Source organism: Actinospineispora spinosispora DSM 44797, from assembly GCF_000429025.1.
GTDB lineage: Bacteria > Actinomycetota > Actinomycetes > Mycobacteriales > Pseudonocardiaceae > Pseudonocardia > Pseudonocardia spinosispora.
In genome coordinates this window covers 1-229,380 of the sequence record NZ_KE386835.1, presented here as the reverse complement: position 1 = coordinate 229,380, position 229,380 = coordinate 1, and the positions used below count along the sequence as shown (strand labels likewise).

Genomic DNA, 229,380 nt, shown 5'->3' with positions numbered 1-229,380 from the left:
CATCGGTTGGTGCGGTTGGCGCGTCACGCGTTCCCGACCGTCACCTTGACCGGTGAGCCTGTCGCCGCTCGCCTGTCCGCGACCGCGGCGGCGTTGGACTCGCATGTCATCGACCAAGCACACGGCCTTGTGATCGACATCGCGTTGAGGTCCAGTGCCGCGCGTCGTCTCGATCCTGGTATCTGGGGTGGCGCTGAAACCATCCTCGTGGAGTGGGCGCAGGCCTACACGCCGGCGCAGCTTGCGGTGGAGGCGCGGCGGCTGGTCAACGGTCTCGATCATGACGGCGCCCGGCCCGGTGATGATGATTCGGGGGTGGATGGGCTGGTCAACGACCTGTCGTTCACTCGTCACAAGCACGGTGGTGGTTTTTTCAAGGGTCGGTTGGATGCGTTGTCGTTCGAGGTGTTCCGCCGGGCGCTCGAAGCCCGGTTGCTGCCGGAGAAGGACGAGAACAAGTCACTGGCCGAACGTCAGGGTGATGCTCTGGCTCAGCTGTGCGTGTATGTCTTGGATGAGGGGTGTCTGCCGAGGCGTGGTGGGGAACGCCCGCACGTGACGATCATCCTCACCGAGAAGGAGCTACGCGCGCAGCATCGTGGTGTGGTTCTGGAGTACGGCGGGCAGCTGTCCGCCGCGCAGACCCGCATGCTGTTGTGTGACGCGAAGATTCTGCCGGTGGTGCTCGGCGGCCAGAGCCAGATCCTGGATGTGGGTCGGGAGAAACGAACCGCGACCCCGGCCCAGCGCAGAGCGGTCGCCGCCCGCGACCGCGGTTGCGCACACCCAGGGTGCGACGAGCCGCCGTATCGCTGCGAAATCCATCATGTGACGCCCTGGGCGCAGGGCGGTAGGTCTGATATGGACAGTTTGGTCATGTTCTGCTGGTCTCATCACCGGATGGTTCACGAATCCGGATGGACCGTTCAGATGATCGATGGATATCCGTCCATCATTCCGCCGAAATGGCTCGACCCGACACAGACACCGCGCCGAAAACCGCCACCGGTCATTGCTCTGGAGATCATTTCCCGCACGTAGTGGCTCGGTGTGTCGCATGCATGACGACGTGCTCATCGCGGGTCGAAACAGGGTGGGGTGGACCCGATGGTGGACCTCGTACCGCCGCCGCACGTTCTGTCGCGCCCGGGCAACAGCCCGGGGATCGGTAGTGGTCCTAGGGCTGGTTGACCCGATCACGGTCACGCAGATGCTCACTGTGGTAGATCGCCTGGTCCAGGAGCATTGCGACGTGATCGTCGTGCAGTCCATAGACGATGCGCTGGCCGGCGCGCTCGCCGGTGACCAGGCCGAGGTTGCGCAGGAGCCGCAGCTGGTGGGACACGGCGGACTGCTGCATGCCGACGGCGTCCGCCAGCTCGGTGACCGAACACGACGAATGGCGCAGGCGGGACAGGATCAGTAGCCGGCTGGGGGTGGCCAGCGCCTGCAGGGTCGCGGCCACACTCGCCGCGGTCTCGGTATCCAGCATCGCGGGCGGCGTGTCACCGTCCGGTGCTCCATGACCCATTCGAATATCTTAGCAGTCGTGCAGATATGAATAGATGTTCATAAGTTCGGCTATCATGTGCTGTTGTGGTGATGCGTGCGTGGGACCGGTGGCTCCCCGAGGTGCGGTGGGCGACAGCGGCGACGGTGTGCTTCGGGCTCGGACTGGTCGTCCATCTGACGGGCGGGCCGGAATGGCCGCTCATGCTGGCCTGCTACCTGGCCGGCGGGTGGGAACCCGCCTGGTCGGGGATGCGTGCGTTGTGGAACAGATCCCTCGACGTCGACCTGCTGATGGTGGTCGCCGCGGTCGGGGCCGCCGCCATCGGGCAGGTACTCGACGGCGGGCTGCTGATCGTCATCTTCGCCGTGTCCGGCGCCGTGGAGGCCGTTGCCACGCATCGCACGGCCGCGTCGGTGCGTGGCCTGCTCGACCTGGCGCCCGAGCGCGCCACCCTGCTCACCGATGCCGGGGAACACGTCGTGGACGCCGGGTCCCTCGATGTCGGGGACCGGATCCTGGTGCGCCCCGGAGAGCGGATCGGAGCCGACGGTGCGGTGGTCGACGGCGCGAGTGACGTCGACCAGTCGACCGTGACCGGTGAGGGGCTGCCCGTCGCCAAGGGACCGGGCGACGAGGTCTTCGCCGGGACCACCAACACGACCGGTGCGCTGCGGGTCCGGGTCAGCAGGCCGGCGCACGAGAGCGTCGTCGCCAGGATCGCGGCGATGGTCGCGCGGGCGGCGGAGAGCAAGGCCGGCACGCAGCTGTTCATTGAGAAGATCGAGCAGCGCTACTCGGTCGGGATGGTCGCCGCGACCCTCGCGGTGTTCGTCGTGCCGCTGCTGTTCGGCGCTGACCTGGACGCCGCACTGCTCAGGGCGATGACCTTCATGATCGTCGCGTCGCCGTGCGCGGTGGTGCTCGCCACGATGCCGCCACTGCTGGCCGCGATGGCCAACGCGGGACGCCACGGTGTGCTCGTCAAGTCCGCCGTGGTGATGGAGCAGCTAGGGCGGACCACACGCGTGGCGTTCGACAAGACCGGAACCCTGACCCTGGGGGCGCCGGCGGTGGCGCAGGTGCGTGTCCTGCCGGACGCGGGCCTGGGCGCGGCGGAGCTTCTCCTGTTCGCCTCGGCCGCGGAACATCCCTCGGAACATCCGCTGGGTCGGGCCGTGGTCGAGGCCGCGCTCGGCATGGGTGTGTCGCCGCGTCCGGTCGAGCGGTTCAGCTCGGTCCCCGGCCGTGGGGTGAGCGCCTGGCTGGACGGTCGGTTCATCGAGGTCGGGCGCCCGACGCGGCTCGAGGACGACCGGGTGACCGAGGTCGTGGTGGAACTGGAGGCCGCCGGTCACACGGTGGTCGTGGTCCGCCTCGACGGTCGGCCGGTGGGAGCTCTCGGCCTTGCCGATCGTGTCCGGCCCGGTGGCGCCGAGGTGGTCGGTGCGCTCGGCGCCCACCGGCCGGTGCTCGTGACCGGCGACAACGTGCGCGCCGCACACGCCGTGGCCGCCGAGGTCGGGATCACCGATGTTCGAGCGGGACTGTTGCCGGAGGACAAGGTCGCCGTCGTGCGGGACCTGCGGGCGCGGGGCGAGCGGGTGCTGGTCGTCGGCGACGGCGTCAACGATGCTCCCGCGCTGGCCGAGGCCCAGGTGGGAGTTGCGATGGGGCGGGCGGGTTCCGACCTCGCGCTGGACGCGGCGGACGTGGTGATCGTCCGTGACGAGCTCGCCGCGGTGCCGGCGCTGATCGAGCTGTCGCGCCGGGCCCGTCGGCTGGTGATCGCGAACCTGCTGATCGCGGCGGTGTTCATCGCGGGGCTGGCGCTGTGGGACCTGCTCGGCACCCTGCCGCTGCCGCTCGGTGTGCTCGGGCACGAGGGATCCACGGTCATCGTCGGGCTCAACGGTCTGCGGCTGCTGTCCGGGCGCGCCTGGCCCCGCATTCCCCGGCGGCGTGACCCGGTCCGCGATGCAGAAATCGCAATGAGTCAGAATAAATGTATGCGCAGTTCCCCATGAATTGAGTGAGTCCGATCACTCGAAGAGTAGGTTGCCTACTCAAGGGGCAGCTGTTACGTTCGCATTACGGCGATCAACGTTAATCGTCGGCCAATTCCCGTACCTGTCGTTCCCGCCGCCAATGTCGCCCGGTATGACCGATACGACCAAAGGCTCTCGAACGTGATGATTCATGGTGACAGGCATGTCCGAAATATCTCCCACGACGATGCCGCGCAGGTGAGAACGCTGGTGGGTAAAGTGACCGCCGAATATTCGGAAGTCACGAACCCGTTGTTCGTCGAGCACGCATCGGCGCTGGCCGGAAAGCTGCCCACGGCCGTTCTGCATGCGTGCCGGCCACCCGATCCGACGCTGGGGCTCGTCGTGCTCCGAGGTCTTCCGGTCGACGAGGGTGAGCTGGGGCCGACCCCCGCGTCCTGGTCGGCCGCCGATCACTGGTGTGCCGCTGAGCAGGATATTCTGCTGTTCTTGCTGGCCACGGTCATGGGCAGGGTGTTCGGCTGGGCGGGGCAGCAGGACGGCAGGCTGGTGCACGACATCGTTCCCGCCAGAGGGTCGGAGCGGGAGCAGACCGGCGCGAGCAGCTCGGTGCTGCTGACCCCGCACACCGAGGACGCATTTCACCCGCGCCGCGCGAACTATCTGATGCTCGGCTGTCTGCGTAATCCGGACCGGGTCGGCACGACCGCGGCCAGTGTTCGACAGACTGAGCTGAACAATGCCGACATTGCCATACTTTCCCGCGCCGATTTACCGATTCTGCCCGACTCCTCCTATGGTGAGGACCATTCCGGCGCCGGAGTGCCACCGCCCGTGGCGACGGTATGGCGCAAGAATGACGGACTGGGCCTGCGGTACGACCCGGCATATACGCCGCTCGCGCGAGCGAGCCCGGAATACGGTGCCGCCTACCGGAGGCTCGGCGCCGAGCTGGAGCGCGTGTCGCACACGATCGTGCTGAATCCGGGCGAATTCCTGGTGCTGGACAACGACGCGGTCGTACACGGGCGGGTGCCGTTCACCGCCCGCTACGACGGAACGGACCGCTGGATCAAGCGGGTCAACATCCGAGCCGCCCGGCCCGAACGACCGGACGCCGAGGCACGCGAACACGGTTACGGCCAAGAGGTGGTGGATCCCTATGCCTGACACCCCGGGACTGCGGGTGCTGAGCAGGAGCGACATCGCGGGCGTGGAGATCACCCCCGCCGAGGTGCTCGACGTAGTGCGCGGCGCCTATACGGCGCTGGCCGACGGACGCTCCGACAACCCGCGCAAGCTCACCGTCAAGCCCGCCGACGGGCACTCGGTCGCCTACGCAATGCTGGCCAGGGACGGCGTGCGGGACGTCGTGGCGATCAAGACGTCCTACAAGTACGACCCGTCGCACGACCGTGACGCGCAGCGCTACTACACGTCGCTGACCCTCTACGACGACACCACAGGCCTGCCGATCGCGCTGATGGACTGCGGACGTGTGGGGTCACTGCGCACCCCGGCGGTGTCGGCGTTGCTCGCGGCCGAGTGCGCGCCGCCGGACAGCTCCACGGCGCTGGTCATCGGCACCGGCACCCAGGGGCGCGAAGCGTTGCCGTTCCTGCTGGAGACACTGCCGAAACTGGACCGGCTGCTGTTGTCCGGCACCCATCCGGACGGGATCGCCTCGGTGCGGTCCACCCTGCACCGTCACCACCCGGACCGGGACATCGAGATCGTCGAGGACCTGCGCTCCGCCGCGGGCGAGGCGGACGTGGTCCTGGCTGTCGCCGGCGCGGGCAGCCCGGCCTCGGTGGAGGCGGACTGGCTCACGCCGACCGCGCTGTCCGTCCTGGTCGGGCACGGTATCGCGCCCTCGACGCTGCACCGGGCGGACCGCGTCGTCGCGACCAGTGCGGCGCAGATGGCCGTGACCGGTACCGACATGGCCGACGAGCAGGGCCGGTTGCCTCCGGTCGACGCGGAGCTGCCGGAGATCCTCGCCGGGCGGGCGTCCGGTCGTGAGCCGGGCGACGGGCGGGTCTTCGCCTACAACAGCGGCCTGGTGGTCACCGACATCGCGCTCGGGCACCGGCTCGCGCAGCTGGCGATCGCCAGGGGGCTCGGTCACGAGGTGCCGCTGTGGCAGTGATGGACACCGCGTTTGCACTCCCGACGTTGCCGGCGAGACAGGCCGGCTGGGTCCGGGACGTGCTCGCGGACCCTGAGCTGCTGGCCGATCTCGCCCACGGGGTCGGTGGGCCGTACCACCTGCTGTACCCGCCGGAGTTCGAGGCGAACGTCGACCGGTTCCGCTCGGTGCTCGACGCGGCGGGGGTCCCGGGCCGGGTGTTCTACGCGAAGAAGGCGAACAAGGCGGAGGCTTGGGCGCGGTCGAGCGCCGAGCTGGGGATCGGCGTGGACGTGGCCAGCGCGCAGGAGATCCGCGCCGCGCTCGGACAGGGGGTGCGGGGCGCCGACCTGGTGGTGACCGGGCCCGCGAAGCCGGCGGAGACCCTGCGCCTGGCCGCCCGGCAGAACTGCCTGCTCGCGGTCGACTCGCTCGACGAGCTGGACCGGGTCCGCGCGCTGCCGGAGGTTCCTCGGGTCCTGCTGCGCTGTCTGCCGTCCGCGTCGGACAGCCGGTTCGGACTTACCGAGGATGAGCTGGACACCGCGCTGCTCCGCTGCCGGGACTCGTCGGTCCGGCTGGTGGGGTTCAGCTTCCACCTGTCCGGCTACGAACCGACGCCGCGCGCCGACCTCGCCGCGGTGCTGGTCCGGCACTGCCAGCGGGCCCGGGAGGTGGGCCTGCCCGCCGACCTGGTGAGCATCGGTGGCGGCTTCGCCGTCGACTACGTCACCGAGGCGGACTGGCGGCGTTTCCGTGCCGACGACCGGCCGGAGCGCTACCACGCGGGCAGGACGTTCGACGGCTTCTACCCGTACCACTCGCCGGTTGCCGGCGCGGACATGCTCGCCGCCGTCCTCGACACGGTCCCGGCGGGGGAGCAACGGACCCTGGCGTCGTTGCTGCGTGCCGCGAACGTGACGCTGGCGCTCGAACCGGGGCGCGCGTTGCTGGACCAGGCCGGGGTCACGGTGTTCACCATTCAGGGCGTGAAGGACCGTGGCCACGGCATCCTGACCGTCGACGGGACGAGCCTGAGCCTGTCCGAACAGTGGTTCGCCAGCGAGTTCCTGCCCGATCCGATCGCCTCGCCGTCGCGCGCCGGGCGCGCGTACCCGGCCTGCGTCGGCGGCGCGAGCTGTCTGGAGTCGGACATGCTGACCTGGCGCAAGGTCGTGTTCCCCGGTCGTCCCCAGGTCGGTGACCAGCTGATGTACCTCAACACCGCCGGATACCAGATGGACTCGAACGAGTCGGAGTTCCACGAGCTCCCGCTACCACCGAAGATCGTGCTGGACCGCGACGGTCCGCGCTTGCGGTGGCGCCTCGACTCCCCAGCCTGAAGAAGGACCTCACCATGCGCGTCGTCACCCGGGTCTCGGACCTCATCGGCAACACCCCGCTGTTCGAGCTGGCCAGAACGGCCACCGGCACGCGGCTGCTGCTCAAGCTCGAACAGTTCAACCCGACCGGAGCCGCGAAGATCCGGATGGCCCGGCAGATGGTGCTCGACGCCGAGGAGACCGGGCAGCTGCGTCCCGGTGGCACCATCATCGAGTCGACCTCCGGCAACACCGGGCTCGGTCTCGCGGTCATCGCCGCCGAGCGCGGCTACCGGTTCACCGCGGTCGTCGACAACCACGCATGCCGCGACAAGCTCGCCGCGATGCGCGCGATGGGTGCCCAGCTCGTCTTCGTCGCCGACGAGGGTGACGACCAGCTCGCCACGTCGGCACGGGAGGACCTCGCGGCCCGGATGGCGAAGGAGACCGAGAACGCCTTCTTCACCGAGCAGCACAACAACCCGAGCAACGCCGTCGGTTACCACGCGGTCGCGCACGAGCTGACCGAGGCGCTCGGCGGGGACATCGACTACCTGGTGTGCCCGGTCGGCACCGGCGGCTCGCTGTTCGGCACCGCGCGTGAGCTGCGCCGTCAGGGCTCAGGCGTGCGGGTGATCGGCGTGGAGCCGGTCGGGTCGATCGCGTTCGGCGGCCCCGGCGGTCCCTACTACCAGTCCGGCACCGGCACCCCGCCGGGCGCGGAGATCGGCACCGCCGTCGACTACGACCTGCTCGACGAAGGCATCAAGGTCTCCGACGTCGACGCGTTCGCCACCGCCCGCGCGGTCGCCGCGTACAGCGGGCTGATGATCGGCGGCTCGGCCGGCGGAGCGGTGTTCGCGGCGCTGGAGCGGCTGGCGTCCCTTCCCGAGGGTGCCACGGTGGTCACGCTGGTGTGCGACGGCGGTGAGAAGTACCTCGACACGGTGTTCGACGACCGCTGGATGCGGGCCCGCGGCCTGCTGTCGCCCGAGGCCGAAGCTGGTGTGACCCGGCTGCTCGCCGCCCACGACCCGACCGCCGACGGGAGCCGCTGAACCGTGACCACCTCGCCGACGCGCCTCCGAGACGGCAGGCAGCTGGCTGCGCTCGCGCTGCCGATCGCGTTGACCCAGCTCGCGCAGGTCGCACTGACCACGACCGACACCCTCATGATGGGGCTGATCAGCACCGAGGCCCTCGCGGCCGGTGGTCTCGCCGTGGTCCTGTTCAACCAGCTCAGGACGATGGGCGTGGGGCTGGTCACCGCGGTCGGCAACCAGGTGGCCGCCGCCGGTGACGGTGCGGACCGCACGGTACGGGACATCGTCCGGGCCAGTTTCGCCATCGCCACGGTCGCCGGGCTGCTCGGCGCGCTGGTCCTGGTCACGCTCGGTCAGGTGCTGGGGCTGCTCGGCCAGGACCCGGCGGTCCTGGAGCTGGCGCGCCCGATGCTGCTGGCGCTGGCGCCCGGCCTCGTGCCGTGCCTGTGGTTCCAGGTGATCCGGCAGTTCACCGTCGGGATGCGCAGGCCCAAGGCGCTGGTGTGGATCACCGTGGGGTCGATCGCGGTGAACGCCGGGCTGAACTGGGTGCTGATCACAGGTGTGTGGGGGCTGCCCAGGCTCGGGCTGCCCGGCATCGGCGCGGCGACCTCCACCGTGTACCTGCTGTCGTTCCTGGTGTTCTACCTGGTGGTGTGCCGGGACCCGGTGCTCGCGCCGCTGCTGTCGGTGCGTGGCTGGCGGGCCGATCGGGCCGTCGTCGGGAAGCTCGTGCGTCTCGGCGTGCCGATCTCCGCGACCTACGGTTCCGAGGCAGGGTTCTTCTCGGTCGTCGCGTTGCTGATGGGCTCGTTCGGGCCGGCGGCGCTCGCCGCGCACACCGTGGTCAACCAGCTGGTGTACATCACGTTCCAGGTCACGGTCGGTCTGTCGCACGGCTCGTCGATCCTGATCAGCCGTGAGGTCGCGCGGCGCAACATCGAGGCGGCGGCCCGGATCGCGCGCACCGCGCTGGCGCACGGCGCCGTGGTGATGGCGGTGATCGCGGTGCTGTACCTCGCGGCGCCGTGGCTGGTGCTGCGGCCGTTCTTCGACGTGCGGGTGCCCGCCGAGGCGGCGGGGTACGCGGTGGCGAGCAGCCTGCTGGTGGTGGCGGCGGGTCTGCAGTTCGCCGACTGCGCGCAGAACATCGGCGTCGGGCTGCTGCGCGGGCTGGACGACACGAAGTCCGGGTTCCGCATCTCGCTGGTCGGCTACTGGGCGGTGGGTCTGCCCGCCGCGTGGCTCATCGGCTGGCTCGCCGGCCTCGGCCCGACCGGCGCCTGGCTGGGCCTGGCCGCGGGTCTGGCGACCACGGCCGTGCTGCTGTTGCGCAGGTTCGGTCGCACGCTGCGGACCGCAAGCAACTCGTGAGTGAGTTGGGCTGCCATGGCAGCCCAACTCACTCACGGCTAAGCTTTGTACCACCATGCTAGAAAATGAACCAGGCCGCCAAAAAGCGCGGTCGTTCATCGACATCACCCGGCGGGCGCAGCTGGTGGGCTGTGCGATCGAGGTGATCGCCGAGCTGGGGGAGACGCGCGCCTCGCTGGTGAAGATCGCCGAGCGTGCCGGGGTGAGCCGAGGGGTGATCTCCTACCACTTCGACGACCGCGACGAGCTGATCCGGCTGGTGGTCGCCGAGGTGTACGAGCGTGGGCGCGCGGTCGTCCAGCCACGCATCGAGGCGCAGTCCACCGCCGCCGGTCAAATCCGCGAGTTCATCGTGGGCAGCGTCGAGTTCTACGGCCGCTACCCGCGCTACATCGCCGCGCTCACCGCGATCAGGGTGAGTGCGGCACAGCAACGCACCGCGAACCCGACGCGCGGCGCCGTCACCGACGAGCTGGACGCGGTCGCGCGCATCCTGCGGCGTGGCCAGGACGACGGCGAGTTCCGCGACTTCGACGCTGCCGTCATGGCGACCACGATCCGCAAGGCGCTCGACGGTGCCGTCGAGCACGTCCTCGCGGGTGGTGCCGGTGAACCGTACGCGGCCGAGCTCACCGAGCTGTTCCGGCTCGCACTGTGCAGAAACCCCCGAAATCCACACTCCGAGGAGACGTTGTTGTCATGACTGAACTGACCCTGGCCGAAGAGGTCATGCTCATTGCCCTCGACGACGAGACCGGCGCGGGCAGGTCGCGTCCGGGCCTCGATCTGGGAGTCGCGGGCGCGGTGCTGATGGAGCTGACCGCACTCGGGCGCCTGGAGCTGGGTGCGGGGAGCACACTGGAGCTCAAGGACACCTCGGACACCGGTGTCGCCCACCTCGACGCCGAGCTGGGCAAGATCGCGGCCGAGGGCGGCATGAAGGTCGCGCAGGCCTTGCGGAAGCTGCGCAGGTCGGCGACCGAAGGCGCGGCGGAGTCGTTGGTCGAGCGAGGTGTGCTGCGCGAGGAGAAGGCCCGGGTACTGGGGGTCGTGCCGCGGCGCCGCTACCCCGAGGTGGACGCCGCGCCCGAGGCGGAGATCCGGGCGCGGCTGAACGCGGCCGTCCTGGACGGCGCGGAACCGGACGAGCGCACCGCGGTGCTGGTCTCGGTCCTGGACGCGGCCCGGCTGCGGCGCCAGGCGTTCCCCGGCGCCGACCGGGCCCCGGTCAAGAAACGAATGGAAGAGCTGGCCGAGGGGCAGTGGGTGGGCACGGCGGTACGCAAGGAGGTGGTCCGGCAGATCGCGATCATCGCCGCCGCAACCTCCGGCGGCGCGCACTGACCGCACGGATCCAGCTCGCACAGACCGAGTACACGCCGCACAGAGGCCGGGGCCTCTGTGCGGCGTGGGGAACCTCTGTGCGAACCGCGGCTAGCCCTGGGCGAGCTCCGCGACGTCCTGCCACTTCTCCCAGGTCGACAGGCGCTGCTCGTAGTCGGCCTTGGCGATGCCCAGCGGGGCGGTGCCGAAGAAGCAGCGCAGCGGTGGCTCGTCGGCGTCGACGATCCGCAGCACCGCCGCCGAGGACGCGTTCGGGTCGCCGGGAGTGCCGACGCGCTGGCGGCGCTGCTCCTGCACCTCGTTGTGGTACTCGGCGTAGGCCGGGTGCTGCTCCGAGCGGCTGGCCGACGAACCGGCCCAGTCGGTGGCGAACCCGCCCGGCTCGATCAGCGTGACCTTGATGCCGAACTGGGCGACCTCCTGGGCGAGCGACTGGCTGATGCCCTCCAGGGCCCACTTCGACGCGTGGTAGATGCCGACCAGCGGGAACGCGCTGATCCCGCCGATCGAGGAGACCTGCAGGATGTGGCCGCTGCCCTGCTCGCGCAGGAACGGCAACGCGGCCTGGGTGACCCACAGCGCGCCGAACAGGTTGGTCTCCAGCTGGGCCCGCGCCTCGGCCTCGGTGAGCTCCTCGACCAGGCCGAAGTGCCCGTATCCGGCGTTGTTGACCACGATGTCGAGCCGGCCGAAGTGCTCGTGTGCCTGCTTCACGGCCGCGAAGTCGGCGTCCCGGTCGGTCACGTCGAGCTGTAGCGGGAGCAGTCGCTCGCCGTACTTGGCGGCAAGATCGTCCAACGTGGTGGTGTCGCGCGCGGTGGCGGCGACCGAGTCGCCCCGTTCCAGCGCCGCGATCGCCCACTCCCTGCCGAAACCGCGCGACGCCCCGGTGATGAACCAGATCTTCTGTGTCATGCCTTCGACGTTACGACCGTGACGGGTCGTGTGCCTGTCTCCGCCGGGTGACGTCTCAGCGAAGGCGAGCCGCGCACCCTCGCAGGGCGGCGGTGAAGCGCCCCGGTTCGAACCGGTCGGGGTCGGTCACCGTCAGGCGCGCGGCCATCTCGAACAGGCTCACCACGGTGTGGGCGAGCAGCTCGCAGTCGAGGTCGGCCCTGGCGCCGACGAACCCCCGCAGGAGCATCTCCAGCCGGCTGAGTACCGATGACCTGGCCTCCTCCCGCGCCGCGTCGAACTCGGCTGGCATGTCCGGCATCGGGACGACGATGCACCGCCAACGGTCCGGTGACCTCCGGACCTGCTCCAGGAACCCGGTGAGCAGCCGGGTGAGCAGCTCGACGGGATCCGAGCCGATCGCCGAGGCGGTGGGCATGAGCGACCGCAGCTGTTCGAGGGCCTCCCGCTGTTCGCGCCGCAGCAGCTCGGACAGCAGCTCGGTCCGGCTGGTGAACTGCCCGTACACGACGGGTTTGGTGACGCCGACCTGCTCGGCGACCGCGTCCATCGTCACCGCCTGGTGCCCGAGCGTGACCACCAGATGCAGCGCGGCGTCCAGCAGCTGGGTACGACGCTGCGCCGAGGGCACCCGCGCGGCGTAGGCGCGACGTTTGCGCTCGGGCCGGGTCCCGGTGGTGGGCCCGGTGGTGGTGGGTACGGCCATGGGCACTCCTCGGATCGTCTCGACAAAGCTACTATATCGTAGTAAATTACTACTCCAGCGTAGTAATGACGCGCGACACCAAGGGAGCGAGATCATGGCAGCGAACGCTGTGAAGGCCGGACGGGCGCCCCGCGAGTGGACCGACTACGGGTTCTTCGGGCCCGGCTCGCCGACCTGGAAGGTGTGGACGGCGCCGACCGCCCTGCTCGGTTTCCAGCGTTCGGTGGTCCTGGAGCACTTCGACCCGTTCCTCGCGGCCGCCGTGGCCGACTCGGCCGGTATCTACACCGACCCCCGGGGACGGCTGGACCGCACGCTCGCCTACTTCCTGACCGTGGCCGTCGCCGACTCCCGCACCGCGATCGAGGCGTCCGAGATCCTGATGCGGGTGCACGCGAAGGTCACCGGGATCGAGCCGCTCAGCGGCAAGCGCTACAACGCGAACAACCCCGAGTCGCAGCTGTGGATCCACGTCACCGGCTGGCACTCGGTGCTCAAGTGCTACGAGATGTTCGGTCCCGGGCCGCTGTCTCCGGGGGAGGAGCAGCGCTACTGGGACGAGTGCGTCGTGGCCGCCGAGCTGCAGACCTGCAAGCCGGCGGACGTTCCCCGCTCGCGTGAGCAGGTGCGTGAGTACTACGCGGCGGTGCGTCCCCGGCTGCTCAGCTCGGAGCGCGCCGAGAAGGCCATGCACTACCTGCTGCGCACTCCGCGTAAGGACAGCAACTGGACCATCTGGGCCGGTAGCCGCGTGATGGCGCGCGCGACCATCGCGACGCTGCCGAAGTGGATGCGGACCCTGGGGCACTTCGACCAGCCCGCCGTGGTCTCCCGAGGACTCGTCGGGCCCGGTCGGATCGCGTCCCGCGTCGTGGGCGGACGCGCCGGCAGGCTCGCCGCACTGCGCCTCTACGCGCCCAGCACCGGCCGGTTGATGGCGCAACACCTGGACCGGGGCATTCCCGCGCTTCCCGAGACGGTCACCCCCGCCCGGGCCCGCGACCTGTACGGCGCGGCCGCCCGCCAACAGGCGGAGACCCTGATCCGCACCTGAGCCCGGGTCCGGTGGACGACTTTGCACACCTACGCGCTGCGTCGCACACGTCCGGACATGTGCGACGCAGCACGTAGATGTGCAAAGTCGCGTGAGTAGGCGGACGGTGGCGAGAATCCAGGTGGGTTTCAGGTGGCTTGCAGGGTTGTGGGCCAGACTGGGCGCACCATGACTATCGGGCTTGCTGGATTTGATGGGGGCGCGCGGGTGAGTGGTGCGCGGACCGAGGACGGCGCGCGGGTTCGGCTGCTGGTCGTCGACGACGACGCGAACATCGTCGAGCTGCTGTCCGCGACCCTGCGGTTCGTCGGCTACGAGGTCCGGGTCGCGCGCTCCGGTGGCGAGGCGCTGGCCGTCGCACGGCAGTGGGCGCCCGACCTGATCGTGCTCGACGTCATGCTCCCGGACCTCGACGGCTTCGAGGTCACCCGGCAGCTGCGGGGGCAGGGGCTGGCGCTGCCGGTGGTGTTCCTGACCGCGAGGGACCAGATCCAGGACAAGCTCACCGGGCTGACCATCGGCGGCGACGACTACGTCACCAAGCCGTTCAGCCTGGAGGAGCTGATCGCTCGGGTGCGTATCGTGCTGCGACGCAACCAGCCGAACGCGGGTGAGCTGCAGGACGACCAGGTGTTGCGGTTCGCCGACCTGGAGCTCGACGAGGACACCCACGACGTGCGCAGGGCCGGCCAGCTGGTCTCGCTGTCGCTGACCGAGTTCAAGTTGCTGCGGTATCTCATGCTCAACGCGGACAAGGTGCTGAGCAAGGCGCAGATCCTCGACCACGTGTGGCGGTACGACTTCGCGGGTGACGCCCGGATCGTCGAGTCCTACATCAGCATGCTGCGCCGCAAGGTCGACCGTTTCGATCCGCCGTTGATCCACACGCTGCGCGGCGTGGGCTACAGCCTGCGACTGCCCCGCTCGTGAGGTTCCGGTCGCTGCGCACCAGGCTGGTCGCCGGGGTGCTGGTGCTGGCCGCCGTGGGACTGCTCGTGACGGACGCCGCGACCCTGCTGCTGCTGCGTTCCTATCTGGACTCGCGCACCGACACCCAGCTGACCGCGATCCACGAGCAGTGGTCGACTGCGGACCAGTCGGGTCTCCCGATCAAGTTCCCCCGGGCGGCGAACCAGCAGGCGTTGCGGTCCGTCTTCGGGGACGTCGTGCTGGAGAAGCGTGACATCGCCGGGGTGGTCACCGAGCGGTTCCCGAGCGACCGGCCTCGGCTGCCCCATCTGGCGCCGGTCGACCAGCTCAGGGCGCAGGGCGAGCTGGGTCGTCCGTTCACGCTGGTCGAGGCGGCGCCGGGCGGCGGGCGCACGCTGTACCGGGCGATCGTCTGGTCGCGGCCCAACGACCAGGGCACGGTGGTGGTCGCGGTCGACATGTCGGGGCAGGCGGCGACCGCAAGACAGCTGCTGCTGATCGAGCTGATCGTCACGCTGATCGTGCTGGTGCTGCTCGGGGTCCTCGGGCTGACCGTGGTGCGGCTCGGGCTGCGGCCGCTGGAGGACGTGGAGAACACCGCCGACTCGATCGTCGCGGCCGGTGACCTGTCACGCCGTGTCCCGATCAAAGCCGACTCGCGGACCGAGATCGGGCGGCTCTCGGTGACGCTCAACGGGATGCTGGCGAACCTGCAGGCCGCGTTCGCGCAGCGTGCCGAGTCGGAGACCCGGCTGCGGCGGTTCGTCGCCGACGCCAGCCACGAGCTGCGCACACCGACCGCCGGGATCCGAGGGTTCGCCGAGCTCTACCGCCACGGCGTGGTCACCGAGCCGGAGCAGGTCAGGGAGCTGTTCGCGCGCATCGAGGCGGAAGCGACCAGGATGGGGCTGCTGGTCGACGACCTGCTGCTGCTGGCGCGGCTCGACCAGCAGCGTCCGCTGGAACCGGAGCCGGTCGACCTGTTGCCGGTCGCGGTGGACACGGTGGAGACGGCGCGGGCCATCGCACCGGACCGGCCGCTGCGGCTGGAGATCATCCCCGAGCACGACGAGCCGGGAGCGCCGCCGCCGATCGTCCTCGGCGACGAACCGCAGCTGCGGCAGGTCAGCACCAACCTGGTGAGCAACGCACTGCGCCACACCGCGCCGGACACCCCGGTCACGGTGCGGGTGGGGGTGCCGGCGGGTCAGGACGTGGCGGTCTTCGAGGTGGTCGACCACGGTCCCGGGCTGGCCCCGGAGGACGCCGAGCGGGTCTTCGAGCGGTTCTACCGATCCGACCCGGCGCGAGCCCGGTTGCCCGAGCGGCCGGACGGGGACGGCATCGGCGGCGGGGTCGGGGTCGGGCTCGGGCTGTCGATCGTGACCGCGATCGTCGCCGCGCACCAGGGCACGGTGTGTCACGAGCCGACCCCGGGCGGTGGCGCGACGTTCCGGGTCACGATCCCGCTGCACTCGCTGCCGTCCTCGTCCTGACGTCCGCGTGGCGCAGCACACGAATCCCGATGGCGATTTCCGGCTGACGTTCAGCTTGCTTACAGGATCGGCTGGGAGGGTTGATCGGTGTGAGGGCCTGCCGTAGTGGTGCTGGGGAACGAGGAGTGGACCAACCGTGATCGTGCGAGATCTGCTGGCGATCGCGTTGCGTGGTCTGCGGTCGAACAAACTGCGTTCGGCGTTGACCATGCTCGGCCTCATCATCGGCGTCGCGGCCGTCATCCTGCTGACGTCGCTGGGCCAGGGTCTCTCCGGTTCGGTCAACGCGGCCGTCGAGCCCATCGCGAACAGCATCACGATCGTGCCGAAGCTCTCGCCCATTCCCGGCGGTCCGTCCGCGAAGCCGCTCACCGACGACGACATGGAGGACATCGCCCGGATTCCGCAGGTCGCCGAGCTGGTCCCGCTGGTGACGGGGGCGACCACGGGTGCGGCGGGTTCGGTGTCCAGGGCGGTCACCGCGTCGACGCCGGGTGCGCAGTTCCTGTCCGCGTCGGTCACCGGGACGACCCACAACTTCCTGTCCGCGCAGCAGAAGACGCTGAGCTACGGGACGTTCTTCACCGAGGCGCAGGAGCGCTCGGGGGCCGACGTGGTGATCCTCGGGCCACTGGTGGCCGAGGCGCTGTACGGCCCGAACCACCAGTCGGCGATCGGGCAGACACTGCGGCTCAACCACGCGTTGTTCACGGTCATCGGCGTGATGGACTCGTTCGGCGCCTCCGGCGACAACGTGATCATCATGCCGATGAAGGCCGCCCGTTCCGGGGTGTTCGGCTACGGCAAGGGCGGCGACGAGCTGAGCTCGCTGTCGGTCAAGGCGACCTCCACCCAGCAGGTCGCGGCGGCCAAGGCGCAGATCACCCAGGTGATGCGGAACAACCACCGCATCTCCGACCCGCGTTTCGACGACTTCCAGGTACAGGACCTGGGATCGCGGCTGTCCACGTTCACCAACCTGATCGACCTGATCACCAGCGCGGTGCCCGCGGTCGCGGCGGTGTCGCTGCTGGTCGGTGGCATCGGGGTGCTCAACATCATGCTGGTCTCGGTGACCGACCGGACCCGCGAGATCGGCACCCGCAAGGCGGTCGGCGCGAGCGACTCGGCGATCCTGACCCAGTTCGTCATGGAGGCGCTCACCCTGGCCGGGGTGGGTGGGTTGATCGGCGTCGTGTTCAGCGTCGGCACGATCGCCGGTCTCAAAGCGCTCCTGTCGAGCCTTGCCGCCGGCGGCAACAAGATGCTCAGCTCGTTCTCCCCGGTGCTGTCGCCCACCCCGATCCTGGTGGCCTTCGGGATCAGCCTGGCCATCGGACTGCTTGCCGGCGGTTACCCCGCATGGCGCGCCGCTCGGCTCGAACCCATCGAGGCGCTGCGCTATGAGTAGTCAATTCCACGCAAGGAGCGCAATGATCCAGCTCGAAGGCATCGTCAAGTCCTTCAGCATGGCCGAGGGCCAGATGACGATTCTGCACGGGATCGACCTGCACATCCGCCCCGGCGAGATGGTCGCCATCATGGGCCCGTCCGGCTCCGGTAAGAGCACGTTGATGAACATCCTGGGCTGTCTGGACGCGCCGAGCACCGGCCGGTACATGCTCGACGGCACCGACGTGACGAAGCTGTCGAAGAAGCAGCTGGCGCGGGCGCGCGGCGAGAAGATCGGGTTCGTGTTCCAGTCGTTCAACCTGATCCCCCGCACGAGCGCACTGCGCAACGTCGAGCTGCCGCTGGTCTACAACGGAGCGCGCGGCCGCAAGGCGAAGGCGAAGGCCGCGCTGGAGCGGGTGGGGCTCGGCAGCAGGCTGGGGCACGTGCCCAGCGAGCTGTCCGGTGGTCAGAAGCAGCGCGTGGCGATCGCCCGTGCGTTGATCAACGACCCGGCGATCATCCTGGCCGACGAACCGACCGGCGCGCTGGACACGAAGTCGACCACCGAGATCATGGATCTGTTCACCGAGCTGAACGCCGCCGGCGCGACGATCGTGGTCATCACGCACGAGGACGAGGTCGCCGAGTACTGCACGCGCCGGATCTGGCTGCGTGACGGCGTGATCCGCAGCGACGAGCCCGTCCACAACCGCCGCACCACCCTGGAGAAGATCAGCGCGTAGTAAATCCCCGACCACCCAGCGGCACGAATGTGGCTTTAGGGACGTTCAATGTCCCTAAAGCCACATTCGTGCCATTCGGGAGGGGGCTGTGGGGTGTTAGCGCTGTTGCTGCTGGCCGGTTGGGCGGCGCCGGGCGCGGGCCAGGCGGATGCACAGGCGCACGAGCAGCGTGACGGCGACCAGGATGAAGATCGTCACGCCGATGTCGGACGCGGCGATGAGGGAGCCGTCGGCGCCGCGCTTGCTCGACTGCTGGCCGAGGGTCAGGGCGCTCAGCAGCGACGCCGCGAACCACACCCCGTTCGGTAGACCGACGAGGGTGTGGCTGGGCTTCTTGGCGCGGGACATGGCTCGGAACAGGGCCCGGACGACCATGCTGATGCCGATCCACAGGACCAGCGAGAGGACGGCGAGTATCAGCCCGATACCGAGTGTCTGAACCACGTCACCCAGCGTATCGGGTCACCCACTATCCGCAGGCGAGTTCCAGAACTCTGTTGCCCAGCCGGGTGCGGGCGCGGCGGACGGGCGTCAGAACCCCGGCGAGTCCGAGGCTGAACGCGACGCCGAGAAGGATCGTGCGGTGTGGTCGGGTCATGTCCATGACGGTAGGGGCGCCAGGGTTAGGGAACGCGCCGTCGCAGGTTAAACGGCGGCCAAAAAGAACGAGGCCCCTGCCCGATCTCCGGGCAGGGGCCTCACTCGGGCCGGATCAGATCAGCGGACGTCGTAGCGGTCGGCGTCCATGACCTTGGTCCACGCGGCGGCGAAGTCGCGGACGAACTTGTCCTTCGCGTCGTCGCAGGCGTAGACCTCGGCGACGGCCCGCAGCTCGGAGTTCGAGCCGAAGACCAGGTCGACGCGGGTACCGGTGTACTTCAGCTCACCGGTCGCGCGGTCGAAGGCCTCGAACGCGTCCTCGTCGCCCGCCACCGACTTCCACTCGATGCCCATGTCGAGCAGGTTCGTGAAGAAGTCGTTGGTCAGGGTGCCCGGCGCGTCGGTGAACACACCGTTGCGCGATTGGCCGGTGTTCGCGCCCAGCACCCGCAGACCGCCCACCAGCACGGTCATCTCCGGCGCGGTCAGGCCGAGCAGGTTCGCCCGGTCGACCAGCAGGTACTCGCCCGGCAGGCGGTGACCCTTGCCCCGGTAGTTGCGGAAACCGTCGGCGGTCGGCTCCAGGTGCGCGAAGGAGTCGACGTCGGTCTGCTCCTGGGTCGCGTCGGTCCGGCCCGGGGTGAACGTCACGCTGACGTCCTGACCGGCGTCCTTCGCGGCCTTCTCCACCGCGGCCGTACCGCCCAGCACCACCAGGTCGGCGAACGAGACCTGTGCGCCACCGGCGGCGTTGAAGTCGGCCTGGATGCTCTCCAGCACGCGGATGACCTGGGCCAGCTCGTCGGGCTGGTTGACCTCCCAGCCGCGCTGCGGCTCGAGGCGGATGCGGCCGCCGTTCGCGCCACCGCGCTTGTCGCTGCTGCGGAACGACGACGCGGCACCCCACGCGGCGGAGACCAGCTGAGCCACCGTGAGGTCGGAATCGAGGATCTTCGCCTTGAGCGAGGCGATGTCGGCCGCTCCGATGACCTGCTCGGACGGGGCCGGCACCGGGTCCTGCCAGAGCAGCTCCTCCGACGGGACGAGCGGGCCGAGGTAGCGCTGGATCGGGCCCATGTCGCGGTGGGTCAGCTTGTACCAGGCGCGGGCGAACGCGTCGGCGAACTGGTCCGGGTTCTCGTAGAAGTTGCGCGAGATCGGCTCGTAGATCGGGTCGAAGCGCAGTGCGAGGTCGGAGGTCAGCATGCCGGGCGCGCGGTTGAGCTCACCGCTCTCCGGGTCCGGGACCGTGTTGCGCGCGGCGTTGCCCTTCGGCTTCCACTGGTTCGCGCCTGCCGGGCTCTTGGTCAGCTCCCAGTCGTACTCGAACAGGTTGTGGAAGAACCAGTTGCTCCACCGGGTCGGGGTCGGGGTCCAGGTGACCTCGATACCGCTGGTGATGGCGTCGCGGCCCTTGCCGGAGCCGAAGCTGTTGCGCCAGCCGAGGCCCTGCTCCTCGATCGGGGCGCCCTCGGGCTCGGGGCCGACGTGCTCGTCCGCGTCGGCGGCGCCGTGCGTCTTGCCGAAGGTGTGGCCACCGGCGATCAGCGCGACGGTCTCCTCGTCGTTCATCGCCATCCGGGCGAACGTCTCGCGGATGTCGCGGGCCGAGGCGATCGGGTCCGGGTTGCCGTTGGGGCCTTCCGGGTTGACGTAGATCAGACCCATCTGGACCGCGCCGAGCGGCTTCTCCAGGTCGCGGTCACCGGTGTAGCGCTCGTCGCCGAGCCAGGTGCGCTCCGGTCCCCAGTACACGTCCTGGTCGGGCTCCCACACGTCCGCGCGGCCGCCGGCGAAGCCGAAGGTCTTGAAACCCATCGTCTCCAGCGCGCGGTTGCCGGCGAACACGATCAGGTCGGCCCAGGACACCGTGCGGCCGTACTTCTTCTTGACCGGCCACAGCAGCCGGCGGGCCTTGTCCAGGCTGGCGTTGTCCGGCCAGCTGTTCAGCGGGGCGAAGCGCTGCATGCCGGCGCCCGCGCCGCCGCGACCGTCCTCGACCCGGTAGGTGCCGGCACTGTGCCAGGCCATCCGGATCATGAACCCGCCGTAGTGGCCGAAGTCGGCGGGCCACCAGTCCTGCGAGTCGGTCAGTACCGCGTCGACGTCGGAGGCCAGCTCGTCGAGGTTGACGCTGGTGAAGGCCTCGGTGTAGTCGAAGTCGCCGCCCATCGGGTTGGCCTCGACGGGGTGCTTGCGCAGGATCGCGAGGTTGAGCTGGTTGGGCCACCAGTCACGGTTGCCGCCGCCCTCGGTGGGGTGCGAGAAACGACCGGTCGAGACGGGGCAGCCGCCCGCGCTCTCGTCGTTCATCTCGCCGACGACGGCGTCTTTCTGGCTGTCAGACACGGGAATCCTTCCGGGATGTGCTCAGGAACTCTGTGTGGTGGAACAAGCGGGGCACAGGCCCCAGTAGATGACCTCGGCTTCGTCGATGGCGAAGCCGTGGCTGTCGGACGCGGTCAGGCAGGGTGTGTCACCGACGGCGCAGTCGACGTCGGCGATGACACCGCACGTACGGCACACCACGTGGTGGTGGTTGTCGCCGACGCGTGATTCGTACCGTGCTACCGAACCGGGTGGTTCGATGCGCCGTACGAGGCCGGCCGAGGTCAGCGCATGCAGCACGTCGTAGACGGCCTGGCGGGACACCTCGCGGAGACCTTCACGGACGACACCGAGGATGGAGTCGGTGTCGGCGTGAGGGTGGTCGTGTACCGCGGACAGCACGGCCACCCGGGGGCGTGTCACCCGCAGTTGCGCCCCGCGCAACATGCGCTCGAAGTCCGAAGTCGTCGGCACGGCGGGAAGCCTGGCGTATTTTCTGGACTCAGTCAAGAATCGCTTCGGCGCGTCCAAGATCAGATCGTGTCACGGGAGGTCGGGGCGCCGCGCTCCGGGACGATCCATGTAGGTCGGGTCGGGCTTGCCGAACCCGAACCGCGCGTACAGCCCGTGCGCGTCGTTCGTGTGCAGCATCCACCGGAAGTCCGCGCCAGGGCCGTCGTCGATCATCAGTCCGATGATGCGTTTGCCGAGGCCGTGGCCCCGGTGGTCGTCCAGGACGTACACATCGGCCAGGTAGGCGACGCCGAACCCGTCGGACATCGCACGGGCGAAACCGACCAGTGCGCCGGTCGGGTCGTATGCACCGACGACCCGCCAGGCACGCGCGACCTGGGTCCGGATGATCTCCTCGGTGCGCCAGCGACCCCAGTACGGCTCGGTTCTCAGGAACCTGCAGACGGCGTCGACGTCGATCCGATCAGGGGAGTCGTCCACCTCGTAACCATCACTGTTATCACTCATCAAGGCCACTGTGGACCATCGCGGGGAACCGGTCGAGCAGGTTTCGACCGGCCGCGGCGACGTCGCCCGATCGTGCCCCGCGAGTCGGGCCTCTCAGCACACCGAGTCGGAGGTTTCGGCACATCGCGTGGGTTCGGCGGCACGAGCGGATGTGCTCGGGCGCTCGACTCGGTGTGCCCGCATGTCCGACTCGCGGGTCAGCCGGTGAGGTCGTCGGAACGGCCGGCGGCGAGCCGGGACCACTGCGCCGTGGGCCTGCCGTCGGTGCTGAACTGCTCGCCCATCGTGGCGAACGGCTGCGGCCAGCCGGCGGGGGAGTCCTCCCAGGTCTCCTGCCTGCCGTACACGGTGCGGTCGAGCAGGTGGTAGCTGCTCGAGCCGGCCTCGACGCCCCGGCTCGTCGTCCAATACGTCTCGAACACCCGCTCGCCGTCGCGCAGGAAGTACAGGTAGCCGCCGAAGTCGCGCCCGGCGAGCAGCGGCTCCAGCGAGTCACGCACCGAGTACCACGGCATGTCCCAGCCCATGAAGTCCCGGTACCGGGCGCTCTCCGCGTACGGACCCTGGCAGAACGTCGCGTACGTGACGTCGCGGCTGTGCAGGTAGGACAGCTCCCGTGCGTGCCCGGTGAAGAACGTGCAGCCGACGCACTGCTCGGCGGCGGGCTTGCCGTCGTGCCACATGTGCAGGTAGGTGATCAGCTGACGCCGCCCCTCGAACGCGTCGACCAGCGGCACCGTGCCCCGAGCCCCGACCAGCGGCAGGCGCGCGTCCACCTCGACCATCGGCAGGCGCCGCCGCGCGGCCGCGATCGCGTCGCCCTCCCGGGTGTGCGCCTTCTCCCGCTTCACGACCCGGTCGATCTCGGCCTGCCAGCTGCGCCGGTCGACGACCTCGGGCAGCGGATGGCTCGTGCTGGGTGCGTTCATCGGTTCACCTCTCCCGTGACGGGGCGGGCACGCTGCCCACCCGTGGGAGTACTGACCGTCGAACCCTTGGAAACTCATCGGGCGAACGGCTCAGACCCGCCGAGTGATGGATGCCAGCGGGATGACCTGAGCGATCGGCTGGTCGTCATCACCGAGCCGCGGAAGATCGAGGCTGGCCTCGGCGAAGTTGCGATACCGCTCGCACAACCGGGTCTGCAGGGCGGTGGCGGCACGGAGCCGACCGGATCTCAGGAGCCGGACCAGTTCCTCATGCGCGGCGATGAACGAGCTGAAGTCCGAGTTGTACCGCGGCCCGGCCAGGTAGCGTGCGGTGAGATTCGAGTGGCGCCGGCTCGTGGTGTTGATTCTGTTCAGAACCTGATGGTCGTGCACCGTGAGAGACGGCGACAGCAGCGTGGTCAGGAAGTCGGTGGACCTGGTGATCAGGTGCTCGTCGTAGTCCAGCTCGACGAACCTGGCGTCGGGGATCAGCAGGCCCAGGTCGTCCAGGTCCGTCGGTGAGATCAGCTCACACGCCTTGGGCACGACCGACGACTCCATCAGTCGAGACACCCGGAACGCACTCACCAGGTTGTCGACCTTGAGCGGTGCGACCACCGCGACGTCACCTCGGATGTCGAGCAGGCCGTCCTGCTCGGTCCTGCGCAGCAGCATGGTGAGGGTCTCGGGGCGCACCCGGCGCTCTGCGGCGACCCGCCGCAGTGAGAGCGCCTGTCCGGGCATCAGGTCGCAGCGCTGGATGGCTTCGACCAGGTCGTCGCGCACCCGCTCGACCAGCCTCGGGCCGTCGATCTCGCGGACGGTCGCGAGCCCTGGCATCTCTACGCCTCCTCACTTGCGATCACAAGGTTCTATATAGCGCTCGTTCCTGGCGGTCGGGACTACATCATGGGGTGTCAGCGGGTCGCGAACAGGCAGAACGGGTGGCCGACGGGATCGAGCATGACCCGGACGTGTTCCTGCGGCTGGAACTCGGCGAGCGTCGCGCCCGCCTTGCGCGCCCATTCCACCGCCGCATCGACGTCGTCGACCGCGATGTCGAGGTGCACTTGTATCTGTTGCCGGCCGGGTGCTGACGGCCAGGTGGGCGCGACGTAACCGGATTCGTACTCGAAGTTGAGCGTCGGTCCTCCGACAGTCGATGGAGGCCGGATCTGGGCCCAGCCGTCCTCCGGCGGAAACCCCGCGCGCGGTGGCTCGGTCGTGGTCACCGCCAATCCCAGGAGCCGGCCGTAGAACGCGGCCAACGCGCGGGGATCGGGCGCCGCGATCGACACCGACGTCACGCGCAGCGACGGTCGCATCTACTTCAGGTCGAACTCGAACTTGTCGTGCTCGGGGTGCAGGCAGGACTGGTCGATGGGTGCGTTCGGGTTGGCGAGGAAGGTGCGGATCATGGTGCGGGCGCAGGTGCTGCCTCGGAAGACTCCGTGTGTGGCGTTGGGGATGATGCTGAGCTGGCCGTGCGGGAAGCGGGCGACGGCGGCTTTGGCGACGGCGGGTGGGCAGCCGGGGTCGATCTCGGCGGCGAGGAACAGTGTGGGTAGCTGGCTGCTCACCGGTTGAGCCTCGACCGGGTCCGGTGGTCCGACCGGGTAGTTGCGGCATACCTGGAAGTAGCGGCCCATCGAGCTGGCCAGCAGCCGGGTCACCGGGTCACGTTGGGCGCGTTGGCGCATCGTGGCCTCGTTCTCGAACGGGATTTCCTCTTTGCACAGGTGTGTCAGGTGCTGTGCTTCGTGGTAGCCGGAGCGTTCGGCCAGGTGGGTGTCCAGCTCGGTCATGTTTCCGGCGGTGAAGCGGGCGGCGGTGGCGGGCAGGGCCCGTGCGCCGGTCGCGCTGTAGGCGGCGTCCATCAGGAACGCGCCGAGATCGTCGGCGGTGTAGGTCTTGCCGTTGATCGTCTGCGGGCCGCTGAGCAGCCGGTTCGCGAACGCGTCCAGCTCGGTGGCCGCAGTGGGGTATCGGCTCTGGCAGGCGGTGTCGGCGGTGCATCGGGCGAAGATTTCGCGTACCGCGTCGGACACCATTTCCGGGCCGTTCTCGACCCAGGTGGCCTCGGGTGTCCATGGTGAGTCGAGTACGACGGCGCGGACGCCGTCGGGTGCGTGCACGATCGAGGCCAGCGCGATGCGGGTGCCGTAGGAGACGCCGAACAGGTCGATCCGGTCGAGCTTCAGTGCGGTGCGCAGGTCCTGGATGTCGTTGGCGACTTCGACGGCGTTGTACCGGGACAGGTCCACGCCGGAGGCCCGCAGCCGGTCGGCGCATGCGGTGAGTTGTCCGGCGGCGGCGTCGGTCAGTGGTCCGGCGTCGGTCAGTGCGACCGCGCCGCAGTCCAGGGCGGGTGCGGACAGGCCGCCGCCGCGTTGGTCGAAGAAGATCCAGTCCTGGTCGAGTGCGATCAGTTCGCGGCCGCGTTCGTCGCGTAGTTGGTCGCCGAGGTTCTCCACGGCGGCGGCGCCCGGGCCGCCGTGCAGGTAGATGACCGGTACGGCGCCGGGTTTCGGCGTGCTGGCCCGCACGATCGTGACCGGCAGCGCGATCTGACGGGTGCTCGGTCCGCCGCGGGTCTCGGGCACGGTGAGCGTGCCGCACTCGATCTTGTTGGGCAGGCCGGTGTAGTCGCCGGCGCACGCGCCGGGCCGGAACGCCGAGTCCGGCGGCGGTGGCTGCGCTGGCCCCGAACAGGCCGTGGCGGCCACCAGGACAACGGCCAGTACCGACCCCGACAACAACCGCATGGTTCCCCCCTGGCGCCAGTCGATCCACAGACCCTAGCGCGCCCGCCGCGTACCGAGACCGGCTTTTCGCCCGGCCCCTCGGGCCTGGGCGTCAGCGGCCGGGGGACTGGGCGTTCTGCGCTCCTCTGACGTTCGGGGTTCCGGGGTCGGTGGGAGGGGCCGTGCAGGTCGCGTGGTTGTTGGGGGGCTCGTCGGGGCGCTCGGCGGGACCCTTGCCGCTGGTGGGGGTGCCGTTCGGCAGGAAGTTGCGGGTGCCTTCGTAGCCTCGGCGACACGGGAGGTACGGGTTGCCCGCCGCGGGACGTTCCGGGAGCTGGAGCGCGGTGCGGAGGGTGTACTTCGGGTTGCCCTTCGAGTCGTACTGACACGTGCTCTCGATCGGCTCGCCGGTCTTCGGGTCGTTGGCGTCGCAGTAGCGGATCGCCTCCAGAACGACCTGCAGCGCCCACGGCGCCGAGGCGAGTGTCTTGCGGACCTGCGGTGCTCGCGGCGCCGCGACACCACTCACGGTGTCCAGATCGTGCAACAGCACCGGCAGCGTCTTCTCGCTGTCCAGGAGCAGGCCGCTGAACTGCTCACTCGCCCGCGTCCCACCCGAGAGCGCCCCGGCCAGTGTGGGGACCAGATCGTGGACCGTCCCGGTGATCCGAGCGAGTCGAGCGCTCGACGAGACGATCAGCGGACCTCGGGAGGCCTGGGTGTCCAGGACGGTCCTCGCGGTGCGGATCAGGCCGATCTGGTCGTGCAGGTTGTCCACCCCGGTACGCGCCAGGGCATGCGTCTGGTCGACCACGGTCCGCAGATCCGCACCGCGCCCGCCGATCCCGCTCGACAGCTCGACCAGCGACGTCGTGAGCGCCTCGGTGGGGACCGAGCCGACCAGACCGTTGAGGTGGTCGAGCAGCTGTTCCACCCGCACCGGCGCGGTCGTGCGCGCGAGCGGGATGAGGCCGCCGTCGGTGAGCAGCGGACCGGTCGCGGTGCGGGGCGTGAGCGCGATGTACTGCTCGCCGATCGCGGACTTGTTCGCGATCGCGGCCGAGACGTCGGCCGGCACCCGGGTTCCGTGGTCCAGCGCGAGGGTGACCACCATGTCGCCGCCCGGGTCCAGCCCGATCTCCCGCACTGTGCCCACCGGCGTGCCGAGCAGGTCGACCTCGGCGCGCGGGAACACCCCGGTCGCGTCGGCGAAGTGCGCCCGCACCAGGTACGGGGCGACGAGCTGCTGTTCGAGCCCACCGAACTTCAGCAGCAGCACCAGGGTCGCGACGATCGACGTCGCCGCGAACACCGCGAGCTTGACGCGCACGCCCCGGCCGGTCATCGGTGACCTCCGGTGAGCAGCCCACCGAGAGCGGGCGGCGGGGTCGGGCTGACCAACGGTGCCGAGGACTCCTCGGTGACCGCCGTGTTGAGGGTGTCCAGGTCGGCGTGCAGCGTGAGGTACGCCCCGATGTAGTCGCCCTTGATCGCGGCAAGGCCGGTGCGGCCGAACGGGAAGGACAGCAGCTCGGTCGCGGGCGCGATCCGCCTGCCGTTGCGGGCGAGCTGGGACAGGACGGGGTCGAGCGCGCGCAGGTTCGCCACGATGTCGTCGGTGCCGGCGTCCAGCACCGGGCCCGCCGTATGCGACAGGTCCGTCAGCCGGTCCACCAGGTGGACGAGCCGGCCCCGCTGGTCGTCGAGTACCCGCAGCCCATCCGGGATGGAGTCGAGTGCCTGCCCGACGACCTGGTGCCGCGCGGCCGCGGTGGCGGACAACGTGTCGAGTGAGTCGAGCGCGCGGGTGATGTCGCCCCGGTGCTGATCGAGGTGCCCGGTGAGCACGGTGAGCTGTTCGAGCACCGAACGGACGTCGCCCTCGTGCCCGGTGAGCGCCCGGTTGAGCTCGGTGTTGACCGTCTCGATCGCGCCCAGGTTGCCGCCGTTGAGGACCATCGACAGCGAGCCGAGCACCGCCTCGGTGTCCGGGGTCGTGCGGCTCAGGTTCGCCGGGATCACCGCCGAACGCGCCAGCCGACCGGCGGGGGCGCTGCCGCGCGGCGGGCCCAGCGCGACGAAACGTTCGCCGAGCAGGCTCGTCTGGTCCAGGGAGGCGACCGAGTTCGCCGGCAGGACCACCGAGTCGCTGATCGAGCACACCACCCGTGCGTGCAGGTCGGGGGCGAGGGAGATCGAGGTGACGCTGCCGACCGTGACCTGACCGGCGCGACAGGTCTCCTTCGGCACCAGGTTCGTCACGTCGTCGAACAGCACCGTGACCTCGTACGTTCCCTCGCCCCCGATCGCGCCGGGCAGCGGCAGGCTGGTCGCGCCCCGGTAGCCGCACCCGGCCAGCAGGACGCACGTACCGAGCAGGACCGCGAACGTTCTGATCATCGTGTCCCTCCGGTGAGACCGGGCCCGAGCACCGGGTCCGCCGCCCGCTGCAGCAGCGCGGCGAAATCTCCTCCGCTGCGCTGGAGCGCGGTGCAGGTCGGTCTCAGGAGCGCCTGCTGCTCGGCGGGCAGCTGGGTGCACACCGAGGTCAGCGCCGAACCGAACTGGGTGGGCAAGGTCTGCGGGACCGGGTCGGGCCGGGCGGGGATCGCGGTGGTCCGGCCCGCCATGTCGACGGGCGGCCCACCTCGGCGCGGGTCGAAGTTCAGCGGCGCCATCAGGTCGTTGAGGTTCGAGACCCCCAGCGGCGTGACGTCCAGAACCTCGGCCAGGTCGCGCTGGTGGCGTGCGAGCGTGCCGGTGACGCGGGCCAGCTCGGTGATGTTCCCGGTGACGCCGTCCCGGTTCTCCCTGACGAACTCGGCGATGTCGCGCAGCGCCCGGTCGAGGTTGCCTCCCGCGCCGCGCAGTTCGTCGCGCTGGCCGTCGAGCTCGTTCGACACCGCCGCCAGGTTGTCGACCAGGTCCCTGACCTGGCCGTCCGAGCCGGCGAGCGTCCCGGTCAGCTCACCGAGGTTGGTGACGGTCCCGGCGATGTCCGCACGTCCGGAGGCCAGCGTGTCGAGCGCGCCGGACAGCTGGTGGACGGTGTCGTCGATCGCGGCGCCGTTGCCCTTCAGGTTCCCGGCGGCCTCGGTGACCAGGCGCGACACCGCGCCACCGGAGTTGGCGCCGCGCGGCCCCAGCGCCGTCGCCAGGTCGTCGAGGCTGCGCACGGTCTGGTCCAGCTCGACCGGCACCTGCGTGTGCCGTGCGTCCAGCCGCGCCTGGTCGGGCAGCGCCGGACCACCGGTGTAGGGCGGGGTGAGCTGGACGAACCGGTCACCGACGATCGACGGCGGCACGACGGCCGCGTGCACCTGCTCCGGCAGCGAGTAGCCGCCCTGGTAGCTCATCCGGACCAGCACCCGGGCACCGGTGACCGTCACGGAGTCGACCGTGCCGATCTGGACGCCAAGCACCTTCACCGGCGCACCCGGATAGAGGTTGGTGCTGTTGGCGAAGTCGGCGGTCAGATGTTTCTCCGACGGGCCGGACAGCCAGGCGACCAGCGCCACCGCGCAGGCCAGCGCCGCTACCGCGATCAGCACGTACGGTTTCATCGGCCACCTCCGGTCGGGTGAGCGGCGGGCCCGAGTGGCAGGCACGGCGCGGAGCTGCCGTTCACGGCCTGGTTCGCTCGGGACAGCGCGGGGTCGAACAGCGCGGCGAGGCGTCCGCTCGCGCCGCTGTCACACACGGCGAAGCCCTGCGGGACGATCAGGTCGGTGTCGAACCAGTGGCCGCTGCCGGCCATCGTGGTGAGCAACCGCAGGTGGACCGGCAGCTGTGTGAGGATCCGGTCGAGGTTCTGGTCGTTGCGGGTCAGCACTTCGATGACCTGGTGCAGCCGGTCGAGCGCGGGCCGCAGCTGCTGCCGGTTGTCCGCGACCACGCCGCTGAGCTCGCCGAACACGTCGCGGGTCCCGACGAGCAACCGATGGATGTCGTCCCGGCGCCGGTGCAGGACGTCCAGCACCTGGTTGCTGGCGCCGATCAGCTCGGTGATCTCCCGGTCGCGCGAGGCGAGGACGCCGGTGACGCCTCTGGCGTGCGCGAACAGCCGTTGGATCTGCTCGTCGCGGCCGTTGACCGTGCGGGACAGCGCGGCCAGCCCGTCCAGGGTGCCGCGCACTTGCGGAGCGGTCGCGTGCAGCGTCTCCGACAGCGTGTCGAACGCGGCGGCGAGCTGTGTGGTGTCGATGTCGGAGACCCTGCTGGTGAGCTCCTGCACGGTCGGTGCGATCTGCACCGGCGTCGACGTGCGGGACAGCGGGATCGTGCCGCCGGGTGGCAGCTCGCCGAGCCCGCGGGGTTGCACCGCGAGGAAGTGCTGGCCGAGCAGCGTCTTGATCTCGATCGACGCGCGGGTGTCGCGGCCGAGCCGCTGGTCGGTGACCCGGAAGTCGACCGTGACGTGGTCGCCGGTCAGTGCCATCGCGGTCACCTGACCGGCTTTGATCCCGGCGACCCGGACCTCCTCGCCGACCTGCAGTCCCGCGGCGTCGGTGAACTCGGCCCGGTACTCGGGGCCGCCCCCGATGACCGGGAGCCTGTTCAGGTTCATGCTCAGCGTCAGGACCGCGGCGATCACCACGAGCCCGATGACGGCCGCGCGCACCGGCCGCTCGATGGGGTTCATTGCGGCCGCCCCGCTCCGCACACGGTGTCCCGCTCGTTGGCCGAGACGTTCGCCGGGCTGGACAGGTCGATCGAGTCGTGCAGCAATGAGACGCGGGCGTCCACGCCGCACAGCGCGAAGTTGATCCATCCGCCGTAGGAGCTGAGCCTGCTGGCCGTGGCGAGCTTCGTGGGCAGCCGGTTCAGCCGGTCGTCCAGCACCTCGCGGGTGTCCGCGAGCTGCCCGGCAAGGGACCCGAGGCCGCCGACGTCGGCGCGCAGCGGTGACCTCGCCCTGGAGAGCAGGTCGTCGGCGGACCCGAGCAGCCCGGCAAACGCGGGGATGCCGTCGTCGATCGTGCTTCTGTCGTCGGCGAGGCCCCGCATGAGGTCGCGGAACCGTTCGATCAGCCGGGTCAGCTCGGTGTCGCGCTGGTCGACCGTGGCCAGCACCGTGGTGAGGTTGTCGACGACCCGGCCGATGACCGCGTCGGAGTCGGCCAGGGTCGAGGTCAGGCTCGCGGTGTGCGCCAACAGCCGGCCCATCGTGGCGCTCTCACCCTGCAGCGTCTGGATGATCTCGTAGGACAGCTGGTTGACCTGCCCCGGATCCAGCGCCCTGAACAGCGGCTGGAACCCGTTGAACAGCACGGTCAGGTCGAGCGCGGGCACCGTGTGGTCGACGCCGAACGTCTCGCCAGGACGCATGACCGGCCGCGACCCGGGGTGCTCGACGATCGTCAGGTAACGCCTGCCGACGATGTTCTCGTAGCGCAGCAGCAGCTGGGCGTCCCGGTACAGCGGAACCGACTCGTCCACGGTGAAGTCCACCCTGGCCAGCCGGCCGGTGCCGGCGTCGACGATCCGGGCGCCGGTCACCGTGCCCACCGGGACACCGGCGAGCCGGACCGTCTCGCCGCCCTCGACCGAGGTCGCGTCGGTGAACAGGGCCGAGTAGCGGTGGGTGGGCTGGAACGACGTGTTGGCGACGATCGTGCCGAGCAGACCGGTCACCGCGACCGTCACCACGGCGAAGATCGCCATCTTGAGGGCGGCCGTCGGGGGTGGTCGTCTCATCGTCCGCCTCCTTTCTCCGGCGCCGGAGTCGCTCGGTCCCGCAGCTCGTAGGGGGCGACGTCCCGGATACCGCGCAGCTGGCTGGGGATGGCCGTGCAGTGCGGCTCCCAGGACGGCACGCCTTCCGGCAGCGTGCGGTTGTTGCCCGTGCTCTTCGGGTTGCTGGGCAGGTCGTCGGGGTAGCGGTAGGGCGCCCGCTGGGCGATGACCTCGACCGAGGCGGCGAGGTAGGGGCCCGCGCCGCCGAGGATGTGGTCGATCGCCGCGTTGGTGACGTTCACCGTGTCGACCAGGCAGGGCAGCACGGGGGAGTAGTCGGCCACCACACCGAGCACCGGGCGGGCACGGTGGTTGAGGCTGACGACGTCACGCCCGGACCGGCGCGCCAGGTCGGTCAGCGCATCCGACGCGACAGGGGCGGCGCGCAGGACGTCACGCAACGGTCCCTCGTGCGCGACCAGCAGGTCGGTCGAGACCGCGCTGCCGTCGCCCAGTACCCGCAGCAGGTCCGGCGCGGCGGCGGCGTAGCTGTCCGAGGTCGCCGCGAGCTGGGAGATGTCGTGGGTGAGCGTCGGCAGCCGAGGGTTGATGCCCGCCAGGTAGGTCCGCAGCAGCGCGGCGGTGTCCCCGAGCTGGGCGCCCCGGCCCCGCAGCGCCTGAGCGAGCGATCCGACGGCCAGCGACAGCTGGTCGGGGCGCACCGCGCGCAGCAGGTTCTGGGTGTTCGTGAACAGCTCGCCGATCTCCACCGAGTTGCGTGTCTGCCGGATGACCGCGCCCTCGGCGAGGGACGGACCGGTACGCGCGCCTGCGGGCGGCACCAGGTCGACGTACTTCTCGCCGAACAGGGTCTTCGGCACGATCGAGGCGGTCACCGTCGCCGGGATGAGCCCGGCCTGGTCGGGGTCCAGGGCCAGCGCGACGGTGGCGGTGGTGCCGTCCGAGGTGATGGCCGCGACCTCGCCGATGACGAGCCCTTTCAGCTTGACGTCCGAGTGCGGGTTCAGCTCGAGGCCCGCGCTCGGCGTGGTCACCGACACCGAGACGACGTGTTGCCAGGGAAAGGCTTTGTGATAGCTGACCAGTGACAGCGCGATGAGCGCCGCGATGATCAGGAGGAATGTCAGGCCGGTGAGCCGGGAGTCCTTCATTTCTCTCACCCCGCTATCCGAACGGTGGTGCTGGAACCCCAGAACGCGAGACTCAGGAAGAAGTCGGCGATCACGAAGGTGACCGTCGCGAGGCGCACGGCCCGCCCGACGGCCATACCCACGCCGGCCGGTCCGCCCGAGGCATGAAATCCGTAGTAACAGCAGACGAGGCCGGTCATCATGGTGAAGACGACGACTTTCACGAACGAGTAGAAGATGTCGATCGGTGGCAGGAACAGCTGGAAATAATGGTTGTAGGTGCCCTCGGTCAGGCCGTAGTAGCTGACCGCGACCACCTGTGTCGCGAGATAGCTGCCGACCAGCGCAATGACGTAGAGCGGGACCACCGCGGTCAGCAGCGCAATCAGTCGGGTGGTGACGAGAAAGGGGATGGAGGGAATCGCCATCACCTCGAGCGCATCGATTTCCTCGCTGATCCGCATGGCGCCGAGCTGAGCGGTGAAACCCGCGCCGATCGTGGCGACCAACGCGTTCGCGGTGATCAACGGAGCCGCTTCGCGCGTGTTGAAGTAGGCGGAGAGAAATCCGATGTAGGAGGTGATCCCGATCTGCCGCAGTCCCTGGTAGCCGACCAGCCCGACCACCGCGCCGACAGCCGTCGTCTCGAAGATGATGATGCCGATCGTGCCCGCGACGAGTGCGACGGCGCCCCGCCCGAGACTGACCTCGGACAGCAGACGCAGTATCTCGGTGCGGTACCTGCGCAGCGCCCTCGGAACCCACACCATGGCGCGGCCGTAGAACCCGACCTGCTCGCCCAGGTCGTTCAGAACCCGGTTCGTCGTGCTGATCGCCGACATCACAGCCCCTTCGGCGGAACGAGTTGGTAGTAGACCGCCGAGACGATCGTGTTGACCATGAACAGCAGCACGAACGAGACGATCACCGACTGGTTGACCCCGTCGCCGACCCCCTGCGGGCCGCCCTTCGCGGTGACGCCCCTGTGTGCCGCGACGATCCCGGCGACCAGGCCGAACAGCAGTGCCTTGAACTCGCCGACATACAGGTCCGGCAGCTGCGCCAGCGCCGTGAACGCGGTGAGGTACGCGCCGGGCGAACCGCCCTGGACCAGCACGTTGAACGCGTAACCGCCGATGACACCCACCGCGGCCGCGACCCCGTTGAGCAGCACCGCGACAACGGTCATCGCCAGCACCCTGGGAACGATGAGGCGTTGGATCGGGGAGATCCCCATGACCTCCAGCGCGTCCAGCTCGTCGCGGATCTTCCGGGCGCCCAGGTCGGCCGCCACCGCGCTGCCCGCCGCTCCGGCGATGATGGTCACGGTGGCGAGCGGGGCGGCCTGCTGGACGATGCCGAGCACCGCGACCGCACCGGTGAACGACTGCGCGCCGAGCTGCGCGAACAGCGACCCGACCTGCAGCGACAACACCGCGCCGAACGGCACGGTGATCAATACCGTCGGCAGCAGCGAGACCCTGGTGACGAACCACGACTGTTCGAAGAACTCGCGCCACTGGAACGGCCGCCGGAACAGCTGCCGCAGGACGGCGGTGGCGAACAGGAACAGCTCACCCACCGGCACCAGTGGCCGGGTCGCTCGGCTCGATGCACTTGATTCCGCGGTTGCGGAGACTCTCATCGACATTGATGATCCCTTGATGGCGTGGCCGGTCGTCGGGGAGCGGTTGCCGGCCAGTTGTGCGACGGTAGCGCCGGTTCGTCTCACAAGTCAACTCGTGGTTCTGATGGCCACCGGATCGAGGAGAGGGTTTGTCTCTTGTATCGTCGACGAATGGCCGCTGAACTTCCGACCGATCCCCGAATAATCAGGCGGGAGCGTGAGCGGGCGGTTCTGCTGGATATGGCGAAGATGCGCTGGCGGGACGGCGAACCTCTCGATATTTCGAGCCTGGCGGTCGCCGGCGGGCAGAGCCGGGCAACGGCGTATCGCTGGTTCGGCGACAACGATCAGTTGTTGGCCGAAGTTCTCCGCTCCCGCACGGATGACCTGTTCGAGACGGCACGCAAGAGACACGCGGGAGAGGAGGGGGCGCCGAGAATCATCGGTGTCCTGCGCGACTACATTCAGCACGTCGCGGCATCGTCGCGTTTCAAGGAACTTCTGGACCGCGATCCGCAACGCGTCATGACCATCGTGGCGTCCGGCGCATTCCCGAACCAGATGCACGTCATTTCCCTGGTCCAGACGCTGGTCGAAGAAGAGCTGGACAGCGGGACCATTGCGGTGTCCGGCGACGCCTATACCGTGGCCTGTGCCATGGCACGTATTTCCGAGGCATTTCTGTACGCCGGGGTATTAGCGGGGGAGCAGGTCGACCTGGACGCGGCCATCGCCACGATCCGGCCCTTGCTGTTGTCCCGCGAGTGACCTGCTCACGGCGGCGTGAGCAGCGCCTCCCGTAGCGCCGGCAGTGCTTCGCCCGCCGAGTCCTTCCAGTAGCGCTCGATCGATCCGTGGCGTTCGGTGAGCACGGCGAGAGTGAGCTCCAGGTAGCGGCTCTGCGCGGACAGCGGCGCGATCGCCCCGGGGTCGAGCGGTCCCGCGAACGGCGGATCGAGCATGGAGAGCAGGCGCGCCGCGACCCGATCCGGCCCGTAGTGCAGATCGGACCGTTCGTAGTCGGCGAGCACCGTGTGCATCGGAACGCCCAGCGCCAGCAGGGTCAATGCCACGAGGACCCCGGTCCGGTCGCGGCCCGCCGTGCAGTGGATGAGGACCGGTAGCTGGCCCCGGGTCCCGACCCGCTCGGCGAACTCGAGCAGGCGATCGGGGCCGAACGAGTCGGCGAGCTGGGTGTAGAGGTCGGTCATGTAGTGGGTGGCGAGGACGCCGGTGGCGTCGAGCAGGCCTCTTCGGGTCAGCTCGGGGTCGAGGACGCCGCCGTGCTCGATGTCGAAGGTGACGACCTCGGCGGGCCACAGCTGTGTCGCCGGCTGCCGTTCCCACGGTGCCCGCAGGTCGAAGACCAGCTGGAACGGCACTTTCGCCAGTTCGGAGCGGCACTCGATGTCCAGCGTCTCCGGGGCTTCGGAGCGGTACAGCACGCCCGCGCGGACCCTGCGGCCGTCGGCGGTCTCGATCCCGCCGAGGTCGCGCACGTTCCCGGTCGTCACGTCGCGGTCAGCAATGCGTCGGTCCGGTCGCAGGCGGCTCGCAGCTCCGGTTCGGCCTCGGCGAACCATTCCTTGCCCACGGTGTCGGCGGCGTAGCGGACGAACAGCTCGGCGAACCGCTCGGACACGGTCATCCGCTGACCGTCCGGGCCGACCCGCAGGTCGCAGTACCAGAGCGCGTCGCGGGTCGGGGTGCGTTCGTCGGCGTAGCGGGCGTGCTCCTCGGCGAGGCCCCGGTAGCGCGCTTCGAGGCTGGCGAAGTCGTAGTTGGCCACGAGCCCGACGAGGCGGGCCGGTGCGTCGAGCTGTTCGAGCCTGCGGGCGGCGTCCAGCGCGGGCAGCGTCGAACGTCGGATCGCCGGGGACCAGCCGATGTCGTGCAGCGCGGCCGCCGCGATGAGCATGTCCGGATCGTCGGCGACGACCGGGGCGACCTCGCGGGCCAGCTCGACGACACCCCGCACGTGCGTCCAGCGGCGCGGCAGCGGCTCGGCGAGATGATCACGTGCGACATCGTAGGCCCAGGTCACGATGTCGGTCTCGGGTGTGTACGAGGTCATCGGGTCGCCATCTCCAGAATTCGGACCTCACCGGTGTCGCCGTTGACCGAGATCGTGCTGCCGTCCGGGATGGTGTGCAGCGCCCCGGGCACGACGACGGCGGGGATTCCGTACTCCCGGGAGATGCACGAGCCGTGCGCGAGCATGCCGCCGGTTTCCAGGACCAGCCCGGAGATCACCAGGAACACCGGCGTCCACCCGGGATCGGTGGCCGACGCGATCAGGATGTCGCCCTGCTGGACCCGGCCCAGCTCACGTTGGTCGGTCACGACCCTGGCGATGCCGACGGCGTCGCCCCTGCTGGTCGGCGCCCCGCGCAGCACGTCGCCGCCGCCGTCGGTGACCGGTGGCGCGTCCAGCTCGGTGGGGGTGTCGCCGACCAGGTAGCCCGAGGGTCGGTCCGCGCCGGCTCTGACGGTCTCCCAGTTGCGCCGCCGCGCGGTGATCTTGCGCCGCGCCAGACGCCGGTTGCCCCGGCCGTCGAGCAGCGCGAGCAGCTCGTTCTTCGACAGGAAGTAGAAGTCGTCGCCGTCCAGCACCCCGCGTTCGACCAGTCGCCTGCCGACCTCGGTGATCGCCCGCTTCTTGGAGAAGGTGATGCGGTCGCTGAAATGTCGTTCGTCGTCGCGCATCTGGAAGAAGCGCAGCAGCCACGAGTGCACGATCGTGAACGCCTCGACCTTGAGCGAGGCCAGCGGCTGCGACCTGATCGAGGCGATGACCTCCTCGGTGGCTCTCCGTCGACGTTCGACCAGGTCACCGGCGGCGTCGGGCAGGGTTCTCGCGGTGATGAGCGAGCGGATCGTCCCGTAGTCGACTCCCGGGTCCTCGATCCGCCGACTGCCGTACATGTCCCGATCCGGATGTCCTCGGTGGCCGTGCTTGCCGATGAAGGTGGCGTAGGCCTCGGCGAACGCGGCGCCGGCGGGATGTCGTCCGACCTCGTCGAAGAACGCCCGGCCGGGGTGCTCGTCGAACAGCGCACGTAGCTCCGCGTCGTCCCGGACCAGTACGGCGAGCTCCCACAGTTCCAGGTTCTCGGTCAGCGTGATGGTCGGTGTGTCGAGTCCGGTGATGAGGTCGTTCAGAATCCACGGATTGGTGCCGGTGTACCAGTTCTTCAGCATCGTCATCAGGGTCGACATGGCCATCGGCGTGTACAGGTAGAACGGTGTCCACAGGTCGCCGACCCAATCGGACATCGCCTGAATCCGGCTGTCCAGATAACGGGTCAGCTCACGGTCGGACATCGCTCGGATCTTCTCGACGGGCTGACCGTCGGCCTCGGCCGTTCTATTCTCCAGCTGCTCATAGATGTGGCGCCAACAGGAATACGGCCCGTTGTCCGGGCTCAGCAGCTTGATCCGGGCGAACAGCTTCGGCAGTGTCGACCAGGACCACGGTTCGTTCCCGATCGCCGTCCGCCACGAGGCCGGAACATTGACGAGCAGTTCCGGCGCCCGCATGCTGGGCGGCAACGATCGGGCGATGTTGCGGTAATCGATCCGTGAGTTGTAGTAGATGCGTCCTCGGTGGTACTTGAGCACTCGCATCTCGGCGACGTCGTCGAATCCCCACAGGGTTTCCAGCTTCCGGTGCATCCGGGAGCCCATCTCGTGCCGAATCGAGTAGAACAGCGGCGTCACCGCTCCCGGGAACACCGAGTTGGCCCATTCCCGCGTCCACACGGTGTCCCGATCGGCCCGCCCGACCGCCGCGAAGTCGTCGAGGTCGCTGTCCCAGGAGAGCGTCGCTCCGGTCACCTCGCGGGACTGCAGCAGCTGGAACTCCCCGTCGGCGTACGCCCACTCGATGTCCTGCGGAAGATCGTCGTAGTACTCCTGGACCCGGCGTCCGAGCGTGCCCAGCTCGACCAGCTGCGCAGGCGACAGCGTGCCCCGTTCCTGGTCGGCCGGTGGAATCTCCTCGACGACGGTTCCCTGGCCGGACGGGGCACGGACGACCCGGACCGTCTTTCTGGCGACCGTGCTGTCGAGCGTCTCCAGGGTGTCGGCGCTCAGGACGTACTCGTCGGGCGTGACGATGCCGCCGACGATCGCCTCACCGAGCCCCCAGCTCGCGTTGACCACCATCTCGCCGGTCGCGCCGCTGATCGGGTTGGCGGTGAACAGGACTCCGGAAATCTCCGACTCCACCATTCGCTGGACGACCACCGCGATACCGATCGTGCTGTGGTCGATGCCGTTCTTCTGTCGATACGCCAGCGCCCGCGACGTCCACATCGACGCCCAGCAGCGACTCACAGCATCAAGGACAGCGTCCGCGCCCTGAATGTCGAGAAAGGTGTCGTGCTGGCCGGCGAACGAGGTCTCCTCGAGGTCCTCGGCCGTCCCGGAGGAACGGACCGCGACGGAGGGCGAATCTCCGAATGCGGCGTAGCCGGTCAGTACCTGGCCGCTGATCTGCTCGGGCACCGCCGAGGTGGTGATCTGTTCGCGGATTTTCTCGCTCGTCCGGTCGAGAGCCTCCACGTCGGCGTAGTCGATTCCCCGGGCGAGGTCGGCGATGGTCGATGCCAGTCCGCTGGAGTCGATGAAGTCGAGATACGCGGTGGTGGTCACGACGAATCCAGGGGGAACCGCGAAGCCGCGCGCTGAGAGACGTCCCAGATTGGCGCCCTTTCCGCCGGTCAATGCCGGTTCGGAACACTGGGCGTCACGAAATGCGACGGTGTAAGTCATATCGGACCTTCCCCTGGCGGCGACGATGCAGCCCGCTTAGATGTGCGACGCTATCGATGTTTCGTCTCACAAGTCAAGCTGAGCGCATGCCGTCGGGGTGTCTTGCCGATCCAGCAAATTCCCGTGCGCTCGCGAGCAGCCGGAGGTGACGGTGGTCCTGTGCCAGCCTCGTCGACCCGAGAGGACGAACATGCCACGACAGCGCCGCGACGCCGGCCCGCCGAAGGCCGGGCCCGGTGAGAAGGACGTGCTGCTCGGCTTTCTCGAGTACCTGCGCGCCTCGGTGATCGCCAAGGTGGACGGAGTCCCGGAACCGGAGGTCCGCACGCCCGGTGTGAAGTCGGGAACTAACCTGTTGGGCCTGGTCAAGCACCTCACCCAGGTCGAACGCCATTGGCTGCTGGGCGAGCCGGTCACCGACTGGGAGGCGACGTTCCGCCCGGACGCGGACGAGAGCGTCGACGACGTCGTGGGCGCCTACCGCCGGACCACGGCCCGCGCGAACGAGACGATCCGTGCCTGCCCCGACCTTGCCGGTCCCGGACCACGCCCGGGAGGCCGCCCCGGCGCGGCGCCCAGCCTGCGCTGGACGCTGACCCACATGATCGAGGAGACCGGCCGCCACGCGGGCCACGCCGACATCCTGCGAGAACTCATCGACGGCGCCACCGGCCGCTGACGCCGCCACCTCGCAGGCCCAGCTGTCGCGCCGCAGACACTGCAGCGTCTGCGACGCAGCGGGACGCTCTGCGAAGTCGCTGACGCGCGCGTCGATGGGACTCCGGGGGCCGCTGGGGAGTATGGGAGGGCCCGCCGCTAGTGTCTGGCGGCGTGACCATCGTCACCCGACGCGGACTCCCGCTGCACCGGTCTCCGGTGGTGCTGGCGGCGGGCACGATCGTGCTCGGGGTGGCGGCGCACGTCCTCGGTGGCGGTGGCGGTGCGGTCGAGTCCCTCCCGCTCCTGATGGCGACCACGTTCGGCGTCGCCACGACTCTCGCCGCGCGCCGCGTCGCGGGTCGCACCTGTCGCGGAGCCGCCGGGGCCGCCGCGCTGCTCGGCATCGGCCAGTTCGGTATGCACCTGGCGTTGAGCGTGTCGGTGAGCAACCATTTCGACCCGATCACCGAGCACTCGTCGCAGCAACACATCCTGGGGCTGAGCTGTGGTCTGGTCCTCGCACACACCCTGACGACGGCACTGCTCGTGGTCCTCGTCCTGGGTGCGCACCGCTCGGCCGAGCTCGCGCTTAGGCTGCTGTCGCACACACCGAGGGTGCCTCGCCTGCTCATGGTCCTGATGCCGAGGCGCTCGGATCGGCAGTTCGTCGCGGTCACCCCGAGCCCGGAGCTGACGACGGCTGCGCTCCTCGTGGCCCAGCGTCTGCACAACGGCCCGGTCGGGCCGCGCCGTGGCCCGCCGAGGGTGTTCGCGACCCGCTAGGCGTCGGCAGCCAGCGCATCTCCGACGGGGTGAACCCGCTGGATGACGGCGCGGCACCGGTTGAGCACGACGCCCTCGGGCCGCATGCAACAGGCACGAATGCACGACGAGATCGGCGTTCACCTCTGCCATCCGGCTTTACCCACAGGCTCCCCTCTCGGGCTCCGGGTCAGGCGCGCGCCGAAGACGCCCCCGTGGTACTGACCGAAGGAAGATCATGAACACGTCGCAAGCAGAACCCATCGTCGAGAGCAACGTCGACTCGGCGAGCCCCGATTTCCCCGACGGTTCGATCGAGCGGCTCGAACAGCTCCGAACCGACCTGACCCAGCACGACGCCACCGCCACACGCCGTCACGAGGAGCTGTCGGCCGAACTGGCCAGGCAGGAGGCGATCTGGTCGGCCAACGAGGCGCGGCGAATCCGGGAGGAACAGCTGAACGCCGCCACCGCCGACTACGAGACGGCCCTCGACGAGTACCGAGGGCTGGCGTCGACAGCGGCGGACTCGTTCGGCGAACTGCACGCGATCACGTGCAGTGCCGCGATCCTGGTCCGCGCGGCCGTGCGGGCCGAGCAGGCGAAGCGCGAGGCGCAACCGGTGCTCGAATCGGCGTGGCGTCGACTCCGCGAGTTGAACGACGAGGTGGCCGAACCGACGCTCGCCCCGTTCGAGGACTTCGACTTCGGCCCCTACGACCCTCGGTCCAGCGTCTTACGAGCCGGCCTCCTGGTGTACCCCGAGACCAGGGGACGGCTGGCACAGCTGACCTCGGAGGACCCCGGAAGTGTGGGGGCCGGGTCCGGCGAGCCTCCGGCGGAACCCTCGGCCGAGCCGAAGAGCGGCGACCCCGACCAGCTGGACGTCATCTTCCGCAGGGCGCAGGCCAAGCGGGAGCAGGACGACCAGGCGCCGCTGCTGGCGGGCTGAGGCGGGGCGCCGCCTTGCGTTCGAAGCGGTGAGTAGTGCGCACAACTGTTGTTGTGTTGCGCAACACGGACCATCGGTATCGCTTTCGGGAGCAGCGAGGACCTCATAAGTTGGCTTGAACGGCCGAGTTCACCTCGGGGTCCGGTGGGCCGTTCGGTACTTCGAGCGATGACGTGGGGGACGATGACTCTGCGGTTGGTCCGGAGCAGCGTGTCCGGTCCCGGCGCCCCCGAGCGCGGCACCATCCGCTCGGTGGGCGCTGAACTCCGGCACGGCTCTCGGACCGACATATCCGGTGGCCGGCGAACCCACGCCGCCGCGTTCTCGTCGATCGCTGGGCCGCTGGAGCCGGACGATATTCGAGCGCTGTTCGGGCTCTTGCGGCGTATGGAACCAGCTCTCGCCCGACGATCGGTCGTCAGACTCGGGACCGACGCGATAGGGCGGCTGGAACGCATCGCGGACCTGATCGCCGGCAACCGGCTGGGACCGTCCGAGACCAATGACCTGTTCGACTCTCTCTATGGAGGGCTGGTGATACCTGGCGCCGCGCACCTGGAAGCCGCCACCGTGCTGCCGCTGATGCAACGGGTGACCGCACACTTCGGAGCTCACTACCACCGCCTGGGAATCCATCCGTCCGAGCTGAACGAAGGTGCGGAAGCGAACTACAACCTCATCGAGACCTTCCGGTCTGGCGATCCCGATGCCGCGGCCGACGCCATCCGAGATCGTCTGGACGGCTGTGAGCGGTTCGCTCTCTGGATCCGCACGCTCGACTAGGAGGTTTCGTCACGTGGCCGACGGAACCAGGGCCGGCGGTGTGACTGCTCAGTCGATTCTCCGGACCATCCGGGCGGGCGCGCCGACGGCCACTGTCGCCGGAGGTACGTCGTGGGTGACGACCGACCCGGCTCCGATGACGGAGTCCGCGCCGACGGTCACCCCTTGCAGGATCATGGCCGACGCACCGATCCAAGCGTTTCGCCCGATTCGGATCGGCGCGGCGGTGATCCCCGAGCGACGCCGCGACGGATCGACGGGGTGACCTGAGGTGATCAGGCTGACCGACGGGCCGATCATCACGTCGTCGTCGATCTCGATGCCGCCGATGTCGTTGAGCCGGCAGCCCTGGTTGATGAAGACGTTGCGGCCGAGTCGAATGTTGATGCCATGGTCCGAGTACACCGGGGGGATCAGCCTGAAGGTCTCGTCGATGGGTTGCCCGGTCAGCTCGGCCCACGTCGCCCGGATCGCGTCCTGGTCGTCGTAGGGCCGTGCGTTGAGCTGCTCCGTCAACCGGATCGCCCGCTCGACCCTGTCGCGGAAACCATGCAGCTGTGACACGGGTATCCCGGTCGAGGTGTGGTCGGTCACGGGTGCTGTTTCCTCGTCGTTTCTCTCGCGGTGCCGGTCGAGGCTGATGCAACCAACCAGCGGACGGGCCGGTCAAACAACGGCAGGGTCCGCGCGCCACAACCCGTGGTTGTCCACCGAGGTCAGCCCGTGATACAGAACTCGTTGCCCTCCGGATCGGTGAGCACGGTCCACACGTGGTCGAGTCCCGGGGCACCCTGCTCACCCAGGACCGTGGCCCCCAGCTCGACCAGGCGTTGCGCCGCGGCCACCCGGGGCTCTCCGTTCAGGTCGACGTGGACGCGGTTCGTGCCCGCCCGCCGCTCGGGAACGCGCTGCAGGCCGAGGGTCACCGGCGACCCCGGACGTCCGAGCTGTATGTACGAGCCGTAGTCCTCCAGTACGTGCATCTCCAGAGCCCGCGTCCAGAACTCGACCAGCCGTCGGGGGTCTGCACAGTTGATGACCACGTTATGGATGCTGAGGGGCACAAACCGAGGGTAGAAGCGCGGCGCCACCGATTTCCGCCCGTCCATGCCCGATCAGTCGTGTTTCGCCTCGTAACGCAGCAGGACCGTGCCACCCGGGAAGGTGCGGTTCTCCACCAGCCGCAGCGAAATCCATGACGGCAGTAAGGGAAAGAACGGGGTGCCACCGCCCACAGCGGTCGGCGCGACCACGATCCGGTACTCGTCCACCAGACCGGCCCGCACGATCGGCGCGGCCAGCGTCGCGCCCGCAACCTCTAACCTGCCGTCCGTTTCGGCTTTGAGCTTCGTCACCACCTCGACGGGGTCGCCGCGTTCCAGACGAGAGTTCCACGCGACCGATTCCAGGGTGCGGGAGAACACGACCTTGGGCATGTCGCACCAGATGCGGGCGAAGTCGAGGGTCAAAGCGGTGGCGTCCGGGGCCTGGTCCGCGGTCGGCCAGTAGGCGGACATCAGCTCGTAGAGCCGCCGCCCGTAGAACGACAGGGCCGTCTCCCGCTCGAAGTCGTTCCAGTACTGGTGCAGTTCGTCGCTCGGCTCGGACCAGTCGATGCTGCCGTGTGCGTCGGCGATGTACCCGTCCACCGACACGGTGAAGCCATAGATGAGTTTGCCCATGGAGATCAGACTGCACCAGAGGTCAAACCTCATCGCGGAGGTGAGAAACAGTCGGCGACGGCGGGAAAGTAGATGCCCGTGAACGGCCGATGGTCCTGAGGGACAGCGTGAACTGGGACTGTCTGACGAGACACCCTCCTAGGTCACCTCTTGTAGCGGTGCGGGCACTTGCGCGAGTCGAGAGGCCTCCGCCTTGAACAGCCAATACTCCATCCCGGCGATCCCGACTGACCAATCGGCGTGAGGGCAGCTTCTCCTCTCTGGCCGGGAATGGGGGCGCCGGCGGCGGGGGCCGCCGGCGCCTGCTGCTTGTCAGCTACGGCGTACCTGGTGGCCATCCTCGGCGGTGATCTGCAGGTCACTCAGGTCTGGGTCGGTGAGGGAGGTGTGCACCGCGTCGGAACCGTGACCGGTTGCGTGAATCCCTCCCGCCACGGCAAGGTCTCCCACCTGTCCGTCGATCTCCGCGGTAATGACGGCATCGCCGCTGGTGGCGAGGGTGCCTGTGACGTCGATTCGATCGACCTGGCCACCGGGTTTGATGCTCAGTGCGATGGCTTTGAGTGGCATTTGGATTCCCTTGACCAAGCTCAGACCTTCGCCACCGCGGGTGATCACGTCGCCGTCGACCAGTAGCGTGCCCATTGGTTTGCTGATCTGGATACCGACCGATCCGTCGCCGTGGGTCTCGATTCCGACGAAACGTGCCTCGCGCAGTGAGCCGTCGTAGAGATTGAATCCGCGTGCGCCGTTGCCGTGGGTCCGGATGGGAGCGCGGACATCGAGTAGGTCGATATCGCCGAAATTGACGAATCCGATACCGCTCGGACCGTGTGAGGTCACTGGCGCGGTCGTGGTCCAGGTGGTTACTGTGCCCCAGTTGTCCAGCACCATGTCGTTCTGCCCGTAGGTGCTTACCGGGCCTGTGGTGCTTACCTGCCGCACGCGGGCCCCGGAGATGACGAAGACGCCACCGGAGATCAGATCGGGGGTCCCGGCCGGGATGCCTCCGTTGGTGTGTACCTCGCCTGTGCGCAGGTGCGACACGGCCAGGACGCCGCCGTTACCGTGGCCCTGCCAGTCTCCGTGACCTCCGACGAAGACGCCGCTGCCGCGTACCGGTTCGTCCTTCGTGCCGATCGAGATATCGAGCAGTTCGGCGGTGATGGTCACGGCCGGGTCAGGCTGGCGGTTCCACAGTGTGAAGCCACCCTGCAGCGCCTCGACACCGAACCCGTGCGGACGCCTCGATCGCCCCCGCACATCGGCTGAGAGCACCCGCAGGCCTTCCACCTGAACGTGACCCGCGCGGACCTGCTCCTCGGCCAGTAGCAGAACCTGACCGCGAGTGGTCACTTCGCGCAGGGTTAACCTGCCGAAATCGGTGACAGTGGTGTCGTTGAGAATGGCGACCTCGGTGTCAGCGGTTGTCAGGGTGACATCTTCGAGGACGTTGTCCTTGGTCAGACGCACTCCTTTCGCGCCGAACTCCAGTGTTCCACCGCGCAGCGTGACACCGGGTTGTAACGTGATCATCGGTGAGCCGGTAATGGTGCCGTTCACTTCGATCACCTCGGCTCCGACATTGACGGCTTCCGCAAGTTCCGCGGCTGTGGATACAACTGTGCTGCTCATATCAAAGCTCCTTACAGTGAGTAATTCATCAGACTGTGTGCCTTACCAATCCACATCAGTGGAGGAGGCGTACGCAATTAACTGGTCGTCGACCGGGGCGGGGCTTCGGTCAGCCCTCGCCTTGCACGGGATCGGTGTTGAAGGTGTAGGGCACGATCCTCCACTGATTGTCGATCTTGTGGAGTACGAAGACCTCACGGTTGAGGTCGGTGACTGGCTTGCCGTTTTCCACTGCCGTGGCGCCCTTGTGGTGGTGGGTGCGTACGACCGCCGTGTCCCCGTACACGTTGAGGGCGTCGTAGGAGAACACCGTCCGTCGTGCCACTGGCTCGTGGGTGGTCACATTCAGTCGGCGTGGTGCGTGTCGGGCTGGCCGGGGGTGGCGGTCCAGCTGGCGAGCAGGTTGAGCGCGTCCTGGGTGGGCGAATCGGCTTCGGCGGTGTAGACGATCAGAGTCAAGCCGGGGTCGGCGGGTAGCTCCATGGCTTCGAAGGTGAAGTCGAGCTGCCCGACGGCGGGGTGGTGTAGCCGTTTGGTGCCGGTGCGGTGCAAGCGGACGTTGTGGTCGGCCCAGTGGGTGCGGAAGGTCTCGCTGCGGGTGGACAGTTCACCGATGAGGTCGCTGAGTTTGCGGTCGTGGGGGTTGCGGCCAGCCTCGGTGCGCAGGATGGCGACTATGTCGTTGGCGGCGCGATCCCAGTCGAGGTAAAAGTCGGGGGCGTTCGGGTCGAGGAAAATGTAGCGGGCGCCATTCGTGGGCTGTGCTGAGCTGGTGGTGATCGGCGCGAAGAGAGCTTGGCCGAGACAGTTGGCGCCGAGGTGGTCCATCCGCCCGTTGCGTACCCAGGCCGGGGCGCCGGTGATCGCGTCGAGCACGCGCTGCACGCTTGGGCGAAGCCGCTGTGGTGAGGACCGTCGACGGGCGCCGGGTGAGTGGTTCGCCGCGTGGGCAAGATCGAACAGGTGCGCGCGTTCGGCGTCGTCGAGGCGCAGGGCACGAGCCAACGCGTCAAGCACCGACTCCGAGACCCCCGAAAGGTTGCCTCGTTCGAGGCGGACGTAGTAGTCGACGCTGACCCCGGCCAGCATTGCCACCTCTTCACGTCGTAGCCCCGGAACACGGCGGCCCCCGCCGCCGTAGCCGGGTAGTCCGGCCTGGGCGGGGGTGATCTTCGCCCGCCGTGAGACGAGGAAGTCGTGGGTGTCTTTCCGGTTGTCCACGCTGTAACGCTACGACGGGTCGCCGACGGGTGGGGGGTTCTGGCAGTACCTGGAACAGCAGTAACTTCCGCGCCGGTTTGTGAGGGCGTTGTCTGGAGGCCGTGACGGATTGGAGCAGCCACGAGCCCACCACCACGGGCGAGGTCGAAGAAACTCGATCTCGCCCCCGTCCATCTGACGGAACCTCGAACGAGCCCGTCACGATCTGCGCCGTCCACCACGGCGGGGACCTCTACATCCGCTCGGTCGACGGGCCCGCCGCCGCTTGGTTTCGAGGCGTCTGTACCAGCCGCTAGGGGCGCGTCGAGGCCGTGGCGTCCAATGAGACGCCATCCTCGTCGACGCCGACGACATCGTCGTCCCGGTCCTCGGCGACGAGCTCGACACGATCTGTCGGTCCAGGTACCGCTGCCGACGGCATGGAGATCGACATACAGATCCAACCCAACCAACCGAGCATGAAGGCGTCGGCGGAGAGTTTCGCCGGAGACGCCTGGCTGGACGTCATCGCCCAAGGGAACGGACGCGGGTGAACGTGGGGTCCTCGGCGCTCTTAGCGCCTGGCACAAGCCACGTCAACAGTCAAACCCTGCGCGCCGTCGAACAGGTCGACCTCGTACAAGCCCGGGCGGTGACCTCGTCAAGATTCGGGCCGGCGACACCGTCACCGCCCCGCCTGGCGAGTGGCACTGGCACGGCGCCACCCAGGGCACTTCATGACCCACCTGGCCCTGCAGGACGACCACGGCCCCGGAGATCCCATGGGTGAGATGGCCACTGACGAGGACTACCACACCAATTCGGTCAACCATGACCAATCCCGAGCTCAAGGAGACTCATGCGAGCGACAGTGATGTACGGCGCCGGCGACGTGCGGGTGGAAAATGTGCCTGACGCGACGATGCGTGAGCGCACAGACGCCCTGATTAGAGTCCTACGGTCGTGTATATGCGGCAGTGACCTGTGGCCTTATAACTCGATGGAACCCAGCAAACACGGTCGGCGGATGGGCCACGAGTTCCTCGGCGTGATCGAAGACACCGGCCCCGAGGTCGCAGGTCTCAAAGTCGGTGACGTCGTAGTGGCACCCTTCGTGTGGGCAGACAACACTTGTGACTTCTGCCGGGCGGGCCTGCACACCTCCTGCCGGCACGGCGGCCAGTGGGGCCACGCCCTCGATGGCGGCCAGGGCGAGGCGATGCGCGTCCCGCAAGCCCAGGGCACGTTGGTGAAGGTCCCGGTCGGGGAGGACTCTCCGCTACTGGCTTCGCTGCTCACGCTCTCCGACGTGTTCTGTACCGGCCATCACGGCGCAGTCACGTCCCGGGTCAGGCGCGGCAGCGCGGTGACCGTCCTCGGCGACGGCGCAGTGGGCCTCTCGGCTGTGCTGGCCGCTAGACGGCTGGGCGCCGAGCGGATCATCCTGATGGGCCGCCACAAGGACCGCACTGACCTGGGCCGTACGTTCGGTGCCACCGACGTGGTCGCCGAACGCGGCGCGGAAGGCATCACCCGGGTGCGGGAGCTGACCGGTGGCGACGGCACCCCGGCAGTGATCGAGTGCGTTGGCACCGAACAATCCCTGCAGACTGCGATCAACGTGGTTCGCGACGGCGGTGTGATCAGCAGGCTCGGGCTGGCGCAGTACACCCATGTCCCGATGGGGGTCGACACGATGACGCGAAACATCACCCTCACCGGTGGCGCGGCGCCGGTGAGGGCCTATATGGAGGAACTGTTGCCCGACGTGCTCAACGGCAGCATCGACCCCGGGCAGGTCTTCGATCGCACCGTCGGCTTCGGCGAGGTCCCGGACGGCTACCAGGCCATGGCCGACCGCGACGCACTCAAGGTCCTCATCCGGCCCTGATAGGGCATCCGAGAACCGAGAGCCCCAGCCGTGAAGTCACACCACACCGCGAGGCCTCGGCGTCGCTCGCATCGGCTTGGGCATACAGCACCGCCGGCCCTGACAACGGGCTCTTCTCGTGTAGATAATGGACGTGCCCCCGGGGCGGTGTGTCCACGATCCACAAGGCGGGATGCGGCCGCTCAGCTGCGCATATCGGCGACCGTGGCTATTGAGCGGCGGCGTCGTCCGGCGAACGGTGGTGCTGCTAAATGAGCGCCACCGGCGATCGGGCGGGCGTTGATGGGGGATTGTGGGTGCAGTGCGCATGCGCGTTGTTGGTGGCTGCCGGCGCGGCGTTTGCGTCTTACAGGCATGGGCAGGCGTTCGCGTTGCGGTTTGGCGCGGATGCGGCCACGGCGATGATCTGGCCGTTGATGACGGCGACGGTCGAGTTGTGGAAGCCCGGTCGGGTAGGGAAGTGGCGGGCGTGGTTGGCATTCCTCGTGGGCGTGGCTCTTTCGTTGTGCGCGAACGTGGCGTCGGCTCCGTCGCTGTCCGTGTTAGCGGTCATGGTGGCGGTGTGTCCACCGTTGGCGCTGCTGCTCGCGGTGGAGTTGCTGAATCGTGCGCTCGTGCGCAGTCGGGCTGAGGCAGTTGCAGGTGAACCTAGTGTCGGTTCACGCCCGAGCTGTGAGGTGCAGCTTCACTCGCAGGCCGTCTGAAGCACAGACCTGCAAGACCAACGCCCGCACCTCATGTTCGCACTTGTCCCGCGCCTGTCCCGCAGACGGCGAGATTTGGCGATATCTAGTGGGACATCGCGCGGCGCGCCCTACGAGCTGTTCTCGCAGGTCACAAGGGGATTTTACTGGTAAAGAGATGGTGCCCCCGGCAGGATTCGAACCTGCGCTCCCGCCTCCGGAGGGCGGTGCTCTATCCCCTGAGCTACGGGGGCCGGTCCCTGAAGTACCAGGATCGGCCGCTTTTGCGACGCTGATCAGCCTAGCGCATCGGAGCCACCGCCTCGGAGCGGGTTACCCCTGCGGGAGCGGGGCGGCACCCCGCGCCGCGAGCAGCGCACGCAGGTAGGTCGCCTCGGAGCTCTGCGAGGTGCGCATCTGGGTCGCCAGGTTCCGGACGTCGGGCTGTTCGGCGCGCGTCGCCGCGTAGGACAGCATCTCGCTGCCGCCCTCGTGGTGGCGCAGCATCAGCTGGAGGAACAGCACGTCCAGTGCGGGACCCGTACTCGAGCGCAGCCGGCGCAGCTCGTCGTCGCTGGCCATCCCGGGCATTCGGGCCATCCCGGGAGTGGCGGCGGCGCCCATCTGGTGGCTCGGCATCGCGGACATCCAGGTCATGTACGGGCCGCTGCCCTGCGCTGCTGCGCCCCACAGACCCAGCCAGCCCTGCATGTGGCCGATCTGGCGGCTCTGCCCGGACTCGATGTCGAACGCGAGCTGTCGCAGCTGCGGGTCGGTGGTGTGGTCGCGTTCCCAGGTGGCCATCTGGACGGCCTGCTCGTGGTGCACGCTCATGTCCTGGGCGAACCCGACGTCGACCGAGTCCGCCGAGGGGACCGCCGTGCTCGACGATCCGGACAGGCCGAACAGCAGGCCGGCCGCCGCGCCCAGCATCAGCAGGGCCACCGCGCCGCCGATGGCGAGCAGGTAGCGCGACCACACGGGTACGGACTCGGTGCTCACCCGGTCGGCCCGGCGGGGGTCACGATGTCGCTGCCGTCCTCCTTGTGGGCGCCGGGGCCGGCCGGCGTGGTCTCGAAGGCGGGCGGGTTGTCCTGGTCGAACATGCCGGGGCCGAGTGCGTCGCAGCTGGCTCCGACCTCGGGGTAGGCGTACTTGTTCTGACGCAGCGCCTGGATGAACTCGTCGATGCGCGGGTCGGCCGCGTCAGCCACCTTCAGCTGGTGGCCCCAGGACTGCAACGAGACCGGAGCGTCCAGGCCGGGGTAGGGCGACAGCATCGTGTACTGCTTGCCTTCCGCGCGCTGCTTCAGTGAGTCCAGCGCGGCGCCGCTGATGCGCGCCGGGTCGTAGGCGATCCACACCGCGCCGTGTTCGAGCGAGTGCACCATGTTCTCGTTGCGCACAGCTGTGGGATACACCACGCCGGTGCACGCGGCCCAGTTGTAGTCGTGCGCGCCGCCGAACGGCGGGAACTGGGTGTAGGCGACGCGCTCGTTCGGTGCGACGTGCTTACCCGCCTCGAACTCACGTGCGATGACGCCCGCGATGTTCTTCGACGGGTCCTGCAGTGTCGCGGACGGGGTGAACTTCTCGAGCGCGGTTTCCTTCTCGCTCTTCGCCTGGTTCTGGAACAACGCGTAGCCCAGGACCGCGGCGGCGAAGACCACGACGACCGTGACGGCGGCGATCGTCGCCCACGGCGCGCCGCGCCTACCCACGAGCGCGGGTGCCTTCTTGCCTGACGACTTGCTGTTCTTGCTGGCCATGAACCATTCCCAGTCGTCGGAGCGAACAATCAGCCGGTCGAGCCTATCTTCATGATCAAATATGTGATAACCGGTGCCGCTTTCGAGTATGCACGTCGCCCGGCGCACCCGCCGTGGGTGAAAACAGGCAGATTAGACTCCGGAAACATGGTCCCCGCTGAGCTCGCCGTGCTGGTCCGCGGTGCCGCGATCTCGGCACTCACGGCGCGCGGGCTCGACGCCGACGTCGTCCCGGGCGAGATTCCGCTGGAACGTCCCCGCGACCCGGCGCACGGTGACTACGCCACGAGCATCGCCCTGCGTACCGCGACGAAGCTCGAGGTGTCGCCGAGGACGCTCGCCGGCTGGGTCGCCGACGAGCTGGGGGGACGCGACGGTATCGCCGCCGCCGAGGTTGCGGGCCCGGGCTTTCTGAATCTGCGCCTGGCTGCGGACGCACGGGGCGCACTGGTCGGCGAGGTGCTGTCGGCGGGAGCGGGCTACGGCCGCGGTGACGCCGCCTCGGTCGTCGACGAGGTCATCGGTCGGCCGAGCAACGACGTGGACGCCGCGCGGTACGCCATGGTCAGAGGCCTCGACGTCGGTCTGCTGAGCAGACGGACCGACGACAACCCGCTGTTCCGCGTGCAGTACGTCCACGCGCGGCTGTGCTCGCTCGCCCGCAACGCTGTTGACCTGGGCCTGACCGTTGGCACACAGTACGGACTGCTGGAACACCCGAGGGAAGGCGAGCTGATCCGCGCCCTCGGTGAGTTCCCCGACATCCTGCGCAGCGTCGCGCAGTCGCGCGAACCGCACCGGGTGGCCCGCTACCTGGAGAATCTCGCGGTCGCGTTCCATCATTTCTACGATTCCTGCCGGGTGCTACCAATGGGCGACGAGCCGATCAATTCACTGCACCAGTCGAGGCTCGCGCTGTGCGCGGCGACTCGTCAGGTCCTCGCCAACGGGCTGGGCGTGCTCGGCGTGTCCGCACCGGAGCGGATGTGAGAGCGCATCCCGCCGGTCCCCGGCACGCCGACGTCTCGCTGCCGGTCGACACCTCGGGCCCCGAGCCCAGCGAGGTCGACGAGCTGAACGTGCTTGCGCCGTCCGTCTGGCCGCGCAATGCCGGTCGTCGCGACGACGGTGTGACCGAGATCGCGGGCGTGGACGTCCGCGAGCTCGCCGACACGTACGGCACGCCGCTGTTCGTGCTGGACGAAGCCGATTTCCGGTCCCGCTGCGCCGAGTTCGCCGACGCCTACGGCGACGCGAGCGCCGTGCACTACGCGTCGAAGGCGTTCCTGTGCACCGAGGTCGCGCGCTGGGTCGCCGCCGAGGGGCTGTCGCTCGACGTGTGCAGTGGTGGTGAGCTGGCGATCGCGCTGCGCGCCGACTTTCCGCCGGAGCGCATCGCGATGCACGGCAACAACAAGTCGGTCGAGGAGCTGGTCGCCGGCGTCGAGGCGGGTGTGGGCACCGTGGTGCTCGACTCGTTCTACGAGATCGCCCGGCTCGACCAGATCGCCCGCGAGCGCGGCGTCCGGCAGCCGGTCATGGTGCGCATCACGGTGGGTGTCGAAGCGCACACCCACGAGTTCATCGCCACCGCGCACGAGGACCAGAAGTTCGGCTTCTCGCTGGCCGGCGGCTCCGAGTCGGACGCCGCTGAAGCGGTGCGCAGGGTCGTGAAGGCCGATGGTCTCGAGCTGATCGGGCTGCACAGCCACATCGGGTCGCAGATCTTCGACGCCGACGGCTTCGAGGTCGCGGCGCGCCGCGTCGTCGGGCTGCTCGCCGAGCTGCACTCCGAGCACGGCGCGAACACACTCGAATCGCTCACTATGCTCGACCTCGGTGGCGGCCTCGGCATCGCCTACCTGGCGGAGGACGACCCGCCCCCGGTGGCGCGCCTTGCCGAGGAGCTGCGCGACATCGTCGGCAAGGAGTGCGCCGACGCCGGGCTGCACATGCCCCGCATCGTCGTCGAGCCCGGCAGGGCGATCGCCGGACCGGGCACGGTCACGCTCTACCAGGTCGGGACGCTCAAGGACATCGACCTGGGCCACGGCTCAGGCCGTCGCTACGTGAGCGTGGACGGCGGGATGAGCGACAACATCCGCACCGCGCTGTACGACGCGCGCTACGACTGCCGTCTGGTGTCGCGCGCGGCCACCGAGGACTCCGTCCCCGCCACGCTGTCGCGCGTCGTCGGCAAGCACTGTGAGTCCGGTGACGTGCTGGTCAGGGACTGCTGGCTGCCCGCGGACATCGGACCGGGTGACCTGCTGGCGATCGCCGCCACCGGCGCCTACTGCTACGCCATGGCCAGCGGGTACAACCGGCTGCCGCGCCCGGCCGTCGTCGCGGTCCGCGACGGCGAACACCGCGTTCTCCTGCGCAGGGAGACCGAGGACGACCTGTTCCACCTGGAGGTATCACCGTGAAGGCCGTGCGCGTCGCGTTGCTGGGGTGCGGCACGGTCGGGCGGGAAGTGGTGCGCCTGCTCGACGAGCAGGCCGACGAGCTCGCCGCGCGGGTCGGAGCGCCTGTCGAGCTGGTCGGGATCGCGGTGCGCCGCCCGCATAAGCACACCGACGTCCCCGCGCACCTGCTGACCACCGACGTGTCCGGCCTGGTCAACCGGCCCGATGTGGACGTCGTCGTCGAGGTGATCGGCGGTATCGACCCGGTCAGGGGACTGCTGCTGGACGCGCTCAAGGCCGGACGTGGCGTGGTGACCGCGAACAAGGCCCTGCTCGCCGAGGACGGCGCGACGCTCGCCGAGGCCGCCGACGCCTCCGGCGCCGACCTGTACTACGAGGCCTCGGTCGCCGGCGCGATCCCGCTGCTGCGCCCGCTGCGCGAGTCACTGGCCGGCGACAAGATCACCCGGGTCGCCGGCATCGTGAACGGCACCACGAACTACATCCTGTCCGCGATGACCGCGGCGGGCGCCGGGTACCGCGAGGCGCTCGACGAGGCGACCGAGCTGGGCTACGCCGAGGCTGACCCGACCGCCGACGTGGACGGGTTCGACGCGCAGTCCAAGGCCGCGATCCTGGCGTCGCTGGCCTTCCACACCCGGGTCACCGCCGCCGACGTGTACTGCGAGGGCATCAGCGCGGTGACCGCGGCGGACATCGCCGCCGCCGACGCGGTGGGCTGCACGGTCAAGCTGCTGGCGATCTGCGAACGCGTTCCCGGCGTCGACGGCCCGGATTCGGTCTCGGCGCGTGTCTACCCGGCGATGATCCCGAACACCCACCCGCTCGCGTCGGTCGACGAGGCATACAACGCGGTGTTCGTCGAAGCCGAAGCCGCTGGTCAGCTCATGTTCTACGGTCAGGGTGCCGGTGGCGCCCCGACCGCGAGCGCGATCCTCGGCGACCTCGTCGCGGTGGCCCGCAACCGGGTCGGCGGCGGGCGCGGTGCGAAGGAGTCGCTGTACGCGAGCCTGCCGGTGCAGCCGATGGGGGAGACCCCTACGCGGTACCACATCAGCCTCGAAGTGGACGACCGCGCGGGTGTGCTGGCGACGATCGCCGGGCTGTTCGCCCAGCACAGGGTGAGTATCGCCACGGTCCGGCAGGACCTGGCCGCGCTCGACTTCGTGCCCGGCGCGTCCACCGGGCGCGGTGCCCGGTTGGTGATCGTCACACACACCGCTCCCGATGCGGCTCTGGCGGCTACGGTTACCGCGCTCGGAGAGCTGGACGAGGTGCTCGGCGTCGACCGGGTGCTGCGAGTCGAAAATCTTGGTCGACCGGTGAGTGCGCTGGGAGTGGCGTGATGGCTGCAAGTGCCCGAAATGTGATCTCCGCCCCGGAGCGCTCCGTCATGGCCCGCTGGCCGGGGGTCATCGAGGCCTACCGAGACCGGATGCCGGTCGAGCCGGACTGGCGGATCGTGACGCTGAACGAGGGCGGCACGCCGTTGCTGCCCGCGCCGCACCTGTCCGACCGGGTCGGCTGCGAGGTCTTCCTCAAGGTCGACGGCGCGAACCCGACCGGTTCGTTCAAGGACCGGGGCATGACCGTCGCGGTCACCGTTGCGTTGGCGAAGGGCGCGCAGGGCGTCCTGTGCGCCTCGACCGGCAACACATCGGCCTCGGCCGCCGCCTACGCCGCCCGCGCCGGCCTGACCTGCGCGGTTCTCGTCCCGCAGGGCAAGATCGCGCTCGGCAAGCTCGCCCAGGCGGTGGCGCACGGCGCGAAGATCCTGCAGGTCGAGGGCAACTTCGACGACTGCCTCGAACTCGCGCGCAAAACCGCGAACGACTACCCGGTGACCGCGCTGGTCAACTCGGTGAACCCGGCGCGCATCGCCGGTCAGGCCAGCGCCGCGTACGAGATCTGCGACGAGCTCGGCGCCGCGCCGGACATCCACTGCCTCCCGGTGGGCAACGCGGGCAACATCACCGCCTACTGGGCCGGGTACCGCGCCTACCAGGCGGACGGGCTGATCTCCGAGCTGCCGAGGATGTTCGGCTTCCAGGCCGCCGGTGCCGCACCGCTGGTGCACGGCGAGCCGGTCCGCAACCCCGAGACGATCGCCACCGCGATCCGCATCGGCGCACCGGCGTCCTGGGCGGGCGCCGTCGCCGCGCGCGATGAGTCCGACGGACTGTTCGCCGCGGTCACCGACGACGAGATCCTGACCGCCTACCGGTTGCTCTCGGCGCGGGAAGCGGTGTTCGTCGAACCGGCGTCCGCGGCGAGTGTCGCCGGGTTGTTGCAGGTCGCGGACGCGGGAAAGCTGCCGCGCGGCGGCAAGGTCGTCTGTACGGTCACCGGGCACGGGCTCAAGGACCCGGACACCGCGCTGCTCACCGCGCCCGACCCGGTCGTGGTGGCGGTGGACCCGAACGCCGTGGCGAGCGCGCTGGAGCTGATCTAAGTGGCAAGCCGGTGAGTACGCACCGCGAGATTCGTGTCACAGTGCCGGCGTCGTCGGCGAACCTCGGCCCCGGGTTCGACACGCTCGGACTGGCGCTCGGGTTCTACGACGAGATCGTGGCGAGCACCGCGGACGACGGCCTGGTCGTCGAGGTCGAGGGCGAAGGATGCGGCGGAGTGCCGCTCGACGAGGGCCACCTCGTGGTCCGTGCCATGCGATCCGCCTTCGCCGCGCTGGGGGAGACCCCCTCGGGCCTGCGGCTGCGCTGTTGCAACCGGATCCCGCACAGCAGGGGGCTCGGTTCCTCGGCGGCCGCCTCGGTGGCGGGAGCGGTCGCGGCGGCCGCGCTCCTCGGACGTGATCTCGACGCGGAACGCGAGACGTTGCTGCAGGTCGCGGGCGGGCTGGAAGGACACGCGGACAACGCGGCCGCAAGCCTGCTCGGCGGGTTCGTCGTGGCCTGGAGCTACCGCGACGGGAATAATCGGGACGCGTACGGCGCTGCACGACTTGAACCGCACGCGGACCTGCGTCCCGTCGCGTTGATCCCGTCGACCGAGTCGTCGACCGCAACCACCAGAGGTCTGTTGCCCGAACACGTGCCGCTGGGGGATGCCGCGTTCACCGCGAGCCGGACGGCGCTGGGAGTGTGTGCGTTCACCGCGCGACCCGAGCTGTTGTTCGCGGCCACAGAGGACCGTTTGCATCAGCCTTACCGCCGTCCGGCTTATCCGGCTTCGCTGGATCTGGTGGACGAACTGCGCAAGCACGGCATCCCGGCGGTCATCTCCGGCGCCGGACCGACCGTGCTGGCCTTGCCTGTCGGGCAGGAACTGCCCGCTGACCTGGTCGGACCCGAGTTCACCGTGACACCACTCGCGGTGGACCGGAGCGGCGCGACGGTGCAGTACGGATGACGGGTTCTTCCGCCTCTCGGGTGGCGCGCCGCGTTGTGATGTTGCTCGAAGACGCCGGGTTGTCTACGATCGGCGGCGTACAACGACCACGCGTGATCCGCGTCGGTACACTCCCGAGCTGAAACCGGGTTCTCGATCTCTTTCCGAGCAGGTCCGCGCCGAGGCGTGGGGCATCCGGCAACAGATCATCGCACCTGGTCGTTGTCCAACCGTATCCGTCGGCGCGAGCGGTGATGGGCCGCCACCGCGTTTCGACAAGGAGGGTCATCCACAATCCGATGCCATTGGGCGGGCTGGAGCCCGGCTGAGGGATCGCAGGAATGCCGCTGGGCGAACCCTGGCCGGACAAGATCGTGGAAGACCTCCTCCGATTGGAGAACAAACAGCTGCTCCGCAAACCGCGGGAGCGGCAAATCCGCTGACCAGAGCACAGCACTGGTCGGTCAGGAAGGATTTTTGTGAGCGACACCGACACCATCAGCACCGAGCAGCCCGCAACTGACGCGGCGGCCGGTGTTCCCGCCTCCACCACCTCCGGCGACACCGAGGCGGCCCCCTCGGCCAGCGGCACCACGCGTCGGCGTGGCGGCCTGACCGGAATGGTCCTCGCCGAGCTGCGCACGCTCGCCGGCGAGCTGAACATCTCCGACACCGCGGGCATGCGTAAGGGCGACCTGATCGCCGCCATCAAGGAACGGCAGAGCGGCGGCTCCGCCCCGCGCCGTTCCAGCGGCTCCGACTCGTCCGACCAGCTGTCGCTGACCAGCGACAACGCCTCCGCCCCTACCGAGGCGCCCGCGAAGCAGAACGGCAACGGCAAGGCCACCGCCGAGACGACCGAGTCGAGCACCGAGACCGCCGAGGCCCCCGCGCCGGCGAGCCGTCGGCGCCGTGGCGCATCGCGCCCCGCCGGTGCACCGGACGCGACCGGCGACAAGCCCGCCGAGCAGCCGAGTGAGCAGCCCGCCGAGCAGCCCTCGGCCGAGTCCGGCGACGCGAAGCCCGCCGAGGCCGGCGAGCGCAGGCGCGGCAGGGGCAAGAAGGACACCGAGGCCAAGACCGAGAGCAAGCCGGACAGCGACGCCGAGGTCAAGGCCGAGACGACGAACGACACCGACACCGCTGGTGGCGAGCGTCGTGAGTCCGGCGACCAGGACTCCGGCGAGTCCCGGGGCCGGCGCGAGCGGCGCAACAACCGCACCGACGACGACGGCGGCCGCGACAACCAGCGCGACGGTGCAGGCAACCGCGACGGGGGCAACAACCGCGACGGGGGCAACCGCGACAACGGGAACAACCGCGACGGCGGCAACAACCGTCGCCAGGACAACCGCCAGCAGCAGGACAACCGGCAGCAGGACAACCGCCAGCAGGACAATCGTCAGCAGGACAACCGCGACGATGACGACGAGGACGGCGGCGGCAGGCGCAGGGGACGGCGCTTCCGCGACCGCAACCGTCGCGGCCGCGACCGGGGCGAGCGCAACGACCGTCGGGACGGCGGCGGCGCCGGCAATACCAACGACGAGCCGTCGGTGCGCGACGACGACGTGCTGCTCCCGGTGGCCGGCATCCTCGACGTGCTGGACAACTACGCGTTCGTCCGCACCTCCGGGTACCTGTCCGGGCCGAACGACGTGTACGTCTCGCTGTCGATGGTCCGCCGCCACGGCCTGCGTCGTGGTGACAACGTCAGCGGTGTGGTCCGCCAGCCGCGCGACGGCGAGCAGCAGCGCCAGAAGTTCAACCCGCTGGTCAGGGTCGACACCATCAACGGTCTCGAGCCCGACCAGGCGAAGAACCGGCCCGAGTTCACCAAGCTCACCCCGCTCTACCCGAACGAGCGGCTGCGCCTGGAGACCGAGTCCAGCAAGCTGACCACCCGGGTCATCGACCTGGTGATGCCGATCGGCAAGGGGCAGCGCGCGTTGATCGTGTCGCCGCCGAAGGCCGGTAAGACGATGGTGCTCCAGGCGATCGCCAACGCGATCACCACGAACAACCCCGAGTGCCACCTGATGGTCGTCCTGGTCGACGAGCGTCCGGAAGAGGTCACCGACATGACCCGCTCGGTGAAGGGCGAGGTCATCGCCTCGACCTTCGACCGACCGCCGGCAGACCACACCACGGTCGCCGAGCTGTCCATCGAGCGGGCGAAGCGCCTGGTCGAGATGGGTCACGACGTCGTCGTGCTGCTCGACTCGATCACCCGCCTCGGCCGGGCCTACAACCTGGCCGCGCCGGCATCGGGGCGCATCCTGTCCGGTGGTGTCGACTCGACCGCGCTGTACCCGCCGAAGCGTTTCCTCGGCGCCGCGCGCAACATCGAGGACGGCGGCTCGCTGACCATCTTCGCCACCGCGCTGGTGGAGACCGGGTCCACGATGGACACGGTCATCTTCGAGGAGTTCAAGGGCACCGGCAACGCCGAGCTGAAGCTCGACCGGCGCATCGCCGACAAGCGCGTGTTCCCGGCCGTCGACATCGACGCGTCGAGCACCCGCAAGGAGGAGCTGCTGCTGGCTCCGGACGAGATGGCGGTCATCGTCAAGCTGCGTCGGGTGCTGTCCGCGCTCGACGACCAGCAGGCCCTCGACCTCGTGCTCACCCAGCTGCGCAAGACCCGCACGAACATCGAGTTCCTGATGCAGGTCGCCAAGAACACGCCCGGCCAGGACGAGGACAGGTAGTCCGGAATAGCGGGCCGGCACCGGGTGTTCTACGCGGTGTCGGCCCGTTGCACGCTCAATGGCAGAATATGGGCAGACATTTCGGCTCCGGTTCACCCGCGAATCCCACGGGACCCGGCGGCCATGACGAGAGGAACGCACGTGAGGTCTGGAATTCACCCCGAGTACGTGGAGACGCAGGTCAGCTGTAGCTGCGGTAACACGTTCACGACGCACAGCACCAAGAGCAACGGTGACATCCGCGTCGAGGTCTGCTCGAACTGCCACCCGTTCTACACCGGTAAGCAGAAGATCATGGACGCCGGTGGCCGCGTGGCCCGCTTCGAGAAGCGGTACGGCAAGCGCAACGCCGCCGCCAAGTAGCTACGTCGAAGCGCCCGCCCGCGCCTGCCTTCGCAGTGCGCGGTCACGGGCGCTTTGTCATGTTCAGGCAGCTCACACCCCGTGAGTGAGTTGGGCTGCTCTGGCAGCCCAACTCACTCACGGGTTCTGACCAGGGAGGTTTGCGGTGAGTACATTCACCGAGTCCGGCTCGGCCGGTCTGAGCGCGCTGCTCGTCGAGTACGCCGACCTGGAGAAGCGCCTGGCCGACCCGGCGATCCACGCCGACGCGGCGACCGCGAAGTCGCTGGGCCGTCGGTACGCGCAGATCGGTCCGATCGTGCGCTGCTCGCAGGAGCTCACCACGGCCCGGGAAGACCTCGAAGCGGCCCGTGAGATGGCCGCCGAGGACGCCGGGATGGCCGCCGAGGCGGAAGAGCTGGCCACCCAGGTCGACGTGCTGGAGCGGCGGCTGTCCGAGCTGCTCGTACCGCGCGACCCCCGTGACGCCGACGACGTCGTGCTCGAGGTGAAGGCGGGTGCTGGCGGCGAGGAGTCGGCGCTGTTCGCCGGTGACCTGCTGCGCATGTACCAGCGCTACGCCGAGCGGCGTGGCTGGAAGACCGAGGTACTGGGCGGTACCGACTCCGATCTGGGCGGGTTCAAGGACGTCACGCTGTCCGTTCGTGGGCGTCAGGACGGCCCGGACGGTGTGTGGTCCCGGTTGAAGTTCGAGGGTGGCGTGCACCGGGTGCAGCGCGTACCGGTGACCGAGTCGCAGGGCCGCATCCACACTTCCGCCGCCGGGGTCCTGGTCTATCCCGAACTGGACGCCACGGAGGCGGTCCAGATCGACGAGAAGGACCTGCGCATCGACGTCTTCCGTTCCTCAGGGAACGGCGGGCAGAGCGTCAACACGACCGACTCGGCGGTACGCATCACGCACCTGCCCACCGGTGTTGTGGTGGCCTGCCAGAACGAGCGGTCCCAGATTCAGAACCGGGCGCGCGCGATGGAGGTCCTGCGGTCCCGTCTGCAGGCGCTTGCCGACGAGGAGGCCGCGGCGAAGGCCTCCGCGGACCGCAAGTCCCAGGTCCGCACGGTCGACCGCTCTGAGCGCATCCGCACGTACAACTACCCGGAGAACCGCATCTCCGACCACCGCGTCAACTACAAGGCCCACAACCTGGACGCGGTCCTGGACGGCGACATAGACGACCTGGTGGACGCCCTGGCAGCAGCCGACAGAGCAGAATCCCTGGACTCGTGACCCTCGTGAGTGGCAAGGGCGTCTACCGCGGAGGGGCGCCGCAGGCGTAGGCGCTCGGAGCACTCACGACAGCTTTTCCGTCGTGAGTGATCCGGGCGCCTATAGGCGCCCTTGCCACTCACGAGTCGACGGCGAAGCCGAGATGCCGTGAAGCCGGGTACCGGGTTGCACGAAGTAGACGCCCTCAGCGCTCACGGGGGTCAGGCGTCTGCCTGGTAGGGCGGGGCCGGGTCGTACTGGATGTAGCGTTGGGTCGAGCGGGCGTGCTCGACCGAGTGCAGCTGGCCGGTCAGCCACAACGCCATGTCGATGCCCGCCGACACTCCCTGGCTGCTCACGATCTGGCCGTCGCGCACCCAGCGGGCGTCGCGGACCACGGTCGCCCCGCGCCGCTCCAGCTCGTCCTCGAAGCCGAAGTGGGTCGCCAACCTGCGTCCGTCGGCCACCCCGGACGCGTGCAGCAGCAGCGAACCGGTGCATACGCTGGTCGTCCACCGCGCCGAGGCCGAGACCTTCGCCAGCCAGCTGAGCAGCGTCGGGTTGTCGGCTTCGCGCCGTGTCCCCTGGCCGCCGGGCACCAGCACCACGTCCAACGGCGGATGTTCGGCGAACGTGGCGTCCGGCAGCACCCGCAGGCCTTTGTTGCACCGCACCGGGCCCAGCCCGTCGGCTATCAGCAGCACCTGGTCGGGTTGCTCACCGGCACGCTCGCGCAGCATCGCCGACGCGGTGAACACCTCCCACGGCCCGACGAAGTCCAGCTCCTCCGCGTCCGGGAAGATCGCCATACCAATCGTGAATGCCATGGTCCCTGTATAGGACGTGGCCGCGCCTCGGCCCAGCATGTCGACGGCCGATGGCATAGGGAGTGGGTTCGGTGTCCGAAAAGTCCTGGAACGCCGCGCTGGCGGACGCCGAGCGGCTGTTCGCCTTGTCCGGCGTGCCCAGTCCGAGGGTGGACGCCGAGCTTCTCGCCGCGCACGTCCTGTCGGTGCCGCGTTCCAGGGTGCGGACGCTCACCACTGTCGATCCCGCCGCGCTGGCCGAGTTCCGTGCGTTGGTGCAACGCCGGGCCACCAGACTGCCACTGCAGTACCTGCTCGGCACCGCGCCGATGGGACCGATCGAGGTGCAGGTCGGCCCCGGGGTCTTCGTGCCGAGGCTGGAGACCGAACTGTTGCTGGAATGGGGCCTGACGGCCCTCACCGGGATCGCCGCACCGGTGGTGGTGGACCTGTGCACCGGCTCCGGCGCGCTGGCCGCCGCGGTGGCGATGGCCCGCCCGGATGCCGTCGTGCACGCCGTCGAGCTGGACCCCGGCGCGCTGACCTGGGCGAAACGCAACCTGCCGGAACGGGTCCGGCTACTGCAGGCCGACGTCACCGACATTGAGCTGCTGCCCGAGCTGCGCGGCACGGTCGACCTGCTGCTGGCCAACCCGCCGTACGTTCCCGAGGGAACCCCGGTCCCGCCCGAGGTGGCCGATCACGACCCGCACCGCGCGGTCTTCTCGGGAACGGACGGCCTCGACGTCATCCGCCCGCTGACCCAGCTGGCGATCCGTCTGCTGCGCCCCGGCGGCAGCCTGGCGATCGAACACGACGACACCCACGGCGAGGCGGCCCCCGCCCTCCTGGCGACCCACCCCGAACTGACGAACGTCCGGGACCACCCCGACCTGTCCGGCCGCCCCCGTTTCGTCACAGCAACACGCGCCCAGTGACACGCGCCCAGTGACACGCGCCCAGTGACACGCGCCCAGTGACACGCGCCCAGTGACACGAATGTGGCTTTAGGGACGTTGAACGTCCCTAAAGCCACATTCGTGTCATCGGGACGTGGCGGGGCGGGACATGGCGTGGCGGGGTGGGTGGGGGCTTGCCGGGGCGGGGCGGGTGCGTCACTACGATTTGCGCGTGAGCACCTCTTACGACTGCGCGGAACCGGACAGCCGTCGCGACGGGTTGGCCGCCGCCGCCGGCGCGGTGCGCGCCGGGCAGCTGGTCGTGCTGCCCACCGACACCGTCTACGGGATCGGTTGTGACGCATTCAACGCCGAAGCCGTCCGTGCGCTGCTCGCCGCGAAGGGCCGGGGTTCGAGCATGCCGGCCCCCGTGCTGGTCGGTTCCTGGACGACGATCGACGGGCTGGTCAGCTCGGTGCCGAAGTCCGCGCGGGACCTGATCGAGGCGTTCTGGCCCGGTGGTCTGTCACTCGTCCTGCCGCACGCCCCCTCGCTGACCTGGGAGCTCGGCGACACCAGGGGCACCGTGATGCTGCGGATGCCGCTGCACCCGGTCGCGCTGGAGCTGCTGCGCGAGGTCGGCCCGATGGCGGTGTCCAGCGCCAACCGCTCCGGCTCACCGCCCGCCGCGACCATGGAGGAAGCCCGTACCCAGCTGGGCGAGGTGGTCCCCGTCTACCTGGACGGCGGCCCCGCCGAGGGTGAGGCCTCCACGATCGTCGACCTGACCGCCCCCCAGCCACGCATCCTGCGCGAAGGCGCGGTGACAACGGCCCAGGTGGCCGAGGTCCTCGGCCACGAGCTGGCGAGCTGAGCGCACTTCGCCTACCGGGCCCCGGCCCGGGCCGAGGCGGGGCCGGGGTGGGCGCGCGGGTAGCGTGGGGGACCGTGAGCACACCGTTCTGGGGCCCTGACTTCGACGAACTTCAGCAGATCGATCCGGAGATCGCCGGCATCGTGATCGACGAGCTGGACCGGCTGCGCGGCGGACTGCAGCTGATCGCCAGCGAGAACCTGACCAGCCCGGCAGTACTCGCCGCACTCGGCTCGACGCTGTCGAACAAGTACGCGGAGGGTTACCCGGGGCGGCGCTACTACGGTGGCTGCCAGGTCGTCGACCAAGCCGAGAACATCGGCATCGCGCGTGCCAAGGAGCTGTTCGGCGCGGAGCACGCGAACCTGCAGCCGCACTCGGGCGCGAGCGCGAACTTCGCCGTGTACGCGGCGTTCGCCCAGCCCGGCGACACGGTGCTGGCGATGGACCTCAAGCAGGGCGGGCACCTGACCCACGGCTCGAAGGTCAGCTTCTCCGGCAAGTGGTTCAACGCGATCTCCTACACGGTCCGCGAGGACACCGAGCTGATCGACTACGACCAGGTCCGTGACCTGGCGAAGCAGCACCAGCCGAAGATCATCATCGCTGGCGCGACGGCCTACCCGAGGCTCATCGACTTCGCCGTCTTCCGGGAGATCGCCGACGAGGTCGGCGCGATCCTGATGGTCGACGCCGCGCACTTCATCGGTCTGGTCGCCGGTAAGGCCATCCCGTCCCCGGTGCCCTACGCCGACGTGGTCACCGCCACGACGCACAAGGTGCTGCGCGGCCCGCGCGGCGGCATGTTCCTGTGCAAGGAGGAACACGCCAAGGCTCTCGACAAGGCCGTGTTCCCGTTCACCCAGGGCGGCCCGCTCATGCACGCGGTCGCGGCCAAGGCCGTGGCGCTGAAGGAGGCCGCGAGCCCCGACTACCAGGCCTACGCCTCGCAGGTGATCGGGAACGCCGGCGCGCTCGCCAAGAGCCTCGAGGCGGAGGGCATGCGCGCGGTGTCCGGTGGCACCGACACCCACCTCGCGCTGCTGGACCTGCGTCCGATCGGCGTCACCGGTGCCGACGCCGAGACGCGCTGCGACGCCGCCCGCATCACGCTGAACAAGAACGCGATCCCGTACGACCCGGCGCCGCCGCTCAAGCCCTCCGGCATCCGGATCGGTTCGCCCAGCCTCACCACGCAGGGCATGACCGAGACGGACATGGCCCAGGTCGGCAGGCTGGTGGCTCGCGCGGTGAAGGCCGAGCACGGCACCGAGGCGGGCGACCGCGAGCTGGCAGCCGTCGCGGACGAGGTGTCGGCGCTCGTCGCCCGCACCCCGGCCTACCCGAGGGGCTAAGACGCTGATGAGCATGACCCAGGTGATCGTCGTGCCCACGCAGGGCACGGCGATCAGCCTGGGAGCCCAGGGCCTCCCGCTGCGTGAGTACCTGTTGGTCGGGATCAGCGCGGCGGTCGTCACGTTCCTGCTGACCGGTGTGGTCCGGCTGCTCGCCATCCGGTTCGGCGCGGTGGCCTGGCCTCGCGGCCGGGACGTGCACGTCACGCCGACACCGCGATGGGGCGGCCTTGCCATCTTCGCCGGCATCCTGGGCGGTGTCGCGGTCGCCGCGCAGCTCCCGGCGCTGAGACTGGCGTTCCTGTACTCGTCCGAGGTCGTCTGGGCGATCGTCGCGGCCGCGCTGCTGGTCGTGGTCGGCGCGCTGGACGACCGGTACGAGCTGGATGCGTTCACCAAGCTGGCCGGTCAGATCACCGCCGCCGGGCTGCTGGTGCTCAAGGGCGGCATCCAGTGGTCCACGTTCTGGGTGCCGTGGGGCGGCGGGCCGGGCCACATCGGGTTCCCGGTGTCGCTGAGCTCGGAGCAGAGCGCGCTGATCACCGTGCTGCTCACGGTCGCGCTGGTCAACGGCATGAACTTCGTGGACGGACTGGACGGGCTCGCGGCCGGTCTCGGCTGCATCGCGGCCACCGCGACGTGCCTGTTCTCCCTCGGGCTGCTCTACGACAACGGCAACGACCCGAACGCGTACTCGCCTGCGCTGATCGCCGCCCTGCTGGCAGGTGGTTGTTTCGGCTTCCTGCCGCACAACTTCAACCCGGCGCGCCTGTTCATGGGCGACTCCGGGTCGATGCTGATCGGCGTGATGCTCGCCGCCGCCACGATCACCGCGTCCGGCCGGATCACCCGTTTCGACGGCAAGGACGCGGTCGGCCTGATGACGCCGCTGATCGTGCTGGCCGCGGTGGTGTTCGTCCCGCTGCTCGACCTGCTCATGGCGGTCGTCCGCCGGACCAGGGCGGGTACCAGCCCGTTCTCGCCGGACAAGATGCACCTGCACCACCGGTTGCTGGAGATCGGGCATTCGCAGCGCCGCGCGGTGCTGCTGGCCTATCTGTGGTCCGGTGTACTGGCTTTCGGGGCGGTCGCATTGTCGGTGAGCAACAACACAGCGCTCGTTTTGTGGGGCGTGGGGTTCATGTTGCTGTTCGCAATGCTTGCCACGGCCGTGCCGAGATTGCGCACACCGGGCCGTGTCAAGACTCGCTGAGAGCCTCATCAGGTGTTTTGTCCCACGAGGCCAGCCATTTGGCGGTTGACTTGTGATGGACGTCAAACAACTTGGTGTAGAGGAACTATCGGAAGCTCGATCTAGTGCCGCGCCCTTACCCCTGGTCAGGGGGCAACAGGTAATGGGGCAACGCTGTGGTAGCGTCGCCCCATTCCCGCTGAGAAGCGGGTTCGTTTGTCAGTGTGGCACAGCGCACGGTTGCGGAAACACCGAGGCGACCAGCGGTAGATGTCATGCGCCAAGGGAGAAGCATTGAGTGGTTGTGTCCAGTCGGCCGGCTCTACCCGCTGACGCCCGCGAGAAGACGGCGTGGCGCGCGGTGAGGGTCCCGAGATCGGCGACCTGCTCGGGATGGGTAGTTCCATCACCGGATGCTTGATCGTCGGGTTCGGTCTCGGTTGGCTGGTCGATCACGGCCTCGGGAGTTTCCCGGTGGGTGCGCTGATCGGCCTGTTCCTGGGCATAGTCGCTGCCTGCTTCTATATGTACGGCCAGTTCAAGAAGTTCATGTGAACCGGTGAGTACAGCCAAGGAAGACAACTCCATGACATCTACGAGCTACACGACAACGACGTGAGGTGGCAGCGCAGTGACCCTCGGAGCACCGACGATGGTGCCCCCTGTCAATCGGCGGACCCTTCGCCGAACTTTGCTGTGGGCCTCGGTGGTCGCCGTAGTGGCGATCGCCGTTCTCCTGCCGCTGGGTAAGCCGCTCGAAGCGGCGCTCGGCGTTCTCGGACTGGCCCTCGGCGCGATGAATGCGCGGCTTGCTCAAGTTTCCGTTGCCCGCTATTCAGATCGCGGTTCCTTCAACAGGGCACAGTTCGCGGTCAGTGTTCTGGGCCGTCTGGGTGTGATCACTGTCATCGCACTAGGCTGCGCCGTGTTGCTCCGCCCCGCTGGGCTCGCGGTATTCGCCGGCCTTGCCGTATTCCAACTTCTCACCATCGTGAGCGCCATGCTGCCGCTGGTCAAGGAGATCCGACAGTCATGACTGGTAACAACATCGTCGACCTGGCCCCGGGGCAGCTCGTGCTCGCCGCCGAGCAGATTCAGCCAGGTCACCACCCGACGGCCGAGTTCCTCGGGCTCACCTTCAACACCGATACGATTCTCAGCACGCTGGTCGCCATGGTGATCCTGCTCGGGCTGGGTCTCTACATGGCGCGTGGCGCGTCGGCTGGCAAGCCGACGAAGCTGCAGCTCATCTTCGAGATGCTCGTCGACTGGGTGCAGAGCCAGGTGCAGGAGCAGATGGGGCTGCGTACGCCGAAGGGCGTCGTCCAGCTCTGTGTCACCACGTTCTCGTTCATCCTGATCGCGAACTGGTTGGCCGCGCTGCCCACCGAGCATGTCGCGCCGCCTCCCACCGCGGACGTCAACCTCGTTTACCCGATGACGCTTTTGGTCATCATCTGGGTGAACGTGGTGAGTTTCCGCCGAAAGGGTGTCAAGCAGTATTTCGGGCACCTCGCGCAGCCGTACGCCTTCCTCGCACCGATCGAATTCGTGACCCAGTACTTCGGTCGCCCGGTTTCTCTGGCGCTCCGGCTCTGGGGCAACATTTTCGCCGGCACCTTGATGGTCGCGGTGATCGGTCAGATGCCGGCGTACGTGCTCTGGCTGCCGAATGCCGGTTGGAAGCTGTTCGACATGTTCATCGGTGCCCTCCAGGCGTTGATCTTCAGCTTGCTGACGATCATCTACTTCGGTGAGGCAGTCGAAGAGCACGAAGCGGCGCACTAATCAGCGTCGGTCCGGCAGTGCCGCTCGAAATCCACAGCTCCCCCCAAACACACACGTTCCACAAAGAAAACCAAGGAGAGTCATGAGTCTGACCAACCAGCTGCTCGCCCAGGGCTCGGCGGCGGGCGAACTGAAGCTGGCCGGTGCGTTCGTCGGTGGTGGCCTTGCCCTCGCCGGTGGTGCTATCGGTGCGGCTATCGGTGACGGTCTGGCCGGTGCGGCCACCATTCAGGGTGTTGCCCGTCAGCCGGAGGCCCGCGGCCGCCTGAACACGATCATGTTCCTGATCATCGGTCTGGTCGAGGGCATGTACTTCATCAACCTGGCCTTCATGGCGCTGTTCGTGTTCGTGCTCGGCGCCCAGTGATCGATGTCTGCCCAGTGACGACCGTCAGGAGACCCTGATGACCAGCACCGTCCTGGCAGCGGACAACTTCCTGCTGCCGAACGGCACTTTCATCGCCGAACTGGTCGCGTTCGTGATCATTCTGTTCGTGCTGTGGAAGTACGTTGTGCCGCCGCTGTCCAAGTCGCTCCAGGAGCGACAGGACATGATTCAGAAGCAGGTCGAGGACTCCGAGGAGGCCGGCCGCAAGCTGAAGGCCGCCGAGGAGCGCTACGACCAGGCGCTGGCCGAGGCTCGTACCGAGGCAGCGAAGATCCGCGACACCGCCAGGGCGGATGGCGAGCGGATCCGCGAGGAGATGCGCGAGCAGGCCTCCACCGAGGTGGAGCGCATCCGGCAGCGTGGCGAGGAGCAGTTGGCCGCGCAGCGCGACCAGGTGGTTCGCCAGCTTCGCGGTGAGTTGGGCGGCCTGTCCGTTCAGCTCGCCGAGCAGTTGGTCGGCCACGAGCTGTCCGACGAGCAGAGCAAGCGCTCCACCGTCGACCGCTTCCTCTCCCAGCTGGACGACATGCCCGGCAAGCAGGCCGGTAGTGCTGCTCCGGCGACCTCGGGTGGAGCCGGCTGATGGCTCTACAGCTGCAGGCCGCGAGCCGTGAGTCGCTCGCCGAGGCGGAGACCCGGCTGGACAGCCGGGTCGACGCGGCATCGGTCACCGAACTGCAGACCCTCGGCGAGCAGTTGTTCTCGGTGATGCGACTGCTGCTCGGCGAGCCGACGCTGCGTCGTCACCTGGCCGACTCGTCGGTCCCGGCGGCGAACCGGTCCCAGCTGGCCGACCAGCTGCTCAACGGCCAGGTCGGCCGCGCCGCGCTGGACACCGTCTCGGACCTCGTGTCCGGGCGTTGGTCACGGCCGTCGGACCTGGTCGAGGCGGTCGAGGTGCTCGCACGTCGGGCCACGCTCGGCGTGGCCGAGAAGGACGGCAGCCTCGACGACGTCGAGGACGAGCTGTTCCGGTTCGGACGGATCCTCGACCGTGAGCCGAAGCTGACCGGGCTGCTGGTCGATCCGGGCAACCCGGCGGACGGCCGTGTCGCACTGCTCGACCAGGTCCTCGGCGGTACGACCGAGGGCCAGTCGAAGGTCAGTCCGGTCACCAGGGCGCTGCTCGAACAGACCGTGCGCACCCCACGCGGGCGCAGCCTCGACCTCGCGGCGGAGGAGCTGGCCGAGCTGGCCGCTGCCCGCCGGGACCGGTACGTGGCGCATGTGGGAACGCCGGTGGCACTCACTTCACAGCAGGAGCAACAGCTGACCGACTCGCTGAGCCGGTTGTACGGCCGACGGATGTCGTTGCAGATCGAGCTGGACCCGACGCTGCTGGGCGGATTGCTCGTCCGGGTCGGCGGCGAGGTCATCGACGGCAGTGTGTCCAGTCGGTTGCGTGCGGCGAAGCGATCGCTGCCCAGCTAGGTAGCCGGTCACCCGCCCTGACGAGACGTAGATTTTCTCCGCAGAGAAGGAACCAAGAACATGGCAGAGCTGACGATCTCCTCGGATGAGATCCGGAGCGCGATCGCGAGCTACGTCTCGTCGCTGGAGACCGAGACCTCGCGTGAAGAGGTGGGCACCGTCGCCGACACCGGTGACGGCATTGCCCACGTCGAGGGTTTGCCCTCGGCAATGACCAACGAGCTGCTCGAGTTCGAGGGCGGCATCCGCGGTGTTGCACTGAACCTGGACGTGCGTGAGATCGGCGCCGTCATCCTGGGTGCCTCCGGCGGCATCGAGGAAGGCCAGCAGGTCAAGCGGACCGGCGAGGTCCTCTCCGTGCCGGTCGGTGACAACTTCCTGGGTCGCGTCGTCGACCCGCTGGGTGCGCCGATCGACGGCAAGGGCGAGATCGTCGCCGAGGAACAGCGCATCGTGGAGCTGCAGGCCGCCTCGGTGGTCGAGCGCCAGAGCGTCGGCGAGCCGCTGCAGACCGGCATCAAGGCGATCGACGCCATGACGCCGATCGGCCGCGGCCAGCGCCAGTTGATCATCGGCGACCGCAAGACCGGCAAGACTGCGGTCTGCGTCGACACGATCATCAACCAGAAGGAGAACTGGGAGACCGGCGACCCGAACAAGCAGGTTCGCTGCATCTACGTCGCCATCGGCCAGAAGGGCTCCACGATCGCCGGCGTCCGCCAGTCTCTCGAGGACGCGGGTGCGCTGGAGTACACCACGATCGTGGCTGCCCCTGCCTCCGACCCGGCCGGCTTCAAGTGGCTCGCCCCCTACACCGGTTCGGCCATCGGCCAGCACTGGATGTACCAGGGCAAGCACGTCCTGATCATCTTCGACGACCTGTCCAAGCAGGCCGAGGCGTACCGCGCGATCTCGCTGCTGCTGCGCCGCCCGCCGGGCCGTGAGGCCTACCCGGGTGACGTCTTCTACTTGCACTCCCGGCTGCTGGAGCGTTGCGCGAAGCTGTCCGACGAGCTTGGCGCGGGCTCGATGACCGGTCTGCCGATCATCGAGACCAAGGCGAACGACGTGTCCGCCTACATCCCGACCAACGTCATCTCGATCACCGACGGCCAGGTGTTCCTGGAGTCCGACCTGTTCAACCAGGGCGTTCGGCCGGCCATCAACGTCGGTGTCTCGGTGTCCCGAGTCGGTGGTTCCGCACAGATCAAGGCCATGAAGTCGGTGTCCGGCTCGCTGCGCCTCGACCTGTCGCAGTACCGCGAGCTGGAGGCCTTCGCGGCCTTCGGTTCCGACCTGGACGCCGCTTCGGCGGCCGCCCTGGGTCGCGGTAGCCGGCTGGTCGAGCTGCTCAAGCAGGGCCAGTACGCACCGGTTCCGGTCGAGGAGCAGGTCGTCTCGATCTTCCTCGGCACGCAGGGTCACCTGGACTCGGTGCCGGTCGCCGACATCAGCCGCTTCGAGAGCGACTTCCTGGACCACGTCCGGCGCAACCTCGACGGTGTGCTCTCGAACATCCGCGAGACCGGCAAGCTGTCCGACGAGGACTCGGAGCGTCTCGTCGACGCGGTGAAGGAGTTCAAGAAGGACTTCACCGCGACCGACGGTTCGTCCGTTGTTCCGAAGGAGCAGCAGGCCGACGCGATGGACGAGGCCGACACCACCAAGGAGTCGGTAAAGGTGAACAAGCCGGCGCCGGCCAAGAGCTGAGCGGGTAACTCATGGCGGCACAGATTCGAGTCCTGCGGCGGCGCATCCGCTCGACGCAGTCGATCAAGAAGATCACTCGGGCGATGGAGCTGATCGCCACCTCACGGATCGCGAAGTCGCGTGCCCGGGTGGAGGCCTCCAAGCCGTACGCCGAGGAGATGACCCGGGTACTGACCGAGCTGGCCAACAACTCGGCGCTGGACCACCCGCTGCTCGTCGCGCGTCCTGACGCGCGTCGCGCGGCGATCCTGGTGGTCACCAGTGACCGGGGGCAGTGCGGTGGCTACAACGCCAACGTGCTGAAGGCCGCCCGGGAGCTGGAGGAGATGCTCCGGGAGCAGGGCAAGGACGTCGTTCGCTACGTGATCGGCCGTAAGGGAGTGGGTTACTTCCGCTTCCGTAAGCGTCCGGTCGAGGCGTCCTGGACCGGTTTCTCCGAGCAGCCCCAGTACCTCAATGCCAAGGAAGCCGCCGACACACTCGTCGCGGCGTTCATGGCCGGGGCCGACGACACGGCCGAGGGACCCGGCGAGGACGGCGTGCAGGGAGTTGACGAGCTGCACCTCGTCTACACCGAGTTCAAGAACATGGTCACCCAGCTGCCGCAGGCACGCCGGATGGCTCCGATGGAGGTCGAGTACGCGGAAGAAGACGCCGCGGCGAGCACTTCTTCTTCGGGCTCAGAACGGGCATACGCGTTCGAACCGGACGCCGACACCCTGTTCGACGCACTGCTGCCGAAGTACATCAGCTCCCGGCTGTTCGCCGCGCTGCTGGACTCGGCCGCGTCCGAGTCGGCGGCCCGCCAGCGGGCCATGAAGGCCGCGACGGACAACGCGAACGACCTCATCAAGAGCCTGACCCTGGAGGCCAACCAGGCCCGCCAGGCCCAGATCACCCAGGAGATCAGCGAGATTGTCGGCGGCGCCGACGCTCTCGTCGCCGCAGGAAGTGACAACTGATGACCCTTACTGCTGACAACACCGCGACAGAGACCCAGACCGGCCGCGTTGTCCGGGTAACCGGCCCGGTCGTCGACGTGGAGTTCCCACGCAACGGTCTGCCCGCGCTCTACAACTCACTGTCCGTCGAGGTCACCCTCGCCGGAGAGACCAAGAAGCTGACCCTGGAGGTCGCCCTGCACCTGGGTGACAACCTGGTCCGCACCATTTCGATGCAGCCGACCGACGGTCTGGTTCGTGGCACGCCGGTCAAGGACTCCGGCCGCCCGATCTCGGTGCCGGTCGGTGACCAGGTCAAGGGCCACGTGTTCAACGCACTGGGCGACTGCCTGGACAAGCCCGACCTGGAGATCACCGGCGAGCGCTGGGGCATCCACCGCAAGGCTCCGGCCTTCGACCAGCTCGAGGGCAAGACCGAGATGCTGGAGACCGGCATCAAGGTCATCGACCTGCTCACCCCGTACGTGCAGGGTGGAAAGATCGGCCTGTTCGGTGGTGCCGGTGTCGGCAAGACGGTGCTCATCCAGGAGATGATCACCCGTGTCGCCAAGAACTTCGGTGGTACGTCGGTGTTCGCCGGTGTGGGTGAGCGCACCCGTGAGGGCAACGACCTCATCACCGAAATGACCGAGGCCGACGTCATCAAGGACACCGCGCTGGTGTTCGGCCAGATGGACGAGCCGCCCGGCACGCGTATGCGCGTCGGTCTGTCCGCGCTGACCATGGCGGAGTACTTCCGCGATGAGCAGAACCAGGACGTGCTGCTGTTCATCGACAACATCTTCCGGTTCACCCAGGCCGGTTCGGAGGTCTCCACGCTGCTCGGCCGTATGCCGTCCGCCGTGGGTTACCAGCCGACCCTGGCCGACGAGATGGGCGAGCTGCAGGAGCGGATCACCTCGACCCGGGGCCGGTCCATCACCTCGCTGCAGGCCATCTACGTGCCGGCGGATGACTACACCGACCCGGCGCCGGCGACCACGTTCGCCCACCTGGACGCGACGACGGAGCTTTCCCGGCCGATTTCGCAGAAGGGCATCTACCCCGCTGTGGACCCGCTGACCTCGACGTCACGGATCCTCGACCCGCAGTACATCGGTGACGAGCACTTCCGCGTCGCCAACGAGGTCAAGCGGATTCTGCAGAAGTACGCCGACCTGCAGGACATCATCGCCATTCTGGGTATCGACGAGCTGTCCGAAGAGGACAAGCAGCTCGTCGGCCGGGCCCGCCGCATCGAGCGGTTCCTGTCCCAGAACCTGCTGGTCGCCGAGCAGTTCACCGGCCAGCCGGGCTCGACGGTTCCGCTCAAGGAGACCATCGAGTCGTTCGACAAGATCGCCAAGGGCGAGTTCGACGACGTGCCGGAGCAGGCGTTCTTCCTCTGTGGTGGTCTCGACGACCTGGAGAAGAACCGCAAGAAGCTCCAGAGCTGAGCCGTCGTGAGAGCCGAGGGTGGCGAACGCTACCCTCGGCTCTCACGATCTCAACCCACACAACCTCGAACTCAGACACGAAGAGAGGCACGTCATGGCGGAGATGTCCGTCGAGCTGGTCGCGGTCGAGCGTCGGCTGTGGTCCGGCGAGGCGAGCTTCGTGTTCGCCCGGACCACCGAGGGTGAGATCGGTGTCCTGCCCGGCCACGAGCCCACGCTCGCTCAGCTGGAGCAGGCCGGTGTGGTCCGTATCGACACCCCGCAGGGCAACTCGGTCACCGTCGCCGTGCACGGCGGCTTCCTGTCCATCACGCCGGACGGTGTGACGGTACTGGCGGAGTCGGCCGAGCTGGCCGAGGAGATCGACGTAGAGCGTGCACGCGCCGCCGCGAGCAAGGCGGATGCGTCCACCGAAGAGGGCGCGGCCGCGATCGCGCGCGCCGAGACGCGGCTCAAAGCCGCGAGTTCGTCCGACTGACTCCAGAGAGCGGCGGGACGGCGATGGGGATGGCAGAGATTCTCGGTGTCGTCCTGCTGCTCGGGGCATTGTTGATCGGCTGGCTGGCGGTACGCAGGCTGCGGCTGATCAGGATCGGCGGAGTGGACGTGGCGTTGCGCCGGGTCCGCGCCGCCGCGCCGGATTCCACCCGGAACTGGAATCTGGGCGTCGCCCGGTACAAGGGCGACGAGTTCGTCTGGTTCCGGGTGATCAGCCTCGGCCGTCGCGCCAACATGGTGCTGAGCAGGCGAGAGCTGGAGATCGTCGACCGCCGCAAGCCCGGTCCGACCGAGGAGTACGTGGTTCCCGCCGACTCCACGGTCCTGCGATGTAGGGACGGCCAGCACACGGTCGAGCTGGCCATGACCCCCGACGTCCTCACCGGTTTCCTGGCCTGGCTGGAGGCAACACCCCCAGGCCGCTACTCCTTCCGCCAGGCCTCCTGAGCCAGCCCGCACTGTGCACACCGTCGTGCTGCGTCGCACACGTCCGGACATGTGCGACGCAGCACGAAGATGTGCAAAGGCGCTCGGGAAGCTTCGGGCTACTCGTTGTCCTGCTTGGCGCCGCCGCCGGGCTTCCACAGGATGTCGCCGTCGGGGTTCGCCACGCGGCACAGGATGAACAGCAGGTCGGACAGGCGGTTCAGGTACTTCGCGGTCAGCGGGTTGGTGCGGTCCGGGTCCTGCTCCAGCAGCGCCCACACCGTGCGCTCGGCGCGCCGGGTGACCGTCCTGGCCACGTGCAGCTGGGCCGCTGCGGGCGTGCCGCCGGGCAGGATGAACGAGTCGAGCTTGGGTAGCCGGGAGTTGTACTCGTCGCACGCCTTCTCGAGCCATTCGATGTAGACCTCGGTCACCCGCAGCGGCGGGTACTCCGGGTTCTCGACGATCGGCGTACACAGGTCGGCGCCGACATCGAACAGGTCGTTCTGCACCTTGCGCAGCGTCTCGACGACGTCCGCCTCGGGGGCGGTGGTGGCCAGCACGACGCCGATCGTGGCGTTGCACTCGTCCACGTCGGCGTACGCCCCGAGCCGGACGTCGGTCTTGCTGACCCTGGAGAAGTCGCCGAGTCCGGTGGTGCCGGCGTCCCCGGTCCTGGTGTAAATCCGCGTCAGGTGCACTGCCATACCCGCAGCTTAGAGGCCGGCCGCCGAACCCGCTGTGGCCTGCGTGGCTCGCCGGTCGCGCAGCCAGGACGCAGCGGTCACCGCGATCCCGGCGACGGTGACCGCCGCGCCGACCAGAGAGAGCGAGCGCAGGCCGAACCCGCTGTCCAGGACGCGCCCGCCGAGCCAGGCGGCGAACGCGGCCGCGAGCTGGAACGCCGACGCATTGACCGCGATGGCGAGCGTGGGCGCCGTGCTCGCCGTCGCCATGACCCGGGTCTGCATCCCGGGGACGACCGAGAATCCGACCGCCCCGACCACGAAGATCATGACCGCGGTGGCGGCGGGGTTGGTACTGACCAGCCACAGGACCAGCAACGACACCACGAGCAGGCTCAGCAGCGCGACGAGGGACGGCATCAGAGCGCGGTCCGACAACCAGCCACCCGCGAGGTTGCCGACGGTCGCACCCACGCCGTAGACCAGCAGCAACGGCGCGACGGAGCGCGACGCGAACCCGCTCACCTCGACCAGCAGCGGCGCGAAGTAGGTGAACACGACGAGTAGGCCGGCATTGCCGACCGCCGTCATGAGGATCGCCAGCTGGACCTCACGCCGCCCGAAGACCCGCAGCTCGGTCACCGCGGAGGCGACTTCGGGGCGCGCGCCGGTCGGCACGAGCCACACGATCAGCACCAGGCCGGCGGCCGCGCACACCGCGATGGCCAGGAACGTCGATCGCCAGCCGAACTCGTGGCCGAGGACGGTGCCGATCGGCGCGCCGAGGATCGTCGCCAAATTCATCCCGAGCGCCAGCTTCGCCACGGTCGAGGCCTGCTTGCCTGCCGGGGCCGTCGACGCGGCGATGACCACCGCGTTGGCGAAGAACGTCGCCACCACGAACGAGCTGACCACCCGCGCCACCAGGAGCACGGCGTAGGAGGGCGCCAGCATCGACGCGATGTTTCCCAGAACGACGACCACCATGAGGACCGCGATGAACGGCTTCCGGGTGAACCGGCTGGTCAGCGCGGTGAGTACCGGACCGCCGACCACCATGCCGATCGCGTACGCGGTGACCAGCAGCCCCGCGGCGGGGATCGACACCGCCAGGTCGCCCGCGATGTCCGGCAGGATCCCGGCGATCACGAACTCCCCGGTGGTCACACTGAACACGCACACCATCAGCGCAAGCACGACGACAGACATCAGTTCCCACCCCAGGCAGTCATATCGCTGACAAGAACCCCGACTCGCCCTGACAAAAACCCCGACTCGCGGCTTTGCCGTACGAGTGGGGTGGTTAGGCGTTGGTGCCGCTGTCGATCAGCAGGGCGGCTCCGGTGATCGAGCGGCCGCCGGGGCCGGCCAGGTGGGCGACCGTCGCCGCGATGTCCTCGGCCGTGCCGTAGCGGCCCAGAGCCGAGAGCTGGCGCTGGAAGTCGGCGTGCGGACCGTCGGCGGGGTTCATGTCGGTGTCGGTCGAGCCGGGGTGCACGACGTTCGCGGTGATGCCCCGGGGGCCGAGCTCCCTGGCCAGGGCCTTGGTCAGGCCGTCGAGGGCCGACTTGGTCATCGCGTAGAGCGTCAGGCCGGGGCCGGGCACCCGGCTCGCGAGGTTGCTGCCGATGCTGATGATCCGGCCGCCCTCGCCGAGGTGCCTGCTCGCCGCCTGGCTCGCGCTGAACACCGAGGTCAGGTTGACCGCGAGGATTTCGTCCCGCTGCTGTGTGGTCATCTCCTCGATCGGCCCGGCGACCCAGATGCCGGCGTTGTTGACCAGGATGTCCAGCCTGCCCAGCTCGCGCACGGTGCGTTCGACCGCCTCGGCCGCCGCGTCGGGGTCGGCGTTGTCGGCGTGGATGGCGATCGCGGTGCCACCCTCGGCGACGATCCGCTCGACGACGGCCTCCGCCTTCTCCTTGCCGTTGCGGTAGGTCACCGCGACCGACGCACCGTCGTGCGCGAGCCGGATGGCGATCGCCGCACCCATGCCCCTGCTGCCCCCGGTGACCAGTGCAACCTTGCCCGTCAGTTCTGCCATGTCCGCGACTCCATTTCTGTAGTGATGACTTCAAAAGTCTGCGGCTCGACGCCCGGCGCTGTCAAGGAGTATTTTTAGGGTTCGATACAGAAAGGCGGTGGCGGCGATGGCCGAGCGTGGGCGGCCTCGCGGGTTCGACCGGGAGCAGGTGCTGCTCCGCGCCATGGAGGTCTTCTGGGAGCACGGGTACGAGGGCGCCTCGCTGACCGAGCTGACCACGGCCATGGGTATCAACGCTCCGAGTCTGTACTCGGCCTTCGGCTGCAAGGAGGCGTTGTTCCGGGAGGCGGTCGAGCTGTACAACAAGACCGAAGGCATCTCGGTGTACGGAGCGCTGACCGCGTCCACCGCGCGAGAGGCGATCGCCGGGCTTCTGCGGGACGCGGCGGCCGCGTACACGGGCCCAGGTAGGCCCACCGGCTGCATGGTGGTGCTGGCCGCGACGACGTACACGTCCAAGACGGTCGCGGTCCGGGATTTCCTCACCGAACAGCGCCAGGGGAGTACCGCTGAGCTACGCGCGCGGCTCGACAAGGGCGTCGCCGACGGTGAACTGGCGCCGCACACCGACACCGTCGCGCTGGCCTCGTACTTCAGCACGGTCATCTACGGGATGTCGTTGCAGGCCAGGGACGGTGCGACGCGCGAGGAGCTGCTCGTCGTCGCGGATGCCGCGATGGCGGGCTGGGATGCGCTCGTCTCAGGGAGGCCGCGCATCCCTGAGGACGGGACAACCGCTAGCGTGCACGAGTGGCAGAGCACTTCCGGGTGAATGGTGGCGCGCGGCTGACCGGAGAGATCCAGGTCGTCGGCGCCAAGAACAGCGTGCTCAAGTTGATGGCGGCGGCACTGCTCGCCGAGGGCACCACGACGTTGACCAACTGTCCGGAGATCCTCGATGTCCCCCTGATGGCAGACGTCCTGCGCAGTCTGGGCTGCGAGGTCCGGATCGACGGCGCCACCGTGGAGATCACCGCTCCGGCGCAGCCGAACGAGGCCGCCGACTACCGCTCGGTGTCCAAACTGCGCGCCTCGGTGTGTGTGCTGGGTCCGCTGGTGGCGCGGTGCCGGCGCGCGGTGGTTCCGCTGCCCGGTGGTGACGCGATCGGTTCGCGGCCGCTGGACATGCACGCGAACGGGCTGCGCAAGCTGGGCGCGCACACCGAGATCAGTCACGGCAAGGTCGTCGCGCACGCCGAGGACCTCAAGGGCGCCCAGATCTGGCTGGACTTCCCGAGCATGGGCGCGACCGAGAACATCCTGATGGCCGCCGTGCTGGCCGAGGGGACGACGGTCATCGATAATGCGGCGCGCGAGCCGGAGATCGTCGACCTGTGCAGGATGCTGCAGCAGATGGGCGCCAAGATCGAGGGCAGCGGCAGCTCGACGCTCACCGTGCACGGCGTGACCAGCCTCCAGCCCACTCAGCACCGGGTGATCGGTGATCGGATCGTCGGTGCGACCTGGGCGTTCGCGGCGGCGATGACCCGGGGTGAGGTCACCGTGCACGGCGTCGACCCACACCACCTCGAACTGGTGCTGGACAAGCTGCGCACCGCCGGCGCGGACACCTCCACGACGGACGACTCGTTCACCGTGGCGATGGCCGAGCGGCCGCGCGCGGTCGACTTCGTGACGCTGCCCTACCCCGGCTTCGCCACCGATCTGCAGCCCATGGCGATCGCGCTGTCCGCGGTCGCCGAAGGCACCTCGATGATCACCGAGAACGTGTTCGAGGCCCGTTTCCGGTTCGTCGACGAGATGATCCGGCTCGGTGCGGATGCGCGGACCGACGGTCATCACGCGGTCGTGCGCGGTGTCGAACGGCTGTCCTCGGCTCCTGTGTGGGCCTCGGACATCCGGGCCGGTGCGGGTCTCGTGCTCGCGGGTCTGTGCGCCGACGGCAGCAGCGAGGTCTGGGACGTCGAGCACATCGATCGCGGCTACCCTCGTTTCGTCGAGAACCTGCGTGAGCTGGGCGCCGACGTGTCCAGGGTGACCTCGGAGCCCGACCGCTGACCGGATGAGAGCGTGAGCTGGTGCTGACACTCCCGACTCGCGGTGCCGAGGTGCCCGACTCGCCGTGCTCACGCGCCCGACTCGCGGAGCGGGCGGCGGTCACAGCGGCGAGTCGGGGCGCTGAGGGTCCCGACTGGCTGACGACCGGCGGGCGCGGGTGAACGCCGCCGAGGACGCGGCCGAGTCGGCCGAACGGCTGGCAGGCAGTCAGCCCATGCGGCTGGGAGCCCGGGCCGGGCTGGTCGCCAACGGGCTCATCCACCTGCTGGTGGCGTACCTGGCGATACGGGTGGCCTTCGGCGACGCCGAACGGGCGGACCAGGGCGGTGCGCTGCAGACGATCGCCGGTGAGCCGTTCGGGCGCCTGCTGCTCTGGGCGGTGACCGCCGGGTTCGCGGCCGTCGTCATCTGGCGGCTCCGTGAGGCGCTGAGCGGCTTCCGCTACCTGACCGATGAGAGTCAGCGCAGGCAGAAGCGGCTGTTCTCCGCCGGGCAGGTCGTGGTCTTCGCGGTACTGACCGGGCTGACCGCGAGGGTCGCTGGCGGTGAACCGCCCGGCAACGGCGGTCAGAGCGGCTCGGCATGGCTGCTGCAGGCTCCCGGTGGGCGGTGGTTGCTCGCCGCGATCGGCGTCGGAGTGGTCGTCACCGGTGGGTTCATGGCGTTCCGGGGCTGGCAGAAGGCGTTCCTGGAGGACGTCGACCTGATCGGTGCGCCCGCGCTGGTCAGTGTGCTCGCGGAACGGCTCGGCCAGTTCGGCGCGGTCGCCAAGGCGCTGGCGATCATGATCATCGGGGTGTTGATCGACGTCGCCGCGCTGAAGTCGGAACCGGCCAGGGCACAGGGCATGGACGTGGCGCTCAAGACCCTCGCCGCGCAGCCCTTCGGCTCGGTCCTGCTGGTGGTCGTGGCACTCGGTCTGGCCAGCTACGGTCTGTTCTGTTTCTTCGACGCTCGGTACCACCGCGTCTGACTCGAACGAGTGCCTGCTTGGGATTGTGAGCAGGAGTACGCATGCAAGCCGGCTACCCGGCAGTACGATCGGCTCAGTTCATCGTCGAGCGGAGGTAGTCCGGTGCCCTATCCGAACGACCGGGAGTCCGATCGACCGTGGGTCATGCGGACCTACGCGGGTCACTCGTCCGCGGCAGCGTCGAACGCGCTCTACCGGCGCAACCTGGCAAAAGGACAGACCGGGCTCTCGGTCGCCTTCGATCTGCCGACGCAGACCGGCTACGACCCCGACGACGAGCTCGCCAAGGGTGAGGTCGGCAAGGTCGGCGTGCCGGTCAGCCACATCGGTGACATGCGCGCGTTGTTCGACGGCATTCCGCTTGCCGATGCGAACACCTCGATGACGATCAACGCCCCGGCCATGTGGCTGCTCGCCCTCTACGTCGCCGTCGCCGAGGAGCAGGCGGTCGAGGCGGGGGCGGACCCGGCGCAGGTGCGGGCCAAGCTCGCCGGCACGACGCAGAACGACATCGTCAAGGAGTACCTGTCCCGGGGGACCTACGCCTTCCCTCCCGACCCCAGCCTTCGCCTCGCAACCGACCTGGTCACCTGGACCGTCACGCACGTGCCCCGGTGGAATCCGATCAACATCTGCCCGTACCACCTGCAGGAGGCCGGGGCGACCCCGGTGCAGGAGATCGCCTACTCGCTGACCACCGCGATCGCGGTCCTGGACACGGTGCGCGACTCGGGCCAGGTTCCGCCGGAGCAGTTCGAGAAGGTCGTCGCGCGCATCTCGTTCTTCGTCAACGCGGGCCTGCGGTTCGTCGAGGAGATGTGCAAGCTGCGCGCGTTCGTCGCGCTGTGGGACGAGATCACCAGGGAGCGCTACGGCGTCAAGGATCCGAAGGCGCGCCGGTTCCGCTACGGCGTGCAGGTCAACTCGCTGGGGCTGACCGAGGCGCAGCCGGAGAACAACGTGCAGCGCATCGTGCTGGAGATGCTCGCGGTGACGTTGTCGAAGGACGCGCGCGCCCGTTCGGTGCAGCTGCCCGCCTGGAACGAGGCGCTCGGGCTGCCCCGGCCGTGGGACCAGCAGTGGGCGCTGCGGATGCAGCAGGTGCTGGCCTTCGAGACCGACCTGCTCGAGTACGAGGACATCTTCGAGGGCAGCAAGGTCATCGAGGCCAAGGTCGACGAACTCATGGTCGGTGCGCGCGAGGAGATTCAGCGCGTCCAGGACATGGGTGGCTCGGTCGCGGCCGTCGAGTCGGGCTACATGAAGGGCCAGCTGGTGTCGTCGCTGGCCGAGCGGCGGCGGCTCATCGAGTCCGGCGAGTACGTCGTGGTCGGTGTCAACAAGTTCGACACCACGGAGCCGAGCCCGCTGCAGGCAGAGGGCGCCAAGGCGATCGAGACGGTCGACCCCGCCGTGGAGCAGGCCGCGATCGACGCGATCGAGCGTTGGCGGGCGCAGCGGGACAACGCGGCCGTCGAGCAGGCGTTGACCGACCTGCGCGACGCCGCGAAGACCGACGCCAACCTCATGGAGGTGACGGTGGCCTGCGCGAAGGCCGGCGTGACCACGGGGGAGTGGGCCGGTGCGCTGCGCGGCGTGTTCGGTGAGTACCGGGCGCCCACCGGTGTCGGTGCGGCCAGCGCGAGTGGAGAGGCGGCGAGCGAGTTGGCCGACGTGCGTGCGCTGGTCAAGGCCACCGGTGAGGAGCTGGGCACCCGGCTGCGCATGCTGGTCGGCAAGCCTGGCCTCGATGGCCACTCCAACGGCGCCGAGCAGGTCGCGGTCCGGGCGAGAGACGCCGGCTTCGAGGTCATCTACCAGGGCATCCGCCTCACCCCGTCACAGATCGTCGCGGCGGCGGTGCAGGAAGGCGTGCACGTCGTCGGGCTGTCGGTGTTGTCCGGCTCGCACCTCGAGGTGGTCCCTGCGGTCGTCGACGGGTTGCGCGCCGCCGGCGCCGACGACATCCCGGTGATCGTCGGCGGCATCATCCCGAAGGAAGACGAGCCCGAGCTCTACGCACGGGGTGTGGCCGCGGTCTTCACTCCCAAGGACTACGCCCTGACCGAGATCATGCAGAAGATCGTCGAGCTCATCCGCAAGCAGCACGGCCTGGGGTAACCGTCGCTCGGTGCTCGAGCGGACGGACGCTTGCCCTAGAAAGCCGGCTCCGCGTGTCTCCGCGGGAGTTCCGGCGAAGGCAGCCCGACTGGGCAGCGGTTGCGTTGGCTCCGCGTGTCTCCGCGGGAGTTCCGGTGAAGGCCCAATTCAGCGACGGCTGAGTTGGCTCCGCGAGTCTCCGAAGGAGTTCCGGCGAAGGCCGGGCAGTGAATGTCCGCAACAACCTCGCCAACGCGAGGAGGCGGCTCCCAGGGCGACAACAAGCGCGCGCCCGGCGACGAAGGAGCTTGTTTTTCTGGGAGTACCCCCGAAGCGAAGCGAGGGGGTGGTCACAGAAAAACTCCGCGCGGAACAGGCCTAACGACACAGCACTTCGGTCGTGAGGGCGGGGAGTGGGCGGTTGTTCGGGGTGAAGCCGAACGGGGCCGTCACCCTGAGCCAGTCGCCCGAGGCCTGGAGCGCGGCCAGGCCGGTGTTGAAGGCCTCGCGTAGGTCGTTGTCCTGCTGGCGGAAGCCGAACGCCGCCGTGGGCTGGGACTTCAACGGCGGTACCGGCGGGACGCCTGCGGTGACCTCCAGCGGGGCCTTCGGCTGTTTGCGCAGCATGCTGCGCAGCGAGATGTCGGTCAGTGCACCCACCGGTACCTCTGCCTGGAAGACCGACCTGAACAGGTCGGCCGGCGAGTCGTACTGCTTGATCCGTGCGTCGGGGATACCGGCGGCCCGTGCACTGTCGAGCTCGACGCTGCCTTCCAGCACCGCGAGCGGCAGCTTGGCCCTGACCACGTCGGCGAAGGAACGCAGTCGCTTGGGGTTGCCCTTCGAGACGAGGAACGCACTCGGCGCGACGAAGTCGGGGCGGGAGAACGCCACCTGCTGACAGCGCCCCGGGGTGACGGCCATGCCGGCCGCGACGATGTCGAACGCTCCGTCGTGCAGCCCCTCGATGAGCTTGCCGAACGGGCGCTGGACCGCATCCAGCGCGGTCACCCCGAGCGTGCCGAAGACGATCCTGGCGACCTCGGGTGCCTCGCCGGTGAGCGTGCCCGAGGCATCGAGGTAGCCGTAGGGCTCCTCGCCCGCGATGCCGACCCGGATCGTCTTGCTGTCCCGGATGCGCTGCAGCGCGCTTCGGGTGTCGGGTCCGCAGCCGGCCGCGAGCACCCCGACGCCGGCGAGAGTGAGCAGACGACGGCGGGACAGCATACGGTTACTGTAGGTCACTCTCTGTGTGGTGTCTGTCTGGATCTTGTGCCGGTCACGGCGCGAGCAGCACGCGCCCGATCCTGCTCCGGTCCTCCAACAGGGTGTGCGCCCTGGCTGCCTCGGCGAGTGGGACCGTCGCGGAGACCTGGGTGCGCAGCTCGCCGGCCGCGACCCGGGCGGTGACCTCGGCGACGACCCGGCGATGCTCCGCCGGACGGGCGGCCCGCCACTGCTCGACCCCGAAGCCGGTGACGGTGCGGACGGCGAACAGCGCGGCCGCGCTCAGCTCGGGCAGCGTCCCGCTCGCCGCCCCGTAGACGACGAGCCGCCCGAGCGGGGCGAGCAGCTCGAGCGTCGCCGCGCTGACCGTGCCCCCGACGCTGTCCAGGGCGACGTCGACGCCGTCGGGCACCGCCGCTCGTACCTGGTCGGTCCAGTCCGGGGTGGCGAGGCACACGGCGACATCGGCACCGAGTCGCCGTGCCGCGTCGAGCTTGTCCGGCGAGCCGACGGTGCCGATCACCCGCCGGGCGCCCCTCAGCCTGGCCAGCTGCACCGCGAGATGGCCGATGCCGCCGGTCACCGAGTGCACCAGCACGGTCTCGCCGTGAGCCAGCCCGCCGAGCTCCAGCGCGACCTGGGCGACCGGGGCAGGCATCGCCAGGACGCTCGCATCACCCGAGTTCACGCCATCGGGCACCTCGGTCAGCGCCGACGCGTCGGCCACCGCGAAGTCCGCGTAGGCGTCCCGGTGCACGAGCGCGACCACCCGCCGGCCGACAAGCGCCTGGTCGATGCCATCGCCGACCCGTTCGACGGTGCCGACCACGTCGCCGTGCGGACTGCCCGGGAGCGGCCACGTCCCGAACGGGCTGGTACCGGCGCGGATCGTCGTGTCGACCCAGCTCGCACCGATCGCCTCGGCGCGCAGGAGCACCTGACCCGGCCCGGGCTCGGGAACGGGGGTCTCCTCGATCCGCAGGACCTCTGGCCCGCCGAACTCGTGGTAGCGGACTCGGCGCACGGTGTGTCTCCTCGCTATCGTGGGGGTTGCCAATGTTGGCTCACCCAATGATATCGACATTGATGGGGGTTGCCAACGAATTGGCTCTACACTGAGCCGGTGCGACGGGACGAGAACTGCGCGGACGACGACGGACGCGCGCCCAGCAGGCTCCGGGGCACCACGTTCTGGCTGCTCCGCAGGGCGGCCCGCACCGCGGACCGGGCCACCCAGGAATGCCTCGTCGAGGCCGGGTTGCGGCCGTACTACTTCGGGGTGCTCGCCACGCTGGAGGAGTTCGGGCCCGCCGCGCAGGTCGAGATAGGCCGCCGGCTCGGTGTCGACCCGAGCGACATGGTGGCGGCGCTCAACGGCCTGGAGGGTGAGGGGCTGGTCCTGCGCGAGCGCGATCCGAATGACGGACGACGCAACCGGGTGGTGCTCACCGAGGCGGGGATGGCCGCGCTGCTGCGGTTCGACGGCGCGATCGTCGACGCCCAGCGCGAGTTCCTCGCCGGGCTGTCCGATGCGGAGGAGAAGATCCTGCTCGACCTGCTCCTGCGCATCGCCTCACCTACCTTGTGAGTGGTACGGGCGCCTATAGGCGCCCGTACCACTCACGAGCGTTGCGCCTCCCAGGCCAGCGCCGCCGCGCCGACCAGCGCGCCGTCCTGGGCGAACCGGGCGACCACGAGCTCCGGGGGGAACGGCACGGCGCGGTCCAGCGAGGCGGCCAGGGCGGGCAGGACCAGGTCGGCGGAACGGACAAGTCCGCCGCCCACCGTGATCCGGGCCGGGTCGAACAGGATCGCCGCGTTCGTCAGATGCATCGCGAACTCGCCAAGCACCCGATCCACCAGAACTCGCGCGGCGGCGTCGGTCCTGGCCAGTGCGAACACCGAGCCCGCCTCGCCGTCACCGCCCACCGATCGTCCGCGCAGGCCGATCGCCCTGCCTCCCGCCCACTGTTCGAGCGGTGCGTGCCCGGCGTGCGGACCGGCCGGATCATCCGGAGCGCGCAGGTTGTAGCCGATCTCGCCGGCGGCGCCGTGCGCACCGGACAGCACGGTCCCGTCCACCAGCGCCCCGACCGCGATCCCGGTCCCCAGGTTGAGGTGCAGGCCGAACCGCACGTCACGCAGCTGCCCCCAGCGTGCCTCGGCCATCGTGGCCGCCTTGACGTCGGTCGCGCACACGGTCGTCGCGTCGAGGGTCTTCTCGAACCGCTCCCGCAGGCGCAGCTGTGACCAGCCGGGCACGTTCGGCGCGAGCAGCACCCCGTCGGGGCGCACGATGCCGGGACTGGCGACGCCGACGGCATGCAGCCGATCGGTACCGAGCTGGTCGATCAGCGTTCGCGCGGTGTCCAGGGTGCGGGTCAGCGCCTGCTCTGCTCCTCGTTCGGACAACATCGCGATGCGTTCGGCGGCCAGTGTCCGGCCGGTCTTGTCGATCGCGGCCACCGCTGCCTTGGTTCCGCCGAAATCGACCGCGAGGACGTACGGGCCGGTCACGGCGCGCCGCGCCTGGCGACCGAGTCGATGGCGACCGCGACCGCGAGCACGGCGCCGGTCACCATGAACCGCACCGAGGAGTCGACGTTGAGCAGCAGCATGCCGTTGGTGATCGACTGGATGACCAGGATGCCGAGCAGCGCCGCGTACGCCCTGCCCCGCCCGCCGAACAGACTGGTGCCGCCGATCACGGCGGCGGCGATCGCGTTCAGCAGGATGTCGCTGCCGCCGGAGCTCTGGTTGACCGCCGCGAGCCGGGACGCGGCGAGGATGCCGCCGACGGAGGCGAGCAGCGAGGCGCCCACGAAGGCCAGGATCCGGACCCGGTCGACGTTGATGCCCGCCCGTCGGGACGCCTCGGCGTTGCCACCGACGGCGTACATGCGCCGTCCGAACACGGTCCGCCGCAGTACCAGGTCGAGACCGACGACCAGCCCGCCGAAGACCACCAGGGTGAGTGGGACGCCCCGGTCGGAGTTCAGCACCAGCACTGCTGCCGCGAGCAGGAGGAACAGTCCACCGGAGCGCACCGCTACCCAGCCCGTCGAGAGCACGCTCAGGCCCGCACGCGAGCGCAACCGCCTGGTCACCAGCGTCGCGGCCAGATGCCCGCCGGCGAGGGCGATCACCAGCAGCCAGCCGAGCACGGGCGGCAGCCAGGTGTCGCTCAGCTGCGCGATGCCCCGGTCGAAGGGCAGGTTGATCGTGCCCTCGCTGCCCAGCAGGTAGAGCAGCATGCCCTGCCAGCCGATCAGCCCGGCGAGCGTCACGACGAAGGACGGCATGCTGAGCTTCGTCCGCATCAGACCGTGCACCAGCCCGATCGCGGCGCCGACCGCGAGCGCGCCGAGGACCGCCACGACCGGGTTCGACGCGCCGCGCACATAGATCAGGGTCATCACGACCGCCGCGAGACCACTGACCGAGCCCGCGGACAGGTCGATCTCACCGAGCAGCAGCACCAGCACGATGCCCAGCGCGATCGTGCCGGTGGCGGCCATCTGCAGGGCGAGGTTGGTCAGGTTCTCCGGGCTGAGGAAATGCTCGTTCAGCGCGGAGAACACCACGGCGATGGCGACCAGGCCGACGGCGACCGGGAGTGAACCCAGATCGCCCCGGCGCAGCCGGTCGCGTGCGGAGTCGAGTATCCGCGGCGTGGGGGAGACGGGTTCTCCTCGTGCTGTCAGCTCGCTCATCGACCCGCTCCGGTGATCGCCGCGACGATGGTCTCCTGGCTGGTCGTGGCTGTGACGAAGGTGCCGGCGTTGCGACCCAGTCGCAGCACCGCCACCCGGTCGCTCACCGCGCGCACGTCGGCCAGGTTGTGCGAGATCAGCAGCACCGCCAGCCCGCGCTCGCGCAGCGTGCCGACGAGCTCGAGCACCTGCGCGGTCTGTTCGACGCCCAGCGCCGCCGTCGGTTCGTCCAGCAGGACCATCTTCGGCTCGCCCAACAGCGCCCTGGCGATCGCCACCGACTGTCGTTGACCACCGGACAACGCCGCGACCGGCGACCGGACGTCCCGGATCCGCACGTTGAGCGAGGCGAGCAGGTCCCGTGCGGCACGCTCCATCTCGATCTCGCCGAGCAGCCCGTAGGCGCGGGTCTCCACGCCGAGGTACAGGTTGGCGACCACGTCCAGGTTCTCGCACAGCGCGAGGTCCTGGAACACCGTGGTGATGCCGAGCGCCTGAGCGTCCTGCGGGCGGGAGATCCGGACCTGTTCGCCGTCGAATCGGATCGTGCCCTCGTCCGGGATGATCGCGCCGGAGATCGTCTTGACCAGCGTGGACTTCCCGGCGCCGTTGTCACCGACGAGCGCGACGACCTCACCGGCGTGGACGTCGAGGTCAGCCCCTGCCAGCGCCTGGACGGCTCCGTAGCGTTTGGTGGCGCCACGCACGCTGAGCACGAGGCGCGTCGCGGTACCGGTCGCGGCCGGGCTCACCGCAGGCCGGCCTTGGCGCAGGCCTGCGCGACGTCCGGGGTGCAGATCTGGTCGGCGGTGTAGAAGCCGTCCTTGACGATCGTGTCCTTGATGTTGGCGCTGGTGACGACGATCGGGTCGAGCAGGAAGGCGGGAATCGGCGCGGTGCCGTTGTCGACCTTGGTCGGCGCCTGCGGGTGCTCGCCCTTGCCCAGCGCGACGGCGAGCTGGGCGGCCTGTTCGGCCTGCGAGCGGATGTTCAGGTACACCGTCATCGTCTGGTCGCCGCCCAGGATCCGCTGGACCGCGGTGAGCTCCGCGTCCTGGCCGGTGACCGGCGGCAGCGTGGCGTAGCCGGCCCGCTTCAACGCGGCGACCGCCCCGTCGGCCATACCGTCGTTGGCCGAGTAGACGCCGGTGATCGAGTCCCGCCCGAGCGAGGTGACCGACTGCTCCATCTCCTGCTGGGCCTTGTCCGGGCTCCAGTCCGGGGTGTCGAACTCGCGCCCGACCCGCACCTTGCCGTCCAGCGCGAGGTGCGCGCCCTTCTTGTAGTCGGCGGCGCTCGGGTCGGTCGGCGCGCCGTTGATCATGACGACCTGGCCCTTGTCGACCGTGCCCCGCCGGGTCATCTCATCCAGCAGCGCCTGCCCCTGGACCTGCCCGACCTTCACGTTGTCGAACGAGACGTAGTAGTCGTAGCCGATCCCGGAGATGAGCCGGTCGTAGGCGATGACCGGGATCTTCTTCTGCGCGGCCTGATGCACCAGCGGTGCGACGGCCTGGGCGTCGACCGCGTCCAGGACCAGCACCGTCGCGCCCTGGGTGAGCGCGGACTCGACCTGGCCCTGCTGCTTGGCCGGGTCCTGGTCGGCGTTGTAGTACAGGACCGAGCAGTCCTGGCACAGCTGGGCGACCTTGGCCTCGAACAGCGGCCGGTCGAATGCCTCGTACCTGGTGGTCTTCGACTCCGGGAGGAACAGCGCGATCTTCGCGCCCGCCTTGCCCGGACCCTGCGAGCCGGTGGTGCCGCCGGAGCCGCAACCGGCGATCAACAGGAGAACGGCGGCCGCCGTCGCCATGACGAGCTGTCCTCGACGCATGATGGGTCACCCTTGTGCTCGGAGTGCCTGCCGCTTACCGCTGCCCGATCGAGCAGTGGTAAGAAAGGTAGTTTACTAATAACCGGACTGTCCAGTGCTCCGCGATCGAGAGGCTGCCGATGAGGCGTCAGGTGGGGAACCCCCAACTGCTGCGGGCCATGAACGAGCGGCTGCTGCTGGACCAGCTCACCGATCACGGCAAGGCATCGCGCGGTGAGCTGGCCAAGATCACCGGTCTGTCCAAGCCGACCGTGTCCGCGGCGCTCGCCGACCTGGAGTCGGCCGGGCTCGTCCGGATGGTCGGCTCGGTCAGCGGTCGTCCCGGGCCGAGCACCGCGCTCTACGACATGAACGTCCGTGCCGGCCTGGTCGCCGGGGTGGACATCGGCAGGGACTGGATCCGGCTGGCCATCGCGGACCTGCGAGGGGACTTCATCGGTCGCCGCGACGTCCGCAACCTGGCGAAGTCCTCCGCTGAGCTGGTAGGCGCGGTGCACGAGCTGGCCGAACAGGTCGCCTCGGAGTCGGGCGTGGCGTGGACCCAGATCAGCTATGCGGTCATCGGCAGTCCCGGTGTGCTCGATCCGGCGACCGGACGGCTCGGACTGGCACCGAACCTGCCGGGCTGGGACCGGGTGGGACTGGTCGAGCAGCTGCACACCACGCTGGGGGTCGAGTCGGTGATCGAGAACGACATCAACCTGGCGGCGGTCGGCGAGTCGGTGCTGGGCGCCGGGCGCGGCCTGCGCAACTTCGTCCTGGTCTCCGTCGGGACCGGTGTCGGTATGGGCATCGTGATCAACGGTGAGCTCTACGTCGGCGGCAGCGGCGCGGCGGGAGAGGTGTCGTTCCTGCCCGCCAGCGAGCAGGACGTGGCATCGACGGACTCCCGTCAGCGCGGGATGACCGAGACGGCGGTGTCCGCGGGCGGCGTGACGGAGGCCGCGCGGCGGGCGGGACTCACGGCGCGCACCGCCAAGGAGGTGTTCGCCGCCGCCGAGGACGGGGACCCGACCGCGCGCGCGGTCGTGGCGGCCGAGGGGCGCCGGATCGGGTCGTTGATCACGGCCGTCGCTGCCGTCCTCGACCCCGAGCTGGTGGTTCTGGGTGGCGGGGTCGGCCGGAACCTGGACATGCTCGGTGGAGCCATCGCCGAGCGGATCGCCGAGCTCGGCCCGTTACGCCCTCGGGTGGTGGCGAGCGAGCTCGGCGACGGCGGCGTGCTGCACGGCGCGGTGGCGAGAGCCCTCGGCGCGGCGCGGGACCTGCTGTTCGACCGGCGGTGAGGGTCAGTCGGTCCAGTTCGGGTGGCGCTTCTCCAGGAACGCGGCCATGCCTTCCTTGGCTCCCGCCGTCTGCGCGGCGGATGCCATGACCTCCACCGCGATGGCGTACGCGTCGGCCTCCGGCCGGTCGAGCTGGGCGTACAGGGTCTGCTTGCCGAGCGCCTTGCTCAGGCGGCTGCCCTTCGTCGCCCTGGCCAGCAGTGCGTCGACCGCCGCGTCGAGCTCGTCGTCCGGAACCGCCGCGTTGATCAAGCCCCACTCGGCCGCTGTGCTCGCATCGACGACGTCGCCGGTCAGCGCCATCTCCATGAGCCGCTTGCGGCCGACGGTACGTGCCACCGGCACGGCCGGCGTGTGGCAGAACCAGCCGCCCTTGCCTCCGGGTAGCGCGAAGCCCGCCGAGCGTGCCGCGATCGCCAGGTCGCAGGACGCCACGAGCTGACAGCCCGCCGCCGTGGCGAGCGCGTGCACCCGGGCGATCACGACCTGCGGTACCGACTCGATCAGCTTCATCAGTGCGGTGCACTGCCGCAGCAGGTCACGGACCCCGGCCAGGTCACGGGAGGCCACGTCGCCGAAGTCGTGACCGGCGGAGAAGACCTTGCCCTCACCGGCGAGCACGATCCCGGTCGCCTCGCTGCGCCCGGCGACCTCGAACGCGTCGTGCAGCTCGGCGAGGTGGTCGCTGGACAGCGAGTTCCGCCGCTGGGGCCGGTTCATCGTGATCCGGACCGTGTCGCCGTCCTGTTTGACCAGCAGGTGTTCGTAATCCGCCATGACGTCCACGGTAGCCGGGCCGACGGGCTGGGCAAAGCGTCGGAACAGGTCTATCGTGACCGTATGACTGAAAGTGCAAGATCAGTCACCCAGTCCGAAGAGTGGGCGACGCGGCTGGTGCGAGTGCTCGACGCCGCGTCGGAGCTCCTGGTGCGGTGGGGCTACCGGCGGGTCACGATCGACGACGTCGCGGAGCGGGCCGGCGTCGGGAAGGGCACGGTCTACCTGCACTTCCGCAGCAAGGAGGCGCTCTTCCTCACCGTGCTGCTGCGCGGTTACCACGACCTGATCACCGGCATCGCCGACCGGATCCGCGCCGACCCGCGCGAGGTGCTGCCCAGTCGGCTGGTGCGTTCCACCTATCTGGCCATGCAGGGCGACCCGCTGACCAGGGCTCTCTACCTGGGCGACGGCGACATGCTCAACCGGTTGGCGCGCGAGAGCGTCGAGACGCTGGGTGAGATGCGAACCGCGGTCGAGCGGCAGGGACGGCGCCATTTCGAGCTGCTGCGCGAGGCCGGGTTGCTGCGTACCGATCTGCCGGTCGACGAGCAGCTGTACCTGTTCAACGCGGTCGGTGGCGGCTTCTTCCTGCTGGAGCCGATGGACCTGCCAGGAGCTCCGGGCAGCCCTGCGCAGCGTGCGGACCTGATGGCCTACGCGGTGCGCGCGGTCCTGGAGGACCCGGACGCCGCGCCGCCCGGTCCGGAACTGGCGGCCGTCGCCGCCCGGCAACACGAATCGCTGCTGGAACACGTCGACCGTGAATGGCAACGCCGAGTCCGGTCACCCGGCCCGGCCTGACCTCGATGAGGAGCATCCGATGAGTACCGTGCGTGCCGACGAGCCCGCCCTGACCGCACCCGAGCTGCTGGCCGACCCCTACGGCGGTTACCGACGGCTGCGTGAGCAAGCCCCGGTCCTGCGCGGCCGCTACCTCGACGACAGCCCGATCTGGTACGTGACGCGGTACGAGGACGTGCGCTCGGTTCTCGCCGACGACCGGTTCGTCAACAACGCGCCGGGTGAGGCGGCGGACCGCAAAGCGCGACTGATCGAGTCGCTCGGTATCCCGCCCGACATCACCGGCTATCTGACCGAGTCGATCCTGTCCAGCGACGGCGCGACCCACATGCGCCTGCGCAAGCTGGTATCCCGCGCGTTCACCGTCCGCCGGGTCGCGCAGCTGCGCCCCTCCGTCGAACGGATCACCACCGACCTGCTCGACGGCCTCGGTGACGGCCCGGTCGACTTGGTCGAGCACTTCTCCTACCCGCTGCCGATCACGGTGATCTGCGACCTGGTGGGCATACCCGAGGCCGACCGCGCCCAGTGGCACGTCTGGGGCAAGGCACTGTCGAACATGCGGCCCGGCGAGGTGGGACCGGCCGCGCGCGGTTGCGTCGACTACCTCAACGCGCTGATCGAACAACGCAGGGCAGCGCCTCAGGATGACCTGATCGATGCGCTGATCGCGGTCCACGACGAGGGGGACCGGCTTTCCGACGTCGAGATGGTGACCATGGTCGTGACGCTGGTGTTCGCCGGTCACGAGACCACCGCGCACCTGATCAGCAACGCCACGGTCGCCCTGCTCACCCATCCCGACCAGCTCGCCCGGCTGCGCGAGGACCCCGCGCTGTGGCCCGGAGTCGTGCACGAGCTGATGCGCTGGTGCGGCCCGGTCCAGATCACCGCGCTGCGTTACGCCACCCAGGACGTGGAGCTGGGTGGGACCCTCATCCGCGCGGGCGAGGCCGTTCAGCCCGTCCTGGTCTCGGCGAACCGCGATCCCCGCCAGTACCCGCACGCCGACGAGCTCGATGTCACCCGCCGTGCCGCCGAACGTGGCGAAGGTCACGTCGGCTTCGGTCACGGCGCTCACTACTGTCTCGGGGCCGCACTCGCGAAACAGGAGGCGGAGGTCGCGCTGAGTGCTCTGTTCAGCCGTTTTCCCGCTCTGGCACTGGCCTGTGCCCCCGGCGAACTCGCCTGGGATCCCATCCCTGGAGCCCGCAGACTCCACGAACTCCCGGTAATCACCCGCCTAACGGAATGAAGCCCTCCGCCGATGACCCCATGCCGGGGGCGCGAAGGGAGCCCCGCGCCCCCGGTTCGAGGAAAACAGCCACGCCGCGCACCCCGCGGCCACACCGCGCGCAGTGCACATGGCGCGGTGTGGACGGGAGGTGCGCGGTGTGGCTGCTAGTAGCTCTTCGGCAGGCCCAGGGTGTGTTGGGCGACGAAGTTCAGGATCATCTCCCGGCTGACCGGCGCGATGCGCCCGGTGCGGACGGCGCCGATCATGGTGCCGATCCCGTACTCGGCCGACATGCCGTTCCCGCCGTGGACCTGCACGGACGCGTCCACCGCGTTGATCGCGGCCTCGGCGGCCGCGTACTTGGCCACGTTGGCCGCCTCCCCAGCGGTGGGATCGCCGACGTCGTAGAGCCACGCGGCGCGAGTGGTCGCCAGCCGGGCCAGCTCGACCTCGATGTGCGCCTTGGCCAAGGGGTGCGCGACGGCCTGGTGGCTGCCGATCGGTGCGCCCCACACCGAACGCTGCTTGGCGTAGGCGGTGCCCTTGTCGAGTGCGTAGCGGGCGAGACCGTTGGACTGCGCGGCGACCGTGATGCGCTCCGGGTTGAGGCCGGCGAACAACGCGGCGAGACCCGCCTCCTCACCGCCCACCAATGCGTCGTCGGGGAGGTGGACGTCGTCGAAGAACACCGTGAACTGGCGCTCAGCGGCGATGAAGGCCATCTCGATCGGCTGGTAGGTCAGGCCGGGGGTGTCCTTCGGCACGATGAACATCGCGGGGCGCAGCGTGCCCTTCGTGTCCTGCATACGGGCCACGACCAGCGTCGCGTCGCTCTCGTCGATGCCCGAGATGTAGTACTTGTGCCCGGACAGCAGCCAGCCACCGTCCGGGTGCGGGCGCGCCGAGGTGGTGATCCGGTGCGAGTTCGAGCCCGCGTCGGGCTCGGTGATGGCGAACGAGAACTTGGCGCTGCCGTCCGCGATTCCGGGCAGCCAGCGTTCGCGCTGTTCCTGGGTACCGGACGTGGCGATGACCGACGCGGCGATCGCGGGGGAGACCACGATCAGCAGCAGCGGGCAGCCGGCGGCCGCGATCTCCTCGGTCACGATGGCCAGCTCGACCATGCCACCGCCCCCGCCGCCGTACTCCTCGGGCACCCCGACGCCGAGGAAGCCCGCGCGGCCGGCGTCATCCCACAGCTCGGTGGTCTTCTCGCCGGCCTTCGCCTTCGCGTACAGGTACTCGTGGCCGTACTTCGAGGCCATGGAGGCCACGGAGGAGCGCAGCATCCGCTGCTCGTCGGTCTCGGTGAAGTCCATTCCGGGGTACCTCCGGGGTGGTCGGTTGCCCCCAGTGTTGTGCACGGGACCGCCCGATGCAACTTACCGGCGCTACTGCCGGTAACTCTGTTCGTGCAGGAGCAACAACCCGAGCGCGGCGATGCTCTGGGCGTCGGTGATCTCGCCGTCGGTGATCATCCGGGTCACCTCGCGCCGGTCGAACCAGGCCGCGCGCATGTCCTGCTCGCTCAGCTCACGCTCCGGCGCCCCGGAGGTCAGCTCGGTGGCCACGAACACCCGCCCGCGTTGCGAGGACATGCCGGGAGCGACGTCCAGCAGACCGATCGGAGTCATGCGCGCCGCGTGCAGCCCGGTCTCCTCCCGCAATTCGCGGCGCGCCAGCTCCAGCGGGTCCGACTCCTGCAGATCCGGCGCGGTGCCCTGGGGAAACTCCCAGCGACGAAGCCCCAACGGATAGCGGAACTGCTCGACCAGGTGCATCCGGTCGCCGTCGAGCGGGATGATCAGCGCGTAGTCCGGTTTGTCGATCACGCCGAAGATGCCGTCGCTGCCGTCGGACCGGCGAATCTGGTCCTCCCGTACCACCATCCACGGGTTGGCGTACACCTGGCGGCTGCTGAGTCGCTCCATCCGGCGACGGTATAGCGTGCGTCACGTGCGACTTGTCATCGCCCGCTGCCAGGTTGATTACGTGGGGCGGCTCACCGCGCATCTTCCGATGGCTCCCAGGCTGCTCCTGGTGAAGGCGGACGGTTCCGTCAGCGTGCACGCTGACGACCGGGCCTACAAACCGCTGAACTGGATGAGTCCACCCTGCTGGCTGGAAGAGAAGCCGGGCGTGTGGACGGTACGCAACAAGGCCGACGAGTCGTTGGTGATCACCATCGACGAGGTCCTGCACGACTCGTCACACGAGTTGGGCATCGACCCCGGGCTGGTCAAGGACGGCGTCGAGGCACACCTGCAGGAGTTGCTCGCCGAACACCCCACCACGCTCGGCGACGGGTTCACCCTGATCCGCAGGGAGTACCCGACGGCGATCGGCCCCGTCGATCTGCTGTGCAAGGCGCCGGACGGCAGCACCGTGGCGATCGAGGTGAAGCGGCGCGGCGAGATCGACGGCGTCGAACAGCTCACCCGGTACCTGGAGCTGCTGGGCCGGGATCCGCTGTTGTCGCCGGTCACCGGCGTGTTCGCCGCGCAGCAGATCAAGCCGCAGGCACGAACGCTCGCCACCGACCGGGGGATTCGTTGCGTCACGGTGGACTACAACGCGCTGCGTGGCGTGGAACCCGACGGTCTGCGGCTCTTCTAGTAACACTGTCGCGACACAGGCTTGCTGCCGCGAAGGACATACCGTGGGCATGTAAGACTGGGTCATGACACAGGCGAAGGCGCAGGCCGGTACCGGGGCCGAGACACCGGTCAGCACGTTCGACTCGGTGGATCCGCGTACCGGTGAGCTCGTCGGCAGCCATCCGGTACACGACACGGAACACGTGAACGCGACCGTCCGCAGGGCGGGCGAAGCGGGTGCCTGGTGGGCGGCGCTCGGGTTCTCCGGCAGGCGCAAGCGACTCGCTGAGTGGCGAAAGCTGCTGGTCGCGCGGGTCGACGAGTTCGCCGACCTGATGTCGGCGGAGACCGGCAAACCCGCCAACGACGCCCGTCTCGAGATGGTTCTGGCGATCGATCACCTCGCGTGGGCGGCACGCAAGGCCCAGGGTGTCCTGGGACGGCGCAAGGTCGGCGCCGGCATGCTGATGAGCAACCAGAGCGCCACGCTCGCCTACCCGCCGTTCGGCGTCGTCGGGGTGATCGGCCCGTGGAACTATCCGGTCTTCACCCCGATGGGTTCGATCGCCTACGCGTTGGCGGCCGGCAACGCGGTGGTCTTCAAACCGAGCGAGTACACCCCGGGTGTGGGCCACCTCCTGGCAGAGACCTTCGCCGAGGTGGTCACCGAGCAGCCGGTGCTGCAGATCGTCACGGGGTTCGGCGAGACCGGCGCCGCGCTGTGCCGCTCCGGCGTGGGCAAGCTCGCCTTCACCGGGTCCACCGCGACCGGGCGACGGGTGATGGCGGCCTGCTCGGAGAACCTCACGCCGGTGCTGATCGAATGCGGCGGCAAGGACCCGCTGATCGTGGACGCCGATGCCGACCTCGAAGCCGCCGCCGACGCCGCGGTCTGGGGCGGGATGGCGAACGCCGGGCAGACCTGTGTCGGTGTGGAGCGCGTGTACGTCGTCGAGTCGGTCGCGGACGAGTTCCTCGCCAAGGTCGAGGCGAAGGCCGGAGCGCTGCGGCCGGGCGGTGAGCCGAACGCCGACTTCGGGCCGATGACCATGCCCTCGCAGGTCGACGTGGTGGCCGGCCAGCTCCAGGACGCGCTCGACAAGGGAGCGCGGGCGCTCGTCGGCGGCACCGCGTCGGTGCGTCCGCCGTACGTCGAGCCGGTCGTCCTGGTGGACGTACCCGAGAACTCCACGGCGATCACCGAGGAGACCTTCGGGCCGCTGCTCGCGGTCAACCGGGTCGCCGACATCGAGGACGCGATCTCCAGGGCGAACGCGTCGGTCTACGGCCTCGGCGCCTCGGTCTTCTCCGCGAAGCGTGGCGAGCAGATCGCCGCGCGGCTGCGCTGCGGCATGGTCGCGGTCAACGGGGTGATCTCCTTCGCCGGTGTACCGGCGTTGCCGTTCGGCGGTGTCGGGGACTCCGGTTTCGGGCGCATCCACGGCGAGGACGGGCTGCGCGAGTTCGCCCGTGCGCAGGCGGTCACGAGGCAGCGTTTCGCCGCGCCGATCAACGTCACGTCGTTCGCCAGGGGCGACCGGGCCATTCCCCGGCTGCTCAAGCTGGTCCGGACGCTCTACGGCCGCTAGCTCGAACAATGCGGCGTGCCCGGCGCCACATCCACCCTCGCTGTCCGGGTCCCAGATGGCAGGATCGTCGCAAACGCAACGGACCAAGGAGGTAACGGCGTGGCGCGTGAGTTCGAGGTCGTCGGCGTGGTCGGCCTGGGCACCATGGGTGCCGGCATTGCAGAGGTATTCGCACGGAACGGCCTGCGGGTGATCGGGGTCGAGCAGGACGCGGCCGGGCTCGATCGGGCCAAGGCACATCTCGAGGCGTCCACCTCCCGAGCGCTCGATCGGGGCAAGCTGGGTGAGGACGAGGCGAAGGCCCTGCTGGATCGGATCACGCTGACCAGCGACCTGAAGGACCTGGCCGAGGTCGACCTGGTGATCGAGGCGGTGCCCGAGCGGCTCGAACTGAAGACCAGCCTGTTCGCCGAGGTCGATAAGATCGTCCGTCCGGATGTGGTGCTGGCGTCGAACACCTCGTCGCTGTCGGTGACCGAGCTGTCCGTCCGCACCGGCCGTCCCAGTCGCGTCGTCGGGATGCACTTCTTCAACCCGGCCCCGGTGCAGCAGCTCGTCGAGCTGGTACGCACGGTGGTGACCGAGCAGGACGTCGTCGACGACATGGCGGAGTTCGTCCGTGGTCTCGGCAAGATCCCCGTGGTGATCGGCGACCGTGCCGGTTTCATCGCCAACGCGCTGCTGTTCGGTTACCTGAACCAGGCCGCGAAGATGTACGAGGAGCGGTACGCCAGCCGGGAGGACATCGACGCGGCCATGCGGTTCGGCTGCGGCTACCCGATGGGTCCGCTCGCTCTGCTCGACCTGATCGGGCTGGACACGGCCTACGAGATCCTCACGACGATGTACAACCAGTCCCGCAACCTCATGCACGCGCCGACCCCGGTGTTCAAGCAGATGATGACCGCCGGGCTGCTGGGTAGGAAGAGCGGCAGGGGCTTCTACACCTACGACAACCCCAACTCGTCGAAGGTCGTGCCCGACGCGATCACGCCCAAGCCGGGGGAGACGGTCGGGGGCGATGCCCGCTCGGTCGCCACGGTCGGGGTGGTCGGCACCGGGACGATGGCGACCGGCATCGTCGAGGTCCTCGCCAAGGCGGGCCTGGACGTCGTCGTGCGCGGTCGTTCCGAAGGCAAGAACGAAGCCGCCCGGACCACGCTGAAGCGGTCGCTGGACAAGTCGGTGGTGCGCGGCAGGCTGTCCGAGGAGGACCGGGACGCGGCGTTCGGCAGGGTGCGGGCGACGACGGACTTCGAGGACCTGGCCGGTTGTGACCTGGTCATCGAGGCCGTCGCGGAAGAGCTCGACGTCAAACGTGCGGTGTTCGGGGCGCTCGACGAGGTCTGCAAGCCGGGAGCGATCCTGGCGACCACGACGTCGTCGTTGCCGGTCATCGAGTGCGCGGCCGCGACCTCACGGCCAGGGGACGTGCTCGGTCTGCACTTCTTCAACCCCGCGCAGGCGATGAAGCTCGTGGAGGTCGTGAGCACGATCGCCACGTCGCCGGAGGTGGCGGCAGTGGGCCGTCAGCTGTGCGCGACGCTGGGCAAGCACGCCGTCTCGTGTGGCGACCGGGCCGGGTTCATCGTGAACGCGTTGCTGTTCCCGTACCTGAATGACGCGGTCAAGATGCTGGAGGCGCACTACGCGAGCGCCGACGACATCGACGCGGCCATGAAGACCGGGTGCGCGTTGCCGATGGGGCCATTCGAGCTGCTCGACGTGGTGGGCCTCGACGTCTCGCTGGCGATCGAACGGACCCTGTACCAGGAGTTCCGCACATCGGGATTCGCCCCGGCACCGTTGCTGGAGCACCTGGTCACGGCCGGTCGGCTGGGCCGCAAGACGGGCCAGGGCTTCCGTGACTACGCGTCGCGCTGAGTGATCGATTGCTGACGTGCCCCGCCGGAACACCCGCAGGAACCGTGCGGACCCGACCGGTACGCAGCCGGTGGCGTCACGACCTCTGGTCGTCGGCGCCACCGGCTGGGCGCGGTCCGAAGCCCGGCCGGACGGTCTCTGGAGCGTGCGGTCGATACCGGGCTCGAACAGCCGCAAGACCTACCGGTGCCCAGGATGTGACCAGGAGATCCGTCCGGGAGTGAGCCATCTGGTCGCCTGGCCGGCTGATCAGGACGACCTGGACACCGACTACGACCCCGACGGACTGCTCGACCAACGTCGACACTGGCACACCGGGTGCTGGGCGGCGCGGGAGCGACGCCGACCGGGCCACCGCCGCCGGACGTGAACACCGCCGGCTCGGGCACCGGACCAGGTCCGGTGCCCGAGCCGGGTTTCAGTGTTGGCGGGCGACCGGCGACGGACGCCTGCGGCGCGGGGTCGGGCTCGGTCGCCGCTCCGGGCTGTGGCGCGGAGTGGGCGCGGTGTCGCTCGTCGGGTCGGTTGCCGGGTGGCCCTTGCCCTGGTCCTGCTGGGGGACGGTCGCGGAAGGTGAATCCGTCTCGTCCGATCTCGGCGGTGCCGAGTCGTCGTCCGCCGGGGCCTCGGCCACCTGAGCGGTGTCCTCGACCGCGTGATCGGTCATCGAGGCGCCAGCATCGGTGGTGGGCTCGTCGCCGGCGCTCTCGGCGTCCTCGTTGTCCTCGGCCGTGTGGCCGAGGGCGGGGGGCGCGAGCGACGGTAGTGCCTGGTCGAGCACACCACGCAGGCCGGCGAGCTGATCGACCATGCGGCTTCGCAGCGAATCGAGCTCGGCGACCCGATGTTCCGCGGCGGCGACCATGTCCGTGGCCTTGACGGCCGCGTCGTCGACCGTTCGCCTGGCCCGTTCGTCGGCCTCGCTGACGGTGACGTGAGCCTGCTCGGTTGCGTCGTTGACTCGCCGCTCGGCTTCGCTGCGCGCGTCGGAAAGGAGCCGGTTGGCGCCCTCGCGGCTGCTCTCCTGCGCCTCGTGGATGTTCGCCATCGCCTCGGCCCGACGGGCCGACATCGCGATGTCGAAGTCCTCCTCGACCTGTGCGCGCTGGGCGGAGCTGGCCGCGTCCAGCTCCTGACGCTCGGCTTCGCTCTCGCGGCGAATCCGGTCGGCCTCCGCCGAGGCGGACGACACGACCTGTTCCGCCTCGGCGTTGGCTTCGGTGAGGACCCGGTCAGCTTCGTCGCGCGCCTCGGTCAGGATGCGGTCGCGCTCCAGGATGAGCTGCTCGCGTTCGTGCTCGAGCTGGAGACGGGCAGCCTCGTTGCGCTTGGGGATGTCACCCGCGGCGGCCTCGGCGCGCGCGAGGATGTCGGCGGCCTCGGCCTCCGCGTGTTTCCGACGGTCGGCGACCTCATCCTGAGCCAGCCGCAGCATGGACTGGATGCGCTCGCTCATGCCTTCGGCGCTCTCCGGCGGTGCCGACAACCGCCGGAGTTGGCCCTTCAGCCTGTCCGTCTCGGCCCACGCGACGTTGACCTGCCGGGTCAGCTGACCGTTCTGCTCGACAGAGGCATCTCGATCGGCAGCGAGCATGCGTAGCTGCGCGTCCAGATGTCTCAGATAGTCGTCGACCTGGGTTGGGTCGTAGCCCCGACGACTGACAGCAAAAGCCGACCCGGGTGCCGGCAGATGATCTTCCCCAGCTGACATGAAACCCACCGTACTCGGTGTCTGTCACACCGTCGTGGCCGGATCATCACTCTCAGGAGTGGCGATAAAGCAATTTAGGCCACTCAGACACCACGGAACCGGTTGATTTCACCCAAGTGTTGCTGTCGCCGTTCCGAATTGCGCACACCGAGTCCCTCTTCTGGCGCAAGGCAGAGCACGCCGACCTTGCCCTGATGGACGTTCGACTGCACGTCGTAGGCCGCCTGGCCGGTCTCGGCGAGTGGATAGACGCGCGACAGAGTCGGGTGGATCTTCCCCTTGGCGATCAGGCGGTTCGCTTCCCAGGCCTCGCGGTAGTTGGCGAAGTGCGAGCCGATGATTCGCTTGAGGTTCATCCACAGGTAACGGTTGTCGAACACGTGCTCGTAGCCGCTCGTCGACGCGCAGGTGACGATCGTGCCGCCCTTGCGGGCGACGTAGACGCTGGCCCCGAACGTCTCGCGTCCCGGGTGCTCGAACACGATGTCCGGGTCCTCGCCACCGGTCAGCTCTCGAATGCGAGCGCCGAACCGCTTCCATTCCTTGGGGTCCTGGTTCTGCTCGTCGCGCCAGAACTTGAACCCTTCGGCGGCGCGATCGATGATCAGCTCCGCGCCCATTCGACGACAGATCTCCGCTTTCTCCGGTGAGGAGACGACACACACCGGTGTGGCTCCGCCGTTGAGCGCGAACTGGGTGGCGTAGGAGCCGAGGCCCCCGGACGCACCCCAGATGAGCACGGTGTCGCCCTGTTTCATCTGGGCGCCGTTGCGGGAGACCAGCTGGCGGTAGGCGGTCGAGTTGACCAGGCCGGGACTCGCTGCTTCCTCCCAGGTCAGATGCGCCGGCTTGGGCATCAGCTGGTTGGACTTGACCAGGGCCAGCTCCGCTAGTCCGCCGAAGTTGGTCTCGAAGCCCCAGATGCGCTGCTCCGGGTCCATCATCGTGTCGTCGTGCCCGTCCGGGCTCTCCAGCTCGACAGACAGACAGTGCGCCACGACCTCGTCGCCCGGCTTCCAGGCCTGAACGCCGGGCCCGGTGCGCAGCACCACGCCGGACAGGTCCGACCCGACGACGTGGTACGGCAGATCGTGCTTCGCCGTCAACGGCGACATGCGGCCGTAGCGCTTCAGGAAGCCGAAGGTCGACAGCGGCTCGAAGATCGAGGTCCAGACGGTGTTGTAGTTGATCGCGCTCGCCATGACGGCGACGATCGCCTCACCCGGTCCGAGCTCCGGCGTCGCCACCTCGTCGAGGTGAAGGCTCTTGCGCGGATCCTTCTCCTTGGTGGGAAGCCCGGCGAACATCTCGACCTCGTCCGCGCGAACGGTCATGCCCCGATAGTGATCGGGGATGGGTAGACCGCCGACAGCGCTGAGCTCGTCGGCCAGGATCGCTTGAAGGATCTCCTGCACGCCGTGCCTCCGGTGAGTAGTGACAAGGCGTCCCGCCCAGCCACGGTGCTTGGGATATCTAACGCTACCGGTGGGTAACGGAAGAGAACAGAGCGATGTGACCTACCTCGCGCGCCATCGCCCGGTACCATCGCCCGGTGGTGTGGCAGCTCGACCGAATAGTCGTCCGGTCGACTATCAGTGTGCGCCGGAGGCGGCGGGCTCAACCAGCTCGATCAGCACGCCACCAGCATCTTTCGGGTGAACGAAGTTGATCCTCGAGTCCGCGGTACCGCGCCGGGGGGCCTCGTAGAGCAGGCGCACCCCCTTGTCCCGAAGACGCGCGCAGGTGGCGTCGAGATCGGTGACCCGATAGGCCATCTGCTGAATGCCAGGGCCGTTGCGTCCGATGAACTTGGCGATCGTCGAGTCTTCGTTGAGCGGGGCCAACAGCTGCACCGCTGGTCCGCCGTCGTCGCCAGGAGCACTGAGCATCGCCTCCTTGACGCCCTGCTCCTCGTTCACCTCGATGTGGGTGGCAACGAGACCGAGACTGTCCGCGTACCACTGAATTGCCGCATCCAGGTCGGGGACCGCAATCCCCACGTGATCGATGGTTGTGACCGCACCGCGCAACTCGTCCATTTCCGGAATGTAACTGATCGGACGTGACGGGTGTGCCGCTGTTCACCCCGGCCATTGCCGTGCGCGCCGGTATCGTCTGGTCAAACCATCGTCGTCGGAGCCGCTGGAGGTCGTCGTGACCCAATCTGTGATCGTTGCCGGAGCTCGCACCCCGATGGGTCGGATGCTCGGCTCTCTGAAGGACTTTTCCGGAGCCCAGCTCGGTGGGGTGGCGATCAAGGCCGCGCTGGAACGTGCCGGGGTAGCGCCGGAGCAGGTTCAGTACGTGATCATGGGTCAGGTGCTGACCGCGGGTGCCGGACAGATCCCCGCGCGGCAGGCAGCAGTTGCCGGCGGTATCCCGATGGATGTCCCGGCCCTCACGATCAACAAGGTCTGCCTGTCCGGCATCGACGCGATCGCGCTGGCCGACCAGCTCATCCGCGCCGGTGAGTTCGACATCGTCGTCGCGGGTGGCCAGGAGTCGATGACCCAGGCCCCGCACCTGCTGACCAAGTCGCGCGAGGGATACAAGTTCGGCGAGATCACCGCGCTCGACCACATGGCCCACGACGGACTGTTCTGCGCGTTCGACCAGTGCGCCATGGGCGCGTCGACGGAGAAGTACAACTCTCGCTACGAGCTCACCCGCCAGGAACAGGACGAGTTCGCGGCACGCTCGCACCAGCGGGCGGCCAAGGCGGCGTCGGACGGGCTGTTCGCCGAGGAGATCGCGCCGGTCACCGTGCCTCAGCGCAGGGGCGACCCCAAGATCGTGGACACGGATGAGGGGGTCCGCGGCGACACCACGGCGGACAGCCTGGCCAAGCTGCGTCCGGCGTTCTCCTCCGACGGCACCATCACGGCCGGTTCCGCATCCCAGATCTCCGACGGTGCGGCCGCCGTCGTGGTGATGAGCAAGGCGAAGGCCGAGGAACTGGGCTTGACCTGGCTGGCCGAGATCGGTGCCCACGGCGTCGTGGCGGGACCCGACGCTAGCCTGCACGAGCAGCCCTCCAACGCGATCACCGCGGCGTGCCGTAAGGAAGGCATCGAACCGTCGGAGCTCGACCTGGTCGAGATCAACGAGGCGTTCGCCGCGGTGGGCGTCGTGGCCACCCGCAAGCTGGGTATCGATCCGGAGAAGGTCAACGTCAACGGCGGCGCGATCGCGCTGGGGCACCCGATCGGGATGTCCGGGGCCCGGATCGCTCTGCACCTCGCTCTGGAGCTGCGTCGCAGGGGCGGCGGAGTGGGCGCCGCCGCACTGTGCGGCGGCGGCGGCCAGGGTGATGCGCTGGTGCTCCGGGTGCCGGCGAACTGACAGGGCGGCCACTGAAACGGTGACACGCCAGGACAGTGCCTCCGATCTCGTGTCCGACCTCGTCGGTCGGGCACGAGACGGTGACCCGAGGTCGGTCGGCCGATTGATCTCCATGGTCGAGGACGCCAGCCCTCGGCTCCGTGAGGTGGCCGCCGCGCTCACTCCTTTCACCGGGCGAGCGCAGGTGGTCGGTCTCACCGGATCCCCGGGGGTCGGCAAGTCGACCTCGACATCGGTGCTGGTGGGTGCCCTGCGCAAGCAGGGGAAACGGGTCGGGGTCTTGGCCGTCGACCCCTCCTCACCGTTCTCGGGCGGAGCGCTGCTCGGCGACCGGGTGCGGATGCAGGAGCATGCGACCGACAACGGTGTCTTCATCCGCTCGATGGCCACACGTGGCCATCTCGGAGGTCTGTCCTGGGCGACGCCACAGGCCTTGCGTGTGCTCGACGCCGCCGGATGCGACATCGTGTTGATCGAAACCGTGGGGGTCGGCCAGTCCGAGATCGAGATCGTGTCGCTGGCGGACACCACGGTCGTCCTGCTCGCGCCGGGGATGGGGGACGGCATCCAGGCGGCCAAGGCCGGGATTCTCGAGGTCGCGGATCTTTTCGTGGTGAACAAGGCTGACCGGGACGGTGCTGACCAAACGGTTCGTGAGCTGCGATACATGCTTTCGCTCGGCGACCGCAAGGGGCACGACGAGTCCGGCTGGAAGACCCCGATCGTGAAGACGGTGGCCGCGAGAGGTGAAGGGGTCGACGAGCTCGTCGTGGCGCTGGACGAGCATCGGCAGTGGCTGGAACGTAGCGGCGAGCGTGATCGGCGCCGCCAGGCGCGCGCCGAAGCGGAGATCGAGGCGATCATCCTCGCCCAGATGCGGTCGAGGATCGGTGATGTCAGGGGAAGTGGCACAAGCCTTCCCCAGGTTGCGAAGCGTGTGGTCGCCGGCGAGCTGGATCCGTACTCAGCGGCCGATGACCTGGTGGAGACAGTGGCACACCGGATCAACGATGAGAGCGGTGCGTAGCCGGGCATCATGCTCTGACCGGTTCGGAGTCGACATCGGTGGAGCCGAGCCGCGCGGCCAGCCGGAGCGAACCGATTCTGGTGGCGATGTCGCGGGCCGAACGGGCGTGTTCGGCCGCCTCCGCGGGATGGCCGGTCGCGCCGAGCGCTCGTGCCAGACCGGCGTGCGTTCCGCCCAGCTGCCGTGTCGAGCTGTCACCTGATCGCAGCGCCTCCTCCAGATCGTCGATCGCGGCGGTGTCCTCTCGCATCACCAGCCGGGTGTGTCCCCGATGTCGGAGCAGGTCGGCCCCGTCGAACTTCAGGAACCCCATCTCCGGATAGACGATGTCGATGCGCCTCGGCTGTTCTCCCAGCTGGCGTTCGGCGAGGCGGTAGGCGGAACGCGCCGACTCCCGCTCGCCCGCCACCGCGAGTGTGTGGCCTCGGCGTGCGCTGAGCCACGCTCTGAGCGGGCCCGGCGCATCGTCCCGCATCGCGCCGGATGCCTGTTCGAGGATGTCCATCGCCGGCTCGTGCTCGCCGAGGTCGAGCAGGATCGAGGATTGTCGTGCCAGTGCGTAGCTGAGCAGCGGCCACGACTCGGCATCCCGAGCCGCTGCCCTGGCGAGGTCGTAGTCGCTCCAAGCCTCCGAGGGACGTGAACGATCGAGCGAATGCCGGGCGGCGAGCGCCGCGGCGCCCGCGACGAGAGCCGCGACCTGTCGGCGGACTCGCGGCCGGATCGCGTGCAGCAGGATGCGCTCCAGGTGCGACAGCTGGGCCCGCACCGAATCCTCCGCCGCCGCCGCACCGAGTCGGCGGTCCAGGCGGCGCGCGATGTCGAGCTGATCGCGCAGCAGCCTGAGGCCTTCCTCGTCCACCGCCGACGAAGCGGACAGGTTGGCGACTAGCGATTCCGCGCTCTGACGTGACGCGTCGAACTCGTGAGCAGGCTCGGCAAGGCCGAGCTCCTCCTCGGTGCTCGCGTACAGCTCGCCGAGCAACGTTCGGTAGTGCGCCTCCGGGAGCGCGTGGCCGTTCTCCCATCGGGAGAGCTGTGTCTTGAGGCTCATCGGCGCCGCCACCGCGATGCCACGCTCGTGTGCGAGCGCGGCGATCTCGTGCGCGGCCCTCGTCTGTGACCACTTGCGCGCTGTTCGCGCCGCACGCAGCGGGCCGGTTGGTTCGCTCATGGCGCCAGTTTCGGCCGTTCGAACGAACTTGTCAACTGGGTTGACGCAACAGATCGTCATCATGCATGCTGGTGCTCGTCGGTCGAGAGGCGAAGGTGGGGGTCGACATGTCGGGTCCGGTGGATCATCCGTGGTGCGCGGCCGGGATCGGTGCGGGTGCGGCGGCGGGTTATGCGGTAGCGCGCCGGAGAAGACGGGGGCAGGGCTCCCGGCGCGTACGGAGCAAGGGGCCGCCGCCCAGCGCGGGGCGGCGCAGGCACGCGAAGATCGGTCGTGGCGGCAGGCAGACGATGAGGGCGTGGCCGGGATGGCGTTCGGCGAGCGAGCAGCACGATGAACAGCCCTCGAAGGAATGACGTGTGAGGGCTGTGCGTGGCGCCGCTGAGCTGAAAGTCTCGCGGTGAGGTTTCGGTTTCAACTGTCGACCGGAGGTTGCGCAGTGGCTAGGTGGTGGCCGACGTGGTCACGGCTCGGATGGGTCATGGCCGCGGCGGGGGTGTTCCTGCTTCTGGGCGGCTGTGCGGACCAGAGGTCGAATGCGGTCGCTCCGGCGGGGACGCAGCGGGTCGAGGTGCACTATTCGGCGGGCGAGGTTCAGGGCGGCGTCCAGCGTGTACGGGTCCAGCGTGGCGGTGTCGTGGAGCTCGTGGTGAGCAGTGATGTCGCGGACGAGGTTCATCTGCACACGTACGACCGGAAGGTCGATGTCCCGGCGGGAGGTAGCGCAACGCTGAACTTCACGGCGGACCAGTCCGGGGTGTTCGAGGCCGAGCTGGAGTCGAGAGGGGTTCAGCTGGTGCAGTTCGAGGTTCGTTAGCCGGGCGGGCCGGTGTCAGGTCAGGCGAAATCGCCCGCGGCCCGGCGCACGCGCTCGAGTAGCTCGGTGAGTTGGTCGGCCTGACGGCCGGTGAGCCCGACCATGCCGAAGTCCACGTCGGTCAAGCCCTTGGTCGCCTCGGCACGGCGTGACTCACCGGTCTCGGTGATGGCAACGAGAGTGGCTCGCCGATCGCTCGGATGGGGTGTGCGTCGGACGAGCCCGTCGGCCTCGAGTCGATCCACGATGTTCGTCACGCTGGTCGGGTGGAGCTGGAGCCGCTCGCCCATGACGCGCATGGGGAGGCTGCCCTTGCGGGCGAAGCTGAGGAGAACCAGCGCCTCATAGCGAGCGAAGGTCAGACCATGGGGTCGTAGTGCGGCGTCCGTCGCCGAGAGGAGGATTTGCTGAACGCGCATGATGCTCGTGACCGCTGCCATGGTGCCGGCCGGACCGATACGGGCTTCCCAGAGCGACGCCGCGCGCGCGATGGGGTCGAACGGAAGAGGATCATGCGACGCCATGGTCACCGACGCTAGCAGTGCGTGCTCTGACAGGGACGGCAGGACGCGTGGACCGGCGCGGTCGCCCGAGGTGCGGCAGGGTGGGCGACATGCTCATTGCATTCAGTGTGGCGCCTTCCGGTGCGGGTTCGGACAGCGTCGGTGACGCGGTGGCCGAGGCGGTTCGGGTGGTGCGGGAATCGGGTCTGCCCAACGAGACGACGTCGATGTTCACCACCATCGAGGCGGAGACGTGGGACGAAGGAATGGAGGTGGTGAAAAGGGCGGTCGAAGCGGTGCAGGCGCATGCGCCGCGCGTGAGCCTGGTACTGAAAGCGGACATACGGCCCGGTCACGCCGGGCAGTTGACGGCGAAGGTCGAGCGGGTCAACAAGGCGCTAGAGGTCGAGAGCTGATCCGGACGACGCGCTGGGTCGACGGCTGGGGAAGCGGCAGGGGAGACGGCAGCCGAGACGGCGGAGGCCGCCGCCTCGGACTGATCGAACGTGCCGATCAGGGTCCGGGGGCGACGGCCTCCAGGTTCCGCCTCAGGGTCGGAATCGTCTGACCGAGGTCAGACCATGCCCTGCGACTTGAGGAAGAAGAAGGTGGCGACCAGGATGGCGACCACGCCGATCCCGAGGCCGATCTTGCCCAGCTTCGCGCAGTCGGGCTTCTTCAGGCTGACCACGCCGAGGACGACGGCAACGAGGCCAAGCACCCAGCCGACGACCGGGATCAGGCCCGCGCCGGCCAGGCCGAGCAGGCTCACGACGAGGGCCGCGATGCCCAGGGGGCCGTTCTCGGGCTGGTCGGCCTTCTTGCGTGCGTCGCTCAGCAACCGGTCGGCAACCGGGTTATCCGAGGTCATTAGTGATCCTCTCCAGGCGATCGGGTCCATCCGGCCGCCGCGCGCGACGGCCGATGATTCAGTGTCAAGGTGGGCACGCAGTTGCGCACCCAACCGGGTTCAACGAGGCGAGACGGATCTTGGTGCTCCGCCAGATCGGTGACACAAGTCATGTGCAATCAGTGACATTGGACACGAATGGAGGAACGGGGTGGGTTCGCTCGTCTCGGTGCAGAAACTACCGGCGCGTCGAATGTGGCGTGCACTGGAGCCCTATCACGCGGTCACCTACTTCGCTCCGGAATCACGAGCGGCGACCGACCAGCTGGGATGCAAGGGCGGGTGGATGAGCTATTTCGGCCTGCGAGCGGCTCCACTGGGCCACGCATCGGCTGAACTGGTGACAGCCACCTTCTACGGCTTCCACCCGGACCGGGTGCGCCGGGCCATTCCGGCCGCGTGGCAGGCAGCCTCTCCGGCTGACCTGTTGGTGGCGCGGTTGCGCAGTGTCGACCAGGCGTTGCGGCGGCTGCTCGGCGACGCGGTGGACTCGGCGGGGCTGGCCGAGGCCGCGGGGCTGGCACAGGAAGCCGCGTTGGCGGCACCGACGGCGGGACGTCCGCTCGCGGCGGCCAATTCCGCGCTCAGCTGGCCCGAAGAGCCGCACCTCGTGTTGTGGCACGCCCAGACGCTGCTGAGGGAGTCGAGGGGCGACGGCCACGTGGCGGCTCTCGTCGGTGCCGGCCTGGACCCCTGCGAGTCGTTGGTGGCGTTCGCCGCGGACGGGAGGGCCGACCCGGAGGCGCTACGGAACTACCGGGGATGGTCGCAGGCAGAGTGGTCCGAGGCGTCGGGGCGGCTGGTGGCGCGTGGCCTCCTGGATGGAGACGGTCGGCTCACGGAGGCGGGTGTCGCTCTACGGGAGCAGCTGGAGGATCGGACGGACGAGTTGGCCTCGGTGTCGTGGGACGCGCTCGGCGAGCATCGTTGTGCACGGTTGGTCGAGCTCGTCGCGCCGTTGACCGGTGCGATCGTGTCGAGCGGGGGCCTGGCACCCGACAACCCGATGGGACTGAGGCCGTTGGAATGATCGGTTCGTGAGCGCCGGCGCACCACGGCGGACGGGGTTCGGCAAGGCCGGGACGTGCGTGCCAGGATGGTGACGTGTCTCGACCAGATCCACGACAGGCGGCAGTGAAGAACGCCGCGTTGAGCTCCGCGATGGCCGGCGCGGTCGACCTGTCCGCTCTGCGGGCCCGCGCGGACGCGTCGCGCACCACGGGTGCCTCGGCGGCGGCTCCGGCCGCCAACGGCGGCGCGCCGGGCGGCGGCGACGCCCCGGGAGCGCAGGGCGGGCCATGGGTTCTCGACGTCGACGAGTCGAACTTCCAGACCGAGGTGCTCGAGCGCTCGCTGGAGGTCCCGGTCGTCGTCGACCTGTGGGCCACCTGGTGCCAGCCGTGCAAGCAGCTCTCCCCGGTGCTGGAGCGCCTGGCCGAGGAGGGGCGCGGTACCTGGATCCTCGCCAAGATCGACGTTGATGCCAACCCTCGGATCAGCCAGGCCTTCGGCGTGCAGTCCATTCCGATGGTGATCGCGGTGGCCGGGGGTCAGCCGGTCACGGGGTTCAACGGTGCCCGGCCCGAGCCCGAGGTGCGGCAGTTCATCGAGTCACTGGTCAGCCAGCTGCGCGACCAGCTGCCCGGTATCAAGGCGGCGGAGGAAGCTGCCGGAGCCGGTGAGCCGCAGGACCAGGAGCCCCCGGAGGACCCGCGTTTCACCGAGGCCGAGGACGCTCTGGAACGAGGCGACTACGCCGCGTCCGAAGCGGCCTACGAGCGCATTCTCGCGGCTGAACCGGCGAACGAGCAGGCTGCCGCCGCATTGGCCCAGGTCCGGTTCCTGGCACGCGCCGAGAGCGCCGATCCGAGTGCGATCGCCCGCGCGGACGCGAACCCGGATGACGTGGACGCGCAGCTCGCCGCCGCTGACGCCGAGGTGGCGGGGGAGAGCGCGGACGCCGCTTTCTCCCGGCTGGTCTCCACCGTCGCGCGGACCAGTGGTGACGACCGGGAGCGGGTCCGCGAGCACCTGGTCGGCTTGTTCGAGCTATTCGCGACAGACGACGCCAGGGTCATGGCGGCCCGCAGGGCACTGGCACGCGCGCTGTTCTGATCGTCGGAGCCGGGTGGGTGCTGAGCGGTCTGGCAGGGCGGTCTCACAGGCCACACTTGGCGGAACCGTCCAGCACCCCCGTCCTGAACTGCTGAACTCGTTCGAAGCCGAGGTCGCCCCGCGGGGGTGTGCCGCTCAGATCGCGCGCCGCGTAGTTCTCGTCCAGTAGCTCGTCCACCGCCTCGTCGATGTCGCCGGGGGAGAGCCCGAAGTCGGATTTCCGATCGAACACGGCACGGGTGTACGCACCGGCGAGGCACAGGGCCATCCTGCTGGCTTCGGGTCCTTGGGTCGGGCGGCCGAGGGCGGCCATCGACGCGTACGCGTAACGGGTGGCGAGCAGCATCCCGCTGGCGTAGTCACCGAGTGCATCGTGGACGGAGCCCAGCGCTCGGCTCGAGACGACCAGGGTGTTGTTGCTCGGGCAGAACCACGCCGGGCCTTGCCCCGAGGCGTCCGGTGTGGCGCATCGGGCTGGTGCATCCAGTGCCAGCGTGGGTTGCCGCCAGGAGCGGTCCCGGCTGGTGACCAGCTGCCCGAACCATGCGTTCGCATCGGGCAGCATGTAGAGCAGCAGGTCGCTCAGGATGAGGTTCCCGTTGCTCGCCGCATCGCTGAACGAGATGAAGCCACGCTGGGTGAAGACCTGGTTGCCCACGGTCATCCCGGCGCAGTCGTTCGGTCCGTTGGCATAGCCGTCGATGAAGGCCGATGCCCGGTCGAACGCGTCGCCGTGCGCGCCCTCCGGGATGCCGCCGCCGATGCTGGCCGCGTCACGGAAGCTCAACAGTGCTCGGAGCGCACGGTCCAGGCCCGGCCGGTCGAGCTCGAGATTCGGCACCCGCCGATCGACGACACCGCGCAGGACCGAACCGGCGAAACAGTCGGCCATGCCTTCGAGCAGGATGGTCGGGTAGCGGTCCTTCTCGGTCAGCTGGGTCGTGGCGTCGATGCCGATCCTGTTCTGCACCGCGTGGCCCATCTCGTGTGCCAGCGCGACCATGACGGCCCCTTGGCCGTAGGTGTTCACGAGGTGCGGAACGAGCTCGACCCTGTCCCACACCACGGAGTCCATCTGCGGGCAGTAGAGCGCCTGGTCGTCGAGGTCGAGGGCACGTTTGACGCATGCCGGCGCGGTGGCCGGGGCCTTCGGGTCGACGGCGTAGTAGCCGTGGATGTTGACCCAGGGACGGCCGAACTGCGTGGGGAACTCCTGGCGCCAGTAGCTCTCGACCCCGGTCACGATGGTCGTCGCGAGTCGGTCGGTCGCTGACCCGGTGCCGCCCTGGACCTGCGCCGGCGGTTGCTGAGGACCTGCGTCGAGATCGCTGGTCATCGCCGAGGGCTCTCCGTCGATGACCTGCGTACACCCGGTCAGCACCAGCGCGAGCGCAAGCACCACCGAGACCGCGGTCCGTCTTCGGATCGGACCACCCGCGATATGCCGCACCCCCGCCACAGTCGTTATTCTGCGGCACCGGGCGGCTACCGACGGCGTCTCGGCGCGCACAGTTCGTTACCTTTTTCCGATGAACGGCGCGAGACTGGTCGGAAAGGGACTGTGCTGGGCGATCGCCGGGGCCGCGTTACTCACGGCCACGTGGTTGTTCGTCCGTTTCGGCAGCGGCAACGCCGTGCGGCTGGCCACGCCGGACATGCGCGTGCACATCGACTTCGAGACGTTCTGGCGATCGTCGTACGCGCTGATCCACCACGCCGATCTGTACCGGACGGGTGCGCAGCTGGCGAACCTCAACCCTCCGGTTCTCGCGGTGCTGATGGCGCCGTTGGCCTGGCTCGACGTGCTGACCGCGTACCACGCCTTCGCGCTGTTCAACGCGCTGCTCATCGTCGGGTCGGTGGTGGCCGTCGCCGATCACGTGCGACTGCGGCCCGCCTGGGCGATGGTGGTCACCGCCGCCGTGCTGGCGGCAGCCCCGCTGCACGGCACGCTCGCGCTCGGGCAGATGTACGGCTTGCTGACCGCGGCGTTGACCGTCGCGTGGCTCGCGGAGCGCAGGGACAGAGGGCTGCTCGCGGGAGTCGCGCTCGGGATCGCGGTGGCGCTCAAACCGTCACTCGTGCCGCTGTTGCTCTGGCCCGTTCTGCGTCGTCGCTGGAACACGACCTGCGCGGCGCTCGCCGCCGGCATCGCGGTGACCGGCATCGGTGTACTCGTAGCCGGTTGGTCGGCGACGGTCGAGTGGCTCGGGGTTCTCGACCGCGTACAGGTCACCGGCTACCTGGACAACGACTCGCTCGCCGCGTTCATGGTCCGTTTCGGCAGGCCCGAATGGCTCGGCTACCTGGCGGCACTGGTCCTGCTGGCCGTCACGGTGTCCCGCGCGCGGCAGTGCGAGCAGTACGCGATCTGGTCGATCACCGCCGGCTCGCTGCTGCTCGCCCCGATCGCCTGGAACAACTACCTGGTGCTGCTGTTCCCCTCGATTCCGCTGCTGATCGCCGGTGCCAGGGGAGCGGAAGCCGTTCTGGTGATGGCGTTGCCGACCATCGGTATCGAGTGGGCGTCGCTCTTCAGTACGAACTCGGCTCCGGCCAGGCTGGGCCTGTCTCTCTACTGCGGGATGCTGCTGAGCTATTGGGCGGTGCTCACCTTCGCGCCACCCGACGGGTCGGCTAGGAGACATCGTGACGTTCCGGTTACCGTCGCGGAGTGTCAGGTCCCGCTCCCGCCCGCCCACGACCGTTCACCGGTGCACTCGCCGTCCTCGTGACGGCGCTCGCGGTGGTCATCACCGCCGGGCTGCTGATCCGCTATCCGGGCGTTCTGGTGAGCGGGGTGTTGAACACCGGGCCGCGTGACCACGTCGACTTCGAGACGTTCTGGCGCTCGACGGTCGCGCTGTTGCACGGCGCGGACGTCTACCACACCGGTTCGGTGCTGCCGAACCTCAACCCACCGTTCCTGTCGCTGCTGCTGGCGCCGTTCGGGTTGATTCCGCTGTTGCAGAGCTACTGGGCGTTCACCGTGCTGTCGGTGCTGTTGGTGACGGCGGCTGTGCTGGCCACCGGCCGTGAGCTCAGGTCCGGCGCCGGCGTCACGGCGTTCGGGGTTCTCACCCTGTGGGCGTGCTCGCCGCTGCACGGCACCTTGCTGCTCGGCCAGATCTACGGGCTGCTGCTCGCCGGGGTGACGGCCGCGTGGCTCGCGCAACGGCGGGGCAGGGCGAAGCTGTCCGCGGTGCTGATCGCGCTGGTGGTGGCGCTCAAGCCGTCGCTGGCGCCGCTGCTGCTGGTACCGCTGACGCGGTCGAACGGACCGGCACGCTGGCCCGCGCTGTGGACCGGCATGGCCGCCGCGGCCGGGTTCACGCTTGCCGGTGTGCTCGCGGCGGGCCCGTCCAGCGCGGTCGAATGGCTACGCCTGGCCACCGGGACCCCGGCGCCCGAGGTGGACGCGAACGCGTCGCTGCCGGGTCTGCTGGCTCGGCTCGGCGGCCCGGGCGCTCTCGGCTGGGTGATCACCGTGGTGGTCGTCGTTGCGTCGCTGTGGTGGGCCCGTGACCGGAACACCTCGACCGAACGCCCGCCGCGGGGCGTGGTCGTACCGGCCGACGCGACCTTGTTCGCGGTCGCGGCCGGTTGCCTGCTGGCCTCGCCGATCTCCTGGCTGAACTACACGATCATGCTCTGGCCCGGTGCGCTGATCCTGCTGCGCGCCGGACGGTGGCGCATCGCGGTGCCGCTGATGACGCTGTCGATCATCCCGGTGGCGTGGGGCAACCTGTGGCAGGCCGCCCCACACGCACCGGTCTCACTGCTCGGACGGTCGCTCTACTGCGCGATCCTGCTGGTCTTCTGGTTCGCGCTGCTGAGGTTCGCGCGCTCGGGGGAGCCGACCACCGGTTCCGCCGCGGTCAGCGACTCGGTCACCGACTCGGCCAGCGGCTCGGCGACGTCGACCGAGTCGGTCTCCTCGACGACCTCGGGCTGAGCGAGCAGCCACAGCACACCGGCTGGCGGAATCCGCAGCGACGCCGAGGCCGGACGCCCGTGCCACGGATGCTCGGTGGCGGTCACAGCGCCGAGGTTGCCGACCCCGGAACCGCCGTAGCCGTGCGCGTCGGTGTTGATCAGCTCCTGCCAGCGGCCGGCGAAGGGCAGCCCGACCCGGTAGTTCTCGTGCGGCTGGCCGGAGAAGTTCGCCACGCAGGCCAGCACCGAGCCGTCGGAGCCCCACCGCAGGAACGAGAACACGTTGCCCGAGGCGTCGTTCGCGTCGATCCAGGAGAACCCTTCCGGCTGGCTGTCCTGGCTGTAGAGCGCGGGGGTGTCGCGGTAGGCACGGTTGAGATCACCGATGAGCGACTGGATACCGGAGTGCAGCGGGTTCTCCAGAAGGCCCCAGTCCAGCGAGCGGGACTCCGACCACTCGCGTTCCTGGCCGAACTCGCCACCCATGAACATCAGCTGCTTGCCCGGGTGCGCCCACATGTACGCCAGCAGCGCACGCAGGTTGGCGGCCTTGTTCCACTCGTCGCCGGGCATGCGGGTCCACAGCGATCCCTTGCCGTGCACCACCTCGTCGTGCGACAGCGGCAGCACGAAGTTCTCCGTGTAGGCGTACACCATGGAGAACGTCATCTCGTTGTGGTGGAAGCCGCGGTGGATCGGGTCCCGGCCCGCGTAGTGCAGCGTGTCGTGCATCCAGCCCATGTTCCATTTGAAGCCGAAGCCGAGACCGCCAAGGTGCGTCGGGCGGGTCACGCCGGGCCAGGAGGTGGACTCCTCGGCGATCGTGACCACACCGGGGTGCGCCTTGTAGACGGTCGCGTTCATCTCCTGCAGGAACGCGACGGCCTCGAGGTTCTCCCGGCCGCCGTAGATGTTCGGCTCCCAGCCGCCCTCCTCGCGTGAGTAGTCGAGGTAGAGCATCGAGGCGACCGCGTCGACCCGCAGGCCGTCGATGTGGAACTCCTCCAGCCAGTACAGCGCGTTGGCCACCAGGAAGTTGCGCACCTCCTTGCGGCCGAAGTCGAACACCAACGTGCCCCAGTCGAGCTGCTCGCCGCGGCGGGGGTCCGGGTGCTCGTAGAGCGGTGTGCCGTCGAACCGGGCCAGCGCCCACTCGTCCTTGGGGAAGTGCGCGGGCACCCAGTCGATGATCACGCCGTACCCGGCCTGGTGCAGGGCGTCGACGAGGTACCGGAAGTCGTCGGGGCTGCCGAACCGCGAGGTGGGCGCGTAGTAGGAGCTGACCTGGTAGCCCCAGGAGCCGCCGAACGGGTGCTCGGCGACCGGCAGCAGCTCGACGTGGGTGAACCCGGTGCGGTCCAGGTAACCGATCAGCTCGGCGGCGAGGTCGCGGTAGCTCAGACCCTGGCGCCAGGAGCCGAGGTGCACCTCGTAGACGCTCATCGGCTCGGCGACCGCGCTGGAGGCGTCGCGCCGGGTGACCCAGTCGCTGTCGCCCCAGGTGTAGTCCGACGTGGTCACGACCGACGCGGTCGCGGGTGGGATCTCGGCGGCGAACGCCATCGGGTCGGCCTTCTCCCGCCAGCGTCCGTCCTGGCCGAGGATGCGGTACTTGTACCGGGTGCCGGGGCCGACGCCGGGGACGAAGACCTCCCAGACCCCGGAGCTGCCGAGCGAGCGCATCGGCTGCGCCATACCGTTCCAGCCGTCGAAGTCACCGCACACCCGCACGCCGCGCGCGGTCGGCGCCCACACGGCGAACGAGGTTCCGGTGACCGTGCCGCCGGGGGTGTCGTAGCTGCGCGGGTGCGCGCCGAGCACGTCCCAGAGCCGCTCGTGCCGGCCCTCGCCGATGAGGTGCAGGTCGACCTCACCGAGGGTGGGCAGCCAGCGGTACGGGTCGTCGGTGTGCTCGACGTAGTCGCCGTAGTGCACCGCGAGCCGGTAGTCGGCCGAGGACTGCGGCAGAAGCGCGGAGAACAGGCCCGCGTCGTGCACCTTGTGCAGGGTGTAGGAACGGGGCGAATCGGTGCCGCTGAAGATCACCTCCACCGAGTCCGCGTTGGGCTTGAGCACCCGGATCACCGTGCCGCCGCTCGCGGGGTGGTGGCCCAGCAGCGAGTGCGGATCGTGGTGGTCGCCGCCGATCAGCTGGTTCATCTCGGCGGTGGTAGGGGTGGCGGTCGGCAACGTGGTGAGGTCGGACACGGCGCAGAGCCTATTGGCCACCCGGGTCTCATGCAGTACCTGGGAGCAGGTCGTGCGCGCAATCCCCCGACCGATATATGGGAATGCCGCTCACGGTGACCGGCCGACCACCGGGTGCTGTTATCCCGCTCGGTAATCTGTGGGACGGCCCACGACACCCTGGGGGTTGCACGGATGTTCGCGGTACACGGCCTCTGGTCCGCGGGACGCGGCCTGCTGCTGTGGGCCGAGGACGGCGACCGCCCGACGCGCAGTCCCAGCAACGCGTCGCGGTCGGCCCGCCAGCACCCGTTCGCGGTGCCCGCCGAGCAGCTCGCGGCGATCCACCCGGGCAAGCCGGGGCTCGCCACGCTCCTGCTGCCGTCCCGTCGGCAGGGCCCGCTCGACTCACCCGAGCTGATCAGGGTGACGCCCCGGTCGAAGTCCCGGACCGCTCCTGAGCTGCAGGCCTGGTTGGTCCCGGTGGTCGCGGTGGACCCGGCTGAGCTCGCGGACCCGGTCGAGCAGGTGCGCTACGGCGCGTCCGTCGGCTACCTGCGCGCGCTCGTCGACTTCGCCGCCGACCTCGCCGCCCGGGGCCGGGTGCTGCCCTCGATCCACCCTGGCGAGCCGGCGAACCCGGTGACGGCGAGCCCCGGGACGACACCGCGCGCGATGTGGCGTCCGGTGATCTCGGGTCCGGACGTCGTGGTGCTGCACTCCCTGGTGGCCGCGATGCCGCCCGTGGTGCGCGCCGAGCAGTCGGGTCCGCAGGGGATGGCGGTCCTCACCGGCTCGGCCGGGCAGGACCCGACGGCCCTGGTCGAGGACGCACTGGCGGCGCTGGTCGACGCGGAGGTCCGGGACCGGCTCGCACGCGGCTCCTCGTCGGCGATCGACCTGCCGAGACGCCGGGGGAGGGCCCCTCGGCGGACGCCGGTCGCCGAGACCTGGCTCGAGGCACTGACCTCGGGGGACGGTGGTTTCGACGCCGAGCCGGCCGAGGTGGCGACGCTCGGGCGCGCTGTGGCGCCGTGGGACGGGGTCGGGGCCGAGGAGGCCGGTCCGGCCAGGGCCACGTTCCGGCTGGCCGAGACGAAGCCGCTGGACGACCCGTGGGACCCGGACCCGACGATGCCCGACACCGCGTGGCGGCTGGAGTTCCTGCTGCGCTCGACGCAGGACCCGAGCCTGCTGGTACCCGCCGAACAGGTCTGGGCCTCACCCGACGGGCTGAGCCGGTGGATCGACCGACCCCAGGAGGTTCTGCTCGCCGAGCTGGCCGGGGCGAGCGCGGTCTATCCGGAGCTGACCGAGGCACTGCGCGGCGCCGCGCCGAGCGCGTTGGAGCTGGACGTCGAAGGCGCCTACCGGTTCCTGTCCGAAGCGGCCGCACGGCTGGACCAGACCGGCTTCGGGGTGATGCTGCCGGCGTGGTGGTCCGCTCCGAAGCGGCGTCTGGGCCTGTCGGTGTCGGCGAGCAGCAGCTCGGCGGACAGTGTGGTGACCGAGGGCGGGCTGAGCAAGGACAAGCTCGCCCGGTTCGAGTGGCGGCTCGCGGTCGGTGACGACGTGCTGAGCGAGCAGGAGATCACCGAGCTGGTCGCGGCGAAGGCCCCGCTGGTGCGGCTGCGCGGTCAGTGGGTCGCGGTCGATGCGGACCGGCTGCGCCGGGGCCTGGAGTTCCTGCGCGCGGCGCCGGTCGAGGCGAGCACGCCGAGCGAGCTGCTGGCTATCGTCACCGGCCAGGACGTCCAGGAGACTCCGCTGCCGATCACCGCCGTCTCGGTGCACGGATGGCTCGGTGAGCTGCTGTCCGGGGCGTCGGAGAAGACGCTGACCCCGGTCGAACCGTCGCCGGACTTCCTCGCCACGCTGCGGCCCTACCAGCAGCGGGGACTGTCCTGGTTGACCTTCCTGAGCTCGCTCGGCCTGGGTGCCTGCCTCGCGGACGACATGGGGCTGGGCAAGACGATCCAGCTGCTGGCGCTGGAGTCGCGGGAACGCGCTGTGCTCGGACCCCCGACTCAAGGGGCTGAGAACCCCGACTCGCGGGGCCTGGGGCCGAGCCTGTTGCTGTGCCCGATGTCGCTGGTGGGTAACTGGCAGCGGGAGGCCGGGAAGTTCGCGCCGACGCTACGGGTGTACGCCCATCACGGCGCGGGCCGTGACCACGGTCCCGAGCTGGCGGCTCGGCTCGCCGAAGCCGACCTGGTCGTGACGACCTACTCGACTCTCACCCGGGACATCGAGGAGCTGGCCGAGCCCGAGTGGCACCGGGTCGTGCTGGACGAGGCGCAGCTGGTCAAGAACAGCAGGTCCAACGCGGCGAAGGCGGTGCGGCTGCTGCGCGCGGGGCACCGCATCGCGCTGACCGGCACGCCGATGGAGAACCGGTTGTCCGAGCTGTGGTCGGTCATGGACTTCCTCAACCCAGGCGTGCTCGGCACCAGCGAACGTTTCCGGCAGCGCTATGCGATTCCGGTCGAGCGCAACGGCGACGCCGAGGTCGCGCAGAAGCTGCGCCGCGTCACCCGGCCGTACCTGCTGCGCCGGGTGAAGACCGACAAGGAGATCATCGACGACCTGCCGGAGAAGATCGAGATCATCCAGGACTACCGACTCACCCCCGAGCAGGCCTCGCTGTACCGCACGGTCGTCGACGACATGATGGAGAAGATCGAGGGCTCGGACGGCATCGCCCGGCGGGGCAGTGTGCTCGCGGCGATGGCCAAGCTCAAGCAGGTGTGCAACCACCCGGCGCAGCTGCTGCACGACGGGTCGCCGCTCGGGCAGCGCTCCGGCAAGGTGACGCGCCTGGAGGAGGTGCTCGCCGAGATCCTCGCCGAGGGGGACAAGGCGATCTGTTTCACCCAGTTCACCGAGTTCGCCGAGATGCTCGTGCCGCACCTGTCCGCCCGTTTCGATCAGGAGGTGCTCTACCTGCACGGTGGCACCTCACGGGCGAAACGTGACGAGATGGTGCAGCGTTTCCAGTCGAGCTCCGGCCCGGCGATCTTCCTGCTGTCGCTCAAGGCAGGTGGGACCGGGCTGACGCTGACCGCCGCGAACCATGTGCTGCACCTGGACCGCTGGTGGAACCCGGCCGTGGAGAACCAGGCCACCGACCGGGCGTTCCGCATCGGACAGAAGCGCAACGTGCAGGTCCGCAAGTTCGTGTGTGCCGGCACGCTCGAGGAACGCATCGACGCCATGATCGAGGCGAAGAAGGAGCTGGCGAACCTGGTCATCAGCGATGGGGAAGGCTGGCTGACCGAGCTGTCCACCGGTGAGCTGCGGGAGTTGTTCGCGCTGAGCGACGAGGCGGTGGACGACTGATGGCCTGGTGGGACAGCGAACCGACCCGGGCGGTCAAGGTCGAGGGTGGGATCAAGGCGCGCAGCAAACGCGGCGCGATCGGGCAGAGCTGGTGGTCGGCGCGGTTCATCCAGGTGCTGACCTCGATCGGCGTCGGCGGCCGGCTCGACCGGGGGCGCAACTACGCGCGCGCGGGCCAGGTCCTCGAACTGCGCACCGGCGCGGGCACGGTACTGGCGACCGTGCAGGGCAGCAGGCCCCGGCCGTACGACGTGCGGATCGGGCTGCCCACCTACGGCAAGGTCGAGTGGGCGCAGATCGAGCAGGCCATGGCGGACAGCGCGTGGTACGCGGCGAAGCTGCTGGCCGGTGAGATGCCGAAGGACATCGAAGAGGTGTTCACTTCGGTCGGGCTGACACTGTTCCCCGGCGACGTACGCGACCTGACGATGGACTGCAGCTGCCCGGACCACGTGGTGCCGTGCAAGCACCTCGCCGCGGTCTTCTACCTGCTCGCCGAGTCTTTCGACGACGACCCGTTCGGCATCCTCGCGTTGCGCGGCCGGGACCGCGAGACGCTGCTGGAGAACATCCGTGCACGTCGCGGCGCTGCATCGGCCCAGCCGAGCGGTGATCACGAGCCCGAGCCCGTCGGTGGCGCTCCAGCGCTCGTCAGCTGTCTGGACTCGTACTTCGTCGCGTCGGGCGAACTGCCGATGCTGGTCGCATCCTCGGCCCCGCCGGACGCGGTACTCGACCAACTGCCGCCGATCGACGTCACCGTGCGCGGAAAGCCCCTGGTGGACCTGCTCCGGCCCGCCTACCGGTCACTGGCCGACCCGTCAGCCTCGTGAGTGGTACGGGCGCCGATCGGCGCCCGTACCACTCACGAGCTCGACGACGAGTGGTCGCGTAGAGCCACGAGCAGGGCGCGGAGGTCGGCCGGGCCGTGGGTGGCGATGGCGTGCACGCGATCCAGGTCGAGGTCCGCGTAGGCGTGCACGACGACGTCACGGAACTCTGCCGCATCGACGAGTCGCCCACTGAGGTCGTGGTCGATGATGCCGGCGACTCCGAGTACGCGGAACGCGTCGCCATAGGTCGCCGGGCAGCACAACCCCAGACGGATGGTGCTGGACAAGGCGAGATCGCTCGCGATCTGTATGGCCTGGGAAAGGTGCAGCACAGTCGCGTCATTGTCCGCGCTCGTCGCTCGGAGGCTGTCGGGTTCGGGCGAGAGATGATCGGCCATGCGTCGTAGGTGACTCTCGACCGCGCTGGACCGCTCGGCCAACGCCACTTGGTCGATACCGGCGTTCACCCGCGCGCGGACTTTCGGACCGGCTCGCCGTCGACAAAGGTGGCGACCGTTCGGCTGCCCGGCCGGTTCAGCGTCCAGGACTGGACGAGCACCTGCCCGCACACCTGCACGCTGCGGTGTCGAGCCCGGTCGAGCGCCCGCTGCTCGCTGTCCCAGGCCGAGTCTATTCGCCGCTCGTCGGCCATGTACCTGGACACCTCGAGTACCCCGTAGGCAGTGGTCAGCGGCTTCCCCGCGAGCTCCATGGCGAGCACGGTAGCGAATTTGATCCAATATAGCAAGATTGATTATCGAATGATTTCTGAATAGTGTTGGGATGTCCGACGGGTCGAGATTGGAGTAACGGTGGAACTTGAGCTTCTGGCGAAAGACGGTGACAGCCGGGTGGACCATTGCCACGCGGTGTACTTGGACGCGGGCGTATTGCTCACGGCGCAGGGTGATCTAGTTGATGCGGACACGCATGCCAATCTGCACAACCAATCCCGAGGAAGACGCTGAGCTGGAGGCCTTCCTCGCCGGAGAATCGTTCAAGCCATCGGATTCGGAGGACTGGTGGGTTGATCTCGTCCGGGCGAACAGGGAAGCAGGCTGTGTCATGCGGCGCGTACATGTCGTTCCGGAGCAGCTGACCGACTACCTGCGGTACGAGATCACTTGGGGCTATGCAGGGCACGTTGCAGCAGGTGAGGACATCCGGCTGATCACGGTGGGCGAGGGGCAGCCGTGGCCGATTGGCGTTCCTCGCTCCGACTTCTGGTTGTTCGACTCCGGCTGCCTGTTCGATATGCACTACGCCGAGGACACGACATGGCTGGGCGTTGAGCCGGTTGATGATCCGGCCCGTATCGTGGCTGCCAACCAGGCCCGGGATGCCGCCTGGCATCACGCGATCCCGTGGCACGACTACATTGCAGCCCGCCCGGAGCTGAGTGCGTTCGTTCCGGCGGGGGTGATGGACTCAGCGAGCTGAGCCGAGGAGGAACGGTTGTCGCGCGCAGCGGACGGACGACGTGGCGATCTGGCCGCCCGTCTACGTACGGTGCGCGCCACCGCTTTCCGGTCCGGCCAGCGACTTGCGGTTCACCTCGGATGGCCGCAGTCCCGGGTGTCCAAGTTGGAAACCGGTGCTCAGCTTCCGACTGAGGACGACATCCGCGCTTGGGTTACTGCTACACGTGCCTCGTCGAAGGTACGGGCCGAACTGTTGGAGATGTTGGCTGCCGCACGAGTCGAGTACGTCAACGACCGGAAACTGACGCGGCGTGGCGGGTTTGTCGATTACCAGGCCCGGCTGGTTCACGATGAGGCAAGAGTCAGCAGACTGGCATCGTGGCAAACGTGCATGATCCCTGGGCTGCTCCAGACCCCGGCTTATGCACGTGAGCTACTCAGCCATCCGAGGCGACCACGGATGGTCCCCCTACCCGAGGGCGAAATCGATGGCTTGATCGCGGAACGTACGCGGCGTCAGGAGATCCTCTACCTCCCCGACCGGCGAGTGGAGCTATACGTCGGTGAAGCAGCGTTGCATGCAGCTCCGGGTACAGCCGACACGATGCTGGGGCAATTGGATCGCCTGGCGACTTTGGCCACGCTCAATACCATCCAGCTCGGGCTCGTTCCGTTCGACGCAACGTTGATCGCGCCCTTGTCCGGGTTTGCGCTGCGAGACGATCTGGTGATTGTGGAGACGATGACTGGGGAGCATCTGATCGATGACCCCGAGGAAGTCGCCGTGTATCTGAAGGCGCTTGACGCGCTGCACGAGGCGGCGCTGTTCGGGGATGATGCCGTCGCGTTGATCAAGCGGGTTATCGCCGAGCTGTCAGGGCGTTAGCGCCCGGACGACGATCGACGCGGCGTCGGCGAGGACCTTGCCGTCGCCCTTCGCGTTCGGGTCGGTCGGAGCGGTGTAGACCGCGATGACCAGCGGGGCCCGGTTCGGTGGCCAGCACACCGCGATGTCGTTGATCTCGTTCCGGGCGCCGCCGCCGGTCTTGTCGCCGACCCGCCAGCCGTTCGGCAGCCCGGCCCGGATGCGGGTGGCGCCGGTGGTGTTGCCGACCATCCACTCGACCAGCTGGTCACGCCCGGCCGGGTCGAGCGCGTCACCGAGGGCCAGCGCGCGCAGGTTCTTGCCCATCCACTCCGGAGTCGAGGTGTCGCGCACCTCACCGGGCGGCACGATGTTCAGGTCCGTCTCGTAGCGGTCCAGCCTGGTCAGCGGGTCGCCCAGGGTGCGGACGAACGCTGTCACACCCCGCGGTCCGCCCAGGATGTCGAGGAGCTGGTTGGCCGCGCTGTTGTCGCTGTACTGGATCGCGGCGGCACACATCGCGGCCACCGTCATGCCGTCGGCCAGGTGCGTGGAGCTGATCGGCGAACCGTCGACCATCTGGGCCTGCGTGTAGTGCACGACCCGGTCCAGCAGCCCGGGCTGCTGGGTGCGCAGCCGCAGGATCGCCGAGGCGGCGAGGACCTTGAACGTCGAGCACATCGGGAAGAGCTCGTCGGCGCGGTGCCCGACGGTGGCACCGTTGCCGGTGTCCAGCGCGTACACACCCAGACGGCCGACGAAACGGGCCTCCAGGTCGGCCAGCTCGGCGGTCGCCCGATCGGTTCGGGGCGCGGCCGGGGGCGCTGGGGGCGCACTCCGGCCGCACGCGGCGGCCAACGGAAGGATCGCCGCGGCGCCCAGCAGTGCTCGTCGAGACAGGTGCGCAGTCACTAGCCCTTCAGCAGCCGCCTCAGCGAACGGAGCGGTACCTGCAGCCAGCTGGGCCGGTTGCGGGTCTCGTAGACCGTCTCGTAGACGGCCTTGTCCAGCTCCAGCGCGGTCAGCAGGACCTGCGAGTCCCGAGGATCGCTGTCCGCGCAGTCCGCGTACCCGTCGCAGAACGCCGAGCGGTTGCGAGTCGTCCATTCGTCGGCCCGCCACACCATCTGGGTGTCCTGTTCGTGCTCACCCGACTCGACGGCCCACACGCCCCACTCGGCCAGCTGGTGGTAGGCGGCGTAGTCGAAGGACCGCAACATCGCGGCCACGTCCCGCAACGCGGGCTCCATCCCGCGCCGCTGGGCCAGCGGCCGCGCCGGCTCACCCTCGAAGTCGATCAGCAGCCAGCCGTGGGTGGTGCGCAGCGTCTGACCGAGGTGCAGGTCGCCGTGGATGCGCTGGGTCACGATCGGCTCGGTCAGCTCGCCGACCTCGTCGAACGCCGCACGCAACGGCCGGACCAGCTCCGCGAGATCGGGGACGATCAGCAGCGCCCGGTCCAGCCGGTCCCGCATGCCCTGGGCGAGGACGCTCGGCGACATGGTGTCGGTACCCAGCGCCGTGACCAGCTCGCGGTGTGCCACCGCGACCGTCTTGCCCAGCCGGAACGACTCGCCGGCGAAGTCGCCGCCGACCTCGTCCGCGCGCAGGTCGGCCTCGGCCAGCAGGTCCCGGATGCTGATCAGCGCCATCGGCCAGCCCTCGGCCGAGCCCGCCGCGAACTCCTGCAGCACACCGAACACGGCCGGTTCCCCGCCGAGCGTGCCCTCGATCGCGCCGCGGACGCCCGCGACCTCCTGGCTGCCCACCTCGCGCAGTGCCCGGTGCAGCTCCAGGTCCGGGTTGACGCCTGCCTCGACCTTGCGGAACAGCTTCAACAGCAGCTGCTCGCCGAACGCGATGGAGGTGTTGCTCTGCTCGACACCCAGCACCCTGCCGTGCAGACCGAGCGGGATCTCGGCGCCCGGCTCCGGGGTGAACCGCAGCCAGTCCCGTTGCTCGCCGCCGGCCAGCGCGGCGAGCAGCTCGGCGCTCAGCTCGCTGTCCCACACCCCGTCGTAGGCGACCTGCTTGCCGACCGTGCCGATCGTCACGTGCTCCAGCTCGGCGGGCAGAGTGGTCCGTCGCCCGACCAGCACCTGGTAGTTCTCGGTGGGGCCGCCGTCGTCGAACTCGACCGCCAGCACCAGTAGCTCGGCCTGGGGTTCCTCGGTGCGCAGCGTCACCGACTGCGCCACCGTCAGGTGCGCGATGTCGCGCCCCTTCGCGGCGAACCAACGCTGTCGCGGCAACCAGTCGGTCAGGTGGTCGACCAGAGTAGTGGCAGGTTGGGTCACCTGGCTTCCTCCTCGGGATGGATCGCGAACCAGTAGAAGCCGTGGCCGGGCAGGGTCAGCAGGTACGGCAGCTCGCCGATCTGCGGGAACGGCACACCGCCGGTGAGCTCGTGCAGCGTGCAGCCGCGCCACGCGGACAGCTCCAGCTCGACCGGCTGCGGGAAGCGGCTCATGTTGTTGACGCACAACACGGTGTCGGGCTGGGCGTCGTCGGAGTCCGAACCGTGGCCGGGCATCGACCGGATGTAGGACAGCACCGCGGGGTTCGAGCCGCCCAGCTCGTGGAACTCGCCCAGCCCGAAGGACGGGTGCCGCTTGCGGATCTCGATCATCCGCCGCGTCCAGTGCAGCAATGACGTCGTCGAGTTCAGCTGTGCCTCGACGTTCACGCCCTGGTAGCCGTACACCGGGTCCATGATCAACGGCAGGTACAGCCGGCCGGGGTCGCACGTGGAGAACCCGGCGTTGCGGTCCGGTGTCCACTGCATGGGGCTGCGCACGGCGTCCCGGTCGCCCTGCCAGATGTTGTCACCCATGCCGATCTCGTCACCGTAGTAGAGAACGGGGGAGCCGGGCAGGGACAGCAGCATCGCGGTGAACAGCTCGAGCTGGTTGCGGTCGTTGTCCAACAGCGGGGCCAAGCGGCGCCGGATGCCGATGTTGGCCTTCATCCGGGGGTCCTTGGCGTACTCCGCGTACATGTAGTCGCGCTCTTCGTCGCTGACCATCTCCAGGGTCAGCTCGTCGTGGTTGCGCAGGAAGATGCCCCACTGGCAGCCCGACGGGATCGGCGGCGTCTGCGCCAGGATCTCCGAGATCGGGAACCGGTTCTCCCTGCGGACCGCCATGAAGATGCGCGGCATGAGCGGGAAATGGAACGCCATCTGGCATTCGTCGCCGCCGGTCTCCGGGTCGCCGAAGTACTCGACGACGTCGGCGGGCCACTGGTTCGCCTCGGCCAGCATGACGCGGCCGGGGAACTCGTCCTCCATGACCTTGCGGCAGCGCTTCAGGAACGCGTGGCTCTCCGCCAGGTTCTCGCAGTTCGTGTCGTCCCGCTCGAACAGGTAGGGCACGGCGTCCAGCCGGAATCCGTCGATGCCCAGGTCCAGCCAGAAGCGCAGCACGTCGATCATGGCGTCCTGCACGGCCGGGTTGTCGTAGTTCAGGTCCGGCTGGTGGGAGAAGAACCGGTGCCAGTAGAACTGCCCGCGGACCGGGTCGTATGTCCAGTTCGAGGTCTCGGTGTCGACGAAGATGATCCGGGCTTCGGGGTAACGCTGGTCGTCGTCGGACCAGACGTAGAAGTCGCCGTACGGCCCGTCTGGGTTGCGGCGCGACTCCTCGAACCAGGAGTGCTGGTCGGACGTGTGGTTCATGACCAGGTCGGTGATGACCCGGATGCCGCGCTTGTGCGCCTCGTCGAGGAAGTAGACGAAGTCCTCGACGGTGCCGAACTCGGGCAGCACCTGGCGGAAGTCGCGGATGTCGTAGCCGCCGTCACGCAGCGGAGAGTCGTAGAAGGGAGGCAGCCAGATGCAGTCGACCCCGAGCCAGGAGATGTAGTCCAGCTTCTCGGTCAGACCGCGTAGGTCGCCGGTGCCGTCCCTGGTCGAGTCGTAGAAAGCCCTGACGAGCACCTCGTAGAACACGGCGCGTTTGAACCAGTCGGGTTCCAGCGGGAGGGACCGGGCATGCCGGAAGTCCTCGGCCTGTGGCTCGGTCAACTCGCCGGTGGAGTCGGCGGTGGCGTGTGCGTCGATCGACATGAGTGCGCGTAATTCCTGTCGGTACCGGAGAGCATGGGCGTGGATCGGCGAAGCTGCAAAAGGGGGACAGTGGGAAGTCGTACCCGGCCGAGGGCGTTGGGTCAAAACGGGGCTCCGCGCGACTCGCCGTCTGGCCCTCATAGAGTGACCACTTCGGTGTGGAACAGGGGACCCCGGGTGACAGCGTCTACCAGCAGAGAGCGCGAGATCGAGGCCGAGCAGCGGCACGTCGACCGCGTCTACGACCGGTTGGCCGAATTGCGTGCGGAAGCGCAGGAACTGCGCTCGCAAGGCTACCGGCGTGGCCAGGAGCGGCATCCGGGGGCGTTGTTCGAGCGGGACGTGATGGTCTTCCAGGCCAGCCGCATGCTGCGGGAGCTGGAGACCGAGCACGAAGGCCTGGTCTTCGGCCGTCTCGACCTCGTCGGCGGTCAGGCACAGTACGTGGGCAGGCTCGGTGTTCGGGACCCTGATTTCGAGCCGCTGGTGATCGACTGGCGGGCTCCGGCGGCGTCGGCCTTCTACCGCGCCACCCCGGAAGACCCGATGGACGTCGTGCGGCGCCGGTCGATCCGCAGCTTCGGTCAGCGCGTGCTCGACCTGACCGACGACCTGCTGATGCCCGATGCTGCACCGGACGAGATGCCCGTGGTCGGCGAGGGCTCGCTGATGGCGGACCTGTCCCGCGCGCGGGGGCCGGCCATGCGCGACATCGTGTCCACGATCCAGCGCGAGCAGGACGTGGCGGTGCGGGCTCCGGCGGGTGGGATCACCGAGATCACCGGCGGGCCCGGTACCGGCAAGACCGCCGTCGCGCTGCACCGCGCGGCCTACCTGCTGTACGCGGACCGTCGGCGCTTCTCCGGCGGGGTACTGGTGGTCGGGCCGTCACCGGTGTTCATGGACTACATCTCCCGCGTCCTGCCCTCACTCGGCGAGGACACCGTCGAGCTGCGGTCGCTCGGCGAGGTGCTCGACGGGGTGTCGGCCTCGCGCATGGACCCGCAGGCGCTGTCCGAGCTCAAGGGCGCCGGTCGGATGCGCAGGCTGATGAAGTCCGCGCTGGCGATGGACCCGCCCTCGGCGCCGACGGAGCTGCGCATCGTCTACCGGGGCCAGGTGCTGAAGCTGGACGCTCGCGCACTGACCGAGGTGCGGCAGGCGGTGCACCGGATGCGGGTGACTCCCAACCGGGCCCGCCGGGAGGCGGCGACCGCGGTGCTGGACGCGTTGTGGCGCTCCGCCCAGGGACAGCCTGACGCGCCCCGCCGCGAGCCCCTGGTGTCCGACCTGGGTGACCGCTCGGAGTTCGAGCGGTTCATGGGCCAGTGGTGGCCCGAGCTGCGGCCGACCGACGTGCTCGGCTGGCTGGGCGATCGTGCGCGGCTCGCGTCCATCGCGGGCAGGGGATTCACCGGTGAGCAGCTGACCCGGCTCGCCGAGTCGTGGCGTCAGGAGCCCGACGGTGACCAGAACTGGTCGGTCGCGGACGTCGCGCTGCTCGACGAGCTGCGGACGCTGGCGGGGGAGCGCGGCGAAGGGCGCAGGGGGCGCGAGTTCTTCTTCGGTCACGTCATCCTGGACGAGGCGCAGGACCTGTCGCCGATGCAGTGGCGCATGCTCGGACGTCGCGGCCAGTACGCGAGCTGGACGATCGTCGGCGACCCGGCGCAGAGCTCGTGGCCGGACGCGGACGAGGCGCACCGGGCGCGGGAGGCCGCGCTGGGCAAGGTCAAGACCCGCAGGCACTTCCGGCTGAGCACGAACTACCGCAACTCGGCGGAGATCTTCTCCCTCGCCGCATCGGTGGTGCGCGGTGAGGTGCCGGACGAGGAACTGCCGACGCCGGTGCGGACCACCGGGTGGGAGCCGTCCGTGCGGACCGTGGCGGTCGCGGACCTGCCGGTGGCCGCGGTCGGGGCCGCGGAGGAGCTGCTCGCCGAGGTCGAGGGGACCGTCGGTGTGATCACCACGATGGCGGGAAGGGCCGAGGCGTCCGGCTGGCTCGACGAGCTGATCGAGAAGTCCGACGGACGGCTGCGCGTCGTGGGCAGCCTGGAGGCCAAGGGCTTGGAGTACGACGCGGTGCTGCTGGTCCAGCCCTCGGACCTGATCGCGGAGTCCTCCACGGGCAGAAGAGCCCTCTACGTGGCCCTGAGCCGCGCCACCCAGCGCCTGACGGTCCTGGCCGACGACAACTCCTGGCGCGCGTAAGCCCCACCCGCCCCCTCCGGACGGCACGAATGTGGCTTTAGGGACGTTCAACGTCCCTAAAGCCACATTCGTGCCGCGGGGGAGCGGTGTGTGCGGGTGCGGGAGGCGTGAACGGGCGGGGTGTCTGGTAGGTCTCAGCTGGGTTTTTCTGTTGACCGGGCGGTCAGTCAGGCATAGCGTGAGTGGTGTCAGTTGAGTGGTTCCGCGCAGGAGGCGGGAGGTTCGTCATGAAGACTTGGACTCGGTGGCAGGACTGGACGGCCGCGGTGGTGGGTGCCTACACGGCACTGGCGCCGATCTGGACCACGACCGGTGCGGCCGCGACCGCGACCTTGATCGTGTTCGGTGTTCTGTTGCTCGTGGCGTCGTTGTGGTCGCTCGCGCAGCCGGGTGCGGCGAGTTCCGAGTACACCCACGCGGTGCTCGGCGTGCTGCTGTTCATCTCCCCGTGGGTACTCGGGTACTCCGCCTTCGTGGGCGCCTCGTGGACCTCGTGGGTGGTCGGCGTGATCGCCGTGGCCCTCGGACTGTGGGCGGTGCCGGAGAGCAAGCTCTACCAGGCGGCCGCCGGTCACTGACCGTCCGTCGAACGATCCGATCGGTGCCCGGAGGCGGTAGCGTCTCCGGGCACTCGCTCATGTGGGGAGACAGGGATGGCCGACAGCGCGGTGGCGTCCGGTGAGGCCACCAGGGAACGCATCCTGGACGCCGCCGAGGAGCTGTTCGCCCACCACGGTTTCGACGCGACGCCCACCGCGCGCGTCGCGGCGCAGGCAAGCGTGCCGAAGGGGCTGCTGTTCTACCACTTCGCGCGCAAGATCGACCTGCTCACGGCGCTGTTCGCGGAGCGGATGCCGGTCGCGGTCCCGCACGATCCGCACGAGGTCGTCGTCCAAGGGGACGTCGCGGCGTCGCTGCTGGAGCTGGCCGACCGGCTGGCGGCGTCGCACGAGCGGTCCCGGCTGGTGCGCACGATCCTGTGGCGTGAGGCGGACACCCATCCCGAGGTGGCCCGGTGCATGCACACGTTCCACGACGAGCTGGTCGAGCTGGCGACACGGGTGATCGCGCTGGCCGACCCCGGCAACACCGATCCGTCCCGGCACCACGCGGCGGCGCTGGCCTGGACCGGCACGATCACACTGGCACTGAACACAGCGCGTCTGGGCGGCGTCGAACACGACCTCCCGGTGGTCGCCGCTCTGCTCGCCGCCGGCCTGCGCAGGTAGACCCCGTGAGTGGCGAGTGGTCCTATAGGACCACTCGCCACTCACGGCTTATCCACAGCCGGGCATGTTGTACACAGAGGCGGCTAGGACGCTCGCCGGCCGTTCGATGATCGGCCAGAGTCGAGGAATGACCCAGCCTCGACATCCCGTTCCACGTCAGATAGCCGACAGCCGACGAGCGGAGTGGCGCAGACTGCTGGCCGCCCAACACAACGTCGTCGAGACCGGCCAATTGCGCGCCCACACGGTCAGCCGCCAGGCGATCAGGTCGCACATCCGCGGCGGTCGTTGGCAGGCAGTCATACCTCGCGTCTATGCCACGTTCACCGGCCCATTGCCGCGAGAGGCGCAGGTGGCCGCGGCACTGCTCTATGCGGGCCCTGCTGTGTTACTGAGCCATCAGACCGCGGCTGAGCTGTGGGGTATGCGCCGGCCCGAGCCCGGCCCGGTTCACGTGACGGTGCCGTACCACTGTTCGGCCGTCTCCCAACCGCCGGTGGTGACCGTGCACCGGTCCCGCGCGTTCCAGCACATCGCGGTGGACGGCTCGCCCCCGGTGACCAGCCGTGCCGACACCGTGATCGACCTTGCCGTCGCGGAGCTCTCCCCACGCGAGGCGCAGCGGACGTTGTCGGAGTTCGTCACGAGCAAGCGGGTCGTGGTCGACCAGATAGCTCGCAGGCTCGAGGAACGCCCGCCCAGGAGATACCGGAAAGCACTCGAAGAGGCGCTTGACCGGCTGCGCACCGGCGTCGAGTCGGTGCTCGAGGAGCGCTACGCGGTGGAGGTCGAGGTGGCTCACGGTCTTCCCGGAGCACGCCGGCAGGCCCCGTTCCTGGTCGACGGGAGGACGTTGTTCGAGGACGCGGTGTACGACCACATCGGAGTGCCACTCACGGTCAGGCTGGACGGGCGCACTCATCTGGAGCCCGATGTGGCGCGCCGTGATCGGCGGCGTGGCAACGCCGCCGAACTCGCGGGCCGGTCACGATTGGTGTTCGGCTGGGATGAGCTGGAGCGGGACGCATGCGGCGCGGCGCGGGAGGTGGCGAGCGTCCTGCATCGAGGTGGCTGGCACGGTCCGGTCCGTGCATGCCCTCAATGCCCAGGTCGCAGGCCGTGAGTGGCGAGTGGTCCCAGAGGACCACTCGCCACTCACGGGTGTCAGCGGGTGAGGTGGAGAATGTGGCAGACGTGGTGCCACGGCTCGAGGCGTACGTAGTTGGCCTGGCGCCAGACGTAGCCCTCGCCGGTGACCCGGTCGTGTACGCCGAAGTGCGAGTCCCACGGCAGGCCCAGTGACGGCAGGTCCAGCCACACCGTGCCGTCCTGCGCCTGCGACGGATCCAAAGTGACCACGCAGATGACCGTGTCGCCGCTGACCGGATCGGTCTTCGAATACGCGATCAGCGCGTCGTTGTCCACGTGGTGGAAGGTGATCTCCCGCAGCTGCTGCAACGCGGGGTGCGCGGCCCGGATCTCGTTCAACCGGGTCAGCCAGGGCTGCAGCGAGTTGCCGGTCGCCAGCGCGGCGTCGTAGTCGCGCGGGCGCAGCTGGTATTTCTCCGAGTCGAAGTACTCCTCACTGCCCAGGCGCACCGCCTGGCCCTCGTACAGCTCGTAGCCCGAGTACACACCCCAGGACGGCGCGAGCGTCGCGGCGAGCGCGGCCCGGATGGCGAACATTCCCCGGCCGCCGTGCTGCAGCGACTCGTGCAGGATGTCCGGCGTGTTGACGAACAGGTTCGGCCGCGACTCGTCGCTGCGTGCCGCGATCTCGACGCCGAAGTCGACGATCTCCTGCTTCGCGGTGCGCCAGGTGAAGTACGTGTAGGACTGGGTGAACCCCAGCCGCGCCAACCCGTACAGCCGCGCGGGCCGGGTGAACGCCTCGGCGAGGAACAGCACGTCGGGGTGCTTCGCCTTGAGCTGCCAGATCAGCCAGTGCCAGAAGTTCGGCGGCTTCGTGTGCGGGTTGTCCACCCGGAAGATGCGCACCCCGTGCGAGATCCAGTGCTCGCAGACCCGCAGGACCTCGGCGTACAGCCCGGTCGGGTCGTTGTCGAAGTTGATCGGGTAGATGTCCTGGTACTTCTTCGGCGGGTTCTCCGCGTACGCGATCGTGCCGTCCGGCCGGGTGGTGAACCACTCCGGGTGCTCGGCGACCCATGGGTGGTCCGGAGCCGCCTGCAGCGCGAGGTCCAGTGCGACCTCCATGCCGAGCTCACCGGCCCGCCTGACGAACTCGTCGAAGTCCTCCAGGGTGCCCAGATCGGGGTGGACCGCGTCGTGGCCGCCCTCGGCGGAGCCGATCGCCCATGGCGAGCCGACCTCGCCGGGTGCCGGGTCCGGGTCGCCGCCCGGGAACTCGGCGGTGTTCGGACCCTTGCGGTTGACCGTGCCGATCGGGTGGATCGGCGGCAGGTAGACGACGTCGAAGCCCATCGAGGCGATGCGGTCGAGGTCCTTGGAAGCGGTCACGAACGTGCCGTGCACCGCGCGCCCGGTCTCGTCCCTGCCACCGGTGGACCGGGGGAACAGCTCGTACCAGGATCCGTACAGCGCGCGGCGGCGGTCGACCCAGACCTGGTGCGGGCGCCCCCGGGTGAGCAGCTCGCGCACCGGCCGCTCGACCATGATCTCGCGAACCGGCTCGGACAGCGCGAGCGCGATGCGCGCCGGCACGCTCTGGGTGTCGTCGCGCAGCGCGGCGGCCGCGCCGAACAGCAGCTGGCGGTTGGCGCGCTCGGCGGGACGCCTGCCGACCCGTTCGACCAGCCGCGCCCCGGTCTCCAGGTCGTTGGCCAGCTCGTCGGCCTGCTGGCCGGCGTTGACCTTCGCCTGGATGGCGTGCAGCCAGGTGCCCCACGGATCGCTCCAGGCGTCGACCCGGAAGGTCCACATGCCCTCGGAGTCCGGGACGACACTCGCGGCCCAGCGGTCGCTGCTGACGCCCTCGGGCACCATCCGGACCTGCGTCGCGTCGCCGCCACCGCCGAACCGTTTCCAGACCACGGTGGCGCCGAGCGCGTCGTGGCCCTCCCGCCAGACGGTGGCCTTGATCGGGATGCTCTCACCCACGACGGCCTTGCTCGGATAACGACCGCCGCCAGCGGCCGGGGTCACCTCGTCGATTCCGAGCCGTCCAGTCACGGCACCCACATCCCCGCGGTTGTTTTCGAATCAGCACATGTACCCGTCGGCCACGCCCGGCGACAGGGTTAGAAAACTACCCACACCGACGCCGGGATCCCTAGGGCATCCCAGGGCGTGTACCCAGAACTTGCGGTGAACTATTCTTCTCCGCCTTCCCGCCGGTCAGATAAATTTGCGCGGGAGCTGTACCGGTCACGTAATCGATTCACGTACTCTCTCCCTTCGTGAGAGCTCTCCGCAGGTTCACCGTCCGCGCCCAGCTCCCCGAGCCGCTCGCGCCGTTGCAGGAACTCGCCGCGAACCTTCGCTGGAGTTGGCACCCGCCGACCCAGGATTTGTTCGAGTCGATCGATCCCTCGGCGTGGGAGCGGGTCGGCAACGACCCCATCCGCCTGCTGGGCGAGGTGTCGAGCCAGCGCCTGACCGAGCTGGCGCAAGACTCCGAGCTGGTCGCCCGCGTTCGCGGCGAGGCAGCCGAGCTCGATGCCTACCTGAGCGAACCGCGCTGGTACCAGCGCCAGCGGCAGGACAACGCCGACCTGCCGGCGGCCATCGGGTACTTCTCGATGGAGTTCGGCGTCACCGAGGTGCTGCCGAACTACTCCGGCGGCCTCGGTGTGCTCGCCGGTGACCACCTCAAGGCCGCGTCCGACCTGGGCGTGCCGCTGATCGGCGTCGGTCTGCTGTACCGCTCCGGCTACTTCCGTCAGTCGCTGTCGCTGGACGGCTGGCAGCTCGAGCACTACCCGGCGCTGGACCCGCAGGGCCTCCCGCTGCGCCTGCTGACCACGGCCGACGGCGCCCCGGTGCTCGTCACGGTCGGCATGCCTGCCGGGCGCACCCTGCACGTGCGGGTGTGGCAGGCGATCGTCGGCCGGGTCCCGCTGCTGCTGCTCGACTCCGACATCGAGGAGAACGAGCCGGACCTGCGCGGCATCACCGACCGGCTGTACGGCGGCGACCAGGACCACCGCATCCGCCAGGAGATCCTGGTCGGCATCGGTGGCGTGCGCGCTGTCCGCGCCTACTGCGAGGTGACCGGACACCCCAGCCCCGCCGTGTTCCACACGAACGAAGGCCACGCCGGCTACCTGGGCCTGGAGCGCATCCGGGAGCTGATCTCGGCCAAGGGTCTCGACTTCGACGAGGCCGTCGCCGCCGTGCGCGCCGGCACCGTGTTCACCACGCACACCCCGGTCCCGGCCGGTATCGACCGGTTCCCGCTGGACCTGGTGCGCTACTACTTCGCCGCCGCCGACGGCGGTGCTGACAGCTCACTGCTGCCCGGCGTCCCGCTGGACCGGATCCTCGCGCTGGGTGCCGAGGACAACCCCGGCATGTTCAACATGGCGCACATGGGTCTGCGGCTGGCACAGCGCTCCAACGGTGTCTCCCAGCTGCACGGCCAGGTGTCGCGGGAGATGTTCGGCGGCATGTGGGGTGGCTTCGACACCGACGAGGTGCCGATCGGCTCGGTCACCAACGGCGTGCACGGCCACACCTGGGCGGCCCGCGAGGTCGCCGCGCTGCTCGGCGAGCCGGGCCTCGAAGGCGGCGAGACCGCCACCGCGTTGGAGCGGGTCAACCAGGTCAGCGACGCCCAGCTGTGGGCACTGCGCGGCGAGCTGCGTGGCCAGCTCGTCGAGGAGGTGCGGCGTAGAGTCCGGGCCGCCTGGTTGGAGCGTGGCCTGTCCGCGCCGGAGCTGGGCTGGACCGAGACGGTGTTCGACCCCAACGTGCTGACCATCGGCTTCGCTCGCCGGGTGCCGACCTACAAGCGCCTCACGCTGATGCTGCGCGACCCGGCCCGCCTGCGGGCGCTGCTGCTCGACTCGGAGCGCCCGGTGCAGCTGGTCGTCGCCGGCAAGTCGCACCCCGCCGACGACGGCGGAAAAGCGCTGATCCAGCAGATCGTGCGGTTCGCCGACGATCCCGAGGTCCGCCACCGCATCGTGTTCCTTCCCGACTACGACATGTCGATGGCCCGCTACCTGTACTGGGGCTGCGACGTGTGGCTGAACAACCCGCTCCGCCCGCTGGAAGCCTGCGGCACGTCCGGCATGAAGTCCGCGCTCAACGGCGGTCTCAACCTGTCGGTCCGCGACGGCTGGTGGGACGAGCTGTACGACGGCCGCAACGGCTGGGCCATCCCGACCGCCGACGGCGTGAGCGACCCGACCAGGCGCGACGACCTCGAGGCGAACGCGCTGTACGAGCTGCTGTCCGCCCAGGTCGCGCCGGCCTTCTACGAGCGCGGCGCGAACGGTGTTCCGAGTCGCTGGGTCGAGCTGGTCCGCCACACCCTGGCGACGCTGCGCCCGCAGGTGCAGGCGACCCGCATGGTCAGCGAGTACGTGCAGGACTGGTACCTGCCCGCCGCGCGGGCCGCCCAGGTGGTCGGCGAGGCCGACTTCGCCGGCGCGCGCAGGCTCGCCGAGTACCGGCAGCGGCTCAACAGCTCCTGGCCGAGGGTGCGGGTCAGCGGCGTCGACGCCTCCGGCCTGCCGGACACCCCGGTGGTCGGCGCGCCGATGACGGTGCGTGCCTCGGTCGAGCTGGCCGGGCTCAAGCCCGACGACGTCACCGTGCAGGCCGTGGTCGGTCGGGTCGACGACGGCGACGAGCTGGAGGAGTCGGTCACCGCCCCGATGACCTACGTCGGCGGCGCCGACGGCGGCCCGGAGGGCGGCGACCGCTTCGAGGCCGTGGTCCCACTCCCGCACGCGGGTCTCCTGGGCTACACGGTCCGCATCCTGCCCCGCCACGACCTGCTGAACTCCTCAGCGGAACTCGCGAAGATCGTGGTAGCAGGCTGACCCCATTGGCACGAATGTGGCTTTAGGGACGTTCAACGTCCCTAAAGCCACGTTCGTGCCACGAGGGCGCAGTCGATCAGGCGGCCCGTTTGGCGGGGCGGCTGGGATTCGATCTCGTTCAGCAGGAGGGTGATCGCTCTCGTTGCGAACTCCGTCGGGTTCGTGGTGAGTGTGGTGACCTGCATCTGATCGTCCGGCTCCGCGGGCTCCTCGGCGAAGCAGCCGAGTGCGATGTCGCGGGGCGCGTGCAGGCCCGCCGCTCGCGCCTGTGACTGGAGCAGCGGCAGATGCTGGTCCTCGATGCCGAACACCGCGTCCGGAGGGCACGGTGACGTCAGCAGCGCGCGGATCGCCCCGGCGGCTTCCGTGTCGTTCGTGCTGACCCGCACGGCGGTGGGGCGGGTGTTGTTGCGTGCGCACCACCGCGAGTACGCCTCGATGCACCCGTGGCTGTAGCCGTCATCACCGATCGACGCGACCAGCGCGGGGTTGCGCGCACCCTGGGACACCAGGTGGTCGCACATCAACGTGACCGCCCGGTCGTGGTCGATGTCCACCCACAGATGGTCGTCTGGCGCCGAGTTCGCCCGGTCGGCGATCACCGGGACCCCGCGCCGCCGGAACCGGGCGACGACCTCGTCGTCGCGCAGCGGATCCACCACGAACACCCCGTCGAAAGGGACGGCGAGCAGCTGGTCGAGGCCACCACCGGTCGGGAGCACCACCATCGCGTAGGAGCGCTGGACCGCGGCGGACACCGCGGCGTCGATGATGTGTGAGTAGTACGGGAACTGGGTGAACTGCCACGGGGTGAACCCGAACTTGGTGACGACCAGCCCCAGCAGCCTGGACCGCCCGCCGCGCAGGCCCTGCGCGTACACGCTCGGCCGGTAGCCGAGCGCGTCGGCGGCCTCCCGCACCCGTTGCCGGGTCGCCTCGCTGATGCGGCCCTTGCCGTTCAACGTGTCCGACACGGTTGTGATCGAGACACCGGCGGCGGTCGCCACCTCGCGGATGCCGGCGCGTCGCCGTGCGTTGCCCTGCCGTGACACGCCCGAATCATGGCACGGGGAGCAGTTTGTGAAGAAACGTTTCTTCACCTAGCGTCCAGCACCGGGGTGAGCCAGCACACTCTCAGGGGGCGCACATGTCACAGCCGGACCGCGGTGAGGTGCGGGTCGAGCGGCGAGGGATCGAGCTCGTCCCGTCGGCCGCCCGGTACGGCAGGCCGAGGGACCTGCTGTTCCTGTGGGCCGGCACGACCACGACGGTGTTCACCGTGGTCTACGGCGCGACCGTCGTCGCACTCGGCTTGTCGCTGGTCCAGGCGGTCATGGTGATCGTCATCGGCAACCTGCTGGCCTACCCGCTGCTCGGGCTCACCAGCGTGCAGGGGCCGACGACCGGCACCACGACGCTGACGATCTCGCGCGCGGCGCTGGGACCGAGGGGCGGGCGGGTGCTCGGTGTGTTCGCCTGGGTCACGCTCGTCGGTTTCGAGGCCGGCGGTCTCGTGCTGATCGTGTTCGCCGTGCTCGCGCTGCTGACCCGGGCCGGAGCCCCGACCGGCACCACGACGTCGGTGCTGGTGATCCTGGTGATGGCCGGCATCCAGCTGCTGCTGCCGTTGTTCGGGCACGCGCTCATGATGCGGGCGCAGAAGTACTTCACGGTGATCTTCGCGGTGCTCTTCGCGGTGATGGCGGCCCTGGTACTGCCGCAGGTGGACCTTGCCGCGGGCACCGGGCACGCCTCGCTGGCGACCTGCACCGTCGCGGTCGCGCTGGTGATGTCCGGCGGTGGGCTGTCCTGGGCGCCCGCCGGCGCGAACTTCTCCCGCTACCTGCCGGGTGACACCTCGGCGGTGCGTGTCGCATGCAGCGCGGCACTCGGCGGGTTCGTCCCGTACGTGCTGCTGATGGTCCTGGGTGCCGCGACCGCGTCGATCACCCTCGACGTCGCCGACCCCATCTCCGGGCTGCCCCGCGTGCTGCCCGGCTGGTTCGTCGTGCCGTACCTGGTGCTGGCCGCGGTGTCGCTGCTGGTCCAGAACAGCACCAACCTGTATTCCTCGGGCCTCAACCTGCAGGCCGCCGGTGTCCGGGTGTCCCGGGTCGGCATGGTCTTCGTCGACACCGCGCTGTGTGTGGTGATCACCTACCTCGCGGTGGTCGGTCAGTCCTTCTACACGATGCTCAACGCCTTCCTGGGGCTGCTGGTGATCTGGCTGGCGCCCTGGGTGGCCGTCTACCTGACCGACTGGTGGCTGCGCCGGGGCCGCTACGACCTCGACTCGCTCGCCGACCCCGAGGGCGGGCGCTACCGGGGCGCCGCTGGGTTCGGCGTCCCCGGGCTGGTCGCCCAAGCAGTGGGGATGGTCGCCGCCGCGCTGTGGGTCAGCTCGTCCACCTACGTCGGTCCGCTCGCGCACCTGACCGGTGACGCGGACCTGAGCATTCCCGCCGGGCTGGTCACCTCGGCGTTCCTCTACTGGTCGTTGTCCCGCCGCACACCTGACGTCCCACCGATCGGAAGGCCGGCCCGTGCCTGAACCGCACCTGCTCAACGTCGCCTACAACCGCAAGCCCGCCGACACGCTGATCACCGGCGCCCGGCTGGTGAACGTGCTGACCGGCGAGACCTACCAGGCAGGGGTCGCGTTGGCGGGCGACCGCATCGCCGCGGTCGGGGATGTGGCGGACCGGCGCGGCCCCGACACGCGGGTCATCGACGCGGACGGCCTGTTCCTCACCCCGGGGCTGATCGACGGGCACGTGCATATCGAGTGCAGCAAGCTGTCGGTCACGATGTTCGCCGGCCTGGTGTCCCGCTACGGAACCACCAGCGCGGTCTCCGGCCTGGATCAGATCCTCGTCGTCGCGGGGCTCGACGGAGTGCGGGAGTTCCTTGCCGAGGCGGACCGGAGCACGCTGCGCATCTTCTGGGGCGCGCCGGCCAAGGCTCCCTACACCGTGCCCGAGTCGACCGTCGGCCACCGGTTCGGACCGGCCGAGCACGCCGAGGCGCAGAACTGGCCGGAGTGCACCGGTTTGTGGGAGACCGTGCAGGAGTTCATCGAGCACGGCGACCCGGAGGTGCTCGAAGCCATCCGGATGGCGTTCCGCAACCGGCTGCCGGTGTTCGGCTGCGCCCCGATGGCCGACGACCGCCGGATCGCGGGTCTCGCGGCGGCGGGTGTCCGGCTGGATCACGAGTCGTACTCGGCGGAGGAGGCGCTGACGAAGCTCCGCAACGGGATCCACGTGATCATCCGCGAGTCGACGGCGGCGCCGTTCCTCAACGAGAACATCCAGATCCTGACCAGGGACGGCGCCGCGCCGGGGCGGGTCGCGTTCTGCACCGACGACGTCACCGCGACCGACCTGCTCGGCAGGGGGCACCTCGACCACCTGGTGCGCATGGCGATCGAGGCGGGTGTCGACCCGGTCACCGCGATCCAGATGGCCACCATCAACTGCGCGAGCATGTACGGGATCGACCACCAGGTCGGTGCGGTCGCGCCCGGCCGGTTCGCCGACATGCTGCTGGTCGAGGACCTGTCCGACTTCCGGGCCACGGTCGTCATCGCCGGTGGTGAGGTGGTGGCCCGCGATGGTGAGCTGCTCACCGAGCCGGTCGCGCCGGAGCGTTCGGCGAGGCTGCGCGACACGATCGTGCTGCGCGAGATCGCTCCTGACGACCTGGCCCCGGTCGTCACGACCGACCGCGCCGAGGTGCCGGTGCTGGCGATGTCGCTCAGCGCGGACGTGGCGTTCGTTCGCGGCCGCAAGGACGCGGTCCTGCCGGTCGTGGACGGTCGGATCGTCGCGGACACCGTCCAGGACGTCCTGTACGTGGCGGTTGCCGAGCGGTACGGCAAGACCGACCATCTGCCGGTCGCGTTCGTACACGGCTTCGGCCTGGCCAACGGAGCGATCGCCACCTCGGCGGCCCCCGACGACAACAACATCGTGTGCGTCGGCGCGGACCCCGGCGACATGGCGGTGGCGATCAACGCGATCACCGGTGCCGGTGGGGGCCAGGTCGTGGTCCGCGACGGTCACGTCGTCGACATGCTGCCGCTGCCGATCGGTGGCATCGTGGCCGACCTGCCGCCCGAGGAGATGTCGCGGCGTGAGCAGGAGCTGGACGAGCACGCCCGCGAGCTGGGCAGCGGCCTGCCGTCGCCGTTCGGGCAGCTGATCTTCCTGTCGATCACCGCGATCCCGGAGTACGCGATCACCGACCTCGGCCTGATCGACTGTGTCGAGCTCAAGCCCATCAACCCTGTTCTCGACGCCGAGGAGGCCTCCTGAGATGGCGGAGCTGGACGAGTTCATCTCCCGGCTGCCCAAGTGCGAGCTGCACGTGCACATCGAGGGCACCCTCGAACCCGAGCTGAAGTTCGCGCTCGCGGAACGCAACGGGATGAGGCTGCCCGAGTCGTCGGTGGAGGAGATGCGGGCGAGCTACACGTTCGACAGCCTGCCCACCTTCCTCACCAGGTACTACGACGGCATGCGCGTCCTGCGGACCGAGCCGGACTTCTACGACCTGGCATGGGCGTACTTCGAGAAGGCCGCGGCGCAGCGGGTCCGGCACGCGGAGATCTTCTTCGACCCGCAGGCCCACACCTCGCGCGGTGTCTCGTTCCACGTGGTCGTGCGCGGCCTGCGGCGGGCCGCGTTGGACGCCGAACGGCGGCTCGGGGTCAGCTCCGCGCTGATCATGTGTTTCCTGCGGGACTTCCAGGCGGAGTACGCCATGGCGACGCTGCTCGAATCGCTCCCGTACCAGCAGTGGATCATCGGCGTCGGTCTCGACTCGGACGAGCACGGCAACCCGCCGAGCAAGTTCGCCGAGGTGTTCGCACGGGCCCGGCAGGAGGGCTATCTGCTCACCATGCACTGCGACGTCGACCAGCAGGGTTCGGTCGAACACATCGGGCAGTGCCTGCACGACATCCAGGTCAACCGGATCGACCACGGAACCAACGTGCTCGAATCGCCCGAGCTGGTGGCCGAGCTGGTTCGCCGTGGCATCGGGCTCACCTGCTGTCCCATCTCGAACACCTGGGTGAGTGGGGACAGCAAGGCCGGGTCGATCAAGTCGTTGATGGACCAGGGAGTGTCGGTCACGATCAACTCCGACGACCCCGCCTACTTCGGTGGGTACGTCGAGGAGAACCTGGTCCTGGTGGCACGGGAGGCCGGACTGAGTCGCGCCGACCTGGCGACGCTGCAGCGCAACGCGATCGATATCTCCTGGGCGCCCCCGGTCGTGAAACGCAACTTCCGCCAGGAGCTGGAAGCGGTGTCACAGCCGGGCTGACGGGTGGTGTCACCGGCCACGTTCTTGCTCGATCCAGAAATGTTCGGGAACGCCAGGGCGATGTACTGCGGTGACCAACCAGGACAACAGTGTGAGGAGTCCGTTCGTGCGACCCACACCGGACGCCGTACGCCGGGCCTGGGCCGCGTGTTTTCGTCGTGGCCGCACCCCGGGCCTGCGTACCGCGAAGACAACTCTCGCCGCCGTGCTCTCCTTCGTGTGCGCGGACCTGCTGCACACCAGCGCCCAGCCGATTCTCGCGCCGCTGACGGCGTTGCTCGTCGTGCAGCTGACCCTGTACAAGACGCTCACCAGCGGATTGGATCGCGTCGCGGCGGTGGTCTCCGGCGTGCTGGTCGCCGTCGGTGTGGCGAAGCTGACCGGGCTCACCTGGTGGAGCCTCGGTGCGGTCGTCGGGATCTCGTTGATCATCGGGAGGTTGCTGCGCCTCGGCTCGAACCTGCTGGAGGTGCCGATCAGCGCGATGCTGGTCCTGGCGGCGGCGAGCACCAGCATCGGGTTCACTCCGGGATCGCCGGACCTGGACGCCACCGCGACCGGGCGGGTCGTCGAGACACTGATCGGTGCCGCCGTCGGCATCCTGGTCAACGTGGTCATCGCGCCACCGCTGTACATCCAGCCAGCCGACGACGCGATCGGTGAGCTCGTCGGCAGGCTCAGCGGCTTCTCCCGTGAGCTGGCCTCCGCGCTGCGCGGCGAGTGGAACCGGGCGGCCGCCGACCGCTTCCTCGACGGTGCGCGCAAGCTCGGTGACGAGGTCGTCCGTGCTGACCTGCACCTGGGGCGGACCGAGGAGAGTGCCCGGCTCAACCCCAGGGGACGGGCGGCCCGCGAGGCGCAGCCACGGTTGCGGACCGCGCTGGCCGGTCTCGAACACAGCTACGTATCGCTGCGCAATCTGTGCCGCGCGGTGCTCGACCGCACCTACTTCGTCGCCGAGGACGACATCGACGGTGCCTACAGCGCCGCAACCCGGGATGCGCTGGCCGAGGTGCTGGACGCGTTCGCGGACACGATGGACATGGTCGACCCGATCGCCACCGCGGAGCCGTCGGCCGACCAGTCGAGGGCACACATGGAGACCCGGTTCGCGGAGCTGCGCCGTAAGCGTGACCGGCTCGCCGGGCTGCTCGTCGTCGACCCGAGAGTGGACGCGGCGGCCTGGGGCCAGCACGGGGGCCTGCTGGCCGCCGTCGACCGGCTGCGTGTCGAGGTCGAGGCAGCGGTGCGCCCCACGGACGGACCGTGGCAGCCGGAGCCGGTGTCCGCACGGCCGCGCGCGGCGGTGCGGCGGCTGATGCGCCGCACCCCGCCCATCCGCCGCTGAGATACCCGTGAGTGGCGAGTGGTCCTCTAGGACCACTCGCCACTCACGGGTCAGGGGGCGCCGAACGCGGTGAGCTGGGCTGTGCGGATGCTGTCGGTCTGCGCCTGGATGAGATGGAACGAGGCCTCCCGGGCCCAGCGCTGCTCCGGGCTCGACAGGAGCATGGCGCTGCCCGCTCGTGCCGCGATGAGCGCCTGGGTCGCTCGGACGGTCAGCTCGGCCAGCTCGCCGCGCAGCCGTCCGCGTTCGTTCAGCCGCTCGGCCGGGGGAACCTCGAGGATCAGCTGGTAGGCGCGGGCACGCAGTCTCGCGGCCGGGGCCGCCAGCTTCCGGGCGAGAGCGCGGGCCTCCGGCCTTTCCCGCAGGTCACCGATCCGTTCCAGCTCGACCAGCGCCCGGCGGAGCAACCCGAGCGACGCCGGACGGGTGTTCGCCGTGTGCCACAGGTCGGTCTCCAGCCACCTGGCGAGCGGCGCGACGAGCAGGACGTCCTCGGGCTCGATGATCAGTTCGTCCAGTTCGAGCGCGACGGTGCGGGTGCCGCCCATGACGGCCAGCGGCAGCGCCGCCGAGGCGCGGAGGCCGCGTTGTGCCGCCGCCGGTCGCAGCGCCAGGACGAGTTCACCGCTCTCGGTGACCGCGGCGATCATGACCAGGTCGACGAGGCCCCAGCCGGTGCACCAGTCCGCACGGCCGCTGAACCGGAAACCCCGTCCGTCCCGCTCGGCACGGATGGTGGGCCGGCCGGGTCTGCGGATGTGCGCGATGGCGATACCGGCCCGGGTTCGACCGGTGCTCAGCTCGTCGCGGTACCGGGCGCACGCGGCGCCGTAGGCGAAGGCCGGGTCGGCGACGGACGTTCTGGCCAGAGCGGACGGCAGCTCGTGCTGCGTCGTGACGAACCACGTCGCCGCGCAGGCGGCGGCCAGCAGCTCGACCACCTCGGCAGCGACGCGGGCGTCCGCGCCGTGCCCGCCCAGGTCGGCCGGAACCGTGACGGAGTACAGCCCGGCTTCGGCGAGGAGCGCGAGATGGGCCCGATCGACGCCGCGCCGTGGATCGTCCGCCGCCGAGGCATGCGGTTCGAGCAGCTCGGCACCGATCCGGGTCGCCGCCCGGACGGCGGGATGGCCGGCGACGTCCGGGGGAGCGGCGAACAGCTCCTCGACGGGCGAACGCACTCCGGGGTCAGGACTCGTCGGGCTTCGGCAGCTCGCGGGCCAGTACCTTGCCGGTGGGGTTGCGGGGCAGCTCGTCGAGGAACACGACGTCACGGGGCACGGAGAACCGGGACAACCGGTCCTTGACCAGCGCACGGACCCCGTCCGCGTCCAGCTTCGCGCCGTCCGCCAGCACCACGTAGGCGGCCAGCCGCTGGCCGAACTTCTCGTCGTCGACGCCGATGACGGCGGCCTCACGGACCTCGGACTGCTCGGCGAGCAGGTCCTCCACCGGCCCCGGGTAGACGTTCTCGCCACCCGAGACGATCATCGAGTCGCCGCGCCCGCTGAGGAACAGCCGACCGTTCTCGTCGAGCCTGCCGAGGTCGCCGGTCGTCATCAGACCTTCGTGCATCTCGACCTCGGCGCCCTCACGCGTGTAGCCCTCGAACATCATGCCGTTGCCGACGAAGACCCGGCCGACCTCGCCCTCGGGCACCGGGTTGCCGTCGTCGTCCAGGATCTCCAGCTTGGTGCCCCACGGCGCCTTGCCCGCCGTGCGCGGGTCGGCTCGCAGGTCGGTCGGGTCGGCGATGCTGACCCAGGACACCTCGGTGGACCCGTACAGGTTGTAGAGCACGTCGCCGAACTGGTCCATGAACTCGGTGGCCAGGTTGCCCGGCAGCGCGGACCCGCTGGCGGCGACGACCCGCAGGCGCACGTCGTAGCGCTCGATCTCCGCCTTCGGCAGCTCCAGGATCCGCGACAGCATCACCGGAACGGCGATGACCGTCCCGCAGCGGTGTTCCGCGATCGAGCGCAGCGCGTCGGCGGGGTCGAACTTGCGGCGCAGCACGGCGGGCGCGCCGAGCATCATCGCCAGCTGCATGGCCGCGAAGCCCCAGGTGTGGAACAGCGGCGGGGCCACGAACATCGGCTCGCCCGCCTGGAACGGGATGCGCGACAGGATCGCGCCGGCGGGTGCCCAGCTCTTCGGGCTGGGCCGGGTCGCGCCCTTCGGGGTGCCGGTGGTGCCCGAGGTGAGGACGATCAGCTTGCCCTGCGGCGGGCGCAGCGGAAGCACGGCGTCCCCGCCGTGGGTGATCAGCTCGTCGAGGCTGTCACGGGTGGGCTTCTCGGTCCACGCGGTGATCAACCGGCAGGTCGAGGGCAGCTTGTCGAGGCTGTCGCTGAACTCCTCGTCCGCGACCAGCACGGTGGAGCCCTGCTCGCGCAGCACCTCACCGATGGTGCTCGCGGACAGCGACGTGTTGAGCAGCGCGACGTCGGCACCCAGCCGCGCCGCGGCGACCGCGACCTCGACCGGGCCACGGTGGTTGCGGCACAGCACCGCGATCGAGGTGTCCTCGTCGACGCCCCGGTCGGCGAGCGCGCGGGCCAGCCGCTCGCTGCGCTCGTTCACCTCGGCGAACGTGAGCACGCCCCGGTCGTCGATCAGCGCCGGCCGGTCGGGGTGCCGCGAGGCGCCCGCCGCGTAACCGGTCGCCATGCTGATGCCCCAGCGCAGGTAGCCCTCGGCGATGCCGAGCGCCCGGTCCGGCCGCATCGGGGCCACGACGCCCGCCTTGGCGAGCAGCCCCAGCCCCCAGGTCAGCTCTACTGCCTGCTGTACCGCGTTGCCGATGTCGCCCGGCGTGATCATGCCCTTCACGAACACGAGCATGCCGGACTCACCGGCCTGTGGCTACCGGGAGGTAACAGCGTCCTCCGCATCGTCCATGTCGTGCTGGTAGGTCTCGCTCAGCGCCAGCGTGCAGCCGACCGCGATCACCGAGACCAGGATGATGTACAGCGAGATCGGCACGTTGCTGCCGAACTCGGTGAACAGCCAGGACGCGATCACCGACGACACCGCGCCGCCGAACAACGCGCCCAGCTGGTAGCCCATCGAGGCGCCGCTGTAGCGCAGCCGGGCGGTGAACATCTCGGCGAAGAACGCGGCGATCGGCCCGTACATCATGCTGAGCGTCAGCTGGCCGCCGAGCAGGCCGAGCGTGAGCCCCCAGCCGGTGCCGGTGTCGATGAACCAGAACAGCGGGAACGCCCAGAGCCCGGTGCCGACCGCGCCTGCCAGGTACATCGTGCGGCGGCCGACGCGATCCGACATCGCGGCGAAACCGGCCAGCGCCGGGATCTGGATCAGCGACACGATCGCGATGACCATCAGCACCGTGGTCTTGGGCATGTGCAGGATGCGGACGGCGTAGTCCTGGCTGAACGTGATGTAGATGTAGAACGTCGTGTTGACCACGGTGAACGCGCCACCGGCCAGCAGGATGCGGCTCCACGAGGTGCGCAGGACCTCGATGACCGGCGACTTGCTGACGATTCCCTCGGCCTTGCGCTGCGCGGCGAGCTTCTGCAGATGCAGGAACGCGGGTGTCTCCTCGAGCTTGTTGTGCGCGTACACGGCGACCGCGACCAGTACGACGCTGGCGACGAACGGAATGCGCCAGCCGTAGCTCTGGAACGCCTCCGCACTCATCCCGAGGCTGAGGAAGAAGTAGGCGACCGTACCCATCAGCACGCCGATGGGTACACCGATCTGCGGCACGCTGCCGTACAGACCACGCTTGCCAGGCGGCGCGAACTCGGTTGCCAGCAGCACGGCGCCGCCCCATTGCCCACCAACCGCGAGGCCCTGGACGAAGCGCAGCACGGTGAGCAGGATCGGCGCGGCGACACCGATCGCGGCGTAGGTCGGCATGAGTCCGATCAGCACGCTGCCCGCCGCCATGGTGAGCAGAGCGGCCAGGAACGCCTTCTTCCGGCCGACCCGGTCGCCGAAGTGTCCCCAGATGACGCCGCCGACCGGACGTGCCACGAAGCCGACGCCGAACGTGGCGAAGGACAGCAGCACACCCACGGCAGGGTCGGCGTTCGGGAAGAATAGCTTCGGGAACACCAACGCGGCGGCGGTGCCGTACAGGAAGAAGTCGAACCACTCGACGCTCGCGCCGACGAGGCTGAGTGTGGCGACCTTGCGGATCGACCGTTCGTCCAACTGGGGTTCGCTACTGCTCACTCGCGCCTCCGTAAGCAATGCTGTGATGTGACTCAGCAATGTAGCGGACATCACACGCATTCGTACACTCATCTGAGTGATCAGTGCAGCTCAGGGCATCGCGTGCTCATCCACCGCGAACACGAAGTGGCTGTACGTACCCTGCACCTGGTCCACCGTGACGGTGACACCCAGGTTCTGGCCGCCGTCGGTGAGCGTGCACCGGACGTGCGCGCCCAGCTTCACCGGCAAGTTCTCCGGGCAGCTGACCCGCTCCGGCGCTCGGCCGATCTTGGCGGCCAGCTGCGCGGAGATCTGCTGGGCCACGATGTCCTTGTCCACCGACGGGCCGGTATCGGCCCAGACCCTGACGGAGCAGGCACCGGTGCTCAGTATCAACCCGACGGCCAGCCCGGTCGCCACCAGCGTGCGCATGATTCCCATGTCGTCCTCCTCGAGGGTGTGTCTCTCGAACAGGACGACCGCGCCCGCGGCGAATCGGTTGGGTGCGAGTGCTGAGGATGAGATCGTGGCCCCGGCGAAGCGGCCACAGCTCACCCAGTCCGAGGGTCTCTCGGGCCACTGTGCACACGTTCGTGCTGTGTCGCACATGTCCGGACATGTGCGACACAGCACGAACGTGCGCACACTGGAGCGTGGGGACTTCGCACGCGTCCCCAGCTCTGTGCGCCCCGGATGCGGCGGCTACCAGTGGATGCCGGGCAGGACCCTTGCCATGGCTCGCGCGCCCCGGGACAGGGTGCTCATCTCGGTGCTGGCGCTCGCGTCGTCGCCCCGCGCCGCCGCCGAGTCGGGGAACACCCGGAACGCGACGTGCAGCAGGGCGTCGGTCAGGCGGGGCGCCACGGTGTAGGCGAGTGAGCCGGCCGTGCCGAGCGGAGTGCCGATGTGCTTGGGACGGCGGTGCAACGCGTCCATCACCATGTCGGCCGCCTCCTCCGGCGACTTCGTCGGGAAGGCGCGGTAGATGTTCGTCGGCGCGATCATGGCGGTGCGCACCAGCGGCATGTGAATCGTGGTGAAGGTGATCCCGTCGCCGTAGGTCTCGCTCGCCACCACCCTGGCGAACGCGTCCAGCGCCGCCTTCGAACCGAGGTACGCGGAGAACCGGGGCGGGTTCGTCTGCACCCCGATCGAGGAGATGTTGACGATGTGCCCGAAGCGCCGCCGCGACATCTGCGGCAGCAGCGCCAGGGTCAGCCGCACCGCGCCGAAGTAGTTGATCGCCATGGTGCGCTCGTAGTCGTGGAACCGGTCGTAGCTCAGCCGGACCGAGCGGCGGATCGACCGGCCCGCGTTGTTGACCAGCATGTCGACCTGGCCGTGGTCGGCCATCGCGTCGCCGACGAGCTTGTCGACCGAGTCGGCGTCGGTGATGTCGCACGAGTAGACACTCGCCCGGCCGCCCGCCTCCTCGATCTCGGCGCGGACCTTCTCCAGTTCCTCGCCGCGCCGGGCGACGAGCAGCGGGATGCCGCCCTCGGCCGCGACCCGCAGCGCGGTCTCCCTGCCGATCCCGGAGGACGCGCCGGTGATCATCACGGTGCGGCCGTCGAGTTGCCCCTTCGGACCGTGGCGGCGCGCGCGGTTGGGGTCGAGATGGTCGCGCCAGTAGTGGTAGAGCTCCGGGGCGTAGTCGGCGAACTCCGGGCAGCTGATGCCGGTGCCGGCCAGCGCCGCTCTGGTCTGCGAGTCGTCGAACACCGTGCGGAAGCCCATGTGCGGCAGAACCTCGGGCGGGATGCCGATCTCGGTCAGTACCGCGTCGCGCAGCTCCAGTACCTCGGGCACCTTGCCGATGACGTCACCGAACAGACCGGCCAGTGCGCGTGCCGGCGCCGCGACCGCGTCCGGGATGGCCTGCGTCAGCCGAGGCGCGCCGGCCGACGCGGCGAGCGCGTTGTACACCCCGACCAGCGGCTGTGGGTGCGGCGAGACCAGGTGGAACGCACGGCCGTCGAGCCCGTCGCGGTGCATCAGCTCGGCCATCGCGTCGGCCACGTAGTCGACCGGGACGATCGTCGTCGCACCGAGGTCGGGCACCGGGATCGGCACCGACCGGACCAGCGGCGCCGCGGGTCCGACCGCTTTCGCCATCGCCTCGATCGAGGGCAGCAGGTAGTACGGGCCGTCGACCTTGTCCATCTCGCCGGTGCGTGAGTCGCCGACCACGATCGCCGGTCGGTAGACCCGCCACGGCACGGCCGTCTGCGCGCGCACCTGCGCCTCTGCGGCGAACTTCGTCGAGTGGTACGGCGAGCCGAGGTGCTGGTCGACGTCGAAGTCCGACTCGGTGAACCGGCCCCGGTAGTCACCGGCCACCGCGACCGAGGACACGTGGTGCAGCACTCCCGCGCCGATGCGTTCCGCGAGCTCGATGACCCGCCGGGTGCCGTCGACGTTCGCCGCCCGGTTGGCGGCGTCGCTCGCGGTCATGTCGTAGACCGCCGCCAGGTGTACGACGTGGTCGACCCCGGCCAGCGCCTCGAGGTCAGAGTCGGACAACCCGAGACCGTCGACCGTGAGATCGCCCTTGAGCGCGTGGAGCCGCTCGTGACCGGGCAGGTCGGAGGTGCGGGCACTCAGCCGTCCGGGAGTACGGACCAGGCAGGTGATCTCCGCGTCGGCTCGGGTCAGCAGGCGGGCAAGCAGGTGCCGGCCGAGGAACCCGGTACCGCCGGTGACCAGGTAGCGCATGGTCTTCACTCCGTTACGGTGTTATGGCTGCGAACGAGGCACCCAGTGTGCCATGAAGATCGCAACGCTCACCCCATCGAGGTGCGCGAGGCGGTGTGGCTATTCCCGTGCGGACTCTCAAGAACCTGACGCTACGCTCCGCCCGTGTTACACAGGTTTTGCACAGTGTCGGCGCTCGCGCTGGCACTCGCACTCGGTGGTTGCGCGACGGCCGAGCACCAGCTCCCGCCCCCCACCTCGGCTCCCGCTCCACCACCGCCGGCCACCAGCACGCCCGCCGGTGCGCCCGTCGACGTCCATTCCCCGCCGCTGCCCGGCATGCCGCCGGTGAGCGACCCGCACAACGTGTACTCCGACGCCGGCGCGAACATGCTCAACGACGTGACCAAGGCCGCGAAGCCGTTGGTCTACGTGCCGCACACGAAGTCGGGCGACGTGTGGGTGATCGACCCGGTGACGTTCGCGGTGGTCGGCAAGTACCCGGCCGGTATCGAGGTGCAGCACGTCGTGCCCTCGCACGACATGCGCATGCTGTACGCGACCGACGACCTCGGCAACACCGTCACCCCGTTCGACCCGAACACCGGCAAACCGGACAAGCGCATCCCGGTGATCGACCCGTACAACATGTACTACACACCGGACGGCTCGGCCGCGATCGTCGTCGCCGAAGCCCGCAAGCGGCTGATCTGGTACAACCCGAAGACCTGGAAGCAGGAATCGGAGACGCTCACCCCGAACTGCGCGGGCATCGACCACGCCGACTACACGCCCAACGGCCGCATCGGCGTCTTCACCTGCGAGTTCGACGGTCGCGTCGCGGTCGTCGACCTGCAGACCCGCACGCTGCTGCGGACAATCGACATGCCGAAACGCAACCGCCACATGGGCCCGCAGGACATCAAGCTGGCCCCGGACGGCTCGGTGTTCTACATCGCCGACTCCGACCAGAACGGGCTGTGGGTGCTCGACGGCGCGGCGACCAAGGTCATCAAGGAGATCCCGACGGGGCCGGGCGCCCACGGGCTGTACCTGGACCGTGAGGCCAAACGGCTGTTCGTGACCAACCGGCACGAGGGCACGGTCAGCGTCCTCGACGCCTACACCGGCGCCCCGATGACCAAGTGGAAGATCCCGGGCCACGCCAGCCCGGACATGGGCGGGCTGAGTGCCGACGGCAAGCAGCTGTGGCTGTCCGGTCGTTACAACGACGCCGTCTACGTGCTGTCCACCGACGACGGTCACCTGATCAAACAGATTCCGGTGGGCAAGGGCCCGCACGGCCTGTGCGTCTGGCCGCAGACCGGCCGCTACTCGCTCGGCCACACCGGGATCACGCGGTAGCCGTCAGCGGGTTCGGGGGCGCCCCGCGCGGGTGGCGAACACCCAGCCGCGCAGCAACGAGAAGCGCGCCATGGTGGACATGGTGTTCGCGGCCAGCAGGATCACCAGCTCGGAGCTCTGGCTGGCATCCGGCGCGACGATGTCCAGCAGTCCGAGCGCACAGCTGGTGAGCCCGAGGCTGAGCACGAACACCAGCAGCCCCTGCAGGTGATGCCGGCCCAGGTCACGGCGGTTGTGGATGCCGAACGTGAAGTACCGGTTCGCCGCGACGTTGAGCACCGAGCTCAGCGCGGACGCCACGAGGTTCGCGCTCAACGGGCCGAGCATGTCGCGCAGCAGCAGGTACATGCCGAGCTGCAGTGCCGTGCTGAGCATGCCGATGACGGCATAGCTGCCCAGCTGCTCGAGCAGACGTCGGTTCACCGGGCGCCGGACCGGACGAGGCGCGGTCAGCGGCCGGGACAGCGGCACGGGCAGGGGCAGTGGCGTGGACATGGCTCCACTATGCGCGGGCCGACTGTCGGATCGGTAAGCCGAAGCTGTGAGGCTGCTGTGGAGTCAGGGAAAGTTGGGACTGGCTCAGCGGGCTCGCCAATATCCGGTTGCGTAGATCATCCTGCGGGGTAGCGAATGGTTGTCCAACAGGTGCGCGCGGATGTCCCGCACCGCGGCGGCCTCGGCGGACAACCAGGCCTGACAGTTCGGGGGCAGTTGCGCGGACGTCAGCGCCTCGGTCAGGCGCGAGCCGGCGGGCGCGTCACCCCGGTGCAGCCAGTGGACGGTGGTGGACGCGGTGACCGGCAGCGGCTGTTCCTCGTCGGCGTCCGCGACCTCGATCCACACCTCGACGGGGCCGGTGAACTCGGCGAGGGCGTCCAGCACGGTGGTGATCGCCGGTAGCGCGGACTCGTCGCCGATCACCAGGTGCGCCTCGGCCGCCGGGTCCGGCTGGTAGCGCCCGCCCGGCTCGGAGATGCCGACCCAGTCGCCCGGCTCGGCGCGGGCGGCCCACGTCGCGGCGGGGCCCTGCGCGGTGTGCAGCACGAAGTCGACGTCCAGCTCGCCGGCGGCGGCGTCGAACCGGCGGACGGTGTAGCTGCGGATCACCGGGCGCGGCTCGCCGGGTGGCCACACCGGGCCGCCGGAGGACGTCCTCGGCATCGCCGGCCGGTCCTGCCCCTCCACCGGGAAGAACAGCTTGATGCGCTGGTCGGGTCCGAAGGCCGGGTAGCCGGACAGCTCGGCGCCGCCGAGGGTGATGCGCGCCATCTTGGGGGTGATCCGCTCGGTGCGCAGAACCCGCAGCGTGCGGTGCGTGGTCGATCCGGTGCCAGCCATCCCGTTATTGTTGCGCGCCCCGCTCGCGCCACTTACCGCCCATGCCGGTCCAGATCATGTCCATCAGGTACTCGGTGGCGTCGGCCGCGCTCACGTCGCCGCGCCGGTTGCGCCACAGGGCGAGCCGCTCACTCGCGCCCACGATGATGTGCGCGTAGCTCTCCAGCCTGCGCGGATCGGCGTCCGGTGCCTGCAGCCGGATCATGCCGACGATCAGGTCGATGTGCTGGTTGCGGATCGAGTCGACCGCCTCGCCCGCCGTGCCTACCGGGTTCATCGCGCCCTCGTAGAGCAGCGTCCAGGCATACGCCCGTGCGTCGAGGAAGTCGAAGAACGCGCGGAACCCCCGACGGACCATGTCCTCCGGCTCGGACGCGCCCGCGACCGCCTTGGTCGTCTCGGTCAGCAGTTCCTGGCGGGTCCGGGCGACACTGGCGAGTAGCAGCCCCTCCTTGGAGCCGAAGTGGTCGTAGAGCACCGGCTTGGTGACCCCGACCCGTTCCGCGACGGCGTCCATCGAGGCCGCCTGGTAGCCGCGCTCGGTGAACACCGCCGTCGCCGCGTCCAGGATCTGCCGCTCCCGCTCCGTGCGCCCGACCCGGCGCCGCGTCGGCTTCTTGACGTCCACTCACACAGCCTATCGGAGATTAGTTACTCTGAGTAACTTACTGAAGGTAGGTTCGACTCGGCGTCGCCTGGATGCCGGAGCGCCGCCTCGAACGGCGGGTGCGCCGAGCTGGGTCAGATCGGGTGCAGGTGGTAGCGGAACGCAGTCGAACGATGCTCCATTCGGATGCTGATGCACACGTAAACAAGATTGAGACTTGCTTTTCCTTGTCGCGCTGTCGAATTCGTCAGTAGCGTGGTGATGACCGTGGAACGGCTCGCGAGAAGCATGGATCGGTGCAATGATCCGCGAGCCACCCGGCCTCCTCCGCGTTATTCGGTAGCAGTCGGTGAGGTCTGGGCTGATTTAGGGGAATCGTGACTATTCGTAGCCTTTATAGGGTGCTGTCCATCGCGAGGCGTAACAGGCGCACTGTGATCATGGTTGATGTGAAAATTAGATCGCCTCGGGATGGTGAACTGATTGCCGATGGTCAACTCGAACCGTATGTAAAGTCCCTGGTAGATGCCGGAGTCGACGCACTGTCGATGCCGACCGATTACACTCATTTCGGTGGCAGTGTGGAATTGGCGCGCCGGGTGCGCGCCTTGTCCCCGGTCCCGTTGATGCGCAAGGAGTTCTTCACCTCGGTCGACCAGATGGACGAGTCGCTCGACGCGGGGTTCGACGCCGTCCAGCTGTCGCTCGGCACGATTCCCGATCCGATCCTGTTCGACACCATGCGTGCGCGGGCCGAGGAGATCGGCCTGGAGGTGGTCGTCGGAGTGCATGGTCCCGAGCAGCTGACCAGGGCGATCGACATCGGGGCCCGGGCGATCGGGCTGAACAACCGGGACATCACGGCGTTGGAGCTCGACCCCGGCACGGTCAGCGCCAGCGAGTCGCTGCTGCCCGTGGTCCCGGAGCACGTGCTCGTCATCTCGGAAAGTGGGATGCTGTCCGGCGTGGATGTGGCGAGAGCGTCGCAGGCGGGCGCGGACGCGGTGTTGATCGGAACGGCCATGGCGAAGAGCGACGATCCGGTGGGGCTGCTCGCCGAGCTGCGCCAGGAAGCCGAGCTGTGTCGGGGGTAGACCGGATCGGTGATCGGATGCGGCGGGCCGCTGCGGCGCGCGAGCGGCTCCTGATGCTCTATCTGACCGCGACGGACCCGCTGACCAGTGGACTCCCCGACCTGGTCCCCATGCTGGCCGAGGCGGGCATGGATGTACTCGAACTGGGCATCCCGACCCCGAACGCCGCGCCGAGGGGTGCGGAGATCGGCAGGTCGTTCGCCCGCTGTGGCCAGGTGGAGCTCGGCCGGGTCTGGCGAGAGCTGGCCGAGCTACGGCGACGATCACCGTCACTCCCGATTGTGTTGCTCATCTATCCGGAAACGATTGCCGATGTCGGCTGGCCGACTCTTCTCGACGAGTCCGTGAGGGCCGGAGTCGACGGGTTGGTGTTGACCGAACCGGATGAGGCGGGGATGGCGCTGGTCCACTCGGCCGGGCTGGACATGATTCCGGTGATTCGCCCGGGACTAGGTGATGAGGCGGCTCGTCGCTGTGAAGATCACGCGACGAATCTGACCTATCGCACACTCGGTTCGAAGACCGGTGAGGAGTTGGATGACACGGCGATCATGCGGCGGGTAGCGGACGTCGAGTCGACGGCGAGTAAGCCCTTTATTGCTGGATTCGGTATCCGCTACGAGAGTGAAGTTCGATTGCTTGCGCCGCATGTTGCGGGTGTGGTGATCGGTAGTGAATTCCTGCGCCTGATCGCAGAGGTTGATCAGGACAAACTTCTGATTCGAGCGGTCGAGCTGGTGCAGAGCTGGAAGGCGGCCACGGTTCTCGGGTCGTGATGCGGCGAGTTCCCGTGCGACCGGGCAGGATGGGCGCATGTCCACCCGGGACCCGGTCGTCGACCTGCGGCGCATCGCCTTCCTACTGGAACGGGCGCACTCGTCCACCTATCGGGTGCGCGCGTTCCGTACCGCCGCCAACATCCTGGCCGAACGCGACGACCTGGAGGCGCTCGCCCGAGGGCGTGGCCTGACCAAGGTGAAGGGTGTCGGCGATACGACCGCGCGTTGTGTGCTGCAGTCGCTGGCCGGTGAGGAGCCCGAGTACCTGCGCGAGCTGGAGGCGCGGGCCTCGGACTCCGAGGGCGGGGCGGGGGAGTCCGGAATTCCGGCGATTCCGAAGCTGACCGGATCGGGGGAGCGGCTGCGGGCGGCACTGCGCGGCGACTGCCATACGCATTCGGACTGGTCGGACGGCGGCTCGCCGATCGAGGAGATGGCGCTCACCGCGCGCGACCTCGGGCACGACTACCTGGTGCTCACCGACCATTCACCCAGGCTGACGGTGGCCAACGGCCTGTCCGTCGACCGTTTGCGCCGGCAGCTGGACGTGGTGGCCGAGCTGAACACCCGCTTGGCCCCGTTCCTCATCCTGACCGGCATCGAGGTCGACATCCTCGACGACGGCGCACTCGACCAGGATGCCGCGCTGCTGGACGAGCTGGACCTGGTGGTCGCGTCGGTGCACTCGAAGCTGCGCATGCCGGCGGCAGAGATGACCGAACGGATGCTGACGGCCGTGGCGAACCCCCGGGTGAACGTGCTGGGCCACTGCACCGGGCGGATGGTGACCGGCAGTCGTAAGCGCCCCGAGTCCACGTTCGACGCGGCCGCCGTCTTCGACGCGTGCGCGGAGTACGACGTGGCGGTGGAGATCAACTCGAGGCCCGAACGCCTGGACCCGCCGAGGCGCCTCCTGCGCCAGGCGGTGGCGGCGGGCTGCCGTTTCTCGGTCGACACCGATGCCCACGCCCCCGGCCAGCTGGACTGGCTGCCCTACGGCTGCGCACGGGCGGCGGACTGCGAGGTCCCCACCGGCCAAGTGATCAACACGCTCTCGGCGGCGGCTCTGACGACCTGGGCCCGCCCGCACTCCTGAGCTCAGTTCGTGGAGGCGGCCCGCAGAGTCCGGGCGTAGCCACAGAGCCGTTCCGGAAGCTGGTCGGACGTCAACGCCCCGGCTCGCAGCCACGAACAGAGCTCGTCGGCGTCCGAGGAGTCCCGGATGGGCCCCACCAACACGGCGGGCCCGGCAGGCTGGCGGGACGCGTGACAGGGCTGCACCAGCGCGACCCGCCCGTCCGACCGGGCGGCGGAGGGCCCGCAGGCCCGGCACAACGTGGCTCCCATGAGGCACCCGGTCAGCACCAGGACGCCATGCGAGCAGCTACGCGTGGTCTCGGACAACGCCGCCTCGACCGGGCCACGCTCGGCGTCCGGATGCCCGGTGCACCCTTCGGCACGACACAACACCACGGTGAAACCATCCATGGACAGCACTCAAACACAAACGATAGTCGTTTTCAATAGTGATATTCAAGAATGATTGGTCTCGATCGAGTACAGTCGACACCATGGCCAGGATCAAGGAGTTCGACCCCGACGAGGTGCTGGGTCGCGCGATGGAGCTGTTCTGGCGCCAGGGGTACGCGACGACCTCGATCACTGATCTCGTCGAGCACCTCGGGATCGCCAAGGCGAGCCTGTACGCGACGTTCGGCGGCAAGCACGACCTCTATCTCGCCGCGCTCGACCGGTACACCGGTCTCCCCGAGAAGAGTCCGGCCGAGCGTCTCGCTCAGCCCGGCCCGGTCCTGCCGGCGATCCAGTCGTTGCTCGACAGCTACGCCGCTCCGCCGCCGGCAGGCACTCCACCGGGCTGTATGGTCGTGAACGCGGCCGTGGAATGCCCGGTCGACGATGTCGCGGTGCGGCGGCGGCTCGACCTGAACTGGACGTCGGTCGAGGTGATGCTGACCTCGGCACTGCTGCGGGCCAGGGCTCAGGGCGAGATTCGGGCCGATGTCGACCCGGCCGCGTTCGCCAGATATCTCCTGGTCCTGATGCAGGGCATGCAGGTGGTCAGCAGCTCCGACCAGGGTGCGCAACGTGCCCGGGATGCCGCCCGGCACGCACTCGCGGCACTCAGCTAGAAGTTCCAGCCCGACCGATCAAGGGGACTACTGTGAGCAGTATCGAGACTGAACGTTCTAAAAAGGTGCGCATACCGCGTGCGGTGTACGTGCTGGGAGCGGCCATCTTCGTCCTCGGTACGACCGAGTTCGTGATCGCGGGACTCCTGCCCGAGGTCGCCGCCGACTTCGCCGTGTCCATCCCGAAGGCCGGACTGCTGATCTCGGCGTTCGCCATCGCCATGGTGGTCGGCGCGCCGCTGCTCACCGTGCTCACGCTCAGCTGGCCGCGCCGAGCCACGCTGCTCGGTGCGCTCGGGCTGTTCGCCGTCGGCCAGGTCGTCGGGGCCCTCGCCGGCGACTACGCGACACTCATGGTCGCCAGGATCGTGACGGCGTCGGCCACCGGCGGCTTCTGGGCCGTCGCCGGGGTCGTCGTGGTCGGCATGGTGGACCCGGCACACCGGGCGCGCGCCCTGTCGCTGCTCATGGGCGGGCTGACCGTGGCGAACGTGCTCGGCGTGCCGCTGGGCACCCTGGTCGGTCAGCAGCTCGGCTGGCGGGCGACGTTCTGGATCATCGGCGCGGCCGCCGTGGTCGCCGCGGTGGCGGTGCGCGCGGTGCTGCCGCCCGGGCGTCGCGACACCACCACGCCGGTCAGTGTCCGTGCCGAGCTGCGGACCTTCGACAACGGCAGGCTGTGGCTGAGCCTGGCCACGATCGCGGTCTTCGAGTCGGCGGTCATGGGCACGTTCAGCTACCTGGCCCCGGTGATCACCGACGTCGCGGGCATGGAAGCGCGCATGGTGCCGGTCGCGCTCACCCTGTACGGGGTGGGCAGTCTGCTGGGCATCCAGATCGGCGGCCGGCTGTCGGACCGGCACCCGTGGGCGACCACGTACACCGCGCTCGGCGCGATCGTCGTGGTGCTGGGTGTGATCACGGTGGCCGGGTCGGTGCCCGCCGTGCTGCTGGCCGCGTCACTCCTGCTGGGTGTCGTGGTGTTCTCCGCCGCGACGCCGCTCAACGCCAGGGTGTTCATGCTGGCCGGACCGGCGCCGACGTTGGCGGGCGCGGCCGGCACGTCGGCGTTCAACGTCGGCAACACACTCGGCCCGTGGCTGGGCGGCCTGGTGATCACCGCGGGCTGGGGGTTCCGCGCGCCCGCCTTCGTCGGCGCGCTACTGGCGGCCGCCGCGCTCGTGCTCGGGCTGGTGTCGAGGGCGCTGGACGCCCGCGTCGTCGCCGCCGAGCGGAAACCGCTGGTCAGCTGCCGTGAGTGAGTTGGGCTGCCCGGGCAGCCCAACTCACTCACGGGGTGTGCCGGTGGTCAGAGGTTGCGGCGGTAGGCGGCGAGCTGGGTGTGGGTCTCCTCGGCGGCGAACACCGAGGCGAACTCGCTCACGCTGAGCGCGGTGCCGGTGGCCAGGGTGGTGTTCTGCCAGATCTCGAACAGCCGCTTCTGTGACGCGGTCGCGGTGGCCGTGTGGCCGCCCACCCTGGCCACCCAACGCGAGACGGCCCCGTCGAGCGCATCGGGTTCGACGACCTCGTTGCACAGGCCCGAGGCCTCGAACCGGCGCAGCGGGTAGAGGTCGCCGGTCAGGATCATCTCCTTGGCGAAGCTCAGCCCGACGTGCTGGGCCAGCAGCGCCGCGTCCGCGACCGACGGGATGCCGACCTTGATCTCCGGAAGGCCGAACGAGGACCGGGTGCTGGCGACCCGGATGTCGCAGGCCAGCGCCAGCTCGAAACCGACACCGAGGCAGTAGCCGTCCACCGCGCAGATTGTGGCGACCGGTGCGGTCCGCACGGCCTGGAGCATGTCGCGCAGGCCGGAGATGAACGCGCGCGCGGTCTCGGTGGTCAGGCCGTCGAACGAGTCGACGTGCATGCCGGCAGTGAACGCCCGATCACCAGCGCCCCGGAAGACGACCGTGCGGACGTCTGGGTCCAGCTCCATCGCCGCACCCAGCGCTCGGATGTCCTCGGGCCGCAACGTGTTCAGCTTCGCCGGGCGGTCGAGCGTCACGTGAAGCGTCGTCCCGTCGCGGCGAAGCGCAACAGCCTGGGTTTCGGTCGAAGACATCCGGACTCCGTTTCGTTCGTCGTCGGTCGAACGGGTCGCCGCAAGGGGGTGTTTCGCGGTCGGATCGCCGCGTAGCGTGACTGTATTCACATTTGTCCCACTCTATTGAGCACGGCCCTACCGAGAGGACTGACATTGAAGTCGATCTTCTTTCATCTCATGCCGTACCGCGACCTGCCGGCGGACTTCGAGTCCCGCTACGAGAGCATCTGGGTCACCCCGCCGAACACCGAGCTGTGTGACCCGGTGAAGGTCGCCCAGTACTACGACTGGAACCTCGACGAGCTGGAGCTGGCCGACCGGCTCGGCTTCGACGGGGTCGGCGTCAACGAGCACCACCAGAACGGCTACGGCTTCATGGCCTCGCCCAACCTGATGGCGGCCTCGCTCGCGCGCCGCACACCGAACAACAGCGCGATCATGGTGCTGGGCAACACCCTGGCGTTGTACGCGCCGGCCACCCGGGTGGCCGAGGAGTTCGCCATGCTCGACGTGCTGTCCAAGGGACGGCTCGCGGCGGGCTTCCCGGTCGGCACCTCGATGGACGTCAACTTCTGCTACGGCGTCACCCCCACCGAGACCAGGCCGAGGTTCCGCGAGGCCGAAGAGCTGATCATCAAGGCGTGGACCGAGCAGGGTCCGTTCAGCTTCAACGGCAAGTACAACCAGCTGCGCTACGTCAACCCGTGGCCGCAGCCGTTGCAGAAGCCGCACCCGCCGGTGTGGCTGGCCGGCGGCGGGTCGGTGGAGACCTGGGACCTCGCGGCCAGACGCGACTACACCTACAGCTACCTGAGCTTCTTCGGCGCGAAGTTCGGCAAGAAGCTGATGGACGGCTTCTGGAGCCGGATGGACGAGCTGGGTGTGGAACGCAACCCGTTCCGGGCCGGGTTCGCCCAGCTGATCTGCGTCTCGGAGACCGACGAGCGCGCCGAGCAGGAGTACCTGGAGCACTGCTCGTACTTCTTCAACAAGTGTCTGCACATCCCGGCGTACTTCAACACCGCCCCCGGGTACCGCACCCGCAAGAGCAGCGAGTTCGCCATCCGGACCAACCAGCCGGGGGACCTCGCGGCGGTCGCCGCGCTGGAGAAGAACTGGAAGACCCTGGTCGACGAGGGCTTCATCATCGCCGGAAGCCCGGCAACGGTGGCCGACCGGCTGATCGAGCTGGCCAAGACGCTGAGGGTCGGCAACCTGCACGCGCTGCTGCAGGTCGGTTCGATGCCGCACGAGCTGACCAAGAAGAACATCACGCTGTTCGCCGAGGAGGTCATCCCGAGGATCCGGCACATCTGGGACGACGAGGGCTGGGAGCACAAGTGGTGGCCCCAGGGTGCGGCCGACCGGTCCGCAACGAAGGTCTGAGGGGAGAGCGTCATGACCACCACGGAGTCATTGCCCGCCCACGTCGCGGAACGCCTGGTCCCGGTGCTCGGCGGCAAGGTCCAGGCCAGGGTGCTGGTCGCCGGGACCGGTGATCCGCTGCTGTTCCTGCACGGCGCCGGCGGTCTGATGTGGGACCCGTTCCTCGAAGCACTCGCCGGTCAGCACACGGTGTACGCGGTCGAGCACCCCGGCGCGGGGGAGTCCGAGGCGCTGGAACACCTGCCCGGCATCTGGGAGCTCGTCCTGCTCTACGACGAGCTGCTCGACGGGCTGGAGCTGGAGACCGTGTCGGTCGTCGGGCACTCCTTCGGCGGCATGGTCGCCGCCGAGCTGGCGGCGAACAGTCCCCGGCGGGTGTCCGAACTCGTGCTGATCGCGCCGATCGGGCTGTGGCGGGACGACGCGCCGATCGCCGACCTCGCGGGCATCCCGCCGGAGTCGCTGCCCGGGCTGGTGCTGGCGGACCCGAACAGTCCGCTCGCCGAGTTGCTCACCCCACCGGCGGACGATCCTCAGGCGCTGTTCGAGGCGGCGGTCCGGATGGCCAGCGTGCTGCACTTCATCTGGCCGATCCCGGACAAGGGGCTGCGCAGACGCATCCACCGGGTGTCCGCGCGGACGCTGCTGGTCTGGGGCGAACGAGACGCGTTGGTCTCGCCGGTCTACGCCGAGGAATTCGCCAGCCTGCTCCGGCATTCGAACACGGTTCTCATTCCGGATGCCGGGCACCTGCCGCAGCTGGAGCAGCCGGACGCTGTTCGGGACGCGGTACTGGGCTTCCTGTCGCACAGTGTTTGATGCCTCTTTGCTGACAATTCCCTGATACCCGACGGCCTCGGTCGCGGGTGTGCTGGGCAGTGACGCCGACGTGGTGAGACCGCTCGCCACGTCGGCGTTGATCTGCGACGATGATGTTCGACGGGCGCGGGCTCGCGGCCTTCGGCCGGTGTCTGAGGCCGAGTTTCCTGAGGGTGGCGCATCCAGGCGGCGTGCTATTCGTTTGGCTCAGTGGATTTCTCACCGAAACTGAGTTCCTTCACAGGAAACGCCAGTATAAAGAATCTTCACAGGAAAGACCCAGCGCGTACCCAGGATCGGGCGTCAGTTTCTTTATCGAGCAGGTCTGACAGTTAGCTCTGAAGGAGCACACGCAATGCCTGAAGGTTTCATCAGCCGCCACGAGCTGGCCGCCGACATCCGGGGTGACGTCGTGCACGACGTCGCCGACGCCCTGCACGACGCCCACATCTGGATTCCGGGCGTCGACTACTTCGGGCCGGTCTGGGCCGACGGCGTCGGATGGGCCGCACCGCACGGCTGGGAGCCCCACCACGGTTGGATCGCGCCCTCGGGATGGAGCCACCCCACCTACTGGGACCACGACCACTACCGCAGCTGGGTCCACGACCACTACAGCAGCGACCACGACTGGCGCGGCTGGCACCACCACGACCACGGGTACAACGGTGGCCACGACCGCGATCACAACCGGGACCACGACCGCGATCACAACCGGGACCACGACCGCGGGCACGACCGGGACCACGATCACAACCGTGACCACGACCACGGACATGACCGGGGCTGGAACGACCACGGTCACGACGTGCGGGACGCGCGGCACGAGTTCCGCGACGGCCACCACGAGATGCACGAGGCCCGGCACGACTTCCGGGACGCCCGGCACGACATGCGCGACGCCCGGCAGGACTTCCGGGACGGCGCGCGCGCCGAGCACGACGCTCGGCGCGACTTCCGCGAAGCACGTGACGAGCAGCGCGAGGCGAACCAGGACCTGCGCAGCGCACGCCACGAGGTGAACCAGGCCCGTGAGGAGCTGCGCCACGCGGACAGCTCACACGACGTGCATGAGGCGAAGAGCCACCTGCGTGAGGCACAGCACGACATGCGCGACGCGCGGCACGAGCAGCGCGACGCGCGGGACGACTTCCGGCACGCGCGCGCCGAGCAGCACGAGGCCGACCGGGACTTCCGCGACGGACGTCACGAGATGCACCAGGCCCGCGACGAGTACCGCGACGGCGAACGCCACCTGCACGACGCCCGCGACGACTTCCGCGACGGCCGCCACGACCTGCGCGACGCCAGGGACGACCACGACGGTCGGGGTCATGACAGCTGGGGTCACGATGGCCGGGGCGGCGACAGCTGGGGTCATGACAACCGGGGTCACGACAACCGGGGCCACGATGGCCGAGGTGGTGACAACCGGGGTCATGACAACCGGGGTCACGATGGCCGGGGCGGTGACAACCGGGGCGGTGACAACCGGGGCCACGACGATCGCGACCTTCGCCATGAGAACCATGACCTCCAGCGGGCGGATCACAACCTGCAGCACGAGGTCCGCGATCTGCAGCACGCCAACAACGACCTGCGTCACGACAACCGGGCGCTGCAGCACCAGCTCGGATCGCAGAACTCCGGCCACAACGCCGGTCACGACATCGGGCACGGGACCCGGGGCCAGATTCAGCAGCACGACGGTCAGCGGATCGTCGACGCCGGCCACACCCAGCGCGGCGGCTTCGGTGACCAGCACGGCCAGTCCTTCGGCGGCCCACAGGGCGGCCCGATCGCGCCTGCCGCCGCGGGGTTCTCGCCCTCGCCGTCACTGGCGAACGGCCCGTCGCTGTCGAACGGTCCGTCGTTCTCCGGTGGCTCGTCCAGCGGTCCGTCCCTGTCCAACGGGCCGTCGGTCTCGAACGGTCCGTCGCTGTCCAACGCGGGTGCCTCGAGCCCGGCTGCCTCGAACGCCCCGGTCGCCAACGCGGCCAACGTCGCGGCATCGGCCGCGCCGGTCAACGCGACCCCGTTCGACACCCGGTCCGACTCGCACGCCGCGTCCCAGCCGCTGAGCCACAGCATCCAGGACGCGGCCACCCAGAACACGTCGCATCCGACCGACGCCGGGTCGCGGTCGTCCGGGTCGCACTCCTCGGGTAGCCAGTCGGGCCACGGCACGAGCTCGGGCCAGGACTCCGGGCAGACCGCGAGCCACGGCTCGGGTGGCTTCTTCGGTGGTCTGTTCGGCGGGTCCGGCAACGGCCAGCAGGACTCGCACTCCACGGGGCACAACCAGTCGAGCACCGGTGACAGCGACAGCTCCACCGGCACGGACCAGGACGGTACGACCGGTGGCGGCCTGACCAGCGGTCAGCACGGCACCGGCCTCCAGCACGGCACGGGCACCGGCGTGAACGACGGTCAGCAGGGCACCGGGACCACCGGCGGCCAGCACGGCACGACGAGCAGTGACCCGACCAGTGGCAACGGGACGACCAGCGGCAACGGGACGACCAGCGGTCAGCTGGGCGGTCACGGTTCGTTCGGCGGAGCACCGCAGGCCGACACCGGCACCCAGCCGACCGGGCCGGGCACCGGGAGCCAGCCGGGCACCACAACGGCACCGGGCACCACGACCGCACCGGGGAGCGGGCACAGCACGTCCGGGCAGCTCTCCCACTCGGGCGCGCCGCAGGCAGACACCGGTTCGACCGGTGGACTGTCCGGACACAGCCCGCAGCCGGTCGGCGGTTCGGTCACTCCGCCCGCGCATGACACGCAGACCCACAGCACCCCGGCGTCCAGCGCACCGGCGGCACACACCGCGCCGGTCCCGCACACCACGCCGACCACCCACAGCACCGCTACGACGGGTGCGACGGGTTCGGCTTCGGGCCTGCACACCACACCGACGACGCACAGCACGGCTCCGACCGCGCTGCACGCCGCCGACCCGTCCAGCGCGACCACCGCGACGTCCGGGCACGGTCTGTCCAGTGGCCTGACCACGCAGGACACGACCCACGCCGCCACTCCGGCCGCGCACGACGCGACGCACCCCGCCACCGATCACGCGGCGACCCCGCACGGCTGAGGTGTCGCGTACCGGGTGCCGGCTGTAGGAGACAAGAGGAGGACCAAGCGGTGTCGGTGACGATGCAGCGACCCGAGCTGATGACCAGCGCCGAGCTGGTCGGCCTGCTCGACCAGGTGCGGCGGCTGGCCACCTCGGCGGGCCGTTCCGACCTGGTCGAGCGGTTGACCAAGGCACGGGCTCGGGTCGGTCGCCGACCGATGGGTGTGGCACTGGCCGGGTTACCCGGTCAGGGCGCCAGTGCACTCGTTCACGTCCTCGAACAAACACCGGCCGACCAGCTGCCGGGGGCGAGTTTCACGGACGCCCCCGGTGGCGCGGGACGCAACCAGGTCCGGCTGCCGGACCCGGCCGCGGCCGACGTCGTCCTGTTCGTCTCCGACGCCGACCACGAGTACGGCCCGGCGGAGCTGGACGCGCTGGCCTGGCTCCGTTCGCAGGGCAGCGCGGTGGTGGGCGTGCTCACCAAGATCGATCTCCACCCTCGGTGGAGCGAGGTCCAACGGGCGAACCGGCAGCGTCTGCAGGCCGCCAACCTCGACTCTCCGAGCATCCCGTTGCTGCCGGTGTCCTCGGCGCTCGCCGACGGCGGCCGGCAGCGGCACGACGAGCAGCTCACGGTCGCCTCCGGTGTGCCCCAGCTGCTGGAGTTCCTGGCAGACCGGGTCGGGACCCGGGTGGAGCCGGGGCTACGGGAGTCCGTGCTCGGCGAGGTCCGCGCCGTTGCCGATCAGCTCAGCTCGGTCTGGAACGGCGAGCTCGAGTCGCTCCGGTCGAGCGGCGGGTCGGCGCAGGAACGTCAGCAGCGGGCGATCGCCGCGCTCGAACGGTGCCAGCAGCTGTCCGCGAGCTGGCAGCTCGCGCTCGGTGACGGTGCCACCGAGTACATGGCGCAGGTCGACTTCGACCTCCGGGACCGCCTCCGTGACGTGATGGAGGAAGCCGAAACGGAGATCACCAAGGCGAACCCGATCGGCGACTGGCAGCGGTTCGACGCTGCCGTGCGCCGCAAGGTCGCGGAGAACGTGCGCGGCAACGTCGACTGGGCCACCGACCGGTCCCGATGGCTCGCCGGGCAGGTGGCCGCGAGGCTCGCCGGGAACGACGACGGCGCCGGCGTGGCGTTGCCCGAGGTGTGGGTGGCCTACCCCGACGACGCGCTGCGGCGGGTCAAGCCGATGGAGAAGCCGGACAACGCGGGCATGTTCGCCAGGGTGATCAACAGCGTGCGGGGCTCGTACGGCGGCATCCTGATGGTCGGTGTGCTGACCAGCCTCGCCGGACAGCAGCTGATCAGCATCTGGTCGGTCACGGCGGGTGTGCTGCTGGGGTTGTTCACCTTCTGGGAGGACCACAAGAACGGCAAGGAACGCAGCAAGGCGGAGGCGAAGATGGCCGTCGCCAAGCTGATGGACAGCGTCAACTTCCGCGTCGGCGACGAGCTGCGGGCCGGGATGCGCGCTGTGCACCGGACGCTGCGCGACCACTTCACCGAGATCAACGACCAGCGGCTGCGCGCCGCATCCGACGCCGTGCGGGCCGCCATGGACACCTCCCAGATGGACAACGGCCAGATCACCGCGCGACTGTCCGAACTGCAGAACTACCTGGTGGAGCTGCGCCAGCTCCGCTCACAGGCAACAGCGCAACGCCCCTGACCTTGTGAGTGATGAGGCCGTCTGCCCCTTCGGGGTAGACGGCCTCAGCACTCACAAGGCCTTCGGGGGCCGCGGCTTTGGTCTTCGGGCTGCTGGCTGCGGCGGTTTGGTCTGCGGGCTGCGCCCGGGGGCTTTTACTGAGGGGGCTGCCGCCCCGAGCCGCACCGCAGGGCCCTGGGGGCCCTGTGGTGCGGCTCGGGTTGCCAATGAAGTCCCTTCCGGCCGCGTTGTGTGGGTGGTCGGGGTGGGTCTGATCGCAGTGTTCTGGCTGTGACCGTTTGCCGCTGGTGGGGGTTTGCTGGCTGGTTGACCTGCTGATTTCCTGTTTTGTCGGTGTTCGAACGTATGATCGATGGCATGCAGGGTGCGGTGTCGGTCGGTTCCTGGCTCGCGGGTATGCCCGCTGGGCCAGTCCTTGGTGCTGTCCTGTCCGCCCTGGACATGAACGCCGTGTCGGATGACTTCGTGGTCGATGTGTTGCAGGCGTGTGCGCGTCAGCGTGCGCATGTCGAAGGGCTGTACACCGCGGCGGTCGCCACGGTGGTGCAACGCGCCGCTGCTGTGGGGTCGGAGCAGTACGCGCCAGATGAAGTGCGGGCCGCGTTGACGTTGTCGCGGAACCGGGCGCGAACCGAATGCGACTTCGCCCAGATCCTGTGCCTGGAGTTGCCGGCGGTGCATGCGGCGATGGTGGCGGGGCTGATCGACCGGGATCGGGCGATGGTGTTCACCCACTATCTCGCGGGTCTGCCCGAAGAGCTTGTTGCCGCCGTGATCGCGCGGGTGTTGCCGATCGCGCCGGGGTTGACCACGGGGCAGTTGCGGGCCCGAATCCTGAAGCTGATTATCACGGTGGAGCCGGACCGGGCCGAAGACCAGTACGAGCAAGCCCTGGCTGATCGGATGGTGGTCGGCTACCTCGACTCGGCGGGCACCGCGACCATCACCGCCACCGGCCTGCCACCGGATGAAGCGGCGGCGGCGACCGAGCGGATCGCGAAACTGGCGCTGGCCGCGAAACGCGCGGGCCATCGCGGGCGGATCGACCAGCTACGCGCCGACATCTTCCTACGCCTGCTGGACGGGCGATTCCATCACCTGACGCGAGCTCAGATGATCGCCGCGCTGCTGGCCGAAACCTCGCCGCCGAATCCGGTCGACACAGAACCCGGCGTTGAGGAGCCGGCAGAGGCTGTTGCTGAGGTGGTGGGGCGTGTGTCGGGGATCGAGGTGCGGGCCCGGCTCGACACCCTCGCCGGACTCAACAACCTCCCCGGTGAACTCCCGGGCTGGGGCTCGATTCTCGGGTCGGTCGCTCGACGCGCTGCTGGGCGCCAGCACAGCGGTCAGTGGCGGTGGGTGGTCACCGACACCGATGGCTACCTCATGGCCGAGGGCATCACCCGGCGCCGACCCACCACCAGCCCACCCGGCTACCGCGCCGAGGGCGGGATCGTCGAGTTGGCGATCCCCGCTACCGCGCTCGCCCGGCTGACCAAAGACCCGCCCCGAGCCTGGGCCACGGTGATCACCGACATCGCCACCCAATACCAGCGGGCCCGCGAGCGGAATCCCGCCGGGAAACTCGACTCTCAGCCGGGGCGGCGACATCCGACCAGCGCACTACGGCGATACACCCAAATCCGGGACCGCACCTGCACAGCACCAGGCTGCCGACGATCAGCGGTGCAGTCCGAACTCGACCACACCTACGACGTCCAACACGGCGGACCCACCACCACAACCAACCTGGCACCCGCCTGCGCACACGACCACGGGCTCAAACACCGAGGAGGCTGGAAGGTCACCCAGCCCAAAGCGGGCCACTTCCGCTGGAAAAGCCCACTCGGCCGCGTCTATCCGACCAGGGGCGATCCCATCACCGACCCTGATCCGCCCCCGTTCTAGGACCGTTCGACCAGGGCCAGCGCACGGGCCGGGCTGCCGGAGCCGCCGACGATCGGCAGCGGGGTCGTGATGACCAGCGCGCCGGTCGGCGGCAGCTGCGCCAGGTTCTGCAGCTGGGTCAGGCCGTACTTGTTCGCCCCGAGCAACAGCTGGTGGCAGGGAAACGCCGGGTCGAAGGTGTGCGCCGCGCCCGCGTCGGTCCCGACGGTCTCCACGCCGAGGCCGATGATCGGCGCTTCGGTGGCGAGCCAGCGGGCGCAGTCGACCGAGAAGCCGGGGGTGTGCGGGCCGTTCTCGTCGGCGTTGAGGAACGTGTCCTGGTCGCTCGAACGTGCGTCCCACCCGGTTCGGCAGAGCAGCCAGCCGCCCTCGGGCAGCGGGCCGTGCTCGGCCTCCCAGGCCTTGATGTGGTCGACCTCGACCAGGAAGTCCGGGTCGGCCGCCGCCTCAGTGGAGAAGTCGAGGACCGCGGCCGGCGCGATGAGCTGGGTGAGCGGCACCTGGGACACGTCCCTGCCGTCGCGCCCTGTGATCCAGTGCACGGGAGCGTCCAGGTGTGTGCCGGTGTGCTCGCCGGTGTGGATGTTGTTCCAGTACCAGTTGGGTCCTCGGTCGTCGTAGCGGCTGATCTCTTCGAGCTGGAAGCCGATCGTGTTGGCGAACGGCTCCGGCAGCTGCAGGATCGGTGTGGTCGCCACGAGTGGCGCGGTGAGGTCGATGATCTCGATCGCGCCCTGGTTCAGTGCGGCGTGGAGATCGGCGAGCAGAGGCATTCGGGACTCCAGGGAAACGTGTCGAACTCAAGGTCGGCGGAGGAGGTGGCGGTGCGTGTGCAGCGCCTTCAGTAATGCCTCGACGTCGGTGTCGTCGTTGTAGCAGTGCGGCGAGATGCGGACGTTGCCGTCGCGGGAGCTGACGACGACGCCGTCGCGTTCCAGCGCCGCCACGTGTTCGTGTTCGTCCACGCTGGCGACCGCGAGCAGCGGACCCCGGGAGCTCTCCGGGGTCACGACGGTGCCGCCGAGCTCGGCGATCCCGCCGCGCAGCTGGCCGATGAGCCCTTGGACGTGGGCGTGTGTCTCGGCGACGCCGATCTCCAGCATCAGCTCGACCCCCGCCGCGGCCGCGTACAGGCTCGGCACCGAAGGTGTGCCCGACTCGAACCGTCGGGCGTCGGCGGCCGGGTCGTAGGAACGGATGTCCATGGCGAAGATGTCCCGGGCGCCGAACCAGCCGGTCGTGGTCGGGACCAGTCCGGCTGTCGTGTCGGCTCTGGCGACGAGGTAGCCGACCCCGGGGGAGCCGAGCAGATACTTGAGGCAGCCGCCGCCCACGAAGTCGGCGCCGAGCGCGGCGACGTCCAGCGGGATCGCCCCGGCTCCCTGATAGGCGTCGACCAGCACCAACGCGCCCCGGGAGTGGGCGAGCTCGATGATCGGGGCGAGGTCCAGCACCGAACCGTTGCGGTAGCAGACCTGCGTGATCGACACGATCAAGGTCGTGTCGTCGATCGCGTCGGCGAACCGGTCCAGCGGGATCGTGCTGTCCGGGTCCGCCTCGACGTGCACGACCCGAGCCCCACGCCGCTCCTGCGCGTGCCAGATCTGGCCGATCGTCGGGAACTCCAGGCTCGTGGTCACCACGGTGTTGCGGGTGCCGTCGAAGTCGAGAGCGCTGGCCAGCGCCGCGACCCCGGCGGACTCCGAAGTCGTGACCGCGACCTCGCCGGGTGTCACGCCGAACAGCCGGGCCAGCGCGCCCCGGACCTGGTCCAGGCGCTCCACCCAGTGCCCCCACAGCGACCCTTCGCGCTCCAGCCCTTCGAGGTAGTCCAGGTAGGCGGCGCGCACGGAGTCGGACAACGCGCCCTGTGAGCAGGAGTTGAGGTACACGATGTTGTCGAACACCGGAAACCGCGACCGGATGGCGTCTGCCAGCATGCTCGTCACTTACTCCTCGTCCCTGTTGTTCGGTGCTGGTCGGCCGTCGGGGTAGTACGCGGCGGCCGCCGAGCCCGCCGGCCGGAACACGCCGAGCAGCCACAGGTCGTCGGTCCCGGTGTTCTCCACGCTGTGCAGCAGCCCCGGCAGGATGTGGAAGGTCGATCCGACGGTCAGCTCGTGCCGACCGCCGTCCAGGTTCACGGCACCGGCGCCGCGGAGGATGACGCAGAACTCCTCGTACAGGTGGTAGTGCTCCGGCGCGCCGGAGGGCGGGATGTAGCCGACGAACTGGGTCGCTCCCGCGCTGCCCGTCGACGCGCTGAACAGGACCTCGAACTCGCGGTCCGACGTCGCCCGTTCCTTCTCCTGCGCGCCGAGGTGCCGGGTGAGTGACCACGGCCCCGGAGCGCGGTGCAGCGCGGTCGCACGAGGACCGGGCGGTGCCGGAACGCTGGTGTTCGCGAGCGACAGCTCGCGGTCAGCGGTGATGGTCCAGGACTTGCCGGCGGGTACGAGCGCCGCGGTCCCCGGGGCGAGCGCCTCGGAACGGTCCTCCACCTCGATCCGGCCACTACCGGACAGGACGTACAGCAGCTGGTCGCACCGGTCGTCGCGGCGGGGGAGCGAGCGGCCGGGCCGGCACCGCAGCACCCGCTGCGTCATGGCCTCCGCGAACGGTCCCGGTCCGAACAGCTCGAACTCGGTGACCGAGTCACCGTCCACACGCCTGGCCTGGACGTCGGCCTCGGTGCGGACCACGGGCGTCACGACTGCTCCAGCAGTGCCTCGACGGTGACCTCGGCGTTGAACAGGCGCGACACCGGGCAGTTCGCCTCGGCGCGCACGGCGAGCGCGTTGAACTGCTCGGCGTCCACTCCCGCGACGCGGCCCCGGACGCGCAGCCGGACGGTCGGGATGCGGAACCCGTCGTCGGTCTCGACCAGATGGACGGTCGCACTCGTCGCCAGTGACTGGGCCGGGGTGCCGTTGTTCTCGCACTCGTTGGCCAGCGACATCGCGAAGCAGCCCGCGTGGGCGGCTCCGAGCAGCTCCTCCGGGTTCGAGGCGGGCTGCTCGCCGATGCGGGTCTTGAGGCTGAACGGCAGCTCGACCACTCCGGCGCCCACGGTGATGCTGCCCTGACCGCTGCTCGCCGGTCCGCTCCAGCTGGCGGACGACGTCCGTCTGAGTGCGAGCACAGTTGACCTCCCGTGATGGTGGTTGTGGGGCGGGACGGGCTATTCCGGGACGCGGGTCCTGGCGGCCAGCTCCTCCTGGAGCGGGTCGTTGCTGGTGCCGCGACCGCCGCGCGCGGCGGTCAGGTAGTAGGCCAGCAACAGCACCACGAAGAACGGCACCCCGACCTTCCACGCCTCGGTCAGCCCCTCGATGAACGCGGTCGACACCAGGACCGCCGCCAGGAACAGAAAGGCGAGGCCGGTCGTGACCGGGGCGCCCCACAGGCGGGCCGGTGAGTCCGGCAGCCCGTGGCGGGCGCGCAACACCCGGAACCGGGCATGCGAGGCCAGGATCATCAGCCACACCACGAGCGCGCCGAACACCGACACACCGAACAGCACGAGGTAGGCGCTGTTGCCCTGGTCGGCGGACAACGCGGCAGCCACTGCCAGACCGACGGTGGAGAGCACCAGCGCGTTGCGGGGCGAGCCGGTCCCGCTGAGCCTGCCGACCGCGGCAGGCGCGTAACCGTGTCCGGCGAGACTGTGCAGCATGCGGGTCGTCAGGTAGAGGTTGGTGTTCGCGCTCGACAGCGCCGCGGTGAGGATCACGAAGTTCATCACCGACGCGCCGGCGGGCACCTGCGCCGCTTCGAGCACCCTGACGAACGGGCTCGCGTCGAGACTGCCGCCCTTCGCCGTCTGCGACCACGGCGCGATGGCCAGCACGACCGCGATGGCCAACGCGTAGAACAGGGCGAGCCGCAGCACCATCTGGCGCGCGGCGCGCGGAATGTCCCTGGTCGGGTTCTCACTCTCCGCCGCGGTGACCGACACGACCTCCGTGCCGACGAAGCTGAACACGACGAAGACCATCGCCAGGAAGATTCCGCCGACCCCCGTCGGGAAGAAGCCGCCGTCCGAGGTCAGGTTGTGCAGGCCGGTCGCGGGGGCGTCGGGCAGGCCGACGGTGATCAGCAGAACGCCGAGCAGGATGAACGCGACGATCGCCGACACCTTGATCATCGACAGCCAGTATTCGCATTCGCCGAAGAAACGCACGGTGGCCGCGTTCACCAGGATCAGCGCGAGCGAGAAAACGACGACGGCGAGCCACAGGGGGACCTGAGGCCACCAGTACCGCAGGTAGATACCGGCGGCGATCACCTCGCCACCGATGGCGATCACCTGGATCGTCCAGTAGGTCCAGCGAATGACGAATCCCGCCCAGTGGCCGAGGTAGGAGTGCGCGATCGTGCCGAACGCACCCGCGTTCGGGTGCACCGTGACCATCTCGGCGAGCGCCCATGCGATGACCAGCGCGACCGCCGCGACCACGACGAAGGCGATGATGGTGGCGGGCCCGGCCTGGGAGATCGCCAGCCCGGAGCCGAGGAACAGGCCGGTGCCGATCGCTCCGCCGAGCCCGATCATCGTCAGCTGTCGTCCGGTGAGCCGGCGGTGCAGCTCGTGGTTCGTTGCCACGTGTACGGCTCCCGTCAGCGGCGGACCTCTCGCGTGGACCTCGCTGTCCCCGCAGCCAGAAGATAGATCCAGTTTCAACCCAGGTCAACGAGTTTCAACGTCATTAACATCAACTTGAGGTCGCGTTCGGGTGGCGAGGAGACCGTCCATTGGGTCGGAAATGGGGGTGTCCCGTTGCGTGCCAGAATGGCGGAATGGTGGGCAATAGAATTCGCGGCCTGCGTACAGCGCGCGGTATGACGATTAGCGAACTAGCGAGGCATGCCGATGTGTCCACCGGTCTGATCAGCCAGGTCGAACGGGATCTGACGGACCCGAGCCTGGCTACCATCCGTAAAATTGCCCGTGCTCTCGACGTTCCATTATTCAGTTTGTTCGAGGAGATCGAGGGCGAAGAGCTCACCGTCGTGCGACGGAAGGAGCGTATGCAGGTTCAGTCGGCGACCGGTGGAATAACTTATTCTCGCGTCTCGGCCGGACGTGGCCGGCTGGAGGTTCTCGAGGGCACTCTCGCGCCGGGTAGCGCTTCCGCTCCCGAACCGTGGTCGCATCCCAGTGAGGAATGTGTCCTGGTCACCGAGGGCACGCTGATCGTCGAAGTGGCGGGCAGGGAAAGCTCGCTGGAGGCGGGCGACAGCTGCTACCTCGACTCACGGGTCCCACACCGCTACCGGACCGGAGAGCGCGCGGGGGCGACCTTCATCGTGTCGATCACCCCACCCAGCTACTGACCGTCCCCTTGCTTTCTGAGTTGAGTTCAGCTCAAATTGCGGGGTGACAATGGTGCGCGGTGAGAGCTCACGGCAACGGCTGCTGAGCGCCGCGATCGACGAGCTGGTGACGCACGGCGAGCTCGAGGTCGCCGCGGTCGCGCGCCGCGCGGGCCTCAGCGTCGGTCTGCCCTATCGCTACTTCGGCACCCGGTCCGGGCTGATCTCGGCGGTGCTCGCGGACTTCCACGACCGGCTGCACGCCGAGGTCATGGAGCTTCGATTCGAGGGAGCGCACTGGCTGGACCGCGAGCGCGCCCGCCTGGTCGCCTGGGTGAACTTCCTCTACGACGACCCGCTGACGCCGATCGCGCTGGGCCGGGGGACCGGCGACGGGGAGTCCGCCACGATCGCGCTGTCCCACCTGCACCGGGCGATCGCGATGGGCGCCCGCAACCTGGCGGCCGGCCAGCGCGACGGTGACCTTCCGGCCGACCGTGACCCCGGCCTGCTCGCGGCGGCCATCCTCGGCGGCATCCACACCACGGTCGTCTCGGCGATGACCAGCACCCCGAGGCCGGAGCGGTCGACGCTGATCGAGCAGCTCTTCATGTTCGTCGCCGGGGCCGTGGGCCGCCCCGGTTTCGTCCCGAGTGGAGGAAACGGATGACCGGGCAGCTCGACTCGAACCCCGAGGTCCACGAGGTGGAGGACCTGCTGACCGACCTGGCGCGCCGGAATCGCGCGGGGCAGAGCGCGGGCGCCGAGGTGCCGGCCGACCTCGTCGACGCCGATCTCGCCGCCGTGGAACGCGACGGCTACGTGGTCCTGCCCGGCCTGCTCGACGCCGAGGAGCTGACCTCGGTGCGTGCATCGCTGACCGAGCTGCTGGGTCCCACCGGCCGCAACAACTTCGAGGGCCACCAGACCCAGCGCGCCTACAGCCTGCTGGCGAAGACCAGGGCCACCGACCGGATGGTCGAGCACCCGAGGGTGCTGGCGCTGCTGGACCGGTTGCTCATGCCGAACTATCTGCTCTCCCAGCTGCAGGTGATCCGGATCCTGCCCGGCGAGGACGGCCAGCTCCTGCACGCCGACGACCTGTTCTACCCGATCCCGCGCCCTCGCCCCGCCCTGTCCGCGGCCACGATCTGGGCGATCGACCCGTTCACCGAGGACAACGGTGCCACGGTGGTTCTTCCCGGCAGCCACCGCTGGGGCCAGCGCAGACCGACCGCCGAGGACCCACGGCTGCCGGCGGTGATGCCCGCCGGTTCCTGCGTCTTCTTCCTGGGCACGCTGTGGCACGGCGGCGGCGCGAACACCTCGGACGCCCCGAGGATGGCGGTCACCGCGCAGTACTGCGAGCCGTGGCTGCGGACCCAGGAGGCCTTCACCCTGTCCGTGGACCGGAACACCGCGCGCGCCGTCTCGCCGGACATCCGCCGCATGATCGGCTACAACATCCACCCCCCGTTCGTCGGGGCGGTGAACGGAATGCATCCGTCCCGTCTGCTGGACCAGGAGCCCTAGCCCGCCATCCGGGGCAGCGGGAGCCGGGTGACCATACGGGCGGCCAGCTGACCGGCGAGGCGCCACTCGGCGGCCTGGGCATCGCGGGGCAGACACAGCGGCGGGGAGTCCTCGGGCAAGGTCGCGTGATGAACCGCGACGGTGCCGTCCCCGGACAGCCCGATCCCGACCTGCAGCCGAGACCGGCCGGCCGCGGCGAAGGCCAGCTGTGTCGCGTCCCCGGCGGCGTCCGTCACCGAGACGGGCACTCCCTGCTCCTCGGCCCCGGCGCACACCTCGCGCAGCAGCGCCGAGGGCGCCCCCGCGTCGAGGACCAGGATCGTCGGCGGCCTCATCGACGCGTCCACGCATCCACCAGCCCGGAGGCGACGGCGTTGCGCGGCCCCTCACGGCCGTGCACGTTCCCGGTGCCGCACACGATCCCGTACCCCGCCAGTGCGTCGGCGATGAGATCGGGGATCTCGAAGTCCAGGGCAGACCCGCCCAGCAGCACGACGAAGTCGAGTGCGCGCAGGTTCCCGCCGGGTGCCACCTGGCGCAGCGCGCGGACCGCGTTCACCACGAACACCCGGCGCTTCGCCTCTCGGCGGACCTTGCGGACGTGGTGCACCCCGTGCCGGGTGTCGACCGGTACCGGCCCGTCCGGCGTCAGCGCGACGACCCGGGCGAACACGTCCGGCGGCAGCGCCTCGCTGAAGAACTGCACCGTGTCGTCCTCGTGGCGGACCTGGAAGAAGCTCTCCACCTTCGCCAGCGGACACCGTTTGACGGCCTCGGCGATCTCCCGGTCGTCCAGCGCCAGCTCGGAGTCGATCAGCTTGGTGACCAGCTCGCCCGCGCCCGCGACGTGGACCGCCGTGCAGTCGCCGTCGCGGGTCAGCAGCGCCGCGTCGGTCGAGCCACCGCCCAGGTCCAGGATCGCCACCGGCCGGTCCACCCCCGGCGTGGTCAGTGCGCCGAGCACCGCCATCTCACCCTCGACGCCGCCGATCTCGGCGGAGACGCCCAGCCCGCGCGCGACCTCGTCCGCGACCAGCCGCATCCGGCTGCCGCTGGTGCGCACCATCGCGGCCAGCGCCACCGCGTTCTCCAGCGCGACCTCGCCGGCCAGCCCGCCCCTGACCTCGGCTGGCACGAACGTGTCGACCGCGAGCACGTCCCGGATGGCGACGTCGGCTCCACCCACCGCGTCGGCCATGGTGTCCCTGACCTGCGCGAGCATGCCGCCGACGTGCGTGCCGGGCTCACCGTGCGCGTCGTCGAGCGGCGCCACCCGCGCGAGCGTGTCCATGATCGCCTCGGCCCCGGCGTCCAGGTCGACCCGCAGCGTCTTGCCCGCGCCGCGCAGCTCCAGCTCACCGACCGGGATACGACGGTCGGTGATGTCGCCGGACGGCGTGCGCACCACGACCGCCGACCGGTTGCCGGTCAACGCCCTGGCCACGGGGGAGATCTGCCGGGTCTGGTCCGGGTCGAGCTCGAACACCGTGGCGATGCCGTAGGAGTTGGACAGCGTGCGGATCGTCCGCCCGGCAGCCGCGACCTCGACCGCCGCGAGCATGCCCAGCGGCACCTTCTGGATCGCCGAGACCTCGTCGACCACCGGGATCTGCCGGGTCAGCCGGTTGGTGACCAGCACCGCGTCATCGCCGGCGAGGATCGCCGCGACCACGTCGAGGCCGCGCGAGATCGCGGCGTTGAGGATGTCCGCGACGTCGTCGAAGTCCCACCCGACGGGCACCACGCACACCACGGGACCGTCGGCGGTGTCGAGCGCGTCGATGGACACCGTGGTCCCGACCCCGAGACCCTCTCCACCGGGGGTGGTGGGGTTGTGGCCGATCATCGTCGACTCGGTGATGACCGTCTCGGTGATCGTCTCCATGGCCAGCCCGCTGATCACCGGCGTCGCCTCGTTCAGCAGGACGGTGTCGAGCTCCTCGATGGTCCGTCCGGCCTCGCCGAGCGCCGTCCGCACGACCGCGAGCACTCCCGGCGCGTTCTCCGGCGTGCCCTTGACCCCGGTCGTGGCGGTGAGCGCGGTCCCGAGGTAGGAGACTCCCTCGGAGCCGACCTCCGCGACGCAGGCCTCGGTCGTGGAGTTGCCGATGTCCACGCCCACGACCAGGTTCATCGCGCCCCCCAACCTCGTGAGTGTTGGGTATGGCTATAGCCACACTCAACACTCACGAGGTTCAGCCTGCGTTGCTGAGCTCGAACGCCAGCTCCACCTCGACCGGCTCCCGGTCGGACTCGATGCACTCGAACTCCTTCAGGTGCAGCAGCGCGGCCTTGGCCTGCCAGCGCGGGCGGGCCATCTGGTCGTTGCGCGTCGGTACCGGCTCCGGCGACTCGCCCTTCGCATACTGTGCCGCGTTCGAACCGATCTTGCGGAACACCTCGGCGTCCAGCAGCGGTGACTGCGGGAACAGCTCCAGGTTGCTCAACCGCGCCAGGTCCTTCTGATGGATCATGGTCGTGCCCCGGGACAGCACACCGACGCAGATTCCGGAGCCGGACAGCTTCGCGCCCAGATGCGCGATCGCCGCGAGGTCCGCGGTGTCCCACACCCGGATCACCCTTGCCGCGACACCCTGCTCCTCGATCCCGGCGAGCAGCTGGCGCAGCACCTCGGCGTGCGGGACGTCCACGATCGTTTTACTGAAGTAGCCGGCGAACGCGGGGGACACCGCGATCACCACCTCGTCGGGACGGGTTCCTCGCGCCGCCGGGCCCTTCTCCCGTAACGACACGGTGCGTTGCGGCTTGTCCATCAGCTGACCTCGGTTTCGGGGTTGGTCGCGGAGGTGACGTGCCGGAGCTTCTTCAGCTCCTCCCACCGCTGCCCCTGCAGCCGGTATCCGGTACCGGGGCCCGCGTAGTCGTTGGCGTCGTTGATCGCGGACAGCGGCACGAAGTCGGCGGTCAGGATGGCCGAGGTCTGCAGCAGGTCGCCGGAGACCCGCTGGCGCAGGACCTTCAACAGGTTCTCCGCGACGTCCGAGAAACCGGTCGCCTCCAGTCCCTTGACCAGGTCGAGACCGGTCAGTCCACGGTCCATCACCGCCTGCGCACCGCGCAGGTCGGACAGCACGTCGCGGAACGGGTAGTCGTTCGAGGAGTTCGCGTAGGTCGCGGCCTCGACCTCCTCGTCGGAGATGCCTGGCAGGTCGAGGTGGGCGAACAGCGCCTGCAACGCGCGCGCCGCCTTGTTGCGGACGCTGAGCACCTCGTCCTCGCGGACGTGCCGGAGCCCGCCGTCGACCTGCAGGTCGCGCTGGATGGTGTTCCAGTCGTCGTAGTCCTCGGTGTCGAAGTTCGAACCGGCGAACATGTTGTCCGCGTTCGGCACCGCCGAGTAGCCGGAGCAGACGTAGTCGGTGCCGGGCAGCAGCTGCGGCAGCATGCGCGAGGTGCGGCGCATCGCGGAGTGCGAGAAGGACTGGTCGTTGCCGGACGCGCACTCCAGGTCGACCATGCTGGCGACCAGGTTCTCCGCCGCGACCGCCCGGATGCCGCCGGGCACCGCGCCCGGCACCCCGATGCAGCTGATCGAGCCGTTCTGCAGTCCCTGGACCCCGGCGCCCTTGGCCATCAGGATGCACCGGATCTCCAGGTACAGCATGGACTTGCCCTCGGCATTGCCCATCTGCACCTCGGACCCGGTGCCCGAGGTGAAGCGCATCTTGATGCCCCGCGACGCGTACGCCGAGGCGAGGAAGGCCTTGGACCACGGGGTGTCGTCGCCGTCGACGAACACCGACTCGGTGCCGTACACCGAGATCGTCTCGGCGTACGCGGTGATGCCGCGCATGCCCAGCTCCAGCTCGGTGGCCTCCTCCAGCGCGCACTGGGTCAGCACACCGCCGCGCCCGACCTGGCCGCCGACCTGCAGCGCGATCGCCACCAGCGGCGCGTAGCGCACGACACCGAGCGTCGTCTCCAGCTCGGCGAACCCGCGCAGCGCACCTTCGGCCGCGTCCGCCGCGACCTGGATCGGGTTGTCCCGCGCGCTCGTCGAATGCGCCTGGTTGGCCGGTGTACGCCGGGCACGCATCTTCTGCATCCCCTGCATGATCTCCACGACGTTCATCAGCTTGACGACGTCGAGGATCTTCGCCGGCGTCAGGCCCCTGGTCACCGCGAGCACCTCGTCGCGCGACACGCTCGGGTCGATCAGCATCCGGGCGATCAGGTCCGAGGGCAGCGCGGTGGACTCCTCCGCCGTGGCCACGTCGATCGCGTGGTTGGCGATGAAGGTGTCCATGAAGTCGAAGTCGGCGCGCGCCTTGCCGTCGAGCTCGACGACCTGGCCGTCCTCGACCCGGATGCTCGGCGCCGGGTCGAAGTCGCTCTCCATCGCGACCAGACCCTTCTCCGGCCATTCCTCGACGAAACCGTCCAGGTTGACCGGCCGGTTCTCCAGGATTTCGGTGCGTAGCGAGCGGCGCGACTGGGTCATGACCGGGTCTCCTTCGCCAGCAGGTTGCGCTGTTCGTAGACCTGCGCCGCCTCACGGACCAGCGCGGCGCACACCGGAGCCGAGTAGGTGTGCTCCAGCCGATTCGCCAGCTCGGTGAGCTGGGCGGCGCTGGACGCGCGGGGACGCAGCGCGTTGTACATGGCGAGGACCTCGGCGTCCGGGATCGCGGTCATCTCGGCGGCCCTGCGGAAGTTGGCAGCCAGCTGTGGACGGTTGCTCGCATCCGCCAGCTCCGCCTGCAGCTGCAGCGTCTCCGGGGCGATGCGCAGGTCCTCAGCGGTCAGCTCACCGGACACGACGGCGTCCATGGTCAGCGCGCTGATCGGTTTCCCGGTCGGGGTGCGCAGCAGCTCCGGCCGGTTGATCGACAGCGGATAGTCGGCGGTGTCGAGTTTGCCCATGGCCGCTCCTGTTGTTCGTCAGTTCGCTTGTTCCCGCGACCGTGACACGGCACACGTTGCACGTTCGTTGCGTCCTAACGGGTAGCTGCGGGGGCGGGGTGGTTCCTGGTTTGCTGCCCCGATGAGCGCTTCACTGACGCACGCGCAGGCCCGCCGAATCCTGGACGCCGGCATCGCCAAGGCCGAGGAGATCGGCCAGCCGATGAACATCGCCGTCGTGGACGACGGCGGACACCTGGTGGCATTCGGCCGCATGGACGGGGCCATCAAGGCGAGCATCGACATCGCCACCCGCAAGGCCGTCACCTCGGTCATGATGAACTCCCCGACCGCGGCGCTGACCGACGCCGTGCAGCCGGGTGCCGAGCTGTACGGGCTCGAACAGCTCTCCGGTGGTCTGGTCGTGTTCGGCGGCGGAATTCCGCTGCACGTCGACGGCACGTTGGCCGGTGCAGTCGGGGTCAGCGCCGGCTCGGTCGACCAGGATGTCGCGGTCGCCACGGCCGCCGCCCAGGCGTTCGACGGATGAACGCAATTGTCTAGTGCTCGACTGGCATGATGACCGCGTGGTCAGAAACACGCGCGCCGCGCTCGACGACGAGACGGAGCCGATGGATCGCAAAGCCCTCGGCGCGACCGTCAGATCGATCCGTTCGTCAGCGGGACTGACGATGAGCGCGCTGGCCCAGCGCGCGGGCGTGACCCAGCCGTACGTCAGCCAGCTCGAACGCGGGGCCATCGCACCCAGCCTGGCGACGCTGTACCGGCTCGGCGCGGCGCTGGGAGTCCCGCCCACGGCATTGCTCCCGTCGGTCGAGGGGCCGGTCGGGCCGGTGGTGCGGTCGGGCGGCGGCGAGCCGTTCGCCCAGTCCGATGCGCAGCCCGCGCTCGTCGGCAGGCGGCTGACCGGCGGTGGAGGTGTGCTCGAAGCGGTCGAGTACGACCTGTCGCTGAGCGACCGGGACGACACGGCCTTCGTCCATCCCGGTGAGGAGTTCCTGTACGTGCTCGACGGCCGTCTCGAGTTCCGCCTCGACGGCATGGACTGGGAGAAGCTCGGTCAGGGTGACAGCGTCCGGTTCGACGCGGGCATCGCGCACCAGTTCGGCGCCTGCGACGACGGCGGAGCGCGGGTGCTGCTCGTCGCCGCCCACTCGACCCACCCCGTTCCGCCCGGACCGTCCTGACTGGGCCACCCTGCGGGGCAATCGGTTGTCCACGGCTTGCGCGGTGCGCGAAGATGGACCGTGTCAGTAGCCCAGCAATGATGCTCGGGGGTGGTTCGCGGTGGCACAGCCACGTGACCATGCCGGGTTGCCCGACACCGCCGCCGCCGATCCGGTCGAGCACTCGAAGGTGCTCGCGGAGACCTTCGACGCCGTGCTCGGCGACGAACCGCCCCGCCAGCCGCCCCGCCCGATCGTCTCGGAGTCCTGGCAGCGCAGCCTCGCGGCGCACGTCGACCCGGACAACCGCACGCCGCCGGTCGTCTACGGGCCGGACGAGATAGCCGAGCTGCGCGCCGCCCACCCGCTCGACGCGGTCATGCCCCTGCTGCGCGGCACGTTGGTGAGCATCGCGGACGAGGCGATGCACGTCATGCTGGTGACCGACGCCCACGGCCACATCCTGTGGCGCGACGGCGCGGCGAAGCTGCTCACCGAAGCCGACCGCGTTGGGCTCTTCCCGGGGACCCGGTGGAGCGAGACCGCGATCGGTACCAACGCGATGGGCACGACACTGGCCGTCGACTCCCCGGTGCAGATTCACTCTGCCGAACACCTGGTGCGGACCTATCACGCCTGGACCTGCGTCGCGGCCCCGGTGCACGACCCGGACACCGGCGCGATCCTCGGCGCCATCGACATCAGCGGCCCGCTCTACACCGTGCACCCGGCGCTGGTGCAGCTGGTGGGGGCCACCGCGCAGCTCGCGGAGCACCAGCTGAGGGTGCAGCTGGCCATCGCCGACGAGCGGATGCGGGTCCGCAACATGCCGCACCTGGCGAGCCTGCGCGGCGCGGCGGGCGCGCTGGTCACACCGACCGGCAGGCTGCTCGCCGGCGAACCGTACGGCTGGTGGCCGGACCGGGTCGAGCTGACCGAGGGCGTCGACCGGGTGATGCTCGCGGGCGGCAGGGAGATGGTGGTCGAGCCACTCGCCGAGGGCTACCTGCTACGCGAGCCGCGCGCGACGGTCCGGGCGCCCGCCGCGATCACCCTGCGGTTCCTCGGCGACGGCGTGCCGACGATGGTGTTCAACGGTCGCGACATCGAGCTGACCCAACGCCTCGCCGAGCTGCTCACCGTCCTGTCGCTGCATCCGGAGGGGCTCACCGGCGAACGGCTGGGGCAGCTGCTCTACGGCGACGCCGGGAACCAGGCGACCGTCCGGGGCGAGATTCATCGGCTCCGCGCATTGATCGGTTCCGACGTGCTGCGCACCCGCCCCTACCGGCTGTCGGCGACCGTGGACAGCGACTTCGCCTCGCTGCGCAAGGAGCTGCGGACCGGCCAGCTGGACGCGGCGGTGCGCGGCTGTACCGGGGCGCTGTTGCCGAGATCGGACGCTCCCGAGGTGCGGGAGCTGCGCGACGAGCTGGTCGTTCGCCTTCGCGCCGCGGTGCTCGATGCGGGTGACGTCGACCTGCTGCTCACCTTCGCCGAGGGTCCGTCGGGCCGGGACGACCTCCAGGTGCACGAGGAACTGGCCCGCAGGCTGGCCCCCGGCGACCCGAGAATCGGGCCCGTGCTGTTCCGGCGTGATCGTCTCCGAGCGGACTGGACGGCCGGTTCCGCCTAGGCCTAATGGTGACTAGAAAAACTTCTCGCGTTATGGCACACCTCAGAAGCTTGGGTTAGGCTGCCCTAAATTTCACCTCACTGGGGGACACCCCCGCGAGGCTGTCGAAGGGACGCCGTGGGAATCGGACAAGCGCTGGTGATGGCGCTGCGCAGCATGCGATCCAGCCCGCTGCGCTCGGCGCTCACCACACTGGGCATCGTTGTCGGTATTGCAGCGGTCATCGCACTGTTCGGTCTCGGACAGGGTGTGCGGACCAACTTTCACGACAACTACAGCTCGCTGACCCAGTCGATCATCATCTCCAAGACCAAGGCCGCAAGCGGCCCGATCCACTCCACCGAGGCGCTGCGCGAGTCCGACCTCACGGCACTCGCCAACACCGGATCGCCCGCGATCATCGGTGTGACCCCGCTGCGCGCCGGTCAAGCGGTGATCAAGTACGGGCAGAACGCGATCTCGGTGAGCATCGCCGGTGTGTCGGACTACTACCTCAAGATTCGTGGTCGCGTGCTGGCCGCCGGGCGCATGTTCACCGACCAGGAGAACGTCGACAAGTCCCGCGTGGTCGTCGTCGGCCCGGACGTCGTCACCTACCTCTTCGGCGGCGACAACAACAAGGCGCTCAACTCGTGGGTGCGCGTCGGCAGGCTCCAGTTCCAGATCGTCGGGATCCTGACGCCGCAGAACGACAGCCAGGACGGGCTGGGTCTGCTACCGCTGAACTCCGCGCGTGAGGTCATCGGAGGTGCCGACACCCTCGTCGGTATCGGCGTCGTGGCCACCACCGTCGAGCAGGTACCCGAGGCCTACGACATCGTCACCCGGGTCATGGACAAGGAGCACGGGATCGCGCTGCCCGGCGCGCGCGACTACCGCGCCGTCGCCGTGAGCACACAGGTCAACCGGATCAACAACGTCGTCGAGCTGCTGACCTGGTTCACCATGGTGGTCGCGTTGATCGCGCTGTTCGTCGGTGCGCTGGGTGTCGCCAACATCATGCTGGTCACCGTCAAGGAACGGACCGCGGAGATCGGCGTGCGCAAGGCGATCGGCGCGCGGCGCAGCGCGATCATGAAGCAGTTCCTCACCGAGGCGGTCATCCTGTCCGGTGCCGGAGGGATCGTCGGCGTGGGTGTCGGTGCCGCGGTCACGCTCATCGCCGCCGACCTGCTGCCGCGCTACGTGCCCGAGCTGGGAGCCCCGGAGCTGTCCGTGCTGCCGATCGTCGCGGCGTTCGGCCTCAGCGTCCTGATCGGCCTGCTGGCCGGCGGCTACCCGGCACTGCGAGCCGCGCGGCTCCATCCCATCGATGCCCTGCGAGCGGAGTAAGTCGCCCGATGAACCTGCTACAAGCGCTGATGCTGGCCTTCCGCAGCATGCGGGCGGCGCGGTTGCGCAGCACCCTGACCACGTTCGGTATCACCGTCGGCATCGCCTCGGTGGTCGTCCTCACCGGTCTCGGCGACGGGCTGAAGACCAACTTCAACGACTCGCTGGGCGCCTTCACCACCGCGGTCGTCGTCAACCGCGTCGGATCCACGGTGGTCCCCGGCGGACCGGTGCGGGTGCTGCGTGAGGAAGACGCCGCCGCGCTGGCCAACTCGCCGACCTCACCGGACATCGCCAGGGTGACGCCGATCGCCAACGGCGCCTCGGTGGTGCGCTACAATGGCTCGGAGTACAACGCCACGACCCTGGGCACCGACGCGGCCTACATCAGCCTGTTCGACCGGCACATGGTGTCCGGCCGCAACTTCAACCCCGCGGAGGAAGCCGAAGGGGACCGGGTCGTACTGCTCGGACCGGGCATGGTGCAGCAGCTCTACCACAACGATCCCAACGCGGCGCTCGACACGAAGGTGCAGATCGGCCGCCTCACGTTCAACGTGGTCGGCACGTTCGCCGGCGGCAGCTCCCTGGCGCCCGCACCGGACGACCTCGCGGTCATCCCGCTGAAGGCGTCGAGAGCGCTGTACGGCCGCACCGACAAGCTCAACCAGATCGCGGTCCAGACCACCGGGGTCAAGCGGGTCGAGGCCGCCATCGGGCAGATCGAGACGGTCATGGACCGTCAGCACGGCATCACCGAGGTCGGCCTCCGTGACTTCCAGCTGTCCGCGTCCTTCCCGATCGTGGAGAAGACCAACTCCTTCCTGTTCGGCATCACCCTGTTCATCCTCAGCGTCGGTGGCGTCGCGCTGTTCGTGGGCGGACTGGGCGTCGCCAACATCATGCTGGTCACCGTCACCGAACGGACCCATGAGATAGGTATCCGAAAAGCGCTCGGCGCACGCAAGTCCGCCATCCTGAAACAGTTCCTGATCGAGGCGACGGTGTTGTCGGGGATAGGCGGCGTCGTCGGCTCGACCCTCGGCGTCGGCCTGATCCTGCTCTGCGCCGAGATCCTGCCCCGGATGTCGGTCGACTACGGCGTGCCGACGATCTCGGTGCCCGCGGTGGCCGTCGCGTTCGGAGTGAGCCTGGCACTCGGCCTGGTGGCGGGCGGTTACCCCGCCTTCCGAGCCGCGCGGCTGCACCCCATCGACGCACTGCGTTATTAGGCCTGTTTCGCGCTCAAAATCCTAAAGAGGCCCCCTCCGGGGGCCGTCTTTAGGATTTTCGGCCTTCGGCCCTGGCGCGCGCTTGTTGTCGTTTGGGGAGCCGCCCTGGTAGTTGGGTGGGGTGTTGCGGACATTCAGTGCGCCGGCCTTCGCCGGAACTCCTTCGGAGACTTGCGGAGCCGGGTTTGCTGTGGCCGGGTTTGTTGTGGGTGGGTTTGCTGTGCGGGTTTGTTGTTGGTCGTCGGAAAACCAGGTGTCTTGTTGTGGCGGGGTCGCTAGCATCCGGTTCGGTTGTCAGCACCCTTGAGGAGTTCCAGATGCGTCAGTGGTCCGAGGTCATCACGACGGACGATCACTTCGCTACTCACCTCGGGACTCTGACAGCTCATGGCTCTGCTGAATGTAGGAATTCTTGCGCACGTCGACGCCGGTAAGACCAGCCTGACCGAACGTCTGCTGTTCGACGCGGGCGTCCTCGACCGGCTCGGCCGCGTCGACCACGGCACCACCCGCACCGACTCGTCCGATCTCGAACGCGCGCGGGGCATCACGATCAACTCCGCGGTGGTCTCGTTCACTCTCGGCGACGTGACGGTCAACCTCATCGACACACCGGGGCACCCGGACTTCATCGCCGAGGTCCGGCGCAGCCTGCGCGTGCTGGACGGTGTCGTTCTGGTCGTCTCCTCGGTCGAGGGCGTCCAGGCGCAGACCCGCGTCCTGATGCGTGCGCTGGCCCGGCTGCGTATCCCGACGCTGCTGTTCGTGAACAAGATCGACCGGGTCGGCGCGCGGTACGAAGAGCTGATTGCGGACATCTCATCCAGGTTGAGTGCGGGCGCGGTTGCGATGAACGCGGTTGTCGGCCTGGGCACCCGTGACGCCCGGACCGTGCCGCTCGCCGACTCCAGCCGACTCACCGAGGTGCTGGCCGAGCACGACGACGAGCTGCTCGCGGACTATCTGACCGACCGCGCACCGGCGCCCGGCGCGCTGCGGCGCTCGCTCGCGCAGCAATGCACGCGGGCGCTGGTGCACCCGGTGTACTTCGGATCGGCGATCACCGGAGCAGGCATCGCCGAGCTGGTCACCGGGCTGCGGGAGCTGCTGCCGAGCGTATCGCCGACCGAGGAGGGCGCCCCGCCGACCGGCACGGTGTTCAAGATCGAGACCGTGTCCGAAGGGGAGAAAGTCGCCTATCTGCGGATGCGGACCGGCTCGGTGTCGGTACGGGACCGGCTCTCCTTGCACCGGATCGGCCGCTCCGGTGAGGTCAGCGAGCACTCGGTCAAGGTCACCGGGATCGAGGTCTTCCGCGACGGCGCTGCGCGCCGGGTCGACACCGTCGGCGCACCGGACATCGGCCGCCTGCACGGTGTCGAGGACGTACGTATCGGTGACTCGCTGGGGCCCGTCGAGGCCGAACCGGACGACACGCACTTCTCGCCACCCACACTGGAGACCGTGATCCGGCCGAGGTTCGCCCACGACGGGCCCAGGCTGTCGGCGGCGCTGCGGCGTCTCGCCGAGCGTGATCCCTTGATCGATCTACGGGAGGAGCCCGGCGAGACGTCGTTGCGGTTGTACGGCGAGGTCCAGCGGGAGGTGATCCAGTCCCAGCTGGAACTGGAGTTCGGGGTGTCGATCGAACTGGCGGCGACCCGCACCGTCCACCTGGAGAAGCTCCTGGGCACGAGCGAAGCGGTACGCGCGATCGACAAGAGAGGCGCGAACGAGTTCTTCGCGACGATCGGGCTGCGCCTCGAGCCAGGACCGGCCGGGTCCGGCGTGCGGTACCGCCTCGACGTCGAGCTGGGTTCGCTGCCCGCCGCGTTCCACACCGCGATCGAGCAGAGCGTGCGCGCGGCGCTGCGGCGCGGGCTGTACGGCTGGGAGGTCACCGACTGCCTGGTGACCTTGACCCGCTCCGGGTTCGCCAGCCCGATCAGCACGGCGGGCGACTTCCGTGACCTGGCACCGATACTGCTGGCGGACGCACTACGCCGGTCGGGCACCGCGGTGTACGAGCCGGTCAGCGACATCGAACTGGAGGTGCCGCCGGACACCCTGGGCGCGGTCCTCGGCACCCTCGGCGAGCTGGGCGCCTCGACCAGGACGGTCCACGGCGCGATCGGCACGGTCGAGGGCACCCTGCCGACGGCGCACCTGCCCGAGCTGCGCCGCAGGCTCCCGTCGATGACCAGGGGAGAGGGGATGCTCCTGGACGGTCCGGCCGGTCACCGCCCCGTCCACGGCCCGCCCCCACGCCGCTGACCGCTCGTGAGCTAGGAGGTGGACCTGGCGAAGTCGACCAGCGCGGTGCTGACCTCGGCGGGGCGTTCCTGCTGGATCCAGTGACCGGCGCCGGGAAGCAGCTCGACCCCGCGGAGGTCGGGGATCACCGTGCGCATCATCGGCTCCAGCTTCGCCGCGTCGTACCACGAGATCACCGGATCGCGGTCACCCGCGACGAACAGCGCCGGAGCGCCGATCGTGGCGCTGCGCCACGCCGAGGTGAGCTCCCAGTTGTGGTCGATGTTGCGATACCAGTTCAGCGGGCCGGAGAACCCGGAACCGGCGAACTCCGCCGCGTACGTGGCGATGTCGCGCTCGGTCAGCCACGACGGAAGCTCGGCGGGGTCGGTCCAGGAGTCGAAGAATCCCTCGCCCTCGGGCACCAGCAACGGGCGGATCTCCGGGTTGTCGCCCGAGATGCCGTACAGGATGCGCCGGAACGTCGTGTCCAGGTCGGTCTCGAAGTCCTTCTCGACCCCCGCGTTCTGGAAGTACAGCTGGTAGAACGTGTCGCCGTAGCGGTGGCGCGCGGCCTGCAGTGGCGGCACCGGGGTGGAGCCGACGAACGGCACGCTCAGCCCGGCGACGGCGCGCACGACGTCCGGGCGCAGCAGCGCGGTGTGCCAGGCCACCGGCGCGCCCCAGTCGTGGCCGACGACCACCGCGTCCGGCTCGTCGAGCGCGTCGATCAGCCCGACGACGTCGCCGACGAGATGCAACATCGTGTAGTCCTCGACCGAGCCCGGTCGGTCGCTGCGGGTGTAGCCGCGCTGGTCGGGCGCCACCACGTGGAAACCCGCTTCGGCGAGCGCGCCGAGCTGGTGGCGCCACGAGTACCAGCACTCGGGGAAGCCGTGCAGGAGGACGACGAGCGGGCCGGTGCCGGCTTCGGCCACGTGCAGCCGCAGCCCGTTCACCTCGACGAACCGGTGGTTGATCTCGGTCATGACTCGACATTACCCAGAGCGGGTGGCCGGCAGGTGTCTACTGACCGGCCAGACCGTGGAGCAGGCGGAGGAGCTCGGCGCGCTCCTGCTCGGTCAACCGGGCGAGCAGCTCTGCGTTCGCCCGTTCGACGATCGGCACGACCTCGGCCAGCAGCGCCAGCCCCTGCTCGGTCAGGTACAGCCTTCGGCGCCTGCGGTCGGTGCCGTCGACCTGTCTGCTGATCAGCCCCTGCCGCTCCAACCGGTCCAGCAGCGCGGTGACGGTCGCCTTGTCGGACCCGGCCTGCGAACCTGCCGCGCCCTGGTCGATCCCCGGTTCCGCGTGGACCGCCCGCAGGATCGCGTACCTCGGCTTGGTCAGGTCGCGGGCGGCGTCGCTCAGCCCGGGGGCGGCGAGCAGCTCGGACCAGCGGGCGCCGTGTTCCTGCAGGACCAGACGGAGCAGGTGGAAGACGGAGTCGCGGGGAGAGCTCAACTCGGCGTCCCAGGTCATCGTCCAATGATAGTTTGTGAACATATGGTTCGTGGACGAACGAATATTTCGGGGAGGTGCGATGGCGTACGACGATCTTCGTGAGTTCCTCGCGGCGCTGGAGAAGGCCGGTCAGTTGTTGCGGATCACCGAGCAGGTCGACGCGGAACCCGACCTCGGTGCCGCGGCCGCCGCGGCGGCCCGTCTCGGCGACGCGGCGCCCGCTCTGTACTTCGACGACATCACCGGATTCACCGAGCCCAGGGTCGCGCTGAACGTGCACGGTTCGTGGGCCAACCATGCGATCGCTCTCGGTCTCACGCCGAACACCTCGGTGAAACAGCAGGTCGCCGAGTTCGCCAGGCGCTGGGACGACTTCCCGACGCCCACGCGGCGCCGCGACGACCCGCCGTTCCTGGCGAACACCCGCACCGGCGACGACGTCGACCTGTTCGACGTCCTGCCGCTGTTCCGGCTGAACGTCGGCGACGGTGGGTTCTTCCTGGACAAGGCCGCGGTGATCTCCCGCGACCCGGAGGACCCCGAGCACTTCGGCAAACAGAACGTGGGGATCTACCGGCTGCAGGTCAAAGGCCCCCGCACACTGGGGCTGCAGCCGGTACCGATGCACGACGTCGCGCTGCAGCTGCGCGTCGCGGAAGAGGCAGGCCACGACCTCCCGGTGGCGATCGCGCTCGGCAACGACCCCGCCGTCACGATCGCGGCCGGGATGTCGCTCGGTTACGACCAGTCCGAGTACGAGATGGCGGGCGCGCTACGTGGCGAACCGGTGCCACTGGCCACCGCGCCGCTGACCGGCCTGGACGTCCCGTGGGGCTGCGAGGTGCTCATCGAGGGGCGCATCCTGGGTGGCCGCCGCGAGTTCGAGGGCCCGTTCGGTGAGTTCACCGGCCACTACTCGGGCGGAAGGAACATGCCGGTCGTCGAGATCGACCGGATCCACCACCGGACCGACCCGATCTTCGAGTCGCTCTACCTCGGCATGCCGTGGACCGAGCTGGACTACCTGATCGGGCCGGCGACCTGCGTGCCCCTGCTGCGTCAGCTGCGCGCCGACTTCCCCGAGGTGCAGGCGGTGAACGCGATGTACACGCACGGGCTGCTGGCGATCGTCTCCACCCGGCGCCGGTACGGCGGCTTCGCCAAGGCGGTCGGCCTGCGCGCGCTGACCACGCCGCACGGCCTCGGCTACTGCAAGATGGTGATCATGGTCGACGAGGACGTCGACCCGTTCAACCTCCCCCAGGTCATGTGGGCACTGTCCACCAAGGTCAACCCGGCTGGCGACCTGGTGCAGCTGCCCAACATGCCGGTCGTGGCGCTCGATCCCAGCGCGATCCCGCAGGGCATCACCGACAAGCTCGTCATCGACGCGACCACGCCGGTGGCTCCGGACGCGCGCGGCCACTTCGACCAGCAGGTCATCGACCGGCCGGAGACCGCCGCGTGGGTGCGGCGGCTGACCGACATGCTGGAGCACCAGGCAGGAGGACGGAACCATGGCTGACCAGCCCGAATGCCCCCGGTGCGAGTACACCCAGGTCGAGCACCTCGCGGACTCCCCGGTCCCGGGCACCTGGAGGGTCTGGTGCTGCCGCCGCTGCTTCTACGCATGGCGCTCCACGGAACCCCTGGTGAACACAACGGCGGACTACTACCCGGCCCCCTTCCGCCTGACCGAGCAGACCTTGTCCGACGCAAAAAACGTCCCACCCCTCCCTCCCTCGTGAGTGATGAGGCCGTCTACCGCGAAGCGGCGCCGAAGGCGTAGCCGGAGTGGGCACTCACGACAGCTTTTCCGTCGTGAGGGTCCAGTCCGGCTATAGGCGGCCTCATCACTCACGAGGGACCCCGAGGCGGTGCACTCTCTGCACGCGGTCGGGACCACAGACGCTCAGGCCGGGTCCACTCACGAGGGGCGGTAGCGGTCTCGCAGGCGGCGTTTGAAGAGCTTGCCGGACTCCTCGCGGGGCAGGTCGCGGTCGATGACGACGACCTTGGGGGCCTTGTACCCGGCGAGGTTGGTCCGCACGTGCAGCCGGATGTCGTCCTCGGTGAGGCCTGAGGCGGGGTCGGTGTCCACGTGGGCGGCGAGCGCCTCTCCGTACTCGGGATCCGGGATGCCGAACACCGCGACGTCGCGTACCCCGTCCAGCAGGATCAGGCACTGTTCGATCTCCGCCGGGTAGATGTTGACCCCGCCGGAGATGACCATGTCGTTCTTGCGGTCGCTCAGGTACAGGAAACCGTCGTCGTCCAGCCTGCCGATGTCGCCGAGCGTGAGGTAGCCGTCGCGGTCCATCGCCCGGCGCTTCTCGTCGTTGCCGATGTAGGTGAAGTCGGGCCAGCCGTCGGCGGTCTTCACGTAGACCTCGCCGACCTCCCCGGTCGACGCCTCCGAGCCGTCCTCCCGGAAGATGCGGATCGACGTGCCGGACATCGGGTGGCCGACCGTGCCGGGGTGGGCGAGCCACTCGGCCGAGTCGCAGCACACCACCGCGCCGCTCTCCGTGCCGCCGTAGTACTCCAGGACGATCGGCCCGAGCCAGTCGATCATCTGCTGTTTGACCTCGGGTGAGCACGGCGCGGCCGCGTGCACGATCGCGGCCAGCGAGGACAGGTCGAACGAGGCCCGCTGTTCGTCCGGCAGCGCGAGCAGTCGCACGAACATGGTGGGCACCATCTGGGTGTGCTCGATGTGTTCCCGCTCGATGGTGGCCAGCATCTCCACCGGGTCGAACCGGGGCATGATCGTCAGGTCGTGGCCGGTGGCGAACGCGCCGAGGGAATGGGAGTTCGGCGCGGTGTGGTAGAGCGGCGCGGGCACCAGGGTGCGCATGCCCGGCTTCAGCCCGAACGCCGCGAAGATCTGCTGGACGAACCGCGCCCGGTCCTCCGGCGGCTGGGGATGGCGCAGGACGCCCTTGGGTTTGCCGGTCGTACCCGAGGTGTAGATGACGCTCATCGGGGTCGCGACCGGCTGGTCGATGCGCTCGGTCTGGCCGGCGAGCCATTCCTCGAGCTCCGGCCGGTCCGACGGGGCCCATCCGTCCAGCCGGTACGCCTTGCGCAGCGCATCGGACGGGGTCACCTGGATCAGCGGGATCGGCTCACCGAGCGCCGCCTCGACCGTCGGCAGCAGGTCGCTGTGCACGAAGGCGGCGACCGCGCCGCTGTCGGTCAGCAGGTAGTTCAGCTCCTCGCCGCGCCAGTGCCAGTTGACCGCGATCGGAACGGCGCCGAGGAGGCCGATGCCGATGCTGATCTCGATGAACTCGATGTCGTTGCGGAGCACGATCGCCACCCGGTCGTCCGGTCGGACGCCGAGCCCGGCGAGACCGGCCGCGATCATGGACGCACGGTCCAGTGCCTGCTCTCTGGAACGGGTCCGATCCGCGCACCTGATCATCGGCGAGGCTGCTGACACGACCATGGGCCCTCCGCTCGTTCCGTGTGCGCTCATGCAACCAACATCGGGGCCTCGGCGCCAGGGCGGGTGTCCCATGTGATGGGACAAACTCTACTCATTTGGTTGAGATTGTGTTTGACTGCGTGTCCCAGCCGAAATGAGCTCGATCAGCAGGAGGTGGCCGGCGTGTTCGATCTTTCCGCGATCCGCGTGCGGCCCGCCTGCCGCGATCCGCGACTGGTCGCGAGATTGCACGTCGACCTGCACCGGCTGGCCAGCGCCATCTGTCCGAACTGACGGTTCTTACCGCTCGGTCGCAGGTCAGGCCCTAGTTCTCACGGTCGCGTATTCGTCGCGACCGATTACTTGCCGTGCCGTTCTCAATTCGCACGGTGTCACGTCATGATAGAGAAACGGAGTTCTTCGTGAGCACGGTGGAAACAATTCTGGATGTTCGCAAGGTCGCCGGAGTGATCGGTGCGGAGATCACCGGTGTGCACCTGTCCGGTGACCTCGAGGACGCCGCTGTAGCGGCCGTGCGCGCGGCGATCCTGGAACACCGGGTGGTGTTCGTGCGCGGACAGGAGCATCTGACCGACGCGGAGCAGGCGGCGTTCGCCCGCAGGCTCGGCGACCTGACCACGGCGCACCCGACGATCAGCGGCGCCGAGGGCGCGCGCAACGTGCTGCCGGTCGACTCGGAGCACGGCAACAAGGCGAACAGCTGGCACACCGACGTGACCTTCGTGGACCGCCCGCCGTCGTTCTCGCTGCTGCGCGCGATCGTGCTGCCGCCCTACGGCGGCGACACCTCCTGGGCCAACACCGTCACCGCCTACGAGAGCCTGCCGCCGGTCCTGCAGAGGCTCGCCGAGCAGCTGTGGGCCGAGCACACGAACGACTACGACTACGCCACCAGCCACGGCGTCACCGAGCTGACCGAACAGCAGGCCGCGCACCGCGAGGTGTTCGTCTCGACGGTCTACAAGACCGAGCACCCGCTGGTCCGGGTGCACCCGGAGACGGGGGAGAAGGCGCTGCTGCTCGGACAGTTCGCGCAGCGGTTCGTCGGGGTGAACGGCACGGACTCGGCACACCTGATCGCGCTGTTCCAGGACCACGTGACGCGGCTGGAGAACACCGTCCGCTGGCAGTGGCAGCCCGGTGACATCGCCATCTGGGACAACCGCACCACCCAGCACTACGCGGTCACCGACCACGGCGACCTGCCGCGTCGCCTGCACCGCGTCACCGTCGTCGGCGAGGTCCCGGTCAGCGTCGACGGCCGCCCCAGCATCGCCAGGCAGGGTGACTCCACCGCGTACACCGCAGCGGGTTCGTGAACCGACTGCTCCTAGCGCTCGCCGCTCCCCTGACGCTGATCCTCGTGGCGTCCTGCGCCGGGCCGGGGGTTGCACCCCGGTCCGGCGTGGCGGAGCGGCAGCAGGCCGTCATCCGCTACCAGGGCCAGGTCGGGCAGGTGACCTTTCCCGAGCTGGCGGCGGACCTCGGCTACCTGGACGGGGTGAGGCTGCACTGGATCGGCAACTTCACCAGCGGCCCGCAGGACATCCAGGCGGCGGTCACCGGTGACACCGATGTGGGCGGCGCGTTCAACGGCTCGATCCTGCGGCTCGCCGCCGCCGGCGCGCCGATCACCGCGGTGATCGGCTACTACGGAATCGACGAGAAGACCCTGACCGGCTACTTCGTCCGCGATGGCAGCCCGATCCGCACCGCGCGGGACCTGATCGGCAAGACGGTCGGGGTGAACACCCTGGGCGCCCACTACGAGGACGTGCTGCGGATCTACCTGGCGAAGAACGGCCTGACCGAGCAGGAGATCAACTCGGTGCAGCTGGTGGTCGTGCCACCGATCTCCGCGGAGCAGGCGCTGCGGTCCGGACAGCTCGACGTCGCGGTGCTGCAGGGCATCTACCGGGACAAGGCACTGGCCAGGGGAGCGGTGCATCCGGTCTTCACCGACTACGACCTGCTCGGCACCTTCACCGCGGGCAGCTATGTGCTGCGCAACGACTTCATCGCGGCCAACCCGGACACCGTCCGCCGGTTCGTGGCCGGTACCGCGCGGGCGATCACCTGGGCGCAGCAGCACCCGAGGGACGAGGTCGTGGCACGGATGAAGCAGATCGTGCGGCAGCGGGGCCGCGCGGAGAACACCGACGCGCTCGACTACTGGCACAGCACCGGCGTCGCACTGCCCGGTGGGGTGATCGCGCGCACGGAGTTCGGCACCTGGCTGGACCGACTGCGCGCCGACGGCCGCATCACCGGATCGTCGGTCGACCTGAACACCCTCTACACCAACCGCTTCAACCCGTACGCCGCACCGACGCAGCCCTGACACCACCCTCGCGGGCAGGTTCGAGGAGACATCATGAGTAGTGGCATCGCGCTCGAGGGCGTGACCAAGAAGTTCGGCGAGGTGACCGCGCTCGACGGCATCTCGCTGGAGATCCGGCCGGGCGAGCTGATGGCGGTCGTCGGACCGAGCGGCTGCGGCAAGTCGACCCTGCTGGACCTGCTCGGCGGGCTCACGAAACCGAGCGGCGGGTCCATCTCGATCGACGGCCGACCGGTGACCGGACCGGGCCTCGACCGGGGTGTGGTGTTCCAGCAGTACGCGCTGCTGCCGTGGCGGACCGCGCGGGGCAACGTCGAGTTCGGGCTCGAGGCCAAGGGTGTACACAGGTCCGTCCGGGCCCGGCTGGCGTCGGAGTACCTGGACCTGGTGGGACTGTCCGGGTTCGAGCGGCGTTACCCGCACGAGCTGTCCGGGGGCATGAAGCAGCGCGTGGCGATCGCCCGCAGCCTCGCGTTCGACCCGGAGGTGCTGCTGATGGACGAACCGTTCGCGGCGCTGGACGCCCAGACCCGGGAGACCCTGCAGGACGAGCTGCTGCGCATCTGGTCGCGCACCGGCAAGACGATCGTGTTCATCACACACGGCATCGACGAGGCCGTCTACCTGGGACAACGGGTCGCGGTGCTCAGTGCGCGCCCGGGCCGGGTCCAGGAGATCATCGACATCGACCTGCCGTCGCGCGGCGAACACGAGGACGCCCGTTCGGGCATCGAGTTCGCCCGCTACCGCCACCGCGTGTGGACTGCGTTGCGCGGCGGCGAGGTCGCGGAGGTGGTCGGTGTTGGCCGCCACGGTTGAGCTGACACCTACCGAGTCGCGGGCGGCACCGAGCGCCGGCTGGCCGGGGCGGCTGCTGCGGCGCGGCACCGCGATCGTGCTGTTCCTGCTGATCTGGGAGCTGGTGCCGAGATCGGGCCTGGTCGACCGGGTCTTCCTGCCGCCGTTCAGCCAGGTAGCGGCTGCCTGGTTCACCCTCGTCGGCAACGGCCAGCTGCCGTTGCATCTCGGCGCGAGCCTCGCCAGGTCGGTGACCGGGCTCGGTCTCGCGGTGCTCGTCGCGGTCCCGCTCGGTGTCCTGGTCGGCTGGTACCGCCCGGTCGCCGAGGCGCTCGAACCGCTGCTGGAGTTGTTCCGCAACACCGCCGCGCTGGCGCTGCTCCCGGTGTTCGTGCTGCTGCTCGGTCTCGGTGAGACGTCGAAGGTGTCGCTCGTGCTGTTCGCCTGCGCCTGGCCGATCCTGCTCAACACGGTCAGCGCGGTCCGCACCGTCGACCCCTTGCTGATCCGTTCCGCCCGGTCACTGGGACTGTCCGCGCCGAGCCTGTTCTGGAAGGTCGTGCTGCCCTCGGCGGTGCCGACGCTGTTCACCGGTATCCGGCTCGCGGCCGCCGCGTCGATCATGGTGCTGGTCGCGGCCGAGATGATGGGTGCGAAGGCCGGGCTCGGCTACCTGATCAACTCGTCCCAGTTCAACTTCCAGATCCCCCAGATGTACGCCGGGATCGTCACGATCTCGTTGCTGGGGGTGGTGATCAACCAGGCTCTGGTGGCCGTGGAGCGCCGCTTCTCCCGCTGGCGCGCCTGACCCGATTGGGCCGTTCAGGGCTCACGCATAGCTGAACCTCAGTGTGTTCTCAATCCCGTGACCGACGATCATGTCAGGCAACGCCGTGTTTCGAGTGACGAAATTTCGGTAATTGCTGGTCAAGGGGTGTGCGGCTGTCTCGGGGTTGGATGGCCGCGGTGTGCCGGCCGTCGCGACGCTTCAGTACTGTCGACCGGTCGGCGGGGAGAACCGGGAGATCTGAGTGACCGAGGTCGTGCAGCGAGCCAGGTCGGCCACCGATCACGTCTACCCGGTCGACATGGTTCGGGCACTCACGTTCGGCTGTGTCATCGCGGTGCACACGATTTCCACGGTCAACGCGGTCTACAGCGTTCCGTGGAACGGCGCCGTCATGCTGCTGCACTTCACCCGCGAAGCCTTCTTCGTGCTGACGGCGTTCGTGCTCACCAGCCGCTACCGGCTCGACCCTGTCCGCCCGCGACCGTTCTGGCGACGCCGGTTCCTGCTCGTCGGCGTTCCGTACCTGGTGTGGTCGGTGATCTACACCGGGCTCGGCTGGGTGACCGCGCCCGTCCCGGCGACCGCCGAGCTAGGGGTCCTGGTTCGCAACATCGCGACCGGGACCGCCTGGTTCCATCTGTACTTCCTGCTCATCTCGTTGCAGTTCTATGTGCTCTTCCCGCTGTTCCAGCGGTTGCTGCGGGCCACGCGGGGGCGCCACACCTGGCTGGTCGCAACGAGCGCGGTACTCCAGGCGCTCACCTACCTGTGGTTGCACGATCCCGCTCCGGTCGGGGTGAAGGCCGCCGTGCTGCCCTACGCCGGGGTGTGTTTCCTGAGCTACCAGTTCTTCCTGGTCGCCGGTGGTGTCGCCGCGCTGCACCGGGCACAGCTGGAGGCCTGGCTGGTGACCCACCGGCGCTGGGTGCTGAGCGCGGTGGTGGTCACCGGGCTCGTCGCCGAGGGCCGCTACATCTGGTCGGTGACCCATGGCGCGACGGCCGAGTTCGCGGCCGACGTCTTCCAGCCGGTGATCGCCGTCTGGTCGGTCGCCGTCGTGGCGGCGATCTACACCGTCGGGGTGAGATGGGCGATGCGCCGCGACGACGGGCGTTTGTCCCGGTTCGTCGAGCGGGCCTCCGACCGTTCCTTCGGTGTGTTCCTGGTCCATCCCACGATCCTCTGGGCGCTGACCGTCGCCGGACCGACGTCACCAGCCGCGTACCTGCCGGCGCCGTTGTCGAGCCTTGCGGTGTATCCGGTCGCGGTGCTGGGTGCGCTCGCGTTCGTCGAGATCATGCGCCGTACCCCGTTGAGTCTGGTCCTCACCGGCAAACGGTGGATGCGGACGCCTCGCCCCGCGCCGGAACCGATGCGCCGGGCGGAACCGGTGGGCGCCCGGTCCTGAGCGGGGCGATACTGGATTCATGGCGGACCAGGAACAGCCCGCGAAGATCGGGAACGTGCTGCATCCGGTCGGTGACGTGGGCGCGGCGATCAGCTTCTACCGCGACACGTTCGGCTTCGGACTGAAGTTCGCCGACGGCGACCGTTACGCGGCGCTCGACGCGGGCGGCACGACCCTCGCGCTGGCCAGCCCGGAGGACGACATCACCGGCGGCATCGTGTCGGCCTCCGTCAAGGTCGCCGACGTCGGCCAGGCGGTGGAGGCCGTTGTAGCAGCCGGCGGCACCGTGGTCCGCGCCCCCGAACAGGGCCCCCACGAGGTGGCGGCCCTGGTCAGGGACCCCTGGAACAACCTGATCATCATCTACGGCTAACCAACCCGTCTCATGATGAGACTCCGGTGTGGGCTGGGGCACAGCAGGCTGGCGATCACCAGCGGTCAGTTGTGCGAAGGGCGGGTGCTCATGAGTCTGTTGTCGACCGTCGACCGGACTACGTTGATCCAGGTTGTCCGAACGATGTTTCCGCATGCCTCGTGTCCGGACGGGCCCTACGAGCGGACCGCGGACGAGGTGATCGCGGCGGCCGAACAGAGCCCGCGTTCCCTGGCGCAGCTGTGCCAGGGCCTGGCGGATCTGAACGTTCTGCGTGACGTGCCGTTCGCCGAGCTCGACCCGCAGACCGCGTTGACCGTGCTGCGCGGGGTGCAGGACACCCCGTTCTTCGGGGTGATCCTGGGGACCGCTGTGGTCAAGTTCTACGACGACCACGAGGTGTGGGAGTTGCTGGGTTATGAGGGAGCCTCGTTCGGCCAGGGCGGATACCTGAACCGGGGCTTCGACGACCTGGATTGGTTGCCCAATCCCGCTGTCGAGTTCGAGGAAGGTGCGGCATGACCCGGTTCGACTACGACGACGAAGACGTGGTGGTGATCGTCGGCTCCGGCGCGGGCGGCGGGACACTCGCCAACGAGCTGTGCCAGCGCGGTTTCCGGACCGTGGTGCTCGAGGCCGGTCCGCACCTGACCGCCGACGACTACACCAACGACGAGTGGGAGGCGTTCAGCCAGATGGCATGGCTGGACCGCCGGACCTCGTCCGGCACGTTCCAGCTGCAGAAGGACTTCCCCGAACTGCCAGCGTGGATCGTGAAGGCGGTCGGCGGGACGACGACCCACTGGGCGGGTGCCTGCCCCCGGTTCAAGCCGCACGAGCTGTGTGCCCGGACGACCTACGGCTCGTTGGACGGCACGAACCTGCTCGACTGGCCGATCACGCTCGGCGAGCTGGAGCCGTACTACGACAAGGCCGAGATCAAGATGGGTGTCACGCACACCCACGGTCGACCGCCGCTGCCGGCGAACAACAACTACAAGGTGTTCGCCAACGGCGCGAAGAAGATCGGTTACCGCCAGGTGGCGACCGGCCCGTACGCCACCAACGCCGAGCCCTACGACGGCCGCCCGGCGACCGTGCAGGACGGGTTCAACTTCCAGGGCGACAAGCAGGGCTCGAAGTGGTCGACGCTGGTCGCGGAGCTGCCGAAGGCGGAGAAGACCGGCAACCTCGACCTGCGGCCGAACAGCCACGTCGCGCAGATCCTGCACAACAGCAAGGGCCGCGCGACCGGCGTGCTCTACGTCGACGGCGACGGGAACCTGCAGCGTCAGCGGGCCTCGGTGGTGTGCGTCGCGGGCAACTCGCTGGAGTCGCCGCGACTGCTGCTGCTGTCCGCATCCGCGCTGTTCCCCGATGGTTTGGCGAACAGCTCCGGGCAGGTCGGACGCAACTACATGCGGCACACGACCGCGACCGTGTGGGGCCAGTACGACCGGCCGGTGCGGATGTACCGGGGCGAGACGATGGCCGGTGTCATCTGCGACGAGTCCCGGCTCGACACCGACCGCGGCTTCGTCGGCGGCTACTACATGGAGACGATCGCGCTCGGTCCGGCGTTCTTCTCCTCGTTCGTCGCGCCGGGTGGCTGGGGTCCGGACTTCGCGGCCTACCTCGACGACTACAACAACACCGCAGGCATGTGGGTCGTCGGCGAGGACATGCCGAGGGAGACCAACCGCATCACGCTGGACCCGAGCGTTGTCGACCAGCACGGGTTGCCGGTCGCGCACGTGCACTTCGACGACCACCCCAACGACGTGGCGATGCGTGAGCACGGCAAGGCGCAGGGGCGCGCGGTCTACGAGGCGGTCGGGGCGAAGCGGATCATCCAGACCCCGCCGTACCCGTCGACGCACAACCTGGGCACCTGCCGTATGAGCGAGCGCCCCGGCGACGGCGTGGTCAACCGGTACGGCAGGGCCCACGACGTGCCGAACCTGTTCATCTCCGACGGCAGCCAGTTCACCACGGGCGCGGCGGCCAACCCGACGATGACGATCGTGACCCTGGCGATCCGTCAGGCGGAATACATAGCAACAGAGTTCAAAGCCTCATCGTGAGTGGCAAGGCCGTCTACCCCGAAGGGGCGCCGAAGGCGTAGCCGGAGTGGGCACTCACGACAGCTTTTCCGTCGTGAGGGTCCAGTCCGGCTATAGGCGGCCTTGCCACTCACGAGTCGACGGCGAAGCCGAGATGCCTTGGAGCCGGGCACGGGCTAAGTCGGGTACGGGCTTAAGCCGGGTACGGGCCTGCGCACCGACGGAGTGCAGCCCGTCGGGCCTCGGACACGAGGGGGTTTAGCGGCGGAGGGCGTGGGGGCGGTTGCGGGCGGCCGATGCCAGTGCGTCCGCGATCGAACCCGCGTCCGACACCGACAACCCGGCCGTGGTGATCCGCAAGTAGTCGCTGTCCAGCGGCGCCGCGAGGAACGGCCGCCCCGGTGCGGCTCCGATCCCTTGCGTGGCCAGCACCACCAGTGCATCCCGTTCGCCGGCCACCGGTAGCCACAGGTTGAACCCGTCCCCGGCGAGCACCTCGATCCCGCGCTCGGCAAGCGCGTCCACCAGCGCCTGACGTCGCTGCGCATAGACGGTGCGCGCGGTGTCGATCGCGGCGGTGCACCGGCTGTCGGACAGCATGTCGGCCAGCAGCTGCTGCAACAACCGGGACGACCACGCGGGCCCCAGGTTGCGCCGCGCGATGACCGGCTCGATCAGCTCATCAGGTCCGCCGATGGCGGCCAGTCGTAGGTCAGGGCCGTACGCCTTGGAAAAACTCATGATCGACACAGTGCGTTCGGGCAGGTGCGCGGCGAGACTGACCGGTTCCGCCGCCGCGACCGGACCCGCGTGGTCGTCCTCCACGACGATCGTCGACGGCGCGTCCGCGCGTAGCACCGCGGCGAGATCGGCGGCCCGTGCCCGGCTCATGCTGGCGCCGGTCGGGTTGTGTGCCCGAGGCTGGAGCAGCAGCACCGTCGGCTGGTTCGACGCGAGCGCGTCGCGCAGTGCGTCGGGACGCATGCCCTCGCTGTCGATGCCGACCGCGACCGGCTGCGCGCCGATCAGCTCCAGCATGTCCAGGAACGGCGGGAACGTCGGGTTCTCCACGAGCACCCGGTCGCCGAGGCGCAGGACGCTGGTCAGCACCCGGTCGACCGCGTCCAGCGACCCGTCGACGACCGTGACGCGCTCGGGCTCGTGCACCTCGCGCCACGCCGAACGGATCATCCTCTCCAACTGGGGCAGGACCGGCGGGTCGAGGTAGCCGGACAGCCCAGGGCCTCGCCGACCGCCGGGGGTGAGCTCGGGCAGCGGCGGCAACAGCGCCGGGTCCGGCACGCCGGCCGACAGGTCGATCGCGAACTCGCCAGCTGTCCCGGCGATGCGCCAGAACCGGCTGGGCCAGCCGGCGTGCAGACCGTCGGTGACGAACGATCCGTTGCGGCCGTGCGTGCGCACCGAGCCGATCCGGACCAGCGAGCGCCATGCCTCGTTCACCGTGGTCGGGCTGATCCCCAGCGCCGAGGCGAGCGCCCGGACGGTGGGCAAACGCGACCCGGCGGCCAGCTCACCGGACTTGATCAGGCGGTTGACGGCCGCCGCGATGCCGGCGGCGGAGTGGTCGTCCGTCGCCGCCGCTATTCGAGCGACCTCGGCTTGAATCGGACTACTCCCTTCCGGCGATGCAAGTAGAGCGCGAATGATCTGTAACAAAGTGACCATTGCCACAGCTCAACGCAAACAATATCGTCCCTGTTCTCTAGTCGGGTAGCTCGATCGGGGAGTTGATATGCCGAATCTCGTCCGTGCAGCGCTGGTGCAGGCCAAGTGGACCGGCGACGCCGCCTCCATGGTGGACGCGCACGAGCAGTACGCGCGGGCCGCCGCCGCGCAGGGCGCCAAGGTCATCGGTTTCCAGGAGGTGTTCAACGCTCCCTACTTCTGCCAGGTGCAGGAGGCGGAGCACTACCGCTGGGCGGAACGGGTGCCGGACGGCCCGACGGTGCAGCGGATGTGCGCACTGGCCAAGGAGCTCGGCATGGTGATCGTCGTGCCGATCTACGAGATCGAGGACTCGGGCTTCTACTACAACACCGCCGCCGTGATCGACGCCGACGGCCGGTACCTCGGTAAGTACCGCAAGCACCACATCCCGCAGGTCAAGGGCTTCTGGGAGAAGTACTACTTCAAGCCGGGCAACCTCGGCTGGCCGGTGTTCGACACCGCCGTCGGGCGCATCGGCGTGTACATCTGCTACGACCGGCACTTCCCGGAGGGCTGGCGCGCGCTCGGTCTCGCCGGCGCGCAGCTGGTCTACAACCCGTCGGCGACCAGCCGCGGCCTGTCGTCCTACCTGTGGAAGCTCGAGCAGCCGGCCGCCGCCGTGGCCAACGAGTACTTCGTCGCCGCGATCAACCGCGTCGGGGTCGAGGAGTACGGCGACAACGACTTCTACGGGACCAGCTACTTCGTCGACCCGCGCGGCCAGTTCGTCGGGGACGTGGCCAGCGGCGACGCCGAGGAGCTGGTCGTGCGCGATCTCGACTTCGACCTGATCGACGAGGTCCGGCAGCAGTGGGCGTTCTACCGGGACCGCCGCCCGGACGCCTACGGCCTGCTGACCCGACCCTGAGGGGGAACCACATGAGCGTCCACGCCGAGCTGTTCAAACGCCGCCAGGCGGTCATGCCGTCCTGGCTGTCCACCTACTACGCCGAGCCGATCGACATCGAGCGGGGCGAGGGCCGGCACGTCTTCGACGCCGAGGGCAACCGCTACCTCGACTTCTTCGGCGGCATCCTCACCACGATGACCGCGCACGCGCTGCCCGAGGTCACCGCCGCGATCTCCGAGCAGGCCGCGAAGATCCTGCACACCTCGACGCTGTATCTGAACCGGCAGATGGTCGAGCTGGCCGAACAGATCGCCGAGCTGTCCGGCATCGATGACCCGAAGGTCTTCTTCACCGCCAGCGGTACCGAGGCCAACGACACCGCGCTCATGCTGGCGACCGGCTACCGCGCGTCCAACCAGGTACTGGCGCTGCGCAACAGCTACCACGGCCGGTCGTTCTCCTCGGTCGCCATCACCGGCAACGCCGGCTGGTCGCCCACCAGCCTGTCGCCGGTGCAGACCTACTACGTGCACGGCAGCCGCCGTCGCGGCACGCCGTTCGCGCAGCTGTCCGACGCCGAGCTGACCGAGGCGTGCCTCGCGGACCTCGACGACGTGCTCGGCCAGGTCAAGGACAACGTGGCCTGCCTGATCGCCGAGCCGATCCAGGGTGTCGGTGGTTTCGCGATGCCGCCGGACGGGCTGCTCGGCGAGTTCAAGAAGGTGCTCGACCGACACGGCATCCTGTGGATCTCCGACGAGGTCCAGACCGGCTGGGGCCGCACCGGCGAGCACTTCTGGGGTTGGCAGGCGCACGCCGTCGACGGCGCGAAACCGGACATGCTGACATTCGCCAAGGGCATCGGCAACGGTCTGTCCATCGGCGGTGTCGTGGCCCGCGCGGAGATCATGGACAGCGTTTCGTCCAACTCGATCTCCACGTTCGGCGGTAGCCCGATCACCATGGCCGGCGCGCTGGCGAACCTGCGCTACGCCGTCGACAACGACCTTCAGGGCAATGCGAAGCGGATCGGCCAGGTGCTGCGCACGACGCTCGACGAGGCCGAGGGGCTCTCGGTGGTCGAGGAGATTCGCGGCCGTGGCCTGATGATCGGTATCGAGCTGACCAGTGCCGAGGCGGCCACCGACGTCCTGGAGTACACGCGCGAAGGCGGTCTGCTGATCGGCAAGGGTGGTCTGCGCGGCAACATCCTGCGCATCGCCCCGCCGCTGTCGCTGACGGCCGAGGAAGCGGCGGAAGGCGGCGCGATCCTGGTCGAGGCCCTGCGCAAGGCCGGAGGAACCCCGTGAGTGGCGAGTGGTCCTCTGGGACCACTCCGCACTCACGGCTCGTGACCAGGGAAAACGCGACTGGAGGCGCGGTATGAGCACGACGCTGATCAAAGGTGGGCTGGTCATCTCGGCGACGGACGAGGTCGTCGCCGATGTGCTGGTCGACGGTGAGAAGGTCGCTGCGCTGCTGGCGCCCGGCTCGGGGCTCGCCGAGAGTGCCGACCAGGTGATCGACGCGACCGGTAAGTACGTCATCCCGGGAGGCGTCGACGCGCACACCCACATGGAGATGCCGTTCGGCGGCACGTACGCGGCCGACACGTTCGAGACCGGCACGGCGGCCGCCGCGTGGGGCGGCACCACGACGATCATCGACTTCGCCATCCAGAGCGTCGGGCACTCGCTGCGCGAGGGCCTGGACGCCTGGCAGGAGAAGGCACAGGGCAACTGCGCCATCGACTACGGCTTCCACATGATCATCTCGGACGTGCACGAGCAGTCCATGAAAGAGATGGACGTGCTGGTCGGCGAGGGTGTCACGAGCTTCAAGATGTTCATGGCCTACCCCGGCGTCTTCTACTCGGACGACGCCAAGATCCTGCGCGCGATGCAGCAGGGGACCGCGAACGGCGCGCTCACCATGATGCACGCGGAGAACGGCATCGCGATCGACCTGCTGGTGCAACAGGCGCTGGCGAAGGGCCAGACGGACCCGCGCTACCACGGCGACGTGCGGCACGCGCTGCTCGAGGCCGAGGCCACCCACCGGGCGATCCAGCTGGCCAGGGTCGCCGGCTCGCCGCTGTACATCGTGCACGTCTCGGCTGCCGAGGCCGTCGCGGAGATCGCCCAGGCCAGGGACAACGGCCTGTCGGTGTTCGCCGAGACCTGTCCGCAGTACCTGTTCCTGTCCACCGACAACCTCGCCGAACCGGACTTCGAGGGCGCCAAGTACGTGTGCTCGACGCCGCTGCGCCCGAAGGAACATCAGACGGCACTGTGGCGCGCGCTGCGCACCGACGACCTGTCCGTCGTGTCCACCGACCACTGCCCGTTCTGCTTCAAGGGACAGAAGGAGATGGGCATCGGCGACTTCTCGAAGATCCCGAACGGCATGCCGGGTGTCGAGAACCGGGTCGACCTGCTGCATCAGGCGGTACTGGACGGGCACATCAGCCGGCGCCGCTGGGTCGAGCTGGCCAGCACCGCGCCGGCCAGGATGTTCGGCCTGCACCCGCGCAAGGGCACGATCATGCCTGGCGCGGACGCCGACATCGTGGTCTACGACCCGGCCGCCGAACAGGTCATCTCCGCCGAGACGCACCACATGAACGTCGACTACTCGGCCTACGAGGGCAAGCGCATCACCGGCAAGGCCCAGACCGTGCTGTCCCGCGGTGAGGTGATCGTGCACGACGGCCAGTACTCGGGCCGCCCCGGGCGAGGCAACTATCTGACCCGTTCCACCTGCGACTACCTCTAGCAGAGAGGACCAGACATGGACTTCGGCATCGTCCTGCAGACCGACCCGCCCGCCTCTTCGGTGGTCGAGCGGATGGTTCGCGCGGAACAGCAGGGCTTCACCTACGGCTGGACGTTCGACTCCTGCGTGCTCTGGCAGGAACCGTTTGTCATCTACTCCCAGGTGCTCGAACACACGACGCACCTGAAGGTCGGGACGATGGTCACCAACCCGGCCACCCGCGACTGGACTGTCACCGCGTCGACCTTCGCCACGCTCAACCAGATGTTCGGCAACCGGACCGTGTGCGGCATCGGACGGGGCGACTCGGCGGTACGGGTGACCGGAGGCAAGCCGAACACCCTCGCCACGCTCGGCCGTTCGATGCACGTCATCAAGGAGCTGGCCGAGGGCCGCGAGGTGGACCTGGACGGCACCGCGGTGCGGCTGCCCTGGGTCGCCGACGGCGAGCTGCCGGTCTGGATGGGTGCCTACGGTCCGAAGGCGCTGGCCATGGCCGGTGCACAGGCCGACGGATTCATCCTGCAGCTGGCCGATCCGTACCTCACCGAATGGATGGTCAAGCACGTCCGGGACGCGGCGGCGGCGGCAGGCCGCGACCCCGACTCAGTCACCATCTGCGTCGCCGCGCCCGCCTATGTGTCCGACGACGTCGAGCACGCGCGCGACCAGTGCCGCTGGTTCGGCGGCATGGTCGGCAACCACGTCGCCGACCTGGTCACCCGCTACGGCGAGGGCTCCGACCTGCCGGCCGAGCTCACCGAGTACATCTCCGGCCGTGAGGGTTACGACTACAGCCACCACGGCCGTGCCGGCAACCCCAGCACCGACTTCGTGCCGGACGCCATCGTCGACCGGTTCTGCCTGATCGGGCCGGTGGAGGCGCACATCGAGAAGCTCACGCAGCTGCGGGAACTCGGTGTGCATCAGTTTGCTGTGTATGACATGCACGACGCCAAGGACGAAACAATCGACGCCTACGGTGAGCACATCATTCCCGCTCTGAGTTGAACGAACCCCCGTTGGAAGCAGCCCGAGTGAGGCACTGACATGGTGATCAAAGAAGCAGGAGATGCCCAGAGCCGCGACGCCGATGGCCGCGTGGACCTGGTTGATCGTTCCGAGTTCGCCGGCAGTCGCTTCGCCAACGAGGAGCTGCTGCCCACCACGCTCGCCGAGCGGAAGTGGACGACCTACAACTACGCGGCGCTGTGGATGGGCATGGCGCACAACATCCCCAGCTACCTGCTGGCCTCCGGGCTGGTGGCGCTCGGGATGGACTGGATCCAGGCGTTCCTGACGATCACCCTGGCGAACATCATCGTGCTGGTCCCGATGCTGCTCAACAGCCACGCGGGCACCAAGTACGGCATCCCGTTCCCGGTGTTCGCCAGGGCGTTCTACGGACTGCGCGGCGCGAACCTGCCCGCGCTGCTGCGTGCGTTCATCGCGTGCGGCTGGTTCGGCATCCAGACCTGGGTCGGCGGTCAGGCGATCTTCGTCATCATCGGGAAACTGTCCGGCGACGGCTGGACGAAAGCGGCGGCGTTCGGCGGGCACCCGTGGACGATGTGGCTGTCCTTCGGGGTCTTCTGGGTGATCCAGATGGTCCTGATCTGGCGTGGCATCGACGCGCTGCGGCGGTTCGAGAACTGGGCTGCGCCGCTGGTGACGGTTGCGTTCCTGGCGCTGTTCATCTGGATCGTGGTGAAGATCGGCGGCTTCGGGCCGATCTTCGACCAGCCGTCCAAGCTGGGCTGGGGTGCTGACTTCTGGACCGTGTTCGCGCCCTCGCTCATGGGCATGATCGCGTTCTGGGCGACGCTGTCGCTCAACATGCCGGACTTCACCCGGTTCGGCGGCAGCCAGCGCAAGCAGATCCTCGGCCAGATCTACGGTCTACCCACCACGATGGCCTTCATCTCGATGATCTCCATCGTCGTCACCTCGGGCACGATCGTGCTGTACGGCCAGGCGATCTGGGACCCGGTGGAGGTGGCCAGCCGGTTCTCGAGCCCGGTCGCGGTCGTCATCGGCCTGGTCATGGCGGTCATCGCGACGATCTCGGCGAACGTCGCGGCCAACGTGGTGAGCCCGTCCTACGACTTCGCCAACGCGATGCCGCGCTGGCTGAACTTCCGCACGGCCGGCCTGCTGACCGGCGTGATCGGCATCGTCATCCAGCCGTGGCGGCTGGTCTCGGACCCGCACACCTACATCTTCACCTGGCTCGGGTTCTACGGCGGCGTGCTGTCGGCCGTGGCCGGTGTGCTGATGGCCGGCTACTGGGTGCTCGCCAGGACCCAGCTAGACCTGGCGGACCTGTACCGCCCGACCGGCCGGTACTGGTTCACCGGCGGCTGGAACTGGCGCGCGGTGGCCGCCACCGTGATCGGCGCGCTGTTCGCGGTGGGCGGCGCCTACTCGGCTCCGGGCACCGGCCCGTTCCCGGCGGACGGCCTGATCCCGCTGTTCAAGCCGTTCTACGACTACAGCTGGGTGGTCGGCCTGATCGTCGGCATGGTCATCTACGCGGTCCTGTCCCCGCGCCGCAAGGTCTAAGGCTCGTGAGTGTTGAGTATGGCCATAGCCATACTCAACACTCACGAGGTTTAGTTTACGTGTGAACTAAGTTGTCGTCCGCGAGAACGGGTAGGGTCGCGCGATGGCGGCGGACGACGAGCTGGACTTCTGGGCCTTTGTCGAGGTGGCGAACCGTCGGCTGGCCACCGAGTACGGGTTCGAGCACCAACTGGCGACCGAGGTGCTGCTGAACCTCAACCGCGCCTCGAACATCGTCACCTACGACCTCGAAGCGACCGTGCACCGCCCGAGGGGGCGCTCCTGGTCGGGGTTCCGGCTGCTGTTCGTCATCTGGCTCGCCGGTCCGCTCGAGTCGAAGGCCGCGGCGACCTTGACCGGTATGAGCAGGGCCGCGGTGTCGAACCTGACCAAGTCGCTGGTCGCGAGCGGCATGCTGGACCGGATACCGAGCGCGCACGACGGCCGCTCGGTGCATCTCTCGCTCACCGCGAAGGGCCGCGAGGAGATGATCGCGGTCTTCCGCGAGCACAACGAGCGCGAGCACGAGTGGACGAGCGCGCTGACCGAGGCCGAACAGCGTGTACTGATCATGCTGCTGGGGAAGCTCATCACGAACCGGGACCGCTCGAACTTCCGTGGCCGCAACTGAGAGCGGGTTCCCAACGCGAGCTAATTAGTTCATACTTTGATTAGTTCACTCGCTGTCGAGGAGGCTGACGATGGCCTACTACCGCAGGCTCGGCGCGGTGCCGCCGAAGCGCCACACCCAGCACCGGGACGAGTCCGACCGGCTCTACTACGAGGAGCTGGTCGGCGAGGAGGGGTTCTCCAGTGACTCGTCGCTGCTGTATCACCGCAACATCCCGTCCGCGCTGGTCGCCTCCGAGATCTGGGAGCTGCCGGACCAGGCGACGACGCCGAACCATCCGCTGAAGCCCCGGCACCTGAGGCTCCCGGAGCTGTTCGGCGCCACCGCCGACGCGGACGTCGTCACCGGACGCCGCAAGATCCTGGGCAACGCCGACGTGTCGCTGCACTACGTCGTGGCCTCGAAGCCCTCCCCGCTGTACCGCAACGTGCTGGGCGACGAGATCGTCTACGTCGAGTCCGGCACCGCCACCGTGCAGACCATGTACGGCGAGCTCGCGGCCCGCTCCGGCGACTACGTCCTCATCCCGACCGCCACCACGCATCGCTGGCAGCCGTCGGGGGACGGGGAGCCGCTGCGCGCCTACGTCATCGAGGGGCGCGGTCACATCGCCCCGCCGAAGCGCTACCTGTCCCGGTTCGGGCAGCTGCTGGAGAACGCGCCCTACTGCGAACGTGACCTGCACGGCCCCGACGAGCCGCTGGTGCTCGAAGGACGGGACGTCGAGGTGCTGGTCAAGCACGGCGCCGGTGGAACCGCGGTCGGCACCAGGCTGGTGTACCGCGACCACCCGTTCGACGTCGTCGGCTGGGACGGCTGCCTGTACCCGTACACGTTCAACGTGGCGGACTTCGAGCCGCTCACCGGCCGCGTGCACCAGCCGCCGCCGGTGCACCAGGTGTTCGAGGGCGACAACTTCGTGGTGTGCAACTTCGTGCCCCGCAAGGTCGACTACCACCCGCTGTCGATCCCGGTGCCGTACTACCACTCCAACGTCGACTCCGACGAGGTCATGTTCTACTGCGGCGGCGACTACGAGGCGCGCAAGGGTTCCGGCATCACCCAGGGCTCGATCTCGCTGCACCCCGGCGGGCACGCGCACGGTCCGCAGCCCGGCGCCTACGAACGCAGCATCGGTGCCGAGTTCTTCGACGAGCTGGCCGTCATGGTCGACACCTTCCGGCCGTTGGAGCTGGGCGAGGGCGGCGCGGCCTGTGAGGACCCGGACTACGCCTGGACCTGGGCCTCGGGGCAGGGCTCGTGATCGACGTCGCGCGGGACTCGCTGTTCGGTCTGGACAACCTGCCGTACGGCGTCTTCTCCACACCCGGCGCGGCGCCCCGAGTCGGCGTCCGCGTCGGTGACTCGGTGCTGGACCTGGCACGGGTGCTCGACGACGAGGTGTTCGCGCAGCCGTCGCTCAACCCCTTCATGGCACGGGGACACCGTCGCTGGTCCGAGGTCCGGGAACGGGTCACCGAGCTGGCCGGTGCCGACGTCCCGGCGGACGCCGTTCATCCGGTCGACGAGGTGCATATGCACCTGCCGATCGAGGTCGCGGACTACGTCGACTTCTACGCCTCGGAGCACCACGCGTCGAACATCGGCAGGCTGTTCCGCCCGGACTCGGAACCGCTCATGCCGAACTGGAAGCATCTGCCGGTCGGCTACCACGGCCGCGCCGGCACCGTCGTGGTCTCCGGCACCGACATCGTGCGCCCCCGAGGCCAGTACGCGACACCGGACGGCCCCGAGTTCGGTCCGTGTCGCCGGCTCGACATCGAGGCGGAGCTGGGATTCGTCGTGGGCGCGGGCTCACCGCTGGGCACGCCGGTGTCCTGCGACGACTTCGCCGAGCACGTGTTCGGTGCGGTGCTGGTCAACGACTGGTCGGCCCGGGACATCCAGGCGTGGGAGTACGTCCCGCTCGGCCCGTTCCTCGGCAAGAGCTTCGCTACCTCGATCTCGCCGTGGGTCGTGCCGATGGCGGCGCTGGACGCCGCTCGGGTCCCGCTGCCGCGACAGGACCCGGAACCGCTGCCGTACCTGCGTGGTCGTGAGCCGTGGGGCCTGGACATCGACCTCACGATCGACTGGAACGGCCAGGCGATCAGCCACCCGCCCTACCGCACGATGTACTGGTCGCCGGCCCAGATGCTGGCCCATCTGACGGTCAACGGCGCCTCGGCCCGCACCGGCGACCTGTTCGCCTCCGGGACGATCTCGGGCCCGGAGATGAACCAGCGCGGCGCCCTGATCGAGCTGACCTGGGGTGGAGCGGAGCCGATCGACCTCGACGGTGAGCCCCGAACCTTCCTGCGAGACGACGACACGATCACCATCTCGGCGACGGCACCGTCCTCCTCCGGAGGCCGCCTCGGCTTCGGAGAGGTCCACGGCCGCATCCAAGCCTCGTGAGCTGTGACCAGGCGTTAAGGTCCGGGCATGGTGCGACGGCTGGATGACGCCACGGACATGCTGCTCGCTTCGCTGCTGGCCGCCGACGGGCGCGCCACGCTGAAGAAGCTCGCCGAGGTGACCGGGCTGTCCCAGTCCGCCGTGCAGGCCCGCGTACGTCGCCTCGAGAGCGACGGCGTGATCCGCGGCTACGTCGCGGAGCTGGACCCCGACGCCATCGGCCTGCCGCTCGCGGCCTTCATCTCGCTGATCCCGCTCGACCCGGCGCACGAGTACGAGATCCCCGGTGCGCTGGAAGGGCTCAGCGAGATCGCCTCGTGCCACTCGGTCGCCGGGGACGCGAGCTTCATGCTGTTCGTCAGGGTCGAGACGCCGAGCGCTTTGGAGACGCTGATCCGCGAGATCCGCACCCGCGCGAACGTCGCGACCCGCACCACGGTCGTGCTGCAGACCTCGTTCGAGCGGCGATCACAGCCGCCCGACGTCCACGCCTGAGCACCAGCCGTCACCGCACGGTAAGGGGCGCAGGGGACCGGCACTGGATACCGTGGCCGATGTGTTGATCACCGAGCGGCCCCCGAGGCGGCGGGCCGCCGTCCACGACCTGATCGCGGTAGGCGCATGCGCCGGGCTGGTCGTGCTGGCGGCAGTCGTCGGCTGGGCGCTCCTCGACTCGGGAGTGGACATCTACCTGGGATTCCCGCCGCTGCTGGCCGCGTGGATGCCGCACGTCGGCCCGGGCACGCCGGTCGCGCTCGTGGTCGCGGTACTGGTGGTCCGCTACGGTCCGCCGCTGGCCGGCAGAATGCGCTGGCGGCCGTTGCTCACCTCGGCGTACTGCGCGTCGCTCGCCTGGACGCTGTCGCTGGCCCTGGTCGACGGCTGGGAACGCGGCGTCGCCGGACGGCTGACCACGTCCGACGAGTACCTGCACGACGTGCCCGGGGTCACCGACATCCCCGGCATGCTCCGCACGTTCGCCGACCACATCCTGACCACACAGGTCGACCCGGCCCAGACCTGGTTCTGGACCACGCACGTCGGCGCGCACCCGCCCGCGGTGTTCCTGCTGTTCGTCTGGCTCGACCGGATCGGACTCGGCGGCGGAGGACCGGCCGGCCTGCTGGTGGTCCTGATCGGCTCGTCGGCCTGCGTGGGCGTGGCCGTCGCGATGCGTGCGCTGGACGCCGAACGGTTCGCGCGCCGCGCACTGCCGTTCGGGGTGCTGCTGCCCGGCGCCGTGTGGGTGGGAGTGTCGGCGGACGGCATGTTCGCGGGCGTGCTGGCGTGGAGCATCGCGCTGCTGGCGATCGCGGCGAGCACACGCGGCGGCAGGTCGGTGGCGGCCTCGGCGTCGGGCGGGCTGCTGTTCGGCGTGTGCCTGTATCTGTCCTACGGACTGGTCATCGCCGGGCTGCTGCCGCTCGCGGTCGTCCTCGCCCGTCGGGCGTGGCGGATCGTGGTGCCGGCCACCGCCGGTGTCGTGCTGGTGGTCGCGGTCTTCACAGCCAGCGGGTTCTGGTGGTTCACCGGGTTCGCGCATCTGCGGGTCATCTACGCGGCGAGCATCGCCTCGACGCGCCCGTACTGGTACTTCGTCTGGGCCGATCTCGCGGCGGTCCTGTTCGCGATGGGGCCCGCGATCGTGGCGGCGCTGCGCAGAGCGGTGACCAGCCCGGCCGCGCTGCCGCTGGCGGCGATGCTGCTACCGGGTGCCGCGCTCGCGGCGATCCTGCTCGCCGACCTGTCCGGCATGAGCAAGGCCGAGGTGGAACGGATCTGGCTGCCGTTCGTGGTCTGGCTGGTGCCGCTGTGTGCGCTGTTGCCGCGCCGACGGGCATGGCTCGTCGCGCAGGCCGTGCTCGCGCTGGCGGTCAACCATCTGCTGCTCACCGTCTGGTAGCTCGACAGGAGGTAGACTGGCCGGTCTGTGTCACCGGCGCGGGCGATCTATTTCACTTCTCAACCAAACCGGTTAGAAGACCGTTAGAATCCTACTGGAGAACTGTCCGTACTCTATAACGGTAGTTGACTATGTCCCGAAGCGCCGCGCCCGCAGTCGCGGGTACCTCCACCGCACAGTGGGTGACGGGCGTACTGGTCCTGACCGTAGGCACGCTGCTTCCCCTGTTGGACCTCGGTGTGCTGAACGTCGCGCTCCCGGTGATCCAGCAGCAGTTCGGGGTGTCGGTCGACGCGGCGGGATGGGTCGTCACCGCGTCGCTGCTGGCTCTGGCCTTCGTGGTTCCGGCCGCGCCATGGCTGAGTGACCGCTTCGGCCTGGTCCGGCTCTACGTGGCCGCTCTCGTCGGGTTCGCGGTGTGTTCGGTGCTCTGCGCGGCGGCGTGGGACCTGGGCAGCCTGATCGCGTTCCGGGTCCTGCAGGCGGTGCCGGCGGGGCTGCTGCCGGTCGTGACCCTGTCGATCCTGTACAAGATCGTCCCCGCTTCCCGGATCGGCGCGGCCATGGGGATCTTCGGTCTCGGTCTCGTCGTCGCCCCGGCCGCTGGTCCGACCGTCGGCGGCTTTCTTCTGCTGCACGCCGAGTGGCGATGGGCGTTCTACCTGTGCGTCGGGCTGAGCGTGGTCACCGCGATCGCGGCACGGCTGGGGCTGCCGACGCTGCCGAGAGCCCACGCCCGCTCGTTCGACTGGTGGGGCTACACGACCATCAGCTACGGCCTGTTCGCCGTGCTGCTCGCGGCCTCGAACGGACAGGACTGGGGCTGGGCGTCGTACCCGACCCTGGCGCTGTTCGCGACCGGGCTGCTGTCCCTCGCGTTCTTCGCGGTGATCGAGAACGAGGTCCGCGCGCCGCTGCTCGACCTGCGCACGCTGACCCGGTTCCCCTACATCGCCGCCGTGTCGACGGTCGCCGCTGTGTCGCTCGGGCTGTTCGCCAGCACCCTCTACCTCCCGCCGTTCGTGCAGCTGGGGCATGGTCTCAGCGCACTGGACACGGGTGTGATGCTCCTGCCGCAAGCGGTCGCGATGGCGGTGGTCGTCCCGCTGTCGGGCATCGTCGCGGACCGCTTCGGTCCCCGCTGGCCGGCGATCGTCGGCCTGGTCGTCGCGGCCTACGGCACCTATCTACTGAGCGGTCTGAGCATCGACATGACCAAGGCGGACGTGATCGCCTGGACGGTCGTGCGCGGCATCGGTGTCGGCCTCGCCGTGATGCCGGTCGTGACGGCGGGCCTGAACTCGCTGCCGTACCAGTTCATCGGCTTCGGCAGCGCGCTGCTCGCGATCGTCCAGCGCGTGTCCTGCGCACTGTGCCTCGCGGTCCTGGTATCGGGACGCCACGTCGCGCCACCGACCGCTCCCGCGCTGGCCCCCGACATGGCCCAGGACGAGCTTCGCCGGCTCACCGAACAGGAGACCGGGCTCGCCGGCCTGTGGTGGCGCCTGTTGTTGCACGTCACGGCGTCCACGTACGGCGACGTCTTCCTGGTGGCGGCTGTACTCACCTCGGTCGCCGTGCTTCTCGTCGTGCGTCTGAAGAAGTCGAGGCCCGCGTCGATGCGGGTCATCGCGCGCATCCCGAAGACCGTGTTCGTCCCGGAGCGCGTCGATCAGGAGAGCAACAGCCCGAGCAGCAGGGCCCGGTTGAACTAGTTCGCGGAATGGACCGGACCGTCACCGCCGTTGAGGAGGGCACAAGTCCCCGTCGCGAACGAAGGTGTGATCGATGAGCGAAACCGCAACGCCAGTGGCACTCGGCCAGGTCGGTGTCTGGGCCGCCCAGTGGGAGATAACCCCCGAGCGCGCGGCCGAGATCGAACGGCTCGGCTACGGGACCGTGTGGGTGGGTGGCTCGCCGGACGCGGACCTGCGGATCGTCGAGTCGCTGCTCGCCGCGACGTCGACGCTGTCGCTGGCGACCGGGATCGTGAACATCTGGAGCGCCGAGGCCGGCGCTGTCGCCGACTCGTTCCACCGACTGGAAGCCGCCTACCCCGGGCGTTTCCTGCTCGGCATCGGAGCGGGACACCGCGAGGCGACCGACGAGTACACCCAGCCCTACCAGGCGCTGGTCAACTACCTGGACGTGCTCGACGAGCGAGGCGTACCGAAGGACCGCAGGGTTCTCGCGGCGCTGGGCCCCAGGGTCCTGAAGCTCTCCGCGGACCGCGCCGCCGGAGCGCACCCCTACCTGGTGACACCGGAGTACACCGCGTCCGCCAGGCAGACGCTGGGTGACCAGCCGGTGCTCGCGGTCGAGCACAAGGTCGCCCTCGGTTCCGATCACGCGGAGACCCTCGCCAAGGGCAGGCCCACGGTGGAGTTCTACCTGGGGCTGAGCAACTACGTGGCGAATCTGCGCAGGCTGGGTTACACCGAACAGGACGTGGCGGGCAGCGGTAGCGACAAGCTGGTCGACGCACTGGTCGCGCAGGGCAGCCCCGCCGCCGCGGCCGACGTGCTGCGCGCGCACCTGGACGCGGGCGCGGACCACGTCATGGCACACGTCGTCCCCGACACCGACGACCCGCTGCCGACCCTGTCCCAGCTGGCCACCGAGCTGAAGCTGTCCTGAGCACACCCCGTGAGTGATTTGGGCTGCTATGGCAGCCCAAATCACTCACGGCTCAGTGGCCTGCCGCGACGGCCCCGTTGAGCGCGGGCGGCGGGATCGAGGCCTCGGTGAACGCCGAGGTGACCGCCGCGATGATCGCGCGGCGCACCGCGACCTGCTGACCGGGCCGGGTGGTCACGGTGACCCGCAGGGTCACGCCCTCGGCGGTCACCGACTGGACACCGAGGACCGCGACCTCGCCGAGCAGATCGTCCGCGAGCGGAGGCTTGGCGACCGCGTCCCGCGCCGCACGTTCGGCGATCTCGGTGGCCAGCGGGATGTCCGCGCCGTGCCCGAGCGGAACGTCGACCAGCGCGATGGAGAAGTGCTGGCTGAAGTTGCCGACCCGGGAGATGGCCCCGTTGCGGACGTACCAGAGCGTGCCCTCGATATCGCGGATCGTCGTGACCCGCAGCCCGATGGTCTCCACGGTGCCGGTGGCGGGTCCGACGTCCACGACGTCACCGACGCCGTACTGGTCCTCCAGCATCATGAACATGCCGGACAGGAAGTCCTTGATCAGGTTCTGTGCGCCGAAACCGACCGCGACACCGATGACCCCCGCCGAGGCGATGATCGGGGCGAGATTGACCCCGAACTCACCGAGGATCAACACGAACGCGGTCCCGTAGATGACGAACGACGCGATCGACCGCAACAGCGACCCGATCGTCGCGGCCCGCTGGCGCCGCCGCTCGATCAACGCCGACCCGCCGGTTCCCATCCGCTGGGACGCACGCTCACGCAGCGGACGCAGGATCGACGGTGCACGGCCCTCACCGACCCCTTGCGCCACACGGGCGATCATGCGGTGCGCCACGGTGCGGATGGCGATGGCCAGCACGAGGATCAGGACGGTCTTGAGCGAACCGTCGATGATGGTGCTCGCCGAGCGGGCGAGCCATGCCGAGTCGGTGAGCTGAAGGATCGGCTGGCACCACGCCCCATCGGCGACGGTGCAGGTAGAGGTGCCGTCCAGCGGGGCGGCGAGTGGGGGAGTTGGTGGTAACACGGGTGTGGGTCCGGTGCCGAGCTGCATGCGCGCGGAGTACCTCCAAGTACCGAAACGTTCTGAAGAGCCGGCAACGGAGGCGACCTACGGCCTCGGGGAGTCGCGCCGACCCCATCCGAGGCTGTCCGCGATAACACTCACCCGCAAGGTGCTCTATCTCATCTCCCGCGGCCCGGCTCTCAACCTCGCCACGACACCGCGCACCTCGCCACGACACCGCGCACCGTGCGTCCACACCGCGCGGTGTGCACGTGGCGCGGTGTGGACGCACGGTGCGCGGTGTCAGCGATGTTGAGCACCGAACGTCTTCGCGGTCCCGAGGAATGCGGAGTTCTCCTCCGTCCCGGACACCGTGACCCGGACCCGGCGAACGGCCGGACGATCACATTTCCCGAGCGCAGTGCTCCGCGAACCTGACCGCCCGGGAACCCAACGGGAGCCACCCGAAGTTGGCCTGGCTGGCAGGCACGGAGTGTCAGCCCGTCCGGCTCAGCGGGGTCGCTGACGAACTCACGGTAGGCCTCGTCCAGGACACAACTCGTCGCCCGGGTCCGCCGCACTCGATCTGGACGAGCTGCTGGCACAGCATCACCGAGCCGCACCCGACCGCGACCTGTTCCGGCGCGACGTCGTAGTGCCGCGCCAGCTTCCCGGTCAGGCCGGTGACGGCGGGATCGGGATAGCGGTTGCCACCCTCGGCCGCCTCGGTGATCGCGGCGAGCACCGGCGCGGGTGGCGGCAGCGAGATCTCGTTGCTGGCCAGTGTGATCGAGCCGGGGACGGTTCGACCCGCCAGGTAGGCGGGGATGTCGTCGAGATCGGCTCTGAGCACGGTGCTCTCCGGGTTCACAGGTCGACCAGCGCACGGGTCGGGTCCTCGATCGAGTCGGCGACGTGCCGCAGGAAACCGCCGGCGACACCGCCGTCACACACCCGGTGGTCGAACACCAGGGACAGCTGGGTGATCCGCCGGGGGACGATCTCGCCGTCGACGACCCACGGGCGCGGGATGATCCGTCCGAGACCGAGGATCGCGGCCTCGGGATGGTTGATGATCGCCGCGCTGCCGTCGACGCCGAGCACGCCGTAGTTGTTGAGTGTGAACGAGCTGGTCGTCGTCTCCGCCGCGGTGGCGGTTCCCGCCCGGACCGAGGTGATCAGCCGGCGGATCTCGCTGTCGAGCTCTCGGGTGGTCCGACGATCGGCGTCTCGCACCGCCGGGACGATCAGGCCCCGGTCGGTCTGGGCCGCGATGCCGAGGTTCACGCCGTCTAGGTGCTGGATCTCGCGCTTTTCGGTGTCGACCCGGGAGTTGAGCGCGGGGAACCGGCGCAGCCCGGACAGGACGAACCGAGCCACGAACGCCAGCAGCCCCGGTGCGTCGTCGCCGAGACCGGCACGCAGGTCGAGCAGCGCGGTCGCGTCGACATCGACCCAGGTCGTGGCCTCGGGGATCTCGCGGCGGCTACGGCTCAGCGTGTCGGCGATCGTCTGGCGGATGCCGCGCAACGGCACTCGCTCGCCGATCGGCAGGCCGGTCCGAGGATCGTGGCCGGCCGGAGCGGGAGCGGAGGCAGGGGCAGGAACGGGCGGTGCCTCGACGTCCGCGCGGACGATCAGACCGTCGGGGCCACTACCTCGGAGCTCGGTCAGGTCGAGGCCCCGATCGCGGGCGAGCTTGCGGACGATCGGCGAGGCGACCCGAGGCCGCGTCGTCACGGCCGGGGCGACGGGACGCGACGCCGTCCGGCCCCGATGGCGGCGGGGTCGAGGGACTGCAGGCTCGTCCGATGTGCCGTAGCCGATCAGGACGTTGCCGGACCCCGTCCGCTTCTCGGCTGGGGCCTTCGGTTCCTGCTCGACCGAGACCAGGGCGGCGCCCACGGCCAGCGTCGATCCCTCGGCGCCGTGCAGCTCCGCGATGACGCCGGCGAACGGTGTCGGCACCTCCACGACCGCCTTGGCCGTCTCCAGCTCGGCGACCGGCGCATCGACGGCGACCGTGTCCCCGACCGACACCAGCCAGCGGACGAGCTCGGCCTCGGTGAGGCCCTCACCGAGGTCCGGCAGGGTGAACACGGCGCGGCTCATGACTCGTCCCACTGCAGCTCGTCGACGGTGTCCAGGATGCGGGCGACGTCGGGTAGGTAGTGCCGCTCCAGCCTGGGCGGCGGGTAGGGGATGTCGAATCCGGTGACCCTGCGCACGGGAGCCGCGAGGTGGTGGAAGCACCGTTCGCCGACCCTGGCGGCGATCTCCGAGGCGACCGAGGCGAACCCGTGTGCTTCGGCGACCACGACGGCTCTGCCGGTCTTGCGGACCTCGGCCGTGACCGTGGCGTCGTCGAACGGGACGATCGAGCGGAGGTCCACCACCCCCAGGTCACGCCCTTCGGAGGCGGCCTGTTCGGCGGCGGCGAGTGCCACTGCCACCGACGGCCCGTAGGCGAGGAGCGTCGCGTCGCGCCCCGGTCTGCGGACGACCGCGCGCCCGATCGGCGGCACTGTGTCGTCGAGGTCGACCTCCTCCTTGGCGAAGTACTGCCGCTTGGGCTCCAGGAAGATCACCGGGTCCGTGCTGTCGATCGCCGCGCGCAGCAGTCCGTAGGCGTCCGAGGCGGTGGCCGGCGCAAGCACCGTGAGCCCCGGTGTGTGGGCGTAGTAGGCCTCCGACGAGTCACAGTGATGCTCGACCCCGCCGATACCGCCCGCGTAGGGGATACGGATGACGATCGGCAGCCGCACCCGGCCGCGGGTGCGGTTGGCCATCTTGGCGACATGGCTGACGATCTGTTCGAACGCCGGGTAGGCGAACGCGTCGAACTGCATCTCGACGACCGGCCGCATGCCGTTCATGGCCATGCCCACGGCCATCCCGACGATGCCGGACTCGGCGAGCGGGGTGTCGAAGCAGCGCTGCTCGCCGTAGGTCTCGGTGAGCCCGTCGGTGACCCGGAAGACCCCGCCGAGCGGCCCGACGTCCTCGCCGAACACCACGACGGACTCGTCGGCGGCCATGGCGTCCCGCAGAGCGGTGTTGATGGCCTTGGCCATGGTCATCTTGGTGGGTGCGGTAGCCATGGTCATCGTGACGACTCCTCCGTCGCGGCCAGTTCGTCGCGCAACAGCTGCGCCTGCTCGGCCAGCTGCGGCGTGCGGTGGGTGAACACGTGGCTGAACAGCTCGTCCGGGTCGACCGGGTTCTCCTGGGCCAGCCCGGCTCGTACGTGGGCCGCCATGGCTTCGGCTTCGGTGCTGATCCCGGCTTCGACGTCCGCGTCGAGCACGCCCCGGGCGGCGAGGTAGGTGCGCACCCTGGTCAGCGGATCGCGCGGCACCCATTCCCGCACCTCGTCCTCGGTGCGGTATCGGGTGGCGTCGTCGGCGTTGGTGTGGGCCTGGATGCGGTAGGTGTCGGCTTCGACGAGGGTCGGGCCCTCGCCGCGTCGCGCACGCCATACCGCGTCGGACAACACCGAGGTCAGGGCCACGATGTCATTGCCGTCGACCAACACACCGGGCATGCCGTACCCGTCCGCCTTCGCCGCCAGCGACGGGGCCGCGGACTGGCGCGCGAGCGGCACGGAGATCGCGTACTTGTTGTTCTGCACCAGGAAGACGACCGGTGCGGCGAACACCGCCGCGAAGTTGACCGCCTCGTGGAAGTCGCCCTCGCTCGTCGCCCCGTCGCCGCACAGGGCCATGACCACGGTCTTCTCGCCCTTGAGGCGCGCGGCGTGCCCGACTCCCACGGCGTGGAGCAGCTGGGTGGCCAGCGGGGTCGCCTGCGGCGCCACCCGATGCGTGACCGGGTCGTATCCGCAGTGCCAGTCACCGCGCAACATCATCAGCACCTCGACCGGGTCGACGCCGCGCGCTGCGATCGCGGCCGTGTCGCGGTAGGTCGGGAACAGCCAGTCGCCGTCGCCAAGAACCCGCGCGGCGGCGACCTGGCACGCCTCCTGGCCGTGTGAGGACGGGTAGACCGCCAGCCGCCCCTGGCGGACCAGTGCACCGGCCTGTTCGTTGAGTCGGCGCGCCATCACCAACGCCCGGTAGCCCTCCAGCAGCGCACCGTCGCTCGGTGGTTCCGCGCCCGCGACGGCCCTTCCGTGTTCGTCGAGCAGCCGAACGATCCCGTCGACAGTGGGGAGAGTGCTCATGAAGACCTCCGTCGGCCGCGACAACATGCGGAAATCGTCGCCATGTCGGAGCCAAAGGTCCACAGAATCAGAAGAAGTCAAGACGTAGCGCCAGGCATAGGTGAACCTGATGTACGTTCGGCCGAAACTGACCGGGGAACCCCGCTGGAGGCGAGACAGATGGTCGAGACACTCGACGACATCGACCGGAGCATCCTCACCGAGCTACGCGGCGACGGTCGCCTCTCGGTCCGGGCGTTGGCCGACCGTGTCCGGATCTCCCGGGCCAATGCCTATGCGCGCCTCGAACGGCTCACCGCCTCCGGGGTCATCACCGGCTACACCGCGGTGATCGACCCGGAGAAGGCAGGCCTGGTCACCTCCGCCTACGTCACGCTCACCGTCCGCCAGCGAGCGTGGCGTGACCTGCACGAACAGCTGCGGGAGATTCCCGAGGTACGGCACATGGCGCTCGTCGGGGGCGACTTCGACGTCATCCTGCTGGTCCGCGCGGCGGACAACGCGGCGCTGCGCAGGGTCGTCCTCGATCAGCTGCAGGCGATACCCGGGGTGTTGTCCACCCGCACGCTGCTGATCTTCGAGGACATGTCGAACGACTAGCGCCGGCTCACAGCTTGGCCACGATCGTCTTGACCACCTCGGGCAGGACGTACCTCGTCACGAAGTCGTGCTGCTGGTCGATCTGCGTCAGTCGGTCGCCGTCGAACGTGGTGACCTGACCGTTGCGCTGGAAGTGGGCCACGCCGCCGTCCTGGGTGACGTTGCCCTTGAGGTCCTGCAGGGTGAAGCCCATCCGGTCGGCGGCGCAGCTCAGCAGGACACTGTCCACGTCGACGGTGCACTCCGCGCCCCCGATGACCCGGGTCTGTCCCGCACCCGCCCTGTGGCGGTTCTCCCGGACGAACTCCCGGTTCCCCACCGCGTAGACGTCCAGTTTCAACACGTAGCCGCCCCAGGTCTCACCGGGCGTGTTCTGGGCTCCGGGCAGCGAGAACCTGTACGTGCACTGCGCACCGGGGACGACGTAGCGGCCACCGCCTCCGCGCAGCGGGTCGGTGAACACCGACAGCCTGAGATCCTCGGGCTTCCTCGTGACGTCGGCCGCCTGCGGGAACACGGCCCGCAGGTCCGCGTCGCTGAGCAGGTCGCAGGCCTTCGGCCACATGTTGACCGGATAGATGCCCGGTCGGTCGGACAGGAGCGGAAGGACGATCCGGCTCGACGGGCTCGCCGGGGCGGAGCCGAGCGCGATGGGCTCCGGCCGAGAGCACGCGGACATCATCAGTCCGCTGAGCAGCACCACCAGCGCCGCAACCCGAGCCCGCACCATCGTCTCCCGCCGCGCCGACGCCCAGTACTGAGAGATCATCTCAGAAATCGGGACAGGACTCAGCGGATCTTGAGATTGAGTTCACACACGCAGCGCCGGCAGCACCTCACTGCCGAGGAGCGTGATGCCGTCGAGGTTGTCCAGGCCGTGCGGTGTGCCGAACTCGATGCGCCCGGCACCCGCGTCGATGAGCCGGCTGGCCTGCTGAACCACTTGGTCGGGGGTGCCGGAGAACGCGAAGAGATCGAGCAGGTCGTCCGGTATCAGCCGGCCCGCCCCGATGTGATCGCCCTCGTCGACCAGGCGTTTCACCTCGGCGAGCAGGTCATGGGGAACGTGCGCGGTCGGGTCCAGCTCGGCGACGACGGCCAGGTACATGGCGACCTCGGTCCGAGCGAGGGCGCGTGCCGCCTTTCCGTCGGTGTCGACGACGGTCACGGCCCCGAGGACGATGCGGGTGGCTCCTTCGGGCCTCCCGGCCTCCCGCTCGCCCGGCGCGAGGCGGTCACGCATGACGCCGACCATCGCGGGGTTGGCCGAACCGCCGATCTTGATCTCGTCCGCGATCCGGCCCGCCAGCGCCGAGGCCCGGGGACCCCAGGCGCCGATGAGCAGCGGTGGACGTGGCCGGAGCACCGGGAACCGGGGCGCGACACCGGGCGCGAGCCGGAAGATCGTCCCGTCGTACCCGCGTCCGTCGCCCGCGTGCAGGGCGCGGATGAACCCGACCGCCTCGGCGAGCCGGGTGAGGGCGTCCGGTTGCCGGATCCCGATGTCGCCCAGCCAGGTGCCCCTGGCCAGCCCGAGGTAGGCGCGGCCGGCGGAGGCGAGGTCGAGGCCGGCGAGCTGACCGGCGATCTCGTACGGGTGCATCGTGAAGGGGTTCCAGCAGGCCGCGCCGAGCCGGACCCTGCTGGTGACCGAGGCCATCTCCAGCAGCGGGACGATCGGTGGGGCGTAGAGCAGGTCGGCGAAGACGCTGACCACGTCGAACCCGAGGTTCTCGGCGGCCACCGCGAGCGGGGCGTATGCCCCGGCGTCCTTGTCGCTCTGGATTCCGAGCCCGAACTCGACCGGCCCGGCACTCATGTGAGGTCCTCCGACCGCAGCGCACACGTGCCGATCCGGTCGATCCGCATGATGAGCCGCTCCTCCGGATCCGGGCAGGCGACCAGGGAGTCCTTGGTGAGCCAGTCCTCGGCAGGCAGCTCGCGCTGCTTCGCGGCGAGCAGCGGCAGGGCGGCGGCGAACGCGTACAGGCAGAAGTGCTTGCCCTCGGGAAGGCGCATCTCGTTGGACCGCACGACGTCGATGTAGTCACCGACGGCGAGCCCACACACCGAACGGCCCTCGATCCGGTCCACCGAGATGCGCAGGTCGTACAGCTCCATGTCCGGTTCGGCCGTCATCGTTGGGTTCCTTCCGGTGTGTCGGTCATCGCCCGCGTGCGCGATCCGCCGCCGGGTCCGGTCAACAGTCCGGCCGCGAGCGCGTCCGGCCCGGGTGCACGGGTGACCAGACTCACGAGCACGACCAGCACGGCATTGATCGCCATTGCGAGCAGACCCGGTTCCCAAGTGGGCAAGGCGCTGGACCAGAAGCCCTTGGCGAAGGGCGCCAGCAGCGCCGCGAACCCGCCCGCCAGCCCCACGAGAACGCCGAGCGCGCTGGTGCGTCGCCACAGGAACCCGAGGAACACGGCGGGCGCGAGCATCCCGATCGCCGAGTAGGCCGACAGCAGGATCGTCACCAGGGACTTGCTCTGCGCGAGCGTCAGATAGGTCGCCAGCAGGGCGAAGGCGACCATGGACGATCGGGAGAGCAGCAGGGTCGAGGTGTCGCGCAGCGCCCGGCCCGAGACCGCGGCGCGCAGTGGACCGACGATGTTGCGGGCGAACAGTGACCCCGAGGTCAGCAGCAGCACCGAGCCCGGCGCGAGCGCCAGCAGGAAGCACGTGCCGGCGACGAGACCGACGACCCAGTCCGGGTACCGGTTCGACACGAACGTCAGGAACGCACCGTTGAGGTCCCCGCCCTCCGGCTTGGTTCCGGCGATGAGCGCGGCGAAGCCCATCAGGATGATGAAGAAGTACGCCAGTGAGTACAGCGGCTGCCAGATGGCGTTGCGCCGGATGCTCGTGGCCGACCGTGACGAGTACGCCACCTGGAACAGGTGCGGGAACACCCAGTTGCCCAACGCGACGTTGAGCCCGGACGTCATGAGCCACACGGCGGTCGTCGTCGACGCCGGGTCAAGGCCGGGCAGCCGCCCGATGCCGGGATGCTGCTGTTCGACGACGCGGAACACGTCGAGCAGCGACGCCGCACCGACCTTGTCCGCGACGGTCACGCACAGCACGACGACCACGACGATCATCAGGACGTCCTTGACGCCGGCCGAGAAGGCGGCGGAGCGCAGCCCGGCGAGGAACACGAAGGCCAGCATCAGCCCGGCACCGATCAGGACGGCGGCGGTGGTGGACACCGAGGGTCCGATCGTGAGCCGCACGACGAGCCCGAGGCTGACCAGCTGGATCTGGACGTAGACGACCAGCGCGGCGATGCCGATGACCGCCACCAGGACCCCGAGCCAGGGTGCGTCGTAGCGAACGGCGAACCAGTCGGACTGGGTCACCAGGCGCCGCATCCGTCCGACCCGCCAGATCTTCGGCATCAACCAGTAGCCGAGCGAGTAGCTCAGCGAGACCGAGAGAAACGCCAGGTAGGCGGGCGCGCCGAGCGCCCACGCGTAACCGGAGATACCGAGCACCGCGAATGTCGTATAGACCTCGCCCGCGTTCATGAACCAGAACAGCAGGGTCCCGAAGCTGCGCCCGCCGACCGCCCAGTCCGTCATGGTCTTGCGCCGCTTGTGCCGGCCGAAGCCGATCGCGCCGAGGACCGTCGCGATCAGGATGGTGACCGAGATCGTGAGGATCATCGCGGCGCGTCCCCCCGGTCGGCGGCCTCACACTCGAGCAGGAACGCCTCCTCCTCGGCCTCCACCCCGGCGCGGCGGTCGAGCCGGAACACCACCGCGATGACCACGGTGGCGAACACCACACCGAGCATCTGCCAGACCATCGGGAACGGCAGCCCCAGCGGGAAGACGTGCACGTCGTTGACCGCCGGGATGAGCGCGACCTGCCAGACGAACGGCAGTGCCAGCAACCATCGATAGTGCCGTCGGCGCGTGGGCTCCATGGGCGCATTCTCATGCGTGGACGCCGAACCGCACCATCCGGCGTTGCGCTCACCGGACTTCGCTGGTCAGGCTGGCGCACCAGGCAGGATTCGAACCTGCGACCGTCGGATTAGAAGTCCGATGCTCTATCCAGCTGAGCTACTGGTGCATGGTCTGACATATCGGCCCCGTCAGCCCGGCGCCAAGCCTATCGTGATCGGTTCATCGTCTACTCACCAGCAGCCGCAGTGGTATTGGCAACCGGCGTCGCGGCCCCGCGAAACGCTCCAGTGCCGCCGTCGCGCGCTCGAGCCGGACGGCGGGGAGACCGGGTGGCCACACTCCGGCGGCCACCAGACCGGAGACGATCTCCGGGACGGCGTCTCTCGCCTCGACCGGGAGCCAGAAGGTGCGGCGCTGGTCGGCGAGCACCGCGAAGTCGGCCGCCGTCAGCAACCAGCCGAGGTGGTCTCGCGCCGCCGTGTGCCGGAAACCGCGGTGCCCGGCCAGTGCGCGGTGCACCGGACGCAGAGAGAACAAGTCCACCGGTGAGCGACGCGAACCCGAGGGTACGAGCGCCGAGAGGGTGCCGGAGGGCCGCAGCACCCGCCGGATCTCACCGAACAGGGCATCCAGCGGCTCGACGGACGGCAGGCACAGGGTCGCCACCAGACCGGTGAGCCGGTTCGTGGCGAAGGGCAGCGCGCGGGGGTCGGCCGACACGGTGTCCAGGGAGGACAGCCGGCGCAGCGTCACCCGCCTGCCGTCGGAGTCGGCGGGGGACCGCAGCTCGAGGGTGGCGCCGGGCGAGGCAGGCACCGCGTCGGTCAGCCAGTCCCTCGGTGACCAGCCCGCCCGGTCACGTGCAACGTCCAGCACGTCGACCGCGAAGGTCGTCTCGGGAGGGGAGGCCACGGCCAGAGTCTGGCACCCCTCGAGTGAGCCGGGCCGGGGCCTCAGAACACAGCGCCTACTCTGAACTCGTGGTCGGGACGACGACGAGTGTGACGGACAGGACCGGGCGATCCGGACTGGTGCCCCTGGTTCTGCTCGGAGGGGTGCTCGCCGCCTTCGTGGCGGGTGGCCTGACCGCGTTGTCCGGGTCCCGTCCCCTCGAGGCACTGGGGTTGCCGGATCCGGGCACGTTGACGACCTTCGGGCTGCCGATCGTCCGCACGGTCAGCGAGATCGCCGCCGTGCTCACGGTCGGTGCGCTGCTGTTGGCCGCGTTCCTCGCGGCGCCGCAGCGGTCCGGCTACCTGGACGTCACCGGGTATCGGGCGTTGCGTTCGGCCTCCTACGCGGCGGGGACCTGGACCGTCGCCGCGCTGCTGATGGTCCCGCTCACCGTCGCGGACACGCTCGGCAGACCGGTGACCGACGTGCTGGGCTTCGGCAGGCTCGTCGCGCTGGTGCCGAGACTCGAAGTCGCGGGCGCGTGGACGGTGACGGCGGTGTTGGCCGTGGTGGTGTTCGCGGGTGCCAGGGTCGCACTGTCCTGGGGCACGTCGGTCGTGCTGCTGGGAATCGCGGTGTTCGGGTTGTTGCCGGTTGCTTCGACCGGTCACTCCGCCGCGGGTGGTTCGCACGACGTGGCGACCGACAGCCTGATGCTGCACGTCGTAGCGGCGGCCCTGTGGGTCGGCGGACTGGTCGCCGTCCTCGGTCTCGCCGGTCGGAAGGCCGAGGCGGAGACGCAGCTGCCGACCGTGATCAGGCGGTACTCGGCGCTCGCGCTGGTGTGCTGGATCGTCATGGCGGTCTCGGGGGTGCTCAACGCCCTGGTCCGGATACCGCTGTCTGACCTGTTCGGCACCTACTACGGGGCGCTGCTTCTGGCGAAGACGTGCGCGCTGCTCGTTCTCGGCGGGTTCGGTTATCTGCAGCGACGGCATGCGGTGGACAGTGCGGCACGGGGGAGACGGGGGGCTCTGCTCCGGCTGGGCGCCGTCGAGGTGCTGATCATGCTCGGCACCGTCGGCCTGGCGGTGGCACTGGGGCGGAGCGCCCCGCCGCTGGTCGGTGTCGCGCCGCCGTCCCGGACCGAGGTGGTGATCGGCTACGACCTGAGCGGACCACCGACACTGTCGCGGATCCTGTTCGACTGGCGATTCGACCTGCTGTTCGGGACGGCCGCGCTGGTCGCGGCCGCGCTGTACCTGCTCGCGGTCCGCCGGCTGGCCCGCAGAGGCGACGGCTGGCCGGTGGGACGGACGGTCAGCTGGATCGCCGGGTGCGCGGTGGTGCTGATCGCCACGTCGTCCGGGATCGGGCGGTATTCGCCGGCGATGTTCAGCATGCACATGGCCGAACACATGATGCTCGCCATGCTCGCGCCGATCCTGCTGGTGCTCGCCGCGCCGGTCACGCTCGCGCTGAGGGCCCTTCCGGTGTCGGGTAAGGACGCTCCACCCGGGCCGAGGGAGTGGCTGCTCGCCGCGGTGCACTCCACCCCGGCCCGATGGCTCACCCATCCGCTGGTGACGTTGCCGCTCTTCGTCGGGACGTACTACCTGTTGTACTTCTCCGGGCTGTTCGAGGCCGCGCTTCCGTCGCACCCGGCGCACCTGCTGATGATCGTGCACTTCATGGCGACCGGAGCGTTGTTCTTCTGGCCGCTCATCGGCGTCGATCCGGCGCCGCGCCCACTCGCGCCGGTGGTGCGTCTCGGGCTGGTGTTCGCCTCGGTGCCGTTCCACGCGTTCTTCGGCGTGATCCTGATGAGTACCAAGACAGTGATCGGCGGAAGCTTCTACGGGGGACTGGCACTGCCCTGGGTGCCGGATCTCCTGGCCGACCAACGCCTGGGCGGCGGGCTCGCCTGGGCGACGGGCGAAGTGCCGCTGATCATCGTGGTGGTCGCGCTTGTCGTGCAGTGGTCCCGGCTCGACGAGCGTTTCGCACGGCAGTCCGACCGTCGGGCCGAGCTGGACGGCGACGCCGATCGGGCCGCGTATAACGCGATGCTGCGGGAAATGGCGGGCGGCTCCCGATCGAATAGTGACGACGCCGGCACGGAAAGTGAGGATCGGGCAGAAAGTTCCGACCTTCCCAGCGCGAGTGGTCCGTCGGCCCCGCACGCTGGGAAGTGACCGATTTCGGCTGTTTCCGCAGGTCAACGCGTTTCGGGTACCCCCGATTTTGACCCCTGGATGGCGTCTAGTAACTTTCTCTCTGCCAGCGGGGAACCGGACAGAACAAAGTTCCTCAGAGCTTCTGATGAGGCCGGTCCCCTGGTT

General features: G+C 69.2%; 216 protein-coding genes, 2 tRNA genes and 4 pseudogenes (1 of these 222 only partly in view). 125 read left to right on the top strand and 97 right to left on the bottom strand.

All coding sequences use genetic code 11. From position 1 onward, the window contains the following. On the top strand, positions 1–1,041 hold the 3' portion of the coding sequence (locus G406_RS51780) for an HNH endonuclease signature motif containing protein (protein ID WP_051343101.1). It extends 255 nt beyond the left edge of the window; the window shows 1,041 of its 1,296 coding nt (coding positions 256–1,296); its start codon lies beyond the left edge, outside the window; its stop codon occupies positions 1,039–1,041. Between the two features lie 136 nt (positions 1,042–1,177). On the opposite strand, the gene G406_RS0134680 is transcribed toward G406_RS51780, so the two are convergent. Next, the gene (locus tag G406_RS0134680; protein ID WP_028937376.1) at positions 1,178–1,531 is read right to left on the bottom strand and encodes an ArsR/SmtB family transcription factor; all 354 of its coding nucleotides are present in this window, start codon (positions 1,529–1,531) and stop codon (positions 1,178–1,180) included. Between the two features lie 71 nt (positions 1,532–1,602). On the opposite strand from G406_RS0134680, the gene G406_RS51775 reads away from it, so the two are divergent. The 8 genes from G406_RS51775 (at position 1,603) to G406_RS0134640 (ending at position 10,730) form a co-directional block, all read left to right on the top strand. After that, the gene (locus tag G406_RS51775; RefSeq protein ID WP_084216653.1) at positions 1,603–3,537 is read left to right on the top strand and encodes a heavy metal translocating P-type ATPase; all 1,935 of its coding nucleotides are present in this window, start codon (positions 1,603–1,605) and stop codon (positions 3,535–3,537) included. A gap of 240 nt (positions 3,538–3,777) precedes the next feature. Beyond that, complete coding sequence (locus G406_RS0134670) at positions 3,778–4,689, top strand: TauD/TfdA family dioxygenase (protein ID WP_211241364.1); 912 nt, start codon at positions 3,778–3,780, stop codon at positions 4,687–4,689. Continuing rightward, positions 4,682–5,668, top strand: a complete 987-nt coding sequence (locus tag G406_RS0134665; protein ID WP_084216611.1) for an ornithine cyclodeaminase — start codon at positions 4,682–4,684, stop codon at positions 5,666–5,668. The genes G406_RS0134670 and G406_RS0134665 overlap by 8 nt, the downstream gene beginning before the upstream one ends. Further along, on the top strand, positions 5,668–6,990 hold the full coding sequence (locus G406_RS0134660; RefSeq protein ID WP_051343100.1) for an alanine racemase: 1,323 nt from the start codon (positions 5,668–5,670) through the stop codon (positions 6,988–6,990). Before G406_RS0134665 ends, G406_RS0134660 begins: the two co-directional genes overlap by 1 nt. 14 nt (positions 6,991–7,004) lie before the next feature. After that, complete coding sequence (locus tag G406_RS0134655) at positions 7,005–8,027, top strand: PLP-dependent cysteine synthase family protein (protein WP_028937372.1); 1,023 nt, start codon at positions 7,005–7,007, stop codon at positions 8,025–8,027. A gap of 3 nt (positions 8,028–8,030) precedes the next feature. Then, a complete protein-coding gene (locus G406_RS0134650; protein ID WP_028937371.1) occupies positions 8,031–9,386 on the top strand; it encodes an MATE family efflux transporter in 1,356 nt (451 codons plus the stop codon). 55 nt (positions 9,387–9,441) lie between these two features. After that, entirely contained in the window at positions 9,442–10,089 is a 648-nt protein-coding gene (locus G406_RS51770; protein WP_064743129.1) for a TetR/AcrR family transcriptional regulator, read from the top strand. After that, on the top strand, positions 10,086–10,730 hold the full coding sequence (locus tag G406_RS0134640; RefSeq protein WP_028937370.1) for a GOLPH3/VPS74 family protein: 645 nt from the start codon (positions 10,086–10,088) through the stop codon (positions 10,728–10,730). The genes G406_RS51770 and G406_RS0134640 overlap by 4 nt, the downstream gene beginning before the upstream one ends. 90 nt (positions 10,731–10,820) lie before the next feature. On the opposite strand, the gene G406_RS0134635 is transcribed toward G406_RS0134640, so the two are convergent. Continuing rightward, entirely contained in the window at positions 10,821–11,645 is an 825-nt protein-coding gene (locus tag G406_RS0134635) for an SDR family oxidoreductase (RefSeq protein ID WP_028937369.1), read from the bottom strand. A gap of 55 nt (positions 11,646–11,700) precedes the next feature. Beyond that, positions 11,701–12,351, bottom strand: a complete 651-nt coding sequence (locus tag G406_RS51765) for a TetR/AcrR family transcriptional regulator (RefSeq protein WP_037080174.1) — start codon at positions 12,349–12,351, stop codon at positions 11,701–11,703. A 94-nt stretch (positions 12,352–12,445) separates the two neighbouring features. On the opposite strand from G406_RS51765, the gene G406_RS0134625 reads away from it, so the two are divergent. From G406_RS0134625 to G406_RS0134605, 5 genes are all read left to right on the top strand, one after another. Then, positions 12,446–13,405, top strand: coding sequence for an oxygenase MpaB family protein (locus G406_RS0134625; protein WP_028937368.1), 960 nt, complete (start codon positions 12,446–12,448; stop codon positions 13,403–13,405). 168 nt (positions 13,406–13,573) lie between these two features. Then, on the top strand, positions 13,574–14,335 hold the full coding sequence (locus G406_RS0134620) for a response regulator transcription factor (RefSeq protein ID WP_084216610.1): 762 nt from the start codon (positions 13,574–13,576) through the stop codon (positions 14,333–14,335). Further along, positions 14,332–15,831 (top strand): sensor histidine kinase, encoded by a 1,500-nt coding sequence (locus G406_RS0134615; protein WP_028937366.1) that lies wholly within the window; start codon positions 14,332–14,334, stop codon positions 15,829–15,831. Before G406_RS0134620 ends, G406_RS0134615 begins: the two co-directional genes overlap by 4 nt. 136 nt (positions 15,832–15,967) lie before the next feature. Next, positions 15,968–17,242, top strand: coding sequence for an ABC transporter permease (locus tag G406_RS0134610; RefSeq protein WP_028937365.1), 1,275 nt, complete (start codon positions 15,968–15,970; stop codon positions 17,240–17,242). Between the two features lie 22 nt (positions 17,243–17,264). Continuing rightward, positions 17,265–17,969: an ABC transporter ATP-binding protein gene (locus tag G406_RS0134605; RefSeq protein WP_028937364.1), complete on the top strand. Its 705-nt coding sequence runs from the start codon at positions 17,265–17,267 to the stop codon at positions 17,967–17,969. A 96-nt stretch (positions 17,970–18,065) separates the two neighbouring features. Here the strand turns inward: G406_RS0134605 and G406_RS0134600 are convergent, their stop codons facing one another. From G406_RS0134600 to G406_RS0134525, 17 genes are all read right to left on the bottom strand, one after another. Further along, on the bottom strand, positions 18,066–18,413 hold the full coding sequence (locus G406_RS0134600) for a hypothetical protein (protein ID WP_028937363.1): 348 nt from the start codon (positions 18,411–18,413) through the stop codon (positions 18,066–18,068). 25 nt (positions 18,414–18,438) lie between these two features. After that, on the bottom strand, positions 18,439–18,567 hold the full coding sequence (locus tag G406_RS59475) for a hypothetical protein (protein WP_281172588.1): 129 nt from the start codon (positions 18,565–18,567) through the stop codon (positions 18,439–18,441). Positions 18,568–18,686: 119 nt separating this feature from the next. Continuing rightward, positions 18,687–20,882 carry a catalase/peroxidase HPI gene (gene katG / locus G406_RS0134595; protein ID WP_425414669.1) on the bottom strand — a complete coding sequence of 732 codons (2,196 nt, stop codon included), beginning with the start codon at positions 20,880–20,882 and terminating at the stop codon, positions 18,687–18,689. Positions 20,883–20,939: 57 nt separating this feature from the next. Further along, entirely contained in the window at positions 20,940–21,371 is a 432-nt protein-coding gene (locus G406_RS0134590; RefSeq protein WP_028937361.1) for a Fur family transcriptional regulator, read from the bottom strand. Positions 21,372–21,440: 69 nt separating this feature from the next. After that, complete coding sequence (locus tag G406_RS0134585; RefSeq protein WP_028937360.1) at positions 21,441–21,878, bottom strand: GNAT family N-acetyltransferase; 438 nt, start codon at positions 21,876–21,878, stop codon at positions 21,441–21,443. A gap of 197 nt (positions 21,879–22,075) precedes the next feature. After that, a complete protein-coding gene (locus G406_RS0134580; RefSeq protein ID WP_028937359.1) occupies positions 22,076–22,807 on the bottom strand; it encodes a DUF899 family protein in 732 nt (243 codons plus the stop codon). Between the two features lie 90 nt (positions 22,808–22,897). Further along, positions 22,898–23,647, bottom strand: a complete 750-nt coding sequence (locus G406_RS0134575) for a GntR family transcriptional regulator (RefSeq protein ID WP_028937358.1) — start codon at positions 23,645–23,647, stop codon at positions 22,898–22,900. A 77-nt stretch (positions 23,648–23,724) separates the two neighbouring features. Beyond that, complete coding sequence (locus tag G406_RS0134570; protein ID WP_342666265.1) at positions 23,725–24,114, bottom strand: VOC family protein; 390 nt, start codon at positions 24,112–24,114, stop codon at positions 23,725–23,727. A gap of 18 nt (positions 24,115–24,132) precedes the next feature. Further along, on the bottom strand, positions 24,133–25,572 hold the full coding sequence (locus G406_RS51760) for an alpha/beta fold hydrolase (RefSeq protein WP_037080171.1): 1,440 nt from the start codon (positions 25,570–25,572) through the stop codon (positions 24,133–24,135). Between the two features lie 91 nt (positions 25,573–25,663). Then, positions 25,664–26,896, bottom strand: coding sequence for an MlaD family protein (locus tag G406_RS51755; protein WP_051343097.1), 1,233 nt, complete (start codon positions 26,894–26,896; stop codon positions 25,664–25,666). Next, on the bottom strand, positions 26,893–27,951 hold the full coding sequence (locus G406_RS51750) for an MCE family protein (protein ID WP_051343096.1): 1,059 nt from the start codon (positions 27,949–27,951) through the stop codon (positions 26,893–26,895). The genes G406_RS51755 and G406_RS51750 overlap by 4 nt, the downstream gene beginning before the upstream one ends. Then, the gene (locus G406_RS51745; protein WP_051343095.1) at positions 27,948–29,114 is read right to left on the bottom strand and encodes an MCE family protein; all 1,167 of its coding nucleotides are present in this window, start codon (positions 29,112–29,114) and stop codon (positions 27,948–27,950) included. The genes G406_RS51750 and G406_RS51745 overlap by 4 nt, the downstream gene beginning before the upstream one ends. After that, a complete protein-coding gene (locus G406_RS51740; protein WP_051343094.1) occupies positions 29,111–30,193 on the bottom strand; it encodes an MCE family protein in 1,083 nt (360 codons plus the stop codon). Before G406_RS51740 ends, G406_RS51745 begins: the two co-directional genes overlap by 4 nt. Further along, entirely contained in the window at positions 30,190–31,248 is a 1,059-nt protein-coding gene (locus G406_RS51735) for an MCE family protein (RefSeq protein ID WP_064743128.1), read from the bottom strand. The genes G406_RS51740 and G406_RS51735 overlap by 4 nt, the downstream gene beginning before the upstream one ends. Next, positions 31,245–32,399, bottom strand: a complete 1,155-nt coding sequence (locus G406_RS0134535; RefSeq protein ID WP_028937356.1) for an MCE family protein — start codon at positions 32,397–32,399, stop codon at positions 31,245–31,247. Before G406_RS0134535 ends, G406_RS51735 begins: the two co-directional genes overlap by 4 nt. Positions 32,400–32,404: 5 nt before the next feature. Then, entirely contained in the window at positions 32,405–33,220 is an 816-nt protein-coding gene (locus G406_RS0134530) for an MlaE family ABC transporter permease (RefSeq protein WP_156935315.1), read from the bottom strand. Further along, a complete protein-coding gene (locus G406_RS0134525; RefSeq protein ID WP_211241363.1) occupies positions 33,220–34,023 on the bottom strand; it encodes an MlaE family ABC transporter permease in 804 nt (267 codons plus the stop codon). The genes G406_RS0134530 and G406_RS0134525 overlap by 1 nt, the downstream gene beginning before the upstream one ends. A gap of 153 nt (positions 34,024–34,176) precedes the next feature. Here G406_RS0134525 and G406_RS54855 point away from each other — a divergent pair, with 153 nt between their 5' ends. Then, a complete protein-coding gene (locus G406_RS54855) occupies positions 34,177–34,773 on the top strand; it encodes a QsdR family transcriptional regulator (protein ID WP_028937353.1) in 597 nt (198 codons plus the stop codon). A gap of 5 nt (positions 34,774–34,778) precedes the next feature. Here G406_RS54855 and G406_RS0134515 read toward each other — a convergent pair whose 3' ends face one another. The 3 genes from G406_RS0134515 to G406_RS0134505 are packed head-to-tail and all read right to left on the bottom strand — an operon-like array spanning position 34,779 to position 38,781. After that, positions 34,779–35,519: a tyrosine-protein phosphatase gene (locus G406_RS0134515; RefSeq protein ID WP_028937352.1), complete on the bottom strand. Its 741-nt coding sequence runs from the start codon at positions 35,517–35,519 to the stop codon at positions 34,779–34,781. Further along, positions 35,516–36,079, bottom strand: coding sequence for an HD domain-containing protein (locus tag G406_RS0134510; protein ID WP_051343092.1), 564 nt, complete (start codon positions 36,077–36,079; stop codon positions 35,516–35,518). The genes G406_RS0134515 and G406_RS0134510 overlap by 4 nt, the downstream gene beginning before the upstream one ends. Further along, positions 36,076–38,781, bottom strand: a complete 2,706-nt coding sequence (locus tag G406_RS0134505) for a PEP/pyruvate-binding domain-containing protein (RefSeq protein ID WP_084216606.1) — start codon at positions 38,779–38,781, stop codon at positions 36,076–36,078. The genes G406_RS0134510 and G406_RS0134505 overlap by 4 nt, the downstream gene beginning before the upstream one ends. A gap of 190 nt (positions 38,782–38,971) precedes the next feature. Here G406_RS0134505 and G406_RS0134500 point away from each other — a divergent pair, with 190 nt between their 5' ends. The 4 genes from G406_RS0134500 to G406_RS0134485 all read left to right on the top strand — a co-directional run bounded on the left by G406_RS0134500 (position 38,972) and on the right by G406_RS0134485 (position 41,938). After that, positions 38,972–39,460 carry a DinB family protein gene (locus G406_RS0134500; RefSeq protein ID WP_028937349.1) on the top strand — a complete coding sequence of 163 codons (489 nt, stop codon included), beginning with the start codon at positions 38,972–38,974 and terminating at the stop codon, positions 39,458–39,460. Between the two features lie 152 nt (positions 39,461–39,612). Then, positions 39,613–40,224 (top strand): hypothetical protein, encoded by a 612-nt coding sequence (locus G406_RS0134495; RefSeq protein WP_028937348.1) that lies wholly within the window; start codon positions 39,613–39,615, stop codon positions 40,222–40,224. Between the two features lie 217 nt (positions 40,225–40,441). Then, positions 40,442–41,155: a hypothetical protein gene (locus G406_RS0134490; protein ID WP_028937347.1), complete on the top strand. Its 714-nt coding sequence runs from the start codon at positions 40,442–40,444 to the stop codon at positions 41,153–41,155. Between the two features lie 183 nt (positions 41,156–41,338). Next, a complete protein-coding gene (locus G406_RS0134485) occupies positions 41,339–41,938 on the top strand; it encodes a GntR family transcriptional regulator (protein WP_028937346.1) in 600 nt (199 codons plus the stop codon). A 48-nt stretch (positions 41,939–41,986) separates the two neighbouring features. Here the strand turns inward: G406_RS0134485 and G406_RS0134480 are convergent, their stop codons facing one another. The 6 genes from G406_RS0134480 to G406_RS0134455 form a co-directional block, all read right to left on the bottom strand. After that, positions 41,987–42,502, bottom strand: coding sequence for a sugar O-acetyltransferase (locus tag G406_RS0134480; protein WP_028937345.1), 516 nt, complete (start codon positions 42,500–42,502; stop codon positions 41,987–41,989). A gap of 152 nt (positions 42,503–42,654) precedes the next feature. Continuing rightward, positions 42,655–42,981, bottom strand: a complete 327-nt coding sequence (locus G406_RS0134475; protein ID WP_245607322.1) for a VOC family protein — start codon at positions 42,979–42,981, stop codon at positions 42,655–42,657. Between the two features lie 72 nt (positions 42,982–43,053). After that, positions 43,054–43,620 (bottom strand): dihydrofolate reductase family protein, encoded by a 567-nt coding sequence (locus G406_RS0134470; protein ID WP_028937343.1) that lies wholly within the window; start codon positions 43,618–43,620, stop codon positions 43,054–43,056. Positions 43,621–43,932: 312 nt separating this feature from the next. Beyond that, complete coding sequence (locus G406_RS0134465) at positions 43,933–45,255, bottom strand: hypothetical protein (protein WP_028937342.1); 1,323 nt, start codon at positions 45,253–45,255, stop codon at positions 43,933–43,935. Positions 45,256–45,364: 109 nt separating this feature from the next. Further along, entirely contained in the window at positions 45,365–45,598 is a 234-nt protein-coding gene (locus G406_RS51725) for a nuclear transport factor 2 family protein (protein ID WP_211241362.1), read from the bottom strand. 2 nt (positions 45,599–45,600) lie between these two features. Next, entirely contained in the window at positions 45,601–46,476 is an 876-nt protein-coding gene (locus tag G406_RS0134455; RefSeq protein ID WP_028937341.1) for a helix-turn-helix transcriptional regulator, read from the bottom strand. Between the two features lie 101 nt (positions 46,477–46,577). Here G406_RS0134455 and G406_RS59905 point away from each other — a divergent pair, with 101 nt between their 5' ends. After that, positions 46,578–46,772 carry a DUF2255 family protein gene (locus G406_RS59905; RefSeq protein WP_169736852.1) on the top strand — a complete coding sequence of 65 codons (195 nt, stop codon included), beginning with the start codon at positions 46,578–46,580 and terminating at the stop codon, positions 46,770–46,772. Here G406_RS59905 and G406_RS57475 read toward each other — a convergent pair. Further along, on the bottom strand, positions 46,769–46,984 hold the full coding sequence (locus G406_RS57475; protein WP_028937340.1) for a hypothetical protein: 216 nt from the start codon (positions 46,982–46,984) through the stop codon (positions 46,769–46,771). The two genes, G406_RS59905 and G406_RS57475, sit on opposite strands and share 4 nt — an antisense overlap. A gap of 330 nt (positions 46,985–47,314) precedes the next feature. Here G406_RS57475 and G406_RS0134445 point away from each other — a divergent pair, with 330 nt between their 5' ends. Together G406_RS0134445 and G406_RS51720 are read left to right on the top strand one after the other, a co-directional pair. Next, positions 47,315–48,346: a zinc-binding dehydrogenase gene (locus G406_RS0134445; RefSeq protein WP_028937339.1), complete on the top strand. Its 1,032-nt coding sequence runs from the start codon at positions 47,315–47,317 to the stop codon at positions 48,344–48,346. A 251-nt stretch (positions 48,347–48,597) separates the two neighbouring features. Beyond that, positions 48,598–48,987: pseudogene (locus G406_RS51720) on the top strand (DUF2637 domain-containing protein); the annotation flags it as partial. A gap of 221 nt (positions 48,988–49,208) precedes the next feature. Here G406_RS51720 and G406_RS0134435 read toward each other — a convergent pair. The 3 genes from G406_RS0134435 to G406_RS0134425 form a co-directional block, all read right to left on the bottom strand. Beyond that, positions 49,209–49,283: transfer RNA gene (locus tag G406_RS0134435), tRNA-Arg, on the bottom strand. A gap of 79 nt (positions 49,284–49,362) precedes the next feature. Then, positions 49,363–50,031, bottom strand: a complete 669-nt coding sequence (locus G406_RS0134430; protein WP_028937338.1) for a DUF305 domain-containing protein — start codon at positions 50,029–50,031, stop codon at positions 49,363–49,365. After that, positions 50,028–50,798: a thioredoxin-like domain-containing protein gene (locus tag G406_RS0134425; protein WP_028937337.1), complete on the bottom strand. Its 771-nt coding sequence runs from the start codon at positions 50,796–50,798 to the stop codon at positions 50,028–50,030. Before G406_RS0134425 ends, G406_RS0134430 begins: the two co-directional genes overlap by 4 nt. A 51-nt stretch (positions 50,799–50,849) precedes the next feature. Here G406_RS0134425 and G406_RS59900 point away from each other — a divergent pair. The 9 genes and pseudogenes from G406_RS59900 to prfA all read left to right on the top strand — a co-directional run. Then, positions 50,850–51,212 (top strand): annotated as a pseudogene (locus tag G406_RS59900) (hypothetical protein); the annotation flags it as partial. Between the two features lie 126 nt (positions 51,213–51,338). Beyond that, positions 51,339–51,788: pseudogene (locus G406_RS59895) on the top strand (DALR anticodon-binding domain-containing protein); the annotation flags it as partial. After that, complete coding sequence (gene lysA, locus G406_RS0134415) at positions 51,785–53,227, top strand: diaminopimelate decarboxylase (protein WP_028937335.1); 1,443 nt, start codon at positions 51,785–51,787, stop codon at positions 53,225–53,227. The pseudogene G406_RS59895 and the gene lysA, both read left to right, overlap by 4 nt. After that, positions 53,224–54,573 (top strand): homoserine dehydrogenase, encoded by a 1,350-nt coding sequence (locus G406_RS0134410; protein WP_425414660.1) that lies wholly within the window; start codon positions 53,224–53,226, stop codon positions 54,571–54,573. The genes lysA and G406_RS0134410 overlap by 4 nt, the downstream gene beginning before the upstream one ends. Further along, entirely contained in the window at positions 54,573–55,679 is a 1,107-nt protein-coding gene (gene thrC, locus G406_RS0134405; protein WP_425414659.1) for a threonine synthase, read from the top strand. The genes G406_RS0134410 and thrC overlap by 1 nt, the downstream gene beginning before the upstream one ends. Before the next feature lie 11 nt (positions 55,680–55,690). Beyond that, entirely contained in the window at positions 55,691–56,596 is a 906-nt protein-coding gene (thrB, locus tag G406_RS0134400; RefSeq protein WP_028937332.1) for a homoserine kinase, read from the top strand. A 458-nt stretch (positions 56,597–57,054) separates the two neighbouring features. Then, entirely contained in the window at positions 57,055–59,286 is a 2,232-nt protein-coding gene (rho, locus tag G406_RS0134395) for a transcription termination factor Rho (protein WP_028937331.1), read from the top strand. Between the two features lie 141 nt (positions 59,287–59,427). Further along, the gene (gene rpmE, locus G406_RS0134390) at positions 59,428–59,649 is read left to right on the top strand and encodes a 50S ribosomal protein L31 (protein ID WP_028937330.1); all 222 of its coding nucleotides are present in this window, start codon (positions 59,428–59,430) and stop codon (positions 59,647–59,649) included. A 145-nt stretch (positions 59,650–59,794) separates the two neighbouring features. Further along, positions 59,795–60,877 (top strand): peptide chain release factor 1, encoded by a 1,083-nt coding sequence (gene prfA / locus G406_RS0134385; protein WP_037080167.1) that lies wholly within the window; start codon positions 59,795–59,797, stop codon positions 60,875–60,877. A 200-nt stretch (positions 60,878–61,077) separates the two neighbouring features. Here the strand turns inward: prfA and G406_RS0134380 are convergent, their stop codons facing one another. Next, complete coding sequence (locus tag G406_RS0134380; protein ID WP_028937328.1) at positions 61,078–61,683, bottom strand: DJ-1/PfpI family protein; 606 nt, start codon at positions 61,681–61,683, stop codon at positions 61,078–61,080. A gap of 71 nt (positions 61,684–61,754) precedes the next feature. Between G406_RS0134380 and prmC the strand changes: the two genes are divergently transcribed. The 15 genes from prmC to G406_RS0134300 all read left to right on the top strand — a co-directional run bounded on the left by prmC (position 61,755) and on the right by G406_RS0134300 (position 74,642). Then, positions 61,755–62,600, top strand: a complete 846-nt coding sequence (gene prmC / locus G406_RS0134375) for a peptide chain release factor N(5)-glutamine methyltransferase (RefSeq protein ID WP_037080390.1) — start codon at positions 61,755–61,757, stop codon at positions 62,598–62,600. A gap of 193 nt (positions 62,601–62,793) precedes the next feature. Further along, entirely contained in the window at positions 62,794–63,435 is a 642-nt protein-coding gene (locus G406_RS0134365; protein WP_028937326.1) for an L-threonylcarbamoyladenylate synthase, read from the top strand. 74 nt (positions 63,436–63,509) lie between these two features. Then, a complete protein-coding gene (locus G406_RS0134360) occupies positions 63,510–64,790 on the top strand; it encodes a serine hydroxymethyltransferase (RefSeq protein ID WP_028937325.1) in 1,281 nt (426 codons plus the stop codon). A 13-nt stretch (positions 64,791–64,803) separates the two neighbouring features. After that, on the top strand, positions 64,804–66,003 hold the full coding sequence (locus G406_RS0134355) for a glycosyltransferase family 4 protein (RefSeq protein ID WP_051343089.1): 1,200 nt from the start codon (positions 64,804–64,806) through the stop codon (positions 66,001–66,003). 330 nt (positions 66,004–66,333) lie between these two features. After that, on the top strand, positions 66,334–66,537 hold the full coding sequence (locus G406_RS0134350; RefSeq protein ID WP_028937323.1) for an AtpZ/AtpI family protein: 204 nt from the start codon (positions 66,334–66,336) through the stop codon (positions 66,535–66,537). Between the two features lie 163 nt (positions 66,538–66,700). Continuing rightward, positions 66,701–67,018, top strand: coding sequence for a hypothetical protein (locus G406_RS51715; protein ID WP_156935313.1), 318 nt, complete (start codon positions 66,701–66,703; stop codon positions 67,016–67,018). Then, positions 67,015–67,770, top strand: coding sequence for a F0F1 ATP synthase subunit A (gene atpB / locus G406_RS0134340; protein ID WP_051343087.1), 756 nt, complete (start codon positions 67,015–67,017; stop codon positions 67,768–67,770). The genes G406_RS51715 and atpB overlap by 4 nt, the downstream gene beginning before the upstream one ends. Before the next feature lie 82 nt (positions 67,771–67,852). Next, complete coding sequence (atpE, locus tag G406_RS0134335) at positions 67,853–68,137, top strand: ATP synthase F0 subunit C (protein WP_051343086.1); 285 nt, start codon at positions 67,853–67,855, stop codon at positions 68,135–68,137. 37 nt (positions 68,138–68,174) lie between these two features. Then, positions 68,175–68,741: a F0F1 ATP synthase subunit B gene (locus tag G406_RS0134330; protein ID WP_028937320.1), complete on the top strand. Its 567-nt coding sequence runs from the start codon at positions 68,175–68,177 to the stop codon at positions 68,739–68,741. Next, on the top strand, positions 68,741–69,589 hold the full coding sequence (locus tag G406_RS0134325; protein ID WP_028937319.1) for a F0F1 ATP synthase subunit delta: 849 nt from the start codon (positions 68,741–68,743) through the stop codon (positions 69,587–69,589). Before G406_RS0134330 ends, G406_RS0134325 begins: the two co-directional genes overlap by 1 nt. A 60-nt stretch (positions 69,590–69,649) precedes the next feature. Continuing rightward, positions 69,650–71,299, top strand: a complete 1,650-nt coding sequence (atpA, locus tag G406_RS0134320) for a F0F1 ATP synthase subunit alpha (RefSeq protein WP_028937318.1) — start codon at positions 69,650–69,652, stop codon at positions 71,297–71,299. 11 nt (positions 71,300–71,310) lie between these two features. Next, positions 71,311–72,261 carry a F0F1 ATP synthase subunit gamma gene (locus tag G406_RS0134315; RefSeq protein WP_028937317.1) on the top strand — a complete coding sequence of 317 codons (951 nt, stop codon included), beginning with the start codon at positions 71,311–71,313 and terminating at the stop codon, positions 72,259–72,261. Next, positions 72,261–73,697 (top strand): F0F1 ATP synthase subunit beta, encoded by a 1,437-nt coding sequence (gene atpD, locus G406_RS0134310; RefSeq protein WP_028937316.1) that lies wholly within the window; start codon positions 72,261–72,263, stop codon positions 73,695–73,697. Before G406_RS0134315 ends, atpD begins: the two co-directional genes overlap by 1 nt. Positions 73,698–73,791: 94 nt before the next feature. Then, positions 73,792–74,175 carry a F0F1 ATP synthase subunit epsilon gene (locus tag G406_RS0134305; RefSeq protein WP_028937315.1) on the top strand — a complete coding sequence of 128 codons (384 nt, stop codon included), beginning with the start codon at positions 73,792–73,794 and terminating at the stop codon, positions 74,173–74,175. Positions 74,176–74,204: 29 nt separating this feature from the next. Next, entirely contained in the window at positions 74,205–74,642 is a 438-nt protein-coding gene (locus tag G406_RS0134300; protein ID WP_342666264.1) for a DUF2550 domain-containing protein, read from the top strand. A gap of 98 nt (positions 74,643–74,740) precedes the next feature. On the opposite strand, the gene G406_RS0134295 is transcribed toward G406_RS0134300, so the two are convergent. The 3 genes from G406_RS0134295 to G406_RS0134285 all read right to left on the bottom strand — a co-directional run bounded on the left by G406_RS0134295 (position 74,741) and on the right by G406_RS0134285 (position 77,351). After that, on the bottom strand, positions 74,741–75,328 hold the full coding sequence (locus tag G406_RS0134295; protein WP_028937313.1) for a cob(I)yrinic acid a,c-diamide adenosyltransferase: 588 nt from the start codon (positions 75,326–75,328) through the stop codon (positions 74,741–74,743). 9 nt (positions 75,329–75,337) lie between these two features. Next, entirely contained in the window at positions 75,338–76,516 is a 1,179-nt protein-coding gene (locus G406_RS0134290; protein ID WP_028937312.1) for an MFS transporter, read from the bottom strand. Positions 76,517–76,610: 94 nt separating this feature from the next. Continuing rightward, complete coding sequence (locus G406_RS0134285) at positions 76,611–77,351, bottom strand: SDR family NAD(P)-dependent oxidoreductase (protein ID WP_028937311.1); 741 nt, start codon at positions 77,349–77,351, stop codon at positions 76,611–76,613. Positions 77,352–77,457: 106 nt separating this feature from the next. On the opposite strand from G406_RS0134285, the gene G406_RS51710 reads away from it, so the two are divergent. The 4 genes from G406_RS51710 to G406_RS0134265 all read left to right on the top strand — a co-directional run bounded on the left by G406_RS51710 (position 77,458) and on the right by G406_RS0134265 (position 82,464). Then, positions 77,458–78,123 carry a TetR/AcrR family transcriptional regulator gene (locus tag G406_RS51710; protein ID WP_051343173.1) on the top strand — a complete coding sequence of 222 codons (666 nt, stop codon included), beginning with the start codon at positions 77,458–77,460 and terminating at the stop codon, positions 78,121–78,123. After that, a complete protein-coding gene (murA, locus tag G406_RS0134275) occupies positions 78,102–79,370 on the top strand; it encodes a UDP-N-acetylglucosamine 1-carboxyvinyltransferase (RefSeq protein ID WP_028937310.1) in 1,269 nt (422 codons plus the stop codon). Before G406_RS51710 ends, murA begins: the two co-directional genes overlap by 22 nt. Positions 79,371–79,527: 157 nt before the next feature. Beyond that, positions 79,528–80,343 carry a DUF1206 domain-containing protein gene (locus G406_RS0134270; RefSeq protein ID WP_028937309.1) on the top strand — a complete coding sequence of 272 codons (816 nt, stop codon included), beginning with the start codon at positions 79,528–79,530 and terminating at the stop codon, positions 80,341–80,343. Between the two features lie 102 nt (positions 80,344–80,445). Beyond that, positions 80,446–82,464: a protein meaA gene (locus tag G406_RS0134265; RefSeq protein WP_028937308.1), complete on the top strand. Its 2,019-nt coding sequence runs from the start codon at positions 80,446–80,448 to the stop codon at positions 82,462–82,464. Between the two features lie 357 nt (positions 82,465–82,821). On the opposite strand, the gene ehuB is transcribed toward G406_RS0134265, so the two are convergent. Then, a complete protein-coding gene (gene ehuB, locus G406_RS51705) occupies positions 82,822–83,670 on the bottom strand; it encodes an ectoine/hydroxyectoine ABC transporter substrate-binding protein EhuB (protein ID WP_037080164.1) in 849 nt (282 codons plus the stop codon). Between the two features lie 52 nt (positions 83,671–83,722). Beyond that, entirely contained in the window at positions 83,723–84,694 is a 972-nt protein-coding gene (locus tag G406_RS0134255) for a quinone oxidoreductase family protein (protein WP_028937307.1), read from the bottom strand. Between the two features lie 99 nt (positions 84,695–84,793). On the opposite strand from G406_RS0134255, the gene G406_RS51700 reads away from it, so the two are divergent. Further along, the gene (locus G406_RS51700; RefSeq protein WP_037080162.1) at positions 84,794–85,258 is read left to right on the top strand and encodes a MarR family winged helix-turn-helix transcriptional regulator; all 465 of its coding nucleotides are present in this window, start codon (positions 84,794–84,796) and stop codon (positions 85,256–85,258) included. A 32-nt stretch (positions 85,259–85,290) separates the two neighbouring features. Here the strand turns inward: G406_RS51700 and G406_RS0134245 are convergent, their stop codons facing one another. Genes G406_RS0134245 through G406_RS0134230 form a run of 4 tightly spaced genes read right to left on the bottom strand, consistent with a single transcriptional unit; the run spans position 85,291 to position 89,217 of the window. Continuing rightward, positions 85,291–86,187 carry an ROK family protein gene (locus G406_RS0134245; RefSeq protein ID WP_028937306.1) on the bottom strand — a complete coding sequence of 299 codons (897 nt, stop codon included), beginning with the start codon at positions 86,185–86,187 and terminating at the stop codon, positions 85,291–85,293. Then, a complete protein-coding gene (locus G406_RS0134240; RefSeq protein ID WP_028937305.1) occupies positions 86,184–87,383 on the bottom strand; it encodes a sugar ABC transporter permease in 1,200 nt (399 codons plus the stop codon). The genes G406_RS0134245 and G406_RS0134240 overlap by 4 nt, the downstream gene beginning before the upstream one ends. Further along, on the bottom strand, positions 87,380–88,135 hold the full coding sequence (locus tag G406_RS0134235) for an ATP-binding cassette domain-containing protein (RefSeq protein ID WP_425414658.1): 756 nt from the start codon (positions 88,133–88,135) through the stop codon (positions 87,380–87,382). The genes G406_RS0134240 and G406_RS0134235 overlap by 4 nt, the downstream gene beginning before the upstream one ends. Further along, positions 88,132–89,217: a sugar ABC transporter substrate-binding protein gene (locus G406_RS0134230; RefSeq protein WP_028937303.1), complete on the bottom strand. Its 1,086-nt coding sequence runs from the start codon at positions 89,215–89,217 to the stop codon at positions 88,132–88,134. Before G406_RS0134230 ends, G406_RS0134235 begins: the two co-directional genes overlap by 4 nt. Positions 89,218–89,348: 131 nt before the next feature. On the opposite strand from G406_RS0134230, the gene G406_RS0134225 reads away from it, so the two are divergent. Beyond that, positions 89,349–90,503 carry an ROK family transcriptional regulator gene (locus G406_RS0134225; protein WP_084216603.1) on the top strand — a complete coding sequence of 385 codons (1,155 nt, stop codon included), beginning with the start codon at positions 89,349–89,351 and terminating at the stop codon, positions 90,501–90,503. Positions 90,504–90,506: 3 nt separating this feature from the next. On the opposite strand, the gene G406_RS0134220 is transcribed toward G406_RS0134225, so the two are convergent. Further along, entirely contained in the window at positions 90,507–91,280 is a 774-nt protein-coding gene (locus G406_RS0134220; protein WP_028937301.1) for an enoyl-CoA hydratase-related protein, read from the bottom strand. Positions 91,281–91,343: 63 nt separating this feature from the next. Here G406_RS0134220 and G406_RS0134215 point away from each other — a divergent pair, with 63 nt between their 5' ends. Further along, positions 91,344–92,084 carry a TetR/AcrR family transcriptional regulator gene (locus G406_RS0134215; RefSeq protein ID WP_028937300.1) on the top strand — a complete coding sequence of 247 codons (741 nt, stop codon included), beginning with the start codon at positions 91,344–91,346 and terminating at the stop codon, positions 92,082–92,084. Between the two features lie 19 nt (positions 92,085–92,103). Then, entirely contained in the window at positions 92,104–93,339 is a 1,236-nt protein-coding gene (locus G406_RS0134210) for a cytochrome P450 family protein (protein WP_028937299.1), read from the top strand. A gap of 146 nt (positions 93,340–93,485) precedes the next feature. On the opposite strand, the gene G406_RS0134205 is transcribed toward G406_RS0134210, so the two are convergent. Then, positions 93,486–94,640, bottom strand: coding sequence for an acyl-CoA dehydrogenase family protein (locus tag G406_RS0134205; protein ID WP_028937298.1), 1,155 nt, complete (start codon positions 94,638–94,640; stop codon positions 93,486–93,488). 72 nt (positions 94,641–94,712) lie between these two features. After that, positions 94,713–95,252: an NUDIX domain-containing protein gene (locus G406_RS0134200; protein ID WP_028937297.1), complete on the bottom strand. Its 540-nt coding sequence runs from the start codon at positions 95,250–95,252 to the stop codon at positions 94,713–94,715. A gap of 25 nt (positions 95,253–95,277) precedes the next feature. On the opposite strand from G406_RS0134200, the gene nucS reads away from it, so the two are divergent. From nucS to G406_RS0134180, 4 genes are all read left to right on the top strand, one after another. Then, positions 95,278–95,937, top strand: coding sequence for an endonuclease NucS (gene nucS, locus G406_RS0134195; protein ID WP_028937296.1), 660 nt, complete (start codon positions 95,278–95,280; stop codon positions 95,935–95,937). Positions 95,938–96,001: 64 nt separating this feature from the next. Beyond that, complete coding sequence (locus G406_RS0134190; RefSeq protein ID WP_028937295.1) at positions 96,002–97,507, top strand: aldehyde dehydrogenase family protein; 1,506 nt, start codon at positions 96,002–96,004, stop codon at positions 97,505–97,507. 99 nt (positions 97,508–97,606) lie between these two features. Next, positions 97,607–99,391, top strand: coding sequence for a 3-hydroxyacyl-CoA dehydrogenase family protein (locus G406_RS0134185; protein WP_028937294.1), 1,785 nt, complete (start codon positions 97,607–97,609; stop codon positions 99,389–99,391). A 16-nt stretch (positions 99,392–99,407) separates the two neighbouring features. Further along, positions 99,408–99,761 carry a hypothetical protein gene (locus tag G406_RS0134180; RefSeq protein ID WP_028937293.1) on the top strand — a complete coding sequence of 118 codons (354 nt, stop codon included), beginning with the start codon at positions 99,408–99,410 and terminating at the stop codon, positions 99,759–99,761. A gap of 48 nt (positions 99,762–99,809) precedes the next feature. Here G406_RS0134180 and G406_RS54850 read toward each other — a convergent pair whose 3' ends face one another. From G406_RS54850 to mce, 3 genes are all read right to left on the bottom strand, one after another. Beyond that, positions 99,810–101,102, bottom strand: a complete 1,293-nt coding sequence (locus G406_RS54850) for a coiled-coil domain-containing protein (protein ID WP_156935312.1) — start codon at positions 101,100–101,102, stop codon at positions 99,810–99,812. Positions 101,103–101,185: 83 nt separating this feature from the next. Then, complete coding sequence (ccrA, locus tag G406_RS0134170) at positions 101,186–102,517, bottom strand: crotonyl-CoA carboxylase/reductase (protein ID WP_028937292.1); 1,332 nt, start codon at positions 102,515–102,517, stop codon at positions 101,186–101,188. A 177-nt stretch (positions 102,518–102,694) separates the two neighbouring features. After that, entirely contained in the window at positions 102,695–103,141 is a 447-nt protein-coding gene (mce, locus tag G406_RS0134165; RefSeq protein ID WP_051343083.1) for a methylmalonyl-CoA epimerase, read from the bottom strand. Between the two features lie 115 nt (positions 103,142–103,256). Between mce and G406_RS0134160 the strand changes: the two genes are divergently transcribed. After that, on the top strand, positions 103,257–104,444 hold the full coding sequence (locus tag G406_RS0134160) for an acetyl-CoA C-acetyltransferase (protein WP_028937290.1): 1,188 nt from the start codon (positions 103,257–103,259) through the stop codon (positions 104,442–104,444). Between the two features lie 19 nt (positions 104,445–104,463). Continuing rightward, positions 104,464–105,471: a methylmalonyl Co-A mutase-associated GTPase MeaB gene (gene meaB, locus G406_RS0134155; RefSeq protein ID WP_245607321.1), complete on the top strand. Its 1,008-nt coding sequence runs from the start codon at positions 104,464–104,466 to the stop codon at positions 105,469–105,471. A 7-nt stretch (positions 105,472–105,478) separates the two neighbouring features. Here meaB and G406_RS0134150 read toward each other — a convergent pair whose 3' ends face one another. Further along, entirely contained in the window at positions 105,479–106,645 is a 1,167-nt protein-coding gene (locus tag G406_RS0134150) for an NsdA family TPR-like regulatory protein (protein ID WP_028937288.1), read from the bottom strand. 71 nt (positions 106,646–106,716) lie between these two features. On the opposite strand from G406_RS0134150, the gene G406_RS57470 reads away from it, so the two are divergent. Continuing rightward, positions 106,717–107,001, top strand: a complete 285-nt coding sequence (locus G406_RS57470; RefSeq protein ID WP_156935311.1) for a hypothetical protein — start codon at positions 106,717–106,719, stop codon at positions 106,999–107,001. A gap of 125 nt (positions 107,002–107,126) precedes the next feature. Then, positions 107,127–107,462, top strand: coding sequence for a putative periplasmic lipoprotein (locus G406_RS51690; RefSeq protein WP_051343082.1), 336 nt, complete (start codon positions 107,127–107,129; stop codon positions 107,460–107,462). Positions 107,463–107,482: 20 nt separating this feature from the next. On the opposite strand, the gene G406_RS0134140 is transcribed toward G406_RS51690, so the two are convergent. Further along, on the bottom strand, positions 107,483–107,986 hold the full coding sequence (locus G406_RS0134140) for a MarR family winged helix-turn-helix transcriptional regulator (RefSeq protein ID WP_037080159.1): 504 nt from the start codon (positions 107,984–107,986) through the stop codon (positions 107,483–107,485). An 89-nt stretch (positions 107,987–108,075) separates the two neighbouring features. On the opposite strand from G406_RS0134140, the gene G406_RS0134135 reads away from it, so the two are divergent. Beyond that, complete coding sequence (locus G406_RS0134135; protein WP_028937286.1) at positions 108,076–108,381, top strand: thiamine-binding protein; 306 nt, start codon at positions 108,076–108,078, stop codon at positions 108,379–108,381. Positions 108,382–108,539: 158 nt separating this feature from the next. Here G406_RS0134135 and G406_RS0134130 read toward each other — a convergent pair whose 3' ends face one another. Further along, a complete protein-coding gene (locus tag G406_RS0134130; RefSeq protein ID WP_028937285.1) occupies positions 108,540–108,836 on the bottom strand; it encodes a hypothetical protein in 297 nt (98 codons plus the stop codon). A gap of 190 nt (positions 108,837–109,026) precedes the next feature. On the opposite strand from G406_RS0134130, the gene G406_RS0134125 reads away from it, so the two are divergent. Then, a complete protein-coding gene (locus tag G406_RS0134125; RefSeq protein WP_245607320.1) occupies positions 109,027–109,905 on the top strand; it encodes an SCO6745 family protein in 879 nt (292 codons plus the stop codon). 131 nt (positions 109,906–110,036) lie between these two features. Next, positions 110,037–110,990 (top strand): tetratricopeptide repeat protein, encoded by a 954-nt coding sequence (locus tag G406_RS0134120; RefSeq protein ID WP_028937283.1) that lies wholly within the window; start codon positions 110,037–110,039, stop codon positions 110,988–110,990. A 43-nt stretch (positions 110,991–111,033) separates the two neighbouring features. On the opposite strand, the gene G406_RS0134115 is transcribed toward G406_RS0134120, so the two are convergent. Then, complete coding sequence (locus G406_RS0134115) at positions 111,034–112,449, bottom strand: neutral zinc metallopeptidase (RefSeq protein ID WP_169736850.1); 1,416 nt, start codon at positions 112,447–112,449, stop codon at positions 111,034–111,036. 70 nt (positions 112,450–112,519) lie between these two features. Between G406_RS0134115 and G406_RS0134110 the strand changes: the two genes are divergently transcribed. Beyond that, positions 112,520–113,725: a glycosyltransferase family 87 protein gene (locus G406_RS0134110; RefSeq protein WP_028937281.1), complete on the top strand. Its 1,206-nt coding sequence runs from the start codon at positions 112,520–112,522 to the stop codon at positions 113,723–113,725. Continuing rightward, positions 113,665–114,510, top strand: a pseudogene (locus G406_RS59195) (glycosyltransferase family 87 protein); the annotation flags it as partial. The gene G406_RS0134110 and the pseudogene G406_RS59195, both read left to right, overlap by 61 nt. Before the next feature lie 275 nt (positions 114,511–114,785). On the opposite strand, the gene glgB reads toward G406_RS59195, so the two are convergent. Beyond that, on the bottom strand, positions 114,786–117,086 hold the full coding sequence (glgB, locus tag G406_RS51685) for a 1,4-alpha-glucan branching protein GlgB (protein WP_084216648.1): 2,301 nt from the start codon (positions 117,084–117,086) through the stop codon (positions 114,786–114,788). Positions 117,087–117,308: 222 nt separating this feature from the next. On the opposite strand from glgB, the gene G406_RS0134095 reads away from it, so the two are divergent. Both G406_RS0134095 and G406_RS0134090 read left to right on the top strand, forming a co-directional pair. Then, positions 117,309–120,452 (top strand): DEAD/DEAH box helicase, encoded by a 3,144-nt coding sequence (locus G406_RS0134095; RefSeq protein ID WP_028937279.1) that lies wholly within the window; start codon positions 117,309–117,311, stop codon positions 120,450–120,452. Beyond that, positions 120,452–121,285 carry an SWIM zinc finger family protein gene (locus G406_RS0134090; protein ID WP_028937278.1) on the top strand — a complete coding sequence of 278 codons (834 nt, stop codon included), beginning with the start codon at positions 120,452–120,454 and terminating at the stop codon, positions 121,283–121,285. Before G406_RS0134095 ends, G406_RS0134090 begins: the two co-directional genes overlap by 1 nt. 32 nt (positions 121,286–121,317) lie before the next feature. On the opposite strand, the gene hepT is transcribed toward G406_RS0134090, so the two are convergent. Further along, complete coding sequence (hepT, locus tag G406_RS58000; protein WP_425414668.1) at positions 121,318–121,731, bottom strand: type VII toxin-antitoxin system HepT family RNase toxin; 414 nt, start codon at positions 121,729–121,731, stop codon at positions 121,318–121,320. Between the two features lie 17 nt (positions 121,732–121,748). Beyond that, complete coding sequence (locus G406_RS57995; protein WP_169736848.1) at positions 121,749–121,997, bottom strand: hypothetical protein; 249 nt, start codon at positions 121,995–121,997, stop codon at positions 121,749–121,751. 206 nt (positions 121,998–122,203) lie between these two features. Between G406_RS57995 and G406_RS51675 the strand changes: the two genes are divergently transcribed. Both G406_RS51675 and G406_RS55295 read left to right on the top strand, forming a co-directional pair. Beyond that, positions 122,204–122,725 carry a DUF6879 family protein gene (locus G406_RS51675; protein ID WP_156935309.1) on the top strand — a complete coding sequence of 174 codons (522 nt, stop codon included), beginning with the start codon at positions 122,204–122,206 and terminating at the stop codon, positions 122,723–122,725. Positions 122,726–122,740: 15 nt separating this feature from the next. Further along, positions 122,741–123,592, top strand: coding sequence for a helix-turn-helix domain-containing protein (locus G406_RS55295; protein ID WP_028937276.1), 852 nt, complete (start codon positions 122,741–122,743; stop codon positions 123,590–123,592). Here the strand turns inward: G406_RS55295 and bla are convergent. From bla to treS, 3 genes are read right to left on the bottom strand one after another with little or no spacing between them, the layout of a single operon-like run. Next, positions 123,581–124,483, bottom strand: coding sequence for a class A beta-lactamase (bla, locus tag G406_RS0134065; RefSeq protein ID WP_028937275.1), 903 nt, complete (start codon positions 124,481–124,483; stop codon positions 123,581–123,583). The two genes, G406_RS55295 and bla, sit on opposite strands and share 12 nt — an antisense overlap. Next, on the bottom strand, positions 124,483–125,868 hold the full coding sequence (locus G406_RS0134060) for a maltokinase N-terminal cap-like domain-containing protein (protein ID WP_028937274.1): 1,386 nt from the start codon (positions 125,866–125,868) through the stop codon (positions 124,483–124,485). Before G406_RS0134060 ends, bla begins: the two co-directional genes overlap by 1 nt. Then, complete coding sequence (gene treS, locus G406_RS0134055) at positions 125,865–127,637, bottom strand: maltose alpha-D-glucosyltransferase (RefSeq protein ID WP_051343078.1); 1,773 nt, start codon at positions 127,635–127,637, stop codon at positions 125,865–125,867. Before treS ends, G406_RS0134060 begins: the two co-directional genes overlap by 4 nt. Positions 127,638–127,814: 177 nt before the next feature. Here treS and G406_RS0134050 point away from each other — a divergent pair, with 177 nt between their 5' ends. The 4 genes from G406_RS0134050 to G406_RS0134035 all read left to right on the top strand — a co-directional run bounded on the left by G406_RS0134050 (position 127,815) and on the right by G406_RS0134035 (position 132,203). Beyond that, on the top strand, positions 127,815–129,851 hold the full coding sequence (locus G406_RS0134050; RefSeq protein WP_028937272.1) for a HelD family protein: 2,037 nt from the start codon (positions 127,815–127,817) through the stop codon (positions 129,849–129,851). Between the two features lie 227 nt (positions 129,852–130,078). Continuing rightward, positions 130,079–130,429 carry an SPW repeat protein gene (locus tag G406_RS51670; protein WP_037080153.1) on the top strand — a complete coding sequence of 117 codons (351 nt, stop codon included), beginning with the start codon at positions 130,079–130,081 and terminating at the stop codon, positions 130,427–130,429. 75 nt (positions 130,430–130,504) lie between these two features. Beyond that, on the top strand, positions 130,505–131,080 hold the full coding sequence (locus G406_RS0134040; RefSeq protein ID WP_028937271.1) for a TetR/AcrR family transcriptional regulator: 576 nt from the start codon (positions 130,505–130,507) through the stop codon (positions 131,078–131,080). Between the two features lie 127 nt (positions 131,081–131,207). Further along, complete coding sequence (locus G406_RS0134035; protein ID WP_051343077.1) at positions 131,208–132,203, top strand: hypothetical protein; 996 nt, start codon at positions 131,208–131,210, stop codon at positions 132,201–132,203. 41 nt (positions 132,204–132,244) lie between these two features. On the opposite strand, the gene G406_RS0134030 is transcribed toward G406_RS0134035, so the two are convergent. Then, positions 132,245–134,233, bottom strand: coding sequence for an alpha-1,4-glucan--maltose-1-phosphate maltosyltransferase (locus tag G406_RS0134030; RefSeq protein WP_028937269.1), 1,989 nt, complete (start codon positions 134,231–134,233; stop codon positions 132,245–132,247). Positions 134,234–134,460: 227 nt separating this feature from the next. Between G406_RS0134030 and glgP the strand changes: the two genes are divergently transcribed. Beyond that, on the top strand, positions 134,461–137,052 hold the full coding sequence (glgP, locus tag G406_RS0134025; RefSeq protein ID WP_028937268.1) for an alpha-glucan family phosphorylase: 2,592 nt from the start codon (positions 134,461–134,463) through the stop codon (positions 137,050–137,052). Between the two features lie 41 nt (positions 137,053–137,093). Here the strand turns inward: glgP and G406_RS51665 are convergent, their stop codons facing one another. Beyond that, positions 137,094–138,104 (bottom strand): LacI family DNA-binding transcriptional regulator, encoded by a 1,011-nt coding sequence (locus tag G406_RS51665; protein WP_051343076.1) that lies wholly within the window; start codon positions 138,102–138,104, stop codon positions 137,094–137,096. Positions 138,105–138,199: 95 nt separating this feature from the next. Here G406_RS51665 and G406_RS0134015 point away from each other — a divergent pair, with 95 nt between their 5' ends. From G406_RS0134015 to G406_RS51660, 4 genes are all read left to right on the top strand, one after another. Further along, positions 138,200–139,603, top strand: a complete 1,404-nt coding sequence (locus G406_RS0134015; protein WP_037080151.1) for a purine-cytosine permease family protein — start codon at positions 138,200–138,202, stop codon at positions 139,601–139,603. Continuing rightward, the gene (locus G406_RS0134010) at positions 139,596–141,368 is read left to right on the top strand and encodes an adenine deaminase C-terminal domain-containing protein (RefSeq protein WP_037080148.1); all 1,773 of its coding nucleotides are present in this window, start codon (positions 139,596–139,598) and stop codon (positions 141,366–141,368) included. Before G406_RS0134015 ends, G406_RS0134010 begins: the two co-directional genes overlap by 8 nt. A 1-nt stretch (position 141,369) precedes the next feature. Beyond that, positions 141,370–142,383 carry an adenosine deaminase gene (add, locus tag G406_RS0134005; protein WP_028937265.1) on the top strand — a complete coding sequence of 338 codons (1,014 nt, stop codon included), beginning with the start codon at positions 141,370–141,372 and terminating at the stop codon, positions 142,381–142,383. A gap of 106 nt (positions 142,384–142,489) precedes the next feature. Beyond that, positions 142,490–143,731, top strand: coding sequence for an FUSC family protein (locus G406_RS51660; protein ID WP_245607319.1), 1,242 nt, complete (start codon positions 142,490–142,492; stop codon positions 143,729–143,731). Between the two features lie 50 nt (positions 143,732–143,781). On the opposite strand, the gene G406_RS0133995 is transcribed toward G406_RS51660, so the two are convergent. The 5 genes from G406_RS0133995 to G406_RS0133975 form a co-directional block, all read right to left on the bottom strand. Next, positions 143,782–144,912, bottom strand: a complete 1,131-nt coding sequence (locus G406_RS0133995) for an acyl-CoA dehydrogenase family protein (protein ID WP_051343074.1) — start codon at positions 144,910–144,912, stop codon at positions 143,782–143,784. Positions 144,913–144,919: 7 nt separating this feature from the next. Further along, entirely contained in the window at positions 144,920–146,575 is a 1,656-nt protein-coding gene (locus tag G406_RS0133990; RefSeq protein ID WP_245607318.1) for an AMP-binding protein, read from the bottom strand. A 21-nt stretch (positions 146,576–146,596) separates the two neighbouring features. Next, a complete protein-coding gene (locus G406_RS0133985) occupies positions 146,597–147,937 on the bottom strand; it encodes an MFS transporter (RefSeq protein ID WP_211241360.1) in 1,341 nt (446 codons plus the stop codon). Between the two features lie 90 nt (positions 147,938–148,027). Further along, positions 148,028–148,360 carry a DUF4333 domain-containing protein gene (locus tag G406_RS57465; protein ID WP_211241359.1) on the bottom strand — a complete coding sequence of 111 codons (333 nt, stop codon included), beginning with the start codon at positions 148,358–148,360 and terminating at the stop codon, positions 148,028–148,030. A gap of 261 nt (positions 148,361–148,621) precedes the next feature. After that, positions 148,622–150,634, bottom strand: a complete 2,013-nt coding sequence (locus tag G406_RS0133975) for an SDR family oxidoreductase (RefSeq protein WP_037080365.1) — start codon at positions 150,632–150,634, stop codon at positions 148,622–148,624. A gap of 165 nt (positions 150,635–150,799) precedes the next feature. On the opposite strand from G406_RS0133975, the gene G406_RS0133970 reads away from it, so the two are divergent. Further along, on the top strand, positions 150,800–151,978 hold the full coding sequence (locus G406_RS0133970) for a YncE family protein (protein WP_037080142.1): 1,179 nt from the start codon (positions 150,800–150,802) through the stop codon (positions 151,976–151,978). 3 nt (positions 151,979–151,981) lie between these two features. On the opposite strand, the gene G406_RS0133965 is transcribed toward G406_RS0133970, so the two are convergent. The 3 genes from G406_RS0133965 to G406_RS51655 form a co-directional block, all read right to left on the bottom strand. Beyond that, positions 151,982–152,473, bottom strand: a complete 492-nt coding sequence (locus G406_RS0133965) for a GtrA family protein (protein WP_028937258.1) — start codon at positions 152,471–152,473, stop codon at positions 151,982–151,984. 84 nt (positions 152,474–152,557) lie between these two features. After that, a complete protein-coding gene (locus G406_RS0133960) occupies positions 152,558–153,316 on the bottom strand; it encodes a siderophore-interacting protein (RefSeq protein ID WP_028937257.1) in 759 nt (252 codons plus the stop codon). Between the two features lie 4 nt (positions 153,317–153,320). Beyond that, on the bottom strand, positions 153,321–153,944 hold the full coding sequence (locus G406_RS51655) for a TetR/AcrR family transcriptional regulator (RefSeq protein ID WP_037080140.1): 624 nt from the start codon (positions 153,942–153,944) through the stop codon (positions 153,321–153,323). A gap of 356 nt (positions 153,945–154,300) precedes the next feature. Between G406_RS51655 and G406_RS51650 the strand changes: the two genes are divergently transcribed. Genes G406_RS51650 through G406_RS0133940 form a run of 3 tightly spaced genes read left to right on the top strand, consistent with a single transcriptional unit; the run spans position 154,301 to position 156,892 of the window. Next, positions 154,301–155,017, top strand: coding sequence for an indole-3-glycerol-phosphate synthase (locus G406_RS51650; RefSeq protein ID WP_169736847.1), 717 nt, complete (start codon positions 154,301–154,303; stop codon positions 155,015–155,017). A 17-nt stretch (positions 155,018–155,034) separates the two neighbouring features. Beyond that, positions 155,035–155,793, top strand: a complete 759-nt coding sequence (locus G406_RS0133945) for a tryptophan synthase subunit alpha (RefSeq protein WP_156935307.1) — start codon at positions 155,035–155,037, stop codon at positions 155,791–155,793. Positions 155,794–155,830: 37 nt separating this feature from the next. Then, positions 155,831–156,892 carry a PHP domain-containing protein gene (locus G406_RS0133940; protein WP_037080134.1) on the top strand — a complete coding sequence of 354 codons (1,062 nt, stop codon included), beginning with the start codon at positions 155,831–155,833 and terminating at the stop codon, positions 156,890–156,892. Positions 156,893–156,894: 2 nt separating this feature from the next. On the opposite strand, the gene G406_RS51645 is transcribed toward G406_RS0133940, so the two are convergent. Then, a complete protein-coding gene (locus G406_RS51645) occupies positions 156,895–157,284 on the bottom strand; it encodes a hypothetical protein (RefSeq protein ID WP_156935306.1) in 390 nt (129 codons plus the stop codon). An 83-nt stretch (positions 157,285–157,367) separates the two neighbouring features. On the opposite strand from G406_RS51645, the gene G406_RS0133930 reads away from it, so the two are divergent. Further along, on the top strand, positions 157,368–157,946 hold the full coding sequence (locus G406_RS0133930; protein ID WP_028937254.1) for a TetR/AcrR family transcriptional regulator: 579 nt from the start codon (positions 157,368–157,370) through the stop codon (positions 157,944–157,946). Between the two features lie 65 nt (positions 157,947–158,011). Then, positions 158,012–159,208, top strand: coding sequence for a Cmx/CmrA family chloramphenicol efflux MFS transporter (locus G406_RS0133925; protein ID WP_169736846.1), 1,197 nt, complete (start codon positions 158,012–158,014; stop codon positions 159,206–159,208). A 47-nt stretch (positions 159,209–159,255) separates the two neighbouring features. Here G406_RS0133925 and G406_RS51640 read toward each other — a convergent pair whose 3' ends face one another. Beyond that, on the bottom strand, positions 159,256–160,014 hold the full coding sequence (locus G406_RS51640) for an enoyl-CoA hydratase-related protein (protein WP_084216592.1): 759 nt from the start codon (positions 160,012–160,014) through the stop codon (positions 159,256–159,258). Between the two features lie 135 nt (positions 160,015–160,149). On the opposite strand from G406_RS51640, the gene G406_RS0133915 reads away from it, so the two are divergent. From G406_RS0133915 to G406_RS0133895, 5 genes are all read left to right on the top strand, one after another. Next, a complete protein-coding gene (locus G406_RS0133915) occupies positions 160,150–161,382 on the top strand; it encodes an LLM class flavin-dependent oxidoreductase (RefSeq protein WP_037080129.1) in 1,233 nt (410 codons plus the stop codon). 12 nt (positions 161,383–161,394) lie between these two features. Further along, complete coding sequence (locus tag G406_RS0133910) at positions 161,395–162,201, top strand: alpha/beta fold hydrolase (RefSeq protein ID WP_028937251.1); 807 nt, start codon at positions 161,395–161,397, stop codon at positions 162,199–162,201. Positions 162,202–162,556: 355 nt separating this feature from the next. Then, complete coding sequence (locus tag G406_RS54840) at positions 162,557–165,304, top strand: hypothetical protein (RefSeq protein WP_028937250.1); 2,748 nt, start codon at positions 162,557–162,559, stop codon at positions 165,302–165,304. Positions 165,305–165,354: 50 nt separating this feature from the next. Then, positions 165,355–166,962: a P-loop NTPase family protein gene (locus G406_RS0133900; protein WP_028937249.1), complete on the top strand. Its 1,608-nt coding sequence runs from the start codon at positions 165,355–165,357 to the stop codon at positions 166,960–166,962. A 357-nt stretch (positions 166,963–167,319) separates the two neighbouring features. Next, complete coding sequence (locus G406_RS0133895; protein WP_169736845.1) at positions 167,320–168,870, top strand: HNH endonuclease signature motif containing protein; 1,551 nt, start codon at positions 167,320–167,322, stop codon at positions 168,868–168,870. Here the strand turns inward: G406_RS0133895 and G406_RS0133890 are convergent. Genes G406_RS0133890 through G406_RS0133870 form a run of 5 tightly spaced genes read right to left on the bottom strand, consistent with a single transcriptional unit; the run spans position 168,867 to position 173,476 of the window. Continuing rightward, positions 168,867–169,643, bottom strand: a complete 777-nt coding sequence (locus tag G406_RS0133890; protein WP_028937247.1) for a cyclase family protein — start codon at positions 169,641–169,643, stop codon at positions 168,867–168,869. The two genes, G406_RS0133895 and G406_RS0133890, sit on opposite strands and share 4 nt — an antisense overlap. 27 nt (positions 169,644–169,670) lie before the next feature. Beyond that, entirely contained in the window at positions 169,671–170,810 is a 1,140-nt protein-coding gene (locus tag G406_RS0133885) for an aminotransferase class V-fold PLP-dependent enzyme (protein ID WP_028937246.1), read from the bottom strand. 9 nt (positions 170,811–170,819) lie between these two features. Beyond that, positions 170,820–171,581: a cupin domain-containing protein gene (locus G406_RS51630; protein WP_037080126.1), complete on the bottom strand. Its 762-nt coding sequence runs from the start codon at positions 171,579–171,581 to the stop codon at positions 170,820–170,822. Continuing rightward, positions 171,578–172,012 carry an OsmC family peroxiredoxin gene (locus G406_RS0133875; protein ID WP_028937245.1) on the bottom strand — a complete coding sequence of 145 codons (435 nt, stop codon included), beginning with the start codon at positions 172,010–172,012 and terminating at the stop codon, positions 171,578–171,580. The genes G406_RS51630 and G406_RS0133875 overlap by 4 nt, the downstream gene beginning before the upstream one ends. A 39-nt stretch (positions 172,013–172,051) precedes the next feature. Continuing rightward, a complete protein-coding gene (locus G406_RS0133870) occupies positions 172,052–173,476 on the bottom strand; it encodes an amino acid permease (RefSeq protein WP_028937244.1) in 1,425 nt (474 codons plus the stop codon). Positions 173,477–173,670: 194 nt separating this feature from the next. Here G406_RS0133870 and G406_RS0133865 point away from each other — a divergent pair, with 194 nt between their 5' ends. The 3 genes from G406_RS0133865 to G406_RS0133855 are packed head-to-tail and all read left to right on the top strand — an operon-like array spanning position 173,671 to position 175,719. Continuing rightward, a complete protein-coding gene (locus tag G406_RS0133865) occupies positions 173,671–174,207 on the top strand; it encodes a helix-turn-helix domain-containing protein (protein ID WP_028937243.1) in 537 nt (178 codons plus the stop codon). Between the two features lie 52 nt (positions 174,208–174,259). Further along, positions 174,260–174,856, top strand: coding sequence for a TetR/AcrR family transcriptional regulator (locus G406_RS0133860; RefSeq protein WP_211241358.1), 597 nt, complete (start codon positions 174,260–174,262; stop codon positions 174,854–174,856). Then, a complete protein-coding gene (locus G406_RS0133855; protein WP_051343070.1) occupies positions 174,853–175,719 on the top strand; it encodes a phytanoyl-CoA dioxygenase family protein in 867 nt (288 codons plus the stop codon). Before G406_RS0133860 ends, G406_RS0133855 begins: the two co-directional genes overlap by 4 nt. On the opposite strand, the gene G406_RS0133850 is transcribed toward G406_RS0133855, so the two are convergent. From G406_RS0133850 to G406_RS0133830, 5 genes are all read right to left on the bottom strand, one after another. Then, positions 175,716–176,054, bottom strand: coding sequence for a glycerol dehydratase reactivase beta/small subunit family protein (locus G406_RS0133850; protein ID WP_028937240.1), 339 nt, complete (start codon positions 176,052–176,054; stop codon positions 175,716–175,718). The genes G406_RS0133855 and G406_RS0133850 overlap by 4 nt on opposite strands. After that, positions 176,051–177,853: a diol dehydratase reactivase subunit alpha gene (locus tag G406_RS0133845; protein WP_028937239.1), complete on the bottom strand. Its 1,803-nt coding sequence runs from the start codon at positions 177,851–177,853 to the stop codon at positions 176,051–176,053. The genes G406_RS0133850 and G406_RS0133845 overlap by 4 nt, the downstream gene beginning before the upstream one ends. 61 nt (positions 177,854–177,914) lie before the next feature. Beyond that, entirely contained in the window at positions 177,915–178,493 is a 579-nt protein-coding gene (locus tag G406_RS0133840) for a propanediol/glycerol family dehydratase medium subunit (RefSeq protein WP_037080125.1), read from the bottom strand. Further along, positions 178,493–180,181, bottom strand: coding sequence for a propanediol/glycerol family dehydratase large subunit (locus G406_RS0133835; RefSeq protein WP_028937237.1), 1,689 nt, complete (start codon positions 180,179–180,181; stop codon positions 178,493–178,495). The genes G406_RS0133840 and G406_RS0133835 overlap by 1 nt, the downstream gene beginning before the upstream one ends. After that, the gene (locus G406_RS0133830; protein ID WP_028937236.1) at positions 180,178–180,603 is read right to left on the bottom strand and encodes a diol dehydratase small subunit; all 426 of its coding nucleotides are present in this window, start codon (positions 180,601–180,603) and stop codon (positions 180,178–180,180) included. The genes G406_RS0133835 and G406_RS0133830 overlap by 4 nt, the downstream gene beginning before the upstream one ends. Before the next feature lie 121 nt (positions 180,604–180,724). Between G406_RS0133830 and G406_RS0133825 the strand changes: the two genes are divergently transcribed. From G406_RS0133825 to G406_RS0133800, 6 genes are all read left to right on the top strand, one after another. Then, positions 180,725–181,132, top strand: coding sequence for a GlcG/HbpS family heme-binding protein (locus G406_RS0133825; protein ID WP_028937235.1), 408 nt, complete (start codon positions 180,725–180,727; stop codon positions 181,130–181,132). Between the two features lie 37 nt (positions 181,133–181,169). Next, positions 181,170–181,790, top strand: a complete 621-nt coding sequence (locus G406_RS0133820; RefSeq protein ID WP_169736844.1) for a helix-turn-helix domain-containing protein — start codon at positions 181,170–181,172, stop codon at positions 181,788–181,790. Positions 181,791–181,890: 100 nt separating this feature from the next. Continuing rightward, the gene (locus G406_RS0133815) at positions 181,891–183,405 is read left to right on the top strand and encodes a helix-turn-helix domain-containing protein (RefSeq protein ID WP_051343069.1); all 1,515 of its coding nucleotides are present in this window, start codon (positions 181,891–181,893) and stop codon (positions 183,403–183,405) included. 117 nt (positions 183,406–183,522) lie between these two features. Continuing rightward, positions 183,523–184,737: an ABC transporter permease gene (locus G406_RS0133810; protein WP_028937232.1), complete on the top strand. Its 1,215-nt coding sequence runs from the start codon at positions 183,523–183,525 to the stop codon at positions 184,735–184,737. Between the two features lie 8 nt (positions 184,738–184,745). Continuing rightward, positions 184,746–185,969: an ABC transporter permease gene (locus tag G406_RS0133805; protein ID WP_028937231.1), complete on the top strand. Its 1,224-nt coding sequence runs from the start codon at positions 184,746–184,748 to the stop codon at positions 185,967–185,969. Positions 185,970–186,356: 387 nt separating this feature from the next. Then, entirely contained in the window at positions 186,357–188,243 is a 1,887-nt protein-coding gene (locus G406_RS0133800; protein ID WP_028937230.1) for an elongation factor G, read from the top strand. 11 nt (positions 188,244–188,254) lie between these two features. Here G406_RS0133800 and G406_RS0133795 read toward each other — a convergent pair whose 3' ends face one another. Together G406_RS0133795 and G406_RS0133790 are read right to left on the bottom strand one after the other, a co-directional pair. Further along, complete coding sequence (locus G406_RS0133795; RefSeq protein ID WP_028937229.1) at positions 188,255–189,211, bottom strand: alpha/beta fold hydrolase; 957 nt, start codon at positions 189,209–189,211, stop codon at positions 188,255–188,257. 37 nt (positions 189,212–189,248) lie between these two features. Continuing rightward, on the bottom strand, positions 189,249–189,704 hold the full coding sequence (locus G406_RS0133790) for a MarR family winged helix-turn-helix transcriptional regulator (RefSeq protein WP_037080124.1): 456 nt from the start codon (positions 189,702–189,704) through the stop codon (positions 189,249–189,251). Between the two features lie 61 nt (positions 189,705–189,765). On the opposite strand from G406_RS0133790, the gene G406_RS0133785 reads away from it, so the two are divergent. Next, positions 189,766–191,211, top strand: a complete 1,446-nt coding sequence (locus tag G406_RS0133785; protein ID WP_028937227.1) for a non-oxidative hydroxyarylic acid decarboxylases subunit C — start codon at positions 189,766–189,768, stop codon at positions 191,209–191,211. Then, positions 191,204–191,434 (top strand): non-oxidative hydroxyarylic acid decarboxylases subunit D, encoded by a 231-nt coding sequence (locus tag G406_RS59470; RefSeq protein ID WP_028937226.1) that lies wholly within the window; start codon positions 191,204–191,206, stop codon positions 191,432–191,434. Before G406_RS0133785 ends, G406_RS59470 begins: the two co-directional genes overlap by 8 nt. A 179-nt stretch (positions 191,435–191,613) precedes the next feature. Here G406_RS59470 and G406_RS0133775 read toward each other — a convergent pair whose 3' ends face one another. After that, positions 191,614–193,137 carry an AMP-binding protein gene (locus G406_RS0133775; protein WP_037080123.1) on the bottom strand — a complete coding sequence of 508 codons (1,524 nt, stop codon included), beginning with the start codon at positions 193,135–193,137 and terminating at the stop codon, positions 191,614–191,616. Between the two features lie 162 nt (positions 193,138–193,299). Here G406_RS0133775 and G406_RS59585 point away from each other — a divergent pair, with 162 nt between their 5' ends. The 9 genes from G406_RS59585 to G406_RS0133730 all read left to right on the top strand — a co-directional run bounded on the left by G406_RS59585 (position 193,300) and on the right by G406_RS0133730 (position 200,931). Continuing rightward, positions 193,300–193,410 (top strand): putative leader peptide, encoded by a 111-nt coding sequence (locus G406_RS59585; protein ID WP_342666263.1) that lies wholly within the window; start codon positions 193,300–193,302, stop codon positions 193,408–193,410. Positions 193,411–193,538: 128 nt separating this feature from the next. After that, the gene (locus G406_RS0133765; RefSeq protein WP_028937224.1) at positions 193,539–194,456 is read left to right on the top strand and encodes a TauD/TfdA dioxygenase family protein; all 918 of its coding nucleotides are present in this window, start codon (positions 193,539–193,541) and stop codon (positions 194,454–194,456) included. Beyond that, on the top strand, positions 194,453–195,478 hold the full coding sequence (locus G406_RS0133760) for an ABC transporter substrate-binding protein (RefSeq protein WP_028937223.1): 1,026 nt from the start codon (positions 194,453–194,455) through the stop codon (positions 195,476–195,478). The genes G406_RS0133765 and G406_RS0133760 overlap by 4 nt, the downstream gene beginning before the upstream one ends. Positions 195,479–195,511: 33 nt before the next feature. After that, entirely contained in the window at positions 195,512–196,297 is a 786-nt protein-coding gene (locus G406_RS0133755; protein ID WP_037080122.1) for an ABC transporter ATP-binding protein, read from the top strand. Further along, complete coding sequence (locus G406_RS51625) at positions 196,281–197,084, top strand: ABC transporter permease (RefSeq protein WP_084216643.1); 804 nt, start codon at positions 196,281–196,283, stop codon at positions 197,082–197,084. The genes G406_RS0133755 and G406_RS51625 overlap by 17 nt, the downstream gene beginning before the upstream one ends. A gap of 223 nt (positions 197,085–197,307) precedes the next feature. Further along, the gene (locus tag G406_RS51620) at positions 197,308–198,474 is read left to right on the top strand and encodes an acyltransferase (protein WP_051343068.1); all 1,167 of its coding nucleotides are present in this window, start codon (positions 197,308–197,310) and stop codon (positions 198,472–198,474) included. Positions 198,475–198,493: 19 nt separating this feature from the next. Continuing rightward, a complete protein-coding gene (locus G406_RS0133740; protein ID WP_028937221.1) occupies positions 198,494–198,847 on the top strand; it encodes a VOC family protein in 354 nt (117 codons plus the stop codon). Between the two features lie 90 nt (positions 198,848–198,937). Further along, positions 198,938–199,369 carry a hypothetical protein gene (locus G406_RS51615; protein ID WP_037080351.1) on the top strand — a complete coding sequence of 144 codons (432 nt, stop codon included), beginning with the start codon at positions 198,938–198,940 and terminating at the stop codon, positions 199,367–199,369. Further along, positions 199,366–200,931, top strand: coding sequence for a GMC family oxidoreductase (locus G406_RS0133730; protein ID WP_028937220.1), 1,566 nt, complete (start codon positions 199,366–199,368; stop codon positions 200,929–200,931). The genes G406_RS51615 and G406_RS0133730 overlap by 4 nt, the downstream gene beginning before the upstream one ends. A gap of 237 nt (positions 200,932–201,168) precedes the next feature. Here the strand turns inward: G406_RS0133730 and G406_RS0133725 are convergent, their stop codons facing one another. Continuing rightward, positions 201,169–202,596 (bottom strand): aminotransferase class I/II-fold pyridoxal phosphate-dependent enzyme, encoded by a 1,428-nt coding sequence (locus tag G406_RS0133725; RefSeq protein WP_084216589.1) that lies wholly within the window; start codon positions 202,594–202,596, stop codon positions 201,169–201,171. A gap of 67 nt (positions 202,597–202,663) precedes the next feature. On the opposite strand from G406_RS0133725, the gene G406_RS0133720 reads away from it, so the two are divergent. The 12 genes from G406_RS0133720 to G406_RS0133665 all read left to right on the top strand — a co-directional run bounded on the left by G406_RS0133720 (position 202,664) and on the right by G406_RS0133665 (position 216,414). Beyond that, on the top strand, positions 202,664–203,506 hold the full coding sequence (locus G406_RS0133720; RefSeq protein WP_028937218.1) for a nitrilase-related carbon-nitrogen hydrolase: 843 nt from the start codon (positions 202,664–202,666) through the stop codon (positions 203,504–203,506). An 11-nt stretch (positions 203,507–203,517) separates the two neighbouring features. Continuing rightward, on the top strand, positions 203,518–204,798 hold the full coding sequence (locus G406_RS0133715; protein ID WP_028937217.1) for an aspartate aminotransferase family protein: 1,281 nt from the start codon (positions 203,518–203,520) through the stop codon (positions 204,796–204,798). A 73-nt stretch (positions 204,799–204,871) separates the two neighbouring features. Beyond that, complete coding sequence (gene hydA, locus G406_RS0133710) at positions 204,872–206,263, top strand: dihydropyrimidinase (protein ID WP_028937216.1); 1,392 nt, start codon at positions 204,872–204,874, stop codon at positions 206,261–206,263. Between the two features lie 15 nt (positions 206,264–206,278). Beyond that, entirely contained in the window at positions 206,279–207,274 is a 996-nt protein-coding gene (locus G406_RS0133705; protein ID WP_028937215.1) for a TIGR03842 family LLM class F420-dependent oxidoreductase, read from the top strand. A gap of 39 nt (positions 207,275–207,313) precedes the next feature. Continuing rightward, positions 207,314–208,825 (top strand): NCS1 family nucleobase:cation symporter-1, encoded by a 1,512-nt coding sequence (locus G406_RS0133700; RefSeq protein WP_028937214.1) that lies wholly within the window; start codon positions 207,314–207,316, stop codon positions 208,823–208,825. 103 nt (positions 208,826–208,928) lie between these two features. Continuing rightward, a complete protein-coding gene (locus G406_RS0133695) occupies positions 208,929–209,456 on the top strand; it encodes a MarR family winged helix-turn-helix transcriptional regulator (RefSeq protein WP_028937213.1) in 528 nt (175 codons plus the stop codon). A 70-nt stretch (positions 209,457–209,526) separates the two neighbouring features. After that, positions 209,527–210,720, top strand: coding sequence for a homogentisate 1,2-dioxygenase (locus tag G406_RS0133690; protein WP_028937212.1), 1,194 nt, complete (start codon positions 209,527–209,529; stop codon positions 210,718–210,720). Continuing rightward, a complete protein-coding gene (gene fahA, locus G406_RS0133685; protein WP_028937211.1) occupies positions 210,717–211,874 on the top strand; it encodes a fumarylacetoacetase in 1,158 nt (385 codons plus the stop codon). The genes G406_RS0133690 and fahA overlap by 4 nt, the downstream gene beginning before the upstream one ends. Before the next feature lie 27 nt (positions 211,875–211,901). After that, positions 211,902–212,369 carry an Lrp/AsnC family transcriptional regulator gene (locus tag G406_RS0133680; protein ID WP_037080121.1) on the top strand — a complete coding sequence of 156 codons (468 nt, stop codon included), beginning with the start codon at positions 211,902–211,904 and terminating at the stop codon, positions 212,367–212,369. 61 nt (positions 212,370–212,430) lie between these two features. After that, positions 212,431–213,777: a hypothetical protein gene (locus G406_RS0133675; protein WP_051343170.1), complete on the top strand. Its 1,347-nt coding sequence runs from the start codon at positions 212,431–212,433 to the stop codon at positions 213,775–213,777. Positions 213,778–213,959: 182 nt separating this feature from the next. Beyond that, positions 213,960–215,492 carry a DHA2 family efflux MFS transporter permease subunit gene (locus tag G406_RS51610; protein ID WP_169736843.1) on the top strand — a complete coding sequence of 511 codons (1,533 nt, stop codon included), beginning with the start codon at positions 213,960–213,962 and terminating at the stop codon, positions 215,490–215,492. 73 nt (positions 215,493–215,565) lie between these two features. Further along, positions 215,566–216,414, top strand: coding sequence for an LLM class F420-dependent oxidoreductase (locus G406_RS0133665; RefSeq protein ID WP_028937208.1), 849 nt, complete (start codon positions 215,566–215,568; stop codon positions 216,412–216,414). Between the two features lie 52 nt (positions 216,415–216,466). On the opposite strand, the gene G406_RS0133660 is transcribed toward G406_RS0133665, so the two are convergent. The 5 genes from G406_RS0133660 to pdhA form a co-directional block, all read right to left on the bottom strand. Beyond that, the gene (locus tag G406_RS0133660; protein WP_028937207.1) at positions 216,467–217,492 is read right to left on the bottom strand and encodes a mechanosensitive ion channel family protein; all 1,026 of its coding nucleotides are present in this window, start codon (positions 217,490–217,492) and stop codon (positions 216,467–216,469) included. Between the two features lie 448 nt (positions 217,493–217,940). Beyond that, complete coding sequence (locus G406_RS59190) at positions 217,941–218,297, bottom strand: aminotransferase class I/II-fold pyridoxal phosphate-dependent enzyme (RefSeq protein WP_245607316.1); 357 nt, start codon at positions 218,295–218,297, stop codon at positions 217,941–217,943. A 14-nt stretch (positions 218,298–218,311) separates the two neighbouring features. Further along, positions 218,312–219,556: a dihydrolipoamide acetyltransferase family protein gene (locus G406_RS0133650; RefSeq protein WP_028937205.1), complete on the bottom strand. Its 1,245-nt coding sequence runs from the start codon at positions 219,554–219,556 to the stop codon at positions 218,312–218,314. After that, the gene (locus G406_RS0133645; protein ID WP_245607315.1) at positions 219,553–220,551 is read right to left on the bottom strand and encodes an alpha-ketoacid dehydrogenase subunit beta; all 999 of its coding nucleotides are present in this window, start codon (positions 220,549–220,551) and stop codon (positions 219,553–219,555) included. Before G406_RS0133645 ends, G406_RS0133650 begins: the two co-directional genes overlap by 4 nt. Further along, the gene (pdhA, locus tag G406_RS0133640) at positions 220,548–221,627 is read right to left on the bottom strand and encodes a pyruvate dehydrogenase (acetyl-transferring) E1 component subunit alpha (protein ID WP_028937203.1); all 1,080 of its coding nucleotides are present in this window, start codon (positions 221,625–221,627) and stop codon (positions 220,548–220,550) included. The genes G406_RS0133645 and pdhA overlap by 4 nt, the downstream gene beginning before the upstream one ends. A 159-nt stretch (positions 221,628–221,786) precedes the next feature. On the opposite strand from pdhA, the gene G406_RS0133635 reads away from it, so the two are divergent. After that, positions 221,787–222,227 carry an Lrp/AsnC family transcriptional regulator gene (locus tag G406_RS0133635; RefSeq protein ID WP_037080111.1) on the top strand — a complete coding sequence of 147 codons (441 nt, stop codon included), beginning with the start codon at positions 221,787–221,789 and terminating at the stop codon, positions 222,225–222,227. A 7-nt stretch (positions 222,228–222,234) separates the two neighbouring features. Here the strand turns inward: G406_RS0133635 and G406_RS0133630 are convergent, their stop codons facing one another. From G406_RS0133630 to G406_RS51605, 7 genes are all read right to left on the bottom strand, one after another. Beyond that, a complete protein-coding gene (locus G406_RS0133630) occupies positions 222,235–222,996 on the bottom strand; it encodes a hypothetical protein (protein ID WP_028937201.1) in 762 nt (253 codons plus the stop codon). Positions 222,997–223,038: 42 nt separating this feature from the next. Next, positions 223,039–224,046, bottom strand: a complete 1,008-nt coding sequence (locus G406_RS0133625; protein ID WP_028937200.1) for an LLM class flavin-dependent oxidoreductase — start codon at positions 224,044–224,046, stop codon at positions 223,039–223,041. Further along, entirely contained in the window at positions 224,043–224,366 is a 324-nt protein-coding gene (locus G406_RS0133620) for a TIGR04076 family protein (RefSeq protein ID WP_028937199.1), read from the bottom strand. The genes G406_RS0133625 and G406_RS0133620 overlap by 4 nt, the downstream gene beginning before the upstream one ends. Further along, positions 224,363–225,898: a sodium:solute symporter family protein gene (locus G406_RS0133615; RefSeq protein WP_028937198.1), complete on the bottom strand. Its 1,536-nt coding sequence runs from the start codon at positions 225,896–225,898 to the stop codon at positions 224,363–224,365. Before G406_RS0133615 ends, G406_RS0133620 begins: the two co-directional genes overlap by 4 nt. Then, the gene (locus G406_RS0133610; RefSeq protein WP_028937197.1) at positions 225,895–226,161 is read right to left on the bottom strand and encodes a DUF3311 domain-containing protein; all 267 of its coding nucleotides are present in this window, start codon (positions 226,159–226,161) and stop codon (positions 225,895–225,897) included. Before G406_RS0133610 ends, G406_RS0133615 begins: the two co-directional genes overlap by 4 nt. A gap of 72 nt (positions 226,162–226,233) precedes the next feature. Continuing rightward, a tRNA-Arg gene (locus tag G406_RS0133605) sits at positions 226,234–226,310 on the bottom strand. 53 nt (positions 226,311–226,363) lie between these two features. Then, positions 226,364–227,056, bottom strand: coding sequence for a methyltransferase domain-containing protein (locus tag G406_RS51605; RefSeq protein WP_051343066.1), 693 nt, complete (start codon positions 227,054–227,056; stop codon positions 226,364–226,366). Positions 227,057–227,124: 68 nt separating this feature from the next. On the opposite strand from G406_RS51605, the gene G406_RS51600 reads away from it, so the two are divergent. Further along, positions 227,125–229,233: a bifunctional copper resistance protein CopD/cytochrome c oxidase assembly protein gene (locus tag G406_RS51600; RefSeq protein ID WP_084216588.1), complete on the top strand. Its 2,109-nt coding sequence runs from the start codon at positions 227,125–227,127 to the stop codon at positions 229,231–229,233. The last annotated feature ends 147 nt before the right edge of the window (positions 229,234–229,380 follow it).

Excerpts from the sequence above, each read along its gene's own strand:
- G406_RS0134680 (WP_028937376.1), bottom strand. The coding sequence starts at position 1,531 with ATGGGTCATGGAGCACCGGACGGTGACACGCCGCCCGCGATGCTGGAT.
- G406_RS51775 (WP_084216653.1), top strand. The coding sequence starts at position 1,603 with ATGCGTGCGTGGGACCGGTGGCTCCCCGAGGTGCGGTGGGCGACAGCG.
- G406_RS0134665 (WP_084216611.1), top strand. The coding sequence starts at position 4,682 with ATGCCTGACACCCCGGGACTGCGGGTGCTGAGCAGGAGCGACATCGCG.
- G406_RS0134660 (WP_051343100.1), top strand. The coding sequence starts at position 5,668 with ATGGACACCGCGTTTGCACTCCCGACGTTGCCGGCGAGACAGGCCGGC.
- G406_RS0134655 (WP_028937372.1), top strand. The coding sequence starts at position 7,005 with ATGCGCGTCGTCACCCGGGTCTCGGACCTCATCGGCAACACCCCGCTG.
- G406_RS51770 (WP_064743129.1), top strand. The coding sequence starts at position 9,442 with ATGCTAGAAAATGAACCAGGCCGCCAAAAAGCGCGGTCGTTCATCGAC.
- G406_RS0134640 (WP_028937370.1), top strand. The coding sequence starts at position 10,086 with ATGACTGAACTGACCCTGGCCGAAGAGGTCATGCTCATTGCCCTCGAC.
- G406_RS0134635 (WP_028937369.1), bottom strand. The coding sequence starts at position 11,645 with ATGACACAGAAGATCTGGTTCATCACCGGGGCGTCGCGCGGTTTCGGC.
- G406_RS51765 (WP_037080174.1), bottom strand. The coding sequence starts at position 12,351 with ATGGCCGTACCCACCACCACCGGGCCCACCACCGGGACCCGGCCCGAG.
- G406_RS0134625 (WP_028937368.1), top strand. The coding sequence starts at position 12,446 with ATGGCAGCGAACGCTGTGAAGGCCGGACGGGCGCCCCGCGAGTGGACC.
- G406_RS0134620 (WP_084216610.1), top strand. The coding sequence starts at position 13,574 with ATGACTATCGGGCTTGCTGGATTTGATGGGGGCGCGCGGGTGAGTGGT.
- G406_RS0134605 (WP_028937364.1), top strand. The coding sequence starts at position 17,265 with ATGATCCAGCTCGAAGGCATCGTCAAGTCCTTCAGCATGGCCGAGGGC.
- G406_RS59475 (WP_281172588.1), bottom strand. The coding sequence starts at position 18,567 with ATGACCCGACCACACCGCACGATCCTTCTCGGCGTCGCGTTCAGCCTC.
- katG (WP_425414669.1), bottom strand. The coding sequence starts at position 20,882 with ATGAACGACGAGAGCGCGGGCGGCTGCCCCGTCTCGACCGGTCGTTTC.
- G406_RS0134585 (WP_028937360.1), bottom strand. The coding sequence starts at position 21,878 with ATGAGTGATAACAGTGATGGTTACGAGGTGGACGACTCCCCTGATCGG.
- G406_RS0134580 (WP_028937359.1), bottom strand. The coding sequence starts at position 22,807 with ATGAACGCACCCAGCACGAGCCATCCGCTGCCCGAGGTCGTCGACCGG.
- G406_RS0134575 (WP_028937358.1), bottom strand. The coding sequence starts at position 23,647 with ATGCCAGGGCTCGCGACCGTCCGCGAGATCGACGGCCCGAGGCTGGTC.
- G406_RS51760 (WP_037080171.1), bottom strand. The coding sequence starts at position 25,572 with ATGCGGTTGTTGTCGGGGTCGGTACTGGCCGTTGTCCTGGTGGCCGCC.
- G406_RS51755 (WP_051343097.1), bottom strand. The coding sequence starts at position 26,896 with ATGACCGGCCGGGGCGTGCGCGTCAAGCTCGCGGTGTTCGCGGCGACG.
- G406_RS51750 (WP_051343096.1), bottom strand. The coding sequence starts at position 27,951 with ATGATCAGAACGTTCGCGGTCCTGCTCGGTACGTGCGTCCTGCTGGCC.
- G406_RS51745 (WP_051343095.1), bottom strand. The coding sequence starts at position 29,114 with ATGAAACCGTACGTGCTGATCGCGGTAGCGGCGCTGGCCTGCGCGGTG.
- G406_RS51740 (WP_051343094.1), bottom strand. The coding sequence starts at position 30,193 with ATGAACCCCATCGAGCGGCCGGTGCGCGCGGCCGTCATCGGGCTCGTG.
- G406_RS51735 (WP_064743128.1), bottom strand. The coding sequence starts at position 31,248 with ATGAGACGACCACCCCCGACGGCCGCCCTCAAGATGGCGATCTTCGCC.
- G406_RS0134535 (WP_028937356.1), bottom strand. The coding sequence starts at position 32,399 with ATGAAGGACTCCCGGCTCACCGGCCTGACATTCCTCCTGATCATCGCG.
- G406_RS0134530 (WP_156935315.1), bottom strand. The coding sequence starts at position 33,220 with ATGTCGGCGATCAGCACGACGAACCGGGTTCTGAACGACCTGGGCGAG.
- G406_RS0134525 (WP_211241363.1), bottom strand. The coding sequence starts at position 34,023 with ATGAGAGTCTCCGCAACCGCGGAATCAAGTGCATCGAGCCGAGCGACC.
- G406_RS54855 (WP_028937353.1), top strand. The coding sequence starts at position 34,177 with ATGGCCGCTGAACTTCCGACCGATCCCCGAATAATCAGGCGGGAGCGT.
- G406_RS0134510 (WP_051343092.1), bottom strand. The coding sequence starts at position 36,079 with ATGACCTCGTACACACCCGAGACCGACATCGTGACCTGGGCCTACGAT.
- G406_RS0134505 (WP_084216606.1), bottom strand. The coding sequence starts at position 38,781 with ATGACTTACACCGTCGCATTTCGTGACGCCCAGTGTTCCGAACCGGCA.
- G406_RS0134500 (WP_028937349.1), top strand. The coding sequence starts at position 38,972 with ATGCCACGACAGCGCCGCGACGCCGGCCCGCCGAAGGCCGGGCCCGGT.
- G406_RS0134490 (WP_028937347.1), top strand. The coding sequence starts at position 40,442 with ATGAACACGTCGCAAGCAGAACCCATCGTCGAGAGCAACGTCGACTCG.
- G406_RS0134485 (WP_028937346.1), top strand. The coding sequence starts at position 41,339 with ATGACTCTGCGGTTGGTCCGGAGCAGCGTGTCCGGTCCCGGCGCCCCC.
- G406_RS0134470 (WP_028937343.1), bottom strand. The coding sequence starts at position 43,620 with ATGGGCAAACTCATCTATGGCTTCACCGTGTCGGTGGACGGGTACATC.
- G406_RS0134465 (WP_028937342.1), bottom strand. The coding sequence starts at position 45,255 with ATGAGCAGCACAGTTGTATCCACAGCCGCGGAACTTGCGGAAGCCGTC.
- G406_RS57475 (WP_028937340.1), bottom strand. The coding sequence starts at position 46,984 with ATGACGTCCAGCCAGGCGTCTCCGGCGAAACTCTCCGCCGACGCCTTC.
- G406_RS0134445 (WP_028937339.1), top strand. The coding sequence starts at position 47,315 with ATGCGAGCGACAGTGATGTACGGCGCCGGCGACGTGCGGGTGGAAAAT.
- G406_RS0134425 (WP_028937337.1), bottom strand. The coding sequence starts at position 50,798 with ATGGCCAGCAAGAACAGCAAGTCGTCAGGCAAGAAGGCACCCGCGCTC.
- thrC (WP_425414659.1), top strand. The coding sequence starts at position 54,573 with ATGGCTGCAAGTGCCCGAAATGTGATCTCCGCCCCGGAGCGCTCCGTC.
- G406_RS0134380 (WP_028937328.1), bottom strand. The coding sequence starts at position 61,683 with ATGGCATTCACGATTGGTATGGCGATCTTCCCGGACGCGGAGGAGCTG.
- G406_RS0134355 (WP_051343089.1), top strand. The coding sequence starts at position 64,804 with ATGACCCAGGTGATCGTCGTGCCCACGCAGGGCACGGCGATCAGCCTG.
- atpB (WP_051343087.1), top strand. The coding sequence starts at position 67,015 with ATGACTGGTAACAACATCGTCGACCTGGCCCCGGGGCAGCTCGTGCTC.
- atpE (WP_051343086.1), top strand. The coding sequence starts at position 67,853 with ATGAGTCTGACCAACCAGCTGCTCGCCCAGGGCTCGGCGGCGGGCGAA.
- G406_RS0134330 (WP_028937320.1), top strand. The coding sequence starts at position 68,175 with ATGACCAGCACCGTCCTGGCAGCGGACAACTTCCTGCTGCCGAACGGC.
- G406_RS0134325 (WP_028937319.1), top strand. The coding sequence starts at position 68,741 with ATGGCTCTACAGCTGCAGGCCGCGAGCCGTGAGTCGCTCGCCGAGGCG.
- atpA (WP_028937318.1), top strand. The coding sequence starts at position 69,650 with ATGGCAGAGCTGACGATCTCCTCGGATGAGATCCGGAGCGCGATCGCG.
- G406_RS0134315 (WP_028937317.1), top strand. The coding sequence starts at position 71,311 with ATGGCGGCACAGATTCGAGTCCTGCGGCGGCGCATCCGCTCGACGCAG.
- atpD (WP_028937316.1), top strand. The coding sequence starts at position 72,261 with ATGACCCTTACTGCTGACAACACCGCGACAGAGACCCAGACCGGCCGC.
- G406_RS0134305 (WP_028937315.1), top strand. The coding sequence starts at position 73,792 with ATGGCGGAGATGTCCGTCGAGCTGGTCGCGGTCGAGCGTCGGCTGTGG.
- G406_RS0134300 (WP_342666264.1), top strand. The coding sequence starts at position 74,205 with ATGGCAGAGATTCTCGGTGTCGTCCTGCTGCTCGGGGCATTGTTGATC.
- G406_RS0134295 (WP_028937313.1), bottom strand. The coding sequence starts at position 75,328 with ATGGCAGTGCACCTGACGCGGATTTACACCAGGACCGGGGACGCCGGC.
- G406_RS0134290 (WP_028937312.1), bottom strand. The coding sequence starts at position 76,516 with ATGTCTGTCGTCGTGCTTGCGCTGATGGTGTGCGTGTTCAGTGTGACC.
- G406_RS0134285 (WP_028937311.1), bottom strand. The coding sequence starts at position 77,351 with ATGGCAGAACTGACGGGCAAGGTTGCACTGGTCACCGGGGGCAGCAGG.
- G406_RS51710 (WP_051343173.1), top strand. The coding sequence starts at position 77,458 with ATGGCCGAGCGTGGGCGGCCTCGCGGGTTCGACCGGGAGCAGGTGCTG.
- ehuB (WP_037080164.1), bottom strand. The coding sequence starts at position 83,670 with ATGCTGTCCCGCCGTCGTCTGCTCACTCTCGCCGGCGTCGGGGTGCTC.
- G406_RS0134240 (WP_028937305.1), bottom strand. The coding sequence starts at position 87,383 with ATGAGCGAGCTGACAGCACGAGGAGAACCCGTCTCCCCCACGCCGCGG.
- G406_RS0134230 (WP_028937303.1), bottom strand. The coding sequence starts at position 89,217 with ATGCGTCGAGGACAGCTCGTCATGGCGACGGCGGCCGCCGTTCTCCTG.
- G406_RS0134220 (WP_028937301.1), bottom strand. The coding sequence starts at position 91,280 with ATGGCGGATTACGAACACCTGCTGGTCAAACAGGACGGCGACACGGTC.
- G406_RS0134215 (WP_028937300.1), top strand. The coding sequence starts at position 91,344 with ATGACTGAAAGTGCAAGATCAGTCACCCAGTCCGAAGAGTGGGCGACG.
- G406_RS0134210 (WP_028937299.1), top strand. The coding sequence starts at position 92,104 with ATGAGTACCGTGCGTGCCGACGAGCCCGCCCTGACCGCACCCGAGCTG.
- G406_RS0134205 (WP_028937298.1), bottom strand. The coding sequence starts at position 94,640 with ATGGACTTCACCGAGACCGACGAGCAGCGGATGCTGCGCTCCTCCGTG.
- G406_RS0134200 (WP_028937297.1), bottom strand. The coding sequence starts at position 95,252 with ATGGAGCGACTCAGCAGCCGCCAGGTGTACGCCAACCCGTGGATGGTG.
- G406_RS0134190 (WP_028937295.1), top strand. The coding sequence starts at position 96,002 with ATGACACAGGCGAAGGCGCAGGCCGGTACCGGGGCCGAGACACCGGTC.
- G406_RS54850 (WP_156935312.1), bottom strand. The coding sequence starts at position 101,102 with ATGTCAGCTGGGGAAGATCATCTGCCGGCACCCGGGTCGGCTTTTGCT.
- mce (WP_051343083.1), bottom strand. The coding sequence starts at position 103,141 with ATGGACGAGTTGCGCGGTGCGGTCACAACCATCGATCACGTGGGGATT.
- G406_RS0134150 (WP_028937288.1), bottom strand. The coding sequence starts at position 106,645 with ATGAGCGAACCAACCGGCCCGCTGCGTGCGGCGCGAACAGCGCGCAAG.
- G406_RS51690 (WP_051343082.1), top strand. The coding sequence starts at position 107,127 with ATGGCCGCGGCGGGGGTGTTCCTGCTTCTGGGCGGCTGTGCGGACCAG.
- G406_RS0134140 (WP_037080159.1), bottom strand. The coding sequence starts at position 107,986 with ATGGCGTCGCATGATCCTCTTCCGTTCGACCCCATCGCGCGCGCGGCG.
- G406_RS0134135 (WP_028937286.1), top strand. The coding sequence starts at position 108,076 with ATGCTCATTGCATTCAGTGTGGCGCCTTCCGGTGCGGGTTCGGACAGC.
- G406_RS0134130 (WP_028937285.1), bottom strand. The coding sequence starts at position 108,836 with ATGACCTCGGATAACCCGGTTGCCGACCGGTTGCTGAGCGACGCACGC.
- G406_RS0134120 (WP_028937283.1), top strand. The coding sequence starts at position 110,037 with ATGGCCGGCGCGGTCGACCTGTCCGCTCTGCGGGCCCGCGCGGACGCG.
- G406_RS0134110 (WP_028937281.1), top strand. The coding sequence starts at position 112,520 with ATGAACGGCGCGAGACTGGTCGGAAAGGGACTGTGCTGGGCGATCGCC.
- glgB (WP_084216648.1), bottom strand. The coding sequence starts at position 117,086 with ATGAACCAGCTGATCGGCGGCGACCACCACGATCCGCACTCGCTGCTG.
- G406_RS0134095 (WP_028937279.1), top strand. The coding sequence starts at position 117,309 with ATGTTCGCGGTACACGGCCTCTGGTCCGCGGGACGCGGCCTGCTGCTG.
- G406_RS0134090 (WP_028937278.1), top strand. The coding sequence starts at position 120,452 with ATGGCCTGGTGGGACAGCGAACCGACCCGGGCGGTCAAGGTCGAGGGT.
- G406_RS57995 (WP_169736848.1), bottom strand. The coding sequence starts at position 121,997 with ATGGAGCTCGCGGGGAAGCCGCTGACCACTGCCTACGGGGTACTCGAG.
- G406_RS51675 (WP_156935309.1), top strand. The coding sequence starts at position 122,204 with ATGCGGACACGCATGCCAATCTGCACAACCAATCCCGAGGAAGACGCT.
- treS (WP_051343078.1), bottom strand. The coding sequence starts at position 127,637 with ATGTCGATCGACGCACACGCCACCGCCGACTCCACCGGCGAGTTGACC.
- G406_RS51670 (WP_037080153.1), top strand. The coding sequence starts at position 130,079 with ATGAAGACTTGGACTCGGTGGCAGGACTGGACGGCCGCGGTGGTGGGT.
- G406_RS0134040 (WP_028937271.1), top strand. The coding sequence starts at position 130,505 with ATGGCCGACAGCGCGGTGGCGTCCGGTGAGGCCACCAGGGAACGCATC.
- G406_RS0134035 (WP_051343077.1), top strand. The coding sequence starts at position 131,208 with ATGACCCAGCCTCGACATCCCGTTCCACGTCAGATAGCCGACAGCCGA.
- G406_RS0134015 (WP_037080151.1), top strand. The coding sequence starts at position 138,200 with ATGTCACAGCCGGACCGCGGTGAGGTGCGGGTCGAGCGGCGAGGGATC.
- add (WP_028937265.1), top strand. The coding sequence starts at position 141,370 with ATGGCGGAGCTGGACGAGTTCATCTCCCGGCTGCCCAAGTGCGAGCTG.
- G406_RS0133990 (WP_245607318.1), bottom strand. The coding sequence starts at position 146,575 with ATGCTCGTGTTCGTGAAGGGCATGATCACGCCGGGCGACATCGGCAAC.
- G406_RS57465 (WP_211241359.1), bottom strand. The coding sequence starts at position 148,360 with ATGGGAATCATGCGCACGCTGGTGGCGACCGGGCTGGCCGTCGGGTTG.
- G406_RS0133975 (WP_037080365.1), bottom strand. The coding sequence starts at position 150,634 with ATGCGCTACCTGGTCACCGGCGGTACCGGGTTCCTCGGCCGGCACCTG.
- G406_RS0133965 (WP_028937258.1), bottom strand. The coding sequence starts at position 152,473 with ATGTCCACGCCACTGCCCCTGCCCGTGCCGCTGTCCCGGCCGCTGACC.
- G406_RS0133960 (WP_028937257.1), bottom strand. The coding sequence starts at position 153,316 with ATGGCTGGCACCGGATCGACCACGCACCGCACGCTGCGGGTTCTGCGC.
- G406_RS0133945 (WP_156935307.1), top strand. The coding sequence starts at position 155,035 with ATGCGGCGGGCCGCTGCGGCGCGCGAGCGGCTCCTGATGCTCTATCTG.
- G406_RS0133940 (WP_037080134.1), top strand. The coding sequence starts at position 155,831 with ATGTCCACCCGGGACCCGGTCGTCGACCTGCGGCGCATCGCCTTCCTA.
- G406_RS51645 (WP_156935306.1), bottom strand. The coding sequence starts at position 157,284 with ATGGATGGTTTCACCGTGGTGTTGTGTCGTGCCGAAGGGTGCACCGGG.
- G406_RS0133930 (WP_028937254.1), top strand. The coding sequence starts at position 157,368 with ATGGCCAGGATCAAGGAGTTCGACCCCGACGAGGTGCTGGGTCGCGCG.
- G406_RS51640 (WP_084216592.1), bottom strand. The coding sequence starts at position 160,014 with ATGTCTTCGACCGAAACCCAGGCTGTTGCGCTTCGCCGCGACGGGACG.
- G406_RS0133910 (WP_028937251.1), top strand. The coding sequence starts at position 161,395 with ATGACCACCACGGAGTCATTGCCCGCCCACGTCGCGGAACGCCTGGTC.
- G406_RS54840 (WP_028937250.1), top strand. The coding sequence starts at position 162,557 with ATGCCTGAAGGTTTCATCAGCCGCCACGAGCTGGCCGCCGACATCCGG.
- G406_RS0133895 (WP_169736845.1), top strand. The coding sequence starts at position 167,320 with ATGCAGGGTGCGGTGTCGGTCGGTTCCTGGCTCGCGGGTATGCCCGCT.
- G406_RS0133890 (WP_028937247.1), bottom strand. The coding sequence starts at position 169,643 with ATGCCTCTGCTCGCCGATCTCCACGCCGCACTGAACCAGGGCGCGATC.
- G406_RS0133885 (WP_028937246.1), bottom strand. The coding sequence starts at position 170,810 with ATGCTGGCAGACGCCATCCGGTCGCGGTTTCCGGTGTTCGACAACATC.
- G406_RS0133865 (WP_028937243.1), top strand. The coding sequence starts at position 173,671 with ATGGTGGGCAATAGAATTCGCGGCCTGCGTACAGCGCGCGGTATGACG.
- G406_RS0133855 (WP_051343070.1), top strand. The coding sequence starts at position 174,853 with ATGACCGGGCAGCTCGACTCGAACCCCGAGGTCCACGAGGTGGAGGAC.
- G406_RS0133850 (WP_028937240.1), bottom strand. The coding sequence starts at position 176,054 with ATGAGGCCGCCGACGATCCTGGTCCTCGACGCGGGGGCGCCCTCGGCG.
- G406_RS0133845 (WP_028937239.1), bottom strand. The coding sequence starts at position 177,853 with ATGAACCTGGTCGTGGGCGTGGACATCGGCAACTCCACGACCGAGGCC.
- G406_RS0133840 (WP_037080125.1), bottom strand. The coding sequence starts at position 178,493 with ATGGACAAGCCGCAACGCACCGTGTCGTTACGGGAGAAGGGCCCGGCG.
- G406_RS0133835 (WP_028937237.1), bottom strand. The coding sequence starts at position 180,181 with ATGACCCAGTCGCGCCGCTCGCTACGCACCGAAATCCTGGAGAACCGG.
- G406_RS0133830 (WP_028937236.1), bottom strand. The coding sequence starts at position 180,603 with ATGGGCAAACTCGACACCGCCGACTATCCGCTGTCGATCAACCGGCCG.
- G406_RS0133825 (WP_028937235.1), top strand. The coding sequence starts at position 180,725 with ATGAGCGCTTCACTGACGCACGCGCAGGCCCGCCGAATCCTGGACGCC.
- G406_RS0133805 (WP_028937231.1), top strand. The coding sequence starts at position 184,746 with ATGAACCTGCTACAAGCGCTGATGCTGGCCTTCCGCAGCATGCGGGCG.
- G406_RS0133800 (WP_028937230.1), top strand. The coding sequence starts at position 186,357 with ATGGCTCTGCTGAATGTAGGAATTCTTGCGCACGTCGACGCCGGTAAG.
- G406_RS0133795 (WP_028937229.1), bottom strand. The coding sequence starts at position 189,211 with ATGACCGAGATCAACCACCGGTTCGTCGAGGTGAACGGGCTGCGGCTG.
- G406_RS0133790 (WP_037080124.1), bottom strand. The coding sequence starts at position 189,704 with ATGACCTGGGACGCCGAGTTGAGCTCTCCCCGCGACTCCGTCTTCCAC.
- G406_RS0133785 (WP_028937227.1), top strand. The coding sequence starts at position 189,766 with ATGGCGTACGACGATCTTCGTGAGTTCCTCGCGGCGCTGGAGAAGGCC.
- G406_RS59470 (WP_028937226.1), top strand. The coding sequence starts at position 191,204 with ATGGCTGACCAGCCCGAATGCCCCCGGTGCGAGTACACCCAGGTCGAG.
- G406_RS0133775 (WP_037080123.1), bottom strand. The coding sequence starts at position 193,137 with ATGGTCGTGTCAGCAGCCTCGCCGATGATCAGGTGCGCGGATCGGACC.
- G406_RS0133755 (WP_037080122.1), top strand. The coding sequence starts at position 195,512 with ATGAGTAGTGGCATCGCGCTCGAGGGCGTGACCAAGAAGTTCGGCGAG.
- G406_RS0133740 (WP_028937221.1), top strand. The coding sequence starts at position 198,494 with ATGGCGGACCAGGAACAGCCCGCGAAGATCGGGAACGTGCTGCATCCG.
- G406_RS51615 (WP_037080351.1), top strand. The coding sequence starts at position 198,938 with ATGAGTCTGTTGTCGACCGTCGACCGGACTACGTTGATCCAGGTTGTC.
- G406_RS0133730 (WP_028937220.1), top strand. The coding sequence starts at position 199,366 with ATGACCCGGTTCGACTACGACGACGAAGACGTGGTGGTGATCGTCGGC.
- G406_RS0133725 (WP_084216589.1), bottom strand. The coding sequence starts at position 202,596 with ATGGTCACTTTGTTACAGATCATTCGCGCTCTACTTGCATCGCCGGAA.
- G406_RS0133720 (WP_028937218.1), top strand. The coding sequence starts at position 202,664 with ATGCCGAATCTCGTCCGTGCAGCGCTGGTGCAGGCCAAGTGGACCGGC.
- G406_RS0133715 (WP_028937217.1), top strand. The coding sequence starts at position 203,518 with ATGAGCGTCCACGCCGAGCTGTTCAAACGCCGCCAGGCGGTCATGCCG.
- hydA (WP_028937216.1), top strand. The coding sequence starts at position 204,872 with ATGAGCACGACGCTGATCAAAGGTGGGCTGGTCATCTCGGCGACGGAC.
- G406_RS0133705 (WP_028937215.1), top strand. The coding sequence starts at position 206,279 with ATGGACTTCGGCATCGTCCTGCAGACCGACCCGCCCGCCTCTTCGGTG.
- G406_RS0133700 (WP_028937214.1), top strand. The coding sequence starts at position 207,314 with ATGGTGATCAAAGAAGCAGGAGATGCCCAGAGCCGCGACGCCGATGGC.
- G406_RS0133695 (WP_028937213.1), top strand. The coding sequence starts at position 208,929 with ATGGCGGCGGACGACGAGCTGGACTTCTGGGCCTTTGTCGAGGTGGCG.
- G406_RS0133690 (WP_028937212.1), top strand. The coding sequence starts at position 209,527 with ATGGCCTACTACCGCAGGCTCGGCGCGGTGCCGCCGAAGCGCCACACC.
- G406_RS0133680 (WP_037080121.1), top strand. The coding sequence starts at position 211,902 with ATGGTGCGACGGCTGGATGACGCCACGGACATGCTGCTCGCTTCGCTG.
- G406_RS0133665 (WP_028937208.1), top strand. The coding sequence starts at position 215,566 with ATGAGCGAAACCGCAACGCCAGTGGCACTCGGCCAGGTCGGTGTCTGG.
- G406_RS0133660 (WP_028937207.1), bottom strand. The coding sequence starts at position 217,492 with ATGCAGCTCGGCACCGGACCCACACCCGTGTTACCACCAACTCCCCCA.
- G406_RS0133650 (WP_028937205.1), bottom strand. The coding sequence starts at position 219,556 with ATGAGCCGCGCCGTGTTCACCCTGCCGGACCTCGGTGAGGGCCTCACC.
- G406_RS0133645 (WP_245607315.1), bottom strand. The coding sequence starts at position 220,551 with ATGACCATGGCTACCGCACCCACCAAGATGACCATGGCCAAGGCCATC.
- pdhA (WP_028937203.1), bottom strand. The coding sequence starts at position 221,627 with ATGAGCACTCTCCCCACTGTCGACGGGATCGTTCGGCTGCTCGACGAA.
- G406_RS0133635 (WP_037080111.1), top strand. The coding sequence starts at position 221,787 with ATGGTCGAGACACTCGACGACATCGACCGGAGCATCCTCACCGAGCTA.
- G406_RS0133630 (WP_028937201.1), bottom strand. The coding sequence starts at position 222,996 with ATGATCTCTCAGTACTGGGCGTCGGCGCGGCGGGAGACGATGGTGCGG.
- G406_RS0133625 (WP_028937200.1), bottom strand. The coding sequence starts at position 224,046 with ATGAGTGCCGGGCCGGTCGAGTTCGGGCTCGGAATCCAGAGCGACAAG.
- G406_RS0133620 (WP_028937199.1), bottom strand. The coding sequence starts at position 224,366 with ATGACGGCCGAACCGGACATGGAGCTGTACGACCTGCGCATCTCGGTG.
- G406_RS0133615 (WP_028937198.1), bottom strand. The coding sequence starts at position 225,898 with ATGATCCTCACGATCTCGGTCACCATCCTGATCGCGACGGTCCTCGGC.
- G406_RS0133610 (WP_028937197.1), bottom strand. The coding sequence starts at position 226,161 with ATGGAGCCCACGCGCCGACGGCACTATCGATGGTTGCTGGCACTGCCG.